General features: G+C 68.7%; 178 protein-coding genes (1 of these 178 cut by a window edge). 69 read left to right on the forward strand and 109 right to left on the reverse strand.

Features of this window, described 5'->3' with window-relative positions; genetic code table 11:
• The 3 genes in view from BMY35_RS12895 to ntrC are tightly spaced (at most 27 nt apart) and all read left to right on the forward strand, a layout consistent with a single transcriptional unit that may run on beyond the window.
• Positions 1 to 23: the final stretch of a hypothetical protein gene (locus tag BMY35_RS12895; RefSeq protein WP_093199115.1), read on the forward strand. It extends 496 nt beyond the left edge of the window; only the last 23 of its 519 coding nucleotides appear in the window; its start codon lies off the left edge, out of view; the stop codon is at positions 21 to 23.
• A gap of 6 nt (positions 24 to 29) precedes the next feature.
• The gene (gene glnL / locus BMY35_RS12900) at positions 30 to 1,109 is read left to right on the forward strand and encodes a nitrogen regulation protein NR(II) (RefSeq protein WP_093199118.1); all 1,080 of its coding nucleotides are present in this window, start codon (positions 30 to 32) and stop codon (positions 1,107 to 1,109) included.
• Positions 1,110 to 1,136: 27 nt separating this feature from the next.
• Complete coding sequence (gene ntrC / locus BMY35_RS12905; RefSeq protein WP_093199120.1) at positions 1,137 to 2,681, forward strand: nitrogen regulation protein NR(I); 1,545 nt, start codon at positions 1,137 to 1,139, stop codon at positions 2,679 to 2,681.
• Between the two features lie 28 nt (positions 2,682 to 2,709).
• Here the strand turns inward: ntrC and BMY35_RS12910 are convergent, their stop codons facing one another.
• From BMY35_RS12910 to BMY35_RS12930, 5 genes are all read right to left on the reverse strand, one after another.
• A complete protein-coding gene (locus BMY35_RS12910) occupies positions 2,710 to 3,243 on the reverse strand; it encodes a hypothetical protein (protein ID WP_093199646.1) in 534 nt (177 codons plus the stop codon).
• Positions 3,244 to 3,247: 4 nt separating this feature from the next.
• Positions 3,248 to 4,033 carry an exodeoxyribonuclease III gene (gene xth / locus BMY35_RS12915; protein ID WP_093199123.1) on the reverse strand — a complete coding sequence of 262 codons (786 nt, stop codon included), beginning with the start codon at positions 4,031 to 4,033 and terminating at the stop codon, positions 3,248 to 3,250.
• A gap of 366 nt (positions 4,034 to 4,399) precedes the next feature.
• Positions 4,400 to 7,492: a bifunctional diguanylate cyclase/phosphodiesterase gene (locus BMY35_RS12920; protein ID WP_093199125.1), complete on the reverse strand. Its 3,093-nt coding sequence runs from the start codon at positions 7,490 to 7,492 to the stop codon at positions 4,400 to 4,402.
• Positions 7,489 to 8,508, reverse strand: a complete 1,020-nt coding sequence (locus tag BMY35_RS12925; protein WP_093199649.1) for a TRAP transporter substrate-binding protein — start codon at positions 8,506 to 8,508, stop codon at positions 7,489 to 7,491. Before BMY35_RS12925 ends, BMY35_RS12920 begins: the two co-directional genes overlap by 4 nt.
• 356 nt (positions 8,509 to 8,864) lie before the next feature.
• On the reverse strand, positions 8,865 to 10,295 hold the full coding sequence (locus BMY35_RS12930) for an MFS transporter (RefSeq protein WP_093199127.1): 1,431 nt from the start codon (positions 10,293 to 10,295) through the stop codon (positions 8,865 to 8,867).
• Between the two features lie 136 nt (positions 10,296 to 10,431).
• Between BMY35_RS12930 and BMY35_RS12935 the strand changes: the two genes are divergently transcribed.
• A complete protein-coding gene (locus tag BMY35_RS12935) occupies positions 10,432 to 11,355 on the forward strand; it encodes a LysR family transcriptional regulator (RefSeq protein ID WP_093199130.1) in 924 nt (307 codons plus the stop codon).
• A gap of 109 nt (positions 11,356 to 11,464) precedes the next feature.
• On the opposite strand, the gene BMY35_RS12940 is transcribed toward BMY35_RS12935, so the two are convergent.
• Genes BMY35_RS12940 through BMY35_RS12955 form a run of 4 tightly spaced genes read right to left on the reverse strand, consistent with a single transcriptional unit; the run spans position 11,465 to position 18,028 of the window.
• The gene (locus BMY35_RS12940; protein ID WP_093199132.1) at positions 11,465 to 12,118 is read right to left on the reverse strand and encodes a TetR/AcrR family transcriptional regulator; all 654 of its coding nucleotides are present in this window, start codon (positions 12,116 to 12,118) and stop codon (positions 11,465 to 11,467) included.
• A gap of 9 nt (positions 12,119 to 12,127) precedes the next feature.
• Positions 12,128 to 13,618: an AdeC/AdeK/OprM family multidrug efflux complex outer membrane factor gene (gene adeC, locus BMY35_RS12945; protein WP_093199140.1), complete on the reverse strand. Its 1,491-nt coding sequence runs from the start codon at positions 13,616 to 13,618 to the stop codon at positions 12,128 to 12,130.
• Between the two features lie 14 nt (positions 13,619 to 13,632).
• Positions 13,633 to 16,800, reverse strand: a complete 3,168-nt coding sequence (locus BMY35_RS12950) for an efflux RND transporter permease subunit (RefSeq protein WP_093199142.1) — start codon at positions 16,798 to 16,800, stop codon at positions 13,633 to 13,635.
• Positions 16,801 to 16,819: 19 nt separating this feature from the next.
• Entirely contained in the window at positions 16,820 to 18,028 is a 1,209-nt protein-coding gene (locus BMY35_RS12955; RefSeq protein ID WP_093199145.1) for an efflux RND transporter periplasmic adaptor subunit, read from the reverse strand.
• Between the two features lie 143 nt (positions 18,029 to 18,171).
• On the opposite strand from BMY35_RS12955, the gene BMY35_RS12960 reads away from it, so the two are divergent.
• The gene (locus tag BMY35_RS12960) at positions 18,172 to 18,795 is read left to right on the forward strand and encodes a TetR/AcrR family transcriptional regulator (RefSeq protein ID WP_093199147.1); all 624 of its coding nucleotides are present in this window, start codon (positions 18,172 to 18,174) and stop codon (positions 18,793 to 18,795) included.
• Positions 18,796 to 18,838: 43 nt separating this feature from the next.
• On the opposite strand, the gene BMY35_RS12965 is transcribed toward BMY35_RS12960, so the two are convergent.
• The 4 genes from BMY35_RS12965 to BMY35_RS12980 form a co-directional block, all read right to left on the reverse strand.
• Positions 18,839 to 19,078 (reverse strand): hypothetical protein, encoded by a 240-nt coding sequence (locus BMY35_RS12965; RefSeq protein ID WP_093199150.1) that lies wholly within the window; start codon positions 19,076 to 19,078, stop codon positions 18,839 to 18,841.
• 52 nt (positions 19,079 to 19,130) lie between these two features.
• A complete protein-coding gene (locus BMY35_RS12970) occupies positions 19,131 to 19,436 on the reverse strand; it encodes a hypothetical protein (protein WP_093199153.1) in 306 nt (101 codons plus the stop codon).
• A gap of 11 nt (positions 19,437 to 19,447) precedes the next feature.
• Complete coding sequence (locus tag BMY35_RS12975) at positions 19,448 to 23,686, reverse strand: OmpA family protein (RefSeq protein ID WP_177213632.1); 4,239 nt, start codon at positions 23,684 to 23,686, stop codon at positions 19,448 to 19,450.
• 65 nt (positions 23,687 to 23,751) lie between these two features.
• Complete coding sequence (locus BMY35_RS12980; RefSeq protein WP_093199158.1) at positions 23,752 to 31,827, reverse strand: SdrD B-like domain-containing protein; 8,076 nt, start codon at positions 31,825 to 31,827, stop codon at positions 23,752 to 23,754.
• 232 nt (positions 31,828 to 32,059) lie between these two features.
• Here BMY35_RS12980 and BMY35_RS12985 point away from each other — a divergent pair, with 232 nt between their 5' ends.
• Both BMY35_RS12985 and BMY35_RS12990 read left to right on the forward strand, forming a co-directional pair.
• Complete coding sequence (locus tag BMY35_RS12985) at positions 32,060 to 32,896, forward strand: response regulator transcription factor (protein ID WP_093199160.1); 837 nt, start codon at positions 32,060 to 32,062, stop codon at positions 32,894 to 32,896.
• Positions 32,897 to 32,975: 79 nt separating this feature from the next.
• On the forward strand, positions 32,976 to 35,237 hold the full coding sequence (locus tag BMY35_RS12990; protein WP_218152987.1) for a sensor histidine kinase: 2,262 nt from the start codon (positions 32,976 to 32,978) through the stop codon (positions 35,235 to 35,237).
• A gap of 28 nt (positions 35,238 to 35,265) precedes the next feature.
• Here the strand turns inward: BMY35_RS12990 and BMY35_RS12995 are convergent, their stop codons facing one another.
• The 5 genes from BMY35_RS12995 to psrA form a co-directional block, all read right to left on the reverse strand.
• On the reverse strand, positions 35,266 to 35,487 hold the full coding sequence (locus tag BMY35_RS12995) for a hypothetical protein (RefSeq protein ID WP_240652289.1): 222 nt from the start codon (positions 35,485 to 35,487) through the stop codon (positions 35,266 to 35,268).
• 111 nt (positions 35,488 to 35,598) lie between these two features.
• The gene (gene phnY, locus BMY35_RS13000) at positions 35,599 to 37,047 is read right to left on the reverse strand and encodes a phosphonoacetaldehyde dehydrogenase (RefSeq protein WP_093199171.1); all 1,449 of its coding nucleotides are present in this window, start codon (positions 37,045 to 37,047) and stop codon (positions 35,599 to 35,601) included.
• 24 nt (positions 37,048 to 37,071) lie between these two features.
• Positions 37,072 to 38,298, reverse strand: coding sequence for a phosphonoacetate hydrolase (phnA, locus tag BMY35_RS13005; RefSeq protein WP_093199173.1), 1,227 nt, complete (start codon positions 38,296 to 38,298; stop codon positions 37,072 to 37,074).
• Positions 38,299 to 38,367: 69 nt separating this feature from the next.
• On the reverse strand, positions 38,368 to 39,678 hold the full coding sequence (locus BMY35_RS13010) for an MFS transporter (RefSeq protein ID WP_093199176.1): 1,311 nt from the start codon (positions 39,676 to 39,678) through the stop codon (positions 38,368 to 38,370).
• 99 nt (positions 39,679 to 39,777) lie between these two features.
• Positions 39,778 to 40,869, reverse strand: a complete 1,092-nt coding sequence (gene psrA / locus BMY35_RS13015) for an iron-containing alcohol dehydrogenase PsrA (RefSeq protein ID WP_093199179.1) — start codon at positions 40,867 to 40,869, stop codon at positions 39,778 to 39,780.
• 255 nt (positions 40,870 to 41,124) lie between these two features.
• On the opposite strand from psrA, the gene BMY35_RS13020 reads away from it, so the two are divergent.
• The 5 genes from BMY35_RS13020 (at position 41,125) to BMY35_RS13040 (ending at position 47,334) form a co-directional block, all read left to right on the forward strand.
• Entirely contained in the window at positions 41,125 to 41,991 is an 867-nt protein-coding gene (locus tag BMY35_RS13020; RefSeq protein ID WP_093199183.1) for a LysR substrate-binding domain-containing protein, read from the forward strand.
• A gap of 149 nt (positions 41,992 to 42,140) precedes the next feature.
• Entirely contained in the window at positions 42,141 to 43,952 is a 1,812-nt protein-coding gene (locus BMY35_RS13025) for an FAD-dependent oxidoreductase (protein WP_093199187.1), read from the forward strand.
• Positions 43,949 to 45,796, forward strand: a complete 1,848-nt coding sequence (locus BMY35_RS13030) for a 2-oxoacid:acceptor oxidoreductase subunit alpha (RefSeq protein WP_093199190.1) — start codon at positions 43,949 to 43,951, stop codon at positions 45,794 to 45,796. The genes BMY35_RS13025 and BMY35_RS13030 overlap by 4 nt, the downstream gene beginning before the upstream one ends.
• Positions 45,793 to 46,848: a 2-oxoacid:ferredoxin oxidoreductase subunit beta gene (locus tag BMY35_RS13035; RefSeq protein WP_093199194.1), complete on the forward strand. Its 1,056-nt coding sequence runs from the start codon at positions 45,793 to 45,795 to the stop codon at positions 46,846 to 46,848. The genes BMY35_RS13030 and BMY35_RS13035 overlap by 4 nt, the downstream gene beginning before the upstream one ends.
• A 48-nt stretch (positions 46,849 to 46,896) precedes the next feature.
• Complete coding sequence (locus tag BMY35_RS13040; protein ID WP_093199197.1) at positions 46,897 to 47,334, forward strand: CBS domain-containing protein; 438 nt, start codon at positions 46,897 to 46,899, stop codon at positions 47,332 to 47,334.
• A gap of 18 nt (positions 47,335 to 47,352) precedes the next feature.
• Here the strand turns inward: BMY35_RS13040 and BMY35_RS13045 are convergent, their stop codons facing one another.
• Positions 47,353 to 48,042 (reverse strand): GntR family transcriptional regulator, encoded by a 690-nt coding sequence (locus tag BMY35_RS13045; RefSeq protein ID WP_093199199.1) that lies wholly within the window; start codon positions 48,040 to 48,042, stop codon positions 47,353 to 47,355.
• 114 nt (positions 48,043 to 48,156) lie between these two features.
• Between BMY35_RS13045 and araD the strand changes: the two genes are divergently transcribed.
• The 4 genes from araD to BMY35_RS13065 are packed head-to-tail and all read left to right on the forward strand — an operon-like array spanning position 48,157 to position 52,802.
• Positions 48,157 to 49,887 carry an L-arabinonate dehydratase gene (araD, locus tag BMY35_RS13050; protein ID WP_093199203.1) on the forward strand — a complete coding sequence of 577 codons (1,731 nt, stop codon included), beginning with the start codon at positions 48,157 to 48,159 and terminating at the stop codon, positions 49,885 to 49,887.
• 47 nt (positions 49,888 to 49,934) lie between these two features.
• A complete protein-coding gene (locus BMY35_RS13055; RefSeq protein WP_093199205.1) occupies positions 49,935 to 50,645 on the forward strand; it encodes a ribonuclease activity regulator RraA in 711 nt (236 codons plus the stop codon).
• A gap of 36 nt (positions 50,646 to 50,681) precedes the next feature.
• Positions 50,682 to 51,662, forward strand: a complete 981-nt coding sequence (locus tag BMY35_RS13060; RefSeq protein ID WP_093199208.1) for a Bug family tripartite tricarboxylate transporter substrate binding protein — start codon at positions 50,682 to 50,684, stop codon at positions 51,660 to 51,662.
• Between the two features lie 33 nt (positions 51,663 to 51,695).
• Positions 51,696 to 52,802: an SMP-30/gluconolactonase/LRE family protein gene (locus BMY35_RS13065; protein WP_093199213.1), complete on the forward strand. Its 1,107-nt coding sequence runs from the start codon at positions 51,696 to 51,698 to the stop codon at positions 52,800 to 52,802.
• A 46-nt stretch (positions 52,803 to 52,848) separates the two neighbouring features.
• Here the strand turns inward: BMY35_RS13065 and BMY35_RS13070 are convergent, their stop codons facing one another.
• The 25 genes from BMY35_RS13070 to BMY35_RS13190 all read right to left on the reverse strand — a co-directional run bounded on the left by BMY35_RS13070 (position 52,849) and on the right by BMY35_RS13190 (position 82,490).
• Entirely contained in the window at positions 52,849 to 54,372 is a 1,524-nt protein-coding gene (locus BMY35_RS13070) for a hypothetical protein (protein ID WP_093199217.1), read from the reverse strand.
• Positions 54,373 to 54,407: 35 nt separating this feature from the next.
• On the reverse strand, positions 54,408 to 55,643 hold the full coding sequence (tssA, locus tag BMY35_RS13075) for a type VI secretion system protein TssA (protein WP_218152988.1): 1,236 nt from the start codon (positions 55,641 to 55,643) through the stop codon (positions 54,408 to 54,410).
• The gene (locus tag BMY35_RS13080) at positions 55,643 to 59,710 is read right to left on the reverse strand and encodes a type VI secretion system protein (protein ID WP_093199221.1); all 4,068 of its coding nucleotides are present in this window, start codon (positions 59,708 to 59,710) and stop codon (positions 55,643 to 55,645) included. The genes tssA and BMY35_RS13080 overlap by 1 nt, the downstream gene beginning before the upstream one ends.
• A gap of 40 nt (positions 59,711 to 59,750) precedes the next feature.
• Complete coding sequence (locus BMY35_RS13085) at positions 59,751 to 60,512, reverse strand: DotU family type IV/VI secretion system protein (protein WP_093199224.1); 762 nt, start codon at positions 60,510 to 60,512, stop codon at positions 59,751 to 59,753.
• A 4-nt stretch (positions 60,513 to 60,516) separates the two neighbouring features.
• A complete protein-coding gene (tssK, locus tag BMY35_RS13090; RefSeq protein ID WP_093199229.1) occupies positions 60,517 to 61,857 on the reverse strand; it encodes a type VI secretion system baseplate subunit TssK in 1,341 nt (446 codons plus the stop codon).
• A 59-nt stretch (positions 61,858 to 61,916) separates the two neighbouring features.
• Positions 61,917 to 62,393: a hypothetical protein gene (locus tag BMY35_RS13095; RefSeq protein ID WP_093199233.1), complete on the reverse strand. Its 477-nt coding sequence runs from the start codon at positions 62,391 to 62,393 to the stop codon at positions 61,917 to 61,919.
• Positions 62,390 to 63,874 carry a dicarboxylate/amino acid:cation symporter gene (locus BMY35_RS13100; RefSeq protein WP_256228323.1) on the reverse strand — a complete coding sequence of 495 codons (1,485 nt, stop codon included), beginning with the start codon at positions 63,872 to 63,874 and terminating at the stop codon, positions 62,390 to 62,392. Before BMY35_RS13100 ends, BMY35_RS13095 begins: the two co-directional genes overlap by 4 nt.
• Positions 63,847 to 64,581 carry a cysteate racemase gene (locus BMY35_RS13105; RefSeq protein ID WP_093199241.1) on the reverse strand — a complete coding sequence of 245 codons (735 nt, stop codon included), beginning with the start codon at positions 64,579 to 64,581 and terminating at the stop codon, positions 63,847 to 63,849. Before BMY35_RS13105 ends, BMY35_RS13100 begins: the two co-directional genes overlap by 28 nt.
• A 13-nt stretch (positions 64,582 to 64,594) precedes the next feature.
• The gene (locus BMY35_RS13110; RefSeq protein WP_093199247.1) at positions 64,595 to 65,869 is read right to left on the reverse strand and encodes a dicarboxylate/amino acid:cation symporter; all 1,275 of its coding nucleotides are present in this window, start codon (positions 65,867 to 65,869) and stop codon (positions 64,595 to 64,597) included.
• 24 nt (positions 65,870 to 65,893) lie between these two features.
• Positions 65,894 to 66,949 (reverse strand): ABC transporter substrate-binding protein, encoded by a 1,056-nt coding sequence (locus BMY35_RS13115; RefSeq protein ID WP_256228325.1) that lies wholly within the window; start codon positions 66,947 to 66,949, stop codon positions 65,894 to 65,896.
• Positions 66,946 to 67,185 carry a hypothetical protein gene (locus BMY35_RS13120; protein ID WP_093199260.1) on the reverse strand — a complete coding sequence of 80 codons (240 nt, stop codon included), beginning with the start codon at positions 67,183 to 67,185 and terminating at the stop codon, positions 66,946 to 66,948. The genes BMY35_RS13115 and BMY35_RS13120 overlap by 4 nt, the downstream gene beginning before the upstream one ends.
• Before the next feature lie 37 nt (positions 67,186 to 67,222).
• Positions 67,223 to 67,612, reverse strand: coding sequence for a DUF4280 domain-containing protein (locus tag BMY35_RS13125; RefSeq protein WP_093199265.1), 390 nt, complete (start codon positions 67,610 to 67,612; stop codon positions 67,223 to 67,225).
• Between the two features lie 3 nt (positions 67,613 to 67,615).
• A complete protein-coding gene (locus BMY35_RS13130; protein WP_093199268.1) occupies positions 67,616 to 68,344 on the reverse strand; it encodes a toxin-antitoxin system YwqK family antitoxin in 729 nt (242 codons plus the stop codon).
• A gap of 8 nt (positions 68,345 to 68,352) precedes the next feature.
• Positions 68,353 to 70,299: a type VI secretion system Vgr family protein gene (locus BMY35_RS13135; protein ID WP_371287165.1), complete on the reverse strand. Its 1,947-nt coding sequence runs from the start codon at positions 70,297 to 70,299 to the stop codon at positions 68,353 to 68,355.
• 17 nt (positions 70,300 to 70,316) lie between these two features.
• Complete coding sequence (tssH, locus tag BMY35_RS13140) at positions 70,317 to 73,064, reverse strand: type VI secretion system ATPase TssH (RefSeq protein WP_093199271.1); 2,748 nt, start codon at positions 73,062 to 73,064, stop codon at positions 70,317 to 70,319.
• 17 nt (positions 73,065 to 73,081) lie between these two features.
• Complete coding sequence (gene tssG, locus BMY35_RS13145; RefSeq protein ID WP_093199274.1) at positions 73,082 to 74,122, reverse strand: type VI secretion system baseplate subunit TssG; 1,041 nt, start codon at positions 74,120 to 74,122, stop codon at positions 73,082 to 73,084.
• Entirely contained in the window at positions 74,086 to 75,867 is a 1,782-nt protein-coding gene (gene tssF / locus BMY35_RS13150) for a type VI secretion system baseplate subunit TssF (RefSeq protein WP_093199653.1), read from the reverse strand. Before tssF ends, tssG begins: the two co-directional genes overlap by 37 nt.
• A 10-nt stretch (positions 75,868 to 75,877) precedes the next feature.
• Positions 75,878 to 76,342 carry a type VI secretion system baseplate subunit TssE gene (gene tssE / locus BMY35_RS13155; protein WP_093199277.1) on the reverse strand — a complete coding sequence of 155 codons (465 nt, stop codon included), beginning with the start codon at positions 76,340 to 76,342 and terminating at the stop codon, positions 75,878 to 75,880.
• A gap of 32 nt (positions 76,343 to 76,374) precedes the next feature.
• Positions 76,375 to 76,857: an Hcp family type VI secretion system effector gene (locus tag BMY35_RS13160; RefSeq protein ID WP_093199281.1), complete on the reverse strand. Its 483-nt coding sequence runs from the start codon at positions 76,855 to 76,857 to the stop codon at positions 76,375 to 76,377.
• 50 nt (positions 76,858 to 76,907) lie between these two features.
• Positions 76,908 to 78,407, reverse strand: a complete 1,500-nt coding sequence (gene tssC, locus BMY35_RS13165; RefSeq protein WP_093199283.1) for a type VI secretion system contractile sheath large subunit — start codon at positions 78,405 to 78,407, stop codon at positions 76,908 to 76,910.
• A 58-nt stretch (positions 78,408 to 78,465) separates the two neighbouring features.
• A complete protein-coding gene (gene tssB / locus BMY35_RS13170) occupies positions 78,466 to 79,047 on the reverse strand; it encodes a type VI secretion system contractile sheath small subunit (RefSeq protein ID WP_093199286.1) in 582 nt (193 codons plus the stop codon).
• A gap of 482 nt (positions 79,048 to 79,529) precedes the next feature.
• The gene (locus tag BMY35_RS13175; RefSeq protein WP_093199289.1) at positions 79,530 to 79,769 is read right to left on the reverse strand and encodes a hypothetical protein; all 240 of its coding nucleotides are present in this window, start codon (positions 79,767 to 79,769) and stop codon (positions 79,530 to 79,532) included.
• Positions 79,770 to 79,964: 195 nt separating this feature from the next.
• Positions 79,965 to 81,107, reverse strand: a complete 1,143-nt coding sequence (locus BMY35_RS13180) for a phosphatidate phosphatase App1 family protein (protein ID WP_093199292.1) — start codon at positions 81,105 to 81,107, stop codon at positions 79,965 to 79,967.
• Between the two features lie 4 nt (positions 81,108 to 81,111).
• Positions 81,112 to 81,633, reverse strand: a complete 522-nt coding sequence (locus tag BMY35_RS13185) for a dihydrofolate reductase (RefSeq protein ID WP_093199295.1) — start codon at positions 81,631 to 81,633, stop codon at positions 81,112 to 81,114.
• Between the two features lie 14 nt (positions 81,634 to 81,647).
• A complete protein-coding gene (locus tag BMY35_RS13190) occupies positions 81,648 to 82,490 on the reverse strand; it encodes a thymidylate synthase (protein WP_093199297.1) in 843 nt (280 codons plus the stop codon).
• A gap of 71 nt (positions 82,491 to 82,561) precedes the next feature.
• Here BMY35_RS13190 and nthA point away from each other — a divergent pair, with 71 nt between their 5' ends.
• The 4 genes from nthA (at position 82,562) to BMY35_RS13210 (ending at position 85,711) form a co-directional block, all read left to right on the forward strand.
• Entirely contained in the window at positions 82,562 to 83,260 is a 699-nt protein-coding gene (gene nthA / locus BMY35_RS13195; protein ID WP_177213633.1) for a nitrile hydratase subunit alpha, read from the forward strand.
• Positions 83,257 to 83,922, forward strand: a complete 666-nt coding sequence (gene nthB / locus BMY35_RS13200; RefSeq protein ID WP_093199302.1) for a nitrile hydratase subunit beta — start codon at positions 83,257 to 83,259, stop codon at positions 83,920 to 83,922. The genes nthA and nthB overlap by 4 nt, the downstream gene beginning before the upstream one ends.
• Entirely contained in the window at positions 83,919 to 84,281 is a 363-nt protein-coding gene (locus tag BMY35_RS13205) for a nitrile hydratase accessory protein (protein WP_093199305.1), read from the forward strand. The genes nthB and BMY35_RS13205 overlap by 4 nt, the downstream gene beginning before the upstream one ends.
• A 203-nt stretch (positions 84,282 to 84,484) precedes the next feature.
• A complete protein-coding gene (locus tag BMY35_RS13210) occupies positions 84,485 to 85,711 on the forward strand; it encodes a glutamate carboxypeptidase (protein ID WP_256228367.1) in 1,227 nt (408 codons plus the stop codon).
• Between the two features lie 6 nt (positions 85,712 to 85,717).
• Here BMY35_RS13210 and BMY35_RS13215 read toward each other — a convergent pair whose 3' ends face one another.
• Positions 85,718 to 86,422 carry a glutathione S-transferase N-terminal domain-containing protein gene (locus BMY35_RS13215; protein WP_093199311.1) on the reverse strand — a complete coding sequence of 235 codons (705 nt, stop codon included), beginning with the start codon at positions 86,420 to 86,422 and terminating at the stop codon, positions 85,718 to 85,720.
• Positions 86,423 to 86,506: 84 nt separating this feature from the next.
• Positions 86,507 to 87,346 (reverse strand): phosphate/phosphite/phosphonate ABC transporter substrate-binding protein, encoded by an 840-nt coding sequence (locus BMY35_RS13220; protein WP_093199315.1) that lies wholly within the window; start codon positions 87,344 to 87,346, stop codon positions 86,507 to 86,509.
• Positions 87,347 to 87,701: 355 nt separating this feature from the next.
• Between BMY35_RS13220 and BMY35_RS39105 the strand changes: the two genes are divergently transcribed.
• Entirely contained in the window at positions 87,702 to 87,830 is a 129-nt protein-coding gene (locus BMY35_RS39105; protein WP_371287167.1) for an aromatic-ring hydroxylase C-terminal domain-containing protein, read from the forward strand.
• Between the two features lie 12 nt (positions 87,831 to 87,842).
• Here BMY35_RS39105 and BMY35_RS13225 read toward each other — a convergent pair whose 3' ends face one another.
• A complete protein-coding gene (locus tag BMY35_RS13225) occupies positions 87,843 to 88,064 on the reverse strand; it encodes a hypothetical protein (RefSeq protein WP_126473159.1) in 222 nt (73 codons plus the stop codon).
• 303 nt (positions 88,065 to 88,367) lie between these two features.
• Between BMY35_RS13225 and BMY35_RS13230 the strand changes: the two genes are divergently transcribed.
• The gene (locus BMY35_RS13230) at positions 88,368 to 89,159 is read left to right on the forward strand and encodes a transporter substrate-binding domain-containing protein (RefSeq protein ID WP_093199322.1); all 792 of its coding nucleotides are present in this window, start codon (positions 88,368 to 88,370) and stop codon (positions 89,157 to 89,159) included.
• Between the two features lie 28 nt (positions 89,160 to 89,187).
• On the opposite strand, the gene BMY35_RS13235 is transcribed toward BMY35_RS13230, so the two are convergent.
• Positions 89,188 to 90,000 (reverse strand): alpha/beta fold hydrolase, encoded by an 813-nt coding sequence (locus tag BMY35_RS13235; RefSeq protein ID WP_093199328.1) that lies wholly within the window; start codon positions 89,998 to 90,000, stop codon positions 89,188 to 89,190.
• Positions 90,001 to 90,358: 358 nt separating this feature from the next.
• Between BMY35_RS13235 and BMY35_RS13240 the strand changes: the two genes are divergently transcribed.
• The 4 genes from BMY35_RS13240 to BMY35_RS13255 all read left to right on the forward strand — a co-directional run bounded on the left by BMY35_RS13240 (position 90,359) and on the right by BMY35_RS13255 (position 97,968).
• Positions 90,359 to 95,542 (forward strand): trifunctional serine/threonine-protein kinase/ATP-binding protein/sensor histidine kinase, encoded by a 5,184-nt coding sequence (locus BMY35_RS13240; protein ID WP_256228331.1) that lies wholly within the window; start codon positions 90,359 to 90,361, stop codon positions 95,540 to 95,542.
• A 41-nt stretch (positions 95,543 to 95,583) separates the two neighbouring features.
• On the forward strand, positions 95,584 to 96,231 hold the full coding sequence (locus tag BMY35_RS13245) for a response regulator transcription factor (protein ID WP_093199331.1): 648 nt from the start codon (positions 95,584 to 95,586) through the stop codon (positions 96,229 to 96,231).
• A 125-nt stretch (positions 96,232 to 96,356) separates the two neighbouring features.
• Positions 96,357 to 96,737: a response regulator transcription factor gene (locus BMY35_RS13250; RefSeq protein WP_093199333.1), complete on the forward strand. Its 381-nt coding sequence runs from the start codon at positions 96,357 to 96,359 to the stop codon at positions 96,735 to 96,737.
• A gap of 160 nt (positions 96,738 to 96,897) precedes the next feature.
• On the forward strand, positions 96,898 to 97,968 hold the full coding sequence (locus BMY35_RS13255; protein ID WP_093199336.1) for a sensor histidine kinase: 1,071 nt from the start codon (positions 96,898 to 96,900) through the stop codon (positions 97,966 to 97,968).
• A 30-nt stretch (positions 97,969 to 97,998) separates the two neighbouring features.
• Here the strand turns inward: BMY35_RS13255 and BMY35_RS13260 are convergent, their stop codons facing one another.
• Positions 97,999 to 99,198 carry an epoxide hydrolase family protein gene (locus BMY35_RS13260; RefSeq protein ID WP_371287168.1) on the reverse strand — a complete coding sequence of 400 codons (1,200 nt, stop codon included), beginning with the start codon at positions 99,196 to 99,198 and terminating at the stop codon, positions 97,999 to 98,001.
• A 368-nt stretch (positions 99,199 to 99,566) separates the two neighbouring features.
• Between BMY35_RS13260 and BMY35_RS13265 the strand changes: the two genes are divergently transcribed.
• Positions 99,567 to 102,419, forward strand: coding sequence for an ATP-binding protein (locus tag BMY35_RS13265; RefSeq protein WP_093199659.1), 2,853 nt, complete (start codon positions 99,567 to 99,569; stop codon positions 102,417 to 102,419).
• Between the two features lie 150 nt (positions 102,420 to 102,569).
• On the opposite strand, the gene BMY35_RS13270 is transcribed toward BMY35_RS13265, so the two are convergent.
• Positions 102,570 to 102,953: a helicase SNF2 gene (locus BMY35_RS13270; RefSeq protein ID WP_093199341.1), complete on the reverse strand. Its 384-nt coding sequence runs from the start codon at positions 102,951 to 102,953 to the stop codon at positions 102,570 to 102,572.
• A 198-nt stretch (positions 102,954 to 103,151) separates the two neighbouring features.
• Entirely contained in the window at positions 103,152 to 103,751 is a 600-nt protein-coding gene (locus BMY35_RS13275; protein WP_093199344.1) for a cytochrome P460 family protein, read from the reverse strand.
• A 360-nt stretch (positions 103,752 to 104,111) separates the two neighbouring features.
• On the opposite strand from BMY35_RS13275, the gene BMY35_RS13280 reads away from it, so the two are divergent.
• The 3 genes from BMY35_RS13280 to BMY35_RS13290 all read left to right on the forward strand — a co-directional run bounded on the left by BMY35_RS13280 (position 104,112) and on the right by BMY35_RS13290 (position 107,912).
• Positions 104,112 to 105,428, forward strand: coding sequence for an MFS transporter (locus tag BMY35_RS13280; protein ID WP_093199347.1), 1,317 nt, complete (start codon positions 104,112 to 104,114; stop codon positions 105,426 to 105,428).
• 20 nt (positions 105,429 to 105,448) lie between these two features.
• Positions 105,449 to 106,876 carry an FAD-binding oxidoreductase gene (locus BMY35_RS13285; RefSeq protein ID WP_093199350.1) on the forward strand — a complete coding sequence of 476 codons (1,428 nt, stop codon included), beginning with the start codon at positions 105,449 to 105,451 and terminating at the stop codon, positions 106,874 to 106,876.
• Between the two features lie 76 nt (positions 106,877 to 106,952).
• On the forward strand, positions 106,953 to 107,912 hold the full coding sequence (locus BMY35_RS13290; protein ID WP_093199352.1) for a LysR substrate-binding domain-containing protein: 960 nt from the start codon (positions 106,953 to 106,955) through the stop codon (positions 107,910 to 107,912).
• A gap of 13 nt (positions 107,913 to 107,925) precedes the next feature.
• Here the strand turns inward: BMY35_RS13290 and BMY35_RS13295 are convergent, their stop codons facing one another.
• Positions 107,926 to 108,600, reverse strand: coding sequence for a TetR/AcrR family transcriptional regulator (locus BMY35_RS13295; protein ID WP_143080673.1), 675 nt, complete (start codon positions 108,598 to 108,600; stop codon positions 107,926 to 107,928).
• 203 nt (positions 108,601 to 108,803) lie between these two features.
• Between BMY35_RS13295 and BMY35_RS13300 the strand changes: the two genes are divergently transcribed.
• The 3 genes from BMY35_RS13300 to BMY35_RS13310 are packed head-to-tail and all read left to right on the forward strand — an operon-like array spanning position 108,804 to position 112,323.
• Complete coding sequence (locus BMY35_RS13300; RefSeq protein WP_093199355.1) at positions 108,804 to 109,607, forward strand: SDR family NAD(P)-dependent oxidoreductase; 804 nt, start codon at positions 108,804 to 108,806, stop codon at positions 109,605 to 109,607.
• A gap of 24 nt (positions 109,608 to 109,631) precedes the next feature.
• Complete coding sequence (locus BMY35_RS13305) at positions 109,632 to 110,768, forward strand: DUF5938 domain-containing protein (RefSeq protein WP_093199358.1); 1,137 nt, start codon at positions 109,632 to 109,634, stop codon at positions 110,766 to 110,768.
• 4 nt (positions 110,769 to 110,772) lie between these two features.
• Positions 110,773 to 112,323: an acyl-CoA synthetase gene (locus BMY35_RS13310; RefSeq protein ID WP_093199361.1), complete on the forward strand. Its 1,551-nt coding sequence runs from the start codon at positions 110,773 to 110,775 to the stop codon at positions 112,321 to 112,323.
• Here BMY35_RS13310 and BMY35_RS13315 read toward each other — a convergent pair.
• On the reverse strand, positions 112,308 to 113,921 hold the full coding sequence (locus tag BMY35_RS13315; RefSeq protein WP_093199363.1) for a class I adenylate-forming enzyme family protein: 1,614 nt from the start codon (positions 113,919 to 113,921) through the stop codon (positions 112,308 to 112,310). The genes BMY35_RS13310 and BMY35_RS13315 overlap by 16 nt on opposite strands.
• A 97-nt stretch (positions 113,922 to 114,018) precedes the next feature.
• Here BMY35_RS13315 and BMY35_RS13320 point away from each other — a divergent pair, with 97 nt between their 5' ends.
• Complete coding sequence (locus tag BMY35_RS13320; protein ID WP_093199366.1) at positions 114,019 to 114,684, forward strand: DUF1345 domain-containing protein; 666 nt, start codon at positions 114,019 to 114,021, stop codon at positions 114,682 to 114,684.
• A 19-nt stretch (positions 114,685 to 114,703) separates the two neighbouring features.
• On the opposite strand, the gene BMY35_RS13325 is transcribed toward BMY35_RS13320, so the two are convergent.
• Genes BMY35_RS13325 through BMY35_RS13335 form a run of 3 tightly spaced genes read right to left on the reverse strand, consistent with a single transcriptional unit; the run spans position 114,704 to position 117,827 of the window.
• Complete coding sequence (locus BMY35_RS13325) at positions 114,704 to 115,672, reverse strand: DMT family transporter (protein ID WP_093199368.1); 969 nt, start codon at positions 115,670 to 115,672, stop codon at positions 114,704 to 114,706.
• A 40-nt stretch (positions 115,673 to 115,712) separates the two neighbouring features.
• The gene (locus BMY35_RS13330; RefSeq protein WP_093199371.1) at positions 115,713 to 116,210 is read right to left on the reverse strand and encodes a methylated-DNA--[protein]-cysteine S-methyltransferase; all 498 of its coding nucleotides are present in this window, start codon (positions 116,208 to 116,210) and stop codon (positions 115,713 to 115,715) included.
• A 6-nt stretch (positions 116,211 to 116,216) separates the two neighbouring features.
• A complete protein-coding gene (locus BMY35_RS13335; RefSeq protein ID WP_093199376.1) occupies positions 116,217 to 117,827 on the reverse strand; it encodes a DNA-3-methyladenine glycosylase 2 family protein in 1,611 nt (536 codons plus the stop codon).
• A gap of 113 nt (positions 117,828 to 117,940) precedes the next feature.
• Between BMY35_RS13335 and BMY35_RS13340 the strand changes: the two genes are divergently transcribed.
• Positions 117,941 to 119,323 carry a phosphomannomutase/phosphoglucomutase gene (locus BMY35_RS13340; RefSeq protein WP_093199379.1) on the forward strand — a complete coding sequence of 461 codons (1,383 nt, stop codon included), beginning with the start codon at positions 117,941 to 117,943 and terminating at the stop codon, positions 119,321 to 119,323.
• Between the two features lie 163 nt (positions 119,324 to 119,486).
• Entirely contained in the window at positions 119,487 to 120,872 is a 1,386-nt protein-coding gene (locus BMY35_RS13345) for a 3-deoxy-D-manno-octulosonic acid transferase (protein WP_093199382.1), read from the forward strand.
• Positions 120,873 to 120,893: 21 nt separating this feature from the next.
• On the opposite strand, the gene BMY35_RS13350 is transcribed toward BMY35_RS13345, so the two are convergent.
• Genes BMY35_RS13350 through BMY35_RS13365 form a run of 4 tightly spaced genes read right to left on the reverse strand, consistent with a single transcriptional unit; the run spans position 120,894 to position 124,243 of the window.
• The gene (locus BMY35_RS13350; RefSeq protein ID WP_093199384.1) at positions 120,894 to 122,444 is read right to left on the reverse strand and encodes a TolC family outer membrane protein; all 1,551 of its coding nucleotides are present in this window, start codon (positions 122,442 to 122,444) and stop codon (positions 120,894 to 120,896) included.
• Between the two features lie 22 nt (positions 122,445 to 122,466).
• Positions 122,467 to 122,802, reverse strand: a complete 336-nt coding sequence (locus BMY35_RS13355; protein WP_093199385.1) for a rhodanese-like domain-containing protein — start codon at positions 122,800 to 122,802, stop codon at positions 122,467 to 122,469.
• 19 nt (positions 122,803 to 122,821) lie between these two features.
• On the reverse strand, positions 122,822 to 123,499 hold the full coding sequence (locus BMY35_RS13360; protein WP_093199388.1) for a protein-L-isoaspartate O-methyltransferase family protein: 678 nt from the start codon (positions 123,497 to 123,499) through the stop codon (positions 122,822 to 122,824).
• A gap of 21 nt (positions 123,500 to 123,520) precedes the next feature.
• Positions 123,521 to 124,243, reverse strand: a complete 723-nt coding sequence (locus tag BMY35_RS13365) for a TetR/AcrR family transcriptional regulator (RefSeq protein ID WP_093199390.1) — start codon at positions 124,241 to 124,243, stop codon at positions 123,521 to 123,523.
• A gap of 102 nt (positions 124,244 to 124,345) precedes the next feature.
• On the opposite strand from BMY35_RS13365, the gene msrA reads away from it, so the two are divergent.
• The 6 genes from msrA to BMY35_RS13395 all read left to right on the forward strand — a co-directional run bounded on the left by msrA (position 124,346) and on the right by BMY35_RS13395 (position 130,371).
• Positions 124,346 to 124,897, forward strand: a complete 552-nt coding sequence (gene msrA, locus BMY35_RS13370; protein WP_093199393.1) for a peptide-methionine (S)-S-oxide reductase MsrA — start codon at positions 124,346 to 124,348, stop codon at positions 124,895 to 124,897.
• 24 nt (positions 124,898 to 124,921) lie between these two features.
• Positions 124,922 to 125,302, forward strand: coding sequence for a hypothetical protein (locus BMY35_RS13375; protein ID WP_093199395.1), 381 nt, complete (start codon positions 124,922 to 124,924; stop codon positions 125,300 to 125,302).
• 78 nt (positions 125,303 to 125,380) lie between these two features.
• On the forward strand, positions 125,381 to 127,498 hold the full coding sequence (locus BMY35_RS13380; RefSeq protein WP_093199397.1) for a TonB-dependent receptor: 2,118 nt from the start codon (positions 125,381 to 125,383) through the stop codon (positions 127,496 to 127,498).
• A gap of 159 nt (positions 127,499 to 127,657) precedes the next feature.
• Positions 127,658 to 128,611 (forward strand): AEC family transporter, encoded by a 954-nt coding sequence (locus tag BMY35_RS13385; protein WP_093199399.1) that lies wholly within the window; start codon positions 127,658 to 127,660, stop codon positions 128,609 to 128,611.
• A gap of 171 nt (positions 128,612 to 128,782) precedes the next feature.
• Complete coding sequence (locus BMY35_RS38530) at positions 128,783 to 129,166, forward strand: hypothetical protein (RefSeq protein WP_218152989.1); 384 nt, start codon at positions 128,783 to 128,785, stop codon at positions 129,164 to 129,166.
• Positions 129,160 to 130,371 (forward strand): OmpA family protein, encoded by a 1,212-nt coding sequence (locus BMY35_RS13395; RefSeq protein WP_093199402.1) that lies wholly within the window; start codon positions 129,160 to 129,162, stop codon positions 130,369 to 130,371. Before BMY35_RS38530 ends, BMY35_RS13395 begins: the two co-directional genes overlap by 7 nt.
• Positions 130,372 to 130,383: 12 nt before the next feature.
• On the opposite strand, the gene pdxH is transcribed toward BMY35_RS13395, so the two are convergent.
• Entirely contained in the window at positions 130,384 to 131,037 is a 654-nt protein-coding gene (gene pdxH / locus BMY35_RS13400; RefSeq protein ID WP_093199404.1) for a pyridoxamine 5'-phosphate oxidase, read from the reverse strand.
• A 29-nt stretch (positions 131,038 to 131,066) separates the two neighbouring features.
• Here pdxH and BMY35_RS13405 point away from each other — a divergent pair, with 29 nt between their 5' ends.
• Entirely contained in the window at positions 131,067 to 131,636 is a 570-nt protein-coding gene (locus BMY35_RS13405; protein ID WP_093199407.1) for a nucleotidyltransferase family protein, read from the forward strand.
• Between the two features lie 30 nt (positions 131,637 to 131,666).
• Here BMY35_RS13405 and BMY35_RS13410 read toward each other — a convergent pair whose 3' ends face one another.
• Both BMY35_RS13410 and BMY35_RS13415 read right to left on the reverse strand, forming a co-directional pair.
• A complete protein-coding gene (locus BMY35_RS13410; protein WP_093199410.1) occupies positions 131,667 to 132,206 on the reverse strand; it encodes a superoxide dismutase family protein in 540 nt (179 codons plus the stop codon).
• Positions 132,203 to 132,901 (reverse strand): gamma-glutamylcyclotransferase, encoded by a 699-nt coding sequence (locus BMY35_RS13415; RefSeq protein ID WP_093199664.1) that lies wholly within the window; start codon positions 132,899 to 132,901, stop codon positions 132,203 to 132,205. Before BMY35_RS13415 ends, BMY35_RS13410 begins: the two co-directional genes overlap by 4 nt.
• Positions 132,902 to 133,036: 135 nt before the next feature.
• On the opposite strand from BMY35_RS13415, the gene BMY35_RS13420 reads away from it, so the two are divergent.
• From BMY35_RS13420 to BMY35_RS13435, 4 genes are all read left to right on the forward strand, one after another.
• A complete protein-coding gene (locus BMY35_RS13420) occupies positions 133,037 to 133,594 on the forward strand; it encodes an OmpA family protein (RefSeq protein WP_093199412.1) in 558 nt (185 codons plus the stop codon).
• 214 nt (positions 133,595 to 133,808) lie between these two features.
• Complete coding sequence (gene edd, locus BMY35_RS13425; RefSeq protein WP_093199415.1) at positions 133,809 to 135,650, forward strand: phosphogluconate dehydratase; 1,842 nt, start codon at positions 133,809 to 133,811, stop codon at positions 135,648 to 135,650.
• 45 nt (positions 135,651 to 135,695) lie between these two features.
• Complete coding sequence (gene eda, locus BMY35_RS13430; RefSeq protein ID WP_093199417.1) at positions 135,696 to 136,331, forward strand: bifunctional 4-hydroxy-2-oxoglutarate aldolase/2-dehydro-3-deoxy-phosphogluconate aldolase; 636 nt, start codon at positions 135,696 to 135,698, stop codon at positions 136,329 to 136,331.
• Between the two features lie 11 nt (positions 136,332 to 136,342).
• Positions 136,343 to 137,074 carry a haloacid dehalogenase type II gene (locus BMY35_RS13435; RefSeq protein ID WP_093199420.1) on the forward strand — a complete coding sequence of 244 codons (732 nt, stop codon included), beginning with the start codon at positions 136,343 to 136,345 and terminating at the stop codon, positions 137,072 to 137,074.
• Here the strand turns inward: BMY35_RS13435 and BMY35_RS13440 are convergent, their stop codons facing one another.
• The 6 genes from BMY35_RS13440 to BMY35_RS13465 all read right to left on the reverse strand — a co-directional run bounded on the left by BMY35_RS13440 (position 137,075) and on the right by BMY35_RS13465 (position 142,393).
• On the reverse strand, positions 137,075 to 137,635 hold the full coding sequence (locus tag BMY35_RS13440) for a DUF1697 domain-containing protein (RefSeq protein ID WP_093199422.1): 561 nt from the start codon (positions 137,633 to 137,635) through the stop codon (positions 137,075 to 137,077).
• A gap of 19 nt (positions 137,636 to 137,654) precedes the next feature.
• Entirely contained in the window at positions 137,655 to 138,068 is a 414-nt protein-coding gene (gene gloA, locus BMY35_RS13445) for a lactoylglutathione lyase (RefSeq protein ID WP_093199425.1), read from the reverse strand.
• Between the two features lie 62 nt (positions 138,069 to 138,130).
• Positions 138,131 to 138,814, reverse strand: a complete 684-nt coding sequence (locus tag BMY35_RS13450; RefSeq protein WP_093199427.1) for a glutathione S-transferase family protein — start codon at positions 138,812 to 138,814, stop codon at positions 138,131 to 138,133.
• A gap of 112 nt (positions 138,815 to 138,926) precedes the next feature.
• A complete protein-coding gene (locus BMY35_RS13455; RefSeq protein ID WP_093199430.1) occupies positions 138,927 to 139,610 on the reverse strand; it encodes an ABC transporter ATP-binding protein in 684 nt (227 codons plus the stop codon).
• 1 nt (position 139,611) lies between these two features.
• On the reverse strand, positions 139,612 to 141,291 hold the full coding sequence (locus BMY35_RS13460; RefSeq protein ID WP_093199432.1) for an ABC transporter permease: 1,680 nt from the start codon (positions 141,289 to 141,291) through the stop codon (positions 139,612 to 139,614).
• A gap of 40 nt (positions 141,292 to 141,331) precedes the next feature.
• On the reverse strand, positions 141,332 to 142,393 hold the full coding sequence (locus BMY35_RS13465; RefSeq protein WP_093199435.1) for a Fe(3+) ABC transporter substrate-binding protein: 1,062 nt from the start codon (positions 142,391 to 142,393) through the stop codon (positions 141,332 to 141,334).
• Between the two features lie 240 nt (positions 142,394 to 142,633).
• Between BMY35_RS13465 and BMY35_RS13470 the strand changes: the two genes are divergently transcribed.
• Positions 142,634 to 143,347: a hypothetical protein gene (locus BMY35_RS13470; RefSeq protein WP_093199437.1), complete on the forward strand. Its 714-nt coding sequence runs from the start codon at positions 142,634 to 142,636 to the stop codon at positions 143,345 to 143,347.
• 22 nt (positions 143,348 to 143,369) lie between these two features.
• The gene (locus BMY35_RS13475; RefSeq protein ID WP_093199440.1) at positions 143,370 to 143,705 is read left to right on the forward strand and encodes a hypothetical protein; all 336 of its coding nucleotides are present in this window, start codon (positions 143,370 to 143,372) and stop codon (positions 143,703 to 143,705) included.
• Here BMY35_RS13475 and BMY35_RS13480 read toward each other — a convergent pair.
• The gene (locus BMY35_RS13480; protein WP_093199442.1) at positions 143,702 to 144,250 is read right to left on the reverse strand and encodes a PaaI family thioesterase; all 549 of its coding nucleotides are present in this window, start codon (positions 144,248 to 144,250) and stop codon (positions 143,702 to 143,704) included. The two genes, BMY35_RS13475 and BMY35_RS13480, sit on opposite strands and share 4 nt — an antisense overlap.
• Positions 144,251 to 144,325: 75 nt before the next feature.
• Between BMY35_RS13480 and BMY35_RS13485 the strand changes: the two genes are divergently transcribed.
• The 4 genes from BMY35_RS13485 (at position 144,326) to BMY35_RS13500 (ending at position 148,413) form a co-directional block, all read left to right on the forward strand.
• Positions 144,326 to 144,781, forward strand: coding sequence for a MarR family winged helix-turn-helix transcriptional regulator (locus tag BMY35_RS13485; RefSeq protein ID WP_093199445.1), 456 nt, complete (start codon positions 144,326 to 144,328; stop codon positions 144,779 to 144,781).
• 110 nt (positions 144,782 to 144,891) lie between these two features.
• Positions 144,892 to 146,205: an MFS transporter gene (locus tag BMY35_RS13490; protein ID WP_093199449.1), complete on the forward strand. Its 1,314-nt coding sequence runs from the start codon at positions 144,892 to 144,894 to the stop codon at positions 146,203 to 146,205.
• 19 nt (positions 146,206 to 146,224) lie between these two features.
• Positions 146,225 to 147,646: an MATE family efflux transporter gene (locus tag BMY35_RS13495; protein ID WP_093199453.1), complete on the forward strand. Its 1,422-nt coding sequence runs from the start codon at positions 146,225 to 146,227 to the stop codon at positions 147,644 to 147,646.
• A gap of 50 nt (positions 147,647 to 147,696) precedes the next feature.
• Positions 147,697 to 148,413: an SDR family oxidoreductase gene (locus BMY35_RS13500; RefSeq protein WP_093199456.1), complete on the forward strand. Its 717-nt coding sequence runs from the start codon at positions 147,697 to 147,699 to the stop codon at positions 148,411 to 148,413.
• 35 nt (positions 148,414 to 148,448) lie between these two features.
• Here BMY35_RS13500 and BMY35_RS13505 read toward each other — a convergent pair whose 3' ends face one another.
• From BMY35_RS13505 to BMY35_RS13525, 5 genes are all read right to left on the reverse strand, one after another.
• Positions 148,449 to 148,760: a hypothetical protein gene (locus tag BMY35_RS13505; protein WP_093199458.1), complete on the reverse strand. Its 312-nt coding sequence runs from the start codon at positions 148,758 to 148,760 to the stop codon at positions 148,449 to 148,451.
• A 195-nt stretch (positions 148,761 to 148,955) separates the two neighbouring features.
• Positions 148,956 to 149,723, reverse strand: coding sequence for an aldolase (locus tag BMY35_RS13510; protein WP_256228369.1), 768 nt, complete (start codon positions 149,721 to 149,723; stop codon positions 148,956 to 148,958).
• 21 nt (positions 149,724 to 149,744) lie between these two features.
• Positions 149,745 to 150,392, reverse strand: a complete 648-nt coding sequence (locus tag BMY35_RS13515) for a 2-dehydro-3-deoxy-6-phosphogalactonate aldolase (protein ID WP_093199464.1) — start codon at positions 150,390 to 150,392, stop codon at positions 149,745 to 149,747.
• Entirely contained in the window at positions 150,389 to 151,297 is a 909-nt protein-coding gene (locus BMY35_RS13520) for a 2-dehydro-3-deoxygalactonokinase (RefSeq protein WP_093199466.1), read from the reverse strand. The genes BMY35_RS13515 and BMY35_RS13520 overlap by 4 nt, the downstream gene beginning before the upstream one ends.
• Positions 151,298 to 153,034 (reverse strand): IlvD/Edd family dehydratase, encoded by a 1,737-nt coding sequence (locus BMY35_RS13525; RefSeq protein ID WP_093199469.1) that lies wholly within the window; start codon positions 153,032 to 153,034, stop codon positions 151,298 to 151,300. It abuts the gene before it with no gap.
• A 148-nt stretch (positions 153,035 to 153,182) separates the two neighbouring features.
• On the opposite strand from BMY35_RS13525, the gene BMY35_RS13530 reads away from it, so the two are divergent.
• The 5 genes from BMY35_RS13530 to BMY35_RS13550 all read left to right on the forward strand — a co-directional run bounded on the left by BMY35_RS13530 (position 153,183) and on the right by BMY35_RS13550 (position 158,401).
• Complete coding sequence (locus BMY35_RS13530; RefSeq protein ID WP_093199472.1) at positions 153,183 to 153,926, forward strand: FadR/GntR family transcriptional regulator; 744 nt, start codon at positions 153,183 to 153,185, stop codon at positions 153,924 to 153,926.
• 99 nt (positions 153,927 to 154,025) lie between these two features.
• Positions 154,026 to 155,408, forward strand: a complete 1,383-nt coding sequence (locus tag BMY35_RS13535) for an ABC transporter substrate-binding protein (RefSeq protein WP_093199474.1) — start codon at positions 154,026 to 154,028, stop codon at positions 155,406 to 155,408.
• 55 nt (positions 155,409 to 155,463) lie between these two features.
• Positions 155,464 to 156,348 carry a carbohydrate ABC transporter permease gene (locus BMY35_RS13540; RefSeq protein ID WP_093199477.1) on the forward strand — a complete coding sequence of 295 codons (885 nt, stop codon included), beginning with the start codon at positions 155,464 to 155,466 and terminating at the stop codon, positions 156,346 to 156,348.
• Entirely contained in the window at positions 156,345 to 157,196 is an 852-nt protein-coding gene (locus tag BMY35_RS13545; RefSeq protein ID WP_093199479.1) for a carbohydrate ABC transporter permease, read from the forward strand. The genes BMY35_RS13540 and BMY35_RS13545 overlap by 4 nt, the downstream gene beginning before the upstream one ends.
• 134 nt (positions 157,197 to 157,330) lie before the next feature.
• Entirely contained in the window at positions 157,331 to 158,401 is a 1,071-nt protein-coding gene (locus BMY35_RS13550) for an ABC transporter ATP-binding protein (RefSeq protein ID WP_093199482.1), read from the forward strand.
• A gap of 16 nt (positions 158,402 to 158,417) precedes the next feature.
• Here the strand turns inward: BMY35_RS13550 and BMY35_RS13555 are convergent, their stop codons facing one another.
• Positions 158,418 to 159,458: an endonuclease/exonuclease/phosphatase family protein gene (locus BMY35_RS13555; RefSeq protein WP_093199484.1), complete on the reverse strand. Its 1,041-nt coding sequence runs from the start codon at positions 159,456 to 159,458 to the stop codon at positions 158,418 to 158,420.
• 570 nt (positions 159,459 to 160,028) lie between these two features.
• On the opposite strand from BMY35_RS13555, the gene BMY35_RS13560 reads away from it, so the two are divergent.
• A complete protein-coding gene (locus tag BMY35_RS13560; protein WP_305727977.1) occupies positions 160,029 to 162,809 on the forward strand; it encodes an ImpA family metalloprotease in 2,781 nt (926 codons plus the stop codon).
• Positions 162,810 to 162,914: 105 nt separating this feature from the next.
• Here the strand turns inward: BMY35_RS13560 and BMY35_RS13565 are convergent, their stop codons facing one another.
• Positions 162,915 to 164,690, reverse strand: a complete 1,776-nt coding sequence (locus BMY35_RS13565; RefSeq protein ID WP_093199488.1) for a DEAD/DEAH box helicase — start codon at positions 164,688 to 164,690, stop codon at positions 162,915 to 162,917.
• A 302-nt stretch (positions 164,691 to 164,992) separates the two neighbouring features.
• Here BMY35_RS13565 and ettA point away from each other — a divergent pair, with 302 nt between their 5' ends.
• Positions 164,993 to 166,654 (forward strand): energy-dependent translational throttle protein EttA, encoded by a 1,662-nt coding sequence (gene ettA, locus BMY35_RS13570; RefSeq protein WP_093199490.1) that lies wholly within the window; start codon positions 164,993 to 164,995, stop codon positions 166,652 to 166,654.
• Between the two features lie 3 nt (positions 166,655 to 166,657).
• Here the strand turns inward: ettA and BMY35_RS13575 are convergent, their stop codons facing one another.
• Genes BMY35_RS13575 through BMY35_RS13595 form a run of 5 tightly spaced genes read right to left on the reverse strand, consistent with a single transcriptional unit; the run spans position 166,658 to position 171,803 of the window.
• The gene (locus BMY35_RS13575; protein WP_093199492.1) at positions 166,658 to 167,122 is read right to left on the reverse strand and encodes a carboxymuconolactone decarboxylase family protein; all 465 of its coding nucleotides are present in this window, start codon (positions 167,120 to 167,122) and stop codon (positions 166,658 to 166,660) included.
• A complete protein-coding gene (locus BMY35_RS13580; RefSeq protein WP_093199495.1) occupies positions 167,049 to 167,537 on the reverse strand; it encodes a MerR family transcriptional regulator in 489 nt (162 codons plus the stop codon). Before BMY35_RS13580 ends, BMY35_RS13575 begins: the two co-directional genes overlap by 74 nt.
• A 51-nt stretch (positions 167,538 to 167,588) precedes the next feature.
• Positions 167,589 to 169,370 carry an aminodeoxychorismate synthase component I gene (pabB, locus tag BMY35_RS13585; RefSeq protein WP_093199498.1) on the reverse strand — a complete coding sequence of 594 codons (1,782 nt, stop codon included), beginning with the start codon at positions 169,368 to 169,370 and terminating at the stop codon, positions 167,589 to 167,591.
• On the reverse strand, positions 169,360 to 170,757 hold the full coding sequence (locus tag BMY35_RS13590) for a TAXI family TRAP transporter solute-binding subunit (protein ID WP_093199500.1): 1,398 nt from the start codon (positions 170,755 to 170,757) through the stop codon (positions 169,360 to 169,362). The genes pabB and BMY35_RS13590 overlap by 11 nt, the downstream gene beginning before the upstream one ends.
• 17 nt (positions 170,758 to 170,774) lie before the next feature.
• Positions 170,775 to 171,803 carry a P1 family peptidase gene (locus tag BMY35_RS13595; protein WP_093199503.1) on the reverse strand — a complete coding sequence of 343 codons (1,029 nt, stop codon included), beginning with the start codon at positions 171,801 to 171,803 and terminating at the stop codon, positions 170,775 to 170,777.
• A gap of 40 nt (positions 171,804 to 171,843) precedes the next feature.
• Here BMY35_RS13595 and BMY35_RS13600 point away from each other — a divergent pair, with 40 nt between their 5' ends.
• Entirely contained in the window at positions 171,844 to 173,154 is a 1,311-nt protein-coding gene (locus tag BMY35_RS13600; protein WP_093199669.1) for an NAD(P)/FAD-dependent oxidoreductase, read from the forward strand.
• Positions 173,155 to 173,161: 7 nt separating this feature from the next.
• Here the strand turns inward: BMY35_RS13600 and BMY35_RS13605 are convergent, their stop codons facing one another.
• A complete protein-coding gene (locus BMY35_RS13605; protein WP_177213635.1) occupies positions 173,162 to 174,058 on the reverse strand; it encodes a LysR family transcriptional regulator in 897 nt (298 codons plus the stop codon).
• A 110-nt stretch (positions 174,059 to 174,168) separates the two neighbouring features.
• Here BMY35_RS13605 and BMY35_RS13610 point away from each other — a divergent pair, with 110 nt between their 5' ends.
• The gene (locus BMY35_RS13610; RefSeq protein WP_093199508.1) at positions 174,169 to 175,080 is read left to right on the forward strand and encodes an isocitrate lyase/PEP mutase family protein; all 912 of its coding nucleotides are present in this window, start codon (positions 174,169 to 174,171) and stop codon (positions 175,078 to 175,080) included.
• Here BMY35_RS13610 and BMY35_RS13615 read toward each other — a convergent pair.
• From BMY35_RS13615 to BMY35_RS13655, 9 genes are all read right to left on the reverse strand, one after another.
• The gene (locus tag BMY35_RS13615) at positions 175,049 to 175,339 is read right to left on the reverse strand and encodes a copper-binding protein (protein WP_093199511.1); all 291 of its coding nucleotides are present in this window, start codon (positions 175,337 to 175,339) and stop codon (positions 175,049 to 175,051) included. The two genes, BMY35_RS13610 and BMY35_RS13615, sit on opposite strands and share 32 nt — an antisense overlap.
• A 38-nt stretch (positions 175,340 to 175,377) precedes the next feature.
• Positions 175,378 to 175,833 carry a DUF411 domain-containing protein gene (locus BMY35_RS13620; RefSeq protein WP_093199513.1) on the reverse strand — a complete coding sequence of 152 codons (456 nt, stop codon included), beginning with the start codon at positions 175,831 to 175,833 and terminating at the stop codon, positions 175,378 to 175,380.
• Positions 175,834 to 175,844: 11 nt separating this feature from the next.
• Complete coding sequence (locus tag BMY35_RS13625) at positions 175,845 to 176,363, reverse strand: cupredoxin domain-containing protein (protein ID WP_093199516.1); 519 nt, start codon at positions 176,361 to 176,363, stop codon at positions 175,845 to 175,847.
• Between the two features lie 39 nt (positions 176,364 to 176,402).
• The gene (locus tag BMY35_RS13630) at positions 176,403 to 177,791 is read right to left on the reverse strand and encodes a multicopper oxidase family protein (protein ID WP_093199518.1); all 1,389 of its coding nucleotides are present in this window, start codon (positions 177,789 to 177,791) and stop codon (positions 176,403 to 176,405) included.
• A 1-nt stretch (position 177,792) separates the two neighbouring features.
• Positions 177,793 to 179,307 carry a TolC family protein gene (locus BMY35_RS13635; protein ID WP_093199521.1) on the reverse strand — a complete coding sequence of 505 codons (1,515 nt, stop codon included), beginning with the start codon at positions 179,305 to 179,307 and terminating at the stop codon, positions 177,793 to 177,795.
• 77 nt (positions 179,308 to 179,384) lie between these two features.
• Positions 179,385 to 179,813 carry a hypothetical protein gene (locus BMY35_RS13640; RefSeq protein WP_093199523.1) on the reverse strand — a complete coding sequence of 143 codons (429 nt, stop codon included), beginning with the start codon at positions 179,811 to 179,813 and terminating at the stop codon, positions 179,385 to 179,387.
• Between the two features lie 24 nt (positions 179,814 to 179,837).
• The gene (locus tag BMY35_RS13645; RefSeq protein ID WP_093199526.1) at positions 179,838 to 180,113 is read right to left on the reverse strand and encodes a hypothetical protein; all 276 of its coding nucleotides are present in this window, start codon (positions 180,111 to 180,113) and stop codon (positions 179,838 to 179,840) included.
• The gene (locus BMY35_RS13650; RefSeq protein ID WP_093199528.1) at positions 180,110 to 181,108 is read right to left on the reverse strand and encodes a glycerophosphodiester phosphodiesterase; all 999 of its coding nucleotides are present in this window, start codon (positions 181,106 to 181,108) and stop codon (positions 180,110 to 180,112) included. The genes BMY35_RS13645 and BMY35_RS13650 overlap by 4 nt, the downstream gene beginning before the upstream one ends.
• Positions 181,105 to 181,686, reverse strand: coding sequence for a DUF1439 domain-containing protein (locus BMY35_RS13655; RefSeq protein ID WP_093199530.1), 582 nt, complete (start codon positions 181,684 to 181,686; stop codon positions 181,105 to 181,107). The genes BMY35_RS13650 and BMY35_RS13655 overlap by 4 nt, the downstream gene beginning before the upstream one ends.
• A 247-nt stretch (positions 181,687 to 181,933) precedes the next feature.
• On the opposite strand from BMY35_RS13655, the gene BMY35_RS13660 reads away from it, so the two are divergent.
• On the forward strand, positions 181,934 to 183,496 hold the full coding sequence (locus BMY35_RS13660; protein WP_177213636.1) for an ArnT family glycosyltransferase: 1,563 nt from the start codon (positions 181,934 to 181,936) through the stop codon (positions 183,494 to 183,496).
• Here BMY35_RS13660 and BMY35_RS13665 read toward each other — a convergent pair.
• From BMY35_RS13665 to BMY35_RS13715, 11 genes are all read right to left on the reverse strand, one after another.
• Positions 183,469 to 183,975, reverse strand: coding sequence for a GNAT family N-acetyltransferase (locus BMY35_RS13665; protein WP_093199673.1), 507 nt, complete (start codon positions 183,973 to 183,975; stop codon positions 183,469 to 183,471). The genes BMY35_RS13660 and BMY35_RS13665 overlap by 28 nt on opposite strands.
• 28 nt (positions 183,976 to 184,003) lie before the next feature.
• Positions 184,004 to 184,465: a P-loop nucleotide/nucleoside kinase family protein gene (locus BMY35_RS13670; RefSeq protein WP_093199536.1), complete on the reverse strand. Its 462-nt coding sequence runs from the start codon at positions 184,463 to 184,465 to the stop codon at positions 184,004 to 184,006.
• A 224-nt stretch (positions 184,466 to 184,689) separates the two neighbouring features.
• Complete coding sequence (locus BMY35_RS13675) at positions 184,690 to 185,472, reverse strand: amino acid ABC transporter ATP-binding protein (protein ID WP_093199538.1); 783 nt, start codon at positions 185,470 to 185,472, stop codon at positions 184,690 to 184,692.
• The gene (locus tag BMY35_RS13680) at positions 185,456 to 186,109 is read right to left on the reverse strand and encodes an amino acid ABC transporter permease (RefSeq protein WP_093199540.1); all 654 of its coding nucleotides are present in this window, start codon (positions 186,107 to 186,109) and stop codon (positions 185,456 to 185,458) included. Before BMY35_RS13680 ends, BMY35_RS13675 begins: the two co-directional genes overlap by 17 nt.
• Before the next feature lie 30 nt (positions 186,110 to 186,139).
• The gene (locus tag BMY35_RS13685; protein ID WP_093199542.1) at positions 186,140 to 186,802 is read right to left on the reverse strand and encodes an amino acid ABC transporter permease; all 663 of its coding nucleotides are present in this window, start codon (positions 186,800 to 186,802) and stop codon (positions 186,140 to 186,142) included.
• 116 nt (positions 186,803 to 186,918) lie between these two features.
• Complete coding sequence (locus tag BMY35_RS13690; RefSeq protein ID WP_093199545.1) at positions 186,919 to 187,719, reverse strand: transporter substrate-binding domain-containing protein; 801 nt, start codon at positions 187,717 to 187,719, stop codon at positions 186,919 to 186,921.
• A complete protein-coding gene (locus tag BMY35_RS13695) occupies positions 187,716 to 188,498 on the reverse strand; it encodes a GntR family transcriptional regulator (protein ID WP_093199547.1) in 783 nt (260 codons plus the stop codon). Before BMY35_RS13695 ends, BMY35_RS13690 begins: the two co-directional genes overlap by 4 nt.
• 100 nt (positions 188,499 to 188,598) lie before the next feature.
• Positions 188,599 to 189,948, reverse strand: coding sequence for an MFS transporter (locus tag BMY35_RS13700; protein ID WP_093199549.1), 1,350 nt, complete (start codon positions 189,946 to 189,948; stop codon positions 188,599 to 188,601).
• Between the two features lie 31 nt (positions 189,949 to 189,979).
• Positions 189,980 to 191,053, reverse strand: coding sequence for an MBL fold metallo-hydrolase (locus BMY35_RS13705; protein ID WP_093199551.1), 1,074 nt, complete (start codon positions 191,051 to 191,053; stop codon positions 189,980 to 189,982).
• A 53-nt stretch (positions 191,054 to 191,106) separates the two neighbouring features.
• Positions 191,107 to 191,880, reverse strand: a complete 774-nt coding sequence (locus BMY35_RS13710; RefSeq protein WP_093199553.1) for an SDR family NAD(P)-dependent oxidoreductase — start codon at positions 191,878 to 191,880, stop codon at positions 191,107 to 191,109.
• Positions 191,877 to 192,395, reverse strand: coding sequence for an ester cyclase (locus BMY35_RS13715; protein ID WP_093199555.1), 519 nt, complete (start codon positions 192,393 to 192,395; stop codon positions 191,877 to 191,879). The genes BMY35_RS13710 and BMY35_RS13715 overlap by 4 nt, the downstream gene beginning before the upstream one ends.
• Positions 192,396 to 192,537: 142 nt before the next feature.
• On the opposite strand from BMY35_RS13715, the gene BMY35_RS13720 reads away from it, so the two are divergent.
• On the forward strand, positions 192,538 to 193,257 hold the full coding sequence (locus BMY35_RS13720; protein ID WP_093199558.1) for a Crp/Fnr family transcriptional regulator: 720 nt from the start codon (positions 192,538 to 192,540) through the stop codon (positions 193,255 to 193,257).
• Between the two features lie 25 nt (positions 193,258 to 193,282).
• On the opposite strand, the gene BMY35_RS13725 is transcribed toward BMY35_RS13720, so the two are convergent.
• Both BMY35_RS13725 and BMY35_RS13730 read right to left on the reverse strand, forming a co-directional pair.
• Positions 193,283 to 194,251 carry a Bug family tripartite tricarboxylate transporter substrate binding protein gene (locus BMY35_RS13725; RefSeq protein WP_093199562.1) on the reverse strand — a complete coding sequence of 323 codons (969 nt, stop codon included), beginning with the start codon at positions 194,249 to 194,251 and terminating at the stop codon, positions 193,283 to 193,285.
• A gap of 46 nt (positions 194,252 to 194,297) precedes the next feature.
• Positions 194,298 to 194,738, reverse strand: a complete 441-nt coding sequence (locus tag BMY35_RS13730; RefSeq protein WP_093199565.1) for an OsmC family protein — start codon at positions 194,736 to 194,738, stop codon at positions 194,298 to 194,300.
• 239 nt (positions 194,739 to 194,977) lie between these two features.
• On the opposite strand from BMY35_RS13730, the gene BMY35_RS13735 reads away from it, so the two are divergent.
• On the forward strand, positions 194,978 to 196,675 hold the full coding sequence (locus tag BMY35_RS13735; protein WP_093199676.1) for a long-chain fatty acid--CoA ligase: 1,698 nt from the start codon (positions 194,978 to 194,980) through the stop codon (positions 196,673 to 196,675).
• Positions 196,676 to 196,723: 48 nt separating this feature from the next.
• Here BMY35_RS13735 and BMY35_RS13740 read toward each other — a convergent pair whose 3' ends face one another.
• Both BMY35_RS13740 and BMY35_RS13745 read right to left on the reverse strand, forming a co-directional pair.
• Positions 196,724 to 197,179, reverse strand: a complete 456-nt coding sequence (locus BMY35_RS13740; protein ID WP_093199569.1) for a hypothetical protein — start codon at positions 197,177 to 197,179, stop codon at positions 196,724 to 196,726.
• Entirely contained in the window at positions 197,176 to 197,655 is a 480-nt protein-coding gene (locus BMY35_RS13745) for a tetratricopeptide repeat protein (protein ID WP_093199572.1), read from the reverse strand. Before BMY35_RS13745 ends, BMY35_RS13740 begins: the two co-directional genes overlap by 4 nt.
• Before the next feature lie 142 nt (positions 197,656 to 197,797).
• Here BMY35_RS13745 and BMY35_RS13750 point away from each other — a divergent pair, with 142 nt between their 5' ends.
• A complete protein-coding gene (locus tag BMY35_RS13750) occupies positions 197,798 to 198,337 on the forward strand; it encodes a thermonuclease family protein (protein WP_093199576.1) in 540 nt (179 codons plus the stop codon).
• Between the two features lie 95 nt (positions 198,338 to 198,432).
• Positions 198,433 to 200,367, forward strand: coding sequence for a PhoX family protein (locus BMY35_RS13755; RefSeq protein WP_093199579.1), 1,935 nt, complete (start codon positions 198,433 to 198,435; stop codon positions 200,365 to 200,367).
• 17 nt (positions 200,368 to 200,384) lie between these two features.
• Here BMY35_RS13755 and BMY35_RS13760 read toward each other — a convergent pair whose 3' ends face one another.
• Positions 200,385 to 200,630, reverse strand: a complete 246-nt coding sequence (locus BMY35_RS13760) for a hypothetical protein (RefSeq protein WP_093199582.1) — start codon at positions 200,628 to 200,630, stop codon at positions 200,385 to 200,387.
• A gap of 16 nt (positions 200,631 to 200,646) precedes the next feature.
• Positions 200,647 to 201,993 (reverse strand): NAD(P)/FAD-dependent oxidoreductase, encoded by a 1,347-nt coding sequence (locus tag BMY35_RS13765; RefSeq protein ID WP_093199585.1) that lies wholly within the window; start codon positions 201,991 to 201,993, stop codon positions 200,647 to 200,649.
• 177 nt (positions 201,994 to 202,170) lie between these two features.
• Here BMY35_RS13765 and egtB point away from each other — a divergent pair, with 177 nt between their 5' ends.
• Both egtB and egtD read left to right on the forward strand, forming a co-directional pair.
• Positions 202,171 to 203,427, forward strand: a complete 1,257-nt coding sequence (egtB, locus tag BMY35_RS13770) for an ergothioneine biosynthesis protein EgtB (protein ID WP_093199589.1) — start codon at positions 202,171 to 202,173, stop codon at positions 203,425 to 203,427.
• A 2-nt stretch (positions 203,428 to 203,429) separates the two neighbouring features.
• Positions 203,430 to 204,446: an L-histidine N(alpha)-methyltransferase gene (egtD, locus tag BMY35_RS13775; protein ID WP_093199593.1), complete on the forward strand. Its 1,017-nt coding sequence runs from the start codon at positions 203,430 to 203,432 to the stop codon at positions 204,444 to 204,446.
• Positions 204,447 to 204,635 lie beyond the last annotated feature (189 nt).

Raw genomic sequence — 204,635 nt, forward strand, 5'->3', positions numbered from 1 at the left:
CTGCCAAGCAGCAGCCTCAGTAAGACGTCATGGTGTTCGGGAAGAAGGCGGCCGGCGCCAACTCGCGCTTCCAGTCCTTCGACCTGCTGTCCACGATGATCGCCGTGGTCAACAGCAACGGCTCCGTGCTGTTCGCCAACGCAGGCCTCGAAGACGCACTGGGCACATCGCGCCGCACCCTCGAAGGCTCGCAGTTCGGCGCATGCTTCCATGAGCCGCAGGTGCTGCGCACGGCCATCGACGGTGCCAGCAGCAACGACTTCGCCACGCTGCGCTACGAAGCCTTCCTGCGCCGCGTGAACCACGAGCTGATGCCGGTGCAGGTGTCCCTCGCGCACGGCGAGAAGAAGGGCGAGCTCATCATCGAGATGTCGCCGCTCGAGCAGCAGGTGCGCCAGGACCGCGAGGAGCGGCTCATCGACCAGGCGCAGGCCAACAAGGAGCTCATCCGCAACCTCGCGCACGAGATCAAGAACCCGCTGGGCGGTATCCGCGGCGCGGCGCAACTGCTGCAGATGGAGGTCGAGTCGCGCGACCTCATCGAGTACACCCAGGTCATCATCCACGAGGCCGACCGGCTGCAGACGCTGGTCGACCGTCTATTGGCACCGCACCGCCGCCCGCACGTGGTGGGCGACGTCAACATCCACGAAGTCTGCGAGCGCGTGCGCTCGGTCATCCTCGCGGAGTTTCCGCGCGACCTGCACATCGAGCGCGACTTCGACGTCTCCATTCCCGAGTTCCGCGGCGACCGCGAGCAGCTCATCCAGGCCACGCTCAACATCGCGCACAACGCGGCGCAGGCGCTGGCCGAGCGCCGCGCGGCAGGCGACGCGCAGATCACATTCAAGACGCGGGTGGCCCGCCAGGTGATCTTCAACAAGCAGTGGTATCGATTGGCATTGGAATTGCATGTAATCGACAATGGACCGGGTGTGCCGGACACGATCAAGGACCGCATCTTCTATCCGCTCGTATCGGGCAGGGAAGGCGGGACCGGGCTGGGATTGACGCTTGCACAAACTTTTGTGCAACAGCATCACGGCGTGATCGAGTGCGACAGCGTCCCGGGCCGAACCGATTTCAAGATATTGATACCGCTGCCCTAGCGCAGCCACCGGCAACAGAGGAGATGCATGAAGCCGATCTGGATAGTTGATGACGACCAATCGATTCGCTTCGTGCTCGAGAAGGCTCTGCTGCGCGAAGACCTGCCCACGCGCAGTTTCACCAACACGCGCGAGGTGCTGGCAGCACTCGAACAGGCCGCCGACGACGATCAGCTGGCGCCCCAGGTCCTGGTGAGCGACATCCGCATGCCCGGCGGCTCCGGGCTGGATCTGCTCGACAAGATCAAGGCCCTGCATCCGGGCCTGCCCGTCATCATCATGACGGCGTTTTCAGACCTCGACAGCGCCGTCTCAGCCTTCCAGGGCGGCGCCTTCGAATACCTGCCCAAGCCCTTCGACCTGCCGCGCGCGGTCGAACTCATCCGTCGCGCCGTCGACGAGAGCCAGCGCGAGGAAGTGGCGGAAGAGCGCATGGTCGCCGCCCCCGAGATGCTCGGCCAGGCGCCCGCCATGCAGGACGTGTTCCGCGCGATCGGCAGGCTCTCGCAAAGCAACGTCACGGTGCTCATCACCGGCGAATCGGGCTCGGGCAAGGAGCTGGTGGCGCGTGCGTTGCACAAGCACTCGCCGCGCGCCAACGGCCCGTTCGTGGCCATCAACACGGCAGCCATTCCGAAGGACCTGCTGGAGAGCGAACTCTTCGGCCACGAGCGCGGTGCCTTCACCGGCGCGCAGACCATGCGCCGCGGCCGCTTCGAGCAGGCCGAGGGCGGCACGCTCTTCCTCGACGAAATCGGCGACATGCCCTTCGACCTGCAGACGCGCCTGCTGCGCGTGCTGAGCGATGGCCATTTCTATCGCGTGGGCGGCCACAACTCGGTGAAGGCCAACGTGCGCGTCATCGCGGCGACCCACCAGGACCTGGAGCAGCGCGTCAAGCTCGGCGGCTTCCGCGAAGACTTGTTCCACCGCCTCAACGTGATCCGCCTGCGCCTGCCGGCCCTGCGCGAACGCGGCGAGGACGTGCCCGCGCTCACGCGCCACTTCCTGCAGGTGAGCGCGCGCCAGCTCGGCGTGGAGCCCAAGCGCATCTCCGATGCAGCATTGGCCAAGCTCGCAGCGTTCAATTTCCCGGGCAACGTGCGCCAGCTGGAGAACATCTGCCACTGGCTGACGGTGATGGCGCCGGCCCAGCTGATCGAGGCGAAAGATCTGCCGCCGGAAGTGATGGCGGGCGGCGGCAGCGCCGAAGCGCATGCGGCATCCGAAGCACCGGCCGTTGCATCGACCCTGACGGCGCAGCCCGCGCCGTCGTTCCCGGCGTCGGGCGGCGAATCGGCGCCCCTGGTGCATGCCGTTTCCGAACCCGCCGAGGCCCATGCTCCCGCAACCGGCACCAGCAACTGGGAAAGCGGCCTCGAGGCCGAGGCCCAGGCCCTGCTGGCTGCCGGCCGCACCGACGTGTGGGACGTGCTCTCGCGCCGCTTCGAATCGAGGCTGATCCTCACCGCGCTGGCCAACACGCGCGGCCGCCGCATCGAGGCCGCGCAGAAGCTGGGCATTGGGCGCAACACCATCACCCGGAAGATCCAGGAACTCGGCATCGAATGAAAAAGGCCCCTTCAGGGCCTTTTTTCTTTCAGCGGCTTCTTTGCCCCTGGGTCAGCGAATCGATCTGGAACTTGTCGCTGCGGTCCCAGAGCCAGGTGTCCACGTAGGTGTGGCCGCCCAGCTTGCCCGGACTGGGCAGGGGCGACGCGGCCTTGATCATCTCCGCGATCATCGGCGCCACCTCCGGCGCGTGGCTCGGCGTGCGGCTGAAGGTGACGTTCGTCACCTTGCCCGTCGCGTCGATGTCGGTCTCGACCACCACCACGGCGTACACCAGCGGCGGAAGCTTGCCCTTGTAGATGCGGTTCGCGTACTTGTTGTAGATGTGGCGTGCGCCGATCTTGCGGTAGGTGCGTATCGCGGGCGTCTGCGCGGTGATCAGACGCACCGTCGGCACATCGCGGCTGTCGGTCGCCGTCTCGCCGGAGGGCGTGGTCGCGGTGGTGCCCTTGTCGCCTTCCCCGGCCTTGTCGGCCGGCTTCAGCAGCGAGCAGGCCGCGAGCGACAGCGCCGCTGCTGCAAGCGCCAGATGACGGCCGGTCCGAAGGAGCGTCGAGCGCATGGGGTCAGGCACCACGGTCGAGGTCGAGCACCACCGGTGCGTGGTCGCTCGGCTTTTCCCACTTGCGCGGCACGCGGTCGATGATGCAGCCCTTCACGCTCGGCACCAGCGACTCGCCCACCAGGATGTGGTCGATGCGCAGGCCGCGGTTCTTCTGATAGCCCAGCATGCGGTAGTCCCACCACGAATAGCTCTTCTCGGGCTGGTCGAACATGCGGAAGCTGTCCTTCAGGCCCAGGTCGAGCAGCGCCTTGAAGTGGTTGCGCTCCTCGGTCGTGTGGTGGATCGTTTCCTTCAGGCCCACGGGGTCGAAGCTGTCGCGATCCTCGGGCGTGATGTTGAAGTCGCCCAGCAGCACGAGGTCGGGGTTGCTCGCAAGCTCCTGGCGCAGCGCGTCGCGCAGGGCATCGAGCCACTTCATCTTGTATTCGAACTTGTCGGTGCCCGGCGCCTGGCCGTTCACGAAGTAGCCGTTGACCACGCGCAGCGGGCCCGAGGGCGTCTCCACCGTGGCCGCGATCACGCGCGACTGGTCGTCGCTGAAGCCGGTGATGTTCCTCACCACGTCGCGCACCGGCGCGAGGCTCAGGATCGCGACGCCGTTGTACGTCTTCTGGCCGAACACCGCGGCCTCGTAGCCGGCCGACTTGAGCACGTCGAGCGGGAATTTGTCGTCCGTCATCTTGAGCTCCTGCAGGCAGAGCACGTCGACCGGGTTGGCGATGAGCCAGTCGAGCACGTGCTGCAGGCGCGCGGTGAGGGAGTTGACGTTCCAGGTGGCGATTTTCATGAGGCTCTCGGAGGTCCTGATTTCAAGGGGATTTCGTTGTTCTCGATCTCTTGCTGTCACCGCATGCCCAGGCAAGGCACCCGTCTTGGCCGGGGACGCTGCAGTATGGCGGCGGCGCGCGGGCGGCCAGCTTAGCAAAAGCACTGGATTTCCCCGTGGCACGCAGGGTAAGCAGGTGAAACGGAGGGAGAGAGAAGGCAGGGAGGGCGGCATTGCCCGCCGGCCGGTGGTGGACATCTTGTCCCGGGCGAGGCTGCGCACGAACAACATGCCGAGCCTTGAGGAGCAGGGGAGGCGCGGCCGGCGCACGAGGGTGAATGGAGCCGTGATCCCGGAATGCATCCATTCGCCACGCCAGGCGTCTGCCTATTGCGGCAGGAATGCGGGATTCGATGCGGGAAGCTCTCCATCCAGCTCGCGTTCGTAGATTTCCAGTGGCTGTGGCACACCGAACAGGTAGCCCTGGCACAGACCGCAGCCGTGGCGCACCAGGAAGTCGCGCTGCGCAGGCGTCTCCACGCCTTCGGCCACGATCTCCAGTTCCAGGCTGCGCGCCATGCCGATGATGGCCTGGATGATCGATTCCACCTTCGCATCGAGCCCGATGCGGTGCACGAAGAACTTGTCGATCTTCACCTGGCTCAGCGGCAACTGGGTCATGTAGGACAGCGACGAGTAGCCGGTGCCGAAGTCGTCCATGGAGAACCGGATGCCGAGCGCGGCGAGCGCTTCCATCTTTCCGATCGCGTCGGCCACCTTCTCGTGCAGCAGGCTCTCGGTGAGCTCCAGCTTGAGCTTGCGCGGATCGGCGCCGGTGCGTGCCAGCACCTGGCTCACCTGGTCGACGAAATCTCCCTCGCGGAACTGCCGGGCGCTCACGTTGACCGAGAGCTGCAGGTGCTGCCGCTGCGGGTCATCGCGCCATGCCGTGAGCTGCCTGCAGGCTGTCTCCAGCACCCACAGGCCCAGCGGAATGATGAGCCCGGTGTCCTCCGCCACGTCGATGAACTGGCCCGGCAGCAGCAGCCCGCGCACCGGATGGTGCCAGCGCACCAGCACCTCCGCGCCCACCACCCGGTTCTCGCTGGTGACCTGGCTCTGGTAGTGCAGCACGAACTGCCGCGCCGCGATGGCGGCGTGCAGTTCGTTTTCCAGCGCAGCACGCGCGGTGATGCGGGTCTGCATGTCCGCCTCGAAGAAGCGTAGCGCATTGCCACCGTCCGCCTTGGCGCGGTACATGGCGATGTCGGCCTGCTTGAGCACCTCCTCGATCGAGGCCGCATGGGCATCGAACAGGCAGGCACCGATGCTGCACGTGCCGTGATGGTGCTGCGCGCCGAGCTGATAGGGCTGGTTCAGGTGCGCGAGGATGGCAGCGCCCACGGTCTGGGTTTGCGAGGTGGCCACCGCGACCTGGTCGCTCAGGTTCTCCAGGACGACCACGAACTCGTCGCCGCCCAGGCGCGCCACGATGTCCCCCGCGCGCAGACGACTCCTGAGCCGCTGCGCCACCTGCTTGAGCAGCAGGTCGCCGACATCGTGGCCGAGCGCGTCGTTCAGCGTCTTGAAGTTGTCCAGATCGAGAAAGAGCAGCGCGCACAGCCCCGGGTGCCGCGCGGCGTCGCCGGTGGCCTGGTGGAGCCGGTCGAGCAGCTGCCGCCGGTTGGGCAGGCCGGTGAGCGTGTCGTAGAAGGCCAGATGCTCGATCTCGCGTGCCGCGCGCTTGCTCTGCGTGATGTCTCGCAGGATCACGATGAAGCGCGCGCAAGGCGCCTCGGTCTTGCCGGCGGGATCGTCGACCGTTTCATCGACTGTCTCGTCGACCGACTTTCGCGATGCGGAGATCTCGAACCAGGTGCGTTCGCCGTTGTCGCGTCGCTCGAACTGGCGTCCGGCCGAGTAGCCGTTGGCGTGGGCTTCGCGCAGCGCGGCCATCACGTGCGAGGCGGCCGCGGCCGGCAGCAGTTCCTGCAGGGTGCGGCCCACGGGGTTCTCGAAGCCGGCTGCGGGGAAGGGCACGCGCGGCGCGTGATGGCCGTGGCAGCGGCCCTCCAGGTCCACCTCGAGCAGCAGGTCGGGCAGGGCGTCGAGCGTGGCCTGCAGCTGCGCCTTGCTCTCGATGATGGCGGCCGTGTGGCGACGCCTCTCGGTGATGTCGTGGTAGACGCAGACCAGGCCGCCGTCCGGCGTGCGGCTGCGTGTGGCCCGGATCACCTGGCCGTTCTTCAGCAGCGCCTCCTGCTCGGAGTGCGGCTGCGTCATCTGCGGCGCATTCAATGCCGACCAGCCGGCGGGCCCCCGGCCGTGCACCACATGCTGCGCGGTTTCGTCCATGATGCGCCGAAAGGGCAACTGCGGCGCGATGATCGATTCGGTCCACGGGAACATCGCGACGAAGCTGCGGTTCCAGGTAAGCACGCGGTGCTCGGCGTCCAGCAGGATGAAGCCATCGACCATGGATTCCAGCGCCTGGTCCTGCGTGGCCTTGGACCGCACCAGCTCCATGCGGGAGCGCCATTGCCGGCGCAGCTGGACATGGGTGAAGCGCGCCACCGCCACGATCATCAGAGCGATGACCGCACCGGTCCACGCGATCAGGTCCCGCTCGCGACGCCAGTCCCGCAGCGCCGCGCTCAGCGGCATGCTCGCCACGATCAGCAGGTTGCGGTGCAGCGTGGGACGGGCCACCACGATGGCCGGTTCGCCGCTCAGGCGCGCGGCCATGCGCTGCGGCTTGCCGTCGCTGGTCTGCTCGTGCAGGGCCGGCTCGATCTGCCGGCCGCCGAGGTCGTCTCGCGGCGGCAGGCTCGCCAGGAGCGGGCCGGCGTCGCGTTCCAGCGTGACCTCCAGGTCGCGCACGCCGGTGCCCTGCGTCATGATCGTCGCGAGCAGCGACAGCTGCACCTCCGCCACCGCCAGCATGCGCGAGCCGTCCGCAAGCGTTACGGCGCGGGCGAAGTACAGCACCTTCTGCGAGGTCACCGGGCTGATGGCCGGCGCGCTGATCGCCAGTGTCGAGACGGGCTTGGCCAGCACGCTGTCCACGAAGCCCGAGGGCAGGGCGAGCGGCAGGTGGCTGCCGCGCCGGTCCGACGAGGCAGCCACCGCGCCGCGCGCATCGACGAAGGCGACGTGGCGCACCAGCAGGTTCTGCCGCACCATGTTCTCGAGCAGCTGGTGCGGAGCGGGGCTGCCCGCGTCGTCGCCGGCGCTGGCGGCCTTCGAGCCGCGCAGGATTTCGTTGGCGCCCGCGAGCAGCATGTCGACGCTCAGCAGCGCGCGATTGAGTGCGGCCTCGGAGCCGGTCACGAAGCGGACCGTCTGGTTCTCGTGATCGGTGATGGCCTTCTGCCTGGCCTCCCAGACGATCACGGAAGCCACCGTTCCCACGGTGACGAGGAAGGCCAGTGCCACGCCATAGATGATGGCGGTGATGCGGCGGGGGAATCGCGGTGTCACTGTGCCGTAGCCCGGGCCTGGATGCCGACCACCGGTGCGAGCGTCTGGTTCCACGCCGTGGCGCACACCGGGCCGCAGCGCTGCACCCACCCGGGCAGCACGCGGGTCGCGAAGATGTCTCGGCGGCGGGCCTCGTCCTGCGGCGAGGGCCGTACGGCCAGCATGCGCCCCTTGGTGGGCCTGCTGCAGCCCGCGGCGCCCGTGTTGCAGGCGATGCCTTCCTCGGTTTCGCGCTCCGACTGGGCCCACACCGCGGTTTCCAGCCGCGGCAGCTCCTTGCGCAGCAGCGCCTGAAGGTCGGGCGGCAGCGCATCGAAGCTCTCGCGGTTGGCGGCGAAGACCGCCACGCCCCAGTTCAACGGCATGGCATAGAGCACGCTGGTCACCTGATGCAGGCCCAGCGTGTGCCCGGACATGGTGCCGGTGACGGCGCAGTCGGTGTTGCCCGATTTCATGTTCGTCATGATCTGCGAGAACTCTGTGTACACCGGCGTGCCGCCGAGCGCGGTGATGAAGTCGGCCTGCGTCGAGCTGGACACGCGTGTGCGCCTGCCCGCGAGGTCGCCGAGCTGCTGCATCGGCTTGCTGCAGAACACCACCTGCGCCGGATAGATGTAGACCGCCAGCACTTCTACGCCATAGCGTTCGCGCAACGCCTGCGACAGGTAGGGGCGGAATGCACCGACCACCCGGCGCAGCGTGGCGATGTCGGGGTTCAGCCCGGCCATGTCGGGAGCGCCGAGCTCCGGTAACTGGGTGGATATCTGGCTCATCAGCGCCGTGCCGAAGGGCACCACGCCCAGTTGCATCAGGTTCAGCATTTCCTGGCCGGGCACGCCGGCACGGTCGAAGGGCACGATGCTGGCGGTGTAGCGCCCGCCGGACAGCGCCGCGAGATCGCGCGTCCAGAACTGCTCCTCCTGCCCCGTGTACTGCGTGACCCCGGCCAGCCCCCCGACGATACGCAGGCGCTGCACAGGCGCCGTCTGCGCATGGCACAGCGATGCGACGAACATCAGAAGCGCGACGAGGTAGGCCAAGGTGACGCTGTGCGAGCAGGGCGGGGCAGCGCCCGGGTACGGGGGAGGAAGTGGATCGGTGAACTTCATCATGGCACAGGAACGCCGGGCAGCGACATGCCGGGGCGCCACGTGTTGTGTGGCGGGGACGCTTGCATTCGAATGACAACGAGCAGATGCAGTCGCACTCGACCGCGTGGAGGCCGCAGCCTGCTATCCCTGCAGAGTCCACAAGGCAATACCGGAATCGTTTAATGGGCAGTCTGTCCGAAAGCTGCCTGTAATGAGGCGAAATGGATTGGCGTGCCAAGAGGCGTCACAGTGACCAAATTTCAGTCTCTGTTCGCGGACGATCACGCAGCCGCAGATCTGCCCGGACTCCTGAGCAGGCTCACCACGCTTCCTGCCAGAGCCGCCGATGCAGCCATCGCCAGCCCCAGATGCACGGCGCTGTGCGAAGGCAGCAGCCCGAACATCAGGCTCATCGCCAGGCTGCCGAGTGTCAGCCCCGTGAGCCGCGCCGTCCCTTGCGCTCCACCGGCCGCGCCGCTGCGCTCCTTGGGGGCGGAGAGCAGCATGTTCTGGTTGTTGGGTGTCTGGAAGAGTCCGAAGCCGAAACCGGCGAGGCTCGTGAAGAGCGCGATCGGCAAGGCAGGGTTGCCATGGATCGGCCACAGCGCGCACAGCGCCAGGCCTGTCGCGAGAAACGCGCTTCCGGCCGCGCAGAGCCAGGCTGTCGGCACTCGCTGGGCCAGGCGCGCGGACAGCGGTGCGGCCAGCATCACCGCGAGGGGCCACGGCGTCATCAGGAGGCCGGTGGTCGCGGTGCTCTGGCCCAACTCGTGCTGGATGTAGAAGGGCAGTGCCACGTAGCTCGCCATCTGGCCGGTGAAGCAGCAGACGGAGGCGATGACCGAGATGCGGAAGGAGTGCACGCGCAGCAGGTCGAGCGGGACGAGCGGCGCCTTCTTTGTCATCTCACGGCGCACCAGCAGCACCATGCAGGCGATCGCCAGCCCGAGCAGCGCGCCGCCATGCAGCAGGTTCGACGGCAGCCGGTCGCTCCCGAGCACGAAGGAGGCGAACATGATCGCGTTGAGCGCGATGCTCCAGAGGTCGATGCGGTCCTGCGACGGCGCAGGGCGCGGCAACTTCGCGCAGGCGGCCAGCACGAGGATGCCGATCGGAAGGTTCACAGCGAAGAGCCACGGCCAGCTCGACGTGGAGAGGATGAAGGCGCCGATGGAAGGGCCTGCCGCGGTGGCACCCGCGATCGTGAGCGCATTCCAGCCGATCGCGCGCGCGAGTAGTCGGCGTGGATAGGTGAAGCGCAGCAGCGCCAGGCCGAGCGGCATCACCGCCGCCGCGCCCAGCCCCTGAAGGCATCTCGCAGCCACGAGCCATGGCAGCGATGGAGACATCGCGCACAGCACCGACGCCGCGGTGAAGAGCGCGACGCCGCCAGCGAACACGCGGTGATAGCCCAGCCTTGCGCCGATGGCCGAGGCGGGCAGCAGGAACATCACGACCGCGAGCTGGTAGGCCGTGATGATCCAGACCGCATCTGCGGGTGTCGCATGCAATTGCCGCGAGATGCTCGGCAGCGCGACATTGGCGATCGCGCCGTCGAGCACGACGAGGGTGCCCGCGCCCAGGATGGCGGCGACGGCTGCGATGCGCCGCGGCAGCGGCAGGCCATCGGCATCGTCCGCCGCCTGGGTATCGGCGTTGCGAGGGCCGGTGGAAGAGGAGGTACCGGATCGAAGGGGAGGTGAGAGCAGCATGGGAGTGACCTGAAGAGACGCTCGATTGCGTCGGCTCAGAATAGGACGCCATGAGGCGCCGGCCCAGAGCGCGGCGTGCAGGTTGTTCCTGCATGCCGCGCCTGTCGGGGTGTGCGGCTCTGTGCTAGCGTCGGGCATGCCGGACGCCGACCTCAACCTGCTGACCGCGTTGAATGCATTGCTTTCCGAAGGCACCGTTGCCAAGGCCGCCGAACGCATGGGATTGAGCGAATCGGCCATGAGCCGCACCCTGGCGCGGCTGAGGGAGGCGACCGGGGATCCGCTGCTGGTACGCGCGGGACGCGGCATGGTGCCCACGCCGCATGCGCTCGCACTGCGCGACCGTGTGAGGGATCTGGTGCAGGAGTCGCACGCGGTCCTCCAGCCAGCCGACGCGAGCATGGACCCGCGCACGCTCCAGCGCCTCTTCACCATACGGGCCAACGACGGTTTCATCGAAGCCTTCGCGCATGTGCTGGTGGCGCGCGTCGCGCAGGAAGCGCCCGGCGTCCGCCTGCGCTTCGCGCCCAAGCCCGACAAGGACGTTCGTCCGCTGCGGGAGGGGCTGATCGATCTCGATGTCGGTGTCCTGGGCGAGTCGGGGCCGGAAGTGCGCATCCAGGCGCTCTACAGGGACCGCTTCATCGCCGCGGTGCGCGAAGGTCATCCCCTGCTGGCCGAAGCCGAGATCACTCCCGAGCGCTACGCCGCCTGCGACCACGTGGTCACCTCCCGCCATGGCCGCACGGAGGGCCCCGTGGACGTGGCTCTCGCGGCGATGGGACTGGCGCGCAACGCCGCGGTCGTCGTGCCCAGCTTCGGCACCGCCTTGTCGATAGCGGCAGCAACCGATCTGGTCGCGCTGATACCTGCCTCGTACTTCGAGCGCCTGAGAGCGCAGAGCACGCTGCGTTCGTTTCCGTTGCCCGTGCCCGCGGAGCAGATCACCATCTCGCAGATGTGGCACCCCCGTCTCGATCGGGACCCTGCGCATCGATGGCTGCGCGGGATGGTGCTGGAGCTGTGCCGGACGCTGACCGAAGGCGGGGCTGCTTCCTAGCCGGCCGGCTTTTCCTTCTCTGAAGCGCCTGCAAGGCTTCATCCCCATGCCGGGGATCGCGAAGCCCTGACGAGCCGAGGCTGGCGCAGCCTGGCCCGGCATTCGCAGGCTACCGACGCAACGGGTTCGATGCCGGTTCGAGCTGGGGTGTCTCCGCGGCGGCCCCTTTCATGAAGAGCTCGAGGCACAGCGGAGAAACAGGGCGTTGCGAGTGAGCCGGCTCGCTCGCATGTTCCGCCAGCATGGCCCTGCCGACGGCGTGCAGGCTGCGCGCGACGGCCATGGGAGCCAGGCCGGCGCGCAGCTGGCCGCGACGATGGGCGATCGTCATCACGCGGCCCAGGCGTTGCACGGTGCGGGCCATCGTCTCCTCCAGTTGCGCCAGCGGGGCCCCGCCCAGTTCCGACCGCACGCCGTGGCCCAGCACCAGCTGCACCTGCTGCCATTGGTGGGTGGCGCTCACGCATCGCTCCATCTGCCGCCACAGCTGCAGGCGCAGCAGCCGAAGCGGCAGCGGATGCTCGCGATAGCTCTCGATGTCCGGGCCGATGTCGAGCGGCCATTCGAGTCCGGAGATCACTTCCGAGACCAGCGCCGGCTTGTCCGCGAAGTGCCAGTACACGGCGCCGCGCGTCACTCCGGCGCAGGCGGCCACGTCCTCCAGCGTGGTCGCGCGCACGCCGCGCCCGGCAAATGCGGCCAGCGCCGCTTCGACGATCCGCGTGCGCGTGAGCTGTGCATCAAGCTTCGTCTGCCGTGCCACGAGCTGTCCTCATGGCGTTGCCCGGGCACTCTTTTCCGAAGGTGCCGCGGCCACGGGAACGGAGGCGCCCGTGGTCTCGCTCCATCCACCACCCAGCGTCTTGTAGAACGTCACCAGGTTGGTGAAACGCGACAGCCGGGTGCCGATCAGGTCCTGCTGGGCGGTGTAGAGCGAGCGCTGCGAATCGAGCACGCTCAGGTAGCTGTCCACGCCGCGGCTGAAGCGCGCCTGCGAGAGCCGGTAGCTGTCCGCCGTGGCATTCACCAGCGATTGCTGCGCGTCGAGCTGGCGCCCGAGCGTGTTGCGCTGCGCCAGCGCGTCAGAGACTTCGCGGAACGCGGTCTGGATCGCCTTCTCGTACTGCGCCACCGAGATGTCGCGGCTCACCGTGGCGATCTTGAGGTTGGCGCGGTTGGCGCCACCGTCGAAGATCGGCAGCGTGACCTGCGGCGCGAAGCTCCAGCTGCCGGAGCCGCCCTTGAACAGGCCGGAGAGCTCGCTGCTCGACGAGCCCGCCGAGGCCGTGAGGCTGATGCGCGGATAGAAGGCCGCGCGCGCTGCGCCGATGTAGGCGTTGGCCGCCCGGAGGTCGCGCTCGGCCTGCAGGATGTCGGGGCGGCGTTGCAGCAGTTCCGAGGGCAGGCCCGGCGGAATGGCCGCCAGCGGGTTCGTGGCCGCCGTCGCTCCGTCGGGCAGGGCCTGCGGCAGCAGTTCGTCGGGCACGTCCGCGCCCACGAGCAGCACCAGCGCATTGCGGTCCTGCGCGACCTGCGCGGTGTAGCGCTCGACGTCCACGCGCGCGCTGTCCACGCTGGTCTGCGCCTGGCTCAGCGTGAGCGCCGAGGCCGAGCCCAGCTCGAAGCTGCGCTGGTTGAGCCGGTAGGAGTCGCTCTGGTTGCGCAGCGTGTCGCGTGCGAGCTTCAGCCGGTCCTGGTCTGCGGCGAGCGTGAGATAGCTGGTCGCCACTTCGGCCACCAGGCTGATCTGCGTGCTGCGGCGCGCCTCGGCCGTGGAAAGGAACTGCTGCAGCGCCTGCTCGCTCAGGCTGCGCACGCGACCGAAGAGGTCGATCTCGTACGAGCTGAAGCCCAGCGAGGCGCTGTACTGGTGGGCGATGAGGGTCTCGCCGGTGGACGACAGGCTGGCCGGCGTGCGGCTGCCGCTGCCGCCCGCGCTTGCGTTGACGGTGGGGAAGAGCGCCGCGTCCTGCACGCGGTACTGGGCACGCGCCTTCTCGATGTTGAGCACCGCCACGCGCAGGTCGCGGTTGTTGGCGAGGCTCATCTCGATCACGCGCTGAAGCGACGGGTCGGTGAACACGTCGCGCCAGCCGAGGTCGGCCACCGGCGCGGACGTGGAGCCGGCGTCCGTCGTATCGCCGGCGAACTTGCCGGGCACGGGGGCCGCGGGTTGCTGGTAGGCGGGCATCAGGCTGCAGCCGGCCATCAGGGCGGCGATCGTGAGCGATGCCGCGAGCGGTGCAAGGCGAAAGGGATTCATGGCATATGCCTCGTTCAGGATGCGGCCGCGGCCGGTTGCGGGTGCGTGGCCGGCGCGGCTGGCTCGTCGTGCGTGGAGGCGCCGCCCTTGAAGAGCCCGCGCACCAGCACGAAGAAAAGCGGCACGAAGAAGATCGCGAGCACGGTGCCCGACAGCATGCCGCCGATCACCGCGGTGCCCAGCGCGTGCTGCGCGCCGGCCCCGGCGCCGCTGCCCAGCACCAGCGGCAGCACGCCGAGGATGAAGGCCAGCGAAGTCATCAGGATGGGGCGCAGTCGCAGGCGCGCGGCTTCCAGCGCCGACTCGATCAGCCCCTTGCCCTGCGCGTGCAGGTCCTTCGCGAACTCGACGATCAGGATGGCGTTCTTCGACGCGAGGCCGATCGTGGTGAGCAGGCCCACCTGGAAGTAGACGTCGTTCATCTTCCACGTGAGGAAGGCTCCGAGCAGCGCGCCGAACACACCCAGCGGCACCACCAGGATCACCGAGAGCGGGATGGACCAGCTCTCGTAGAGCGCGGCCAGGCACAGGAACACGATGAGGATCGACAGCGTGTAGAGCAGGGTGGTCTGGCCGCTGGAGGCTTTCTCCTGGCGCGAGAGGCCGGTCCATTCGTAGCCGATGCCGGCGGGCAGCTTCGACACCGCCTCCTCGACGATGGCCAGCGCCTCGCCGCTCGATGCGGCGCCCGGCATCGCCATGCCCAGGATCTCGACCGAGGGAACGCCGTTGTAGCGCTCCAGGCGCGGCGAGCCCGAGCTCCAGCCGGCCTTAGCGAAGGAGGTGAAGGGAACCATCGTGCCGGCGCTGTTGCGCACGTACCAGCGGTCGATGTCCTCGGGCAGCATGCGGTACTGCGCGTCGGCCTGCAGCATCACCTTCTTCACGCGTCCCTTGTCGATGAAGTCGTTGACGTAGCTGCTGCCCCAGGCGGCCGAGAAGGTGTCGTTGATGTCGCTCATCGAAAGCCCCTGGGCCTGCGCCTTGTGCGGGTCAATCTCCAGCTTGAATTCCGGCGAGTCCTCCAGGCCGTTGGGGCGCACCGCCACGAGGCGCTTGTCCTTGCCCAGCGTGGCGAGCAGCTGGTTGCGCGCCTGCATCAGCGCCTCGTGACCGAGGTTGGCGCGGTCCTGCAGCATCAGGTCGAAGCCGGTGGCGTTGCCCAGTTCGGCGACGGCCGGCGGCGCGAAGGCGAACACCCTCGCGTCTCGGATCGTGTTGAAGAAGAGGCCGGCCTTCGCCGCGACGCCGGTCACGCTCAGCGCCTCGCCCTTGCGTTCGTCCCAGGGCTTGAGCTTGATGAAGGCGAAGCCCGTGTTCTGCCCGCTGCCTGCGAAGCTGAAGCCGGCCACCGTGAAGAGGCCCGAGACCGCGTCCTTCTGGTCGACCAGGAAGTGGTGCTCCATCTGGCGCATGACCTCTTCCGTACGCGCGTTCGTCGCGCCCGGAGGAAGCTGCACCAGCGCGAACATCGTGCCCTGGTCTTCGTCGGGCAGGAAGCCCACCGGCAGCTTCATGAAGCCGGCCACCACCAGCGCCAGCACCACCGCGTACGCGGCCATGTAGCGCCAGCCCTTGCCGATCATGTGGCGCACGATGCCCTGGTAGCGCCGGTTGCCGCGGTCGAAGCTGCGGTTGAACCAGCCGAAGAAGCCGGTGCTCGCCATCGCGTGGCCCTTGGGCACGGGCTTGAGCAGCGTCGCGCACAGGGCCGGCGTGAGCACCATCGCGACCAGCACCGACAGCGTCATCGCCGAGACGATGGTGATCGAGAACTGCCGGTAGATCACGCCGGTGGAGCCGCCGAAGAAGGCCATCGGCACGAACACGGCAGCCAGCACCAGCGCCACGCCCACAAGCGCGCCGGTGATCTGGCCCATCGACTTGCGCGTGGCCTCCTTGGGCGAGAGACCTTCCTCTGTCATCACGCGCTCGACGTTCTCGACCACCACGATCGCGTCGTCCACCAACAGGCCGATGGCCAGCACCATCGCGAACATCGTGAGGGTGTTGATGGTGAAGCCGAAGGCCGCGAGCACGCCGAAGGTGCCCAGCAGCACCACCGGCACCGCGATGGTGGGGATGAGCGTGGCGCGGAAGTTCTGCAGGAAGAGGTACATCACCAGGAACACCAGCACCACGGCTTCGACCAGCGTGCGCACCACTTCCTCGATGGAGATGCGCACGAAGGGCGTCGTGTCGTAGGGCTTCTGTACCTTCATGCCCTGCGGGAAGAACTTCTCGAGCTCGGCCATGCGCGCGTCGATGGCCTTGACCGTGTCGAGCGCGTTGGCGCCCGCGGCCAGCTTGATGGCCAGGCCGGCGGCCGGCTTGCCGTTGTAGCGGCCGACCGTGTTGTACGACTCGCTGCCCAGTTCGATGCGCGCCACGTCGCGCAGGCGTACCTGGGCGCCGTTGGTCTGCGTGCGCAGCAGGATGTCCTCGAACTCCTGCGCAGTCTTCAGGCGCGTCTGCGAGGTGATGGTCGCGTTGATCTGCTGGTTGGCCGCCGCCGGCATGCCGCCGAGCTGGCCGGCCGACACCTGCGCGTTCTGCGCCTGGATCGCGGTCTTCACGTCCAGCGGCGTGAGGCTGAAGTTGGAGAGCTTGTTCGGGTCGAGCCACACGCGCATCGCGTACTGCGAGCCGAAGAGGGTGGTGTCGCCCACGCCTTCCACGCGGCTGATGGCTTCCTGCACGTTCGCGGCCACGTAGTCCGACAGGTCGGAGCCGTTCATGCTGCCGTCTTCCGAGGTGAAGGCCAGCACATTGAGGAAGTTGGTGGCCGACTTCGTGACGGTGACGCCCTGCTGCTGCACTTCCTGCGGCAGCAGCGGCGTGGCCAGCGAGAGCTTGTTCTGCACCTGCACCTGCGCCGTGTCGGGGTCGGTGCCGTTGTCGAAGGTGAGCGTGATGGTGACCGAGCCCGAGGACTCGCTGGTCGATGCCATGTAGCTCAGCCGGTCCAGCCCCTTCATCTTCTGCTCGATGACCTGGGTGACGGTGTCCTCCAGCGTCTTTGCGGAAGCGCCGGGGTAGTTGGCGGTGATCGCGACGGCGGGCGGCGCGATGCTCGGGTACTGCGCGATCGGCAGCGTGGCGATGGACATTGCGCCGCCCAGCATCACGATGATGGCGAGCACCCACGCGAAGATGGGGCGGTCGATGAAGAAGCGTGCCATGAAGGTCTCTCTCGATCGATCAGTTCGCCGCGCCGGCGTGCCCGGCCGGTGCCGCGCTGGCCGTGTCGGTGCCCGTCTTCGGCTTGGGGCTCCACTGCACCGTCTTCACCGCCACGCCGGGCGCCGCGCGCTGCTGGCCGTCCACCACGAGCTTGTCGCCTGCCTGCAGGCCGCTGCGCACCAGCCACTGGTCGCCGATGGCGCGTTCGGTCTCGAGTGCGCGTCGCTGCAGCTTGTTCTGCGAGTCCACCACGTAGGCCGTCGGCTTGCCGGCGCCGTCGCGCGACACAGCCTGCTGCGGCACCAGCAGTGCCTGCTCCTTCTCACCTTCCTGCAGCACGGCGCGCACGTACATGCCGGGCAGGAGGATGGCATCGGGATTGGGGAACACCGCGCGCAGCGTGATCGCGCCGGTGTTCTGGTCCACGGTGACGTCCGAGAACTCGAGCTTGCCTTCGAGCGCGTAGGTGCTGCCGTCTTCCAGCTGCAGCCGCACTTTCGCGGCATTGGCGCCGCTCTTCTGCAGGTCGCCGCGCGCCATCGCCTGCCTGAGCTGGAGCATCGCGGCGCTGGGCTGGGTCACGTCGACGTAGATCGGGTCGAGCTGCTGGATGGTCGCGAGCGCGCTCGACTGGCTGGCCGTGACCAGCGCGCCGGGCGTGACCGACGACTTGCCGATGCGTCCCGAGATCGGCGCGTCGATGCGCGCGTAGGCGAGGTTGATGCGGCTGGTCTCGACATTGGCCCTGGCCGCCGCGACATCGGCCTCGCCCTGGCGCAGCGAGGCCGCGGCGTCGTCGTAGTCCTGCTGGCTCACCGCCTTGATGGCCACCAGCTCCTTGTAGCGCTCGGCCTTCAGCCGCGTGGTGCCCAGGCTGGCCTCGGCCTTGGCGAGCGCGGCGACATTGCTGTCGTAGGTCGCCTTGTACGTGGCGGGATCGATCTGGTAGAGCGCCTCGCCGGCCTTCACGTCGCTGCCCTCGCGGAACTTGCGCGACTTCACGATGCCGCCAACCTGCGGGCGCACGTCGGCGATGAGGAAGGGCACGGTGCGCCCGGGCAGCTCGGTCGTGATGGCCACGCGCTGCGGCTGCACGGTGACGATGCCCACCTCCGGCGTGCCGGCCGCCGGGGGAGGTCCGCCCGGCGGCTTGCCGCAGGCGACGAGCATGAGTGTGGACACGACGGCCGCTGCGAAGGTCAGGCCGTAGGTGAGAGGGGGGCGCATTGCGGTTCTCCTGGGAAAACGACCGGACGCTGAGAGGTTCAGTCGGCGTTTAAATAGACAGTGCTGTATGGAAATGTATTTTGACTTGAATGACCTGTCAATTAAAATAGTCATACGTGTACAGAAATAAGGAGGGACACGGTATGCGGGTAAAGACCGAAGCGAAGCGCGACGCCATCGTCCAGGTGGCATCGGAAGTCTTCAGGGAGCTGGGATTCGAGGGCGCCTCGATGGTGGAAATCGCCGCGCGCGTGGGCGGCTCGAGGGCAACGCTCTATGGCTACTTCAGCTCCAAGGAGGAGCTGTTCGTCGCGGTGATCCACAACGCGGCGAAGCACCACTTCGAGCCGATCTTCGCGGCGCTGGCGCAGGAGGGCGACGACGATCTCGAACTCGTCCTGCAGCGCTTCGGCGAGAAGGTGCTGGTGGCCGTGTGCTCGCAGGAGGTCATCCAGGCGCACAGGGCGGTGATCGCCGAATCGGGCCGTACCGACATCGGACGGCTCTTCTACGAGGGCGGACCGAAGAAGGGCGTCGCCGAGCTCGCGGGCTTCCTGGAGCGGCAGATGCACAAGGGCCGGCTGCGCACGGCCGACACGCAGGTGGCGGCCCAGCACCTGATGGCCTTGCTGCACTCCGAGACCGTCACGCCCAGCTTGCTGGGCATCCAGGGACCGATGACCCGCAAGGATCTGCGCGAGGCGACGCGACGTGCGTTGCAGGTCTTCCTTGGTGGCTACGCGCCGGTGGAAAAGACCAGCCGGTGAACTGACGGAGGCCGCCGCGGGCGCGCCGCGGCCTCCACTCGGGCTACTTCAGCGTTTCCCGCGAGAACGCTTCCGAGGACGGCTGCGCCAGCATGCCGTGCCTCAGGCTCCACACGCAGGCGCCCAGCCTGAGCAGCCTTTCCACGTTGGCGTCGTGGAACGGGCTCTCCGCATCCTCCTGTTCGATCAGCTCGGAGATGCAGGCGAGCGCATCGGTGGGCGTGAAGCCCAGGCCCGCGCGAGCCATTCCCATCACTGTCACGAGAACATCGGTCTTCTTCATTTCTTCCTGCTTCCGGTAGGCGGGGCGCGTTGTTCGCCGTTGCGGTTCGCCCTCAGCGCGCGCCGGCGATGAGCCTGACTTCGCTGCACAGCCGGGGGCCGTAGTCCTCGCAGCGTACCTCGAAACCGTAAGCGGCGGCCCGGCGCAGCGCGAAGGCGGTCACGTCGCGCAGGTAGGTGCACCCCGGCTTGCGGCCCGCGGCGGCGCGGGCCTCGAAGTCGGCCTGGAAGTCGCGCGCCCATTCCTCGTAGAGCCTGTAGCGGTCTCCATGGGCGTCGAGGAAGCCCGCGCGCGCCAGCGTCTGGGCGATGTCGACCAACGGCACGGTGATGGGGATCTCGTCCTTGCGTTCATGCATGGCCGGCCCCGTCAGAACTTGCCCAGCACGTTCAGGAACCACCCCTTGCTGCGGTAGCTCATGTCGGTGAGGTTGTCGGAGTAGTCGGTGAAGTTGTAGCCGATGCCCACCTTCAGGTTCTCGTTGACGTGGTAGTAGGCGGCGGTGACCCAGCCGCTCTTGCGGTCCTTGAGTTCCTTCGCGCGCAGCGTGCGCCATTCGAGCATCCAGTCCCAGTTGCGCACCAGCTTCCAGTCGACGCGCAGCACCGCGAGTTCGGCCGAGCTCTTGAACCAGGGCGACGAGTTGTCGCGGCTCGCGCGCAGTTCGCCGCGGCGCCAGGCGTACTTGCCGCCCAGCGTCCAGCGCTCGTTCAGGTCCCAGGTGGCGTCGATGGCGAACACGTGGCTGCGCTGCTGGTAGTCGATGCCGGTGGTCGACACGGTGCCCAGGCCCGAGTCGACGCCGCCCGACACCACCTGGCCCGGCGACGAGAGGTCGTACAGGTAGGTGTACTTGAAGAGCAGGTTGAGCTTGTCGTTCAGGGCCGGGCGCAGCGCGTAGCCGAGCATGGCTTCGGTGTACTTGGCGGCGGCCAGCGTGCCGGTGGTGCTGTCGCTGTCGGCCCAGTTGAACTTGCCGATCCAGCGCGAGTCGTCGTCCACCTTCCAGCTGAAGGAGTTCTTCACGAGCCAGCTGGTGCGCGTCTCGGCCGTGGTGCGGTCCTTGCGGTATTCGAGGCCGCCGCTGTACTTCAGGCGTTCGCTCGAATAGCCGCTGGTGAAGGCCACCGCCTGGCGGCGCGTGGCGCCCAGCGTCTCGGCGCCGACCCAGCCGTTCTCGAAGTTCACGCCGAAGGTCCAGCGCGTGTCCGGCGCGTACTGCACGCCGTAGGCATGCGTGAGGCCCGGCTGCGTGCCGGTGGCCTGGCGGTGCTCGGTGAACATGGTGAGGCCGTCGCCCACGCGCGAGCGCACGCCGGTCACCAGCGTGCCGCCGCGGCCGATGAGGTTCTCGTCGGTGCGGCCGGTGTCGGACACGTAGGTCATGTAGAGGTTGGAGCGGTCGTCGTACTGGTAGTCGATGCCCGCCTTGCCCGCGAAGCCGCCGTCGCCGGTGGAGACCTCGCCGCGCAGCGCCAGCTTGTCGTTGACGCGGTAGCGCCCGCCGAAGCCCAGCCGGTCGTTCTCCAGCCGCGTGCCGGTGCGCCGCAGCGTCTTCTGCGCGAAGCCGTAGGCGCTCCAGCGGTCGGCGCCGGTGTATTCGAGCTGCACGGCCGCATCGGCGCGCTCGCCAGATACCGCCTGCGTGGTCGGCAGCGACGGGCTGGTGATGAGCGCATCGCCGGTCTTGTCGTCGTAGCGCAGGCCGAGGCCCAGCTTCCATTCGGGCGACAGGGCCAGCGAGTACTGCGCGTCGAACACGCTGCTGTTGTAGCCGTTGCGCTCGTCGCGGCGGTCGGCCTTCAGGCGCAGCTCGCCGTTCTCCGCCTTCTCGCCGAAGGGCACGGTCGCCTGCACGCCGACCTGGCGCGTGGCGTTGCTCGCGTACTGGCCCGGCGCGGAGAAGCCCGCGTCGCGCGACTGCGCATAGGCGTTCACGCGGCCGCCGCCGCGGATGTCGAAGTCGCCCAGGTCGGCCTGGCCTTCGAGGCGCCAGGCGTTGGCGTTGCCGGTGGGACCGTTGCCCAGGCCGTTGGTCAACGAGCCGTTGCGGCCGGTGAAGCTGAAACCGCCGTCCATCGAGTCGAGCTGCGTGGTGCCCGGGCCCTTGCTGCGCGCGAACTCGCCCTTGAAGTAGGTGTTCTCTGTCTTGCGCAGCGTGAGGTCGACGCCGGCCAGGCGCTGGTCTCCGCCGATCTGGTCCTGGCGCGATGCGGTCACGCCCACGCCGACGTGGTCGTTGGCCCACCACGAGACGCGGCCGCCCACGGCGAGGGTGTCGAGCGAGGTGGTGAGCGGCGTGTATTCGTAGTCCACCACCAGGTAGGTCGGCATGCCAGTGAAGCCGCCGGCGCGAACCAGCGAGCCGTCGTCCGACAGGCTGGGCAACGGCGCCGACAGCAGCACGCGGCCCTGCAGGTAGTCGATCTCGTAGTCGGTGCTCGGCACCAGCTGCGTGCGCTTGAGCACGAAGCCGGAGTCCTTGTCGCGGATTTCCAGCGTCACGCGTTCGGCGCCGCGCGTGATGTCCTGGTTGCGCAGGTAGTAGAGCGAGCCGCCGGTGCCGCGGAATTCTTCGCGCGCCGCCAGCGTGCCGGGCTCGGCCGCGTAGGCGTCGACCTTCAGGCGGGCTTCGCCGAAGGCGGTCGATTCCTCGCCGAGGTAGCGGCCGTGGAAGCCGTAGAGGCCGCGGCTCACGCGGGTGAGCTCGGTGTCGCCGAAGTTGAGCTTGAAGTTGCCCCACATCGCCTGCGAGCGTCCGTCGTCCACGCGCAGGTAGAAGCGGCCCTGCGTGGGCGCGTCCTCGATGGTGGTGGAGTCGTCGCCGAAGGTGCTCCACGAGTCCTCCGGGTCGAAGCGGCGGAAGAGGGAGGTCGGGTCCTTGCGGTCGAGGTTGCGGAACAGCTCCTTCAGCGGGCGCTCTTCGGTGTCGACGCTGGCCGTGAGCGTCCAGCGGTCGTTGAGCTGGCCCTTGGCGTAGCCGGCGATGCGGCCTTCGCTCCAGCCGCCACCGCCATAGCGGTTCTTGTCGTTGGTCATGATCGCGGCCGGGCCGCTCACGCTGTTGCTGCCCACGGTGAGGTCGGCCTGGCCCACGAAGAACCAGTCGCTGGTGGGCAGGTCGAAGTCGCGCCGGTAGACGCGCGTGGCGCCCTGCGCGTCGGTGACGGCGATCTCGCCTGTCTGCACGCGGCGCGGCACCAGCTGCTGGAACACGAAGCGCCCGCTCTCGTCCACCGGCACCGCGAAGCCCAGCGCCCGCACGCTCTCGCCTGGGCGGATGGTCGCGCCGCTGGCGGTGACGGTGCCCGCGCTCAGCGGAATGTTGGCGATGGCGATGTTGTTCTGGCCGTAGCCGCGCAGCAGCTCGCGCGCCGGGTCGGGCGGCGTGCCGGTCTCGGGCTTGTGGTGCTGGACCAGCGTGAGCGAGAGATCGTCGGTCTCGTCGAAGCGGCCCTGGCGGTCGTACACGCGCACGCGGTAGTAGAGCTTGCCGGTCACGCCCTCGGCCACGCGGTTGAGCAGGCCCTCGGGCACCTGCCATTCGCCGCGCAGGCCGGCGTCCAGCGGCACGGTGGCGACCTGGCGGCGCTGCATCGCCTCGTTGGCGGTGTACACGCGCAGCTCTGCCTTCGAGGTGAAGAGCAGGTAGTTGCTGTAGCCGGCGAAGCGCACCGTGTCTCCGGCCACCACGGTGGTGGGCCAGGCGCTGGCGCTCAGCCGGCGCGGCTGCGAGAGGTTGTCGTACTGCAGGCGCAGCTGGTTGCGCTCGAGCTGCACGTCGACGCAGCGCTGGCGGTCGGCGCTGGTGGTGCCATCGGCCGAGGGCTGCTTGCCGTCGGGCGAGAGCAGCTGGCCGTCCACGCTCAGGCGCAGCGGCGCGTCGTCGGTGCCGAAGGCGGTGAAGGTGCGGCATACGCCGGGGTCGGCTGGCGTTGCGACGGGCGTTGCAGCGACGGGCGCGTCGTGCCAGTACACGCGCACCTCGACGCGGCGGTTGGCGGGCCAGTTGGCCGGGTCGGTGGCTGGCGTCGCAACGGGCGCATCGGGGCCGCGCGAGCTCGCGGACGCGGCCGTCTCCGGCAGCCCGAGGCGTTGCGTGAGGTAGCGCGCGGCCTGCTGAGCGCGGGCCAGTCCCAGGACGTGGTTGTCGACGAAGCGTTCGCGCGACTTGGCGCTCAGCGCTTGCGTGTCGGTGTGGCCGACGATCTCGAAGCGCAGGCCGTCGCGGCCCTTGACCTGCTGGGCGATGCGGTCGAGCTGCGCGCGGTCGGCGGGGGAGAGACCGTCCGCGCCGGAGTCGAAATGCGGCGTGGTGGCGTCACTGCGTTCGGCGGGTGCCGCAACAGGAGACACGGTTGCAGCCGCTGGCATTGCACGCTCGTCGCCGAGCACGAATGTGGCCTTGGGCAAATCGCGCTCGCTGCTGCGCGGCAGGTGGCGTGCGCCGTCGATGTCGATCGCGCGCGGGTCGGCCGCGGCGCGGTCGAGCATGCGGCCGCGCACGGAGGTTTCCTGCGCGGCGGCCAGGCCCATGCTCAGGCAGGCGGCGGTCACGGCGCCGGCAATGGCCATGCGCCTGGGCAGCGTCTTCTTCTTTCTTCTCATGTCGGCTCGCTGAATCGGGTTCGGTGTCTGAGGGCGGGGCATGGCGGTGGTGTTTCTTCCTCGCGTCATGGCTTTGCCTCCCCGGAAGAGGCGGCGGCAGGCACCAGTTCGATCTCCACGTCCAGGTTGAAGAGCGGCGACTCGTTGCGCGAGGCGCGCTGCTCGCCGAGCTGCTTCCAGCGCGAGAGCACCGCGGCCTTCACCGCGTCGGTGCGGTCGCGGCCCAGCGATGCGGGTTCGCCCGGCGCGGCCTTGTAGGCCAGCCGCAGCACCGATGTCTTCTCGGCCAGCACGGCCACCGTGCGGTCGAGTTCGCCCGCGAAGGCTGCGCGCAGCGTGGCGGCGCCGTCGTCGAAGGCCGCGCCCTGCAGCGCGAGGCGCACCACGCGGTGCACGGTGGCGCCGAAGTTGATCTTCAGCACCTTGCCGCGCGTGGCGCGCTCGGCCGCCGGGTTCTCGCTGGTGGTGCGATAGCCCGAGGGCAGGGTGCGCTCGTCGAGCTTGAGCACCAGGTTGCTGCCGGTGCCTTCCTTCGGAATGGCGGCGCAGGCGATGTGGTAGCGGCCTTCGGCGTCGGTGGTGGCCAGCACGCCGTTGACGGTGGCGATGCGCACGTTGGCCAGGCCCGGTTCGCCGTCGTCCTGGTAGCCGTTGGCGTTCCTGTCGTCGTAGACCTTGCCGATCACGTCGGTGCAGTCGAAGAGGGCATCGGGCACCACGCGCACGCTGGCGGTGGCGAGGTTCGACAGCGTCCTGCCGCCCACGCCCTGCAGCGCGACGACCTGGTTGACGAACTCGCCTTCACCCACGCCGACACCCACGCCCGCGACCATCAGGTATTCCTTGGTCTCGTTGGGCGCGAAGTTCTGGCCCGGCATCACGATCTGGCGGCCGTTGATCTGCGGGATCACCGGCAGCGCCACGCCGCCCGGCAGCGTGCGCACCGTGAGCGAGCCCTGGATGTAGCGGAAGCCCGGCGGCAGCGTGTCGACCACGGCCACGCCCGGCAGGGCGGTGCCGCGCGTGTTGCGCGCCGTGATGCGGTAGGGCAGCAGCTCGCCCTTCTTCACGCTGAGCTTCGAGGTGGTCTTGCGCAGCTCGATGAGCGTGGCGTCCGACGGGTCCAGCGGAATGTTGTTGGCCACCACGTGCTGGCCGCCGCCGGCCGGCTTCTGGAACAGCAGGTAGTAGCCAGCGCCGGGCACCAGCGCCGCGCCGGGGCTCACCACGCAGGGGTTGGTCTGCGCGGGCGCCGGTCCGTTGGCGGGCGCGGAGCACGACTGCGTGCCCAGCGCGCCGGCCGCGGCCGGGTACATCGACGAGGGCAGGTAGGCGCCCGGCGGCGTGATGACGAGGCGGTATTCGCCCGCCGGCGCGCCCGGCAGCACGAAGAAGTCGTAGTAGCCGTTGGGGCCGGTGGTGTAGCTGTCGCGCTTGTCGAGCAGGTGCTGCGCGGGGTCGAAGCCGGCCGGTCCGACCATTCGCACCACGGCGCCCGGCACGGGCGTGCCGCTCACGCTGTCGTACACCACGCCGCCCGGGTCGTAGGGCAGGTCCTGCTTCTGGATGTTGGCGCCCGCGCTCACGCGCACCTTGATGCTGAAGCGCGGATCGCTCGCCGCGGGCGTCGGGTAGGGGCCGTTCGCGCCGTTCTGCGCGGTGTCGGTCGGCCACACGCCGCCCACGACGCGGCCGTCGGGCGAGCGGAAGCGCACGCGGTACTCGCCGGGCACCAGGTCGCCGAAGCGGTAGCTGCCGTCGGCGTTGGTGGTCACGGTGTAGAGCACGGTGGCCGCGTTCTCGGCGCAGGCGTTGCCGCCGTCTGCGCAGCGCAGCAGCTCCACCGTCCAGCCTTCGCCCTGGCCTTCGCCCGATTCGCGGCTGCGGTTGTGGTTCTGGTCGAACCACACTGTGCCGGTGAGCGATGCGGGCTGGCTGCTGTGCTCGGTGAAGTCGTAGCCGGTGCCGTGGGCTTCCAGGCTGGTGAAGTTCACGCGGATCTGGTTCGAGCTCTGCGCGGTGCCGCCCAGCGTGCCGGGAATGGCGACGCCTTCGTCGTAGCCGGTGGGCTGCGTCTCGGTGACGGTGTAGCCGCCGCTGCCGGGCAGGGGCAGGCCGGGCAGCTCGTAGCGGCCGTTGGAGTCGGTGACGGCGGTGCGCGTCACCGGCTGGCCGGCGGCGTCGGTGCCGGTGAGCGTGATGGTCACGCCTGCGATCGGCAAGTCTTGCGGCTCGCGCTTGCCGTTGCGGTTGGCGTCGTTGTAGACGGTGCCCGCCAGCGATGCGCCGCGTTCGCCGAAGTTGTAGTTGTCGCCGTTGCCGCCGCGGTAGGCGATGGCGCCGATGACGTCGTTGCCCAGCGTGCCGGTGGCCGCGCCCTCGACGGTGCCCACGGCGTCGAGGCCGTCGGCGTACGTCACGGGCTGCGTCTCGCGGATGGTGTAGCCCGCCGCGTCGGCCGGCAGCAGGCCGGTGAAGACGTAGCGGCCGTTCGCGTCGGTGACCACCGTGGCGTTCACCACGAGGCCGCTGGCCGAGCGGCCGGTGAGCGTGAGCGTCACGCCCGGAATGCCGGCCTCGGTGGGCTGGCGGATGCCGTCGTTGTTGGTGTCGACGTACACCCAGCCCGCGATCTGGCCGCCGCGCTCGCCGAAGTTGTAGTCGATGCCCGTGTCTTCCGACACGAGTGCGAGGCCGCCGAAGCGGTCGTTGGTGCCGCCGGGGTTGGCGGTGCCGCGCGGCGCGCCGCCCACGGTGCCGAGCGACTCGGGGCCGTCGGCCACGCCGGCGGGTTGCGTCTCGTCGATCTGGTAGGTGCCGGGCGTGAGCGCGTCCACCAGGTAGCGGCCGTCGGCGGCGGTCTGCACCGTGCGGTCGACCGCGTTGCCCTGGAAGTCGGTGCCGGTCACGCGGATGGTGGTGCCGGCGATGCCGGGCTCGCCGCTGTCGCGCGTGCCGTTGGAAGGCGCCACGTCGGCGTACACGTAGCCCGAGAGGCTCGCCGGCTTCACGGCCGAGAAGTTGTTGCCGGTGGAGCCCGCGCCCGCCGCGCCGAGCACGATGTTCTGGATGACGTTGGCGTTCGAGCCGTTGGGGCCGTTGGTCACGCCGGTGCCGCCGGTGGGAACCGCACCCGGCGTGCTGCCCGCGCCGCTGACGTTGCCGGCGCGCGTGATGCCGGGCAGGTAACCCGCGGGCCGCGCCTCGGTCACGGTGTAGCTGCCGGGCGCGAGGTTCGGGAAGCTGTAGTCGCCGCTGGCGTCGGTGACGGTGGTGCGCGACGCCGGCTGGCCATTGACGTCGGTGCCGGTGAGCGTGATGGTCACGCCCGCCAGGCCCGGCTCGGTGGCCGGCGCACCCTGTGCGCCGTTGCCGTCGCGGTCGTAGTACACGCGGCCCGAGATGCCGCCGGGCAGCAGCTCTCCGAACCAGTACTCGCCCTGCGTCGACGGCACGCTGGTGCCCGAGACGGTCACGCCGGTGATGACGTTGCCGCCGCCTTGCGGCGTGCCGGGCTGGCCGTTGTTGTTGGCCTTGCCGGGCGCGTAGTTTGCAGGCTGCGTCTCGGTGATGGTGTAGCCGCCCGCGCCCGAGGGAGGCACGTTGCGGAACTCGTAGGCGCCCGTGGTGCCCGTGGGCACGGCGAGGATGTTCACCGCGTTGCCCGCGGCGTCGGTGCCCGTCAGGCGCAGCTCGACGTTCGGGATGCCGGTGTCGCCGGCCTGCGGGATGCCGTCGTTGTTGCCGTCGACGAACACGCGCGTCGTGATGCGGGTGAGCTGCTCGCCGAAGTCGTAGCCGGTGCCGTTCACGTTGGAGTGCAGCGCGATCGCGCTCACCACGTCGTTGCCCGCAGTGCCGCCGGCGGTGCCGGCCGCGTCGCTGCCGTCGACGAAGCCGGCCGGCTGCGTCTCGGTCAGCGTGTAGCTGCCGGGCGTGAGGTTGTTGAAGGCGTAGTTGCCGGTGGAGGCGGCCGTGGTGGTGGTCAGCGACACCGGGTTGCCGTACATGTCGGTGCCGGTGAGGGTGACGCTCACGCCGGCGATGCCGGGGTCGCCCGCGCTCGAGGCGCCGCTGTAGTCGGCGTCCTGGTAGACGCGGCCGGCCAGGCTGGCCGCGCGCACTTCGCCGAAGTTGTTGGCCGTGGACGCGCCGCCCGTGCCGAGCACGATGTTGTCGATGCGGTTGGCGTTGGAGCCGTTCGGGCCGTTGCCGGTGCCCGGCGGCACGGTGCCGGCCGCGCTGCCCGCGCCGCTGACGGTGCCCGCGCGGGTGATGCCGGGCAGGTAGGCGGCGGGCTGGTCTTCCACCACGCTGTAGGTGCCGGCGGGCACGGTGAAGCTCCAGTTGCCGGCGGCGTCGGTGGTGGTCGTGAGGGCGATGGCGTTGCCCGAGCTGTCGGTGCCGTTCAGGCGGATGGTCACGCCGGCGATGGCGGGTTCGCCGCTGTCGATCAGGCCGTTGCCGTTCAGGTCTTCGTACACGCGGCCCGAGAGCGCGCTGTTCTGCACCGTGACGCTGCCGTCGTTGAAGTTGTTGCCGCCGTCCGGATCGGTGCCGCCGTTGGTGTCGCCCGAGCCGGTGGTGACGATGTGCGCGCGGTTGGTGAGCACGGTGCCGTTGGCCGGCGCCGCGCCGCTGAAGCGCACCGGAATGCGCACGGTGGCCGTGCCGTTCGCCGGCATCGATGCGATGGCGCAGCTCACTGCCGTGCTGCCGGCCGTGCCGGTGCAGGTGGGCGCGGCGGGCGTGAAGCTGCCGCCGGTCACGGTGAACACCGGCGGGCCGGCCAGCACCAGCGATGCGGGCAGCGTGTCGGTGAAGCTGGTGGTCTCGGCGCTGTCGGGGCCGTTGTTGCGCAGCTGCACGAGCCAGTCGAATGGCACGGCCGACGACACGGTGGTCACCGGCGTGGCGGTGCCTGCGGTGACAGCGGTCTTGGAGACCACCTGCACGTCGGCCTTGAAGCGGAAGGTGGTGTTCTCGGCCACCGCGTTGTTGCCCTGGACGGTGTCGAAGGCGTTGCGCGCGGCGTCGAAGAAATCGACCCTGGCGTTGTTCTGGAAGGTGCCGCGCGAGACGCCGCGCAGCACCACGCGGAACTGCAGCGTGTTGGGCTCGCCGGTGGAGGTGGCGCCCGAGCCGCCCAGCGTCGGGATGGTGAACACGATCTGCCCGCCGGCCGAGCCGATGGCGGCGCCGCTGGCCAGCGCGAAGGTGGTGCCGCCCGGGGCGGTCACCGACACCAGCGTGGGCGGTGCCTCGCCGCCGGGGCCCGGCAGGGGCAGCGTGTCGACCAGGCGCACGTCTTCCGCCGTCGAGGCGCTGTTGTTCGACACCGTGATGGTGTAGCCCACGTCGTCGCCCACGTTCACCGGGTCGACGTCGTCGCGCTTGGTGACGACCAGGTCGTAGGCCGGCGCGGTGACCGTCGCCGGCACGGCGGCGTCGTTGTTGGTCGTATTGAGCTCGGGCGTGCCGGTGGAAACGTGCACGGTGTTGGTCACCGTGGAGCCGTTGAGCACGTACAGCGGCCGCGCGCGCACCGTCACGGTCTGCTGCACGTTGCGGTCGAGCGAGGTCCAGGCGCACTCGAGCTGGTTGTTGGTGACGCCGGTGCCCGTGGGCTGCGTCTTGCTCGGCTCCGTCGAGCAGCTGCCGCCGCCGGAGGCCGTGGCCGAGATGAACATCAGGTTGGCCGGCAGCGTGTCGACCACGTGCACGTCGTAGGCGCGGCTGAGGCTGCCCTGGGCGAGGCTCTGGTTACGCGCGGTCAGCGTGTAGGTGAGCAGCTGGCCCACCGGCACCGAGGCGGGGCTGGCCGACTTGGTGACCGTCACGTCCGTGCGTGCGAGCAGGTAGGCGGTGGCGCTGCCGTCGTTGTTGGCCAGGTTCGGATCGGCCGGCGTGGTCGCCAGCGCATTGGCCGTGTTGTTGATCTGGAAGCCGTGATCGGTGGCCGAGGCGCCGTCGCCGTAGTGCTTGGCGACGACCTGGATGACCGGGCACAGCGGCAGGGCGCTGGCGGGGTCGGTGCTCGCGCGGCACACCGGCAGGGTCGACAGCGTGCAGTTGGAAAGCGACGCCTGCCCGAAGCCGCTGCCGTTGGCCGGCAGCGCGCAGGTGCCCGCGAAGGTGCCGCCGTTGGCCGTCTGTGAGACGCTGCCCGCGCCGATCACCTGCGCGAAGGCGTCGGTGACGACCACGTTCTGCGCCTCGGAGGGGCCGGCGTTGACCACCTCGAGTTCCCAGGTGACGTTCTGGCCCGCGACCTGGCGGTTGCCCGCGCTGTCGCCGATGCCGACCACGCGCTTGAGCACCTTCACGTCGGCTGCGGTGGCGGTGTCGTTCACGCCGGTGCCCAGGCTCACGCAGTCGTTGCCGGTGTTGGCGTCGGGGTCGGCGCCGAGCGTGGGCGCGGCCGCGGGCAGCGCCACGTTCACGCACATGCTGTTGACGATCTGGCCGCCGCCCGAGGGCAGCGCCGGGATGGTGGCGTTCACGATGATGTAGCCGCCGTTGCGCGCGCTGTTGCCGGCGGACAGGTCGACGCTGATGTCGGAAGCGAGCGTGCGCGTGCAGGTCACCGTGGCGGGGCCGGGCACCGGCGTGGCGGGCGTCGGAACGACGGTGGCGCCGCCCTTGGTCACCGTGCAGGTGTAGCCGTCGCGCTGCGTGACGCTGTTGATCTGCACGCCGGCCGGCAGGTCGTCCACCAGCTGAATCGTGCTGCCCGCGAGCAGGCGCGTGCCGCCGAGGTTGGTGCTGCCGACCTGGTAGTCGAAGGCCTGGCCCAGCGGCACGTTGTTCTGCGGCCAGCCGCGGCGCTTGTCGGCGCGGAAGTCGGTGGCCGATACGGCCACGTCGGCCGGCACGCTGCCGGTGGCCGAGTTGGCGATGGGGCCGGTCGCGCTCACGGTGGCTTCGTTGACGACGCCGGTGCCGGCGGTCATGGCCATGACCGGCACCAGGATGTCGCCGAGCGCCACGTTGGCGCCGCCGCTGCCGCCGATGTTGCTGCGCGTGCAGCTCACCGTCTGGCCGCTGACGGAGCAGGTCCAGCCGGCGGCGGCATTGATCGGCGTCTGGATCGCGAAGTTGGCGGGGATGGTGTCGCTCAGCGTCACGCCCGTGGGCGCGGTGCCGCTGAAGCTCGGGCTCAGCCTGAAGTTGAAGCGCTGGCCCACCAGCAGCTGGCCGCCGTCATGGCTCTTGGCCAGCGCGAGCACGTAGCCCGCCGTCACTGTGGTGTTGGCGGTGGCGCTGTTGTTGGTGGAAACGCCGTCGCCCACCGCACCCGCGGGTGCCACTGCCGGCTGGTGCGTGATGGTGGAGCCCGCGCCCGCGGTGACCACGCCGTTGATGGTGAAGGTGCGCGTGTTGCTGCCGGCGCCCGCGGGCGTGGCCGGCACGTTGCAGGTCAGCAGGCTGCCGCTGATCGAGCAGCCCGAGGGCAGGCCGCTGCCCGAGACCGACAGGCCCGTGGGAATCGGGTAGGTCAGCGTCGAGCCCGTGCTGGCGTCGGGGCCGTTGTTGGTGACCGTGAAGACGATCGGCACCGTGGAGCCGCTGGGCGCGGTGGCCGGGGCGCTGATGGCCACGGCCACGTCGGCGCCCTGGTTCACGGTGATCGTCTTGGTCTCGCTGGAGCCGCCGCCGCTGGGCGCGGCGGTCACGCTCAGCGTGCCCTGCGTGACCGTGCGCAGCAGCACCTCGAAGTTGCGCAGCTGGTTCGCCGCGAGCGTGATGCCCGAGCAGGTCAGCGTGCCGGGGCCGGCGGAGCCCACCGACACGGTGGCCGAGCATGTGCCCACGGGAACCGCGCCGGTGCCCATGTAGATGCTGTTCCCTGGGATCGTGTACGTGAAGGACGCACCCGGCGCGCCGATCGGCAGGCTGTCGGTCTCGGCGATGGTGACGGTGCTCGTCACCGTGCCGCCGGCGGGAAGGATGTCCGGCGAATGCACCAGGCTCGAAACCTGCGGCACCGCATGCGCGGCCGTGGCGAAGAGCAGCCCGGCAACGGGTGCGGCAAGGCGCGTGAGGCAACGGCGCCAAAGGCCGTGCCGCAGGCGCGCGGCGTTGGAAGACACGTCGCGCCGCGCCTGCGCGTGCGACAGATTCGATGGGGTCCTGAACATCCCGTCCCTCGTGATGGCTCTGGTGGCCGGGCACCGTTTCTTGTGGCGTCGCGAAGGCGACGGGTGCTCCGGAAAGGGCGGGATTCTTCGGCGGGGCCCCGAAGGGAGCCTTTGCGAATCAGGACGAAAGCTTTGCTAATGATGACATTTGTTTACCAATGCAACATAATGTGAACTGAATGTGAACTAATTCACGCTGCTTTTCGGCGACGCACTCCTACGCTCGACGCCCATGTCCTACTGGTCGACCACGCCGCCCCGGCGCGCGCACATCCTCGTCATCGACGACAACATCGAAGAGCTGCAGTTGCTGCTGGGCGTGTTGCGCGAGGCGGGGCACCGCATCAGCCTGGCGTTCGATGCGCTGGAGGGCTATCGCCGGGCGACCGCGCTGCAGCCCGACCTGGTGCTGCTCGACGTGCGCATGGGCGCCACCGACGGCTACGCGACCTGCCGGCTGCTGAAGGCCGACCGCGCGACGGCGCGCATCCCGGTGATCTTCGTGACCTCCTCCAGCTCGGTGGAAGAGCGCCTCACAGGCCTGCGCGAAGGCGCGGTCGACTACATCCTCAAGCCCTTCGAGCCGGCGGAAGTGCTGGCGCGCGTGGCGGTGCACCTCGCGCTCGCGAGCTGCAGGCACCAGGCGCAGGCCTGCATGGAAGAGGCAGAGAGCGCGCTGGAGCACGCCAAGGGCGAACCAGCCGCCGACCACGCAGACCGCGTGCTCGCGCAGGCGGTCGAACGGCTGGTGCGTTCCGACCTCGCGAACGTGCCGGCGTTGCCCGCATTGGCCGCGAGCGTGGGCACGCACGAGAAGCGCCTGTCGCGCGTGTTCAAGGAACAGACCGGCCGCACGGTGTTCGAGTTCGCGCGAGAGGCACGCCTTGCGGAGGCGCAGCGGCTGCTCGTGAACTCGGCGCTCAGCGTGGAAGAAGTGGCCCTGGCCGTCGGCTTTTCGGGCGCGGCCAATTTCTCGACCGCATTCCGCGAACGCTTCGGCACCACGCCCACCGCCTTCCGCCAGGCGCGGCTGGCTCCGGTCGCGCCGCCGTCGGTGCCTTCGGCCTGACGCGGCACCGGCAAAGGCGGTGACCACCCCGGGCCTTGGCGGCACTCGCGCGCTCCTGCTTTGCGCCGTCTTCTGGCTGATGGCGACGGCGCTTCCCGCCGCCTGGGCGGACGTGCTGCGCATCGACGACGAGACCCGCTGGCCCATTGCGCTCGACACGCGCGTCGAAGTGTTCGAGGACACCGGCGCGCGCATGTCGCTCGACGAGGTCGACGCGCTGCCGGGCGACGGTCCCGACGGTTTCCAGCCCGGCACGCCCGCGCGCATGCGGCCGGGCTTTTCGAAGTCGGCGTTCTGGCTGCGGCTGACCGTGGTGAACGGCAGCGACGCGATCCAGCCGCTGCGGCTGGTGCTCGATGCGACATGGCTGCAGCACGTCGATTTCCATGCCCGCCGCGAACTCGCGGGCTGGGCCACGTGGACGCACGAACAGGCCGGCGTGTCGGTGCGTTCGAGCGCCGCTCGCGACCGCGACCGCGTGCCCACGCTGGACCTCGACCTGCGCCCCGGAGAGCAGGCGCGCGTGCTGGTGCGGGTGCGCACCAACAGCAGCGTCAAGCTCGTGCCGAAGCTGTATTCGGCGGACGCGTGGCGCATGTCGGAAAGCAGCCATGCGCTGCTCGACGGCCTGCTCATCGGCGGACTGCTGGTGCTGTCGGTGTATTCGCTGTCGCTGTGGGTCATCTCGCGCCACCTGGCGATGGCGCTGCAGAGCATGGGCTTCGCGCTGGTGGCGCTCTACGAGAGCACATACCGCGGCCACGCGCGGCTCGCACTGTGGCCAGACAGCATCGAGTGGAGCTACCGCGCGGCGGGCGTCACCGCGGGCTGCTGCGTGCTGTCGCTGATGTTCTACCTTTACACCGTGTCGCGGCGCGGTCCGGTGCGCGTGCCCGGGCTGCGCTGGCTCGTGGTGCTCGCGCTGGCGCAGTGCGTGGTGGTGCTGGGCACGCTCTTCGGGCCCTACGCGCCCTTCGCGACAGCGGGCACGCTGAGCGCGCCGCTGGTGGTGCTGTCGCTCACCGTCAGCACCTTCGTCTACATGCGCCGCGCGGGGCCCGGCGGGCGGCTGGCATTTCCGGTGATGACCATCGTCGCCGTCGGCGTGTGTTTGCGGTTGGTCGAACTGGCGATGCCATCGCACATGATTCCCGGCTTCGACGCCTACGCGCTGGGCTTCCCGGGCATGCTCGTCGGCCTGGTGGCGCTGGCGGTGTGGGCGCACCACCTGTCGCGCCAGCGGCATTCCGCGCAGCGCACGCTGGCGCACTGGCAGGCGGAAGAACAGCAGCGGCTGCAGGACGAGGTGGAGCGCAAGACGCACGCGCTGAACGCGGCGCTGGAGCAGGCCGAGCAGCAGTCGCGCGACCAGACGCAGCTGCTTGCCTACATCAGCCACGACCTGCGCGCGCCGCTGTCGACCATCGTCGGCAACGTGCGCCTGCTCGACGTCGACGGCCCGCCGCCGCCCGAGCGGCTGCAGGCCATCGAGCGCAGCGCGGCCTACCAGCTCGCGCTCATCGACGACCTGCTCGACTACGCGAGGAGCGAGCTGCTTCCCTTCTCGTTCGAGCCGCGGCCGGTGCACCTGCGCGCGCTGATCGACGACATCGCGCAGTACGCCGACACGCTCGCCCAGCGCCAGCGCAACCTCTTCGAGCTGGATGTGCTGGGCGCGCTGCCCACCGCCGTCCAGCTGGACAGCAAGCGCTTCCAGCAGCTGCTGCTGAACCTGCTGTCGAACGCCGCGAAGTTCACGCGCGACGGCAAGATCGGCCTGCGCGTGCAGGCGCGCCCGCGCCAGGATTCATGGCGGCTCGAGTTCGACGTGTGGGACAGCGGCGTCGGCATCGAAAAGGAAGACCAGGCACGCATCGTGAAAGCCTTCGAGCAGGGCGCACCCAGCTCGAACGGCCACGGCTTCGGGCTGACGATAGCGCGGCGCATCGTGCAGCACATGGGCGGGCGGATGCAGCTGGAAAGCCGCCGCAACCTGGGAACGCGCGTGCGCTTCTCGGTGATCGTGAAGGAGGCTCCGAAGGAGCTCGTGCCGGTGGTCGTGAAGCCGCCGCCGCGTCCCGTGCTGCCCGTTCCGGCGCCTGCCGGCAAGGCCAGGCGCATGCCGGTGCCCGCGATCGCGCCGCTGCCCGCGGCGGTGCGCGACGAACTCGAGACGCTCGCACGCGACGGCCGCTGGAGCGACCTGCACGAGTGGGCCGACCGCCTCGCGGCCGATGCGCGCCATTCGGCGCTGGTCGAGGCGGTGCGGCATGCGCTGGACCTGCTCGATTTCGAGCACATCCGGCTGCTGGCCCGCGCCACGCCGAACGCGGGCCAGTGAGTGATCTTCGACCTGGCTGCCGCCGCGGCTATTGCGGCGAGGCCGGTGCCTGTGCTTCCGGTGGCGGTGTCTGTGCCTGCTGCTGGGCCAGCTGCGCGTCGGGCGCGGCGGCCGCTTCGCTTTGGCCGTGATGTCTTATCGCGATGCCCTTGACGAGGTGGCGGGGCAGGTGGTGTGTCTTCCGCAACAGTGCCAGCGCCTCGCTGCGCGCCGGCTCGCATACCGGTAGAAACATGTGCAAAACGCTCATGGTGTCGTCCCGTGGAGTAACCGGCGGACATTGTGAGCGCATGAAGTCCGCAATGGGGGAATCGCCCTCCTGGCGCAGATGGCTTCGCCGGAGGGCCGCTTCACCTGGAGATCACCATGGCAGCGAGTAGGTCTTGGTGTTGGTGAAGCTCTTCATCGCCTCCAGCACGCCTTCCTTGTAGCCAAGGCCCGAGTCCTTGATGCCGCCGAAGGGCGTGAGCTCCAGCCGGTAGCCCGGCACCTCACGAACGTTCACGCTGCCCACGTTCAGTTCGCGGATGAAGCGCGTGATGTAGTCCATGCGGTTCGTGCATACGGCCGACGAGAGGCCGTAGGCCGTGCCGTTGGAGATGCGGATGGCCTCCTCGATGCTCGAGAAGCGGATCACCGGCGAGACCGGCCCGAAGGTCTCGTGCTTCGCGACCGTCATCCCCGGTTCGACGTGGTCGAGCACCGTGGGCGAGTACAGCGCGCCACGCCGCACGTTGCCGTACAGCAGCTTCGCGCCGCCGGCAATGGCCTCGCCGACCACCGACTCGAATTGCTTCGCCGCAGCCTCGTCGATCACCGTGCCCATATCCGTGTGCGGGTCCATCGGGTCGCCGTACTTCAGTGCCTCGGTCTTGCGCACCAGCAGCTCGACGAAGCGGTCGGCCACCGCCTCGTGCACCAGCATGCGCTTGATGGCCGTGCAGCGCTGGCCCGAGTTCTTGTAGGAGCCGCTGGCCGCCAGCGTCGCGGCTTCCTCGACGTCGGCGTCTTCCATCACGATGATCGGATCGTTGCCGCCCAGCTCCAGGATCTGCCGCTTGTAGACCGCCTTGCCCGCGATGTACTTGCCGATGGCCACGCCGCCGGTGAAGGTGACGAGGTCGACGTCGGCGCTGGTGAGCATCTCGTCGGCGATCTCGCGCGGGTCTCCGGTGATCACCGACAGCATCTGCGGCGGAAGGCCCGCCTCGTACAGGATGTCGGCGAGGATGAAGGCCGAGAGCGGCGTCTTCTCGCTGGGCTTGAGCACCATGCGGTTGTTGGTGGCGATGGAAGGCGCCACCTTGTGGATCACCTGGTTCAGCGGATGGTTGAACGGCGTGATCGCCGTGATCGCGCCCTGCAGCGGCTCGCGCAGCGTGTAGACCTTGCGGCTCTTGCCGTGGTGCGTGAGGTCGCAGGAGAACACCTGGCCGTCGTCCACCAGCGCCTGGTTGGCGGCGAACAGCAGCACGTCGGATGCGCGGCCCACCTCGTACAGCGAATCCTTGCGGCACAGGCCCGACTCCAGCGTGATGGTGCGCGAGATCTCGTCCAGGCGCGAGGCGATGATCTCGCCCGCGCGCATCAGGATGCGATAACGCTCGTAGCGCGTGAGCGTCGGCCTGTAGTCGCAGGCGATGCGATAGGCGCGCCGCACGTCCGCCAGCGTGGCCTTCGGCACGGTGGCGATCACTTCGCCGGTGTAGGGATAGGTCACCTCGATGACCTCGTCGCGGTAGACGCGTTCGCCGGCGATGCGCAGCGCTTCGTGATGGATCTCGGCGGGCTTGGGCAGGGCTTGGTTCATGACGGTCTTCAGTAGAGGCGGGCGTTACTGGGCGTGGTTCAGCGCGAGGTCGAGCGCATCGAAGTTGCGCAGCCGGCGGCCGGCCGCGATGCCGGCGACGGGGCGGTTGCAGATCAGCGGCACGCGCTGCTCCGAGACCCCGCCGTGCGAGCGCAGAGGCACCTCGAGCGCCGAGAGGTCGTGCCGGCTCGCCGAGGTGCCGATGACCGTGCTGCGTTCGCTGACGACCACGATGTCGCCGATGCGGTCGGGCGGCAGCTCGAAGCGCTGGGCCGCGTCCTTGCGCGAAAGCACCAGCTCCATGCCCGGCAGGCTCTGCAGCCGGTCGATCCAGCCAGGCACGCGGGCCTCGTCGGGTGCATAGACCGTGGCGAAGGAACCGAGCGCGCCGTGGTGCACCACGTAGGGGTCGGTGATCGGCAGGATGACGCGCGCCTCGTCCTGGCCGTACCAGTCGTCGAGCACGTCCTGCAGGTAGACGACCTTCGGCGCTCCCTGCGCGTCGTGCTTGTCGTTCATGCCATGGTCGGCGGTGAGCACGATGGTGGCGCCCAACGCGTCGAGCCGTGCGAGGTAGGCGTCCATCATCGCGTAGAAGGCATTGGCGGCGGGGCTTCCGGGGGCGGCCTTGTGCTGCACGTAGTCGGTGGTCGAGAGGTACATCAGGTCGGGGCGGCGCGACTCCATCAGCTTCACGCCGGCCGCGAACACGAACTCCGACAGCTCCGCGCTGTACACCGAGGGCACGGGCATGCCGACCATCGCGACCACGCCGTCGATGCCGTTCTCCTCCACGGTGGCCTGGTCGGCCTTCTCCGACGAGAAGCAGATGCCCTTCATGCGGTGGCCCAGCAGCTTGCGCAGCTTGTCCTTGGCGGTCACCACAGCCACTTTGGCGCCCGCATCCGCGAAGGCTGCGAGGACCGTGCCGGCGCGCAGGTACTTAGGGTCGTTCATCATCACTTCCTGGCCGAGCTCGCGGTCGAAGAAGTAGTTGCCGCAGATGCCGTGCACCGCGGGCGGCGCGCCGGTCACGATCGACAGGTTGTTCGGGTTGGTGAACGAGGGCACCACGCAGTCGGCCAGCAGGTCGGCGCCGGTCTTTCTCATGCGCTCGATGTATGGCGCCACGCCGGCGGCGATGGCTGCGTCGAGGTAGGCGGGCTCGCAGCCGTCGACGCACACGACCACGACGGGGCGGCTCATCCAGCGGTAGCTTCGGGCGTTGACTTCCAGCGATTCGGGTTTCATGGCAGAGGGTTCCTTGATGGAGATGGATGGATCGATCGATCGGTTGGATGAAGGGAAGGGCGGCCCGCCTCAGCGCCGGATGAAGACCGCGATGGCGGCGCTGATGAGGCAGCTGGCCGCGACGATCGGGAAGACCATCGACGTGCTGCCCGAGTGGTCCAGCAGCCGGCCGATCAGCGGTTCGCCCAGGCCCGCCAGCAGGTAGGAGAAGAAGTTCATGACGCCGGTGGCCGTGCCCGAGCGCTTGGCTCCCACGAGGTCGGGGCACAGGGCCCAGAAGGAGGAAGCGGGGCCGTAGACGAAGAAGCCCGCGAGGAAGAGCAGCGCCAGCCCGGCGATGCTCGTGGGCGTGAGGTACATGCCGATCGAGGCGGCCGCGCCCAGCAGCATGTAGAGCACGATCGCCTTGTAGCGCTTCGAGCCGAACACGCGGTCGGAGATCCAGCCGTTGGTGAGCGCGCCGAAGGCCATGCCCACCGGCAGAGCCACCGAGATCCAGGCCGGATCGATCATGCCGTCGGCCATCTTGCTCCAGTCCTTGCCGAGGAAGTGCACCGGCACCCAGACGATCAGGCCGTAGCGCGCCGCGTTCTGGAAGCCGATGGCGAGCGCGGCGATGAGCAGCCTCGGGTTGCACAACACCGCCTTGTAGCGGCTCCACGAGCTTTCCTCGGGTGCGGCGTGGCTCGCGGCGGCCGCCTTCGCGTCTTCCGCGTTGGCGATGCCGGTGTCGGGCGACTTGAAGCCCAGGTCCTCGGGGCGTTCACGGGCGATCAGGTAGAACGCGATGCCGCCCACCAGCATCAGCAGCACGGGCAGCCTGAAGATCCAGCGCCAGTCCAGGTGCAGCACGTTGACGACGATGATGGAGGTGACGAACGAGAGGATCGACGCGCACCCCGCCGCGAAGGTGTAGAAGCCGAACACCTTGCCGCGCTCGCTCGTGCCCCACCAGTTCGACAGCAGGCGGCTGCCCGGCGCCCAGCCGAGCGCCTGGAAGTAGCCGTTGACGCCCCATGGAATCGCGAGCGTCTTGAAGCCGACCGCGAAGCTCACCACCCAGTTGGCCGCGCACGAAAGAATGGCGCCCGCGGTCATCACGCGGCGGCCGCCGAACTTGTCGGCGAGGTTGCCGTTGATCGCCTGACCGATGGCGTAGCACCACAGCAGGCTGGCCGAGGCCCAGCCCAGCACCTCCTTCGACAGCCCGAATTCCTTCTGCAGCCCCGGAATGGCGAAGCCGAAAGTCTGCCGGCCGGTGTAGAAGAAGAGGTAGCAGAACATGGCGGCCAGCAGCATTCGCCACTGCGCACGCCGGAATGAAAACTCGTGGGGCTGCGCGTACGCGCCGGCCTGCAAACCCTGGTTCGCCAGTTGCATGTCTTGTCTCCTGTTTTTTCCTGTTCCCGACGGACCTGGGTCCGTGGAACCGGCTGTGGCGCCGGTATCTTTTTCTTGCCGTTCTTCGGTTTCGACCGGCTAGGCCGACACCGCGCCGATGAAGTTCCTGCCGCGTGCCCCGTCCATGGCGCGCGCGATCATGGCCGTGGCCTCGGCGTCCGCCACGCCGTAGTCCGCGAACTCGGTCTTCACGCCCAGCCCCTGAAGGAAGTCGCGCAGGCGCAGGGCACCGGCGCGCAGGTCGGGACCGAAGAGGCGCTGCAGCGTGCGGTCGCGATCGGGCGAGCGCGCCCATGCCTTCTCGAGAACGATCGGCAGCGTGAACGAGCAGGCGATGCCGTGAGGCAGGCCGTAGCGCAGCGTCATCTCGTACGAGATCGAATGGGCCAGCGCCGTCTTCGTGTTGGAGAACGCGAGCCCGGCCTTCAGCGCGGCCATCGCCATGCGCTCGCGCAGTTCGATGCTGCGCAGATCTTTCACCAGGGCCGGCAGGCATTCGAAGATGTCCTGCACGGCGGAGATGGCGAAGGTGTCGGAGACCGGGTTCGCGTTTACGTTCCACACCGACTCCAGCGCATGGGACAGCGCATCGAGCCCGGTCGACACGGTGGTTCCCGCCGGCACCGAGAGCATCAGCTCGGGGTCGACGATGGCTGCCTCGGGCCAGGTGGCCTGCAGGTGCAGCGAATACTTCTTCTGCCGGGCTGCGTCCCAGATCGTCGCCCACGGCGTCACCTCGCTGCCGGTGCCGGCCGTCGTCGGCACGGCGATCAGCGGCTTGACGCTGGCGGGCTCGAAGGACTTGCCCGCCGACAGCAGGTCGACCAGTTCGTCGAAGCGACCGCTCGCGGTGCCCACCATCAGCGCCTTGGCTGTGTCGATGGCGCTGCCGCCGCCGACTGCCACGATCGCGTCGCAGGCATCGGGCGACTGCCAGAAGCGGTCGTACAGGGCGCTCAGGTGCGCCACGTCGGGGTTGGGGCGCACGTCGTCGATCACCTCGACAAGCGAGCCGGGCAGGAGCTTCTCGAGGCGCTCGACCAGCCCGAGCTCGCGCGCCTCGGGAAAGGTGACGACCGCGACGCGGCGGCCGGCGAGTATCGATGGGAGCCGTTCAAGGCTGCCTCGGCCGCTGTGGATGGATACGGGGTTGTGATATGCGTGGGGCATCGGGTTTGTCTCGTGTCGGCGGTTGCTTCGGTGGCTTCTCTTTTCGCTGCTTCTGCATCGCGCTGTGCCGCGAGTTTCTTTCTTGGTGAAGGCAGTGTCGAAGCGGCCCGAAGTTCCGTCCAATCGCATTTCCGGTGTGCGCCTGGTCGAAAACCGATGGATGAACGGCTCGCGCCGGCATTGCGACCCGGGGAAAGCGCCCATTCGCGCGCGGGCGCGCCTGTGAGAGGCTGCACGCCCCCGGGGCCCGAATCCATGTTCCACCAGTACTACAAATCGATCAGATGCTTTCACGCCGTGGCGAAGACCGGGGGCTTCACCTCGGCGGCGCAATACCTGCACATCGGGCAGCCGACGGTGACCGACCAGGTCAAGTCGTTGGAGACCCGCTTCAGCGTGGAGCTCTTCCTGCGCAGCGGCCGCAGCGTGAAGCTCACGGCCGCGGGCGAGCGGCTCTATGCCATCACGCAGGGGCTGTTCGGGCAGGAGGAGGAAGCCATGCTCTTCCTGCAGAGCGCGCGCAAGCTCAAGGTGGGGCTGGTGCGCGTCGGCGCGGTGTCGCCGCCCATCGCGATGGAGCTGGCGCGCAACTTCAAGGAAGCACACCCGCCGCTGGACATCACGGTGTCGATCGGGTCGGAAGAGTCCACCTTGCAGGGCCTGCAGGACTTCAGCATCGACGTCGGCATCGTCGTCGATCCGGCCGGGGCGGAAGGCCTGCACATCGAGCCCTATCGCACGGAGCGCATCGTCGCGGTGGTGCCCGAGGGCCATGCATGGACGAAGCGCAAGTCCATCTCCACCCGCGACATCGAAGGCGAGACGGTCATCATGCGCGAGCCCGGCTCCAAGACCCGGCATCGCGTCGAGCGCGCCTGCCGGCAGCAGGACGTGAGCCTGCACTGCGCGATGGAGATCAACAGCCGCGAGGCCATCCAGCACGCGGTGGCCAATGGAATGGGCGTTTCCTTCGTCACGCAGGTGGAGTTCATTCCGCTGCCGGGACTCGTGGCGGTCGCCGTCGACGACGAGCAGCTGTCGATCAGCTACTCGCTGTGCTGCCTGTCCATCCGCAGGGAACGGCCGCTGATCGACGCCCTGTTCGCCGTCGCGCTCGGATGAGCCCTGGGTGAGGCCCCGGGCGGGGCTCCGGTGGCTGCGGGATTTCACCAAGCTTGCGCTCCAGCCTGAGCGGCGCATACTCCGCCAAAAGCGCCACAAGCCACTCGTCGGCCCCTCCGGGGTTCCGGGCGACAGCCAGGAGACACGTGTTGCAGCGAACGAACATTGCCAACCCGGCCTATTTCCACAAGGTCGTCGATTGCCAGTACGCCTGCCCGGCGCACACTCCCGTCCCCGAATACATACGCATGATCGCGCAGCGCCGATACGGCGACGCGTACATGGTCAACTGGGTCTCCAACGTCTTTCCGGGCATCCTGGGCCGCACCTGCGACCGACCCTGCGAGCCGGCCTGCCGGCGCGGGCGGGTGGAAGAAAGCAATACGCAGGCTCCGGAGCCGGTGGCCATCTGCAGGCTCAAGCGCGTGGCCGCCGACATGAAGGAGGACGTGCGCGCGCGCATGCCGAAGACGGAACCGAGCAACGGCAAGCGCGTCGCATGCATCGGCGCCGGGCCGGCCTCGCTCACCGTCGCGCGCGACCTCGCGCCGCTGGGCTACGAAGTGACGGTGTTCGACGGCGAGGCCAAGCCGGGCGGCTTCATCCGCACGCAGATTCCGCGCTTCAGGCTGCCGGAGTCTGTGATCGACGAGGAAACCGGCTACGTGCTCGACCTGGGCGTCGAGTTCCGCGGCGGCGAGCGCATCGACTCGATGACCGCGCTGATGGGGCAGGGCTGGGACGCGATCTTCGTCGGCTGCGGCGCGCCTCGCGGGCGCGACCTCGACATTCCGGGCCGGCGTGAAGCGGCCGAGAGCATCCACATCGGCATCGACTGGCTGAACTCCGTTTCCTTCGGACATGTCAGCAGCATCGGCAAGCGCGTGATCGTGCTCGGTGGCGGCAACACGGCCATGGACTGCTGCCGCTCGGCGCGCCGGCTGGGCGGCACCGACGTGAAGGTCATCGTGCGCAGCGGCTTCGAGGAGATGAAGGCCTCGCCCTGGGAGAAGGAAGACGCCCAGCACGAGGGCATTCCGATCATCAACTTCCATGTGCCCAAGGCCTTCGTGCACGAGAACGGCAGGCTCGTCGGCATGAGCTTCGAGATCGTGAAGGCGGTCTACGACGACAAGGGCCGCCGCACGCTGGAGCCCACGGGCGAGCCCGACGCGTATTTCGAGTGCGACGAGGTGCTGGTGGCGGTGGGCCAGGAAAACGCCTTCCCGTGGATCGAGCGCGACTGCGGCATCGACTTCGACAAGTGGGGCCTGCCGGTGCTGGACGCGAGCACCTTCCAGTCGTCGGTGCCCAACGTGTTCTTCGGCGGCGACGCGGCCTTCGGGCCGAAGAACATCATCACCGCGGTGGCGCACGGCCATGAGGCGGCCGTGTCCATCGACAAGCTGCTGCGCGCCGAACCGGTCGACGACCGGCCGCCGCCCATGACCAACCTGGTGTCGCAGAAGATGGGCATCCACGAGTGGAGCTACGACAACGACACCTCCAACGACCTGCGCTACAAGGTGCCGTGGGCCAAGGCCGAGGCGGCGCTGGCGAGCATCCGCGTGGAAGTGGAGCTGGGCTTCGACGCCGCCACCGCCTTCAAGGAAGCCGGACGCTGCCTGAACTGCGACGTGCAGACCGTGTTCACCGAAACCGCCTGCATCGAATGCGACGCCTGCGTGGACATCTGCCCGATGGACTGCATCAACTTCGTCGACAACGGCGAGGAAGAAGGGCTGCGCTCGCGCCTGAAGGCCCCGGCGCTGAACCTGGCGCAGGACCTGTACGTGTCCGGCGGACTAAAGACGGGCCGCGTGATGGTCAAGGACGAGGACGTCTGCCTGCACTGCGGCCTGTGCGCCGAGCGCTGCCCCACGGGCGCGTGGGACATGCAGAAGTTCCTGCTGAAGATGTCGCTCGCCGGGCAGGCGCAGGGCCAGGAGGTGCCGGCATGAAGCAGATCGAGGCGGTGAACGACTTCGTCATCAAGTTCGCCAACGTCAACGGATCGGGCTCGGCCTCGGCCAACGAACTGTTCGCCAAGGCCATCCTGCGCATGGGCGTGCCGGTGAGCCCGCGCAACATCTTCCCCAGCAACATCCAGGGGCTGCCCACCTGGTACGAGGTGCGCGTGACCGAAGAGGGCCACCTCGGCCGGCGCGGCGGCACCGACATGATGGTGGCGATGAACCCGCAGACCTGGGACGCCGACGTCGCCGAGCTGGAGCCCGGCGGCTATCTCTTCTACGACAGCACGCGGCCGCTGCCGCCCTCGAAGTTCCGCGACGACATCCGCGTGATCGGCATGCCGCTCACCGAGATCTGCAACGCGGTCTATCAAGACCCGCGACAGCGGCAGCTGTTCAAGAACATCGTCTACGTGGGCGCGCTCTCGATCCTGCTGGGCATCGAGCCCGAAGTGGTCGAGAAGCTGTTCTCCGAGCAGTACAAGGGCAAGGAGAAGCTGCTGGCCTCCAACGTGCAGGCACTGCACCTGGGCTGCGACTTCGCGCGCGAGAACCTGCGTGAGCCCGTCGGGCTGAAGGTGCGGCGCGCCGACCGCGTGGGCGACAGGATCTTCGTGGACGGCAACAGCGCGGCGGCGCTGGGCTGCGTGTACGGCGGCGCGACGGTGGCGGCGTGGTATCCGATCACGCCTTCGTCATCGGTTGCCGAGGCCTTCCAGAAGTACTGCACCAAGTTCCGCGTGGACCCGTCCACGGGCCAGCACCGCTTCGCCATCGTGCAGGCCGAGGACGAACTCGCGTCGATCGGCGTGGTGGTCGGAGCGGGGTGGAACGGCGCGCGGGCCTTCACCGCGACCTCGGGGCCGGGCATATCGCTGATGACGGAGTTCATCGGGCTGGCCTACTTCGCGGAGATTCCGGTCACGCTCATCAACGTGCAGCGCGGCGGCCCTTCCACCGGCATGCCTACGCGCACGCAGCAGGCCGACATACTTTGCTGCGCCTACGCGTCGCACGGCGACACCAAGCACGTGCTGCTCTTTCCCGAAGACCCGCACGAGTGCTTCGAACACGCGGCGGCGGCGCTGGACCTGGCCGACCGGCTGCAGACGCCGGTGTTCGTGATGACCGACCTGGACATCGGCATGAACCAGCGCCTGTGCAAGCCCTTCGAGTGGGACGACAGCAAGGCCTACGACCGCGGCAAGGTCATGAGCGCCGAGGAGCTGGAGGCCGGCCGCGACTTCGGCCGCTACAAGGACGTCGACGGCGACGGCATTCCGTGGCGCACGCTGCCCGGCACGCATCCGACCAAGGGCAGCTACTTCACGCGCGGCACGACGCGCGATGCCTACGCCCGCTATTCGGAGCGCGGCCCGGACTACATCTACAACATGGAGCGGCTGCTGAAGAAGTTCGCGACCGCGGCCACGCTGGTGCCTCAGCCCGTGCTGAAGCCTGCTGCCCGGAAGACCGACCTGGGCGTGATCTATTTCGGCTCGACCAGCCCCTCGATGCACGAGGCGCTGCAGGCGCTGGAAGAACGCGGCATCCATCTCGATGCGCTGCGGCTGCGGGCCTTTCCGTTCCCTGACAGCGTGGTGCAGTTCCTGGCCAGGCACGAGCGCGTGTTCGTGGTCGAGCAGAACCGCGACGCGCAGATGCGCAGCCTGCTGGTCAACGAGCTGGACGCCGATCCGGCGAAGCTGGTGCGGGTGCTGCACTTCGACGGCACGCCCATCACCGCGCGCTTCATCGTCCAGGCGATCGAGGCGCATGTCGGCAAGATGGCGCACACGCCAGGCACCGCCGGTGCGAAGGAGCCCGCATGACCTACCTCGCCAAGCCCAGGCTGCGGCACCCGACGCTGGCCACCAACAAGGTCGGCTACACGCGGCGCGACTACGAGGGGAAGATCTCCACGCTCTGCGCGGGCTGCGGCCACGACTCGATCTCGGCTTCCATCATCGAGGCCTGCTGGGAGCTCGACATCGAACCACATCGCGTGGCCAAGCTCTCGGGCATCGGCTGCAGCTCGAAGACGCCGGACTACTTCCTCGGCGCGTCGCACGGCTTCAACACCGTGCACGGCCGCATGCCCAGCGTGCTGACCGGCGCCAACCTGGCCAACCGCGACCTGCTGTACCTGGGCGTGTCGGGCGACGGCGATTCGGCCTCCATCGGCCTGGGCCAGTTCGCGCATGCGATGCGCCGCGGCGTGCGCATGGCCTATATCGTGGAGAACAACGGCGTCTACGGCCTCACCAAGGGCCAGTTCTCGGCCACGGCCGACCAGGGCTCGAAGAGCAAGAAGGGCGTGGTCAACACCGACAGCCCGGTGGACCTCGTGGCCATGGCGCTGCAGCTCGGCGCGAGCTACGTGGGGCGGGGCTTCTCGGGCAACAAGGCGCAGCTGGTGCCGCTCATCAAGGGCGCGATCAGCCATGGGGGCTCCGCCTTCATCGACGTGATCAGCCCCTGCGTGGCCTTCAACAACCATCCGGGCAGCACCAAGAGCTACGACTACATCCGCGAGCACAACGAGGCGGTGAGCCGCATCGACTTCATCAGCGGACGGGAGGAAATCGCCGTCGACATCGAGCCTGGCGAGGTGATGGACGTGCGCCAGCACGACGGCACGCTGCTGCGCCTGCGCAGCCTGCACCCGGACTACGATCCGGGCGACCGTTTCGCCGCCATGGCCTACATGCAGCGGCATCAGGAGATGGGTGAGGTGGTCACGGGGCTGCTGTACGTCGACCCGCTGGCCACCGACCTTCATACGGCACTCAACACCTGCGACCGGCCGCTCAACGCACTGGGGCCGGAACAGCTGTGTCCCGGCGCGCAGGCGCTGGAACGGCTCAACGCCTCCTTGCGCTGAGCGAGGGCCGGCGGCACCATTCAAGGCTGCACTCACGGAGGGCGCATCATGGCCGAGCGCACCGTTTTCCAATCGATTTCGCGCAAGCACGTGCTCAGCCTGGCACCGCAGGCCAGCGTGCGCGACGCTGCCTGCGCGATGACGCGGGCCAACTGCGGCAGCGTGCTCGTCATGGAGCTGCCCGACACGCTGCTGGGCATATTGACCGAGCGCGACCTCATGACGCGCGTGCTCGCCAAGGGGCTCGATCCCGACGCCACGCCGGTGCGCGAGGTGATGACGCCCAACCCGATCTGCGTGCCGCCGGAGACGCTGGTGTCCGATGCGGTGGTGCTCATGCTCGAGCGCGGCTTCCGCCACCTGCCGCTGGTGGCGGGTGCGAAGGTGCTGGGCGTGTTCTCGGTGCGCGACGCGCTGCCGAGGGAGATCGGCGCGGCGGTCAGCCTGAGCGAGTTCAGGGAGCAGGTGAACGACGCGCTGGGGTGAAAGGGCAGGGAAGCCCTTTCAGGGAATCACGTAGTCGGGATACTGCTTGCAGATCTCGTTCACCGCGCTGAGCGTGCCCGACAGGTGCTTGCGCAGCGCGGCCTGGGCTGCGTCCGGGTCCTTCGCCTCGATGGCGCGCGTGATGGCGCGATGGTCGCGCAAGATCGCCTCTGTCTTGCCGGCGGTCGGCAGGTGCAGGCGGCGCAGGCGGTCGACGTGGCCCGAGACGCGTCCCACCAGGTCCCAGAGACCCAGCACGCCGCCGGCTTCGTACATCAGGCGATGGAACGCGCGATCGGCGTTGACGAAGTCGCCGTAGCGCTGCGACGTCGCAAGCGCGGCCTGCTGGGCGATGACGCCTTTCAGCTGGTCGACAAGGCCCGGTGATTCTTCAACGGCCAGCTGGTGCACCAACTCAAGCTCGATGGAGCGCCGGAGGAAGTGCGCTTCGCGCGCAGCGGAGATGTCGATGCGGCTCACCAGCGTCGCGTGCTGCGGGAACACGTCCACCAGCCCTTCTTCGTTGAGCCTCAGCAGTGCCTCGCGCACGGGGGTCTGGCTCACGCCGAAGCGGTCAGCCAACTCTTGCCGCTGCAGCACGGTTCCGGGAACGAGTTCGAGCGCGAGGATGGCTTCGCGCAGTTTCTCCAGCACCTGCGGCGCGGCAAGGCGGGTGCGGTCAAGTCGGATCTTCGGGGAGGCGCTCATCGCCGGCGATTGTGTCATTGACGCACTAATATACTAGTGTTTTAATTCGCCGAACGACGCCGGCGAAGGCCGGCAAGGCCGCACTTTTCACGCAGCGGCCATGGAGACAACCCCTTGACGAAACGCCCCTACGAATCCCTTCGCAGCGCCCGCTGGTTCGCGCCCGACGACTTCCGCTCCTTCGGCCATCGCTCGCGCGTGCTGCAGATGGGCTACAGCTACGCCGACTGGATGGGCAAGCCCGTCATTGCCATCGTCAACACCTGGAGCGACGCCAACCAGTGCCACTCGCACTTCAAGCAGCGCGTGGAAGACGTGAAGCGCGGTGTGCTGCAGGCGGGCGGCTTTCCGCTCGAGCTGCCGGCGATCTCGCTTTCGGAAAGCATGGTCAAGCCCACGACCATGCTCTATCGCAACTTCCTCGCGATGGAAACGGAAGAGCTGCTGCGCAGCCATCCGATCGACGGCGCCGTGCTGATGGGTGGCTGCGACAAGACCACGCCCGGCCTGACGATGGGTGCGCTGAGCATGGGCGTTCCCTTCATCTACCTGCCGGCCGGCCCCATGCTGCGTGGCAACTGGAAGGGCAAGGTGCTGGGCTCCGGCTCCGACGCCTTCAAGTACTGGGACGAGCGCCGCGCCGGCCGCCTGGGCGAGCAGGCATGGGCCGAGATGGAAGCCGGCATTGCCCGCAGCCATGGCACCTGCATGACCATGGGTACGGCAGCGACCATGATGGGCATCGCCGAGGCCGTGGGCCTGACGCTGCCGGGTGCATCGAGCATTCCTGCGGCCGATGCCAACCACATCCGCATGAGCGCCGACTGCGGCCGCCGCATCGTCGAGATGGTCTGGGAAGACCTCACGCCCGCGAAGATGCTCACGCGCGCCAACTTCGAGAACGGCATCGCCTGCGCGATGGCCATGGGCTGCAGCACCAACGCCGTCATCCACCTGATCGCGATGTCGCGCCGCGCCGGCCACGCCGTGAGCCTCGAGGACTTCGACGCCTTCAGCCGCCGCGTGCCCGTCATCGCCAACATCCGTCCCAGCGGCGATGCCTACCTGATGGAAGACTTCTTCTACGCGGGCGGCCTGCCGGCGATGCTGGAGCGCATCCGCGGCCACCTTCGCACAGAGGCGCTCACCGTCAACGGCCGCAGCATCGGAGAGAACATCGAAGGCGCCGAGGTTTACGACGACGACGTGATCCGGCCGTTGTCCAACCCGATCTATGCGGAGGGCGCGCTGGCCGTGCTGCGCGGCAACCTCGCGCCCGACGGCGTGGTCATCAAGCCCAGCGCCTGTGCGCCGCACCTGCTGAAGCACACCGGCCGCGCGCTGGTGTTCGACGACTACCCGTCGCTCAAGAAAGCGGTGGAAGACCCCGACCTCGACGTGACTGGCGACGACATCTTGGTGCTGCGCAATGCCGGCCCGCGCGGCGCCGGCATGCCCGAGTGGGGCATGCTGCCCATACCGACCAAGCTGCTGAAGCAGGGCGTGAAGGACATGCTGCGCCTGTCCGACGCGCGCATGAGCGGCACCAGCTACGGCGGCTGCCTGCTGCACTGCTCGCCCGAAGCCGCCGTCGGCGGACCGCTCGCGCTGGTGCAGACCGGCGACCGCATCACCGTCGACGTGCCCGCGCGCCGCATCCACCTCGAGATCGACGACGAAGAACTCGCGCGCCGCAAGGCCGCATGGACGCCGCCGCCGCCGCGCTACGAGCGCGGCTACGGCTGGATGTTCGGCCGCCACATCAGGCAGGCCGACGAAGGCTGCGACTTCGACTTCCTCGAGACCAGCTTCGGCAAGCCGGTGCCGGAGCCCGACATCTTCTGACCCGCCCATCAACCCGACTTCATTTCAGCCGACAACGGAGACCACACGTGAATCCCGCCACCCGCGACCAGCTCATGAAGGTGAGCACCGCCACCCTGTGCACGGCCTTGTTCAAGCGCGGCCTGCGCCACCAGTTCATCCAGGACGTGCGCCCGCTCAACCCCGGACTTCCCAACATGGTGGGCGAGGCCTTCACGCTGCGCTACATGCCGGCGCGCGAAGACCTGAACCAGATCAGCGTCTTCCTCGACCGCGACCACCCGCAGCGCAAGGCGGTGGAACAGTGCCCCGAGGGCGCGGTGCTCGTCATCGACAGCCGCAAGGATGCGCGCGCCGCATCGGCCGGCGGCATCCTCGTCACGCGGCTCATGAAGCGCGGCGTTGCAGGCGTGGTCACCGACGGCGGCTTCCGCGACAGCCCCGACATCGCGAAGCTCGAATTTCCCGCATACCACCAGCGCCCCAGCGCGCCCACCAACCTCACGCTGCACCAGGCCATCGACATCAACGTGCCCATCGGCTGTGGCGACGCGCCGGTGTTCCCCGGCGACGTGGTCGTCGGCGACGCGGAGGGCGTGATCGTCATTCCCGCGCACATGGCCGACGAGGTCGCCGCCGAGGCTACCGAGATGACTGCCTTCGAAGACTTCGTGCAGGAGAAGGTGCTCGAAGGCCGCTCCATCCTCGGCCTCTATCCGCCCACCGACGAGCAGAGCCGCACCGACTTCGCAGCGTGGCGCCAGGCCAACGGCCGCTGAGGCCGCATCGACCACAGAAAACCAAGGAGACAAGACATGCGTTTCATCCGCCTCGCCGCGGCGCTGCTTTCGGCTGCGCTCGTTCCACTGGCCGCGTCGGCCCAGACAACAGAATGGCCCGCAGCCAAGCCCATCGTGTACGTCGTGCCGTTCACGCCCGGTGGTTCCACCGACATCGTGGGCCGCACGCTGGCCCAGAAGCTCGGCGAGAGCCTCAAGCAGTCGGTGGTGGTCGACAACAAGCCCGGCCAGGCCGGCGGCATCGGTGCCGCCTACGTGGCGAAGGCCGCTCCCGACGGCTACACGCTCTTCGGCGGAACCATCAGCACGCACGCCATCAACGCCAGCCTCTACAAGAAGCTGTCCTACGACCCGATGAAGGACTTCGAGCCCGTCTCGCTGGTCGCGCGCCTGCCCAACGTGCTCATCGTCAACAGCCAGCTCGGCGTGAACTCGGTGGCCGAGCTCGTGGCCCTGCTGAAGAAGGACGAGAGCAAGCGCACCTTCGCCTCTTCAGGCGCGGGCACCTCGACGCACCTCGCGGGCGAGATGTTCGCCGACCTCATCGGCGTGAAGCTCACCCACGTGCCGTACAAGGGAACGCCTCCGGCGCTCACTGACGTGGCCGCGGGGCAGGTGCCCTTCATGTTCGACCAGGTGACGGCCGCGCTGCCGCTGGTCAAGAGCGGAAAGCTCAAGCTGCTGGCCGTGACCACGGCAAAGCGCATTACCCTGGTGCCCGACTTGCCGACCATGATCGAGTCGGGCATCCCCGGCTTCGAGATGTCGTCATGGCAGGCGGTGTATGCCCCCAAGGGCACGCCCAAGCCCATCGTGCAGCGCCTCAATGCCGAGATCGTGAAGGCGCTGCACCAGCCCGACGTGCAGGCCAAGCTCTCCGGCCAGCTCGCAATGGAACTCGTGGGCAGCACGCCCGAGGAACTGCGCGATCACATGGCCAGGGAGATTCCGCGCTGGGCCGAGCTGGTGAAGAAGTCGGGCGCGGTGGCCGACTGAGCATTCTCGAACGACCATCCAAGGAGACATCCGATGCAGAACAAGACCAACAACGAACGGCGCCGATTCCTGAAGACAGCCGCGGGCGTCGGCACCGCAGCCTTCGGCGGACTCGCCGGCGCGCAATCCTTCGACTTCAAGCCCAGCCAGCGCTATCCCGATCCGGCGGTGCTGATCCTCGACCCCAGCTTCACCAAGTACCGCATCTACAGCAGCACGCTTGAGCAGCTGGGTTCCGGCATGCGCTGGGCCGAAGGGCCGGTGTACTTTCCCGAGCACGGCTACCTGCTGCTGAGCGACATCCCGAACAACCGGCTCATGAAGTACGACGAGAAGACCGGCAAATTCAGCGTGCACAAGACGGGCGTCAACTACGCCAACGGCAACACCCGCGACCGCCAGGGCCGGCTCGTCACATGCGAGCATTCGGTGACGCGGCGCGTGGTGCGCACCGAGAAGGACGGTCGCATCACCGTACTGGCCGACAACTACCAGGGCAAGCGCCTCAACGCGCCGAACGACATCGTCGTGAAGTCCGACGACACCGTCTGGTTCACCGACCCCACCTTCGGCATCAACGGCGAGTGGGAGGGCAGCAAGGCTGCATCCGAGCAGGCAACGACGAACGTCTATCGCATCGCAACGGACGGCAAGCTCACCGCGGTCATCACCGACCTCGTCAACCCGAACGGCATCGCGTTCTCGCCCGACGAGAAGAAGCTCTACGTCGTCGAGTGGAAAGGAACGCCCAACCGAAGCATCTGGAGCTACGACGTGTCACCGGACGGCACGGGCGTCTCGAACAAGACCAAGCTCATCGACGCCGACGGCCCCGGCTCGCTCGACGGCTTCCGCGTCGATCGCGACGGCAACCTCTGGTGCGGCTGGGGCCATTCAGGTGCCATCGCATCCGAGCCCACCGACATCGGCGGCGGCATGAAGGCCTACCTGCCTACCGGCAAGTCGGAGGAAATGGACGGCGTGAAAGTCTTCAACCCCCAGGGCAAGCCCATCGGCTTCATCCGCCTGCCCGAGCGCTGCGCGAACCTCGAGTTCGGCGGGCCGAAGCGCAACAGGCTCTACATGGCGAGCAGCCATTCGCTGTATGCGCTGTATGTGGAGGCGCACGGGGCGGTTTGAGCGGGGCGGGGCTGGCGCCGGTTGCCGGCTGCCAGCCGTCTTCGTCCTAGAGCGCAATCACATCCGCAATCGGCTTGTTCGCCTTGAAGCAGGACAGCGCCTCCATCTGCTTCCACGCCTGCAGCTGCGTGAAGTTCGTCTGGTACTCGATGTAGCAGCTGGTCAGCGCCTCGTCGATGATCTTGTCGGCCCGCTCGAACAGGATCTGGTTGTCCTCCAGGTCGCGGAAGTAGGTGCGCCAGGTATCGCGCTCCTTCGACTGTCCCAGCAGGGTGAGGTAGGCGCTGTAGTAGAGCGAATTGAACGCCCGGCCGATGTTGTCCTGGTACACGGTGAACTCGCCGCCGCCGCCCGCGCCCACGCCGACCGTCAGGTCGGCCTCGATGCCCAGCTTGGAGCCGCCGAACGCCGACGATTCGAATTCCAGCGAGAAGGACGCACCCACGCCCGCCGACAGCGAGCCCTTGGCCGTGCCCTTGATGATGTCGTAGCCGCACATGCGCACGGAGAGCGATGCCTCGCCCTTGATGCGCGCACCGGCAAAGGCCTCGGCTTCCACCTTGAACTTCACGCCGTCGACCGTGGCGTTGAACTCGACCTCGGCCTTGGCCATCGCGCCCGCGAACGCCTCGGCGCTGGCTTCGATCAGGAAGATGTCTGATACGTCGATCTTGGCGTCGAGCTTGATCTTCACGCCGACCATCGCCTCCACGCTCGCCTTGGCCGTCACGCCCTTGCCGCGCTCGTAGCTCGCTTCCGCCTCGGCGCTGGCCGATGCACCGACGAACGCATCGGCCTTGAACTCGGCCCGCAGCCCGGTGATCTCGATCACGCACTCGCCCGTGGCACGCACGCCGTAGCCCACGGAGGCCTCGGCCTTCACGGCCTTCTTGAATTCCTCGTCGGTCCAGGTCACCTTGCTGAACTTGCCGTTCTCGCCGCCGCGCATGAGGCCGGTCTCGACCGTGCCGCTGGTCTGCAGCCACGGACGCGGATCGCCGAACTTGATCTTGGTGAGGTCCTTGCACAGCACGTCGAGGAAGAGGCGCACCTTGGCGGGCTCGTTGTTGCCCATGTACTGCAGCGAGAGCGACACGTCGTCGAGGTGCTCGCCACCGTCGCGCAGGCCGTCCATCCAGAACTTGAGCAACTGCTTCTTGCGCACGATGAGGTCGCGGCGCACCGCGTTCACGGCCATCCTGTCGGCGACCGACGCGAGCTCGTTGGGCAGGCGCAGGATGGGCATGTCCAGCAGGCTGCCGAACTGCCGCTTGTACTCGGCGTTGAAGTCGTTCATCTTCTGCATCACCTGCGCCGGCTCGGGCGAATGCGTGCCGCGCGTGAGCTTCTCCAGCATCTGCTTGTAGACGTAGAGGAACTGCAGGAACTCCTGCGCCAGCGCCTTGCGCTCCTTGCTGGAGGGGCCGCCGATCACCTTGCCGAGCAGCTTGAGCCAGGCCTTGGTCTTGGTGTTGAACTCGGCGCCGGACAGCTCGGCCCAGACGACTTCGTACTTGTGCGTGAATTTGGCGCTCGCGAGCGCATTGAACAGGGGAGTGGAGGTAGCCATGACGTTGACGACGTATTGAAGGAAACGGGTGCGCTCTAGAGGTCCGGCCTGACGCCGATCATCGAGAAGTAGCGATTCAGGTCCCCGTCCTCGCGCAGCACCTCCTGCATCAGCTGGGGCAGCGGCATGCGCCCCCATGCCACCGCGCGGTTGACCAGGTAGGGCGTCGGGCTGTGCGGTTCCTCGCGCATCAGGTAGGCGGCGGCCAGCTCGAGCAGTTGGTAGGCCTCGGCGCGGCTGCCGATGCGGCCGCTTGCCATGGCCTGCGGGAGCGCTTCGGAGGAAAAGGGAGGAAAGGAGGGAGAAGGAGCGTCGCTCATGTGGTTGTCGTCCATCGGGGTTGCGGCTGGCGCAGGTTCGGCGTCCGGCATCCAGCCGGCCGAGGCCGGCATCTCCGGTTTCTCTTCGTCACGCGGATCGCGCCCCTGCAGCAGGCTGCGCAGCGCCTGCCGCATGCGGGCGAGCATCTCCGTCACCTTCGACAGGCTGGGCGCGTCCACGCCCAGCCGCTCGTCGAGCAGGGCTTCCAGGCTGCGCCATGCGTCTGCGGCCACGGCGACGCGATCGTCGAGCGCGGCGAGCGCACGCAGGTCGCGCGCGGCGTGGTCCAGGATGTCCTGGCGCGACACCGTCTGCGCGCTCGGCTCCTCGGCCACTTCGTTCGCCTTTGCCTTGGCGTTGCCCGCCGCCCCGGCGGCGCCGGCGCCGTACTCGCTGGTCAGCGCACGCTGCCAGTCCGCCAGCGTGATGAAGGGCGGGGAGAAGTCCGGCCACTCGAGCAGCGGCACGCGCATCAGCAGCACCTGCGCGATGGTGTCGTTGACCCACACGAAGGTGGCGGTGCGCATGTCGGCGTCGCCGTCGTCGCCGATGCGCGGATGCACGTCTTCCCAGAACTCGCGCGCCAGCCCTTCGATCAGGCGCGCGCCCGCGCCCAGCCCGTCGATCGAATGGCGGTGCACCCAGGCCTCGGTGAGCCAGGCGGCCATCTGCAGGTCCTTGCTGCGGCGCTGCAGGACCTCGGTGCACAGCATCTCGGCGGTGCGCCAGTCGGCCTTCTTCAGCGGGCGGGTCCATTCGCCCATCGGCAGGCTGGCGTCTTCCTCCGTGCGTGCCTCGCGGATGCGGGCGCACACCGGGTCGTAGCGCAGCGGGGGGCCGGCCGGGCCTTCGGGGCCTTCCAGCGGCGAGAGAAAGGTCGTGAGGTCCGGCGCGAAGCCACCGGTGGCTTCGTCGACATCGGCATTCAAGGGGGACAGCAGGGCGGCCATCAGGGCATGTTCCATTCGGGAGCGCGCGTGGGGAAAGCGGTGGGCCAGATCAGGGCGTTCTTCTTGCCGGCGGGGCTGGCGGCGATGCGCAGGAACACGCGTGCGCGTCCTCCGTCGGGCGCCTGGGCAGCGTCGCCGGCCGACTGGGCCATCAGCGGAAACTCGAACTTCAGCAGCTGCGAGCGGCCGTCGGGCCGCTGCGCCGGGTCGCCTTCGCGCTGGCGCTGGGCCAGCGTGAACAGCGCCCACGGGTCCGCGAAGCGGAAGGAGACGGTCTGGCCGTCGGTGATCAGCGCGTGCTGCTGCGGGTCGGCGCGCGCCATCAGCGGCGAGTCCTTCGCGATGCGCAGCACCAGCGCCACCGGCATGCCGTACTCCCAGCGCAGCGTGCGCGGCGCGTCGCGCAGCCGGAGCACCTGGTCGCCGACCTCGAAGGACCAGTCGATGATCTTGCTGCCTTCGATCTCGGCCGTGGTGTTCGCGCGGAAGTCCACGCTCAGGTCGTAGCCCGGCGCGGCACCGTCCTCGGTGGGGAAGAGCGGCAGCAGGAAGTCGCGCGCGCGGCCGAACTGCTCGGCGAAGCGGCGCGCGCCCGCGCCCTGCATGCCGGGGCCGCGCATGCCGCCCGCGTCGATGCCTCGGTTCTCCTTCAGCGCGCGTGCCAGCGGGTCGAAGGCGCGGGCCAGGTCGTTCACGTCCGCCGGGTCCGCCAGCTCGAAGGCGCGGCCGGTGGCCGGGCCGAACGGGTGGCGGCCGGCCAGCGAGCGGTTGAAGCGGGTGGAGAACTGCGTCCACAGCTCCTGCTGGTCGCCGAACTGCAGTTCCTGGCAGCGCGCGAGCAGTGCGCTGTAGATCTGCTGGTGGCGGTCCGCGAAGTAGTCGCCGATGCGCGTGGCCGGCGCCTTGCCGGCCAGCTTCACGCCGCAGGTCTCGCGATCGATCTCGGCGCCGGTCGTGCCGAGGAACTGCTCCAGCAGCAGCAGGCTGCTGTTCGGGTTCTTCAGCCGGTAGCGCTCCAGGTCGCGGTTGATGGCCTGCCAGCGCTGCGCGAGCACCGAGCCGGCGCCCGCGCCGTCGAGCGCCGAGATGTAGCTGTCGGCCAGCTTGCCCAGCGCTTCGGTGCGGTTGAACTGCTGCCCCAGGTAGGCCGCGAGCGAGCCCGCGTCCGAGACGCCGAAGGCCACCAGCATCGGGCCGCGCTCGCCGCGCCAGCCCTGGAAGTCGCGCCCGCGCATGGCGTACAGCTCCGACTGGTTGAAGGCCTCGTCCACGGCCTCGAGGCGCTGCAGCGCGTCGCGCGAGATCATCGCGCGCAGGTCTTCGGCGCGGGCGCCCGCGCCCAGCTCGTACAGCAGCGCCTGGATCTTGGCGAGGCGCTGGCGTGAGGCCTCGTAGGCGGCGGCCTGCGTGTCGGTGGCGCGGCCCCCGTCGCTCATGCCGTTGGCGGCCTCCGCGACCTGGTCGACCACCAGCTGCGCGAAGTGCGCGTTCAACGCGGCCTCGATGCCGGGGCGCAGCGTCGCCGGAAATGCCTGCATGCCTTCGCTCATGTAGCGCTTGCGGATGTCGCCGACCGCCAGCGCCTGGTCGAGCCTCGGCAGGTCCCACGCGGCCATGCCGCGCATGCCGGCGCCGGGCAGTTCTCGGTCGCGCGCGGCGGCCATGAAGGGCTGCGCCAGCAGCGCGGTGAGCGCGTCGCGCAGCGCGATGCGCTCGGGCGCGAGCGCGAAGCGGCCTTCCTTGTCCTGCCACACCAGGCCGGGCTGCGAGCCGCCGAAGCGCAGGTTGAACTCGGCGCGGAACTTCTGGAAGGCGTCCTGCGCGCGCGAGCGCACCGCGTCGGCAGGCTCCAACCCCAGCAGCCGGTTCTGCTCGATGCGCGCGATCGTACGATCGTAGGAGGCGCCCAGCACCAGCACCGGCTGGCGCATCCAGCCGCCCTTGCCCGAGGCGACGAGGTCTTCCTGGTCCTTGATGGCGGCGATCACTTCGCGGTAGCTGGCCGTGGTGCGTGCGAAGGTGCCGGTGCTCGCGAGCGAGGGCAGCAGCCGCGCCAGCGACTGCTCGGACACCAGCAGTTCGTTGTTGACGAAGAGCCGTGCATCCAGCTGCGTCGTGCCCTTGTCGAGCGCGCAGCGCAACGCCGATTGCACGGGAGCAAGCGGAATGGCCAGCGCATTGCCTTCGGCCGCCTGCCTGAAATAGCGCAGGTTGCGGCTCAGGTCGGCCGGCAGCTCGGCACCCAGTGCGTAGCGAACGGCCACGCGCAGGTCGTCGGCATTGCCCGTGGAGGGCTGGCGCAGGCGCTCCACCGCCTGCAGCGCGGCGTCGAGCTGCTCGACGGAACCCAGGTAGCGCTGCAGCGCGCCGAACTCGGGCTGGTCTTCCACCAGCAGGCCGTTCTTGCGCGGCGCATCGCCGATGGTCTTGAAGCTGGGCGGCAGGCCGCAGCTCGCGCCGGTGATGAATTCGCCGGTGGCTTCGTCCTGCTCCACGCCGCTGAGCTGGCTCACGCGCGCCATCAGCTCGCGCCGCAGCGTGCTCACCGCGATGTCGCCGAACTCGCGCTCGATGCGCTCGATCACGCGCTCGTTCAGGTCGTCGAAGGGCTGCCAGGAGCCGGGCATGAAGAACGAATACGTGCCGTCGGTGCGCAGCCGCTCGTTCATTGCCAGCAGCGACAGCGCCTTGTTGCGGTACCACGCGGTGGGAATGGTCTCGCCGCGCTGCAGCGCGCGCATGCGGTACTGCGCGTCGTGCTGCAGCTGCGAGAGGGCGGAAACCAGCGTCGCGTTGTGCCTGTTCAGCTGCCAGGTCGCCACCATCAGGCCGATGCCCCAGCCGCCGAGGAAGAGCACCGCCGCCCAGCGCAGCGCGCGGTGCAGCACCGGGCGCGTGAGCGTCTGCGTGCGCGAGGGCCGCGTGAGGCCGTATTCGAGGAAGATCTTCTTCTCGAACAGATCGCGCAGGAAGGCCGGCTGGCGCATCAGCTGCGCGATCAGGTCGCCGCCGATGGGCTCCAGGTCCTTCTGGCCGTAGGCGTCATGTTCCGAGTCGATGGCCGCGACGGTCTGCGCCGATTCGCCGCTGTCGCCCGTCAGGTAGATGCCGCGGAAGAAGAAGGGTTCGTGGTATGCGCTCGGGCGCATCAGCTCGTCGACGTACAGCTGCAGCTGGCCGCGCAGCGCCTCGATGCGCGATGGCAGCAGCAGCTGCGGGCCGGCGCCCTGCGGCTCGGTGCCGGTGGCGAAGAGCTCGGCCGACACGTCGGACACCGAGCGCACCACGGTGCCCACCGCCTCGTCGACCCAGGCCGGCTGGTAGGTGGTCGACAGGTCGTAGGGCGAGGACCAGCCCAGCATGCTCGCGCGCAGCGGCTCGGGCAGGGCGCTCGCGAAGGCGCTGAAGCCCTCGAGGTGCTCCGCGCCGGTGACCAGCACGTACACCGCGAAGCGCATCGCGAAGCGGTTCTGCGCGAGCCACAGGCGCCGGTGCGCGAGCTTGGCGCGCTTGGAGAGCTCGAGCCGGCCGTCGGTGCTGTCGTCGAGCAGCAGCGCCGCCGGAATGGTGATGACCACCGAGTCGAAGGGCCGCTGCGGCCGGTACGACCGGCACATGCCCAGGAACTCGTCCCACGGCTTCTCCGATGCATCGTCGTCGTCGGGCGAGCCGAGGTAGGCGCCCTGGATGTCGATGACCACGCCGCGGTCGAAGAAGTGCCACGAGATGCCCTGCGTGGTCGCGGCCGAGGCCGATTCGGTGCTCAGCGCGCTCGCCACGCCCGACTGCTCGATGGGCAGCTGGCGGTGGTCGTCGCCCTCGTTGAGCAGCATGATCCACGGGATGCCGTAGCGGTCGGCGCGCGAGGCGATGTTGCCCTCGATCAGCTCCACCGCCTGGCGGAACGAGCTGCGCAGCGAATCGAAGCGGATGCGTGCGACCTTCGGGTCGCTCGAGGGCTTGGCGTGCGAACGGCGTGCCGCGAAGTACAGCACCATGCCGAGCACGAGCAGCACCACCAGCGTCAGCACCGCGATGGAAATGAGGAAGAGCTGGTCTGTCAGCATGTCGACGACCTCCTGATGCTCCTTGGGTGGCGCAGGTCGTTCATCGCTGGTAAGCCCCCGATGCATCGACCGCGCCCGGCTGCAGCACCTGCCGCACCGGCCACGACTGCCACAGCCACAGCAGCTCCGACACCGCCAGCAGCGTGGCGACGCCCAGCATGAACAGCACCGTCCAGCGGCTCAGCGTGGGCAGCTTGCGCGGCGCGATGTGCGAGAGCGTGCTCGCATAGGCCCGCTCGGACACCACGCGGTCGCGGCCCGAGAAGTCGGCTGGCCGCTGGTAGACGAACTGGAACAGCTCCTCGCGGTAACCGAGCAGGCGCGCTTCCTCCCCGCCGCCGCGGTATTTGCCCTGGAAGCCCAGCGCCAGCGCGAAGAGGTAAAGCCGCGCGATGTCGCGCTTCGATGGTTCGCGACCCGAGAGCAGTTCCTCGATGCGGCTGAAGACGAGGTCGCCCGCGATGTTGGTGCGAAAGAGCGAAGACTCCAGCAGGTGCGCCGTCCAGCGCTCGCGCCCGATCCATGGCGTGTGCAGCAGGATCTCGTCGGCCAGCGCGGCCTTGAGGTAGCGCGCGTCGGCCACGTTCTCGAGTTCGAAGCGCGTGCTCTCGCGGCGCGATTCGAGCGACTGCAGCTCCAGCAGGTTCTCCAGGTGGCGGGCCAGCGTCTGGGCCACCATGTCGATGTCGGTCTCGCGCGACTCGGCGGTGCGGTCGCGCGCCTTCACGATCTCGTCGTAGAAGGCGCGGAACTGCCGGGTGATGTGGTCGTCGACGGCCAGCTCGGGTAGGTTGCGTGCCATGGCTTCAGTCCTTGATGAACAGGACGATTTCCTGCGGCGGCTGGGCGGTGGCGCCTTCGTTGGCGTTCGCGATCACCAGCAGCTCGCCCGCAACGGTGAGCGCGGCGCTGGTCTGGATCGCGTAGAGCAGGTAGCCCGAGCCGGGGCGCAGGCCGAGCTCGTCGGCCGATTCGATGGAGCGGCGCACCGCGCCCAGCACGCGGCGCTCGCGCAGCGAGGGGTAGGCCGACTGCGAACCGACGATGGCGCTGTCCATCCAGGCCAGCAGATCCTTGTCGGACTGGCCGCGCAGGCCGACCACGATGCGCGCGCCGGCCACCCATTGCGGCTGCAGCGTGGTCTCGAAGGCGCCCTGGCGGAAATCGAACTTGTGCTCGCGGTACTCCTGGCTCACTTCCGACACCGCGTCGCGCAGCGCCAGCAGCAGCGGCTGGAACACGCGCGAAGGATCGGCATGGTCGTAGTCCATCGGCACCGGCGGCACGCCGCCGGGACGCAGCAGGCTCAGCGAGGCCAGCAGCGCGTACAGCGACCAGTACATCGGCAGCGGATGCAGGTGCGGCGTGCGCAGCACGGCCTCCGCATGCGGCAGGCCCGACAGCAGGCTGCGCAGCCGGTCCTTGAGCTCCAGGTGCGCGAGGCGGTCGTCGATGCGCGAGGAGGGCACGGCCGTCTGCTTGGCCACGAAGGCGGCCTTGCCGCGCAGCTGCCCGAGCAGGGCGGAGGCAGCCGTCCACAGCGGGTTGTCGCGCGCCACCTCCAGCAGCGGCGGCTGCGCGTCTCCGAGCTTCACCACCTCGTTGTCCTTGAACACCTGGCCCAGGCGCAGGTGCACGTGCGTGCCCGGCGGCACCGTGCCGGCGCTGAGCGCGAGGCGGGGCAGCATGCGCGGGATGTTCGCCGGCTCGGCGTCGGACACCGCGTCTTCCACCGGCGCGCCGGCCACCGAGCGGAAGCGCACGGTCGCGGCGCGATGCCGGTTGGGGCCGGTCACCGGCAGCGTGAGGTAGATGTCCAGCGGCTCGTTGGCCAGCCGTTCCGCGTGCGGGGCGAGCGACAGCTCGAGGGCGCCGTGCACGGCCTCGGCGGCCGAGTACTCCACGGCGGTGCCGTCCGGCAGGATGGCTTCGAGCGCCAGCACGCGCAGCAGCCCGGCGGGCAGCAGGCCCTGGTCGAACACCAGGCGGCGCACGCCCCAGCTGAAGGGGGCGGCGGCCAGCGTCTGCCAGGCGACGAGGGAGTCCATGCGCGCGGAGAACTGCTGGAAGTGCTGCGGCGACAGCAGCATGCCTTCGTGCCATTCGACGCGGTCGGTGATGGGGGCGGCGCGGTGCAGGTCAGACATGGCGTTCTCCCGCGCGGCTGTATTGAAGTTCTTTGTTCACTTGAAGGAATCCGTGTTGTTCAGCGTGGCGCGGTGGACACGTCGAAGCTCTGTGCGTCGAAGCGGGCCACGATCGAGCCCTTGAGGTCTTCCACCCGGATGCGGTTCGCGCCGGGCGTTGTGTAGTTCGCGAAGACGAGCACGGCCGCCACGCGCGGCGAGCCGATGGCGCTGGCGGGCACGCGGATCGTCTGGCCCGGCACCAGCTCCCACGAGAGGTACGACAGGCTCTGCGGAAAGGTCTTCTGCAGGTCGGCGCGCGCGCCGAACCACTTGGCGGCGGTGAGCTCGGTGACGCGCGCGAGCATGGCGTCGTCCAGCACCATCACCACGTCGACGGCCACGGGGCTGTTCTGGTTGGCGCCGGGCGCAGCCGACAGCGTGAGCTCGTTCCAGCTCACGCGCGTGCCCTTGGGAAAGAGGCTGCCGCATGCGGCCAGCTGCGAGGCGAGCAGCAGCGCCGCCATCCACTTGAGAAATGTCTTCGTCCGGTTCATCGCGAAATTCCTGGGTTCGCCGCGGCGGCGGTGGTGTGCTGCATGGCCGAGGCCTGCGCCTGGCGCGCACCCACGGCGATGCCCATCAGCAGGATCAGCACGGAGGCCAGCACGCTGCAGCCGGTGAGCAGCATGACGTTGCCGCGCGTGAGCACGAAGCGCAGCGGCTGCGCGGGCGCCACGTCGGCGACCGGAGCGGCCACGCGCTCCGATGGCAGGCCGGCCGACACCACGGAAATCAGCGCGCAGGTGGCCAGCAGCGTCAGCAGGTTGCGCGGGCCCTCGCAGATCAGGTCGATGGCCAGGAACAGCGCCAGCGCCGCCTCGATGGGAAGCTGCAGCATCGACAGCACGATGCCCGCGTAGCCCACGTTGGTGAGGCTGCTGTTGCCCGCGGAGGCGAAGGCCGCGATGGTCGCGCCCGTGCCGATCATCCCGATGTCGGCCGCGCTGAGCGTGCGGTCGTAGAGGTTCGCCACGAAGAGCGCCGCCAGCACGTAGTACAGCGCCGAGCCCGCGCGCAGGAACACCGAGGCCGTGGGCACCACCAGTTCCACGATGCCCCGGCTGAAGCCCAGGCGCGCGCTCATCGCCTCGATGGTGTGCGGAATGCTGGCCGTGGTGCTCGACGACATCAGGCTCACCAGCATCGGCGTCTTCAGGTGCTGCAGCACCTCGGCCAGCGGCTGGTTGCCGCGCCGGTGGATCACCGCGATGGCCAGCGCGCCCAGCAGCGCCACCAGCACGACGAAGTGCAGCAGGAAGCCGCTCATGGCGCGGATGGTCAGCGCGTCGGTCTGCGAAAGCACATGCGCCGACATGCCGAAGGCCACCACCGGAAGCAGGATGTTGGCTCGCGCGATGATGAGCTCGAGCGTGCGGTAGATGCCCTCGAACATGTGATTGAGCGCCGCATGCTGCGTGCGCGCCAGCGCCGCGAAGGCCAGTCCGAACAGCAGTGCGCACGAGAGGATTCCCAGCGAGCGGCCCTCGGCCAGCACGCGGAAGAAGTTGTCGGGCACCACGGTGGCGCGCGGGCGCTCTATGGGCGTGGCCTGCGTGCCGCTGTCGTGCAGGCGCATCTCGATGTCGCCGCCGTCGCCGGCCCGCTGCACCAGTTCGCCGAGGTGCTCGCGCGCTTCGGCGTCCAGGTGCGCGCCCGGTGCGTTCACCCAGCCCAGCGCCAGCCCGGTGGCGGCGCAGCTCACCACCAGCAGCAGTGCGAGGCCCGCGATCATCGCGATGCGCCGTCCCGGAAAGGGCAGCCCCATGGTCTGGCGCAGGCCGAAGAAGGTCGCCACCACCAGCAGCGGAATGGCCGCCATGCTCACGATCGCCAGGTAGACCTGTGCCGCCGTGTACGCAACGTCGCCCAGCGCGGGCGCATACACGCCCGCGACTGCGCCTGCCGCCATGCACAGGAGCAGGGCGAGCAGGCTGTGGGACATGCGCGTCAGGAAACCCATGTCGGCTTGTTCCATCCCTTGTCGAGCGCGAATGCGACCGTGGCGCGAGCCAGCTCCAGCGAGCTGTCGACCAGCGTCAGCGGCGTGTGTTCGGCGGCGTGCGCAGCCTGCGCGGCGATGGGCAGCTCGGTGCAGCCCATGATGACGGCGGTGGCGCCCGTGGCGGCCAGCGCCTGCAGCGCGAGCCCGAACGCGGTCGCGCCAGCCTGGATGTCGCCGCCCTTCACGGCGCGGATGCAGGCGTCCACGTGGTCCTGGCCGGTGTCGGCGTCGGGCACGAGAAAGTCGATGCCGCGCTCGCGCAGCGCATGCTGGTAGAAGCCGGAGGCCAGCGCGCCGCGCGTGGCGAGCACCGCGACGCGCACCGGCCGGTCGTCCGATGCCGTCGCGATGGCGGCCACGCACGACTGCGCGATGTGGATCACCGGCGCGCGGCTGTGCGCCGCGATCTGCGCATACCAGTGGTGCGACGAGTTGCACGGAATCGCGATCACGCCCACCCCGGCGTCGTTGAGCACGTCGATGCCCGCGAGCAGCGCGTCCAGCGGGTCGGGCCCGGTGCCCAGGATGGCGCTGGAGCGATCCGGCACGTGCGGCAGGTTCGCGACGATCACCGGCAGGTGCTCCTGGTCGCGCGTGGCCGGCGTGAGCTGGATGATCTTGTCCATGAAGTCCACCGTCGCCGATGGACCCATGCCGCCGAGAACGCCTATGCGTGACATGAAGGCGCGCTCCCTAGATCTTCAGCGGCCGCGGACACACCACGGCCACGGCTGCGGTGTTGCCGATGACCAGCACCAGCGTGCGCAGCATGTCGCACACCGGGTCCACCGCCAGGAACAGGATGAAGGCCGCCTCGAAGGGCAGGCCCAGGTAGGTGCAGGTCATGCCGATCAGCGACACCGTCACCAGCCCCGTCATGCCGGCCGAGGCGAAGCCGGCGAGCACCGAGGACGTGAGCACGATGCCGATCTCCACCGGCGTGAGCGAGCGACCGTAGATCTGCGCGATGAAGAGCGTGGCGCACACGTAGTAAACGACCGGCCCGATGCGCAGCAGCGACACCGTGAGCGGCACCAGCAGCTCCACCCGCGAGCGCGCGAAGCCCAGGCGCGTGACCAGGCTCTCGATCATGATCGGCATGCAGGTGGCGCTGCTGCGCGTGGCCAGCGCCAGCGCGAAGGGGCCGCGCAGCGCGTTGAGCGTCTGCCCCAGCGTGCCGTTGGAGCGCTTCCAGATGATGATCGCCGCCACCGCCAGCAGCAGCGCCGACACGATGAGGAAGGCGACCACGAAGGCGCCCATCGCTTTCAGCGGCTCTATGCCGGTCTTGCCCAGCTGTGCCGCGCTCATGCAGAACAGCACCACCGGCAGCGGGAAGCTCAGCCACCGCATCAGCGTCTGGCAGGCGTGGTAGACAGTCTCCAGCGCCTGCGTGAGGCCGTCGGAGATGCGCGTGGGCACATGCCCCACGGCCAGGCCGAACAGCAGTGCGAACACCAGCGTCTTCAGCGTGTCGCCGTTGGCCAGCGCCGAGAAGATGTTGGCGGGCACCAGGCTCACCAGCATGTCTGCGAAGCTGGCGGTCTTCTTGACCTCGTCCACGCCGCGCAGGTTCATGGCCGTGTCGCTGGCGCTGAGGTCGCCGCCCACGATCTGCCCGAAGGTCTGCATGGTGCTGGCGGGCAGGTTCTCGCCGGGGCGAAGAATCAGCAGCGTGACCGCGCCCGCGATGGCCACGAAGGCCGAGAAGCCGAGGAACACGAGCGCCACGCGGCCCAGCAGGCTGGCCGTGCCGCCGTCGCGGAACAGGCGCTGCAGGCTGAAGATCACGGCCGAGACCATGAAGGGCAGCGTGATCATCTTCAGCAGGTCGACATAGATGTCGCCAACGAAGGCCAGCGGCGTGGCGAGCAAGGGCGCGAGCATGCCGAAGGCGACACCGGCGCCGAGGCTGATGATCACGACCCACGGGTTGAGGACGAAGGCGTAGATCCTGGAGGTATTCATGATGGTTTGCGTGTCCTGTGCCGTTCAGCGGTCGAGTGCCTGCAGCACCTTCTGGATGTCCAGCTTCTCGGCGCGCTGCGCGAGGAACTGGTTGACGTAGGCCAGCAGCGTGGTGTCGGTCACGGCCACGCCGATGCCCAGTGTGTCCTCCAGGTCCTTCAGCGTCACGGTGCGCAGCACCAGCGAGACGGTGGGGTCGGCCTTGAGCACGCGCTTGACCTCGAACTCGTCGCGGTAGGCGCTCACGATCTCGCCCTTGTGCACGGCCACCAGCACGTCGTTCCAGGTGGGGTACTCCTGCACCTTGGCGTGCGGGAAGTTGGTGCGCGCGTAGTCGGCGAAGGACGACTTGGCGATCACGCCGATGCTGCCGTCGAAGTTGCGGATGACCTCCGGCAGCGGCCGTCCGCGCGAGAGCTGCGCGAACTTCACGCGGTTGAGGATCAGCGAGTGGTTCAGCGTGAGGTACGCGTCGCTGAAGGCGATGGTCTGCGAGCGCGCCAGCGTGCGCGACAGCTTGCTGATGGCCAGGTCGGCCTGGCCGTTGGCCAGCAGGTCGACCACCGCGTTGAAGGTGCCGGCCTCGCGGTTGAAGCGCAATTTCACGCCCAGCTCCTTGGCGAGCGACTGCGCGAGGCCCACCTCGAGACCGGTCCACTGGCCGCCGTCGTCGAAGAAGAAAAAGGGTGGCGTGTCGACCTTGAGCATGGCCACCACCAGCTCGCCGCGCATCACGATGCGGGCGATGTCGGGCGCGAGCAGGCGGCCGTCGGGTACGCGCACGAGGCCGTTGGTGAGAACCGGGGGCGGCGTGGGCGCAGCGGCAGGCTCCACTGCGAAGGTGGCGGCCGCGGGGGCTGCGGGCGCCGCGACGACGGGCGTCGCGACCACGGCAGCGGCAGCAGCAGGTGCAGCGAGCGTGCCCTGCGCCACGGGCCTTTCGCCGGCGGCAAGGGCGCTCGTGCCCGCGCTGAGGCCGGTCAGAGCCAGCAGGGCAGGAAGGGCAAGGCGCCGCAGCGCGTTGTGCATGCCCGTGAGGTGTCGTGCGTTGTTCGACATGCTTGGAGTGGGTTTGGTCATTGGGTGGGGGCCGCGGGAGCGGGTGCCGGCGCGGAAGGCGAAGGGGATTGCGGCAGCGGCTGTTGCTGCTGCTGTGAAGGCGCCACCGCCGCGGGAGCAGGTGCGGGCACCGGCGCGGGCGCCAGCAGCTTGCCGATCTCGACGCCCATCAGGAACAGGAGGACGCACAGCAGCACCAGGCAGGCCGCCGTGATGGCGACCATGCGCGAGCTCATGGTGAAAACGTATTGGGACATGGGGTGGTCGGTGTGTGCCGCTCGTTCGTCGTTCGTGTCAGGGAACCATGGAGGTGAACTGCCCGGGCGCGACCACCTGGATCACGCCGCCCCAGTTGCAGGCGAGCTTCGAGCTGTCCTGCAGCGCGGGCATGTTGCCGACCAGTACCGTGGGCGAGCCGGGCGCCCAGGGCGCGGCAGTCACCGGGATGCAGGGCATGGGCGTGAAGGCGCCGAGCGCGGCGGCGGTGGCCGCGGCCACCATCGGGTTCGACATGCTGTTGCAGGTGCCGAAGGGCAGGATGTTGACGATCGGCTTGTTGTCCATGATGTTGGCGCCCGGCGTGCCACCGGTGAGCACGCTGCTCACGGGCAGCACCACGAGGTTGGACGGCGCCGCGCCGAAGCTGCACTGCAGCGTGGCTCCCATGCAGACGTGCATGCCCATGGCTCAGCCTCCCCTCACGAGCTTTTCCAGGCTCTTCATGAAGCCCGGCGACGCGGCGGTTTCCACGATCTCGCGGCCCGCCTCGTCGAAGCGGCGCGGCTTGCCGTGCGGCTTGCCCTGGCGGTAGGCGATCTCTTCCATCAGCTGCCCGCCGGGCCAGTAGCGGCGCAGCGGGCCGTGCAGCACGTTGGCCACGTAGGTCGACGACTGCGCCACGCCGCCGCCCGGCGCGTAGTCGGTGACTTCGCCGTCGAGCAGCCCGGCGCGGTAGCGCTCGCGCCGCACCATGCGTCCTTCGTGGAAGTAGCTCGCCTCGCCTTCGAGGCGGCCTGCCGCGTAGGGCAGCCGCGCCGTGACGTCGCCCGATTCGGCATACGACACCGCTTCGCCGTGCTGCACGCCGCGCACGTGCTGCAGCGTTTGCATCAGCTTGCCGCTGGGGTAGTAGCTGCGCGTGACGCCTTCGGCCAGGCCGCCGAGGCGCTGCGTTTCCTGCAGCAGCTGGCCGCGTTCGTCGTACATGCGCATCGCGCCGTGGGGCAGGCCGGCCTGGTAGGAGGCGTCGAGCACGGGCTTGCCCGTCGCCGAGAAGACCTGCATCGGCCCGTGCGGCAGCTCGCCCACGAACGAGGCGCGCGCCACCGTCCGGCCGGCGTCGTCCAGCGTCTCGCGCACCACGGCGGCAGGAAGTGCGGCGAGGTCCTTGGCGGGGAGGGAGGAAGGAAGTGCCATGGCGCCGCTCAGTTGATCTTCACCAGCCCGCCCTTGAGCGTGACCATGCCGCCGCCCTCGACGGAGTTCATGCCCGAGGCCTTGCTGCTGATGGAAGGCGCCTCGTTCGACAGCGTGGCACCGCCCTTGGCCGACAGCGCCACGCCGGCTTCTGCCTTGAAGTTGAGGCCGGCGTTGGCGCCCAGGTCGGTGCCGGCCTTCAGGTCCAGCGTCTGGGCCGACTTGATGAGCAGAGTGCCCGACACGTCGATCACCAGGTTGCCCGTGACCTTGAGCTCGTAGTTGCCCGTGACCGTCTGCGTGAAGTTGGCCTTGTTGTCGTGCGTTTCGTTGCCCGTGACGTCGAGCGCGCGCGTGCCCTTCACCGAGTGGGTCTCGTTGCCGGTGTCGACCTTGACGGTGCGATTTCCCTTGGTGACGGTGTGCAGCTCGTTGCCGGCCTTCACGGTGGTGGTGAGGTCGTTCTCGATCTCCACCAGCATGTCTTTCTGCGCGTGCAGGTAGAACTCCTCGGAGCCCTTCTTGTCCTCGAAGCGCAGCTCGTTGAAGCCCCCGCCGCCCTTCGTCGAGTTCGAGCGGATGGTGCTTTGCGAGGAACTGCCCGGCAGGGCGACCGGCGTCGCGTGCGTGCCGTTGTAGACGCTGCCCGAGACCAGCGGCCGGTCGGGGTCGCCGTCTACATAGCTGACGACCACTTCCTGCCCGATGCGCGGCAGGAAGAGCGCGCCCCAGCCTTCGCCGGCCCACATCTGCGAGACGCGGATCCAGCAGGAGCTCTTCTCGTCCTTCTTGCCCAGGCGGTCCCACGGAAACTGCACCTTGATGCGCCCGTGCTGGTCGGTCCAGATCTCCTCGCCGGCCGGGCCCACCACCCGCGCCGTGTGGCTGCCGGCCACCACCGGCCGCGGCGTGAGGCGCGGCGGGCGGAAGGGCAGAGCGGGAGGCAGGGTCTCGAAGCTGTTGCCGTAGTGCTCGAGATCGGCGTGGTGCCGCACGCTGTGGACCATGTGCTGCGCGTTGAGGTCCGCGCGCGGATGCTCTTCCAGCGTGAAGGTGGTGCCGGGCGTGAGGTAGTGGCAATGGCTGTCGCCGCGGCTGGACTGGCTGCCGCTCTGGTGCGCCTCCAGCCGGGTGCGCGCGCGCGGCTCTCCTGCCGACAGCGGCACGCGCGAGGGGTATTCGTAGTCCGTGCCGCGCCCGGTCTTGCCTTCGACCTTCTTCAGCAGGCTGGTGTCGGGCGTGAGGAAGTCGTAGTCGTCCACTTCCTGGCCCTTGGTCACCAGCCGCGCGTCGGACTCGAAGCGGGTGACGGCGTGGGCATGCGCGAAGCCTTCCTCGGAACTGCGCACGACCAGCTTGTCGGCGTGCGGGCACGGCGTGCAGGCCGAGTTGGCGTCGGCCAGCACCAGCGTGTGCTCGCCGTCCGCGAATGTGAAGAAGTAGAAGATGCCTTCCTCTTCCATCAGGCGCGAGACGAAGTCGAAGGCCGTCTCGTCGTAGCGCACGCAGTACTCGCGCGGCGTGTAGGTGCCGCTGAGCTGTAGCGCGAAGCTCACGCCGAAGTCGCCGAGCACCTTCTGCACGATGTCCGGCGTGCTCATGTTCTGGTAGATCACGCGGTCGCGGCCCAGCGTGAGCAGCCACATGCGTGGCACGAGTTCGAGCGTGTAGGTCGCGAAGTCGCGGTTGCTGCCCATGTAGGTGAAGCGCGAGACGATGCCGTTGAAGAAGCGGCTTTCCTTCTCGGGCCGCTGCAGCACGACCGTCGCCGAGGTGCCGATCACGGTGGCGGAATCCAGCGCGTCGTCGGAGGAGCGCATGGTCAGCGAGCAGGCGAAGAGCTGCGACAGGCCCTCGGTGGCCTGGAACGATTCCAGCAGCAGCGTGTCGGGCCCGAACGCGGTCTTCACCGTCAGAAAGGCGGCGTGCTGGGTGAAGCCTTCGCGCATGTTCATTGCTTCGTCGGCTCGGTTCAGCTCAGCGTGGACGGCTCGAAGCCGAAGGCGAAGGCGCCGTCGGCGCCCACGCCCATGTGCACCGCGGTGAAGGCGGCGGCCATCGAGATGCGCTCCAGCACCTGGCGCGAGAGCTCGGGCAGCACCGCGTGGGCCAGGATGTGGTCGATGTTGCGCGCGCCGCTGTCCACCTCGGTGCAGCGCGCGGTGATGGCGTCTTCCACCTGCGTGTCCCAGGTGAACTCGGCGTGATGGTTCAGCGCGAAGCGCCGCGCCAGCTTGCCCAGCTTGAGATTGACGATGGAGCGGATCTGCCCGTCGCCCAGATGGTGATAGGGCACCAGCGCCAGTCGGCCGAGGAAGGCGGGGCTGAACTGCTTGAGCAGCTCGGGGCGCAGCCGCTCCACCAGTTCCTCGGGATCGGGCCTGCGCCCGCCCTGCGATGCCTGCGTGATTACGTCCTGCGCGGCGTTGGAGGTCAGCAGGATCAGCGTGTTCTTGAAGTCGATCTGCACGCCTTCGCCGTCTTCCATGGTGCCCTTGTCGAACACCTGGAAGAACAGCTCCAGCACGTCGGGGTGCGCCTTCTCCATCTCGTCGAGCAGCACCACGCTGTAGGGCCGACGGCGCACCGCCTCGGTGAGCACGCCGCCGCGTCCGTAGCCCACGTAGCCGGGCGGCGCGCCCTTGAGGCTGGAGACGGTGTGCGCCTCCTGGAACTCCGACATGTTCACGGTGATGACGTTGCGCTCGCCGCCGTACAGCAGGTCGGCCAGCGCGAAGGCTGTCTCGGTCTTGCCCACGCCGCTCGGGCCCACCAGCATGAACACGCCCACGGGCTTGCCGGGATCGTCGAGATCGGCGCGGAAGGTGCGCACGCGCCGCGCGATGGCGTCGAGCGCGTCGTCCTGCCCGACCACGCGCTCGGCGAGCTTCTCTTTCAGGTTGAGCACCGTGTGAAGCTCGTCGGTCATCATCTTGCCGACCGGGATGCCGGTCCAGCCGGAGATGACCTCGGCCACCATCGTGCCGTCGACGCACACGGGCACCATGGGCTCGTCGTTCTGCAGCGCCTCCAGGCCTTTCTCCAGCCGGCGCAGCGCGGCGGTGAGCAGGGCGGGCTCGTTCTCCTCGTCGGCCGGCGGCGCGTCGCTGCGCAGGCTGTCGGCGATCTTCCGGCGCAGCGCGACGATCTCCATCACCGCGTGCTTTTCCTCGTCGACCTTGTCGGACAGGCGCTTGTGCTTCTGGCGCAGCGTGTCGAGCCGCGCGGAAAGGGCCGCGATGGCTTCCTGGTGGTCGCCGCCCGTGGCCGCTTCATGGCGCAGCACGCGCAGCTCGCTCTCGCCCGTGGCGATGTCGCGCGCGGCCGATTCGAGTTCGGCCGGCAGCCCGTTCTGCCCGATGGCCACGCGCGCGCAGGCGGTGTCGAGCACGCTGATGGCCTTGTCGGGCAGCTGGCGGCCGGTGATGTAGCGGTGCGAGAGCTTGACGGCCTCGCGCACCGCGTCGTCGACGATCTCCACGCCGTGGTGCTTCTCCAGCGTCTCGACCATGCCGCGCAGCATGTCGATGGCGACTTCCTCGCTCGGCTCCTCGACTTTCACGACCTGGAAGCGGCGCGCGAGCGCCGGGTCGCGCTCAACGTATTTCTTGTACTCGGCCCAGGTGGTCGCGGCGATGGTGCGCAGTTCGCCGCGCGCCAGCGCCGGCTTGAGCAGGTTGGCCGCATCGCCCTGGCCCTCGGCGCCGCCCGCGCCGATGAGCTGGTGCGCCTCGTCGATGAACAGGATCACCGGCGTGGGCGAGGCCTTGACCTCGGCGATGACCGACTTGAGCCGGTTCTCGAACTCGCCCTTCACGCCCGCGCCCGCCTGCAGCAGCGCGAGATCGAGCGAGCGCACAGACACCTGGCGCAACGCGGGCGGCACGTCGCCCTGCACCACGCGCTGCGCGAAGCCCTCGACCACGGCCGTCTTGCCCACGCCCGCCTCGCCGGTGAGGATGGGGTTGTTCTGGCGGCGGCGCAGCAGCACGTCGATGATCTGGCGGATCTCGCCGTCGCGGCCGCGGATGGGGTCGATGGCGCCGTCGCGCGCGAGCTGTGTCATGTCGACCGTGTACTGGTCGAGCGAAGGCGTGGCCGAGCTGCTGCGGCGCGCGGTGGGCATCTGCATCGCGCCGGCTTCGGGCGCGGGTTGCGGCGCGGCAGGCTGGTTCGTTGCAGGGGCGGAGTGGGCGGAGGGCGCCGGTGCGATCGGCGCGGCGGCCAGTGCCGCACCCGCCGCGTCTTCCGGCGAGGACTGCAGCAGGCCGGCCAGCTCGTCGCGCAGCGAGCCGCGCGGAATCTGCAGCAGCGCGGGCGCGGCGTCGACCAGCCGGCCGCGCAGGCGGTCGACCTCGAGCAGCGCCAGCATCAGGGTGCCCGAGCGCACGTGCTGCTGGCCCAGCAGCATCGAGCTCATGAGCCAGGCTTCCTGGAAGAGCGGCGCGAAATCGGGCGCCAGGCTCGGCGTGCGGCCGTTGCCGCGCTTGAATGTGTCGAGCGACTTCTGCAGCTGCGCCTGCACCGCGTCGGGCCGGATGCCGAAGCGGCCGAACACCAGCCGCAGGTCGGGCGCCTCGTTGTCCACCAGCTTTATCAGCAGGTGTTCGATGTCGACGTTGTAGTGCGTCTGCTGCACGCACAGCTCGGCGGCCTGTTCCATGGCGCGCTTGCATTCCGGGTTGAGCCGGCCGAGCAGGGTGCGGATGTCGATGTCCATAGGAGAGCGTGTTCGGATCAGCCGTGGGGCGCGTCGCCGCCGTCGCTGGTCAGGGTGTGTTGAACGGGCGGCAGCGTGCCGCGGAAGCCCGGCCCGGCGACCCAGGAGGTCCAGCCCAGGCGCATGGGGTTGGCGGCGCCGAGCACGCTGCTGCGCCTCTCTGCGGGCGCCAGCCGGAGTTCCATCTCGACCTTCAGGTCCTGCGGGATGAAGCGGCGCACCAGCCACTTGGCGAGCGCGTGGTCGGCACCGCGCGGCAGCAGGTCGCGCAGCCGCTGCTGGCTCAGCTCGCTGAAGACGAGCCGGATGCCCGCGCCCTGGTCCCATACGCGCTTGCCGAGCACGGCGCCGTTGCCCAGCGGCTGGCGCATGTCGAGCCGCGCCGATGCATCGGGCTCCAGCGTCAGCCAGCGGCCGCGGAATTGCGTGCCATCCACCTGCACGCCGAGGCGGTCGCGCAGCAGCGCCAACAGCGCCGTCATGCCGCGCGGCGCACCGCCGAGCAGGCCGGCATGGCGCAGCCACAGCGCGGAGCCGTCGGGTGCGCGCACGCCGGCGCGCAGGCCCAGTGCGCTGGCGGCGTCGAGCGTGGCGGCCAGCGTGGAGCGCGAGGGCGACTGCGGATTGAGCGCGACGTGGTGCTTGCGGCGGCTGCGGTACAGGAAGGCCAGGAAGCGGTGGTTGAAGATGTCGAGGAAGTCCGCCGTGGCGTGGTCGCGCTGCTGGCGGCGTTCCAGCAGCATCTCGGTGAAGGGCATCGGCAGCGGACCGCCGCTGCCGGCCAGCGAGAGCGCGGGCGTGGTGAGCGTCCAGGGCTCGCCGGTGGGCGCGCGGGTGCCCACTGCGCGCACGTCGCTGGCCTCGAAGGCCAGCGAGACGAAGGCATGCAGCCGCACGGCCTCGCGTTCGCGCGGGCCCTGCGAGCGGCCCACGGGCACCGCGTCGGGCGTGGCGCGCTCGAGCAGGCTGATGGCCTGGAACAGGTTGAAGTCCTGCGGGCGGGCGCTGAGTTCCTCGACGATCACAGCACCACCTGACGGCCCGTCATCGGCGCCCATTGCTTGCGAATCTCCTCGCCGCTGCGCACCGCGAGGCGCACGAAGGAGTTGACCGAGGTGTACATCGCGAAGAAGCGCGCGAGCACCGCCGACATCATCAGCGGCGAGCCGCCGACGAAGGCGTCGTCCTCGAATTCGAGCGTGACCTGCGTGCCGCGGCAGTAGCCGCGCCAGGCCTCGGTGCCCACGTGAGCGGTGACGCCGCGCGCCGTGAGCCCGGCGATGCCGCGGATCTGCGCATGGTCGCGCCGGCTGTCGGAGGCGAACAGCAGCAGCATCTCGCGCAGCTGCTCGCGGCCGGTGGAACCATCGACCAGCGACTGGTGGTTGAGCGTGAGCAGCGACACCAGCCGCCACAGCGTCTCGCTGCCCAGCGGCGGGTCGCGCTGGGCGGTGGGTTCGTAGAGGCAGCGCACGTGCGTGGGCTGGGGCGGGCCTTCGGCCAGCAGGCGCGCGCCCACGGGCACCTGCTCGGCGAGGCGGCGGTTGGTGCACAGCAGGTGCGCGTAGACCACGGGCTGCGCGGGCCGGGTGTGCGCCTTGCCCTGGTCGACGAAGGACAGGAAGACGTCGGTGCCGGGAATGTTCTGGCGCAGGCAGGGCTCGCGCCGCGCGGACCAGAACACCGCCTCCTGCGTGCCCCTGGCGCCGTCGACGTGGCCCAGCGCGGCGAAGCCCGGCACGTCGACGGGCTTGTCGGCGTCCGGGTCCGAGGCGACCACCGAGACGATGGAGTGCACCTCGGTGGTGGCGTCGCGCTGGCGGTCGGGCACCAGCAGGTATTCGTAGTGGCGCTGGTCCATCGCCAGCGGCTCGCTCACGCGAGGGAACAGGTTGACGATGGGCGTGCAGCCGAGCTGGAAGTTCTCGGCGTCGATGTAGCGCAGCGCGCGCGTTGAGCGGTCGAGCTGGAACGCCAGCTCGCAGCGCCTGCCGCTGCCCAGGCGCGAGCGCAGGTGATGCAGGTCGAAGAAATGGAACTTGCGCGGGAACGCGAAGTACTCCTGCAGCAGGCCGTAGGCGGGCTGCGCGTTGGCGGGCTGCGGCAGCACTTCCTCGCCCTCGGCGAAGCCGACCTCGCGCCATGCGTCGGCCGGCAGCACCTGCGGCATGCCGCCTTCGGGAATGACGGTAACCGACTTCACGCCCGACACCAGTGCGTCGTACAGCGGCATGGTGGTCATCCAGTCGCCCTGCAGGTGGATGCGCAGGCTTTCGATCTCCAGCGCGGAGAAATCCGCCTCGGCCTCGCATTCGAGCACCAGGCGCAGCACCGCGTCGGCATCGATGGCGGCGTGCGCGATGCGCAGCGGCCACAGCAGCGTGTCCCAGGCGGTGCGGAAGCGGCAGTCCTGCGACGAGGCGCCCGGCGCGTGCGGCGAGGTGCGCGCATGCAGCACGGTGTGGCGCGGCACGCGGAAGCCCGCGGTGACCTTGCCCTGCGCGGGATCGAGCCCGAACTGCGCCACCGACATCGAGGGCAGGGGCTGCACCAGCGAGGGGCAGAGGTTGTCGAGCAGGGCGTAGGCGACGTCGGGAAATTCCTGGTCGAGGTCGCGGTGCACGCGCGCCGACAGGAAGGCCACCGACTCGATCAGCCGTTCGGTGTGGGGGTCGAGCGATTCGCCGCCGTGCAGCGAGAGGCGCGATGCGACCTTGGGATAGCGCTGCGCGAAGTCCGCCCCCTGTCCGCGCAGGTAGGACAGCTCGCGCTTGTAGTACTGCAGCAGGTCGCTGTGCTGTATGTCGGACACGTCAGGCGACTTTCATCAGGCTGTCCGGCGCGCCGAGCAGCATCTCGAAGTCCACGCGGCGCAGGGCGAGCCCGGCGCGCGCCTGCGCGCCGATGCGCACCAGCGCCACCTCGTGCCGGTTGGCCGCGGCGCTCACCTGCACGCTCACGTCGGTGAGGCGCGGTTCGTATCGCGAAACGGCCGTGCGCAGCAGCGCCGCCAACTGCTGCAGGTCGGCTGCGTTCTGTGCGCTGAGCGAGGAAAAATCGGGAATGCCGTACTCCAGCACCGTGCCGCTGCCTTGCGCGTACTCGTCCGCCGACAGCGGCGAGCGCGTGTTGAACAGCCGGCGCAGCTCCCGGCCGATGGAGTCCTGCACGGACTCCATCGTCTCGAGATGCGCGCCTCCACGGGCATGCTCGGACTGCTGAGGCGACGCCAGCCGGTCGAACAGGGGGGCGACGCCCCCTTTGACGAGTTCGGACACGGTGGGCGCCGGGTGTCAGCGTCGGGCCATCATCAGGTGGCCGCGACGTTCTTCGAGATATCCCAGCCGAACGGTGCGACGCCTTCCTGGCCGCCTTCTTCCTTCTGCTTCGTGTACTCGACCTTGATGGCCGCGTAGTTCAGGGAGATGCTTTCAGATGGCAGGTCGCCGCCGCTGGAGACCGAGAAGCCGCTGAGGATCACGTCGGTCAGCGTCACCACCATCAGGGGCAGCAGGCCGCTCTTGTCCTCGCGCGGGAAGGTGATGACGGTGTCGCCCGCCAGCACCTCGCCGCCGGCGAGCTTCTGCAGCAGCTGGGGCGTGGCGGAGTCGGTCGTGCGGGTCACCGTGATTTCGGAGAAGCTGGGCTTGCCCGCGGTGCGTTCCTGGTTGGAGGTGCCCGCGGTCACGGCGAGGCCGGCACCGAACTGGAAGCTCTGGACTTCCATCTGGTCTTCGTGGCCCTTGATCTGGGTCTGACCTTTGACCCCTGGCATCTTGAGATAGATAGGCATGTGCGTGTTCTTTCAGGTTGTCTGTATGTCGACGTAGAAGTTGTGGGGCGTCAGGCCGCTGCGGCCGGCAGGTCGGCCACCAGGCGGATCGAGGCCGAGAGTTCCTCGAGCTGGAAGTGAGGCTTCAGGAAGGCGATGGCGCGGTACGAGCCCGGCTTGCCCGGCACTTCGGTCACGTCGACGCGGGCCTGGCTCAGCGGGTACTTGGCCTTCATTGCCTGCGGCGCGGAGGGGCTCACGAGCACGTAGTTGGCGACCCAGTTGTTCAGGTGCTTCTGCATGTCGGCCTGCGTCTGGAAGCTGCCGATCTTGTCGCGCACGATCACCTTCAGGTAGTGGGCGAAGCGCGACGCGGCCAGGATGTAGGGCAGGCGGGCCGACACGGCGGCGTTGGCGTTGGCCGCGTCCTTGTCGTACACCTTGGGCTTGTTCACGGTCTGGCCGCCGAAGAAGGTGGCGGTGTTCGAGCCCTTGGAATTGACGATGGCGATGAAGCCCAGGTCGCTCAGCTCCTTCTCGCGGCGGTCGGTGATGGTCACTTCCGTCGGCGGCTTCAGGGCGATGTCGCCTTCGTCCGTCTTGTAGGCGTGGGCCACCATGCCGTCGACCTTGCCGCCGCCTTCCACGCCGCGGATGGCGGTGGTCCAGCCGTACAGCGAGTGCGCCTGCGTGATGCGAAGGCCCAGCTGGTAGGCGGCATTGGCCCACAGGTACTTGCCGTGGTCGGTGCCGTCCACGTCTTCCTCGTAGTTGAAGTTCTCCACGGGAATGGTCTTGGCGCCGTAGGGCAGGCGGGCCGCGTAGCTGGGCAGCACCAGCGACACGTAGCGCGAGTCTTCCGATTCGCGGAAGCCGCGCCACGAGGCGAGCTCGGCGCTCTCGAAGGTCTTGGACAGGTCGCGCGGAATGCCCAGCTCGGTGAACGACTTGAAGTCGAACAGGGCAGGAGCGGCCGCGGCGATGAAGGGCGCGTGCGCGGCGGCGGCCACGCGGGAGATGCGCTCCAGCAGTGCGATGTCCTGCGGGTGGCGGCCGAAGTAGTAGTCGCCGATCAGCAGCGAGTAGGGGTGGCCGCCGTAGGTGCCGTATTCCTCTTCGTAGATCTTCTTGAAGAGCACGCTGGTGTCGTGGTCGACGGCGGTCTCCAGGTCCTTCAGCAGGTCCTTCTTGCTCACGTTGAGCAGGCGCAGCTTCAGGTTGCTGCCGGTCTCGGTGCCGAACACCAGGTCGTGCAGGCCGCGCCACGAGGCTTCGAGGGCCTGGAACTCGGCAGCGTGCAGGATCGCGTTGAGCTGGTCGGTCAGCAGGCGGTCGATTTCGGCGACGCGCTCGTTGATCAGCGTGACCACGCCCTTGTCGGGGCTGGTCTTCATGCCTTCGTCGAGGATCTGCGAAGCCAGCTGGCCGATCAGCTTCTTCGCGTAGGCGCCCTGCGAGGGCTCCGTCGTCATGTTGCCTTCGTAGACGATCTTGTCGAGCAGGCTCAGGTCACTGGTCGTGACGGTGGTTGCTGCGCTGCCGGCTTCGGCTGCCTTTGATTTGTTGGCCATCTCTATCACCATTCATGAAGTGCCGGGTCGCGCGCAGGCGCGGCGCCGGCGTGGTTGATCACGCTGCCGGTGCTTCGGCTTCGGGGGACGATTGGGTCTGCGCGGCTTCGGGCGCTGCCGCGGCGGCTTGCGTCGAAGCGGCGCCGGCTTCGGCCCTGGCCTGGCTCTGGACCGCCTTCAGGTCTTCGCTGTTCTGGACCACGCGCTCGAGCAGGCCGTCGAGTTCGTCGTTGCCGTCGAGCTTGGCGAGCAGGTCGCGCAGCTGCTGGCGTGCCTCGAGCAGCTTGGCCAGGCGCGGCACCTGGCTCACGATGGCTTCGGGATGGAAGTCGGCGAACTCCTTGAAGTTCAGCTCGATCTTCAGGTTGCCGTCGCCCTTCATGGTGTCGGGCACGGAGAGGTCGAGGCGCGGCGAGATGTTGCCGAGCACGCCGTCGAAGTTGTCGCGGTCGATCTCGACGAAGCGGCGCTCCTTGAGCTTCGGCAGCGGCTGCTCGGGCTGGCCGGACAGGTCGGCCAGCAGGCCCACCACCAGCGGCAGCTCCTTCTTCTCGACTGCGTCGCCGATCTCGACGTCGTAGGTGATCTGGACGCGCGGCGGACGATTGCGTCCAACCCATTTTTGCAGGCTATTCGACATTTTTCGCTCTCAGAAAAGGTTGATGTGACAAGAACACTCGTTGCGGTTTTCGACGCCCGTCGCCTGGTCGGGCGGCGCGCGGTCCGTTGCCGTTGCAGTCCCGGCAATGCATCAAAGACGGCACGAAAGATACAAATCGAGATATCTGCTAACAATCCCCAGAATTGGGTAGGTACCCCATGTCACGGGTAGGAGCCGATGAAAAAGCAAGAGATTGCGTACCCAAAAACTCCTCTTTTGAGGGTTTCGTCACGTAATTGACATGCAAATGGCTGGCGTGCTACCGAATCGGCGCGCGAGCAGGCGCATCCGGCCGCGCGGATGGCATGAGAGGAGGGGCGTGGAATGTTCGCGAGCCGGTCAGCGCGCGCGAAAAAAGAGGGCTATTTGTAACAGCCGGAATGGGGGCGCCGCAGCCATGGCGGCGGCATGAAAGAGGGGGCTTGCGCGGAGGAAAACGCCGCGGCGCTTTCCGCGTTTGCCTAGAGCTCGATGAATGCCGAGGTGGCCTTGTTGAGCGCCAGCCTGCCCTTGGCCGTGATCGATTCGACCTGGGCGAGCTGTTGAATCGCGCGCACGTCGGGGGCGCGATCCGAAGGCGGGATGAAGGCCGTCACCAACTCCGCCGCACGCAGCACGCGGACCCTGTCGATGTCCGCCGGCGTGTGGATGACATATGGCAATTTCTGCTCGGCGATAGCCCGAAGAAATTCCATGGACATGAGCCGTCTCCTTTTGGTTGAGGGCGTTGCGGACATTGTGCGCACAAACAATTAGCGTTGTCTAAACCCTGCGCTGCGCGTGCCTTTCTTCGCGTGTACCGAAGTGTTCCTTTCGCGCCGTGGAGGCGACGAAGGTGCCAGTTTGTTTCCGGCAACCTGCCTGTGGGCTGACCAGTTTTTCGCGTCGTCGCGCCGCTAGCTGACGGCCTGGACGGGCCACGCGGTGGTGTCGGGCATCACGACATGCCACCGGACCGGATCGATGTCTTCGAAGGTCGCGCGATAGCGATCGGAGGTGCGGCTCTCGCCGGTCACGTCGCGTATCACGATGCTGTCGATGCGCTGCGGATGCGAGCGAAACGTTTGCGCGTAGATCTCGGGATCGGCCTCGCCCGAATCGCCCACCAGCACGAAGCGCCGCTGCGGAAATTCGGCGAGCAGCCGCTCGATCACGCCGAGCTTGTGCCCGCGCGAATCGTCCTCGCCGGGAATCAGCGTGCGCCAGGTCGTGCTCTCGCGCAGGTGCATGCTGCCCGCGGGAAAGTCCGAGGCGCGGATGAAGTCGGAGAGCGCGGGGTAGAGCTGTATGGGGCTCGCCGAGAGATAGTGAAAGCGCGTGTCGGGTGTCTTCGCGAGTTCGCGGTACCAGCCCGCCATGCGCGGTGCCGCCTCGAAGCGGCGCGCGAAGGTGTTGAGCAGCATCTCGCGCCGGTCGCGCACCTGCGTGCGCTTGATGGTGTCGTCGATGTCCGAGATGACCGACACGCCCTGCGCGGGCACGACGAGCGCCTGGCCCCTGAAGCGGTGCAGCAGCTCGCCCGGGCCCGTCACGCCATGGAATTGCACCCACTCGCGCGGCGAGGGCGAGGTGGGCAGCAACGGTGCGCGCGGCACGTCGATCACGATGCGGAGGTTGGTGCGGCCGTCCTTGCCCGAGGCGGGCATCGTTACGCGATCGGAACTGTTGTCGAAGGCGACGTCGATCACCTTGTCTTCTTCCGATTCCGCATGGAACAGCGCTGTGCGCTGGCTGAAGCGCAGGCGCGCGGCGGGCGAGAGTTTCTTCAGGCTCAGGCCGAGATAGCGCGCGAGGGCAGTGTCGAGGCCCCAGCGGCGTTCGCGCTCGAAGATCCAGGCGTGGATGTCGACTTCGAGCCGGCCGTCGATCGTGGGGCGCGCGATGCCCGTCATGAAGAGTGCCTCTTCGTCGGGCTCCAGAGGCTCCGCGGCCTGCAGCGCCCGCATCGGCGCGAGGCCCGCGAGCAGTGCCGCGCCCGCCAACACCGAACGGCGCCGCAGGCCGGGCAGGGTTGGCCGGTGCGCAGCGGGGCCGTTCATCGCTTCACTTCGTCGCGGGGGCGACGCGCTCGTAGGTCACGAAGCTGAAGCCCAGGCCTTCCTTGGCCGAGACATGCGATTCGCGCTGCGTCTCGCGCCAGGAGGCGGCATCGAGTTCCGGTGCGTAGGCATCGCCTTCGTAGTCGCGCGCGACCTCGGTCACCACCGCGCGCTGCGCGAGCGGCTCGGCCTCGGCGTAGATCTGCGCGCCGCCGATCACCCAGGCGGTGTCGACCTCCGGCGATTCGCACAGCGACAGCGCCTCCTGCAGGCTGCCCGCGCGATGCGCGCCCTCGGCCTGCCAGCCGGCTTGCCGCGTGACGACGATGTTGCGCCGGCCCGGCAGCGGGCGGAAGCGCGGCGGCAGCGAGTCCCAGGTCTTGCGGCCCATGATCACCGGCGCACCCGCGGTCTGCTGCTTGAAGTGCGCCATGTCCTCCGGGATGTGCCAGGGAATGGTGTTGTTCACGCCGATCACGCCGTTGGCGGCGCGGGCGAAGATGAGGTTGATGCGGGGCTTGCTCATTCCACTCGCGCCGCTCACACCGCCACCGGTGCCTTGATGGCTTCGTGGTGCCGGTAGTCGAGCACCTCGAAGTCCTCGTACTGGTAGTCGAAGATGGACGCCGGCTTGCGCTTGATGTTCAGCGTGGGGTAGGGGTAGGGCGTGCGGCTGAGCTGCAGCGCCACCTGCTCGGCATGGTTGCTGTAGATGTGGCAGTCGCCGCCGGTCCAGATGAAGTCGCCCACGTCGAGGTCGCACTGCTGCGCGATCATGTGCGTTAGCAGCGCGTAGCTCGCGATGTTGAAGGGCACGCCAAGGAAGATGTCTGCGCTGCGCTGGTAGAGCTGGCAGCTGAGCTTGCCGCGTTCGCCCTCGGCCTGGGGCGGCGCCACGTAGAACTGGAAGAAGGCGTGGCAGGGCATGAGCGCCATCTTCGAGAGTTCGGCCACGTTCCACGCGCTCACGATGATGCGGCGCGAATCGGGGTTGGTCTTCAGCGTCTTGATGACTTCGGCGATCTGGTCGATGTGCCCGCCATCGGGCGTGGGCCAGCTGCGCCATTGAACGCCGTACACCGGGCCCAGGTCGCCGTCCTCGCGCGCCCATTCGTCCCAGATGGTGACGCCGCGCTCCTTGAGCCAGTTGTTGTTGCTCGATCCGGTGAGGAACCACAGCAGTTCCTGGATGATGGACTTCAGGTGCACCTTCTTCGTGGTGACCAGCGGGAAGCCCTCGTTCAGGTCGAAGCGCATCTGGTGGCCGAACACGCTCTTGGTGCCCGTGCCCGTGCGGTCGCTCTTGAAGACGCCATGGGTGTCGACATGGCGCATGAAATCTTCGTACTGGGAGCGGACGGGGCGGGCGGGCGTGGAGGTCATGGGGGAGGGGCTTCCGGGGGGATCTGGCGGGAGGCTTCGAATTTTAAGTGCCCGGGCGTAGCATCGCCCGGATGAGCCCGAACCACCCCCACGACGACCACCAGCATCACGACCACGACCACGACCACGGCCACGGCCACGGCCACGGCCACGGCCACGGCCACGAACACAGCGAACTCGGCGAGATGGACCTGCGCGTTCGCGCGCTCGAGAGCGTGCTCGCGCAGAAGGGCTACATCGACCCCGCCGCGCTCGACGCGCTGATCGACACCTACCAGACCCGCGTCGGCCCGCGCAACGGTGCGCGGGTGGTGGCGAGGGCCTGGGTCGACCCGGCCTTCAGGCAGTGGCTGCTGGCCGATGCCACCGCGGCGATCGCCTCGCTCGGCTACACGGGCAGGCAGGGCGAGCACATGGTGGCGGTGGAGAACACCGACGAGCTGCATCACATGGTGGTCTGCACGCTGTGCAGCTGCTACCCGTGGCCGGTGCTGGGCCTGCCGCCCACCTGGTACAAGAGCGCGCCGTACCGCTCGCGCGTGGTGAAGGATCCGCGTGGCGTGCTCGCCGACTTCGGCACCGCGCTGCCCGAGAGCACGCGCATCCGCGTGTGGGATTCGACCGCCGAGGTGCGCTACCTCGTCATTCCGCAGCGACCCGCCGGCACCGAAGGCCTGGGCGAAGAAGAGCTTGCCGCGCTGGTCTCGCGCGATTCGATGATCGGCACTCGGCTGGCCGGCGCGCCTGCCGAATCGGGGAGCGCCGCATGAGCTACGTGACGAAGGCCGACCTCGGCGGACAGCCGGGATTCGGCAAGGTGGTGCCCGAAGCCGAAGGCGAACTCTTCCACGCCGACTGGGAGCCGCGCGCGCTGGCGCTGGTGCTGGCCATGGGCGCGACAGGCTCATGGAACATCGACGCGAGCCGTGCCGTGCGCGAGACGCTGCCGGACTATCGCGAACTGAGCTACTACCAGATATGGCTCGCCGCGCTGGAGCAGTTGATGCTGCAGCGCGGACAGGTCTTTCCGGACGAGATCGAGAGCGGGCAGATGCGCCACGCGGCCGCGCCCGTGGCCCGCGTACTGCAGGCGGCCAATGTGCCCGCCGTCCTCGCCAAGGGCTCGCCCACCGAACGACCGGCGCCGGCCCCGGCACGCTTCGCGCCGGGCCAGCCGGTGCGCATGCACCTGGGCAAGGTCGACCACCACACGCGGCTGCCGGGTTATGTGCAGGGCAAGCGCGGCACCGTCGTCCACGTGCATGGCGCGCACGTGTTCGCCGACACGAACGCGCAGGGGCTCGGCGAGCAGCCGCAGTGGCTCTACACGGTGGAGTTCGACGAAGCCGAACTGTGGGGCGACGATGCGCCGCGCCAGAACCTCTCGGTGTCGGTCGATGCGTGGGAAAGCTATCTGGAGGCGGTGGCATGAGCGGCATCCCCCTTTCGCCCGGCATGCCTCGCGACGCCGACGGCCCCGTCTTCAACGCCCCCTGGGAAGCGCAGGCCTTCGCCATGACGCTGGCGCTGCACGAGCGCGGCCTCTTCACCTGGCCGGAATGGGCCGAGGCGCTGGCCGTGCAGATCGCGGCGGCACAAGCTGCGGGCGATCCTGATACCGGCGATACCTACTACCGCCATTGGCTCGCGGCGCTCGAGGGCCTGGTGGCCCGCAAGGGCGCCAGCTCCGGCGACGAGCTCGCCCGCTATCGCCACGCCTGGGAGCACGCGGCCGGTCGCACGCCGCACGGCCAGCCGATCGAGCTGCGCGGGGAAGACTTTCCCGGCTGAGGTGCCTGCGCGTATGTAGAGTGCGGGCGGCAGCGCCCGCGCCGCGAGCTTGATCCGTTCGCGAGGCGGGTGGTAGCCTGCCGCGCCTCTCCCGGCTTTCCATCAACAGAACGGACAACATGACGACTCACTCGCGCCATCTTTCCCCGGCTCCCTTTCCGGCTCCTTCGGCCATGAAATCCGCGGCACCCGCCCGCCGCCGCATGCTCGCCGTCGCCCAGTGCGCTGCGCTCGCATGCGCGTTCCTCGCCGGCAGCGCGATGGCCCAGAAGCCGCACCAGGGCGTGCTCGATGCGGCCACGCAGAGCAAGGACGGCGCGCTGAAGATGCTGGAGACGATGGTCAACATCGATTCGGGATCGGCCGACACCGCGGGTCTGGCCAAGGTGCGCGAGCTGGCAGTGGAAGAGCTGCGCAAGCTCGGCGCGCGCATCGAGACCTTTCCGGCCGATCCGCATCCCGGCACCAACGTGGTGGCCACGCTGACGGGTCAGGGCAAGAAGAAGATCCTGATCCTCGCGCACATGGACACCGTCTTCAAGGAAGGCACGGCCGCGGCCAAGCCCTTCTACATCAAGGACGGCCGAGCCTACGGCCCCGGCGTGATGGACGACAAGGGCGGCGTGGTGGCGGGCCTCTACGCGCTGAAGATCCTGCAGCAGATCGGCTTCAAGGACTATGGGCAGATCACCTTCCTGCTCGACACCAACGAGGAGACCGGCTCCGTGGGCACCAGCGCGCTCATCGAGCGCGTGGCCAAGCAGCACGACGTGGCGCTGAACCTGGAGCCGGGCCGCCCGGCCGACGGCCTCGTGGTCGAGCGCAAGGGCTCGGCCACCGCGCTCGTCGAGGTGAAGGGGCTTGCCGCCCACGCGGGCGTGGCGCCCGAGGCGGGCCGCAACGCGGCGATGGAAGTGGCGCACCAGGTGCTGCAGCTGTCGAAGACTGCCGACGCGGCGAAGAAGACCACCGTCAACTTCACGGTGCTCACGGCCAACGGCCCGACCAACGTGATCCCCGCGACGGCCAGCGCCAAGGGCGACGTGCGCGCCGCCACGCCCGAGGAACTCGACCGCGTGGAGAAGGACCTGGTCCGCATCTCGCAGAACAAGCTCATTCCCGAGACCGAGGTGCGCGTGCGCCTGATCCGCGGCCTGCCGCCGATGCCGCGCTCGCCCGCGTCCGACAAGCTGGTGACCATGACCGAAGGCATCTACGCCGAGATCGGCAAGAAGCTCACCATCGAGAGCAGCGGCGGTGCGGCCGACGCTAGCCTGGTGGCGGGCGTCGGCGTGCCGGTGCTCGACGGCTTCGGCATCGTGGGCGGCGGCATCCACACGCCGGAGGAATACGCGGAAGTCGAGAGCGTGGTGCCGCGGCTCTACCTGCTCTCGCGCATGCTGATGGACCTGTCCGGCAGCAGCAACTGAGGCCGCTCAGCCGCGCTTCGGAATGCCCAGCCCCGCCACGACGGCGGGGCGCGCCACGAAGGTCGCGAGCGCGCGCGCGACGTTCGGGAAGTCCTTGAAGCCCACGAGATCGCCCGCCTCGTAGAAGCCGATCAGGTTGCGCACCCAGGGGAAGGTGGCGATGTCGGCGATGGTGTAGCTGTCGCCCATGATCCATGCGCGGCCGGCGAGCCGCTTGTCGAGCACGCCCAGCAGGCGCTTCGACTCGTTCACGTAGCGGTCGCGCGGGCGCTTGTCTTCATAGTCCTTGCCGGCGAACTTGTTGAAGAAGCCGAGCTGGCCGAACATCGGTCCGATGCCGCCCATCTGGAACATCACCCACTGCAGGGTTTCGTAGCGGCCGGCGGCGTCCTGCGGGATGAGCTTGCCGGTCTTCTCGGCCAGGTACACGAGGATCGCGCCCGACTCGAAGAGTGCCAGCGGCTTGCCGCCGGGGCCGTCGGGGTCGAGGATGGCCGGGATCTTGTTGTTCGGATTGAGCGACAGGAATTCCGCCGACATCTGGTCGTTGGTCTCGAAGCTCACGAGATGCGGCTCGTAGGGCAGGCCGGTTTCCTCCAGCATGATCGACACCTTCACGCCGTTGGGCGTGGGCAGCGAGTACAGCTGCAGCCGGTCGGGGTGCTGCGCGGGCCACTTCTTCGTGATGGGGAAGCTCGAGAGGTCGGTCATGAAAGGGTCCTTGAGAGGCAAACTGCAAGCGCAGGATTCTGCCCGGGCCGTCACCCGGGCGTGCGCGTGCGGTCTTGCCCTCGGTCAGATCCCGAGCCAGTTCATCAGCGAGGCCTCGACATCGGCCGAAGGCTTGACGAAGCCCACGTAGCTCGATGCCGCCAGCGCGCGCTTGCCGGCGTCGGTCTGCGCCAGGCCCAGCAGCGCGTCGCGCGCCGCGCTCACCGTGGCCGCGTCGAGCTTGCTGGACGCGAGCCATTGCTTGATCGGCACCGCGCGCGATTCCGCGCAGATCTTGCCGCCGCCGTCCTTCCAGGTCTTGACCACGCTCGAGGCGGCGGTCGCGCCGTAGGCCGCGAAGCCGTTCTGCACGTAGAAGGGCACCGCCTCCTGGAAGCGCGTGTTCGTCACCTTCACGGCCGTCGCGCCCTGCAGGCCCTGCTCGCGCAGCATGGCTCGCGTGATGACGGAGGTGATGGAGTCGGCGTCGGGCATCACCAGCTGCTTGCCGGCCACGCTCTTCCAGTCGGAGATCGGCTGCTGCTCCTTGCACAGGAACGACACCTTGTAGTCGGTGTAGCCGGTGGTCCAGGCGAAGGCCTTGTACTGCCCACTCTTGATGGCGCCGAGCGCCACGTGCGAGGGATGCACGAAGGCGAGGTCGACCTGCTGCTGCTTCAGCGCCTCGCGCGCGCCGTTGTACGAGTTGAGCACCTTGACCGTCACCGGCTGCTTGAGCGCCTTGGAGAGCACCTCGGCGATGGGCTCGAAGCGGGCGGTGATCTGCGCGTCGGACACGTCGTAGCTCACGCCTTCGCTGACGCCGATCACGAAGGCGTGCGCCGAGGCGCTCGCCGCGAGAAGCGCGCCCGCGGCGACGCGGACGGTGGTGCGAAGCGAAGGATGAAGGGGCAGGCGTTGCATGGCGGGGCTTTCTTCGGAGGAGGGTGGTTGTGAATTTTGTAACTAAATTATTACATTGATCCAGTCTGGTGCACCAGTCCCGTGCGATCGATGGCGCGTCGATGGCGGCCGATAGTAGGTTCGTGCTACGGACTGCGCATTGACGCGGGTCAACGGGCCAGCCTCGGGCGGCAGTACGCCCCGCCACCTGTCGGGGGCGGAATACGAGGCGCACCAGCTTTGTCCGATGCGACCGGAGTCCGGGGACACGCAGGCTCCTGCCGTCCTCAACCGGGGGAAAAAGAGATGAGACCTTGGCCATGGGCAGGACCGAGGGCGAGGTGCCGAAGGTGAGCTGCGTGACGGTCAGTGGGAGCTGCCCGCGCCGGGAACGGTCGCCGCGCCGACCGCAGTGCCGGTCAGGCCCGATGGCTGCGTGGCGTGGGTGGGCGACGGCGCATCGGATGGTCTCCATCAGGCGATGAACAAGTGGTTCAGCGCCTGAGCGGAAGCACGGTCACCAGGGCTTCCACCAGGGCCGCTTTCCCTGCCGGTGCTCAAGCGACCGCAAGTCGAGCGTGTCGTAGCCGGGATGGTGGACGCCGGCGCGCCGGCGCAGTTCGGCCTCCAGCTGATGGGCGATGCCGCGGGCGTGCAGTTCGCCTTGCAACGCCCGCCGACGCCACTCCGTGGCCTGCGCACCCAGTTCTTCATCGGGCAGCGTCTCTGTCTCGATCATGGTTCGGATGGTGATAAGGGTCTGGGGCTTCACTGAAAACAACGCGCCCCGTGCAGTCCCGAGCCTACGGGTTTGCCGCATGTCTTCATCGCCAGAACATGGGATGCGCGGAGTCCCCAATGTGGGGCTCCGCTCCCTGAATCGGGGGCTGGTTCGCGAATTGCGCACCACGTTTGTCCTTCTCCTGCGGTGCACGAGTCTTGTATACCACTGGCACGGTTCGTGCGGCTCGTGGCCTGCGCGGCCGGCCTCGGCCGAGCGCTCGACATCAAACCCACAACCACTCGTCATCGTTCAGGCATCATGAAACTCGGCAGACTGCAATTCGTTCTGGGGCTGGCTCTCGGCGCCCTCATGGCAACCGGTGCGGTCCATGCGCAAAGCGCGCTGGACACCATCCTGAAGAACCGGAAGATCGCCATCGCGGTTCCCCCCGATTTCCCGCCCTACGGCTCGATGGACCGCGACTTCAAGATGCACGGCCTGGACATCGACATGGCCAACTACATCGGCAGCAAGCTCGGCGTGGAGGTCGACCTGATTCCCGTGACCAGCGCCAACCGCATCCCGACCCTGCAGAAGAGAAAGGCCGCGCTGGTGATCGCAACCCTGGGCAAGAACCCTGACCGCGAGAAGCAGATCGACTTCACCGCCGCGTACTCGCCGTTCTACCAGGCCATCTTCGGCGCGAAGAGCCTGAACATCAGGAGCTTCGCGGACCTGTCGGGCAAGTCGATCGCGGTCACGCGCGGCTCGGTCGAGGACCAGGAGCTCAACAAGGTCGCGCCCCCGGGAGTCGACGTCAGGCGCTTCGACGACAACACCCGCACCGTCGCGGCGTTCGTTTCCGGGCAGGTGCAGCTGATCGCCACGGGCGCGTCGGTCGCGAACACCATCATGGTCAGCAACCCCGCGCTGGGCACCACGTACAAGCTGCTGCTCAAGGAAAGCCCGAACTACATCGGCGTGACCAAGGGCGAAGACGCGTTGAGGCAGAGGGTCAACGCCATCATCGACGAGGCGAAGAAGAGCGGCGAGCTCGACCGGCTGTCCATGAAGTGGCTGGAGCGCCCGGCCGGAGAGTTGCCGCAGTAGGCCCCTGAAACCGGGCGGGCGCAGATGCTCAGTGCCCGGCCGCCTCGACGATCACCCTGGTGACCGCCTCGGGCTGGGAGGTCATCACGACGTGCGATGCGCCCTTGACCACCACCGTCTTCTGAGCATTCGCGCGCTGCGCCATGAAGGCCATGGCTTGCGGCGGGATGTTCTTGTCGCGATCGCCGTACACGAACCATGACGGCACCGACTTCCATGCCGGAGCCTGCGCCGCCTCGTTCAGCGCCGCTTCGGCGATGGGCCGCTGCCCCACGGCCATCAGGCGCGCCTTGGCGAGCGGAACGTCGGCCGCGAACTGCGCGGGAAACTTGTCCTGCTGGATGTACAGGTCCTTGCCGCCATCGGCGAGAGGCACCGCCGGCGCCAGCGTGGGGCCGAGCGTGCTGCCCGGGAACTTGCCCGTGAGGCCGAGCGCCGTTTCGCCGGCCTCTGGCGCGAAGGCCGCCACGTAGACCAGCGCCTTCACGTTCGGCTTGCCGTTCGCGGCTGCAGAGATGACCGAGCCGCCGTACGAGTGCCCGACGAGCACCACGGGCCCCTTCACCGCATCGACGATGCCGGCGACGTACGCCGCATCGAACGAAGGTCCGCGCAGCGGGTTCGCGGCGGAGATCACGGAATAGTGCCGTGCCTGCAGGCGCTGCACCACGCCGTCCCAGCTCGACGAATCGGCGAAGGCGCCATGCACGAGCACGATCGTGGGCTTGGCGGACGAGGCGGGATCCGCCGGCTGCGCGAACGAGTGCAGGGGCGCCATCGCGGCCAGGCCGAGCGCATGGGCCATCAGGGTCGCGGCGAGACGGCGAGAGAACTTCTTCATGACGATTCTTCCTTGGTTGGACTTGTGAAAACAGGATCGACCCGGGTCGACGGCGCTGAATCTATGGGCGATGCGAAGCAAGTCCGGCCCGGTCTGTATGCCTGTGTGTCCGAGGGGCGTGCGGTGACATTACTTTTCAAGCGGACCGGCCGAAACTGCAGCGGCGCATGCCCGCGCCTAACAACGCCTAACACCAGCCAACGACCGCAGCGCCAATCTCGCGATCGGCGGAGTTCCAATGGCATCCGCACCCGAATGGACCCGGGTGCGCCCGAAGACGGGGAGAAACAAGAACAACGGCGGGCTCCGCTCGCGCCCACGCATTTCGCGGCCCGGCCGGCCGCAGAGGCCCACATCCATGCCCATGCAACATCAGGAACCCGCCGGACAAGAAGACGCAGAGGCAGTCCTGCCGGATGCTCCCGTTGTCGCGCAGCACGGGACCTCGTCGGTGCGATACCGGGACTTTCGCGAGCTGGTCGCAGGCACGCCGCGCCTGGAGCGCGCACGGGCGCACGGCGTGGCCTCCTCGCTCGTGGCCGGGCGCGGCCAGACCACGCCGGCCACCGCCGCGCTGCTTCAGCGGGAGTACTCGTTGCGCCACGTGCTTCGCGACGAATGGGCCGCGGTGCCGGTCGCGCTGGTGCCCCATGGAGAGAGCTTCCTGCTGATCCTGAAGGACCCCGGCGGCGAGCCGCTTCCCCGCGGCGGCGCACCGTGTACCGATGCAGGCGCTTTCGTCGCGTTCGCGCTGCGCCTCACCGCCGCCGTGGGCGCGATGCATGCGGCCGGCGTGCTGCATCGCGCGCTCACGCCCGACCGCATGCTGCTCTGCGAAGACGGCCGGGCCTGTCTCACCGGCTTCGGCCAGGCAGCCACCTTCGGCGGCGAGGACAAGGCCGCGGGCGACGACCAGCTCTCCTGGGACGAGGACAGCTTCAACTACATGGCGCCTGAACTGGGCGCGCGCATGAACCTGCGCGTGGATGCGCGGGCCGACCTCTACGCGCTCGGCTGCATCTTCTATGAGTCGATGACCGGCAGGCTTCCCTTCGAGGGCGCCGACGCCGCCGCGCGCGTGCACGCGCATGCGACCCGCGTCGCCCGTGCGCCCGCCGAGCTGGTGCCGGGGCTTCCGGAGCAACTCTCGCTGCTGGTCATGAAGCTGCTCGAGAAGACGCCGGAGCACCGGTACGCGGACGCTGCCGGCGTGCTGGCGGACCTGCGGCGTTGCGAGACCCTGCTGCGCCAGCACGGGCGCATTCCCCGTTTTGCGCTCGATGCCCATTCGGCCCTGCGCAAGCCCGGCGGCACGGGCCTCGTGCTGGGACGCGACGCCGAGCTGCAGGCATTGCTCGCGCTCTACCGCGAGGTCGCGGACAGCGCCCGTTCGCGCGCGGCCTGGGTCTCGGGCCCGTCGGGCATCGGCAAGTCGACGCTCCTGCGCGAGGCGGTGGCCCGCATGCAGCGCCCGGGCGCGCCGCTGCTGGCCGCGGCCAAGAGCGAGCAGGGGCGCCGCGGCAAGCCGTATGCGCTGCTGGTGGAGGCGCTCGATCCGCTGCTGCAGCACGTGATCGGCTGCGCGAACGAAGAGTTCGCGGTCTGGCGCAATCGCATCGCCGCCGCCGCTAAGCCGGTGGAGCGGACCCTGACGGGCCTGCTGCCTGCGCTCGGCGTCATCCTCGGCGCGCCTTCCGGGCAGCCCGTGCCCGCGCCCCCCGACGCGGCCCCCGCGCTCGAGCGCGAGCGCGTCCTGCAGGGCATGGCGCGGCTGATCACATGCTTCGCCGCGCCCACGCGTCCGCTCGTGATGCTGCTCGATGACTTGCAGTGGGCCGACGTCGAAACCCTGCAGGTGCTCGAGCGCCTGCTGTACCAGCACGACGATGCCGCGCTGTTGCTCATAGGAACCTTCCGCGACAACGAGGTGGATGCGGCTCATCCGCTGCGCGCGGGCCGGCTCGCGGAGGTGCCGCAAGCCGTGCGCATCGAGCTCGGTCCATTGGACGAGGGCGCCTTGCGCGAAATGATCGCGCTCACGCTGCAGCAGGACGCGAGCGTCGTCGGCGAACTGGCCGACCTCATCGGCCGGAAGACCGAGCGGAATCCGCTTTTCGCCCGGCACCTGCTCCATCTGCTGGCCGACGACGGCCTGCTTGCCTACGACGCGGAGACCGCCTCGTGGCGCTGGAGCCTCGAACAGCTCGCGTCCCACCCCGGCGCCGACACCGTCGGCGACCTGATGGCGCGCCGCTTCGAACAACTGCCCGCGGCGACGCAGGCGGTTCTGCGCGTGATGGCGTGCCTAGGCCACCGGACTTCAGGCCAGGAGCTCGCGCTGGCGATGGGCGTGCAGCCCGGAACCGATGCGGACAGGCGCCTGCAGGCTGCACTCGACAGTGCGCGCGAGGCAGGCAGCATCCAGCGCGACGGCGAGGACTGGGGCTTCTGGCACGACCGCATCCGCGAAGCCGCCTACGCCTCGATCCCGCCCGGAGAGCGGCCGCGCATGCACCTGCAGATCGTGCGCCGCCAGCTGCGGCATGCGTCCGACTCCGCGCGGGTGTTCTCGCTCGCCGCACAGGCCGGGCTTGCACGTCCGGCTGTCGAGGCACCGCAGGAGCGACGCGACTTCGCGCGGCTCAACCTGGAGGCCGGCCGGCAGGCGAAGGCCGCGACCGCCCATCATTCGGCGCTCGGCTTCTTCCGCGCCGCGCTCGCCTTCCTGGGCGAAGCCGACACCAGCGAAGACGGCCTGCACGCGCGCGCACTCTGCGGCGAGGCCGAGTTCATGACCGGGGCGCTGGAGGCCGCGGAGGGCCGCCTGTCGGCGCTGGAGGAGGTCGCGGGGGACGGCATCTTCGGGGCCGATCTCGCGCGCCTGCGCGCGGCGCTGTACACCACGCTCGGCAACTTCGACCGCGCGCTGGACGTGGGGCTGGCCTTCCTGCGCAAGTCCGGCATCGTCATGCCGAGGCGGCCCGATGCCGCCGCGGTCGACCGCGAGCACGCGGTGCTGCAGGAATGGATCGACCGGCACGGCATCGGGGCCCTGCGCCAGCTGCCCGTCGTGGCCGACCCGCTGCGCCGTGCGATCACCGACATCTTCGCGGACCTCATCCCTCCGGCGCTGTACACCGACCAGAACCTGGTCGACCTGATCCTGCTGCGCATGATCGGCCTCAACATCGCGCAAGGCCACTCCGACGCTTCGGCGGACGGCTACGTCTGCATGACGCAGGTCTTCGGCGTGCGCTACGGCAACTACGCCGCCGCGCGGGAGTTCGGCGCGCTCGCGCTGCACCTGGTCGACGAGCGCGGGCTCGCCCAGTACCGGGGCCGGGTCTACATGACCTTCGGCACCATGGTGGTTCCATGGACACAGCCGGCGCGCGCGGCGCGCGACTACATCCGGCGCGCCTACGACGTGGCCGTGGCGAGCGGCGACCACACCTTCGCGATCTACTGCGGGCGCAACCAGGCCACGGGCATGCTCTTCGCCGGCGAATACCTCGGCGATGTGCGGGACACGGTCGAGCGCGGGCTGGCCGTTGCGCGCGACGCGAATTTCCAGCTCGTGATCGAGGCGCTGCTGGCCCAGAAGGTGCTGCTGGCGCAGCTGCAGGACGGGACCATCGGCGATCGCGAAGAACAGCCCTGCCCGCCGCGGGAAGACCAGCCCGCAACGCTCGTCGACTTCGCCTACTGGGTCTACAGGCTGCAGGCGGCGCTCCTCGGTGGCAGGCTCGCCGAGGCGATCGAGGCACGCCACCGGGCAGAAGCCTGCGCGGCCTCGGGTCGCACCTTCGCCGAGAGCGGCGACCTGCCGTTCTACGGCGCGCTCGCCTTGCTCGCGCTTTCCGCGCGCGATGCGTCGCAGCAGGCCGCGCTGCAGCGGGACGTGAAGCAGCTCCAGGCCTGGAGCCAGGCCTGCCCGGCCAACTTCCTGGCCCGCTTCCAGCTGGTGCGCGCGGAGATGTGCCGCATCGACGGCGATCCCCTCGCGGCGGTGGAGGCCTATGCGCGGGCGGTGTCGCATGCGCGGCGCCACGGTTTCACGCAGGTCGAAGCCCTGGCGGCCGAGCATGCCGCGGCCTTCCATGCCGGGCGCGGCGACGACCTGTCGGCCCACGGCAACCTGCGCCACGCACGCGGCGCGTGGCAGCGCTGGGGCGCCACGGCCAAGGTGCGCCAGTTGCAGGCCTCGCACCCGGGGCTCTTCGAGATCGAGGACCCGGTGCCGAACACGCGGCGGATGCAGGGGCTCGATGCGCAGGCCGTCCTGCGCATCTCGACGGCGCTCGCCGGCGAGATCGTGCCGGTCCGCCTGGTCGAGACGCTGCTTCGCACCGCGCTCGAGAACGCCGGCGCCGAGTCCGGCACGCTGGCGCTGTTCCGGCACGAGGCGTGGCAGGTGCGCGCCCAGGCGCGGGTGCTCGACGGTGCCGTCACGCTCACGCAGGGTGGCGTCGCCTTCGATGCCGGGACGCTGCCGGTCTCCATCGTCCAGGCGGTCGCGCGCACCCAGCAGCACATCGTGGTGGACGACGCGCGCGAGAGCGCGTCGCTCGCGCAGGACGACTACATCCGCCGCCGGCGTCCGCGCTCGATCCTGTGCGTGCCGCTGATGCGCCACGCCATGCTCGTCGGCGTGCTCTACCTGGAGAACAACCTGGCCTCCCACGTGTTCACGCCCGCCAAGGCCGAGGTGCTGGAGGTGATCGCCTCGCAGGCGGCCTTCGCGCTGGAGAACGCGCGGCTGTACGAGGAACTGATCGACCAGAACCAGCAGCGCGCACAGGCCGAGGAGCAGCTGCGCAGCACGCTCGCCGAGCTCGAGCGTGCGACCCGCCTGAAGGCGATGGGCGAGCTGGTGGCTTCCATCGTGCACGAGGTCGGCCAGCCGATCGCCGCGGTCGACACCTCGGCCAGCGCCGCGCTGCGCTGGCTCGACCGCAGCCCGCCCGACATCGGCGAGGCCCGCGAGATGCTCACGCACATCAGCAGGAGCGCATTGCGCGCCCGCACCATCATCCAGGGCCTTCGCGCCAAGGCGCGCAACGCGGAGCCGCAGTTCGGAGTCTTCGATCTCGGCGAGGCCCTGAGCGAGGCGGCGACGCTGGTCGCCGGGGCGCTGGACACCATGGGCGTCACGCTGGAGACGACGGGCCTGGACGCGCCGCTGGCCGTGCACGGCGACCGCGTGCAGCTGCAGCAGGTGGCGGTCAACCTGCTGATGAACGGGGCCGAGTCGATGGCTTCGCTCCCACCCGGCCCGCGCCCGTTGTCGATGGCCTGCGTGCACGACGACGAGCATGTGCGCATCGTGGTGGAGGACTCCGGGCCGGGCGTCGTCCTCGGGGCGGCGGAGCATCTGCTCAAGCCGCTGTTCACCACCAAGTCCAACGGCATGGGCATGGGGCTGGCCATCTGCAAGTCGATCCTCGATGCGCACGGCGGAACGCTCGAGCTGCGGCAGCGCGAGCCCACGGGCATGCGCGCCGTCTTCAGCCTGCCGCGGCCGGGCCCAGGCCATCGATGAAAGGGCAGGCGACCCCGATGCCCTCACCAACGTTTCGTTTCATGCGTCCTTCCGATCCACTTCAGGCACCCCTTCGTTGCGTATTCATCGTCGATGACGACGAACTCGTGCGCGATGCGCTGAGCAGCCTGCTGCGCTCCATCGACCTGGCGGTGCACGCCTTCGCCACGACCGAGGAATTCCTCGCCGCACCGCGCTCCGGCGAGCCCTCATGCCTGGTGCTGGACGTGCGGCTGCGCGGCCAGAGCGGCCTTTCCTTCCAGCAGGCCCTGCTGGAGCACGGCGAGCCTCACATGCCGATCGTGTTCATGACAGGTCACGGCGACATCGCCATGACCGTGAAGGCGATGAAGGCCGGGGCCGTTGATTTCCTGGCGAAGCCCTTCCGCGACCAGGACATGATCGACGCGGTGATCGCCGCGCTGGACCGCGATGCGCGGCGCCTGGAGAGCGAGCGCCTGATGCAGGCGGCGCGTGCCTGCTGGGAATCGCTCACGCCGCGCGAGTGCGAGGTGGTGCAGCACGTGGCCGGTGGCCTGATGAACAAGCAGATCGCCGATCGCATGGGCATCGCCGAGATCACGGCCAAGATCCACCGGGGCCAGGCAATGCGCAAGATGAACGCGCGCTCGGTTGCCGAGCTGGTGCGCAAGATGGAGGCGCTGGGTGTGGTGGAGAGCGCCTGCTGATGCGGTGCCATACCTATGGATGATGGCGCCGCGCGCCGGCGCCGGTATCCTGCAATCCTGGGCAGGGGCGGGAATGTTCCTGTGCCTTCACCGGAAACCCCCGGGGTAGAGAACGGGCTTCCTCCTTGTCCCTGTCAGCAGCCATCGAACTCGTTTCCATCGTCGACGACGATCCCTTCGTTCGCGCCGCGACGAGCAGTCTCGTTCGCTCGTTCGGATGGGAGGCTCGCGCGTTCGAGTCGGCCATCGACTTCCTTGCGTCCGACGTTCCTGCGCGCACTCGCTGCCTCGTCTGCGACATCCAGATGCCGGCCATGGACGGCATCGCGCTGGTCGAACGCCTCGAGCGCGAGGGGCTGCGCCCGCCCGTCATCTTCATCAGCGCCTTCGCCAACGCCCGCACGCGGGAGCGCGTGCAGGCCAGCGCCGCTCTCTGCCTGATCGAGAAGCCGATCGACGCCGCCGAGCTCGAGGCCTGGATCGGCCACGCGCTGAGCCGGGACTGAAGCGCCAAGGAGGGGCGAACCGGCCTCGCGCCACTCCGGCGCATGGAGAGGGCAAACCTTCGTAGGGGTGCGACAAACGCTGATGCAATGGCGTGCGCTCCCCCTCGCGTGATGTCATCTCTCCCATGCCGGCCCGTGTGCCGGCAGCAGGAGAAAACCAATGACGAAGAAGTCCCGCGCATCCATCAGTTCCTTCCATCCGGCGTGCGCATCCGACGCGCGCGCCGGGGCTGTTTCAAAAACTGCACAACCCGCTCGCCGTTCCCAGGGCCTGGCGTTGGTTGCGGCGCGCGCGATCGCGGTGGCCACGCTCGGGCAGAACGTCCATGCCGCGACGCTGTCGCCGCTGAGCTGCCCGCTCGACGACAGCCTGCGATGGATCGTGTGCGTGTCGGTGCTCGTCGGCCTCATGCTGCTTGCCGTCTTCCTCTGGCTGGAGGCGATGGATCACCGCGCGGGCGCGGCGCGCCTGGCACGCGCCATGGAGCACCGCGGCAACGGCGCCGGCATGCCCGAGCTCGTCGAAAGCGGCCCGCGCGCCATCGTGCGGCTGGCGCGCGCGATCAACAACCTTCGCCGCCGCCAGGCCGAGCGCGACGTGGCGCACCTGGACGTGCAGGCCGCCTATGCGCACGACCTGCGCACGCCGCTGACCCGCATGGGGCTGCGCTGCGAGATGCTGGAGGACCATGCGCTGCGCGAAGCCATGGAGCGCGACCTTGCCCAGATGCGCGAACTGGTAGAGGCCAGCGTGGCCAGCGCACGGATGCAGCGCAGCGTGGCCGAGCCGCTGCAGCGCGTCGATGCCGACGGCCTGCTCGGCAACATGATGCGCGACTATCGCGAGGCCGGCCGGGCGATCGTCCTCGACGGCCGCATCGGACAGCCGGTGATGGCCTGTCCCCTCGCACTGCGGCGCGTGCTCGCCAACCTGATCGACAACGCGTTGCGCTACGGCCGCGACGTGCGGGTCTGCGCCCGCGTCGATTCGACGAGCCTCGTGCTGGCCGTGGTCGACTCGGGCCCGGGCATCCGGCCGGCACAGATGGAGGCGGTCTTCGCGCCATGGGTCCGGGCAGGGCAGGGCGGTTCCGAGGGCAAGGCCGGGTCGGGTCTTGGCCTCGCGATTGCCAGGCGCCTGGCCCGCTCGATGCAGGGCGACCTGCAGCTGCAGAACCGTCGCTGCGGCGGGCTCGAGGCACGGCTCACGCTGCCGCTCGTGGTTGCGTGACACGGGCGGCCGGGTGTGCTTCTCCTTGGCTCAGCGCAGCGACCTGAACGCCGCGCGCACTTCCTGGCTGAACAGCGCCGGCTGTTCCCACGCGGCGAAATGACCGCCGGTGTCGACCTCGTTCCAGTAGATCAGGTCGTGGTACGCGCGGTCGGCCCAACTGCGCGGCGCCTGGTAGATCTCGCCGGGAAACACCGTCACGGCAGCCGGCAGCGAGATGTCGACGGCGTTGAAGTTGTTCGAATGGTCCTCCCAGTAGATCTGCGCGGCCGAGGTCGCGCTGTTGGTCAGCCAGTAAAGCGAGATGTCGTCGAGCATCTCGTCGCGCGCAAGCACCCGTTCGGGCACGCCGCCCGAGTAGGTCCAGGTGGCGAACTTGTCGTAGATCCAGGCGGCCTGGCCTACGGGCGAGTCGGCCAGCGCGTAGCCCAGCGTCTGCGGGCGCGTGACCATCATCGCGGAGTAGCCCGAGCTGTTCCTGTAGAAGTCGTCCAGCTTGTCGAAGGCTGCGCGCTCCTTGGCCGACAGGCCGGCGGGCGCGGGGCCGCCCGCGGCGAGGATCGAGGCGATCTCGGCGGGCACGGTGCCTGGCATGTTGACGTGGATCGCCATCAGGCCCGGCACCTTCTGCATCGCCATGCGATGCGAGATGACAGAGCCGCAGTCGCCGCCCTGCGAGACGAACTGCCTGTAGCCCAGGCGCGCCATCAGCACGCCCCACGCGCGCGCGATGTGGTTGGAGTCCCAGCCGGTGGCCTGGGGCTGGCCCGAGAAACCGAAGCCGGGCAGCGAGGGCAGCACGAGGTGGAACGCGTCCTGCGCGCGGCCGCCGTGGGCGGTGGGGTCGGTCAGCGGGCCCACGACCTTGAGCAGTTCGAAGATCGAGCCCGGCCAGCCGTGCGTCATGATCAGCGGCATCGCATCGGCGTGGCGCGAGCGGATGTGCGCGAACTGGATGTCGAGGCCGTCGATGGTGGTCACGAACTGCGGAACGGCGTTGAGCCGGGCTTCGCCCTTGCGCCAGTCGTAGTCGGTGGACCAGTGGCGCACCAGCGAGCGCAGCGTGGCGAGCCGCACGCCCTGCGAGTCGTCGGCGACGGTCTCGACGCTCGGCCAACGGGTGGCGCCGAGCCGCCGGCGCAGGTCTGCGAGCGCTTCGCGATCGACGCTGATGCGGAACGGCCGCACCGAGGTGTCGTCGGGCCCGGAGGCGCTGGACGGCCGCAACATGGCGAAGGCACTGGAGGCCGCCGACGCCGCGCCGAGGGCGATGGACGTGGCCAGGAGGTGGCGGCGCGAGAGGGATGGATGGAGGGTGTTCATGCAGGCATTTCCGTGAAGTTGAAACGCCTCCATTGAAGACAGCGGATGTATCCCGCGTGTGTGAAGAAACGGCCGAATCGCATGCGCAGGTACCGCGGGGACGGGCCGACACACGGCCATACAAATCGGCCGGCGCGCGGCGTGCAGCGACCCTCGGTTATGCTCCGTCCGCCCGCGCTGCCGAGGCGGCCGGCGGGTTCGCCGGGCCGATCGGATCGATCGCGTCCGGCCTGGCATCGCACCGCCTGCGCGGCACGCCGCAGTTCCCCATCTTCATGAGCGACGACACCTCCTTCAAGACCGCCGGCCCCGTCTCCTTCGGGCCGTTCACCCTGCGCGTCGCGCAGCGGCTCCTCGAGCGCGACGGGGTGCCGGTGGATCTTGGCGGGCGGGCGATGGACGTTCTTCTCGCCCTGGTCGCCAATGCCAACACGATCGTGAGCAAGCGGGAACTCATGGCGCTGGCCTGGCCCGGCATGGTGGTTTCGGACGGCAGCCTGCGCTACCAGATCGCGATGCTGCGGCAGGCGCTGGGCGACGGGCAGGACGGCGCGCGGTATCTGTCGAACGTCGTCGGCCGCGGCTACTGTTTCGTTGCCCGCATCGCCCAGGCGGCCACCGCCCCCGACACGCAGCCGGAACCCGAGGCAAGCCCTGTCGAACCCGGTCTTCCCGCGCAGCCGGTGGAACTGCTCGGCCGTGCGAAGGACCTGGCCGCGATCCCGGCCCAGCTGGCCAGAACGCGGTTCGTCACCATCGTTGGCTCGGGCGGCGTGGGCAAGACCTCCGTCGCAGTCCGCACAGGGCAGGACATGCTCGGCGAATTCAACGGGGCCGTGGTGTTCGTGGATCTTTCGATGCTGCTGGACCCCGGCCTGGTGCCGAGCGCCATCGCATCGATGCTGGGGCTGTCGGTGCGCTCCGCCGACCCGATACCGAGCCTGATCGCCTACCTGCGCGAAAGGCGGATGCTGCTGATACTGGACAACTGCGAGCACGTGATCGCGGCGGCAGCTTCGCTGGCCGAGCGCATCTTCCAGGCGGCGCCGCGCATCCACATTCTTGCCACGAGCCGCGAGGCGCTGCGCGTGCAGGGGGAGCACATCCATCTGCTCGATCCGCTGGACAACCCGCCCGACCAGCCCGGGCTCGCGGCGCGCGACATCCTCATGTATCCCGCCACGCGCCTGTTCGTCGACCGGGCCGGCGCCAGCGGCGCGATGCCAGAGCTGAACGACGAGGACGCACCCGTCATCGCGAGCATCTGCAGAAAGCTCGACGGGGTCGCGCTCGCCATTGAACTCGCGGCCCGGCGCGTTGCCGCCTACGGACTCCAGCAGACGGCAGCCCTGCTCGACGAGCGCCTGTCGCTCTCGTGGCTCGGGCAGCGCACGGCGCAGCCCCGGCACCAGACCCTGCAGGCCACGCTGGACTGGAGCTACGAGCTTCTGGACATGCCGGAGCGCCTGGTGCTCTGCCGGCTGTCGGTCTTCGTGGGCCACTTTTCGCTGGAAGCCGCGCGCGAAGTGGCAGCGGACCAGGAGCTGACGCAGGTACAGGTGGTCGATGCCGTCGCGAGCCTCGCGGAAAAATCGCTGCTCTCCATCCGGCGCTCCGGCACCTCGACCCAATACCGCTTGCTCGAGAGCACCCGCGCGTACGCGCATTCGAAGGCCGGCGCCGATCTGGCCGACTCGGCTGCTCGGCGCCACGCGGTCTACTTCCGCAAGCGGCTGGAGCAGATGGCCGAGCAGGACGACGCCTTCTCGCGCGACACGGCGCGCGCGTCGGATCTCGCGGACCTCGGCAACGTGAGGGCCGCGCTCGCCTGGTGCTTCGATCGCGCCGATGCAAGGGAGCTGGGCGTTTCGCTGGTGCTGGCGGCCGTGCCGGCTTTCATGGCGATGTCGTTGCTGGCGGAGTGCCACGACTGGTCGAAGCGCGCGCTCGCCGAGCTGGGTACGGCCTTTGCAGGCAGCGCCGCCGAGATGCATCTGCAGGCGGCCGTCGGCCTCTCGCAGATGTTCACCCGCGGCCACAGCGACGAAGTGCGGCACGCGCTCGAGCGCAGCCTCCAGGTGGCGGAGGAGCTCGGCGACTCGCGCAGCCAGGTCGAGCTGCTGGGCCGGCTGCAGATCTTCCATGAGCGCATCGGCGACTTCGTCGAGTCGCTCAGCCATGCCAGGCGCTGCGCCGCCGTGGCCGCTTCCATCGACGACGCGACTGCGCAGGCAACAGCCAATTCGCTGGTGGGCCTCTGCCATCACCTGGTGGGAGACCAGCCCCGTGCGCGCCACTTCCTGGAGGCGGCGATCGCCGGCGCCCCGGTGTCGCGGCAGCGCAGCAGCATCCACGCCGGCTTCGATTTCCACAACCGCGCATGCATCGCGCTGGCCAGGACCTTGTGGCTGCAGGGGCAGCCTTCGCAGGCCGTGGTCGTCGCCCAGCGCGCGGTCGAGGAGGCGCGGCACCTGAACCACCCCGTGACGCTGTGCATCGCCCTGATATGGGCCGTGTCGGTCTACATGTGGGTTGGCGACCTCGCGCGCGCCGAGCAGGACATCGACCGGTTCATCGCCTATGCGGAGTCGCATTCGCTGACGCCGTATCTCGCGGTAGGCCGCGGCGTCAAGGGCGAACTCGCCATCAAGCGCGGTGACGCCGCACGGGGCGTGCAGGCGATCCAGGATTCGCTGATCGAGCTGCGTGCGTCGCGCTACGAGCTGCTCACCACGTCGTTCAACATCACGCTCGCCGAAGGCCTGAACGCGATCGGCAGGAACGCTGACGCGCTGGAGCTGATGAACGACACGCTCGCACTGGTGCACGCCAAGGGAGACCTCTACAACCTCCCGGAGCTTCTTCGCGTGAAGGCGCGTGCCCTCTCGGATGCCGTGACGCCGGACGCGGCGAGCGCAGAAGAGTCGCTGCTCGAAGCGCTGGCGGTGAGCAGGCAGCAGGGCGCGCGCTCGTGGGAATTGCGCGTGGCGATGGACCTGGCCCGCCTGTGGGAGAAGGCCGGACGCGGAGGTGAGGGCAAGGAGCTGCTGGCCGGCGTGCTCGCCCAATACACCGAGGGCTTCGAAACCGCGGACCTGCAGGAAGCCGAACGGCTGCTCGACGTGTAGATGGACTAGGGCAGGGCGCGGTCCGCTGCCCTTGCAGCCACGCCGCGCTTCCTTGACCAGGAACGAGCGGCGGGCTGCTGCCGGGAAAGGACCATCTGGATTTCCCGGGCTCAGGAGCGATGGAAGCGGATGCGCATCGGTGGTAGTCGCTTACAGCGTTCCCTCGGTCACGCCGCGGGCCGCCGTTGCGCGTGCCTGCGCACGCACCGTCGCGCGATCGAGCGTGCTGGTGAACGCACGGGGCGCATCGGCATTGGCGCCGTCCGCGTAGATGTTGCCGGCGCGGGCTGCCGCCACGGCTTCGGCACGCGTGTCCGCGCGCATTGCCAAGGTGGGCAGTGCGGGAGCGACGTCTGCCGAAGCACCCTCGCGGTAAGGGTCGGCACCGTGCGAGGCAACGACGGCCTCGGCCCTGACGCTGGCGCGGCTTGCGCTCGAATGGAACTGAAGCACGCCCTGGTATTGCTCGGCGCTCGCGCTCAAGGCGAACAACGAGGAGACTGCGGCGGCGGCGAGGAGGACAGAAGCTTTCATGATGAATCCTTTCGGGTAGGTGATGACGATTCGGAAGAGCGGTTGTCAGTCGGATCGCATGTGCTTTTCCGAACTGATGGAGAGATTGTTCGGCCGCTCAGGCACCTCGTGACCGGTTTGCGTATGCCTCTGTATCCGGGCCGTGTTCGTCAACACTAAATTTCAAAATCGCAGGTGCGAGCCATCGGTTGCGACCCATCAGGGCGCGAGCCGCGTGAACACGTAGTCGTGGTTCTTCACAAGCGACTGATGGCAGGCAAAGCAGGTCTGGTGCTGTGCCAGGTCCGCGGGCTTGCCGTCGATGAATCGGCCGAAGCCCCAGCCGCCGGTGGCGGCGTACTTCTTCGAGTCCTTCACCATCACCTGCACGGTGGTGGCCGCGCCCGGAACGGATGCCGGTGCGAACTCCGGCGACTGCACATGCTTCCAGGCGAGCTTGACGAGCACGGTTCCGTCGGGAAAGGGCAGCGTGCCCTGGTCGTAGGCCTTGATCGCCTTGGCGTTGCCGAGCACGGCGCGCAACTCGTTCAGCGGCTCCGCCTCGATGGCGGGCGCGATCAGCTGCCATTGCCGGTAGCCCTTGGGGATAGTGACGCCGTAGATCGGCGACGCGTCGGAGCTTGCCGCGGCGGTGCGGGTCTCCTTCGCCGCGATGGGCGCGACCGCGAAGGTGGCCAGCGCGGCAGCGAGCGCGAGGAGGCCGAAGCTGGCGAGCTTCGCCGGCGCGCCCTTGAAGGAACGGGACGATGCCTTCGCTGCGTCCGTGCCGGAAGGCTGATGCGTGTGTGGATTGTTCATGGGTGTGCGGTTGTTGGTTGGACAAGGTCGAGATGCCGACGGGACGCAGGGTCGCGCCCCGGGGCGCGCCGATGGTCTGCCGCCTTCTTCCTTGTCCCCGCATGTTGCGTATGCGCGTGTATCGCGCTTCGCCGGTCCACACACTACGTTACGGCGGCCGGTCGCACCTGCGCATCGGTCCGGTGCATTTCCAGCGCGGCGTGCACCGTCTTCGCCGCGTGCACCTGCCTCGCGCATCTCGTTGCGAGATACGCCGATCTTCAATCCATATGAATATTGCGTGGAAACCCGCAGCCGAGCGGCGGGGGCGGACGCGACCATCGCCTGCAGCCGAACCAGGCGAAGGAAAGCGACGCACCCATGAGCACCAGCACCATCGCGCAGCCCTACGAGGGCCGCTTCGACAGCACCTCCGATGCCGTCTACCGCAAGGTCGGATGGCGGCTGATTCCGCTGCTGTTCCTCTGCTACATCGTGGCCTACCTCGACCGCGTGAACGTGGGCTTCGCCAAGCTGCAGATGCAGGGCGACCTGCAGTTCAGCGACGCAGTCTACGGGCTGGGCGCGGGCATCTTCTTCATCGGCTACTTCCTCTTCGAGGTGCCGAGCAACGTGGTGCTGCACCGCGTGGGGGCGCGCCGCTGGATCGCGCGGATCATGATCACCTGGGGCCTGCTGTCGGCGGGCACCATGTTCGTGAGTTCGCCCACGTCGTTCTACGTGATCCGCTTCCTGCTCGGCGCGGCGGAGGCGGGCTTCTTCCCCGGCATCATCCTGTACCTCACCTACTGGTACCCGGCCGCGCGGCGCGGAAAGGCCACGTCGCTGTTCCTCGCGGCGATCCCGTTCGCGGGCATTCTCGGCGGGCCGTTCTCGGGCTGGATCCTGCAGGGCATGGGCGGCGTCAACGGCTGGGCCGGCTGGCAGTGGCTGTTCCTGCTGCAGGGCCTGCCGACGGTGGCGCTGGGCCAGGTCGTGTGGCGCTACCTCGACGACCGCGTGAAGGACGTGCGCTGGCTCACGCCGGCCGAGCGTGAGCTCATCGCCCGCGAGATCGCGGCCGAAGACGCCGGCAAGGCCGAGCCGCGCATCCTGAGCGTGCTGGGCAACGGCCGCGTGTGGCTGCTGGCGCTGGTGTACTTCGCCTACACCTCGGGGCTCTACGGCATCTCGTTCTGGCTGCCCAGCATCATCAAGGCGACGGGCGTGAAGGGCGCGCTGGACATCGGCCTGCTCAGCGCCATTCCGTGGACCTTCGGCGTGGTCGCGATGTACTTCATGGCCCGCAGCGCGGACCGCCGGCTCGAATACCGCTGGCACAGCGCGATCGGCGCTGTCGTCGGCGCGGCGGGGCTGGTGCTGAGCGTGGCCTCGCACGGCAACGTGACGCTCGCGATGGCAGGGCTCACGCTGGCAACCATGGGCATCATGTCGACCTTCCCGGTCTTCTGGGGCATGCCCACGGCCTTTCTGGGCGGTGCGGCGGCGGCGGCGGGCATTGCGCTCATCAACTCGTTCGGCAATCTCTCGGGCTTCAGCGCGCCGTACCTCATCGGGCTCATCAAGGATGCGACGCAGAGCACCGACGCTGGGCTGCACATGCTGGCGGCCCTGCTGGTGATCGGCGCGGTGCTTGTGCTGTTCGTCAGGCCTGGGCGCGTCTCGTCGCAGCGCTGACCGGCATTCAGGAGGCTCCCATGGATTCGGTCGTGAACATTCCCGTGCGTTCGAACACGCGGCGTTCCCCGTCGCCGGAACTGCTTGCGCTGTTGCAAGGCAGGTTCGCTGAGCGCTTTTCAACCAGCAAGGTCGTGCTGCTGCAGCACGGCACCGACGAATCGACCTACCCGCCGCAGCCGCCCGACGCGGTGGTGTTCGTGCGCAGTACCGAGGAAGCGGCTTTCGTGGTGCGTGCATGCGCTCGGGAGCGCGTGCCGGTCATCGGCTTCGGCGTGGGGTCGTCGGTGGAGGGGCATCTGCTGGCCGTCGAGGGCGGCGTGTGCGTCGACTTCTCGCAGATGAACAAGGTGCTGGCGATCCGGCCCGGCGATCTCACGGCCACCGTGGAGGCGGGCGTCACGCGAGGGCAGCTGAACGCGGCGCTGCAGGGCACGGGGTTCTTCTTCTCGGTCGATCCCGGCGCCGATGCGTCCATCGGCGGCATGGTCGCCACGGCTGCATCGGGCACCAACACCGTCCGCTACGGCACGATGCGCGACAACCTCGTGAGCCTGACGGTGATCACGGCCGACGGCGACATAGTGCGCACTGCATCGCGGGCGCGCAAGAGCTCGGCGGGCTACAACCTCACGCAGCTGTACTGCGGCTCCGAAGGCACGCTGGGGTTGATCGCCGAGGCCACGGTGCGGCTGCATCCGCACCCGGAGACGTATGCCGCGGCGGTGGTGCATTTTCCGTCCGTGCGCGCGGCGGTCGACTGCGTGATCGAGTCGATCCAGATGGGCGTGCCGCTGGCGCGCGCCGAGTTGCTGGATGCGCTGACCATCCGCGCGGTGAATGCGCACAGCCGCACCACGCTGGGCGAACACCCCACGCTGTTCCTGGAGTTCGGCGGCAGCCAGGCGCAGGTCGACGAGCAGGCTGCGGTCGTGCGGGAGATTGCTGGCAGTCACGGGGGTGGCGCCTTCCAGTGGGCAAGGCTGCCGGAGGAGCGTTCGCGGCTGTGGACACCACGCCATCACGCCTACTTCGCCTGCCTGCAGCTGAAGGCGGGCAGCCGCAGCCTGAGTACCGACGCCTGCGTGCCGCTGTCCGCGCTCGCTCAGTGCATCGAGGAGACGCAGGCCGACATCGCCGAGCACGGCCTGCTCGTGCCGGTGCTGGGCCATGTCGGCGACGGCAATTTCCATTGCCTGGTGCTGGTGGACCCCGGCAGCGCACAGGAGAACGAGGCCGCCGAGGCCTTCAGCCACCGGTTGGTGCAGCGCGCGCTGCGCCACGGCGGCACGTCGACAGGCGAGCACGGCGTGGGGCTGCACAAGATGAAGTACCTGGTCGAGGAGCACGGCGCGCACGGGGTGGCGCTGATGCGCGCGGTGAAGAAGGCGCTGGATCCGCACGACATCTTCAACCCCGGAAAGGTCGTCGGCCTGGCGGAAGGCTGAGCGCGGCGGGCAGGGTGTGCCGCCTAGAATCTCCGGCCTCGCCCGCACTCCGCGGCGTGCGGCCGGAGGCCTTTCGATGGAGTTGCGCCAGTTCAAGTACTTCGTTGCCATCGTGGATTGCGGCAGCCTGTCGCGCGCCGCGCAGCAGCTCTTCATTGCGCAGTCGGCCCTGAGCAAGCAGATGGCCGAGCTGGAGAGCGAGCTCGGCACACAGCTGCTGCTGCGCAGCCGCAACGGCGTGGCGATGACCGAGGCGGGCAAGGTCTTCTACGAATACGCGCAGGGCATCACCAAGCAGGTGCGCGACGCCAGGGCCGCGGTGCATGTGGCGGCCGAGTCGGTGTCGGGATCGGTGGTCGCGGCGCTGCCGCAGAGCGTGTCGCCCATGATCGCGCTGCCGCTGATGCGCGCGGCGGCACGCCGCTATCCCGACGTGGTGCTGCACCTGAACGAGGAGCTCACCGGCAACATGGCCGACCAGCTGCTGCGCGGCCGGGTCGACGTGGCGATGTTCTCGCCCGCGATGCCGGCGGAGGACATCCAGTTCACTCCGCTGGTGGAGGAAGACTTCGTGTTCCTCGATTCCCCGCAGAGCCCGCATGCGCTGCCGCCCGGCGACGTGAGCATCGAACAGGCCACCGCGCGGCCACTGGTGTGGCCAGCGCATGCGCACGGCCACTGCACGCGCTGGCTGGTCGATACGGTGCTGGAGCGGGCGGGGCATTCCGCGGCACAGGTGGTCGCGGAGATCAACTCGGTCTATACGCTGAAGGCGGCGGTGGAAGCGGGGCTGGGGCCGACCATCATGCCGCTCGGCCTCGCGCAGCGCGAAGTGCAGGAAGGCCGACTCGTTGCGCATCGCATCGATCTGCCGTCGATGCATCGCACGCTGGGGCTGTGCGTGTCCGTGCATCTGCCGGCCACCAACGCCAAGCGCGCGGTGTGCACGCTGATCGCGGATGTGGTGCGCGACCTGTGCGAGAGCGGCCAGTGGGCCGGCGCGCGCGCGCTCGCGCCGGCGAGGAAGGCGAAGTAAGGTCCGTCGCGCTTCAGGCGCGGCGCTTGCGGGGCGCGGCCGCCTTTGCAGGCGGCGTGAAGAGGCGGCCGATGGCTTCGCGCACGTCGGCCTTCATGCTGTCGACGGCCTTCGTATCGCCCGACATGTGCTTGAGCAGCGCCTGCTGGAAGAGCCCGTCGAACAGCGCGTAGGTGGCAGAGGGCGACATGCCGGGCTCCTCGCCCGAGAGCTCGGCGAAGCGGCTCATGATCCGCCAGATCATGTCTTCGAGGCTCTTGTCGATCTGCACGACGTCGGCGCGGAAGGCTTCCTCGAAGAGTGCCTGCGAGCGCAGGTCGTACCAGAGGCGGTGCACGTGGCCTTCGTCGCAAAGGGTGGCGCCGAGGCTTTGCAGGAAGCCTTCCATCAGCTCGTCGTAGGTGGTGGCGCTTTCCACCGCGTGGTCGTAGCGCGTGACGCAGCGGGCCTTGTACTGCTTCACGCTGCAGATGATCAGGTCGACCTTGTCGCTGAAGTAGTAGTGCAGGACGCCGTGCGAGAACTCCGAGTTCTGCGCGATCTCGCGCAGGCTGGTGCGTGCGTAGCCCAGCGCCGCCAGCGTGGTCAGCGCGGCTTCTCCCAGTTCGGCGCGGCGCTCCGAGAACTTGTCGACCCGTGCCTTGGGCACCCGTTCGGCGTGCTTCTTTACCCGTTGATGTGTCGTCATTGAAAAGCCGGGCCGCATGCCTGCCAGCCCCTGTGTTCCTCTTGATCGCAAACCATAGCACGCAAGCGGGAGAACCCGCATCCGGCGTGTCACGGATGCCATTTTATAAAAACTTGACGAGTGCCAAGAAAAATCTTGACAGTCGTAAAGTCGATTTCTAGGATGACCGCTCCATCTCACAACACATCCACAGGAGACAAGTGATGGCCAAGTTCGACTTGAAGGGGCGCCGTGCGCTCGTGACAGGCGGTGCGCGCGGCATTGGCGCGAGCATCGCCGAGGCGCTGGCCGCGGCCGGCGCTTCCGTGATGATTGGCGACGTGCTCGCCGACCTGGGGCGCGAAACCGCCGCCAGGTTGTCGGCGTCGGGGGCGAAGGTGGGCTTCGTCCCGCTCGACGTGACGAAGGACGGCGACTGGGCCTCGGCCGCCGAGACCACGGTGAAGGAGCTCGGCGGCTTCGACATCCTCGTCAACAACGCCGGCATCGAGATCACCTCGCTGGTGGTCGACGTGAATGCCGACGACCTGCGCCGCATGCTCGACGTGAACGTGGCCGGCACGCTGCTCGGCATGAAGCACGCGTTCCGCGCGATGCGCCCCGGCGGCAGCGCGGGCAACGGCGGGGCGGTGGTCAACATCGCGTCGGTCGCCGCCACCATCGCGTTTCCCGCTATCTCCGGCTACTCCGCCACCAAGTCCGCTGTCGACCGCGCCACCCGCGTCGCCGCCATGGAGTCCGGCAAGCTGGGCTACGGCGTTCGCGTCAACTGCATCTATCCGGGACTGGTGCCCACCGACATGGGCATGAAGCTCGCCCACGACATCGTCGCCGCCGGCCTCGCGCCGAGCGTGGAGGCGGCCGTGGGCGACGTGGTCAGCCAGACGCCGCTCGGGCGCCTGGGCGAAGTCGGCGACATGGCCGACGTGGTGGTCTTCCTCTGCTCCGATGCGGCCCGGTTCATCACCGGCGCCGGCATCGCGGTGGACGGCGGCATGGGCATGTGAGCACGTAGAAAAAGGAGACACGACATGAGCAGCAGCAAGAAGAAACCCGTCGTCGTATACGGCGCTTCCGGCTACACCGGCCGGCTGGTGTGCGAATACCTGCGCGAGTACAACATCCCCTTCATCGCCGCGGGCCGCAGCGCGCAGAAGGTGGAAGCGGCGATGAAGTCCAACGTGCCCGGCATCGAGACCGCGAACTACGAGGTGGTGGAAGTGGCGCATTCGGTGGGCGCGCTCACCGAGCTCTTCACCGGTGCCTCGGTGGTGCTCAACACGGTGGGGCCCTTCGCCAGGTTCGGTCCCGAAGTGGTCGATGCTTGCCTGGCGGCCGGATGCCACTACACCGACACCACCGGCGAGCAGGACTGGCTCATCACGCTCGACCAGAAGTACGGCGCGAAGTTCGCCGCCGCTGGTCTGCTGCTGTCGCCGGGCCTCGCGCACATGTACACCACCGGCGAGATCGCCGCGCAGCTGTGCCTGGAGACGCCCGGCCTCGACACGCTGGACATCGCCGTGTTCTGGGGCGGCAGCCCGACCATCGCATCGACCCAGACCATCCTGGTCAACGCGGCCACCTCGAAGGCCTACTACCTGGAGCAGAACGAGTACGTGGAATGGCAGCCCGACGCGGGCCTGTACCACCTCTCGATTCCCGGCCAGCACGAGGCCGCGCTGGCGCTGCCCTGGGGCGGCACCTCGCACCCGGTGTGGTTCAAGCGCGACCCGCGCGTGGCCAACGTGAAGGTGCTAGGCGGCGTCTTCAACAAGCCGCTGATGCAGGGCGTGCCGCACATCGTGGCCGCCGCGCTGAAGGCCACCGAAGGCATGAACGACGAAGACCGCTATGCCGCGCTGGCGCAGACCGCGGCGGGCGTGATGAACACCATGCCACCGCGCGAGAACCCGCGCATCAACAAGTCCGTCGACTCGGTGCACGCCTCCGGTCCGCTGGGCCGCGTGCATTGCGTGATCTTCGGCAACTGCAACTACAAGCAGACCGGCCTGCTGCAGGCCTATGCGGCGGCCTCGCTGCTGCAGCAGCCGCCACGGCGCGCCGGCTTCGCATCGGGCTGCCAGGCCTTCGGGCATCGCGAGCTGCTGGGTGCGCTGCGCGGCTTCGGGCTGGTGCAGGAGCCCGTGATCACCCGGATGGGGTGATCCCATGCGCCTGGTCGACTACCTCGACAAGGGCGCCCAGCTCGGCGCCCATTCGCCGTGCCTCACCATGGGCGGCACCAGCCTGAGCTATGCCCATGTGCAGCGCATCAGCTGTCGCGTGGCGCGGGGCCTGCAGCGCGCCGGCATCCGGCCCGGAGACAAGGTGGCCGTGCTGTCGAGCAACGACGCGACGGCATTCGCCACCGTCTTCGGCATCTCGCGCGCGGGCTGCGTGTGGTGCCCGATCAATCCGCGCAACGAGGCGGGCGAGAACGCCTACGTGCTCGATGCCTTCGATTGCGCGTGCCTGGTCTTCCACGGCAACTACGCCCCCATGGTCGAGCAGATGCGGTCGCAGCTGCCCAAGTTGCGGGCGCTGGTGTGCCTGGATCAGCGACAGCCTTTCGCACCCTCGATGGACGACTGGCTGGAGGGCCTGGACGATTCACCCTTCGACATCGCGCCGCCTGACGACGTCGCGATGATCGCCGGCACAGGCGGCACCACCGGCCAGCCCAAGGGCGTGATGCTGTCGGGGCGCAATCTGGAGGCGATGTCGGCGCTGACGCTGATGGGCTATCCCTTCGAAGGCCGACCCGTCTACCTTGCGCTGGCACCGCTCACGCATGCGGCCGGCGTGCTGTGCCTGCCGGTGATGGCGCTGGGCGGGCAGGTCGTGATCATGCCCAGGCCCGACCTGGGCGAGTTCCTCGGCCTCATCGAGCAGCATCGCGTCACCCACACCTTCCTGCCGCCGACGCTGATCTACATGCTGCTGCAGCATCCGCAACTCGCGCAGACGAAGCTCGATTCGCTGCAGTGCTTCTGGTACGGCGCCGCACCCATGTCGGCCGCGAGGCTCGAAGAGGCGCTGCAGAAGATCGGCCCCGTCATGGCCCAGCTCTTCGGGCAGACCGAGGCGCCGATGATGATCTCGATGATGTCGCCGCGCGAGCACTTCAACGCCGACGGCACCGTCGCGCGTCATCGCCTGTCTTCGGCGGGCAGGCCGGGTCCGCTCGTGCAGGTGGGCGTGATGAACGGCGACGGCGTGCTGCTGCCCACGGGCGAGAGCGGCGAGATCGTGGTGCGCGGCTCGCTCGTGATGCTCGGCTATTACAGGAACCCGCAGGCCACCGAGGAGGCCTCGCGCCACGGCTGGCACCACACGGGCGACATCGGCTACCTCGATGCCGACGGCTTCCTCTACATCGTCGACCGCGCCAAGGACATGATCATCTCGGGCGGCTTCAACGTCTACTCGGCCGAGGTCGAGCAGGTGCTGATGCAGCATCCCGACGTGCAGGACAGCGCCGTCGTCGGCCTGCCCGACGAGAAGTGGGGCGAGCGCGTGGTGGCCGTGCTGCAGCTGCATGCCGGGCGGCAGGTGGACCCGGACGAGATCAAGTCCTTCGTCAAGGCGCGCATCGGCAGCGTGAAGGCGCCCAAGCAGATCGAGCTGTGGCTCGACCTGCCACGCTCCAAGGTGGGCAAGGTGCTGAAGAAGGAGGTGCGGGCTGCGCTGCTGCAGCGCGCGGATCAGCCGCCGCGCTGATAGTGGTCGTGGTGCGCCCGGCGCAGCTCGAACTTCTGGATCTTGCCGGTGGAGGTCATCGGCAGCGCCGATAGGAAGACGACCTGCTTCGGCACCTCGAAGCCACCGAGGTGTTCCTTGCAGTGCGCGATCAGCGCGGCCTCCTCGAAGTCCGCGGGCGCGTCGGGCCTGCGCGTGACGAAGGCGGTGATGGCCTCGCCCCAGCGCTCGTGCGGCAGGCCCACCACCGCGGCGTTGAGCACGGCGGGGTGCCGCAGCAGCACTTCCTCGACCTTGATCGAGGGCACGTTCTCGCCGCCCGACTTGACCATGTCCTTCAGCCGGTCGAGGAAGACCAGCTGCCCGTCCGCATCGAGCTTGCCCAGGTCGCCCGAGTGATGCCAGCCGAAGCGCTGCGCGTTCGCCGTGGCCTCGGGGTCGTTGTAGTAGCCGAGCATCACGTTGGGGCCGCGAAAGACGATCTCGCCGACCTGTTCGGGGCCCAGCAGCTCGCCGTCGTCGTCCATCACCGCGACCTCGTTCACCAGCGTGGCCACGCCCCAGTAGGAGCCGAAGCGCCGGCGCTGTTCGTGCGTCTCGAAGATGGTGGCGCCGGGGTACATCTCTGTCTGGCCCGAGGCCAGCGCGAAGTTGGGGCAGAACTCCTCGAGCAGGCGCAGCAGCAGCGAGCGCGACATCGGCGCCATCGCGTAGACGCAAAGCCTCAGGCTCGAGAGGTCGCGCGTCGCGCGCTGCGGATGCGCGAGCAGCGCGCCGTACATCATCGGCAGGCCGACCGTCACGGTGATGCGGTGCCGTTCGATGGCCGCGAGCATCGCGCCCGGATCGAAGCCGCGCAGCACCACCAGCGAGCCGCCCACTGCCAGCGCCGACATCGCCACCGTGTGCTGGCCGCAGTGGAAGAGCGGCAGCACGGCGCTCCACACGTCGGCGCGCTCGGGGCTGCTGCCCCATTCGACCATGTTGCTCAGCAGCACCGAATGCACCGAGGCGTGCGAATGCATCACGCCCTTCTGGCGGCCGGTGGTGCCGCTCGTGTACATGATGAGCGCGAGTTGCGTGCTGTCGATGTGCACGTCGGGCAGCGTGGTGGGTCCTTGCGAGATGACCTGCGGCACGGTCGGCAGGCCGGCCGGCGGCGTGTCTTCGTCGAGCACGCACAGCATCGGCGCGATGCCGTTCGCATCGAACAGGCCACGCAGTTCGGGCTTCGCGTGCAGCGCGGTGTCGATCACGATGTGGCGCACGCCGGCGTGCGCGAGGATGTAGCCGACGGCCTCCACCGCCAGCGCGGTGTTGATTGGCACCCACACCAGGCCCGCCTTCTGGATGCCCAGCATGGCGACCACCATCTGGATCGAGTTGTTGCACAGCATGCCGACGCGGTCGCCGCTCGCGAGGCCAAGGCCCAGCAGGTGATGCGCGAAGCGGTTCGACGCGGCGTCGAGTTCGCCGTAGGTCATGCGATGCTCGCCCTCTATCAGCGCGGTGCGTGCGCCGAAGCGGCGGGCGCTGCGGTGGATCACGTCTCCCAGCGCGATGCGCGAGATGCGCGAATGAAACTGCGGCGGCACAGGGCCGGTGGCGGCTGCGGGCATGCTCTTCGTCTCCGTTCTTCGATGGTGGGCGCAGCCTAAGGCCGTGCGCCGAACCGCGTCTTGCGAAGACTGGCTGCCGCGGCGCTAAAGTGCCGCCATGCGCAGACACCTTTCCACGACCACCGGTCCCCAACGTCTTCTCTATGGCGCTGTCGCCGGCTGTGCCGTCACGGCCGCGCTGATGTCGGTGCCCATGAGCGGCATGGCGCGCGGGCTGACCGGATGGTGCACGGCGGTGGGCGTGCATCAGGTGCTGGCGTGGTGGCTGGCCTGCACCTTCGACGCGAAGCGCACGCGCGAACGGGCGCAGTCGCTGGACCAGCCCAACGTGGTGATCCTCGTGTCGATGCTGGTGGTGGTGGCGATGAGCGTGGTGGCCATCGCCCTGCTGCTCCAGCAGGTGAAAGGATTGAGTGGCTGGGAGCGCGCCGGGCACGTGGCGCTGGGCCTCGTGGCGCTGGCTGGCTCGTGGCTGACGATGCACACCATCTACGCCTTCCACTACGCGCACCGCTACTACATCGACCAGCGGGACGGAACGCCCGACGGCGGCCTCGACTTTCCGGGCAAGGGCGACGATGCTCCCGACTACTTCGACTTTCTCTACTACTCCTACGTGATCGGCATGACCTCGCAGGTGTCCGATGTGCAGGCGACCTCGAAGGAGATGCGGCGCATCACGCTGCTGCACAGCATGCTGGCCTTCGCCTTCAACATGCTCGTGCTAGCGCTTTCGGTGAATGTCGTCGCGGGCGCCGTCTAGGCGCCCCCGCGATGCAGGCTCAGGCCGGGGCCTTGCGCGGCCATCCGGGCTTGACGATACCGGTCGACAGCGCCACGCCGCACACGATCACCAGCGCGCAGATCAGCATCCACTGCGTGATGTTCTCGCCCAGGAACACCGCGCCGTAGAAGAGCGCGAACACCGGCACCAGGAAGGTCACCGTCAGTGCGCGGGCCGGCCCGGCGCGCTCGATCAGCCGGAAGAACAGGATGTAGGCCACCCCCGTGCAGGCGATGCCCAGTGCCAGCAGCGCGAGCCATGCGCGCAGGCTCGGCATCTGTGCCGGCCAGAGCAGGATGGCGGGCAGGGCGAGGAAGGCGGTGGCGCCGATCTGGCTGCCGGTGGCCGTGGTCAGCGCGGGCACGCCGCCCAGGTAGGCGCGCGTGGCGCTGGCCGAGATGCCGTAGCACAGGCACGCGCCCAGGCAGGCCAGCACCGCGAAGAGCGCGGCATTGCTGCTGGCGCCGGCATGCAGGCCGGCGCTGCGGCTGGCGAGCATCGCCACGCCGGCGAAGCCGATCAGCAACCCGACGAGGCGCCAGTTCGCGGGGCGCTCGCGGAACCAGGCCCAGGCCACGAGCGCGCCGAACATCGGCGTGGTGGCGTTGAGCACCGCCGCGAGGCCGGTGTTGATGGTCAGCAGCGCGAAGCAGAAGAGCGCGAACGGCATGCCCGAGTTGAAGACGCCGACCAGCAGGCTGGCCTTCCAGTGCTTCGCGAGCGACGGCCCCTGTCCGCGCAGCAGCGCGATGGGCAACAGGAACAGCGCGGCGATCGCCACCCGCACCGCGGCCGTCGGCAGCGCGCCGAATTCGGCGGCGCCGATGCGCATGAAGAGAAAGGAAGCGCCCCACAGCGCGCCCAGCAGCACCAGGTCGATGAGCCAGGCGGTGGGTGCGAGGGTTTTGGCGGCTGTGGCGGTTCCGGTTCCGGTTGCGGGGGCGTTGTTGTTCTGCGTTGTGGTCATGCGTCCTCGGTCGTTCTTTTCTGCTGTGCGCCCGGAAGGCTCAGATTGCCTTTTCGAGCTGCAGCAATGCTGTCTTGCGTTCGAGCCCCCCAGCGTAACCGGTCAGCGAGCCGTCCGAGCCCAGCACGCGGTGGCAGGGCACGATCACGCTGATCGGGTTGCGCCCCACGGCCGCGCCCACCGCGCGCACCGCGGCCGGGTTGCCCACGGTGACGCTGAGGGCGCCATAGCTGGTGGTGGCGCCCGCCGGAATGGCCAGCAATTGCTGCCACACGCTCTGCTGGAAGGCGGTGCCGTGCGACAGGTCGAGCTTCATGTCGAAGCTGTCGCGCTTGCCGGCGAAGTAGTCGCGCAGCTGGGCGGCGGCCTCAACCAGCGCGGGGTGGTCTTCCTTGGTGACCCAGCCGCTGGTGTCGGGCCAGTGGCGTTGCTGGTCGAACCAGACGCCGGCCAGCCCCTTGTCGGTGGCTGCCATCGTGATGCCGCCGAGCGGCGTGTCGATGTGCGAGGTGTAGATGACTTTGCTCTTGAACTTCATGACGCTTCAGGCTGCGACGCCTGCCGTGGTGATTGGAGGAGATTCGGTGTCCGCCGTTTCGGCTGCATTGGCGGAGGGTGCCGGGGCGACGGCGGTTGGCGCATGCCAGGCCCGCAGCACCGCGTAGCTGCGCCAGGGCCGCCATGCCAGCGAAGCCTCGCTGGCGGCACGGGCCGTGGTCACGCCCAGCGCCTTCTGCAGCGCGACGTCGCCGGCCGGAAAGGCATCGGGCCAGCGCAGCGCGCGCATCGCGATGTACTGCGCGGTCCAGGCGCCGATGCCGGGCAGCTCCTGCAGCGCGGCGATGGTGGAAGGCACGTCGGCACCCGCATGCAGCGCCAGCTTGCCGGAGGCGACTTCGCGCGCGATGGCGTGCAGCGCGGTCTGCCGCTGCCGCACGATGCCGAGGCGGCCCAGCTCGTCGCCGCTCGCGGCGGCAATCGCCGCAGGAGTGGGAAACAGGCGAGTCAGCCCCTCGACGGGCGTGGCCAGCGGCTCGCCGAAGGCCTCGACCAGCCGCGAGCCGAGCGTGCGCGCCGCGGCCACCGTGATCTGCTGGCCCAGCACCGCGCGCACTGCGAGCTCGAAGCCGTCGACCGCGCCGGGCACGCGCAGCCCGTCGCCATGCGGAAAGGCCGCGTGCAGCGCCGCGTTGATCGCCATCGGCTCCGCATCGAGGTCGAACAGCGCGCGAGCGCGGCTGATGACGATGGGCAGCACCGCGGCCAGCGAATCGCTGACCGACAGCAGCATCTGCTCGCGTTCGAGGTCGAAGCGCAGCTGCAGCCAGCCGGCGTGGGCCTGTCCGCCGTGCTGGATGCGCAGCGTGCGGGTCAGCTTCGAATAGACCGGCGTGCTGCCCTTGGCGGGCTCCTTGCCGTCGGCCGTGGAGACGACCTCGACGCCGCGCAGCGCACGGCGCGCGAAGAAGCCGAGCATGGCATTGGCGTCGTAGGGCGGGCGGAAGCCCAGCCGCACCTCGATGGCCCTGCCTTCGCCGCCCTCGGCGATGGCGCCGCCGGCACGCCGCAGCGCGCTGGGGTTCAGGCCGTAGTGTTCGAGGAAGGCCGCGTTGAAGCGCCGCACGCTCGCGAATCCGCTGGCCAGCGCCACCTGCGTCATCGGCAGGCGGGTGTCGGCGATGAGCTGCTTGGCGGCCAGCAGGCGGCGCGTTTGCAGGTATTGCAGGGGCGAGACGCCGAACTGGGCCTCGAAGATGCGCCGCAGGTGGCGGTCGCTCACGCCCAGGCGGGCCGCGATCTGGGCCGCGCCGGGGCCGTCTTCCGACCAGGCGTCGGGCTCGTCGATCAGCCGCGCCGCCTGCAGCGCGAGGATGCGCGAGGCGTCCTCGGTCGACCAGCTGGCCGCGCGCGGCGCGAGCTCGGGCCGGCAGCGCAGGCAGGGGCGGAAGCCGGCGGCCTCGGCCTGTGCCGCATGGCGGAAGAACCGGCAGTTCTCGCGCCGCGGAAGCTTGACGCGACAGACCGGTCGGCAATAGATGCCGGTGGATGTCACTGCGGTGAAGAACGACCCGTCGAAGCGCGCGTCATGCGTCTTCATCGCCAGGTAGCAGGCGTCGCTCTCGAGCGCTTCGGTGGAGGTTTGGTTGGCGGGCATGAAGAAATGATACGGTTTCGACTCGTTTCAACTGGCCGTTTTCGGACATGTGGGCACCCTGGGCCTTGCCTACAATGCCCCGTTTACATATCCACAGCAGGGAAACGCCTTTCATGCAGCTCAGCGCGTCGATCTTCAAGGCCTATGACATTCGCGGCGTCGTGCCGGTCACTCTCGATGCGGAGGTGGCGGAAGCGCTCGGAAGGGCCTTCGGCAGCGCCGCGCGCGCGGCGGGCGAGAAGTCGGTGGCAGTGGGACGCGACGGCCGCCTGTCGGGCCCCTCGCTGTCCGAGGCGCTGATCAAGGGCCTGGTGGCCACCGGCATCGAAGTGATCGACGTGGGCGCCGTGACCACCCCGATGCTGTACTTCGCGGCCCACACGCTGTGCAAGAGCGGTATCCAGGTCACCGGCAGCCACAACCCCAAGGACTACAACGGCTTCAAGATGGTGCTGGCCGGCCGCGCGATCTACGGCGACGAGATCCAGGGCCTGCGCAGGACCATGGAGGCCGGCTCCGCCCAGCTCGCTGCGGGCGGCAGCGTTCGCAAGGTCGACGTGACCCAGGCGTACATCGAGCGCATCGCGGGCGACATCAAGCTGGCGCGGCCGATGAAGATCGTGGTCGATTCGGGCAACGGCATCGCCGGCGCCTCGGCCCCGGCCATCTTCCGCGCCCTGGGCTGCGAGGTGACCGAGCTCTACAGCGAGGTCGACGGCAACTTCCCCAACCACCATCCCGACCCCAGCAAGCCCGAAAACCTGAAGGACCTGATCGCGGCGCTGGCCAAGGGCGACGCCGAACTGGGCCTGGCCTTCGACGGCGACGGCGACCGGCTGGGCATCGTCACCAAGGACGGCCAGAACATCTTTCCCGACCGCCAGATGCAGCTCTTCGCGCAGGACGTGCTCTCGCGCGTGCCCGGCGGCACCATCGTCTACGACGTGAAGTGCTCGCAGCGCCTGGCGCCGGCCATCGAGGCCGCGGGCGGCAAGCCGATGATCTTCAAGACCGGCCACTCGCTCATCAAGGCGAAGATGAAGGAAATCGATTCGCCGCTGGGCGGCGAGATGAGCGGCCACATCTTCTTCAAGGAGCGCTGGTTCGGCTTCGACGACGGCACCTATGCGGGCTGCCGGCTGCTCGAAATTCTGAGCAAGAGCCCCGACGCGAACGCCGTGCTCAATGCGCTGCCCACGAGTTTCTCGACGCCCGAGTTGAACGTGGCCTGCGCCGAGGGCGAGCCGCACGCGGTGGTCGACAAGCTGGTGAAGGGCGCGAGCTTCGCCGCCCCCGCCAAGGTCTCGACCATCGACGGCCTGCGCGTCGACTGGCCCGATGGTTTCGGCCTGATCCGCGCTTCGAACACCACCCCCGTGCTGGTGCTGCGCTTCGAAGGCCAGACCGATGCCGCGCTGAAGCGCATCGAGGCCGAGATGCTGGCCCTTTTGAGAACCGCGAAGCCCGACGCCAAGCTGGCCGAAGCGGCACATTAGGATGACCCCCAGTCTTCGCGCACTTCGTGTCGCTGCGCCAACCCCCTTCCAGGGGGCGATACCGGTGGCCCGGCAAAGCCGGTTCCACGGTATCCCTGGCGTGAAGGGCCGTGCCGGCTTCACGCGTTGCGGGTTCTGCAACGGTGTGAAGGGGCGCTGAATCGTGCGTTCCCTGCTGCTGCGCCTCTACGGCGTCTTCACCACCGTCGTGCAACCGCTGGTGCGCCGCAAGCTGCGACGCCGCGCGGAGGCCGAGCCGGGCTATGGCGTGGCCGTGGAGGAGCGCTTCGGCTACTACGACGAAGCCACCACCGGCCAGGCCCAGTGCTGGGTGCATGCGGTCTCGCTCGGCGAGACGCGCGCGGCGGCCATCCTGATCGCCGAGCTGCGGCGCCAGTACCCGGGCGTACCGATCCTGCTCACGCACGGCACCGCCACCGGCCGCGAGGAGGGCGCCAAGCTGCTCGAGCCGGGCGATACGCAGGTCTGGCAGCCCTGGGACACCCCCGGCGCGGTGCGACGCTTCCTCGACCGTTTCCAGCCGCGCATCGGCGTGCTGATGGAAACCGAGGTCTGGCCCGAGATGACGGCCGCCTGTGCCGAGCGCCGCATTCCGCTGGTGCTGGCCAATGCGCGCCTCAACGAGAAATCGCTGGCGGCCGCCGAGCGGCTGGCCTGGCTGGCGCGCCCCTCCTACTCGGCTCTCACGGCCGTCTGGGCGCAGACCGAGGCCGACGCTCATCGCCTGGTATCGCTCGGCGCCAAGGTGGCCGGCATCTACGGCAACCTCAAGTTCGACGCCACGCCCGACGCGCGCCAGCTCGCCACGGCCAGCTCGCTGCGCGAGCGCCTGCCCAAGCCGATGGTCGTGCTCGCGAGCTCGCGTGACGGCGAGGAGCGCATGCTGCTCGAAGTGCTCAAGCGCTTCGGCGCGACGTCGCCGGTGCCGCCGGAGCAGGGCGCGATCCGCTCGATCTCCAAGCGGGTGCACGACGTGCAATGGATGATCGTGCCGCGCCATCCGCAGCGCTTCGACGAGGTGGCCGAGCTGATCGAGGCCGAGGGCTTCGCGGTGGCGCGCCGTAGCGCCGCCGGCCAGCCGGCCGAGGCCGAGATCTGGCTCGGCGACTCGCTGGGCGAAATGGCGCTGTACTACGGCCTGGCCGACGTGGCGCTGCTCGGCGGCAGCTTCGAGCCGCTGGGCGGGCAGAACCTGATCGAACCGGCGGCGTGCGGCTGCCCGGTGGTCATGGGGCCTTCCACATTCAACTTCGCCGAGGCGGCGCAGCTCTCGCTGGCTGCCGGCGCATCGCTGCGCGTCGAAGGCATGGAGCAGGCCGTGACGGCCGCGCTGAAGCTGGTGGAGAACCCCGAGCGTCGCGCCGCGATGGCGCAGGCCGCGCTGGCGTTCTCGTCGTCGAACCGCGGTGCGGCCGAACGCACGGCCGCTGCGGTGCTGGCGATCGCGCAGGCGGCGGAGCCAGTGACGGAGCAGGGCGTGCCGGTGGAGGCTGTCGAGCCTGCGCGGGCCGAGCCCACGCTGGACTGATCGAGGCCGGAACTCCGGCGCTCAGCGCACCGGCGGGTTCAGGATCACCGGCGGCACGGGTGCCGTGGGCATCGTCGGCGCCGGCGGATTGAAGGGCTGCACCGGCACGGGCGGAACCACCGGAATGCTCGGCGGCGTCACGGTCACCGCGGGAGCCGTCGTACCGCGATCGGGGCCGATGGCCGGCGGCACGGCCGGCACGCTGCCGTTGCTCGCCAGCGTGGCGTTGATCGCATTCATGTCGTCGGTCGTCAGCGTGCCGTTGGCCTGGCGCAGCTTCAGGTTGCCCAGAAGCACGTTGTAGCGCGCCTGCGCGAGGTCGCGCTTGGTCTGGTAGAGCTGGCTCTGCGAGTTCAGCACGTCGATGTTGATGCGCACGCCGACCTGGTAGCCGAGCCGGTTGGCGTCGAGCGCGCTCTGGCTCGACGCTTCGGCCGCTTCCAGCGCCTTCACCTGTCCCGCGCCGGAAACGAGGCCGAGATAGGCCGCGCGCGTGGCCTGCGCCACGCTGCGGCGCGTGCCCTCGAGCACGCTGCGCGACTGGTCTTCGAGCGCCAGCGTTTCCTTGATGCGGTTCTCGGTCGCGAAGCCGGCGAACAGCGGCATGTTGAAGGTCACGCCCACCGTGGTCGCATTGACTCGGGTGCCGACGGTGCTCGTGCTGGTGCCGGTCGGGTTGCGCGTGATGTTGTAGCCAAGGTTGGCGTCCAGGGTGGGCTTGTGGCCGGCCTTGGCCTTGTCCACCTCGAGCCCGGCCACGTCGAGGCCCAGGCGGGCCTGCTTGATGGCGGGATGCACCTCGTCGGCCTGCGACACCCAGGCGTTGATGTCCGCGGGCGTGGCCGTGGGCAGCACCACCGGCACCGTCAGCGGCACCGGCACGCTGCCGGGCCGGCCGACCAGCTGGTCGAGCACCACCTTCTTCACCTGCAGGTCGTTCTCGGCGGCGATTTCCTGCGCGATCACCAGGTCGTAGCGGGCCTGCGCCTCGCGCGAGTCGGTGATGGTGGAGGTGCCGACCTCGAAGTTGCGCTTGGCGGAAGCCAGCTGCTCGGCCACCGCGACCTTCTGCGCGCGCACGAGCGCCAGGCTGTCCTGGCTCGCGAGCACGTCGAAGTAGGCCTGGCTCACGCGCACGATCAGGTCCTGTTCCGCGATGGTGAGCACCGCCTGCGCGATGTCGGCCTGGCGCTTGCCCTGTTCGTAGGTGGCCCAGTTGGCGGGCCGGTACAGCGGCTGGGTGGCGTTGATGCCGACGTTCTGCGTGGTGAAGTCGCGCGGCGTGCTGGTGCCGCGGCCGGTGCCCGTGAGGGTTTCGATGTCGAGGTCGCTGCGCGTCACGCCGGCCGTGAGCCCCACGGCGGGCAGGATGCCGGCCTTGGCCTGCGCGGCGCGCGCGATGCTCGCGTCGTACTGGGCCCGTGCGCCCTGGTAGGTGGCGTCGAAGCCGCGGGCGGATTCGTAGAGTTCGTTCAGTGTCTGGGCCTGGGTCAGGGCCGGCGATGCGAGCAGGGCTGCGAAGGTGGTTGCGAGCGCTGCGGAAATAGGCGAAAGCCGGGGCCTGGAAGGCATTGAACGTCCTTGGGGGAAAGAATCAGTAGCGCGGGACCGTGGGGTCGTGCGAGGACCAGGCGTCGATGCCGCCCGCCACGTTGGCGAGCTGGTCAAAGCCGTTCTGGTTCAGGAAGGCGGCCACGCGCTGGCTGCGCGCGCCGTGATGGCACAAACAGGCGATGCGTTGGCCGTCATTCAGCTCGGCCAGCCGCCCGGGGATCTCGTTCATCGGAATCGCCACCAGGGTGAAGCCCTGGGGTGCGACGCTCGCCGTCTGCAGTTCCCAGGGTTCGCGCACGTCGAGCAGCACGGGGGCTGCGTCGGCGTTCTGTGCGAACCAGGTGGCAAGGTCGGCGGGGCGGACTTGATCGATCATTCTTTGCTCGACCGTCTGCTCAGAACGAGAAGCGCGAAGGCTCGGGGAAGTTCAGCAGACGCGGGGCCATCGTGTCCCAGGGCTGGATGGTTTCCCACTTGCTTTCGCTGGTGCGGGTGACGAAGTGGGCGCGCATCATGGGCTCTTCGCCCACGATGGCCGAGAGGCGGCCGCCGACCTTGAGCGAACCCAGCAGGTTCTGCGGAATGCGGGCGACGGAGCCGCTGAGCACGATCACGTCGAAGCTCGGGCCGCTGGGCAGGGGCACGGCGCCGTCGGCATTGCGCACCTCGACGTTGGTCACGCCGTTCTGGCGCAGCGTCTCGGCGGCGCGGGCGGCCAGCACGGGGTTGATTTCCAGCGAGAGCACCTGGGCGGCGCGGGCGCCGAGCAGGGCGGCCATGAAGCCGGAGCCGGTGCCGATCTCGAGCACGGTCTCGTGCTTCTGGATGTGCAGGTCCTGCAGCGTGCGGGCCTCGACCTTGGGCGACAGCATGATCTCGCCGGGCACGGAGCCGTCGAGCAGCGGCAGTTCCATGTCGAAGAACGAGAGCGTGCGGTGCGCGTCGGGCACGTAGTCCTCGCGGTGGATTTCGGCCAGCAGCTCGAGGATGTCGTTGTCGAGCACGTCCCAGGGACGGATCTGTTGCTCGATCATGTTGAAGCGCAAGCGCTCGAGGGTAGGGGTGGGGTTCATGGCGTGGCTTTCCTTGTGGGCTCAGGACAAACCTTCAATTTTAGGTGCCGCCGATGACACCCCCGGTTCGGTCGGCCTTCCGGAGCGCACGCTGAGCCCGTTGATCACCACTTCGGCCTGGGTCGTCAGGTATTTTTCGGGGTCCAGCGCCGCGGCGCCGTCGACGCAGACCATGGCCGAATGCTTCCAGAGCATGAGGAAGACCATGGGCGCCACCACCGAGTAGATCGCGTGGTCGACGTCCATCGGCGCGAACTCGCCGCTGTCGATGCCGCGCTGGAAAATGCGCCGCAGCAGATCGTGGCCGGGCCGGACCACCTGCTCGCGGTAGAACTCCGCCAGCGCGGGAAAATTGGCGCCCTCGCTCATCATGAGCTTGGTCAGGCCCGAGGCCTGGGTCTTGCCGACGCGTTCCCACCACACGTTCATGCAGTAGCGCAGCATGTCGGCGGTGGTGCCCTCGAAAGCCTCGAACTCGGCATTCCACTCCGTGAAACGGCCGCCGAGGTTTTCGATGACCACGGCCTTGAACAGCTCTTCCTTGCTCGGAAAGTAGAGAAAGAGGGTGCCCTTGGAAACGCCGGCGCGTGCCGCCACTTCCTCGGAGCGGGTGGCGGCGAAGCCCTTTTCGACGAACAGATCGAGCGCGGCAGCCAGCAGTTCGCCGGGGCGCGCCTCCTTCCGGCGCTCGCGCTTGGCGCGTACCGGACAGATCTTGTCGACGAAGGAACGGGGCGTGGACATGCTCTTAATGACTCGTTGGTTAGTAATGTAGTGACGGGCATCCGCCACGTCAAGCCGCGACAATATCGGGTTCGTCTTTTCAACCTCCTCCGGAGCAGCACCATGTCCATTTCATCGTCGCCCACCGAAACCATCGTTTTGGGCGGGGGCTGCTTCTGGTGCACCGAGGCGGTCTTCGACCGCGTCCAGGGCGTGCTCGACGTCGAATCGGGCTACTGCAACGGCCAGACCGTCAATCCGAGCTACGAGCAGGTCTGCACCGGCCGCACCGGCCATGCCGAGGTAGTGAAGCTCGAATTCGACCCGGCGCAGATCAGCCTGCGCGAAATCCTCGAAATCTTCTTCGTCGTGCACGACCCGACCACGCTCAACCGCCAGGGCAACGACGTCGGCACCCAGTACCGCAGCGGCATCTACTACACGGACGATGCTCAGAAGCAGGTGGCCGAGGACGTCATCCGCGAGATCGAGGCCAGCAAGACCTACCGTTCGCCCGTCGTGACCGAGGTGGCGCCGCTTTCCAACTACTCGGCGGCCGAGGCCTATCACCAGGACTACTTCCTGAACAACCCGAACCAGGGCTACTGCGCGTTCGTCGTGGGCCCGAAGGTCGAGAAGTTCCAGAAGACCTTCGCCTCGCGACTCAAGGCCTGAGCGGCCGGCCGATACCTTTTTTCCGTGCACCTCGCCGTCCGCCAGCACCGCACCCGCTCGACCCGCGCGCTCGTGTTCGCGCTGGCGGTCGCGCTGTGGTTCGCGGGTACGCTGGGGCTGATGCACCGCGCGCTGCACGTGCCGGGCCTTCCGGCCGCGGCGGAGCATGCGTCACAGGTCGTCCACAAGCATGCCGGGCATCAGCTGGCCAGCCTGTTCGGCGATCACACCGATGCCGAGTGCCGGCTGTACGACCAGCTTTCCCACGGCTCCGCCGCGCCCGGCGTGCCGCTGGTGGTGCTGCCGATGCTGCTGCCGTCGGCCACCTTCGCATTCCTGCAGGGCGAGGCCATCGCCCGCTGGGTCGCGCTGTTCGACGCGCGCGGCCCGCCTTCCACTCGCTGAATCCCCCGTTCCCGATTGCTGCACCCGCTTCGCGCGCGGTGGCGGTCGGTCGTCCCTTGATTCACCGAGTGTCCATTCATGACTCCCAATTTCCGTCGCAACGCCATCGGCGTTGCCGTTCTTTCGCTTGCCTCCTTCGCAAGCATGGCCCAGACGCAGGCGCCTGATACCGCCCAGGCCGCCCCGGCCGCCCAGCCCCAACCCGCCGACGCCGCGAGCCTGCGCGAGATCACCGTCACCGGCAACCCGCTCGGCGCCTCCGACCTGATCGCGCCGACCACCACTCTTTCGGGCGACAAGCTGCTGCTGCGCTCCGAATCGACCCTCGGCCAGACGCTGGACAACGTGCCCGGCGTGAGCAGCAGCTACTTCGGCCCCAACGCCAGCCGCCCGATCATCCGCGGCCAGGACGGCGACCGCATCCGCATCCTGCAGAACGGCGGCGCCGCGCCCGATGCCTCGTCGCTGAGCTACGACCACGCCGTGCCCGTCGATGCGCTGGTCACCGAGCGCATCGAGGTGCTGCGCGGTCCGTCGGCGCTGCAGTACGGCGGCAGCGCCGTGGGCGGCGTGGTCAACGTGATCGACAACCGCATTCCCACCGAGCCGATCAACGGCTTCGGCGGCCGCGCCGACCTGGGCTATGCCACCGGCAACAAGGAAAAGAACGGCGGCGTGGTGCTCGAAGGCGGCAACGACCGGGTCGCGGTGCACGTCGACGCCTTCAACCGCGATTCGAAGGACGTCTCGGTGCCGATCACCCTCGAATGCAGCAAGCCCGGCTCGCCGTGGACCGCGCGCAAGATCTGCAATTCGGCCAACGAGGCGAACGGCGGCGCGTTCGGCGGCACGGTGTTCTTCGACCAGGGCTACATCGGCGCCTCGGTCAGCAGCTATCGCAGCAACTACGGCACCGTGGCGGAGGACGACGTCACCATCCGCATGAAGTCCGACCGCTACGCGCTCGAGGGCGAATGGCGTCCGGGCGGTTTCATCAGCAGCATCCACGCGAAGCTCAGCCACACCGACTACCGCCACACCGAGTTCGAGGGCGGCGCGCCCGGCACCACCTTCTCGAACATGAGCAACGACCTGCGCATCGAGGCGCGCCACCAGAAGATCGGCAACTTCGAGGGCCTGGTCGGCTTCAGCAGCGAGACCAACCGCTTCGCCGCCGACGGCGAGGAGGCCTTCGCGCCGCACAGCCGCACGCGCACCAACGCGCTGTTCCTGTTCGAGGAGTACGGCACCTCGTGGGGCCGCCTGAGCTTCGGCGCGCGCACCGAGCAGGTCCGCATCCGCTCGCTGGGCTACCCCGACGATCCGACGGTCACGCGTTTCGCCATCGGCGAGCGCACCTTCAATCCGCACAGCGCGGCCTTCGGTGCGCTGGTCAACCTCGCGCCGCAGTGGCAGCTGACCTCGAACCTCGCCTACACCGAGCGCGCGCCCAAGGACTACGAGCTGCTGGCCAACGGCCCCCACGTGGCAACTGGTGCCTGGGAAGTGGGCGACCCGAACCTGAAGAAGGAGAAGTCGACCGGCTTCGACCTGGGCGCCCAATGGAAGTCGGGCCCCAACACGGCCCGCGTGAACGCCTACGTCACGCGCTTCAGCAACTACATCGGCCTGACGGCGACGGGGCGCAACCTCGACGAGGAAGGCAACGTGGCCGAGGCCGGTGCCACCGACACGCTGGCGGAGTACGTCTACGGCGGCGTGCGCGCGCGCTTCACCGGCATCGAGGCCAACGGCAACCTGCGCCTGCTGGGCTCCGACGGCTTCGCGCGCATGGGCGACGCGGGCACGCTCGACCTCGAATGGCGCGGCGACATCGTGCGCGCGAAGAACCTCGACACCGGCGAGCCGCTGCCCCGCATCGCGCCGCTGCGCCTGGGCGCGACGCTGGCCTACAACAACGGCCCGTGGGGCGCGCGCTTCGGCTTCGACTACAACGCGGCGCAGCGCCGCGTGCCCTCGGTGGGCGCGCGCGAGACCGATGCCTACACGCTGTGGAACGCGGCCATCACGTACCGCATGAAGGTGCAGCGCGCCAACCTCACCTGGTATGCGCGCATGGACAACATCACGAACAAGCTGGCCTACAGCGCGACCTCGATCCTGACGACGACGGTGTATCCGAACGCCCCGCTGCCGGGCCGCTCGCTGAAGGTCGGCCTGCGCGTGACGTTCTGATCCTGCCTTGCTCCCTCCCCCCTCTGGGGGAGGGCAGGGGTGGGGGCAAGCGGCCTTTGAGAGCGCCATGGCTTCTGCCTGCGCCGTCTGCCCCCATCCCGACCTTCCCCCAGAGGGGGAAGGAGCAGGGCGGCTGCACCCCTGGGCTATCCTCGCCGGGTGAATTCCTTCGTCATCTCCTCGCTCGTGCCCGTGGTCGTGCTGATCGCCGTGGGCTACCTGGCCGGCAAGCGGCGCTGGATCGGCGGCGGTGCGGTGAAGGACCTTTCGCACCTCATCTTCCTGCTGCTCGCGCCGGCGCTGCTGTTCCGCGCCATGAGCACGGTGCACGTCGAGCAGCTGAGCCTCAAGCCGGTGGCGGCGTACTTCATCGCCTCCGGCCTGCTGTTCGCGGGCACGCTGGCGCTGCGCGGGTTCAACCGCACGGCGGCGGTGATCGCGCTGGCCAACACCTACAGCAACACCGTGATGATCGGCATCGCGTTGATCGGCCTGGCCTACGGCGAGGAAGGCATGGTGGTGCTGCTCACACTGATCTCGCTGCATTCGCTGGTGCTGCTCACCAGCGCCACGGTGGTGCTGGAGCTGGCCGTGGCGCGCGAGCAGGCCGGTGCCTCCGGCAACGAGAAGCGCCCGTCGATGGCACGCACCGTGATGCGCGCGCTGCGCAACGCCATCATCCACCCGGTGCCGCTGCCGATCATCGCGGGCCTGCTGTTCGCGCAGAGCGGGCTGGTGATGCCCGAGGCCATCGACAAGCCGATCCAGCTGCTGGGCCAGGCCTTCGGTCCGATCGCGCTGGTGATGGTGGGCATCACGCTCGCGCTCACGCCCATCGGGCGGCACTGGCGTGGCGCGCTGGTGCAGGCGTTGGTGAAGAACCTGCTGCATCCGCTGCTGGTGGCAGTCATCGGCTGGCTGCTGGGCGTGCGCGGCATTCCGCTCACGGTGATGGTGGTGGCGGCGGCGCTGCCGATCGGCGCCAACGTGTTCCTGTTCTCGCAGCGCTACCGCACGGCCGAAGACCTGGTGACGGCCAGCGTCGCGGTCTCGACGGTGCTGGCGCTGGCCACGCTCACGCTGGTGATGATGTGCGTGCAGTGGCTGCCCTGAGCCGTTCGGGCTCCTTCCGCTAGCTTCCCGCGCACTTTCGCCTTAGCGCCTTCATGCGGCGCGCCTATGCCGTTCGGCAGGGTGGCCGTTTGGCGAGATGCCGCGCGGCCTTCGGGCCCCTACATTTGCCGGCTGATGATTCACCCGGCGCGCTCTTCGCCCCTTCTTGCTATGGCGGTGGTCGCGACGGTGATCGCGCTGCACGGCCGTCCCGTGCGGGCCGCGGACGCTGCAGAGGCCAAGCCGTGTCGCACGCCGTGCCTGTCGGCGAACGTGCCGCGGGAGCCGGCCGAGCCGCCCGGCGCCGGCAAGGCCGAAAAGGCAGAGAAGGCCGACAAGGCGGAGGAAGCGCCGTCGAGGCCGAAGTCGGTGGTGGCCAGGACGCGCCCGCAGCCGGTCGCGCCGCCGCCGTCGGCACCCCCGCCGGTGCAGAGGGAGGCTGCGGCGGCGCCGCGCCCCGCGCCGTCGAAGCGCTGCAGCGAAATCAACATGCGCGCCGCCGTCGGCGAGCCGCTGTCGGACCAGGACATGAAGACATTGAGGAGCCAATGCTGATGACGACAACCATCCAACGAGCCCGCCTGGCGCTGCGCATGTTCGCGCTGTGTGCCGCCGCCGTGCTCGCCGCGGCCTGCGCGCACCGCCCCGCGACGGGCAACGCCATGCCCTTCGACCAGGCCGTGAACCAGGCGGTCGACGACCTGATGGTGCAGACGCAGAAGCTGCCGGCCTTCCTCGCCAAGGTCGAGTCGACGCTCACGCAGCGCCGCATCGTGATCGACCCGCTGCTCGAAGGCGCGAGCGGCCAGCAGACCGAGGTGACTCGCGTGGCCGAGCAGCGCATCGTCCAGCGCATGCAGGCGCAGTTCAAGCAGTTCACCGTGTCGCCCTTCAACGCCACCGAGATCGGCAACGCGCAGTACGTGCTCAACGGCACGCTGGTGCGCGACAAGGACGCCTCGGGCGCTCCCTACCGGCTGAACCTCGCGCTCACCGAGATCAAGAGCGGCGTGGTGATCGCGCAATCGGTGACGCGCATCAGCGACGCCTCGCTCGACACCCGCCCCACCGCCTTCTTCCGCGACAGCCCGGTGAACGGCAAGGACCGTGGCGTCGAGGGCTACATCCGCACCGCCGAAACGCAGCCCGGCCAGGCAGCCGACGCGCTGTACCTGGAGCGCCTGCCCACCGCCACCGTGCTGCAGGAAGCCACCGCCGCCTACGAGGCCGGCCGCATGAGCGAGGCGCTGAGCCGATACGAGGCCGCGTCGAAGCGGCCCGACGGGCAGCAGCTGCGCATCTACAGCGGGCTGTATCTCACGCAGTCGCAGCTCGGCCGCACGGCCGATGCGGAGAAGACCTTCGGCACCATCGCGCGGCTGGGGCTCGAAACCAACAACCTGAGCGTGAAGTTCCTGTTCAAGCCGGGCTCGACCGACTTTCTTTCCGATCCGAAGATCAGCGCCGCCTATCCGATGTGGCTGCGCCAGATCGCGCGGCAGGCGGCGCAGATCGATTCGTGCGTGGTGGTCACGGGCCACACCAGCCGCACGGGCTCCGAGGCGGTGAACGAGCGGCTGTCGCTGCAGCGCGCGACCAGCGTGAAGACCAGGCTGGTGGGCGAGGCCCCGCCGCTGTCGAAGAAGCTGCGCGAGGCCGGCATGGGCTTTCGCGAGAACATCGTCGGCACGGGCGCCGACGATGCGAGCGACGCGCTCGACCGGCGCGTCGAGTTCAAGGTCGTCGGCTGCGAGGCCTGACGACGATCTGCCTCACGGAGCCAGGCGTTCGCGCACCCAGTCCGCGCCTTCGAGCCTGTAGCGCAGCCGGTCGTGCAGCCGGCTCTTGCGGCCCTGCCAGAACTCCCAGCGGTCGGGCACCAGCCGGTAGCCGCCCCAGTGCGGCGGGCGCGGCGGCGAGAGCAGGTGCTTGGCGGCGAACACGGCGGCGTTCTTCACCAGCACCTCACGACCGCTGATCACTTCGCTCTGCGGGCTGGCCCATGCGCCGATGCGCGAATCGAGCGGGCGGCTCGCGAAGTAGGCGTCGCTTTCCTCGGCGCCGGCCTTTTCCACGCGGCCTTCGATGCGCACCACGCGCTCCAGTTCGACCCAGTGGAACTGCAATGACGCATACGGATTGCCCGAGAGCTCGCGGCCCTTTCGGCTCTCGTAGTTGGTGTACCAGACGAGGCCGCGCGCGTCGTAGCCCTTGATGAGCACGATGCGGCTGGAAGGCCGCAGGTCGCTGCCCACGGTGCACAGCGTCATCGCGTTGGGCTCGGGCACCTGGGCGTCGACGGCCTCGGTGAGCCAGCGCTCGAACTGCTTCAGCGGATCGTCGGCGCTGCGGGTCTCGTCGAGCTCGGCGCGCTCGTAGCTCTTGCGCAGCGCGGCCAGCGCGTCTTTGGAAAGAGGGGAAGTCATGCCGAGATTGTTGCGCACATACTCGGCCCATGACGATGCAGAAGGCGAATTCCCCGGTGGTGATCGTGCTGGCCTCGGGCCGTGGCGAGCGTTTCATCGCGGCCGGCGGCACCGGCTCCAAGCTCGAGGCGCTGCTGGCCGGAAGGCCGGTGCTGGAGCGCACGCTCGACGCCGTGCGCGCCAGCGGCCTGCCCTGGCATGTGGAAGACGCCGGGCACCCCGGAATGGGAGATTCGATCGCGGCCGCCGTGCGCGCCACGCCGGGCGCCACGGGCTGGCTGATCCTGCCGGGCGACCTGCCGCTGGTGCAGCCTGGGACGCTTCAGGTCGTGGCAGCCGCGCTCGGTGGCGCGGTGAATGCAGTCCAGCCGCAATACCAGGGTGAGCGCGGCCACCCCGTGGGCTTCGCCGCGGCGTGCGGCGCGCAGCTTGCGGCGCTGGAAGGGGCGGCCGGCGCGGCGTCGGTGCTGCGAGCGATGCGCGCCATCGGCTCGGTCGCCGACCTCGCGGTGGGCGACGTGGGCGTGGTGACCGACATCGACACACCCGAGGCGCTGGCGCAGGCCGAGGCGCTGTGGCTGGCGCGCGAGGGCGCCTAGCCTTCTTTCTCTCTTCTTTCTCTTCTTCTATCAGGGCTTGGCGATCACCGAGCAGGCGATGCGGGGGCCGGAGTTGCCCGCGGGCTGCGTCGTGAAGTCGTCGGGGTCGCGGTGCACCACCAGTGCGCGGCCGATCACGCTGTTGGCGGCGCCCGGAGTGAGCGAGATCGAGTGGTCTTCCACGCTGAAGCGGGCCACGCCCTTGGCGTCGGCCACCAGGCTGGGCAGTTCGCCGGCATGACTGCCTGGGGCGCCGAACTTGCCGTGCGTGCCGCCGGTCGGGTTGAAGTGGCCGCCCGAGGCATTGCCGTTGTCGCCGCAGTCGCCCTTTTCGTGGATGTGGAAACCGTGCTCGCTGCCCGGCACCAGGCCGCGCACCTCGCCGGCCACGCGCACGCCGTGGTCGAGGGCGGTGAAGGTCACCGTGCCGCGCGTCGGGTTGGGCGTGATCGCGGCGGTCGGCACCAGCTCGACGGCGGTGCTCGGCTTGCCGCCCATGCTGCCGCAGGCGGCCAGGAGGGCCGAGGCGAGGAGGACGGCGCCGGTGGCGATGAGACGACTTTGGTTCATGTGTTTTCCTTGTTGGATCCGGAAGGTTGGGAAGAAGACTTGTCTGCCGACCCCGGAACATATACCGGAGCCTGCGGCGCATCGCAATCAGCCGCGTTCTCCGATGCGAGCTGCTGCCTCACTTCGGCCAGTGCCACCAGCCGAGCCAGCGCGGCATCGTGGATCGAATGGCGCTGCAGTTCCAGCAGCGTCTGCTGGGCGTAGTCGAGCGAACTGCCGTAGCGGCCCACGGCATTGGCGAAGATGTGGCGGTAGCGCTCGTCGCTGAGTTCGCCCGTGAAGTTGGGGCTGCGCCGCGAGAGCGTGAACGCCAGCGCGCGCACATTGCCCTCGGCCGTGCCGCAGCGCAGCCACTTCGGGTCGTACACGCCGGTCGGCATCTCGCGCAGCCAGAGCCGGTGCAGCGTTTCGAGGCCATCGGCCTTCGGCACGCGGAACACCATGCCGCGGCAGCTGCCGCCGGAGAGCAGCCCGAACACGAGGCCGGGCGTCTGCACGCTGCCGCGGTTCACGCGGCTCCACATCTTCAGCGCCCGGTGCCAGCCGTGCACCCAGGCCGGGAGGCGCTCGGTGAAGCCGAATTCGGGCCGCCAGATCAGCGAGCCGTAGCCGAATAGCCAGAGGTCCTCGTGCCCGCCCCAGTCGGCGATGGCCCGCTCGAGCATCGGCTGCGGATCGCGCAGGGGCCTGGGCATGGGATCGAGCCCCGGCGGACCGGGGTTCGGCGCAGGGTCCGACACGGGCGTGACGGAACCGGCACCTACAATTTCCTGATCATGGTTCACCGCACCATTATTTACCGGCCACTTCCCTATGGAGCAAGACCCCCGATGAGTGACGACGACAGCCAACAGAACTTCATCCTCGGATTCGTCATGGCGCTGATCGCCCTGGTGATCTTCTTCGTGGTCGGCATCGTGCTCTGGCACAAGGGCCACAACGTGGCGGCCGCCAAGCTTGCGCCCGCGCCTGCGGCCGTGGTGATCTCGGCGCCGCCGGCCGGCGCGGCGCCCAGGCTGGCCGAAGTCACCGAGACGGTGACGGTGGTCATCCCCGACGGCGCGAGCATCCGCGTGGTCGACGGCGTGGTGAACTTCTATTTCGCGACCGGCAGCGCCGACCTCGCGCCTGGCGCCGCCGAAGCGCTGGCTGCGGTCATCAAGGGCGTCGAGAGTGGCCGCAAGGCGGTGATCTCGGGCTTCCACGACACCACCGGCGATGCCGCCATCAACGAGCAGCTCGCGAAGAAGCGCGCCGAGATGGTGCGCGACGTGCTCGTGGGCCTGGGCGTGCCGGCCGCCAAGGTCGACCTGCAGAAGCCCGCGGTGACGGCCGGTTCGGGCAACAACGCCGAGGCACGCCGCGTCGAGGTCAAGCTGGTCGACTGAGGGGGCTGCGCCCCTCGTTGCCCTGATACCGACTCCAGCAGAAGAAGCCCGGCCATGCCGGGCTTTTTCGCATGTGCTTCGTCACAGGATGCAAATGGGTAAATTCGTATTGCCCTGCGCCCGGATTTCATCGGGCTCGCACACTTGAGTTGTTACCATGGGCCTCCAGGCCCACAGTCGCCCTGGCGACATGCAGCAAGAGCCATCGACCCCCATGAGCAGCAGCACGAACCCCACCGTCCGCGACGTCACCGATCGCATCCGCGAGCGCAGCCACGGGCTGCGCAGCGCCTACCTCTCCCGTCTTGCCGAGATCCGCAGCCGCGACCGCGGCTCCGACCGCATGGGCTGCGCCAACGTCGCGCACGCCGTGGCCGGCATTCCGGCCAACGACAAGTTCCGCGTGGTGACCGAGCGCGCGCCCAACATCGGCATCGTCACCGCCTACAACGACATGCTCTCGGCCCATGCGCCGTACCAGGGCTATCCGGACATCATCAAGAACGAAGCCCGCAGCCTCGGCGCCACCGCGCAGGTGGCCGGCGGCGTGCCCGCCATGTGCGACGGCGTGACGCAGGGCACGCCCGGCATGGAGCTCAGCCTCTTCAGCCGCGACCTCATCGCCATGAGCACCGCCGTCGCGCTCACGCACGACATGTTCGACGCGGCGCTGATGCTCGGCGTGTGCGACAAGATCGTGCCGGGCCTGCTGATCGGCGCGCTGCATTTCGGCCACCTTCCCACGGTGTTCGTGCCCGCCGGCCCGATGCCCTCGGGCCTGTCGAACAGCGCGAAGTCGAAGGTGCGCGAACAGGCGGCGCAGGGCCTCGTGGGCCGCCAGGGCCTGCTCGACGCCGAGATGGCCGCCTATCACACGCTGGGCACATGCACTTTCTACGGCACGGCCAACAGCAACCAGATGCTGCTCGAGGCCATGGGCCTGCACGTGCCCGGCACGGCATTCATCCAGCCCGGCGACGCGATGCGCGAGACGCTCACGCGCGAGGCCGTGCGCACCGTGCTGGGCAAGGCCGGCAGCGCTCCATTCGACTGTCCGCCGATCGGCGAGATGGTCGACGAGCGCTGCATCGTCAATGCCATGGTCGCGCTGCTTGCCACGGGCGGCTCCACCAACCACCTGATCCACTGGGTGGCCGTGGCGCGCGCCGCCGGCATCCTGATCGACTGGGACGACTTCTCGAAGCTTTCCGACGTGGTGCCGCTGCTGACCCGCGTGTACCCCAACGGCAGCGCCGACGTGAACGAGTTCCAGGCCTCGGGCGGCCCCGGCCTCGTGATCGGCGAGCTGGTCGATGCCGGCCTCATGCACGCCGACGTGCTGACGGTGCGCTCGGGCGGCATCCGCGAATTCGCGAACATCCCTTCACTGGCTGGCGAGTCGGAAGAGAAGCGCCTGCAATGGACGCCGGGCGCGGCACTGCAGAACGATGCCGTCACCCGCACCGTTGCCGATCCGTTCAGCGCCACCGGCGGCCTCAAGCTGCTGAGCGGCAACCTGGGCCGCAGCGTCATCAAGGTTTCGTCGGTGCCCGACGACCGCCATGTCATCGAGGCGCCTGCGCGCGTGTTCGACTCGCAGGCCGCGCTGCAGAAGGCCTTCACCGCCGGCGAACTGGAGCGCGACGTGGTCTGCGTGGTGCGCTGGCAGGGCCCGCAGGCCAACGGCATGCCCGAGCTGCACAAGCTCACGCCGCCGCTGTCGGTGCTGCAGGGCAAGGGATTCCGCGTGGCGCTGGTCACCGACGGCCGCATGAGCGGCGCGTCGGGCAAGATTCCGGCCGCGATCCACGTCTCGCCCGAGGCCGCCGCGGGCGGGCCGCTCGCCAAGGTGCGCGACGGCGACCTGATCCGCCTCGACTCGGTAGCGGGTACGCTCGCGGTGTTGTTGCCCGAGGACGAATGGGCCGCGCGCGAGGTCGCGACGCTGTCCGAGGCACAGCGCATCGCCGACGGACACGGCCTGGGCCGCGAACTGTTCGCCGGCATGCGCCGCAACGCACTGACCGCCGAAGAGGGTGCCTGTTCCTGGCTGTGACCAGGGCTGCCCGCGAAGCGATGCGCAATGAATTGGAGCCAAGAAATGACTGAAAAACTCACCCCCCTCGAAGTGATGCGCGATGCCCCGGTCATTCCGGTCATCGTGCTGAACGATGTGAAAGACGCCATTCCTCTCGCCCGCGCCCTGGTGGCCGGCGGCATCCGCATGCTCGAGGTCACGCTGCGCACGCCGCAGGCGCTGCAGTGCATCGAGGCCATCGCCAAGGACGTGCCCGAGGCCGTGGCCGGCGCAGGCACCATCCGCAGCGCCGCCGACGCGCAGGCTGCGGCACTGGCCGGCGCCAAGTTCGGCGTGAGCCCCGGCTACACCCGCGCGGTGGGCAAGGCCTGCCACGACATCGGCCTGCCGCTCCTGCCCGGCGTGGCCACCGGCAGCGAAATCATGACGGCGCAGGAAGACGGCTACACCCAGCTGAAGTTCTTCCCCGCGCTGCAGGCTGGCGGCCTGCCCATGCTCAAGGCATGGCAGGGCCCGTTCGGCGACGTCACCTTCTGCCCGACCGGCGGCATCCATGCCGGCAACGCGGCCGAGTTCCTCGCGCTGTCGAACGTGGCCTGCGTGGGCGGCTCCTGGATCGTGCCGACCGACGCGATCCGCGACGGCGACTGGGCCCGCATCGAGCAGCTGGCACGCGCCGCGAGCCAGCTGTCGCGCTGAGCGTCGGTGCCATGAGCAGCGCGGATTTCGACGCGAGCGACCTCAAGGTCATCGCGTTCGACGTCTTCGGAACGGTGGTCGACTGGCACAGCGGCATCGCCGCCGAGGTCGAGCGCGTGTTTCCGGGCGTGGACGGTGCGGCCTTCGCGCTGGCCTGGCGCGCCGGCTACCAGCCCGCCATGAAGGCGGTGATGGAGCGCATCGCCGCGGGCGAGGGCGGCTTCACGCTGCTCGACGAGCTGCACCTGAGCATGCTCGACCAGGTGCTGCACGACTTCAGCCTGGCCGATCGCATCGACTCCGCCGCAAGGCGCGACCTGAGCCGTGCCTGGCATCGCCTGCCGGCATGGCCCGATTCGGTGGCGGGGCTCGCGCGGCTCAAGAAGAAGTTCACCATCTGCACGCTGTCGAACGGCAACATCGGCCTGCTCACTGAGATGGCCAAGCGCGCCGGCCTGCCCTGGGATTGCATCCTGTCGGCCGAAGTGTTCAAGGCCTACAAGCCCGACCCGCGCACCTACCTCGGCGTGGCGGGCGTGTTCGACGCGACGCCCGGACAGGTGATGCTGGCTGCCGCGCATCACGACGACCTGGCCGCCGCGCGCACCTGCGGCCTGAAGACGGCCTACATCGAGCGGCCCCACGAGTTTGGCCGCGCGAGGCCGAAGGACGTGTCGCCGCAGCCGGACAACAACCTGCACGCGCGCGACATCGACCAGCTGGCCGATCTGCTGGGCTGCTGATCAGTCGCCGAGCAGCTTTTCCACCGTGCGCAGGTTGCGCGTGGTGGTGCTCGTCTTGTAGCGGACCTTGCCGAGCAGCTTGGCCACCGGCGTCTCGAGGCTCTCGCCGCGAGGGCACTGCCAATACAGCACGCCCTTGCCGCGCTTCAGCTGCTCGGTGCCGGCATCGACCGTGCCCGCCTTTTCCATGATCTCGTCGAGCATCGCGGCGTCGGAGCCGAACACGATGTACGGATGGCGTTCCTCGTCGATGCGCTCGAAGGGGTAGCCCGATGCCATCTCCGCCACGGTCTTCTGCGTGAGCAGCACGATCCAGGCGTCGTAGCCGAAGCGCTTGCGCAGGGCCTGCTCGATGCGCGTGCGCAGCGCGGCGGCATCGCTTTCATCGGTGTCGAAGAGCACGTTGCCGCTGGCGAGCACGGTGCGCACCGCGCCGAAGCCCAGCTCGACGAAGAGCGCCTTGAGGTCCGCGCTCTTGATGGTGATGCCGTTGACGTTCACGCCGCGCAGCAGCGCGACATGACGGACCGCGGCCTGCTTCTTCTTCGCGCTGCTCGCCATGGCTCGTCGGGCGTGGTGGTCAGCGCAGGCCGCCGCCGGAGGCGTTCTCGTCGCGCTGGATGAGTTCCACCTTGTAGCCGTCGGGGTCCGTCACGAACGCGATCACGGTGGTGCCGCCCTTGACCGGGCCGGCTTCGCGCGTCACGTTGCCTCCCGCGGCCTTGATCTTCTCGCAGGCCGCGTAGGCGTCGGGCACGCCGAGCGCGATGTGGCCATAGGCGGTGCCGAGTTCGTAGCTCTCGGTGCCCCAGTTGTAGGTGAGCTCGATCTCGGCCTGGTCGGGGTTGCCGTTGCCGTAGCCGATGAAGGCGAGGCTGTACTTGTACTCGGGGTTCTCGGAAGTGCGCAGCAGGTTCATGCCGAGCACCTTGGTGTAGAAGTCGATGGAGCGCTGGAGGTTGCCAACGCGAAGCATGGTGTGGAGGAGTCGCATCTCGTGGTGCCTTGTAGTTGTCCGAAAGGGAGTCCGCTATTGTGGGCCCCCCGGCGAGGCGATCAAGCCGCCAGCGTCAGCAGGTGGGCCTGGTGGCGCTTCAGGAACTCCATCAGGTGCCGCGGGTACTCGGGCACCACCGCGTCGCGCACGCTGGGGCGCGCGGCCAGCGCCTTGCGCCAGGCGTCGACCTTGGGCAGGGCGTCGAAGATGCGCGAGTCGCTGATCGCGTCGAACACCTCGAAATAGCGGAACACCGGCGCGAACACGGCATCGACGAGGCTGAAGCCGCTGCCGGAGAAGTAGGGGCCCTGGCCCAGCGCCGCTTCCACGCGCTGGAACTTGGCGAGCAGCGCCTGCCGCTTCTGCTCGAACACGGCCGCGTCCTGCGTGGTCTCGTAGCCCCAGAGGTCGCCGAGGATGGCCGAGCCGAATTCCATCCATGCGCGGTGCTCGGCGCGGGTGAGCGGGTCTTCGGGGTGCAGGCGGGCGCCGGGCTGGGTTTCTTCCAGGTACTCGCAGATCACGTTGCTCTCGAACAGCACGGCTTCGCTGCCGTCGGGCCGCCGCACTTTCAGCAACGGCACCTTGCCGAGCGGAGAGATGTCGAGGAACCACTGGGGCTTGTCGGCGAGGTCGATCACGACGCGCTCGAAGGGCACGTTCTTTTCATGCAACGCGATCGCGGCGCGCTGCACGTAGGGGCACAGCAGGTGGCTGACGAGGGTGAGGGCTTGTTGCGTCATGGGGCTTTCCTTTGTTGGGCGGTGCAGGTCCGGAACGCCGCGATTCTTGCGAGCCCGAACAACCTTTTCCCGAAAAGCCCATTCGTGAAACGGGCGGCTTGTGCTAAGCCAGCTAGGCCACGGTATCGAGCCAGTGCGTGATCCGGCCGCCGTGCATCACCCCTATGCGGTCGGCCATCGCGTGGGCTTCTGCCTCGTTGTGCGTGACGAGGATGGCGGTCTGACCGGCCTGCTTGAGGATGTCGCGCACTTCCGCCGTCAGCCGCTCGCGCGTGCCGCCGTCGAGGTTGGAGAAAGGCTCGTCGAGCAGCAGCAGGGCCGGCGAGGGCGCGAGCGCGCGGGCCAGCGCAATGCGCTGCTGCTGGCCACCGGAAAGCTCGTGCGGATAGCGCTCGCCCGCATCGGCCAGTCCGACCAGCGCGAGCATTTCCGCAACCCGCGCCTGCTGCGCGGCGCGATCCAGCCGGCGCAGCCCGAAGGCCACGTTCTTCGCGGCCGACAGGTGCGGGAACAGCGCGTACTCCTGGAACATCATGCCCACGCGGCGCTGCTCGGGTGGCAGGTGCTTCTGGCTGGACGACAGCAGCACCTCGCCGAGCCGGATCGTGCCGGCGCGCACCGGCTCGAAGCCCGCGATGGCGCGCAGCACCGTCGTCTTGCCGCAGCCGGAGGGCCCGAACAGGCAGGCGATGTCGCCTGCTTCCAGCGACAGCGAGAAGCCGTCGACAACCGTGTGCGGGCCGCGCGGCGTGTCGTAGGCGAGCCTGATCGCGTCGAGATGCAGTGGGGAGCTCATGTCATGTCTTCTCGGCGGCCAGTGTGGCCGAAGGCGTGCCCAGCTGGTTGCGCGCGAGCAGCACCACGGGCAGCAGGCCGGCCAGCACGATGGCGAGCGCGGCGATCGCGCCTTCCTCGTACGTGCCGCGCGCGGCCTCGGCATAGAGCCAGGTGGCCAGGGTATCGAAGTTGGCGGGGCGCAGCAGCAGCGTGGCCGGCAGTTCCTTCATCGCGTCGACGAACACCAGCAGCGCCGCGGAGGCCATGGCGGGGCGAAGCAGCGGCAGGTGCACGCGGCGCAGCGTGCCGGCGGTGGTTTCGCCGAGCAGGCGCGATGCCTGCTCGATGGCGGGCGGAATGCGCGAGAGTCCGGCCTCGATGCCGCCGACCGGCATCGCCAGAAAGCGGATCGCGCAGGCCACGACCAGCACCACGCCGCAGCTCATGAGCGGCAGGCCCTGCCAGCCGAAAGCCGTGGCCAGCGCCGCGTCGAAAGCCAGCGCCGGCGTGAGCAGCCCGATGGCCAGCACCGTGCCGGGCACCGCGTAGCCCAGCGTCGCGGCGCGCGCCTGCCAGCGGGCGCGGCCGGGGCCCGAGCCCTGGCTGCGCGCGGCCCACGCCACGACCAGCCCCGCCGCCACCGCGACGACGGTGACGCCCGAAGCCAGTGTCAGCGTGTTGCCCAGGCTCGCGACCAGTCCCTGCGAAATGCCGCCGCCCTGGCGCAGCCGCTTGGCGCTTTCCCAGACGAGGTAGGCAGCGGGAGCCACGAAGCCGATCAGCACCGGCAACGCGGCGGCAGCCGTCGCGGCCCAGGCCGCGCCGCCACGCAGCCGGCGCGGCTGCACCGCGCGCATGCGCTGGGCCGAGCCGAAGCGCTGGTGCCGCCGGCCGTTGCGCTCCAGCCAGACCAATGCCACCACCACGAACAGCATCGCGCAGGCGATCTGCGCTGCGCCCGCGAGGTCGGAGCGAGTGATCCAGGTGGTGTAGACCGCCACAGTCAGCGTGTTCACGCCGAGGAATTCGGACGCGCCGACGTCGTTGAGCGTCTCGAGCAGCGCGAGGCTCAGCCCCACGGCCAGCGCCGGCCGCGCCAGCGGCAGCGCCACGCGGAAGAAGGCGCCGCGCCTGCTCTCGCCGAGCATGCGGGCTGCTTCCATGAGGTGCGCCGGCTGCGTCATGAACATCGCGCGCGCCGTCATGTAGACGTACGGATACAGAACGAATCCCAGCACGAAGATCGCGCCGGGCATGGAACGCAGGTCGGGCAGGCGGAACTGGCGCGGGCTGTCGAAGCCCAGCATCCAGCGGATCGCGCCCTGCACGGGGCCGATGGGGTGCAGCAGGTCGAGGTAGGCGAAGGCGACGATGTAGGTCGGCATCGCCAGCGGCAGCAGCAGGGCCCAGTGCAGCACGCCGCGGCCAGGGAAGTCGTGGGCCGTCACCAGCCAGGCGCAGCCGGTGCCGATCAGCAGCACCAGCGTGCCCACGCCCGCGAGCAGCACGGCCGTATTGAGCGCCGCCTGCGGCAGCACGTGGGCGAACAGCGGGCCCCAGTGGCCGATGCCCGAGCCGAACGCGAGCCACGCCAGCGTGAGCACCGGCGCGAGCACGCCGATGGCGATAAGGAAAGACGCGCAGCGCCAAGCCGGGCCTGCGGCTTGCAGGCCCGGCGGCTGGCGCCGCGGGAAGATCATTCAGTCAGTCGCCGGCAGGCATGCCCGGCGCTCGTCGCTGTCACTGGTCGAAGCCAACCTTGTCTACCAGGGCGCTGGCCTGCTTGCGGTACTTCGCGATCTCGGTCAGCGGCAGCGGATCGACCTTCAGCTCGCCGATGGACTGGCCGATGATCGGGTCGAGCGCCACGCCCTTGCGCACCGGGTACTCGTAGTTGGTCTGCGCGTACAGGGCCTGCGCGGGCTCCGACACCAGGAACTCGAGCAGCTTGACCGCGTTGGCGCGCTGCGGCGCGTTCTTCGCCACGGCCGCGCCGCTGATGTTGACGTGCGTGCCGCCGCTCTTGGCGTTGGCGAAGGTCGGGCGCACCACCTTGATGGCGTCGCCCCACTTGCGCGCGTCGGTGCCTTCCTTGGCGCTCTTCATCTGGCCGACGTAGTACGAGTTGGCCAGGCCCACGTCGCAGATGCCGCCGAGGATGTCGCGCGCCACGTCGCGGTCGCCGCCGGTGGCCTTGCGGGCCAGGTTGGCCTTCACGCCGCGCAGCCACTGCTCGGCCTTGGCTTCGCCGTCGTGCGCGATCAGCGAGGCGACCAAGGCGGTGTTGTAGGGGTGCTGGCCGGCGCGGATGCAGACCTTGCCCTTGTACTTCGGGTTGGCCAGGTCTTCGTAGCGGAAGCTGGTGAGCGGCAGGTTCTTGTCGGCGTACAGCACGCGTGCGCGCAGCGAGAGCGAGAACCACTGGCCGTCGGCGCCGCGCAGGTTGGCCGGAATGGCCGACTCGAGCGCCGCCGACTTCACGGGCTGCGTCACGCCGCCGTCGACCAGGTCCATCAGGTTGCCGATGTCCACCGTCATCAGCACGTCGGCGGGCGAGCGGGCGCCTTCGGCCTTGACGCGCTCCAGCAGGCCGTCCTTCACGAAGACGGTGTTGACCTTGATGTTGCTCTGCGCGCTGAAGGCCGAGATGAGGGGCTGGATCAGCGCCGGTTCGCGCGTCGTGTAGAGCGTGAGCTCGTCGGTGGCGGCCAGTGCGGGGACGGCGGTGGCGGCAAGCCAGGCTGCGCTGGCGCCGAGCAGGGCGCGCGCGGCGCGGCCTTGGACGCGTGAGCGTTCGGTCATGAAGATCCTCCAGGAGCGGGTTTTCTAGAAAGCTCCGGCGCCGGCCGCAGGTGTATTGCTGGGTGTTGTCGGTACCGGATGAGAATAATTATCACTGGGGGCCAGGATCAAGATGCCTTTGTACTTACAGATCGAAGGCCTACTGCACATCGTTGCAAACAAGGCGTCCGCGCTGCTCGACAACTCGCGACCGGCCCGCTAAAACGGCCCCAGCTTTTTCTCGAAACGGAGGGAGTGCCGATGAGTGGTAGAGAGTTCTGCGCGCCGGACAACGCCAACTATCCGAAGTGGACGTCGTGGGACGCCTTCAAGTGGCAGATGCTGCCCCAGCGGCTCGGGGGCGGCTTTCCGCACCTGAGCGACTACAAGGACGCCTGGGTGCTCTACAACCGCCTGCGCATCGTCGCGGTGGCGAAGAAGTACCAGATTTCCGCGGTGCTGCTCGGCAGCGTGGCGTGGGCGGAGGTGGGCGGCAAGCCCGACGGGAGCAAGCGGCCCATGTTCGCCCTGCGCAGCTTCGACTGGAGCGGCCCCGACTGGGTCGACCGCAACCTCACGATCACCAAGCCGCCGGGCCAGACCTCGTTCGGCGCGGTGAGCATCCAGATGCGCGCCGCGACGCGCGAACTGGGGCTGGACCCCGACAGCCTGAGCTACGAGGAAGAACTGAAGCTGGTCTCCTGCCTCGAGCAGGACCTCTTCAACCTCGAGATCGTCGCCAGGCATCTGCAGGGGCTGGTGCTGCACGACTACCCCGGGGCGGACACGGAGAACCTGTCCGAGGAGCAGTTCGTCGTGGCCGGCGCGCGCTACAACCGCGGCATCGAGCGCCAGCTCTCCGACATCGTCGATTCGCTGAAGGCCACGCCGGGCAGCTCGGGGCGCGAATACTCGTCCTACGGCCGTGCCATGGTGAAGCACCGCGAGCACGTCGAGTCGCTGCTCGGCAGGTGACCCGGCGCACGCACGCGATTCGATGAGCCTGAAGCGGTCAGTCTTCGCGCTGGTGTCGGCGCTCTATGCGCTGTTCTGCGCCGCGATGCTGTTCGCCATTCCGCGCAACCGCTTCGAGTGGATGCTGGAAGACCCGGCGATGCGCGGCGACGGCCTGACTTTCTGCACCCTGCCCATCGACCACGGACTGGACGCGCGGATCGAGTCCTTCGCCTACCTGGTTCCGCTGCTGGTCGTGGCCGCGGTGCTGTCGGTGCGGCGGCGCAGGCCGCACTGGCTGCTGTGGGTGGGCCTGGGGCTGGTGCTGCTCTGGGGCGCTCGCTTCGTGCTGCTGGCGCCTTCCTGTCCGGTTCGCTAGCGCGCGGCGGGCACCTCGAACACCAGGCAGGTGGTGGTGGCATGCGCGTACAGCGTGCCGTCGGGGCCGTAGAGGCGGGCTTCGGCGGTGGCGAGCTGCTTGCCGCAGTGGATCACCTTGCCCTCGGCGCGCACGCGCTGCACCTTGGGCGTGAGGCCCTTCACGTAGTTCACGCCCAGTTCGGCGGTGGTGTAGGCGCGGCCGGGCGGCATCATCGTGTGGACCGAGCAGCCCAGGGCCGAGTCGAGCATGGTCGCGACCCAGCCGCCGTGGATGGTGCCTAGCGGATTCAGGTGCTGGGGCAGCGGCGTGCCCTGGAAGATGGCCACGCCCAGGCGCGCCTCGATGATCGTGAAGTCCAGCGTCTTGGCGATGGCCGCGTAGGGAATGTCGCCGTTCAGCATCGCCTGCATGATCTCGAGCCCGGTCTTGCCGGCGATCTGGTCGGGGCGGGCGAGGCCGGGGCCCGGGCCGGCCTCGAGGCGGCCGGTGATCTTCTGCTCCTCGGCGATCCATGCGTCGAGCTGGCTGGTGGCTTGTGTCATGCCTGTATTCCTTCTGGGGGCTTTGGTCCGGGGTTTTGATTGCATATGCAATAGTTGCACATACAATAATATCCTATGGACACCCCCACCAAGCCACGCGGCTGCACCAGCTTCAAGGTTCGCCAGCTGTCGCGACGACTCTCGCAGCACTACGACGCCGAGGTCTCGCAGAGCGGCCTCAAGACCACGCAGTACTCGCTGCTGTCGCATCTCGCGCGACTCGGACCCACGCGGCCGGTCGACCTGGCGGCGGAGCTCAAGATGACCGCCTCCACCCTGAGCCGCAACCTCCAGCCGCTGATCGTCGCGGGCTGGATCACCCAGGGCGCGGGCGCCGATGCGCGCAGCCGGCTGGTGCAGCTCACCGAAGAAGGCGAGATCAAGCGGCGCGAAGCCCTCGCGCACTGGAAGACCGCGCAACAGAAGCTGAACGCGCTGCTCGGCGTCGAGCGCGTGCTCGCGCTGCACCTGCTGATCGACGAAGCCATGGAGCTGCTGGGCGGCGAGGACGAGCCCGTCGGCGACGACTGACCCTTCACTTTTCCCTTGCCAACACCCCATTCATTCATCGTGCGGCAAGCCGCGCGAGGGACCCGTTTCGCCTTTTCTTTCCTCCATTCAATTCCAACAGCAGAGGCCCCATGTTCGCCACCCCCGTTTCCGCATGGCTGCAGCGCCGCGGCATCCACTACGGCTGGATCGTCGCCGCCATCACCTTCCTCACCATGCTGACCATGTCGGCCGCGCTGGGCCTGCCGGGCGCCATGCTGCAGCCGCTGGGCAAGGAGTTCGGCTGGAGCACCGAGCAGATCTCCTCGTCGCTCGCACTGCGCTTCGCGCTCTTCGGCCTCATGGGCCCGTTCGCCGCGGTGCTGATGGAGCGCTACGGCCTGCGCGCGGTGATCTGCACCGGCCTCGCGCTCGTCGGCCTGGGCATGGCGCTGGTGACCATGGCCTCGCAGCTTTGGCAGCTGTTCGTGCTGTGGAGCCTGATGCTGGGCCTGGGTACCGGCATGACCGCGCTGGTGCTCGGCGCGGTGGTGGCCAACCGCTGGTTCGTCGCACGACGCGGGCTGGTGGTGGGCATGCTCACGGCCAGCTCGGCGACCGGGCAGCTGGCCTTCCTGCCGCTCGCGGCCTGGATGATCGAGCACTGGGGCTGGCGCTCGGCCATCGTTCCGGTCGTGATCGGCACCATCCTCATCGGTCTGCTGGCGCTGTGCTTCGTGCGCAACCGGCCTTCGGACGTCGGCCTGCTGCCCTACGGCGAAGCGCCCGGCACCCAGCCGGCCGCACCTGCCGCAGCATCGCCGGCAATGAACTTCGCCACCCCGTTCCGCGTGCTGAAGGAAGTCTCGACCAACCGCACCTTCTGGGTCCTGGCCGGCACCTTCTTCATCTGCGGCCTGAGCACCAACGGGCTCGTGCAGACGCACTTCATCTCGCTGTGCGGCGACTACGGCATGAGCGCCGTGCCCGCGGCCTCGGTGCTCGCGATGATGGGCGCCTTCGACTTCGTCGGCACGATCCTCTCGGGCTGGCTGTCCGACCGCTACGACAACCGCAAGCTGCTCTTCTGGTACTACGGCCTGCGCGGGCTGTCGCTCTTCTGGCTGCCGCACTCGGAATTCACCATCTACGGCCTGGGCATCTTCGCGATGTTCTACGGCCTCGACTGGATCGCCACCGTGCCGCCGACCGTCAAGCTCGCGGGCGCCGCCTTCGGCCCCGCCAAGGTCGGACTGGTGTTCGGCTGGGTCTTCGCCGCGCATCAGCTGGGCGCCGCCACGGCCGCCTACGGCGCGGGCTTCGCGCGCACGCTGCTGCTGACCTACACCCCGGCGCTCTACACCGCCGGCGCGGCCTGCCTGGTGGCGGCGCTGATCGTGATGACGATCAGCCGTCCGGCAGCCAAGTCCGGCACTCCGGCCACGACGGCCGCGGCCCGCGCCTGAACCCGCCGAGGCTCCAGCCATGACCGCTCCCCACGGAAACACCGAACTCGACCCGCGCACGCGCCGCCTGCTCGAGGCGCCCATCGTGCCGACGCTGCTGCGCCTGGCCGCGCCCAACGTGCTGGTGATGGTGGCGCAGGCCTCCGTCGGCCTCATCGAGACCTACTTCGTCGGCAAGCTCGGCACCGATGCGCTCGCCGGCATGGCGCTGGTGTTTCCCATCGTCATGCTGATGCAGATGACTTCCAGCGGCGCCATGGGCGGCGGCATCGCCTCGTCCATCGCCCGCGCACTCGGAGCGCGCCGCCGCGACGATGCCGACGCGCTGGTGTGGCATGCCATCGTCATCGCGCTGGGCTTCGGCCTGTGCTTCACGCTGGCGCTGCTGCTGGGGGGGCGCTGGCTCTACGGCGTGATGGGTGGCTCAGGGGCCGCGCTCGACGCGGCACTGACGTACTCGAACTGGGTGTTCGCCGGCGCGACGCTGGTCTGGCTCTTCAATTCGCTCGCGGCCATCATCCGCGGCACCGGCAACATGTCGGTGCCGGCCAACGTCACGGTGGTGGGCGTGGTGTTCCTCATTCCGGCGTCGCCGCTGCTGATCTTCGGCATCGGGCCGCTGCCGGGCATGGGCATCGCGGGCGGCGCGATGGCGCTGCTGCTGTACTACCTGCTGGGCTCCATTGCGCTCATCGCATACTTGCGCTCGCCGCGCAGCCTGCTCAAGCCCACGCTCGACGCGCTGAAGCTGCGCTGGCCGCTGTTCCGCGACATCCTTCGCATCGGGCTGGTGGGCGCGGTCTCGACGGTGGCCACCAACCTTTCCATCGGCATCGCCACCGCGCTGACCGGGCATTTCGGCTCGGGCGCGCTGGCCGGCTACGGCACGGCCTCGCGGCTCGAATACCTGCTGGTGCCGCTGGTGTTCGGCCTGGGCGCGCCGCTGGTGGCGATGGTCGGCACCTGCATGGGGGCGGGGCTGCGCGAGCGTGCCCTGCGCGCGACCTGGGCCGGCGCGGCACTGGCCTTTGCGCTGACCGAGGCGATCGGCCTGGCGGCGGCGCTGTTCCCGCGCCCCTGGCTGCTGCTGTTCGGCAACGACCCGGCGATGCTCGAGACCGGCGCGCACTACTTGCGCGTGGTGGGGCCGATGTATGGCCTCTTCGGCGTCGGGCTGGTGCTGTACTTCGCGTCGCAGGGCGCGGGCCGGCTGCTGTGGCCGGTGCTCGGCAACATCGCGCGCCTCGCGGTGGCCGCCACGGGCGGCTGGCTGGCGCTGCGCTGGGGCGGCGGGCTCACCGGCGTGTTCGCGGCGCAGGGCGTGGCGCTCGCGGTTTACGGCATCGTGATCGCATCGGCCATCGCGGGCGGCGCCTGGTTCGGGCGCGTGGGCTGGCCGCGCACCACCAGCGGGCTGCTGCGGCGCGTGGCGCAGGCCTGAACCGGACGATCAGTTTCCCAACGACGACTTCCATCAACGAAAGACGCATCATGAAAATCAAGGACTCCGTGGTCTTCATCACCGGCGCGAATCGCGGCCTCGGTCTCGCATTCGCCAAGGCAGCGCTGGCTGCCGGCGCGCGCAAGGTCTATGGCGCGGCGCGCGACCCCAAGAGCATCACCCTGCCGGGCGTGACGCCCGTGGCGCTCGACGTGACGCAGCCAGCGCAGGTCGAGGCGGCCGTGCGCGCCTGCGGCGACGTGACGCTGTTGGTCAACAACGCGGGCATCTCGCGCGGCTCGAGCTTCCTCGGCTCGCCCGATGCGGTGGCCGACGCGCGCGCCGAATTCGAAACCAACTTCTTCGGCCCCTGGGCGCTGACGCAGGCCTTCGCACCGGTGCTCGCGGCCAACGGCGGCGGAGGCGTGATCAACGTGCTCTCGGCCCTGGCCTGGACCACCTTCCCGAGCGTGGCGACCTACAGCGCGACCAAGTCGGCCGCCTGGTCGCTGAGCAACGGCCTGCGCAACGAGCTGGCCGGGCAGGGCACGACAGTGACGAGCCTGCACGTGGGCTACATGGACACCGACATGGCCGCGCATGTGCAAGGCGCCCCCAAGGCATCGCCCGACGACGTGGCCCGCCAGGCGCTGGCAGGGCTCGAGGCCGGGAAGCCGGAAGTGCTTGCCGACGAGCCCTCGCGGCAGCTTAAGCAGGGCCTGTCGAGCCCCACGCCGCCTTACGCCGGCACGGCCCCGGCGGCCTGAACGAAAAACCCGGGCTCGCGGCCCGGGTTTTTTCATCAGTAGCGGTAGGGATTGTTGGGCCGACGGTCGTAGCGGTTCGGCACGCCGTCGCCGTCGTTGTCCCGGCGGCCGTAGCGGCGGCGATCGTCCCAGCGGCGGTCGTAGTGGTGGTCGCGGTGGTAGCCGGGGCCGTAGTAGTGGCGCGGCGGAGGCGGCGGCGCGTAGTAGCGGCGCGGAGGCGGCGGCGCGGGCACGACATACACCTGTGCCTGGATGAAGTTTCCGCCCGTCTGGGCCTGGGCCGGCGTGCCCAGCATGGCCTGCGACATCAAGGCCGCGGCGCCGAATGCATAAGTAAGCTGTTTCACGTGATCCCCCGGTTTGTGGTTGGAAGCCTCATCCTCGCGGCCTTTTGTGAAGTTGTTGTAAGGCTGGAGCGAATTCGGATGAAGAGCTGTAAGGCCGTGCGCGCAGGGCGCGGCACGGCCAAGACACAATTGTGAATGGACTTTGCGCCGCGGAACACATCCGCGGGTAGGCCATCGGCTCTATCGGCCGAAGGTTCAGCCGCGCGGCGCGGGCAGGAGGCGGCGCAATGCCTCGAAGAACAAGTCCGACTGCTCGCGTTCGCCCTGGATCTGCGCCGCCACGTGGGCTGCCAGCTTCGGGTTCACAGGCGCCAGCGGCCGGCCGGTGGATTGCGCGATCACCTGGTGCAGGCAGGCGCGCTCCAGGTAGTAGAGGTCGTCGTAGGCATGGGCGATGTTGCCGCCGGCCACGATCACGCCGTGGTTCGCGAGGAAGGCCACGTCCTTGCCCGCCATGGCGCGCGCGATGCGCTCGCCCTCGGCGTCGTCGAGCGCCAGACCGTTGTACTCGGCGTCGACGGCGATGCGGTTCATGTAGCGCATTGCGTTCTGGCTCGCGGTCGGGTCGAGCGCGCGGTCGACCGTGATCGTGAGCGCCGTGGCGTAAGGCATGTGGCAGTGCAGCACCACCGCATGGCCCGTGATCCGGTGCACCGCGCCGTGGATGAACAGGGCGGTGGGCTCCACGCGGTGGCGGCCCGCCAGCACCTCGCCGTGCACGTCGATGAGCACGATGTCGTCGGGGCCGATCTCGCTCCAGTGCAGCCCGCGCGGGTTGATGAGGTAGCGGTCTTGCGTGCCCGGCAGCATCACGCTGAAATGGTTGCAGACGCCTTCGGACAGGCCGTGATGGGCGGCGGCGCGCAAGGCGAGGGCAAGGTCTTCGCGCAGCTTGCGTACGGCGGGGCTGGCGTAGTCGGCATCGGCGGACATCTCTGTGGGGCTCCTCTTTTCTTGTTGCAGGGAAAGGACGTGGCTTGCGGCTCAGGCGGGCGGCAGGCTCTTCCACGCCACGACGAACTTCTTCGCGTCCTCGCGCACCGCCGCAGCCTGCTTGCCGGGCTTGTAGAGCGAGGAGCCGATACCGAAGCCGGCGGCGCCGGCAGCACGCCATCCGGCCATGTTGTCGGGGGAGATGCCGCCCACGGGCATCACCGGCGTGCCGGAGGGCAGCACGGCCAGCAGTGCCTTCACCACGGCGGGCGAGGCCAGCTCGGCGGGAAACAGCTTGAGCCCGGTGGCGCCGGCCGCGAGCGCGCCGAAGGCTTCGGTCGGCGTCATCACGCCGGGCAGGCACACCATGCCGAGGCGCGCGGCCTCGGCGATGACCTCGGCGTTGAAGTTCGGCGAGACGATCAGCTCGCCGCCGGCCGCATGCACTTCGCGCACCTGCTGCGCGCCGAGCACCGTGCCGGCGCCGACCAGCGCCTGCGGAAAGCGCTTGCGCATCAGCGCGATGCTTTCGAGCGGCTGGGGCGAGTTGAGCGGCACTTCGAGCAGGCGGAAGCCCGGCTCGACGATGGCGTCGCCGACATCGGCCGCCTCGGCGGGCGAGAGGCCGCGCAGGATGGCCACCAGGGGCAGCTCGCGCATCGCGGCATCGAATTTTTCGAGGGGAGTGGGGGCGGTCATGCGGGAGTCCTGTCGGAATCGAGGAAGCCGGACAGCACATGCAGCCCGGCCCAGGTGGCTTCGGCGCCGAGCGTGCGCGTGGCGACGCCGGTGGCGCGCAGGGCCAGCGTGTAGCGCTCGGTGAGGTTGGACGAGCCGATCAGGATCACTTCGCCGGACGCCTGCAGTGCCTGGGTGCGCAGCTCCTCGCCGATCAGCAGGCCCGAGAGGTAGCTCGACAGCTCCTCCTTCGGCATGCGCTCGAACAGCGCGAGCGTGCGCGTGCCGAAGGCGTTGTGCAGCAGGCCGTGTCCGTTCTCGGAGCGGGTCACGCCTTCGAGGAAGGCCGCCTCATCGAGCGGCGCCGATGCGTCGAGCGTGCGCGCCAATATGGAGTGCTGGCTCAGCAGCGCGTAGAACTCGCCCGTCATGTAGGTGCGGAAGCCCGCCACGCGGCCCTTCTTCACGGAGGCCCACTTGTTGTGCGTGCCGGGCAGCACGAAGACGCCTTCGCTCAGGCCGGTGAGTTCCATCGCGCCGAAGATCTGCACTTCTTCGCCGCGCATCACGTCGGGCACGCCGGCGTGCTCGTCGCTCAGGCCCGGCACGATCGCGATGCGCGCTCCGGGAATGGCGTCGATGTCGATGATCCTGCGGCCCACTTCCACGCGGCCCGCGGGGCAGGCGCAGTAGGGCGCTTCCACCCAGCCCTGCTTGCTGCCGGCCATGCCGGAGATCAGGCAGCGTGCGCCTTCGAGGCGCATCCAGTCGCCGAACAGCTTGTCGAAGACGGTGGGGAAGCCGCCTTCGGGCACGGTGAGAATGCCGCGCGCATCGCTGCGCTCTTCCAGTACCTTGCCGCCGGCGTCCAGCAGCGCACCGCGCAGTGAACTCGTGCCCCAGTCGATTGCAACCAGTCTTGTCATCTAGTGATTGTCGCGCGGCACGAAGGCACCGCGGCGACCGCGCAGGAAGGCCAGGTCGGCGCCCTGGTCGGCCTGCAACACCGTATCGACATACAACTTCCAGTAACCGGATTCGAGCGGCGCCTTGGGCGCGACCCATTTCTCGCGCCGCTTCGCGAGCTCTTCGTCGCTCACGTGCAGGTGCAGTCTGCGGTTGGGCACGTCGAGCTCGACGATGTCGCCGTCCTGCACCAGCGCCAGCGGGCCTCCCGCGGCCGCCTCGGGCGCGGTGTGCAGCACCACGGTGCCGTAGGCCGTGCCGCTCATGCGCGCGTCGCTGATGCGGACCATGTCGGTGATGCCCTTGCGCAGCACCTTCGGCGGCAGCGGCATGTTGCCGGCCTCCGCCATGCCGGGGTAGCCCTTGGGGCCGCAGTTCTTGAGCACCATGACGCAGTTCTCGTCGATGTCGAGGTTCTCGTCGTCGATGCGCTTGTGCAGGTCGTCGGCGTTCTCGAACACCACCGCGCGGCCCTTGTGCACCAGCAGCTCGGGCGTGGCCGCGCTGGGCTTGATGATGGCTCCGTTGGGCGCGAGGTTGCCGCGCAGCACGCAGATGCCGGCCTTGTCCTTGAAGGGCTCGGCCTGGGTGCGGATGACCTGCGGATTGAAGTTCTCGGCGTCCTTCACGTTCTCCCACACGCTCTGGCCGGTGACGGTGAGGATGTCCTTGTGCAGGTGGTCGGCGATTTCCTTGATGACCACCGGCAGGCCGCCCGCGTAGCAGAAGTCTTCCATCAGGAACTGGCCCGAGGGCTGAAGGTTCACGAGGCAGGGCAGCTCGGAGGCGAGGCGGTCGAAGTCCTCCAGCGTGAGCTCGACGCCCATGCGTCCCGCGATGGCCAGCAGGTGGATCACGAAGTTGGTCGAGCCGCCGATGGCCGCGTTGACCTTGATCGCGTTCTCGATGGCCTGGCGCGTGAGGATCTTCGACATGTTCATGTCTTCATGAACCATGCCGACGATGCGGCGGCCAGCCTGCCGCGCGAGCACATTGCGGCGGCCGTCAACGGCAGGGTAGGCCGCGTTGCCCGGCAGGCCGATGCCCAGCGACTCGACCATGCTTGCCATGGTGCTCGCGGTGCCCATCGTCATGCAGTGGCCGTGGCTGCGGTGCATGCAGCTCTCGGCCTCGAAGAATTCCTGCAGCTTGAGCGTGCCGGCGCGCACCTGCTCGCTCATCTGCCATACGCCGGTGCCGGAGCCGAGCTCCTGTCCGCGCCACTTGCCCGAGAGCATCGGGCCGCCCGACACGCCGATGGTCGGCAGGTCGACGCTGGCGGCGCCCATCATGAGCGCGGGCGTGGTCTTGTCGCAGCCCATGAGCAGCACCACGCCGTCGAGCGGATTGCCGCGGATGCTCTCTTCAACGTCCATGCTCGCGAGGTTGCGATACAGCATCGCGGTGGGCCGCAGCAGCGTTTCGCCGAGCGACATCACGGGGAACTCGAGAGGGAAGCCGCCGGCTTCGTACACGCCGATCTTCACCTGCTCCGCGAGCGTTCTGAAGTGCGAGTTGCAGGGCGTGAGTTCGCTGAAGGTGTTGCAGATGCCGATGACCGGGCGGCCGTCGAACTGGTCGTGCGGAACGCCCTTGCCCTTCATCCAGCTGCGGTAGATGAAGCCGTCGCGATCGTGGCGGCCGAACCATTGCTGGCTGCGAAGTTCTTCGGGTTTCTTCCTGGGGGCGGTGCTCATGGATGTCTCTCTTTGTTGTCGAAACCTGGGCTGGATCGTCAGGGTTTGTCCTGCCGATAGAGCGTTTCAATCATCATATGATAAGCGCGAACAATGCGCCGGACCCTTAGTGTTTTCGAGCGCCGGGATACCAGTTTTCACATCACGCATGATCAAGAACATCCACGGTCGCACGCTCGAACTCCTCGGTGAAGCCGTGGTGTCGGGACGCTATGCGATCGGCGCGTCGATCCCCTCCGAGCCCGTGCTCGGCGAGGAGCTGGGCGTGAGCCGCACCGTGGTGCGCGAGGCCGTCAAGTCGCTGGCGGCCAAGGGCCTGATCGTGACGGGCCCGAAGGTCGGCACGCGCGTGCTGCCCAAGGAGAAGTGGAACTGGTTCGACCCCGATGTCATCACCTGGCAGGCGCGCGCCGGCCTCACGCCCGAGTTCCTGCGCGACCTGCAGGACCTGCGCCGCGCGGTGGAGCCGGCGGCGGTGCGGCTGGCCGCTGAGAGGGCCACCGAGGACGACATCGACGAGATCGAGCGCGCCTATGCCGGCATGAAGGAAGCGGTGGAGAACGGGGGCGACTACGTCACCTTCGACCTGCGCTTTCACAACGGCCTGCTGAGTGCCGCGCGCAACAGGATGATTGCTCAGATGAGCAAGGTGCTCAACGCATTGCTGCGCACCAGCTTCGAGATATCGACCACCAAGCCCGACGGGCCCACGCTCTCGCTGCCGCTTCATCGCGCGGTGCTCGACGCGGTGATCGCGCACGACCCCGACGTCGCGGAGCGCGCGATCCTGCGGCTCATCGACGGCGCCCGCCAGGACATCGAGGATGTGCTGGGCTCGCGCCGCCGGCTGCCCCGCCTGAGCAGGCCGCCACCCAGGCTCAGGGCCAGCTAGCCGCGCGGGCAGCACGGCTCTTGCGTTTCACGTCCGGTTCTTTCACCCCACGCTCGCATGTCGAGCAGATTCCACCCAGAAGAGAAGGAGACAACGTCCATGAAACTCGTCAAGTCGCTGATCGCGCCGACGCTGGTCGCGATGGGCCTGCTGTCGGCAGGCCACGTCGCCGCGCAGGAAAAACTCACCGTCTGGTGGGTCAAGGGCTTCTACAAGGCCGAGGACGATGCGCTGTACGCGGCCATCAAGAAGTTCGAGGAGAAGAACAAGAACGTGAAGATCGAGCTGTCGCAGTACCCGATCCAGGACATGATCCCCAAGACCGTGTCCGCGCTCGACTCGGGCAGCCCGCCCGACGTGGCGTACGCCGACGTCTACGACTTCCAGGTCACCGGCAAGTGGGCCTACGACGGCAAGCTCGAGGACATCAGCAGCGTGCTCACGCCCATGAAGGACCGCTTCGCGCCCAACACGCTCGAGACCACCTACCTCTACAACGACCAGACCAAGAACAAGGCGTACTACGCCTTCCCGATCAAGCAGCAGACGATGCACATCGAGTATTGGCTCGACATGCTGACCGAGGCAGGGTTCAAGGAGTCCGACATTCCCACCGCGTGGAAGGACTACTGGTCGTTCTGGTGCGAGAAGGTGCAGCCGGCCAGCCGCCAGAAGAGCGGCAAGCGCAACTTCGGCATCGGCATGCCGATGGGCGTGGATTCGAGCGACGCGTTCTATTCGTTCCTGACCTTCATGGACGCCTACAACGTCAAGCTGGTGGACGACAACGGCAAGCTGCTGGTCGACGATCCGAAGGTGCGCACCGGCCTGATCGGCGCCATGACCGACTACACCATGCCCTACACCAAGGGCTGCACGCCGCCTTCTTCCACCAGCTGGAAGGACCCGGACAACAACGTCGCCTTCCACAACAAGACGACCGTGATGACGCACAACGCGACCATCTCCATCGCCGCCAAGTGGCTCGACGACTCCAACAACGCCTCGCTCACGCCCGAGCAGCGCGAGGAAGCGCGCAAGAACTACACGGAGCGCATCCGCACGGCCGGCTTCCCCAACAAGCCCGACGGCAGCAAGATGGTCTACCGCACGGCGGTGAAGACGGGCGTGGTGTTCAAGGACGCGAAGAACAAGGCCCGCGCCAAGGAGTTCGTGTCGTTCCTGCTGCAGGAAGAGAACCTCACGCCGTACGTCGAGGGCTCGCTGGGCCGCTGGTTCCCCGTGACCAAGACCGCGCAGCAGCGTGACTTCTGGAAGGCCGACCCGCACCGCCTGTCGGTTTACAACCAGTACGCCGCCGGCACCGTGACCTTCGAATTCACCAAGAACTACAAGTTCACCGTGCTGAACAACGAGAACGTCTGGGCCAAGGCCATGAACCGCATCGTCACCGACAAGGTGCCGGTGGACAAGGCGGTGGACGAGATGATCGCCCGCATCAAGACGGTGGCGGGGCAGTAAGCCGCCCAGGCACGACACCCGTCGACACCGTCAACAACAACAGCAGCAGCACGCCATGAGCGCCACTGCCACCACCGCCGCCGCGCCGAGTACTTCGGCGCCTGTCGTCAATCCCGGAGCGCGGCATGCGCGCTGGCAGTTCTGGGGCGCGGTCATGGTCGTGCCCTACCTGCTGGTGTTCGTGGTGTTCGTGCTGTACCCGGTGGGCTATGGCCTCTGGCTGGCCCGCCATCCGCAAAGCTACGTGAAGCTGGTCGAGGACCCGATCTTCTTCCGTTCGGTGATCAACACGGCCATCTTCCTGGTCGTGGCGATCAACATCAAGATGCTCGTGGCGCTGGTGCTCTCGGGCTTCTTCGTGACCTCGCGCTGGTGGATCAAGATCGTCTCGGCGATCTTCATCCTCCCATGGGCGATGCCTTCGATTCCGACCATCCTGTCGATCCGCTTCATGCTGAACCCGGAGTGGGGCGTGATCAACAGCACCATCTTCCGCCTGACCGGCGCGGACGGCCCCAACTGGCTCAACGATCCCACGCTGGGGCTGGCCTTCGCGATGCTCGTGCACACCTGGAAGTCGCTGCCGTTCTGGACGCTCATCCTCGTGGCGGGGCGGCTGGCCATTCCCACCGAGCAGTACGAGGCGGCCTCTGTCGACGGCGCCTCGTCGTGGCAGAAGTTCCGCTTCGTGAGCTGGCCCGCGCTCAAGACGCTCTACATCACCTCGCTCATCCTCTCGATGATCTGGACGCTGGGCGACTTCAACAGCGTCTACCTGCTGACCGGCGGCGGCCCCGCCGACCTGACGCACGTGCTCGCCACGCTGGGCATCCGCTACCTGCGGCTCGACCAGGTCGACCTGTCGATGGCATCGATCGTGGTGGCATTGCCGCTCGTGCTGCCCCTCGTGTACTTCATGATGAAGAGGCTCTCGAAATGAAGCGCTGGACCCCACGAGCCGTGCTGACCGAGGCCCGGCTGCTGCTCATCGGCATCCCGGTGCTGCTGTGGACGCTGATCCCGGTCTACCACATGGTGCTGTTCGCGATCTCGTCGAAGGACTCCGCGACTTCGGGCCACCTGTGGCCCAAGAACGCGACGCTGGACAACTTCCGCATCGTGTTCCAGCAGAAGCACTTCTACCTCGACCACTTCTGGTTGCAGCTGTGGAACTCGCTGCTGATCGCGGTTTCGGTGGGCGCGCTCACGCTCTTCGTGGCGACCACCGCAGCGTTCGCCATCAGCCGGCTGCGCGTGCGCGGCGGGCGCACGGTGATGAACATGGCGCTGTTCACCTACTTCATCCCGGCCGCCTTCCTCGCGGTGCCCATGTACAAGACCATGGGCAACTACGGCCTGCTCAACAGCCAGTGGGCGCTGATCCTCGCGATGGTGACCATCGCCTCGCCGTACTGCATCTGGGTGCTGAAGCAGGCTTCCGACAAGCTGCCCTACGAGCTCGACGAAGCCGCGCGCATGGACGGCGCCTCGCCGCTGCAACTGTTCCGCCTCGTGTACCTGCCGCTGATGGTGCCGTCGCTGGTGGCCGTGGGCACGTATTCGCTGCTGCTGGCCTGGAACGAGTACCTCTATGCCTTCCTGCTGCTGTCGAACGACAAGAGCGTGACGCTGGCGGTGGCGCTGGGCAACTTCCTGTCGGCAGACGATTCGCCGTGGGAGCTGCTGATGGCCACCGGCCTCATCTACGCGTTGCCCCCGGCAGCCATCTACTACGCATTCAAGCGCTACATGGTCGGCGGCATCACCGCCGGAGCGGTAAAGAGCTAACCCCCAGGCTTCGCGCACTTCGTGTCGCTTCGCCAACCCCCTTGCAGGGGGCAACACCAGCGGCCCGGCAAAGCCGGTTCCGCGGTGTTCCGCGAAGGACCCCAGATGCAACGACACACTGAAGAGAGATTCCCATGGCATCCGTATCCTTTCGCAATATCCAGAAATCCTTCGGCAAGGTCCACATCATCAAGGGCCTGGGCTTCGACATCACCGACGGCGAGTTCGTCGTGCTGGTCGGCCCCTCGGGCTGCGGCAAGTCGACGCTGCTGCGCATGCTCGCGGGCCTGGAGGACATCAGTGGCGGCGAGATCGTCATCGACGGCCGCGTGGTCAACGACCTCGAGTCGAAGGACCGCGACATCGCCATGGTGTTCCAGAGCTACGCGCTCTACCCGCACATGACGGTGGGCGAGAACATGGGCTTCAGCCTGCGCCTGCGCAATGCCGAGAAGTCGGTGACCGACGAGCGCGTGGCCAGGGCCGCGAAGATCCTCAATCTCGACGCGCTGCTGGGCCGCTACCCGCGCGAGCTCTCGGGCGGCCAGCGCCAGCGCGTGGCCATGGGCCGCGCCATCGTGCGCGACCCGAAGGTGTTCCTGTTCGACGAGCCGCTGTCGAACCTCGACGCCAAGCTGCGCGTGGCGATGCGTGCCGAGATCAAGGCGCTGCACCAGCGGCTGAAGACCACCACCGTGTACGTGACGCACGACCAGATCGAGGCCATGACCATGGCCGACCGCATCGTCGTGATGCACGACGGCATCGTCGAGCAGATCGGCACGCCGCTGGAGCTGTACGACCGGCCCGACAACCTGTTCGTCGCGCAGTTCATCGGCTCGCCGTCGATGAACGTGATCGAGGGCACGGTGCGGCGCTCGGGCGGGGAGTGCTGGGTCGAGTCGCAGGGCGCACGCTGGCCCGTTCCGGCCGCCACCGCGGTGCCCGACGGCCAGCCGGTGCACTACGGCATCCGGCCCGGCGACATGACTCTCGGTGGCGGATCGCACGGCGTGGAAGCCAGGGTCATCGTGGTCGAGCCCACCGGCGCCGAGACCGAACTGCTGGTGCAGGTCGGCGAGGCCAGGTTGGTGCTTGCCGTGCACGGCCGCGTCGACGCCCGGCCCGACGATACGGTGCGGCTGGCCATCGAGGCCGAGAGCGTGCACCTGTTCGACCGGCAGACCGGCCGCCGCATGGGTTGAGCCGGGCCGTTCGGCTTCAGGCCGTGCGCAGCCGCAGGAGGGCGCGCACGAAGCCGTGGTCCGAGCGCGAGCGGTCGCGCCCTTCGTGCAGGTGGTCGTTGAAGTAGTCGACGCGCCGCACGTCGCCCAGGCTGTGGCGGCTGGTGGCGACGAATTCCTCGCTCACGAAGATCTGGTCGAGCACGTCCGGGTAGCCCTGGTGGATGTGCGAGTAGGCCACGTCCTTCTTGAGCGCCGCCTCGCCCTGCATCTCGTAGGCGTTGAACAGGGCCACGTCGCGCGCGGCCTTGTCGTAGGCCACTTCGGAGGTGGCCGCCACGAGCTGCGTGGTCACGCTGTGCGGGTTGTCGTTGAAGTCGCCCATCACCACCAGCGGCACGTTCGTGCCCTGCAGCAGGTCGATCACGATGCAGCGCAGGGCGGCCGCTTCAGCGCCGCGCATCAGCAGCGAGCGCAGCGAGGCCATCACGCCCACCTTGCGGTCGTCGCGGTCCTCGAGGTGATTGCCTTGCGCATCCTGCAGGAACTTGGGGCGCTTGGACTTCAGGTGCACCGTGAGCACGTGCACCTGCTGGCCGTGCTTCATCCGCACCGTGGCGAGCAGGGGCGGCCGCTCGAAGCGCGTGTGGGGGCCGAGGCCCGGTACTTCCACGCCGAAGCCCGGGGGGAAGTCGACGAAGGAGCGGACCTCGTCCACCTTCAGCCTCGTTGCGATGCCCACGCGCGGCGTGCCCTGCGCGCCAGGCCGCGCGGGCGTGCCTTCGGGGCTGCCGGGCGGCGGCGTGTTTTCCGCGCCGGGTGCCGAAATGAAGTCGTAGCGCAGGCCGCTGCGCGCGATGCAGGCCTTCAGCGCGGATTCGTCCCACACCTCCTGCACCGCCAGCACGTCGGCGTTGAGCGCGTTGAAGCGCTCGCCGATCCAGTCGATCTTTCGCTCGTACTCGCGCTCGGTGTAGGCGTCCTGGTTCTCGTAGTACACGCGGTTCGGGGCCGCGAGGTTGAGGAGGTTGCAGGTGGCTACGAAGAGGGTCGCGTAGTTGGGTGGGATGTATTGCATGGCGTGACGATTGTGGCTTGAGTTTGCACTCTGCAGCCTTTATGTCGCCGCACTGGGAGGTTCCTCGCGGATGCTGCTGACGTTGGTGATGCAAGGGCCATCACGCCTGTGCGGACTCGCGATGCTTCACGACACAGGTCACCTCGTGACTTCCGGTACTTTTCAACGGATGCTGCGAACTATCCGCCCGCTTCACAGGTTTGACCGTTCCGCTGGGCAAACTTCAAGAGTTCGATGAAGCGCACCAGCTCAAGGTTTGCGATGCAAGGCACCCGGACTCTCCAGGTTCAGGATGTCCCCGCGCATTGCACTCGCTTCGGTGCTCGCGTTGGCTCGCGCCTTCGCGCCAAGCCAATCCACTGCTCCTGATTCCTTCGCGCCGGGCAACTGCGGACGGAGGATCTTCGGGCGTCATTGGCTGCGCCATCGGACAAGAGGAGGGCCGGGTGAATGCGATGCAAGCACATCGCATTCTTCATGGCTTGAAGATCATTAAAAAAGAGAGGGATGGGCATGACGATGCCGATGGTTTTTTCGAGGTACTTGATGGGAGCCTGCCTCGCAGGACTCATGACAGCATGCGGAGGTGGAGGTGGAGGTGGAGGTGGAAGCAATGGCGGTGGCGCCGTCTTCGCGGGTTCGGGCGCAGCGGCGTCCACGGCAACGGCGCCAGGGGCCGGAACAGGGACAGGGGCCAGCGAAGGGGCATCCTCGAATCCGCCCGCGGAGCCAGCGCCGGTTTTCTGTTCGAAGTCCATCGATCTCGCCTTGCGGTCCGGTGATCCGGAGGGGCTGACGGACGCTGCGGCCATAGCCAGGTGCGCGCACGATTTCGCAAAGGAGCTCTCGACCCGGCAAGCGGACTTGCCAGCGGCGCTGTACGGTGTCGAGAGCAGTGAGTACAAGCCGGATCGAAACTCCCAGTTCGTGCTGCCGGCGAACGTCGAGACCGCCCAGCCTCTGGTCGTCGGCGACAAGGGCAAGGTTCTCGCCACCGTGAGCACGGCGGCAGGTGGCCGCAGTGCGGGCTACGGCGCGAACATCCTCCAGCAGTTCGATCAGTCGCAGAACCTCGCGCATGCACCGGCGTTCCGGCGCCTGCTGAGCTGGCTGCTCACGGCGGATGCCTCGAAGCCGCTGCCGGATTCGATCAAGCTGAGCTACGCAGGCATCGATCCGACGGTAGTGAAGAATGGCTTCAAGCGCGCAGGCGTGGATGTGTCCGTGACGGCATGCGACCCTTCGGTCGCCGACAGCTGCGGCAACGGCTCGCAATTGCTTTTGCTGGGATCCGAGGTCACGAACAACCCGGCGCTCGAGACGCAGATGGCCAGGCTGGTAGCCGCGGGCCAGCCGGTCCTGTACGTTCATACGAAGTACTGGAACGAAAACCAGGCGAGTCGCAGGGTGCTGTCCGGCATGGGGATGCTGCTCGGCGGACACGCCGGCAATTTCTTCTACGACGACGCCGTGGCGCAGGGGCGTACCGCCGCTGCAAACAAGGCCGCGCTGGCTCAGTTCGGCGGCGTCGTGCCGCTGCTGCGGAGGATGGTCGAGAACGACTGGCGCACCGACTACGACTGGAGCGCATGCAGGGAGAACGACTGCAGCAGGGTCGTCGACCTCCAGCGCGATGTGCTCGTACCTGCCGAGATGTTCAGGGAAAAGATCGACGCCTTGAGTCTCTCCGGTCGCAATCTCTTCGAGCAGCCGTCGACGAACCTGTCTCGCCTCCTCGTGCTCTGGGCCGACGTTACGCGGCGAGGGATCAGGTACCCGATGAGCAAGGAGAGCCAGGCCGGGGCTTTCATGCAAGCAGCTGTGGCCGACAGCCTGGTTGCCTATGTTCGACCCAAGGGCGGTGCCCAGTCGGATCTCGGCTCGTTCATGAAAGGGACAGCGGCGCGGTTCGAAGTGTCGACCGCCGATGAGGTGGTGACCATCCCGCTGACGCAGGAGTCCGGCTTCATCGCGCTCGGGCGTTTTGCAGTTCCCGGCCGGACGGTGGCCGTGCAGGTTGTCGATGCAGCGGGCGCGACTCTTTCCCTGCAGATCAACACCCAGGACCCCAACACGACGAAGCTGTGGTCCGAGAAGTACGACCGCCCCCGGTTTGTCCGAAGCCCGGCCATTGCGCTGGACGCACAGGCCGTCACCCACATCACGAGCCCGTATGGAGGAACGCTGCAGCTGGTGTTTGCCGGTGCGCCTGCCGATGCCAAGGTCCGGCTGCGCATTCGCGGCGTTGCCCGGCATCCGTTCCTCGATCTTTCCAACGATGGCAGCGTTGCCGACTTCAAGGCGAAGTTCGATGCCACGGACTTCGACTGGGCCGAGATCAGGCTGCCCGGCGTCGAAATTCACACGCGCGTGGACATGATGAAAGAGGCCTTGAAGGATGCCGTCTTCGGTGGCGATCTGGGCCGCTATCTGCAGGAGTTGCGCGGCTACGTGGTCGATGATGCTTACCATCTGGCTGGTCTGGTGGTTCCGGGCAAGACGCTGCCGACGGCAATCCTGAAGAACTGCGCGGCGTGGGGTTGGGACTGCACCAACGACAAGCTGCACCGGACTCCCGACATCCAGCACTTCAACGCGGATTTCCGTGCCAGGTGCGGAATCGGTTGCGCGGGCAACCCTGTCGACATCTCCTGGGGCTTCAATCCGCGCGGCTGGGGTGAGAGCCACGAGCTGGGGCACAACCTGCAGCAGGGCGCTCTCAACGTCTACACCGACCGCAGCGCGGAGGTCTCCAACAACCTGTTCCCGCTGCACAAGAACTGGCGATTGCTGCGCGAGCTTGGTGTCGATCTGGAGAAGGGGCGGGTCGACTATCGCTCGGCGTTCGACATGATCGTGGCCGCTCGCGCCGAAGCGGACCCCGTTCAGGGGGCCTACCGCCGCATCTGGGGTTCGGCTGAATACGCGGCACAGAACGGGGAGCGCCTGGCGTTCTATGTCCAGTGGATCCACTACTGGGCGGAACGCACGGGCGACAAGGCGCGCGGATGGGAGCTCTTCACTCAGCTCTACCTGCACCAGCGCCTGCTCGCCAAGGCCGATTGGGCTGCATACAAGGACAGGCTGGGATATGGGAACTACGCCCTCCGACCGCAGGATTCGAGTGGCAATGACAACCTGCTCATCGCGCTGTCCTGGATGACGGAGCGCGACCAAAGGGCGACGTTCGACCTCTGGGGTATCACCTATTCGGCTGCAGCGGCTGCCCAGGTGAGCAGCTACGGCTTCGCGAAGGAGGCCGCGCTGTTCTATGCCAACGACAACACCAACAACCACGACACCGCCGTCAGGGTCGACATGACGGCATCGAAACCGGCCTGGCCGTTCTAGGTCTTCGGCCCCGGGCTTGCCGGGGCGCGGCGGTGATCGGTTCTCCGGCTCCGCCCGGGCTTGTTGTCGCAGGAAGGGGCGGGTAGCTCGTGCTACCCGCGCATCTCAGCGGCCGAACGAACGGCCGCCACCGCCACCGGAGCGATTGCCACCACCGCCGTAGCCACCACCACCCGAGCGGCCACCGCCGCCCGAACGGTTGCCGCCACCGTAGCCACCGCCACCCGAACGGCCGCCACGCCCGCGGCCACCCATGTGGTCGACGCTGGTGCGAAGCGGATCGGGCTGGCCGGCACCGCCGCCACCGACCGATTCGGCGCGCAGGTGCGCGACCTGGTTGGCCTGCGTCGGGCTGTGGCTGTTGCCGTGGTGGCGCGGCTGGCGCTCTTCATGCGGTGCGTGATGGTGGTGCTGCGGCGCGCGTGCCGGGCCCTGCGGGCCGCGGGCTTGCTGCGGGCGGGGGGCCTGGCCGCGTGGGCCCTGGCCTTGACCCTGGCCGCCGCCATTGGCGTTGCGGCCCTGGCCGTTGCCGCCGCCCTGGCCACCGCCACGGCGCTGGCCACCGTTGCCACCGCCGTTGCCGCCACCCTGGCCGGCCTTGTTCTCGCGGATGCGCTGCAGCATCTCGGTGCGTGCGGCCTTGGCGGCCGCCTGCATCACTTCGCGGCTCGGCGGACGGCCGGCGCCGCCCCAGATGGTCTGGCGGCCCATGGCGATGGGCTCGGCGCGTTCGCCTTCCTCGGGGCCGTAGCCCTCGATGACCTGCACGGGGATCGTCTGCTTCGTGAAGCGCTCGATCTCCTGCATGAAGCCTTCCTCGTCCAGGCACACGAAGCTCACGGCCTCGCCGCTGGAGCCGGCGCGGCCCGTGCGGCCGATGCGGTGCACGTAGTCTTCGCTGACGTTCGGGATCTCGTAGTTCACGACGTGCGGCAGCTCGTCGATGTCGATGCCGCGGGCGGCGATGTCGGTGGCCACCAGCGCGCGCAGCTCGCCGCTCTTGAAGCCGGCCAGTGCCTGGGTACGGGCGCTCTGGCTCTTGTTGCCGTGCAGCGCCATCGCCTCGATGCCGTTCTTGGTGAGGAATTCGGCCACGCTGTTGGCGCCGAACTTGGTGCGCGTGAACACCAGCACCTGGCTCCACTTGTTCTCGTTGATGATGTGCGCGAGCAGCGCCTTCTTCTTGCCGCGGCCCACGGGGTGGATCACCTGGGTGATGCGCTGCACGGTGGTGTTGCGCGGCGTGACCTGGATGCTCTGCGGGTTGCGCAGCAGCGTGGCGGCCAGGTCGCGGATCTCGTCGCTGAAGGTGGCCGAGAACAGCAGGCTCTGCTTTTCCTTGGGCACCAGCGCCAGCACCTTGCGCACGTCGTGGATGAAGCCCATGTCGAGCATGCGGTCGGCTTCGTCGAGGATGAGGATCTGGACCTGGCTCAGGTCGAGCATGCCCTGCTGCTGCAGGTCGAGCAGGCGGCCGGGGGTGGCCACGAGGATGTCGACGCCGCTCTTGAGTTTGCTGATCTGCGGGTTCATGCCGACGCCGCCGAAGATCACGGTCGAGCTCAGCTGCAGGTACTTGCCGTAGGTGCGCACCGATTCCTCGACCTGCGCGGCGAGTTCGCGGGTGGGGGTCAGCACGAGGGCGCGCACGCCGGTGCCGCCGAACTTGTTGGTGGCGCTGCGGGTCATGCTGAGCTTGTGCAGCATCGGCAGCGTGAAGGCGGCGGTCTTGCCGGTGCCGGTCTGGGCGCCGCCGAGCAGGTCGTGGCCCTCGAGCACCGCGGGGATGGCTTGCGCCTGGATGGGGGTGGGGGAGTCGTAGCCGTGTTCGTGCACAGCCTTCAAGATGGCGGGGGCCAGCTTCAGTTCGTCAAAAGTCATTGGAAACAACAAGCGCCATACACGGCGCGGTGGCATCGGCCCGCCAGGCGTCTAAAGACGACGCCGAGCCAGTCAAGGCAGATGAGGGTCAGGGGTGGGAGCCGGAAAGTCCGCCCTTGCGAAAGGGTTGAAATGGCGCTTTCTTCGTCCCCGGCAGAGAGCCGGTGTTGCGGGCAACTGGACCCGGCAACGGGGTCTATTGTCGCATGAGTCGATAATCGGTGGTTTGCCGCGCCCGAATGCCTCCATTCCGGCGACCGCGCATCCCTTCGAATCCCGCTACCCAAGGTAACCAACCACACATGGCTCAATACGTCTATTCGATGAACCGTGTCAGCAAGACCGTGCCGCCCAAGCGGCAGATCTTGAAAGACATTTCGCTGTCCTTCTTCCCCGGCGCCAAGATCGGCGTGCTCGGCCTGAACGGCTCGGGCAAGTCCACGCTGCTCAAGATCATGGCGGGCGTCGACAAGGAAATCGAGGGCGAGGCGCTGCCGATGCCCGGCCTGACCATCGGCTACCTGGAGCAGGAGCCCAAGCTCAACGCCGAGCACACCGTGCGCGAATCGGTCGAGGAATCGATGGGCGCCGTCAACGCGGCCAAGAAGCGCCTGGAAGAGGTCTACGAGCTGTACGCAGCCGAAGACGCCGACTTCGACGCACTTGCCGCCGAACAGGCCGAGCTCGAGGCCATCATCGCCACCGCCGGCACCGATTCCGAGCACCAGCTCGAGATCGCCGCCGACGCCCTGCGCCTGCCGGCCTGGGACGCCAAGATCGGCGTGCTCTCGGGCGGCGAAAAGCGCCGCGTCGCGCTGTGCCGCTTGCTGCTGAGCAAGCCCGACATGCTGCTGCTCGACGAACCGACCAACCACCTTGACGCCGAATCGGTCGAGTGGCTCGAAGTGTTCCTTCAGCGCTTCCCGGGCACCGTGGTGGCCATCACCCACGATCGCTACTTCCTCGACAACGCCGCCGAGTGGATTCTCGAACTGGACCGCGGCCGCGGCATTCCATGGAAGGGCAACTACAGCACCTGGCTCGAGCAGAAGGGCGAGCGCCTGGCGCAGGAGCAGAAGAGCGAGGAAGCCCACGCCAAGGCCCTGAAGAAGGAGCTCGAGTGGTCGCGCCAGAACCCGAAGGCCCGCCAGGCCAAGAGCAAGTCGCGCCTGGCCCGCTTCGAGGAGCTGAGCGACGTCGAATACCAGAAGCGCAACGAAACGCAGGAGATCTTCATTCCCGTGGCCGAGCGCCTGGGCAGCCAGGTGTTCGAGTTCAAGAACGTCAGCAAGTCCTTCGGCGACCGCATGCTGATCGACAACCTGAGCTTCAACATCCCGGCGGGTGCCATCGTCGGCATCATCGGCCCGAACGGCGCCGGCAAGTCGACGCTGTTCAAGCTGCTCGCGGGCAAGGAAAAGCCGGATTCGGGCGAGGTCGTCATCGGCCAGACCGTGAAGATGGCCTTCGTCGACCAGTCGCGCGACGCGCTGGGCGACCAGAAGACCGTGTGGGAAGACATCTCGAACGGCCTCGACATCATCAACGTCGGCAAGTTCCAGATGGCCAGCCGCGCATATGCGGGCCGCTTCAACTTCAACGGCGCCGACCAGCAGAAGAAGGTGGGCACGCTGTCGGGCGGTGAACGCGGCCGCCTGCACCTGGCCAAGACGCTGATCGCCGGCGGCAACGTGCTGCTGCTTGACGAACCGTCGAACGACCTGGACGTGGAAACGCTGCGCGCGCTCGAAGACGCGCTGCTCGAATTCGCCGGCACGGTCATGGTGATCAGCCACGACCGCTGGTTCCTCGACCGCATCGCCACGCACATCCTCGCGGCCGAAGGCGACAGCCAGTGGACCTTCTTCGACGGCAACTACCAGGAGTACGAGGCCGACAAGAAGAAGCGCCTGGGCGAAGAGGGCGCCAAGCCCAAGCGCATGCGCTACAAGGCGCTGAAGTAAGGCTCAGGCGGCTTCGGCTGTTTCGACAAGAGCGCGTGGTTCCGCAAGGGGCCGCGCGCTTTTTTCATCGTCCGCCGCGAACACGTCGCGCGCCGCGAAGATGCCGTTGAGCGCCGCGGGGAAGCCCGCGTACACCGCCATCTGCATCATGATTTCGACCACCTCGTCGCGCGTCACGCCGACGTTCAGCGCGGCCTGGATGTGCACCTTCAGCTGCGGCGCGGCATTGCCCATGGCGGTGAGCGCGGCCACCGTCGCGATCTCGCGGGAGCGCAGGTCGAGGCCGGGGCGCGAGTAGATGTCGCCGAACGGAAACTCGATCACCAGGCGGCCGAAGTCCGGCGCGATGCCGGCCAGGCTCTCGACCACCTTGACGCCGCCTTCGCCGTCGATCTCATGAAGCCTGGCCAGGCCACGCGCGTAGCGCTGGTTGTCGCTTTGGCCCTGGTCTTTTTGCGTGTTCGTCATCGCTCGTCTTTCCTTCCCGGGCCTTGCCCGACTTGGGAGGACGCTTCTGCGTTTTCTCGATCTCGCTGTAGTGGTCGATCTTGAACGACAGCGCCTGCATGGATTGCTGCAGCGCCGCCACCTTGGCCTGAACTTCGACGAGGTGCCGTTCGAGCATCTCGCGCCGTTCGCCGACGCTGGCGTCCCCCTGGCTTCGAAGCCTGACGAAGGCCTGCATGCCCTGGATGGACATGCCGGTTTCGCGCAGGCGCAACAGGAAATCCAGCAGGTCCATGTCGGCGCTCGCATAGCGCCGCTGACCGCCGGGTGCACGGGACACCGCGGCGATCAGCCCGATGCGTTCGTAGTAGCGCAGCGTGTAGGCCGTGAGGCCGGTTCGTTCCGCGACTTCCGCAATGGTCAGACTGGTTTCCATGGCGTTGATTCTCGAAATTAGAGCGCGCTCTAAGTCAAGCGCCTTGCCGAACTATTTTTGAAAGCCGTCCAGGTCGGCATCCAGCCAGCCGCGCAGGCTGTTCACGAAGGCCAGGGCCCGCACCCGGGGCAGATCGTCTACCCGAACGACCGCTTCGGCAAGCTGGCCGCCGCGCACGCGGTTGGCGCGGCCGATGCCGTTCAGCAAACCGCAGTGCAAGGGTGGCGTGACCCAGCGGCCGTCGAGCAGCAGGGCGATGTTGCCGCGCGTGCATTCGGTGATTTCGCGGTCGCGGTTCCACAACAGGGTGTCGAACACGCCCGGGGCGGTGGGCGCGAAGGCTTCGTAGTGGGCGCGGCGGGTGGTCTTGAATCGGGTGAAATCGCCGTGGGCTTCGTCGAATGGCCGCTCTGCGAGTTGCAGGCGCACGCGCGCCGGCGGCGCTTCCATCGCGAAGGCCTCGGCACGCGGCGTGCCCTGCGCATCGAGCAGCAGGCGCACGCGCCACATGCCCGCGGCATGACGCGCCTTCAGTCCGTCGAGGCAGCGGGCGACCGTCTCCTCGTTCCACGGGCGGCCGAAGTGCGCCGCCGCGGCCGCCATGCGCGCCAGGTGCTCGGGCGCGTCGCGCAGTTCGCCGTCCGCCAGCGCGAGCGTTTCGAGCAGGTCGAACGATGGCGTCGAGGCCTGGCCTGCCCGGTCCAGGAAGGCGCGCTTGTGATGCCATTCCTCCCACTCCGCATCGGCCCGCGCATCGGCCGTGATGCCGCTGCCGATGCCGCAGCGCGCCTCGCCGTTTCGCAGCGTCACGGTGCGGATCGGCACGTTGAAGGTGGCATGGCCTCCGGGCCGCACGATGCCCACGGCGCCGCAGTACACGCCGCGCGCCTCGGGTTCAAGCTCGCGGATCATGCGCATCGCGCTGACCTTGGGTGCGCCGGTGATCGAGCCGCAAGGGAACAGCGCCCCGAACACGTCGGCCAGCGTGGTGCCTTCGCGCACGAGCGCTTCTACGTCGGAGGTCATCTGCCACACGGTCGGCAGCGCCTCGGTGTGGAACAGGCGCGGCACGCGCACCGAGAAAGGCCGCGCCACGCGCGAGAGGTCGTTGCGGATCAGGTCCACGATCATCACGTTCTCGGCCCGCTCCTTCGGCACCGTGCGAAGCCGCTGCGCGAGCGTTTCGTCCTCTGCGGGCGTGGCGCCGCGCGGGGCCGTCCCTTTCATCGGGCGCGTCAGGATGCGGTCGCCCCGCCAGTCGAAGAACAGTTCGGGCGACACCGACAGCACCTGCTCCTCGCCGGTGTCGATGAAGGCGGTGTAGCCGTCGGGCTGAGCCTGCCGCAGCGCCATGAACAGGGTCTGCGCGTCGCCATCGAAGCGGGCATGCAGCGCGGCGGTGTAGTTGAGCTGGTAGAGCTCGCCGTCCGTGATGGCGCGGTGGATGGCCTGCATGCGCCGGTCGAAGTCGGCGCGCGAGATGCCGGGTTGCCAGTCGATCGAAGGCGCGGCGTCGTCGCCCGGTGCTTCAGGCCAGGGCAGGGCCTCGTCGTGCACGCCGAACCAGGCCAGCGGCCCGTCCTCCGTGTGCACCGCGAACGCGCGGTCGAATGCCTCGGCTGCCTCGTAGCGCAGATAGCCCACGCACCATCGCCCCTCGCGGGCGAGCGCCTCGACGGCGTCGAGCACGGGGTGTACCTCGGCCGCGGTGCGCGCCACCAGCACGCGCGACGGTGCGCCGAAGCCCAGGCGCAATCTGCGCGCGTCGCCGTGCGGCTGCGCGAAGTCGATCAGCGTGCGCGGGGTCGTGGGCCGGGTCTTGTCAGACGGCATCGTTCGCCGCTGCCGTGGCCGCGCCGGCCACGCCCGCCTGCGGCGCCTTGGCCAGCACCCGCTTGCGCACCGCGTAGATGTTGTTGCGCAGCGCGTAGAGCTCGTCGGCGTACGACAGCGGCACAGCCACCTTGTTGACCACGCGGTCGAGCTGGTCGAGGTCCTCGAGCAGCGACTTCCGCTCGTCCTCCTTCGCCAGCGTTTCCGTATCGACCTTCGCCTCGATGTCGCGCAGCCGCGCATACCAGCGGAACACGCGCCGGCGCACGCGGAACTGGTACAGCGGCGGCACCACGCGGCTCAGCGGCAGCATCAGCACCAGCAGGCCGCCAAGCACCAGCCACATGCGCTCGACGAGGTTGCTGGCCCAGAAGGGCAGGTAGCGCTGCCAGATCGGCGGCGTGCCGTTGATGGCGCGGTCGCCCTCGGGGCTCACCGGCAGTTCGCTGGTGCGGGTGTTGGGGAAGTCGCGCGTCCGGTTGAACCAGCCCGCGCTGCTGTGCACCGACTGCGCCGCCTGCGCGAACAGCTGGCGCAGGGCCGGATGCGTCTCGTCGCGCGACAGCAGCGAAGTGGTGGCCGCGAGCAGCGACACGTCCTGCGGCGGCATGTCCTTCGACAGCTCGATCATCCCGCGCGGCAGTGTCACCGGAGAGAGGAACGGGAAGCGCCGCGAGTATGCGTCGGCCTGCCCGAAGTCCATGAGCTTCACGTCGCCGGAGCGCAGCAGCCGCTGCACCTGCGGAGACTGCGGCGCGGAAGACAGCACGATGGCGTCGAGGATGCCGGCCTCCAGCGCCTCGGCGGCGGAGGCCTGCTCCAGGTTCGACAGCAGCAGGTCGTCCGGGCCGAGCCTGTTGGCCTTGAGCATGCGCTCCATGATGTCGGGCAGCCCGCTGCCCGGCAGGTCGACGTTCACGCGCAGGCCGCGCAGCTGGGCGAGCGAGGTCAGCGTGGCGGTCTTTCGGTCGATCTTCTGGGCCGACTCGGTGCGGTAGAAGAGCCAGATCGGCTCGTAGAACAGGCTGCCCAGCGAGGTGAGCCCGGCTTCCTCGTCGGCCACCGGGTCGGCGCTGCCGCCGCGCACGAAGCCCACATCCGCGCCGCCGGTGCGCAGCAGCTGCAGGTTCTCGGTCGAGCCCGAGGTGGGCTTGAGCTCCACCTCGATGCCGTTGTGCCGCAGCGCCTCGGCATAGCGCTTGCCGAACTGCGCGTAGGCGCTGCCCGTGGGACCGGTGGCCAGCGTCACGTGCTTGGGCGGCTGGGGCTGGAGCCACCAGTAGGCGGCGATCAGCAGCCCGATGACGATGAACACGATCGGCCCTGCCGAAGCGATCAGGTCGCGGATCGACAGCAGTATCAGCTTCAGGGTTCTGGGGAACGCCATGGTGGTCCCTCCTGTTTTCAGCCGCGCGCCGAGCCCAGGTCCGCCGCGCAGGGAATGTGCAGGTCGCCCACCGTCACCGTGCGCGCCGCGTGCACCGCGCGCAGCGTGGCGATGGCGACGGCCTCGGCGGCCATGGTGCTGAGCACCGTCATGCCGGGAGCATCGCCCTCCAGCGGCACGCGGCCGGTGGCCAGCGCGAACAGCGTGTCGCCGTCGCTCATGGTGTGCACCGGGTTGATGGCGCGCGCCAGGCCGTCGTGCGCCACGTTGGCGAGCCGGTTGGCCTGCACCTTGGTCAGTACCGCGTCGGTGGCGATCACGCCGATGGTGGTGTTGGTGCCCGCGAGCAGGGGCTTGGGGCTCAGGCCGCGCAGCAGAGCGCGGCGCGTGTCGAGCAGGGCCTTGCCGTCCTCGGTGCGCGCGCCGGCCACGGGCTGGCCGGTGTCGTGGTCGATCACGTCGCCCAGCGAGTTCACCGCGATCAGCGCGCCTACGGTGATGCCACCGACCTTGACCGAGGCGGTACCGATGCCGCCCTTCATCGCACGTTGCACGCCGAAGAGCTTGCCCACCAGCGCGCCGGTGCCGGCGCCCACGTTGCCCTCGGCGGGTGCGGCGGTGCCGGCGGCCTCGCAGGCGGCATAGCCGGCCGCGGCATCGGGGCGGATGCGCGCGTCGCCCATGGGCAGGTCGAACAGCACGGCGGCCGGCACGATGGGCAGGGTACCGAAGCGCACGTCCATGCCGATCTTGCGTTCCTCCATCCAGCGCATCGCGCCCTCGGCGGCGGCCAGGCCCCAGGCGCTGCCGCCCGCGAGCACCACGGCGTGCACCTGCTGCACGAAGTTGCCGGGCGCGAGCAGGTCGGTCTCGCGAGTGCCGGGCGCCGCGCCGCGCACGTCCACGCCGGCCACGGCGCCGTCGCGCGCCATGATCACGGTGCAGCCGGTGGGGCGGCGGGTTTCGGTGAAGTGGCCGACCTCGATGCCGGCGACGTCGGTGATGGCACCGGCGGAATGTGAGAGTGAAGAAGACGGGGCTGACATGGCGGCCGATTATGAGACCGCACCCCTTACGATTCCCGGCATGACGGTTGCAAGAAGTTTCTCTTCCGCCGCGGGTGCCGCCGACGGCAGGCGCCACGTGGTCGTGATCGGTGCCGGCGCGGTAGGCAGCGCCACCGCCATCGAGGCATTGCGCGCGGGCCTGCGCGTGACGGTGGTGGAGCCCGGCGAGCCGGGCGGCCCGCACGCGACGAGCTACGGCAATGCCGGCTGGCTGTCGTCGCATTCCGTGGTGCCGCCCGCGCTGCCGGGGGCGTGGCTCAAGGTGCCGGGCTGGCTGGCCGACCCGCTCGGGCCGCTCGCCCTGCGCTGGCGCTACCTGCCCCGCGCCATGCCGTGGCTGCTGCGCTACCTGGCTTCAGGCTGGACCGAGGCGCGCGTGCAGCGCACGGCGGACGCCCTGCGCACGCTGCTGGCCGATGCGCCAGTCCTGCACGCGCGGCTGGCCGCAGAGGCCGGCGTGCCGCAGCTCGTCGAGCAGCGCGGTCTGCTGCACGCCTACCTGTCCCGCGCCGAGTTCGACGGCGACGCGCTCGGCTGGCGCGTGCGCCGGCGGACCGGGGTGCAGTGGGAGGAATGGCCGCAGGACGAACTGCGTCGCCGCGAACCCGACCTGCATGCGCGCTACACCTTCGGCATCTTCGTGCCCGAGGCCGGCCATTGCCGCGATCCGGGCAGCTACGTGGCGGCCCTCGCGCGGCATGCGCTCGAGGCGGGCGCCGAACGCATCGCGACCCGCGCGACGGGTTTCCGCATCGAAGGAGGCCGGCTGCGCGCGGTGCTCACCGAAGCCGGCGAGATCGCCTGCGACGGCGCCGCCATCTGTGCCGGCGCGCGCTCGGGCCCGCTGGCCGCCGCGGCCGGCTCCGCGGTGCCGCTGGAGTCGGAGCGCGGCTATCACGTGGTCGTCGAAGACGCCGCTGCCGGACCGCGCACGCCGACGATGGTGGCCGACGGCAAGCTCATCGCCCACTGGATGGACGGCGGCCTGCGCGCGGCCGGGCAGGTGGAGATCGCCGGGCTCGAGGCAGCGCCCGACTGGCGCCGTGCGGAGATCCTGCACACGCACCTTCGATCGATGTTTCCCTCGCTGGCTCGGCCCGCGCCGGGCTCGCCTTCGACGGTGAAGCACTGGCTCGGACACCGCCCGAGCCTGCCCGACGGGCTGCCCTGCATCGGCCCGGCGGCAGCCAGCGCCGACGTCGTGCTGGCCTTCGGTCACGGGCACGTCGGCCTGTGCGGCTCGGCGCGCACCGGGCGGCTGGCGACGCAGCTGCTCGCGGGCATTGCGCCGGAGATTCCGCTAAAGCCCTTCGACCCGGCTCGCTTCTAGCTCCCCGCTAGAACTCGCCGTGCTCCAGCTCGGCAAGCAGCGCGTGCGTCGCGCGGCTGAGAAACGCCGAGCGGCGCACCACGCACGCCACCGGAACGCGCACGTCCAGGTCCGCGACGTGGATCAGCGCGAGGCTTCCCCGCGCGACTTCCTCGGCAATGCCGCTTTGCTGCAGGAACGCCAGGCCGAAGCCGGCCTCGACCAGCCGCTTCTGCGCCGTGAGGCTGTCGACGGCGCTCCAGTCGACCTGTTCCACGCCCCGCACCAGGAACTGCGAAAAGATCGCCTCCGCATGAGGCTCGGTGCGCCGGGGCGGCTGGGGAAAGGCCAGCCACCGCTCCTTCGAGAGCCGCACCAGCGACTTCAACCGCTTGCCCGCAAGCGGATGAGAGGGCGCGCATGCCACCACCAGTTGCTCGTGATGAACGACCTTGCACAGGAGGTCGGGCGACGGGTCTTCGTAGTAGCGCAAGCCCACCGCCACGTCGCTGGCGCGCACCTTCTCGCTGACCTCCGCGCTGGTGGCCGTCTGCAGCCGGATGTCGAGGCCCGGAAGCGATGCGCGCAGCCTCGCGAGCATCGCAGCCAGTCCCGAACTCGCGAGCGTGCCGACGGCCGCGATGTGCACGGTGCCCGCCGCGTCCGACTTCGCGGCCTGCACGGCGGCGACCGCATCGCCCAGCGCCGCGGCCACCTTCTCGGCATGCGGCAGCAGCGCCTCTCCCGCCTGGCTCAGCCGGAGCCCGCGGCCCACGCGTTCGAACAGCACGGCGCCGAGTTCTTCCTCGAGCAGCGCGAGGCGGCGGCTGATGGCCGACTGCGTGCGCGACAGCGCGGTCGCGGCGGCGGAGACGCCGCCTTGCCGGTGGACCATCAGGAATGTGGCGAGTGCTTCCGAATCCATGCGAGGCAATCCATGCAAGAAATAGATGGGTTGGAGAAATATTATGCGTTTGACGCACGCCGAACCGAAATCCACCATCGAGGCCTTTCATCGACCACGACGGAGCCGGAATGGACCAGAAGACACGTGCGGCGCGCGGCCGCGCCTTTCTCGAACTGCACAGGGCGGGCGGCGGCTTCGTCATGCCCAACGCCTGGGACCCGGGCAGCGCGGTCCTGCTCGCATCGGAGGGCTTCAAGGCCATAGGCACCACCAGCGCGGGCATCGCCTTCTCGCTGGGACGGCCCGACTACAACGTGAGGGACGCCCGCCTCTCGGTCGGCCGTGAGGAGATGCTCGAGGTGGTGAGGAAGATCGCCGCGGCGGTGGACATTCCCGTGAATGCCGACCTGGAGGCAGGCTACGGCGACGAGCCCGCGGACGTCGCCGACACCATCCGCATGGCCATCGAGGCCGGCGCGGCGGGCGGCAACATCGAGGACACCGATGCCGCGCGCGGGCGGCTGTTCGACGAGAAGCCGGCCGTCGATCGCATCGCGGCGGCCCGCGGCGCGATCGATGCCGCGGGCGGCGGCTTCGTGCTGAACGCGCGCACCGACGCGTTCCAGTTCCGGTTTCCCGGCGACGACGCGCTGGGCATCGCGATCCGGCGTGCCAACCGTTTCATCGAGGCGGGCGCGGACTGCGTGTTCGTGCCGGGCGTGACCGACCCGGCTCTCGTGCGCACGCTGGCGCGCGAAATCGCGGGCCCCCTCAACATCGTGGTGGGGCTGAACGAGGCGACGGCCGGCGCTTTCGAGTTGATCGAGGCCGGTGCCGTGCGGATCAGCGTGGGCGGCTCGATCGCGCGCTCGGTGATGGCGCTGGTCAGGCGCAGCGCGCAGGAGCTGCACGCGCTCGGAACGGTGTCCTACGCGCGCAGCCAGATCCCGCAGCGCGAGCTCAATGCCCTGTTCGAAGCGGCATTGAGGACGAGGGCGAACGCAGGCCTCAGTTCGACGGCGCGATCGACAGCACCGTGAGCGCGCCGTCGACCTTGTCGGCCGTGAACTGCACCTTGTCGCCAGGCTTCACCTTCGTGAGCAGCGCAGGGTCGCTCACGCGGAAGACCATCGTCATGCCCGTCATCTCGAGGTTGGGAATGTCGCCGTGCTTCAGCGTGATCTTCTTCGCGTCGGTGTCGACCTTGCGGACTTCGCCCTCGACGGAGGGCAGGGCGGCTTGCGCGAAGGCGGCAGCGGCGAGCAGGGCGGCGGAGAGGGCGGTGAGCAGTTTCTTCATGATGGGTTCCTTGGGGGATGAGGGAATGAGAGGTGGTTTCAGCGATAGCTCTGGTAGACGCGCGTGCTGCCGTCGGCCAGCACCAGCAGCACGTCGTAGGGATCGCGCTGGTCGCCGTAGGCGGGGCCGTCCATGCCCGGCGAGCCGACCGGCATGCCGGGCACCGCGAGGCCGACGGCCTTGGGCTTTTCCTTGAGCAGCCGCTGCACTTCGCGCGCGGGCACGTGGCCTTCGATGGCGTAGCCGCCGACCAGGCCCGTGTGGCACGAGCCCAGCTTCGCGGGAATGCCCAGCCGGTTGCGCGCGGCCGTGTTGCCTTCGTCGTGCACGCGAGTGGCGAAGCCGTTCTTGTTCAGGTGCTTCACCCAGTCCTGGCAGCAGCCGCAGTTCGGGGCCTTCCAGATCTCGACCATCGGCGCGGCGGCCAGTGCGGTCGTCGTGGCGAAGGGCAAGGCGGAGGAGGCCAGCGCCAGCAGCATCTTTCTTCTGCGCATGGCGTTCTCCTTCAGGACTTGCCGGCGGCGGGCAGCACGCGCACGCGGCCGGCCATGCCGAGCTCGTAGTGATCCTTCACGAGGCAGGCGAAGTCGAAGTCGCCGGCGCGATTGAAGGTCCAGACCATGCTGCCGGTCTTGCCGGCGGGCACGTGCACCATCCACGGGTCGTCGTGCTCCATGTCGGGAAACTTCTTCATCATGGCCGCGTGGGCCTCGATCTCGGCGGTGGTGCCGAGCACGAGTTCGTGCAGCTCCTTTCCGCGGTTCTTCAGCCGCAAGCGGATGGTGTCGCCTTCACGAACCTCGATGACCGAGGGCGTGAAGGTCATGTCGTCGGCCATCGCGATGTCGATGGTGCGCTTCACCGCGGCGGCCTTGCCCGCGATGCCCCAGGGCTTCTGCTCCGGGGCGAGTTCGGCCGCGCCTTTCGGCTTGGGTTTGTCGTGGGCCTCGTGCGCGAACGAGGCGCTGGCGAGTGCCGCGAGCATGAGGCCGGCGGCGATGGACTTGAGGTGTGTCTTCTTCATGAGGTGAGCTCCGTAAAGAAAGGAGGAGAGGAGAAGGGGTCAGTGGTTGTGCGCGTCGTGCCCCGAGGGCTTGCGCACGGTCGCGTCGGGCTTGCCGCCCTTCGGCGACGCAGGCGTTTCCTTGCGGGTAGCCGGCGGCACGTTCGCGTTCGGCACTTCGCGCGCGACCGTGCCCGCCGGATGCCTGAACCAGCCCGGATCGCGGTAGTCGCCCGGCTTCTGGTCGCGCCGCACCTTCAGCAGCGTGAACATGCCGCCCATCTCGGCCGAGCCGAAGGGGCCGGTGCCGGTCATCATCGGCACGGTGTTGTCGGGAATGGGCATCTCCATCTCGCCCATGTCGGCCATGCCCTTGTCGCCCATCACCATGTAGTCGGGCACGAGCTTGCGGATCTTCTCGGCCACGCCCTTGTGGTCGACGCCGATCATGGTCGGCACGTCGTGGCCCATCGGCCCCATGGTGTGGTGCGACTTGTGGCAGTGCAGCGCCCAGTCGCCTTCCTCGTCGGCGATGAACTCCATCTGTCGCATCTGGCCCACCGCCACGTCCACCGACACTTCGGGCCAGCGCGCGGTGCGCGGCACGGGGCCGCCGTCGGTGCCGGTCACCTCGAACTCGTGGCCGTGGATGTGTATGGGGTGGTTGGTCATCGTGAGGTTGCCCGCGCGGATGCGCACGCGGTCGCCCTTGCGCACGTTGAGCGTGTCGATGCCCGGGAACACGCGGCTGTTGAAGCTCCAGATGTTGAAGTCGGTCATGGTGTTGACCTTGGGCGTGGCGCTGCCGGGCTCCACGTCGAAGCTGCCGAGGAGGAAGCAGAAGTCGCGGTCGACCTTCTCGATCAGCGGGTGCTCGGCCTTCGGGTGCGTGACCCAGAAGCCCATCATCCCCATCGCCATCTGCACCATCTCGTCGGCGTGCGGGTGGTACATGAAGGTGCCGGGGCGGCGCGCGGTGAACTCGTAGACGAAGGTCTTGCCCGGCGGTATGTGCGGCTGCGTGATGCCGCCCACGCCGTCCATGCCGTTGGGCAGGCGCTGGCCGTGCCAGTGCACGGTGGTGTGCTCGGGCAGCCTGTTGGTCACGAAGATGCGGACCTTGTCGCCTTCCACCACCTCGATGGTCGGGCCGGGCGACTGGCCGTTGTAGCCCCACATGTTGACCTTGAAGCCGGGTGCCATCTCGCGCACCACGGGCTCGGCGACGAGGTGGAATTCCTTGACGCCGGCGTTCATGCGCCAGGGCAGCGTCCAGCCGTTGAGCGTGACGACGGGGTTGTAGGGCCGGCCGTTCGGCGGCACCAGCGGCGGCGCGGTGGCGGTGGAGCCCTGGGAGACGGGTTCGGGCAGCGCTGCCATCGACACGCGGCTGACGGTGGTGGCGGCGACGGCCGTGGCCGCGCCCGCGAAGAAGTTTCGACGGTTCATTTCAGTGGCCTCCCGTTGCGGGGGCATCGCCGGCCGCCGCGGTCTGCGGCGCCGTCATTGCACCGGGCGAGCTGCCCGTGAGCACCAGCTGCAGATCGGTGTCCGCCAGCCAGAAATCGCGCTGCGCCTCGATGCCCGCGTTCACCGCGAGCATGCTGGCGCGCGTTTCGCCGAGCAGTTCCCAGACGCTGGCGAGCATGCCGTTGTAGCGAAGGACCATCTCCTCGTTGACCTTCTTGCGCAGCGGCAGCACATCGTCGCGGTAGCGGCGGGCCAGCGCATAGGCCGTGTTCCAGCCCTGCCATGCCTCGCGCGCCTCGCTCGCGGCGAGCACGCCCACGTCGCGCACGCGGGCCGCCGACTGCAGGTACTGCGCCTCGGCACGGCCGTTGCGCGACTGGCCCCAGTCGAAGATCGGGATGGGCAGCTCCAGCTCGAAGCCGCGCTTGGTCTTCTTCGTGCGGTCGGCGTCGTTGTCGAAGGTGGTGTTGCGCACCACGCCGAGTTCCATCGCGTTGATCACGCTGGTGGCGTGCGTGAGGCCGAGCGAGCCGGCCACGGCGGCGTTCTGCGCCTGCGCCGAACGCACGTCGAGCCGGTCGCGCAGCGCCAGCGCCTGTACGTCGCCGAGCTCGGGCGGTGCCTTCGGCAGCGGCGGCAGGCGATCGGGCAGCGTGTAGCTGGCGGCGCGCTCGCCGCTCAGGCCCATCAGCCGCGTGAGCTGCTCGCGCGAAGCCACGGCCGCTTGCTCTGCGCGTGCCAGCTGCGCGGCGGCATCGGCCAGCAGCAGCTGCTCGCGCGTGCGCTGCAGCGCGCTCCAGTTGCCGACCTGGGCCATGCGGTGCGCGAGTTCGGCGCCGGCTTCGGCGGCTTCCTTCGCGTCGCGCAGGTATGCCACGCTTTGCTGCGCCGCCACCGCGCGCACCCAGGCGCGGCGGGTGTCGGCCGCCAGCACCAGAACGCTCTGCGCGGCCTGCAGCTTGGCCGCCTCGTGCCGCTGGCCGGCCCATCGGGCCTGCCAGGGCAGCGTGACGAGGCCCAGCACGTTGAAGCTGAGCATCCGCTCGAACTCGCGCTCGCTGCCCTGCGCCAGGCGGCTGAAGGAGAGCACCGGGTTCGGCAGGCTCGCGGCCTGCACGCGGTCGGCGTCGCTCAGCTGCAGGGTGGCGAAGGCGTCCTGCACGCGCGGGCCGTTGATGAGCGCGATGCGCACCGCGGCCTCGACGTCGAGCGGCCTGGCGAGCAGCGCGTCGACGCTCTTCTGCGAGGCTTCGTCGGGCGTGCGCTGCGCCGTGGCGCCGGCCATCAGCGGGTTGTTGCCGACCAGCGCCTGCACGTCGGCGCTGCCGCCGTCCGGCGAGAGGCTCGCACAGCCGGCGAGCACCAGCGCGGCGGCCAGCGCGGCGCCGGACCTGATGAATGAAAGCGGGGGCCTGCGAACTGCAGGCGAATCCGGTTCGCTACGCTTCCGATAGCGAAGGAGGCCGGCAGGCTGCCGGCGGACAGGGGAATTCACGTTCGATCTCCATGAGCAATACGGCGGACGCGGCGGGCCGGAACGGGCTCACTGCGGACGGACTACGGGCAGGGAGATCAGGAAATGGGTGGCTTCAGGCCCGAAACGGGCTCGGCGCTGACGAAGCGCGCGGCATGCGCCGTGGGCTGCATGCGGGGGACGTCATTCACGGTGTCGGCAAGGGGCAGGCCGCCCAGCGCCACCGTGTGGCAGACCTGGCATGCGGTGCAGGTGCCGCAGCCCTGGTGATCGGAGTGATCGGAGCTGCTGCCGTCATGGCTGCTGCCATGGGAGGACATGTCCATGCTCATGTCGCTGCCGCCGGCATCCATCGCCTCGTGGCAATGGGCTTCGGCCGCCGCGGTCGCCATGGGCGCAGCTTCCTGCGAAGCCATCGCCATCGCCGCCGGCAGCGAATGCCGCACCATCTCGACCGCCATGGCATCGCCGAGCCAGCCGCGAACGGGCAGCAGGACGATCATGATGGCGAGCAGCAGGGTGCGCATGGGGCGGGATGATAAACCGGTGCCTCAATACACCAGCTGGTTCCGGGCCTTGTCCGCCCACACCTGCAGGTTGTCGAGCAGGTCCTTCTGGCTGAAGGAACAGCTTTCCTCGCTGAAGAGCGCGCCCGACTCCAGCCGGTCGAGCAGGTTCAGCAGCACCTCGCCGTAGCGCGGGGGGAGGGCGCCCAGCAGCTCGGTGCTGGCGCGGGCCTCGTTCGACAGCGTGGTGATCGATCCGCCGCCATCGCGCAGGGCCGCGATGCGCACGGCGATGGCGTCGAGTTGCAGCGCGGCGCTCATGACTTGCTGTTCTTTCCCGGTGGCGGCAGCGACAGCCCGCGCTCGCGCATCAGGTCGCGCAGGATGTCGGGGTAGTCGGTGATGATCCCGTCCGCGCCCCAGTCCATCAGCCGCTGCATGTCGGCGCGCTGGTTCACGGTCCAGGGCAGCACCTTCATGCCGATCTTCTGCGCTTCCCTGATGACTTCCGGCGTCAGGTCGGCGAAGGCCGGCGACCAGATCACCGGACTCGGCGCGTTGGCCGACGCCGCCCTGACCATCTGCGGCACCGAGGCGAAGCTCGCCGGGTCGAAGCCGTCGGTCCAGCGCTTGTCCTTCAGCGTGCGGGGCGTCGTGAGGTAGGCGCGCGGCATCTGCGGCGCGAGCTTGCCGACCAGCGTCAGCGTGCGCCAGTCGAAGCTCTGGATGGTCACGCGGTCGGCCATCTTCGCCTTGTCGATCTCGGCGAGCAGCGCGCGCACCATCGGCTCGGGCGCGGCAGTCTCGTCGGGCTTCGACGGATCGATCTTGGTCTCGATGTTGAAGCGCACCGTGGCCGCGTCGGCGCCGCGCGCCTGCACCTGCTCGAAGAGCGAGGCCAGCGTGGGAATGCGTTCGCCGTCGCGCGGAATCTGCAGCGCGAACTGCTTGCCGTAGTTGCTCGCCGGGTCGAGGCGGCCCACGTCGTAGCTCTGCAACTGCGCCAGCGTGAGCGAGCGGATCGGGGCGCCGCTCTTCGGTGCCAGCCAGGCACCGCTCGCGTCGCGCGTGTGGTCGGGGTTGAGCGATGTGTCGTGCGAGATCACGACCACGCCGTCGGCGGTGAGGCCGATGTCGAGTTCCAGCGTGGTCACGCCCATGTCGATGGCGTTGGAGAACGCGGCCAGCGTGTTCTCGGGCGCCAGCCCGCGTCCGCCGCGATGGGCCTCGAGGTCGAAGTGCTGGCGGGCCGTGGGCGCGATGGCGGCGCAGCCGGCCAGGACGAGCGCGCCGGCGAGGAGGGCGGATGTCTTCATTTGAGCTGCACCTTGATCCCGTTGTCCTGCACCGTGATGTCGCCGATCTCGTAGGTCTTGCGCCCGACCGTGAGTTCGTCGGCCGTGAAGCTGCGCAGCACCTGGCCCTGCAGCAGTTCCTGGGCGACCACCGCACCCACCTTCTGCAGCCGCTCGGCGTCGCGGCCCTCGACGCCCTGCAGCTCGAGGCGCTCGGCCTTGGGCTGGTCGAGCCGCAGGGCGCGCGCGTTGGCGTCGTACTTCAGCGCGCTGCTGACCGACACCACGCCCTGCACCGGCGAGGCGGCCAGCAGGGGGCTCGCGATGGTCAGGGTGGCGGTGATGGCCGCGCGGTTGGCCTGCGCGTTCAGGCCCAGCTGCGGGTCGCGCAGGCCGACCATGAAGATCTCGGCGTAGCGCTCGGCCACCGGGAAGCGCTTGGCGATCTGCGACTGCAGCTCGTCGCGGCTGGCCGTGTATTCGCTGGTGAAGAAATTGAAGCCGGCCAGTGCCGCGAAGGGCGCCTGCAGGGCTGCGGCGCCCAGCAGCGCGCGCAGGAGCCGGCGGCGGGAGGTGGGATGCAGGTTACGAATGTTCATGCTTCTCGGAGCTTGCCACAGGCGTGGGCCGCTTCCCTGACGCGGCGAAGAAGGCGGGGGAGGATGGGCGCGGTTTTTTAACGGTTCGTAAAGTTTTCTGTCTGAATTGCAAAGTGCCGTAGTAAATAGTGTCTATATTCCCGCCTGCGCACCAGGCAGCGTTTCCCGCGCGGTGGAAATGCCAACCCATGCGAGCGGCGGAGCAGCCTCGGCGCCTGCCCGTTTCCTCCTCACACGGATGCTCTTCATGCTGCTTCAACCCGACAGCTCCGGGGATGCGGGTGGTCGCCCGACCGGCCTGGAAACCCGCGACGCCCCGGCATCGTCGCCTTGTCGTTCCGCGAACGCCCACCTGCCCGACGCGGTGGCGTGGATGGCGGTCTGGGCGGTGGCCTGGGTTTCGGTCCTCATGGCCCTGAGCTGGTCGCCGCCCACCGACTCGGTCGAGCAGCTCGTCTGGGTGCGCTCCATCGAGTGGGGCTACCACAAGCATCCGCCGCTGCCCACGATGATGATCTGGCCGCTGGTCCAGCTCTTCGGCATTCACGAATGGGTGGTCGGCGCCGCGGGCGCGCTGGTCATCTCGGGGGCGCTGCTGATTTCATGGCGGCTGGTGCGCGAGCTGGCCGGCAGGCATTTCGCGGCCCTGGCCATGCTCGGCTCGCTGAGCATCACCTACTACAGCGGCCGCACCAACTTCTACAACCACAACACGGTGCTGCTCCTGTTCGTGGCGGCGGCCGCATGGTTCTGCTGGCGTGCCTTCGCGGACCGATCGCCGAGGGCCTGGCTCGCGCTGGGGCTGATGCTCGGGCTCGGCGCGCTGGCCAAGTACCAGGTCGTGCTGGCCGCCCTGTGCGTCATCGTCTTCTGGCTCACGCAGCGCGGCTGGCGCGATCCGCTGCACCTGCGCGGCCTGCTGAACGCCGCGCTGGTCGCGGCCGTGGTCTTCGCGCCCCATCTCTGGTGGCTGGTGGCGCACGACTTCCTTCCGTTCCGCTACGCGGCCCATACCTCGCTGGGCGCCGCGATGGCCTGCGCGCAGCGCGCGGCCCACGCGGTGCACTGGCTTGCCGACCAGTGCAACAGGCTGAGTCCGGCGCTGCTGCTGGCGGCCGGCCTGCTGTGGAAGACGAGGCGCGAAACCGTGCCCGCTTCGCCCGACCCGGTTCCAGCCGTCGCTCCGGACGCCCGCGTCTTCCTTCTCATCTGGGGGCTGCTGCCGCTGCTGACCATCGTGCTGATCGGCCTCGTCACCGGCGCCGACCTCCAGTTCCAGTGGGGGACCGCCTTCATGTCCTTCACCTGCGCGGCGCTGATGCTCTTTCTCCCCGAGGGCCGGTGGCACCGCATCGAACGGCGCGACGCCGTGACCGGCTTCCTCGCGGTCCAGATACTGCTGTTCGCCATGACCTGGGTGATGTCGCCGATGAGCGGCCTGGGCCTGTCGAAGAGCAGGTCCGCCGGGTTTCGTTCGGAGCACTTTGCCGCGCGGATCGGGCCGCCGGCTCGTACCGTGCTCGGCGGCCCGGTCAGGATCGTCGCCGGCTCCGCCCGGATCGCGAGCGCCTTCGCGCTGCGCATGCCCGAGCGGCCGCTGGTCCTGCTCGACGGCGACATGACGGCCAGCCCATGGCTGAGCGTCGCGCAGATCCGCCGGCACGGCGTGCTGTGGGTGGGCGACGAGAACTCCGCGCCGCCGCCCGGCCTGGAGCGGCACTGGGTGACGGGCAAGCTGTGGTGGAGCGTGCAGCAGCCCGAGCCCGAACCCGACCCCCCGGCTCAGGAAGACGAGCTGTCGGGCGACTGAACCGCGAGTTCGTAGCGGGCGAAGGACGATTCGCCCTTGCGGATCACGCTGTGCAGCGAGAAGCCGAAGCGCTCGTACAGCGAGCGCAGCGGCGCCCGGTCGGCCACGCAGTCCAGCCGCAGGAAGGGCCGGCCGATGCCGCGGGCGCGTTCGCGCGCGAAGGCCAGCAGCTGCAGGGGCACGCCTTGCCCCGCGGCTGCGCGTCGCACCGCGAGCTTGTGCACGTACAGCGATGTGCCGGCCTCGATCTCGGGCCAGAAGTGCGGATCTTCGAGGTCGAGCCGCATGACGCCGGCCACGTCGCCGTTGCTGCGAGCGATGAAGTAGCTGCCGGCATCGGTGTCGCGCTGGATGCGTTCGAGGGCGACGTCCGCCGCCGACCACAGCGGCCGGCCCTCGGCGGCGATCCATTGCGCGGCTTCGTTCAACACGGCCGCGACGGTGGCGGCTTCGGTGGGCCTGGCTTGTTCGATCTGCATGGGGCACGGAGCATAGCGGCCCTGGGCGTCAGGCATGCCTCACGACGTCGAAGCCTTCCTGCGGCGACGGCGCGGCGAAGTGGCTCGTGATCAGCTCGAACTGCTCGTCCGTCGTCTCGAAGGGATGGGTGCCGCTCGCGTTGCGCGCGCGCAGGCGCTCCTTGCAGACCGCGTCGGGCACGTCGAGGAAGTGCAGCGCGTGCGCCGCGCCGGTCGCCTCGAAGATGCCGCGCATCCACTGGCGGCTGGCCACCGTGTTGGCGGGAAAGTCGAGCACCACCGACACGCCGGCCTGGAGCAGACCGGCCACGTGGGGCGCCATGACCTGCTTCAGTCGGCCCGCGCAGCGCACGTAGTCGGGCAGTTCGCGGATCTCGCCCGGGTAGAGCGCCGCGAGCCATGCGTCCTCGCTGATCAGCACCGTGCCCGGCGCCGTTGCGAGCTGCTTCGTGAGCGTCGACTTGCCGGCGCCGATCTTGCCGCAGACCATGTGAAGCACGGGGGTGGATGTGGCGGTCAATTCGTTTCTCCTGCTGGATGGGTCTTGAAGAGCACCCCGGGAAACGAAAAACCCGCCTCCTGGGGCGGGTCGCGTGGAATGTGCCTGTGAAGCTGCGCGCTAACCCACCATCCTTCTCGGGATGATGCGAATGATCGACGCGATGTACAGGCAGGCCACGGGAGGAGGATAGCCCACGCCGGCCTGCGCGGTCGTCAGTCGTGCAGCGACGACAGGAACTGCTTCAGCTCCGCCGTCTGCGGATTGCCGAACAGCTCCGCCGGCGGTCCCATCTCGTGCACGCGGCCCTGGTGCATGAAGATCACGCGGTCGCTGACCTTGCGCGCGAAGCTCATCTCGTGCGTGACCATCAGCAGCGTCATGCCCTCGTCGGCCAGCGACTCCACCACGCGCAGTACCTCGCCCACCAGCTCGGGGTCGAGCGCGGAAGTGATCTCGTCGCACAGCAGCACGGCCGGCTCCATCGCCAGCGCGCGGGCGATGGCCACGCGCTGCTGCTGGCCGCCGGAGAGCTGGTCGGGCATGGCGTCGAACTTCTCGGCCAGGCCCACGCGCGCGAGCAGCTTGCGCGCCTGCGAGGCGGCTTCGAGGCTGCTGCGCTTCTTCACCAGCGTGGGCGCGAGCATCACGTTCCTGCCGACCGTGAGGTGCGGGAACAGGTTGAAGCTCTGGAAGATCATGCCCACGCGCTGGCGCAGCTCGCGCATGGCCATGGCGCTCTCGTGCAGCAGCGGCTTGCCGTCCACCGTGAGCGAGCCTTCCTGGAAGACCTCCAGGCCGTTGATGCAGCGAAGCAGCGTGCTCTTGCCCGAGCCGCTCTTGCCGATGATGGCGATCACCTCGCCGCGCTTCACGTCGAGGTCGATGCCCTTGAGCACCTCGTTGGTGCCGTACGACTTGCGCAGCGCCGTGATGCGCACGATGGGCGAGCCCACCGTGGTGGCGGGTTGTTGTTGCGGTTCAAGCACGGCGGCCATGGGATTTCCTCTCGAGGTTCTTGGCGTACAGGCTCACGGGAAAGCACAGCACGAAATAAAGCAGGGCCACGCAGCTGAACACCACGAAAGGCTTGAAGGTGGCGTTCGAAATCATGCTGCCGGCCTTTGTGAGTTCGACGAAGCCGATCACCGACGCGAGCGCCGTGCCCTTGATGACCTGCACCAGGAAGCCCACGGTGGGCGCGATGGCGATCTTCACGGCCTGCGGCAGGATCACGTGGCGAAGCTGCTCGCCGAAGCTCAGCGCGAGGCTGCCCGAGGCCTCCCACTGCCCCTTCGGTATCGAGGCCACGCAGCCGCGCCAGATCTCGGTGAGGAAGGCGCTGGTGTAGAGCGTGAGCGCCACGCTGGCGGCGGTCCACGCCGACACGTCGATGCCGAAGAGGGCGATGCCGAAGTAGGCCAGGAACAGCTGCATCAGCAGCGGCGTGCCCTGGAAGAGCTGCACGTACAGGCCCACGACCTTGCCGATCGCCTTGCCGCCGCGCAGCCGCAGGAAGAGCAGCAGCGCGCCCACGATGCCGCCGCCGATGAAGGCGATGAGCGAGAGAACGACGGTCCAGCGCAGCGCCAGCAGCAGGTTGCGCAGGATGTCCCAGAGAGAGAAGTCAGCCATGATGAAAAGGGGCTTTCTTGCCGTGTCCGCTCAGCGGCCGAAGAAGAACTTCGGCCCCGCCCAGTCGAGCAGCCGCCGCAGCGCCACCGACAGCGCCAGGTAGACCAGCGTGGCGACGATGAAGGCCTCGAAGGCGCGGAAGTTTCGGCTCTGGATCAGGTTGGCCGCGTAGCTCAGCTCCTCGGTGGAGATCTGGCCGCACACCGCCGAGCCCAGCATCACGATGACGATCTGGCTCACCATCGCGGGCCACACCTTCTTCAGCGCCGGCGGCAGCACCACGCGCAGGAACACCTGCGAGCGGCTCAGCGCCAGGCTCACGGCCGCCTCGATCTGCCCCTTGGGCGTGGCCTCGATGCCGGCGCGGATGATCTCGGTGGAGTAGGCCCCCAGGTTCAGCACCATCGCGATCACCGAGGCCACCTCCGGCGTGAGCTTGACGCCCGCCGCCGGCAGCCCGAAGAAGATGAAGAACAGCTGCACGATGAAGGGCGTGTTGCGGATCAGCTCCACGTACGTGCCCACGACGGCGCGCAGCCATTTGGGCCCGTCGGCACGCGCCCACGCGCAGAAGGTGCCCACGATCATGCCCAGCACGGTGCCGATGGCGGTCAGGCCGACGGTCCACGCCACGCCGCGAAGCAGCAGCGGCCACTCGGAGAGCACCGCACCGAAATCAAACTCGATGTTCATAGGTCAGTCTGTTCGTGGAACGCCGCGGAACCGGCTTCGCCGGGCCGCAGGCGTTGCCCCCGGCGAGGGGGTGTGCGCAGCGACACGAAGTGCGCGAAGCATGGGGGAGTGCCCGTTCAGACGGGAAGGTCGCCGGCGGCCTTGCCGAGCCACTTCTTGGACATGGCGTCGAGCGTGCCGTCCTTCTTGGCCGCCGCGATGATTTCGTTGACCTTGGTCTTCAGCGCGGTCTCGCCCTTGGCGACGCCGACGAAGCAGGGGCTGTCCTTCAGCAGCAGCTTGAACTCGGCACTCACCTTCGGGTTCTTGGCGAGCATGTCGCCGGCGACCGCGGCGCTGGTCGCGATGGTCTGCGTCTGGCCGGCCACGAAAGCCGCGATGGTCGCGTTGTTGTCCTCGAAGCGGCGGTAGTCGACGTTCGGCGGCGCCACCTTGTTCAGCTCCTGGTCTTCCATCGCGCCGCGCGTCACGGCGACGGTCTTGCCGGCCATGTCGGCGAAGCTGGTGAGCTTCATGCTCTTGGCGGCGTACACGGCCTGGAAGAAGGGGGCGTAGGCCGACGAGAAGTCGATCACCTTCTCGCGCTCCGCGTTCTTGCCCAGCGTGGAGATCACGAGGTCGGCCTTCTTCGTCTGCAGGTACGGGATGCGGTTGGCGCTGGTCACGGGCACCAGCTCGACCTTCACGCCGAGCTTGGCGCCGATGAGCTCGGCCATCTCCACGTCGAGGCCCTGCGGCTTCATGTTCTTGTCGACCGAGCCGTAGGGCGGGTAGTCGGTGGGCACGGCGATCTTGATGGTCTTGGCCTTGAGCACGTTGTCCAGCGCGTTCTGGGCGTGCGCGGCGCCGGCCGAGGCCAGCATGGCGGCGGAAGCGAGCGCCAGGGCGACGCGGCGTTTGGAAGCAGAGAAGGTCATAGCAGGGCTCCTAGGTAAGTCGAAGAATCGGAATCGGGGGACGCGCCGGGCTTGCGGCGCTTGCCCTTGGGCGTGGCGGGCGCAGTGGGCGCGGCCGTGTTCTGCAGCGGCGCCAGCGCGTCGCGCAGCTGGGCCAGCGGATCGGTGGGGGCCTGCACGCGAAGGGCGGACTGCACCGTGCCGATGTGCTCGGCCATCAGCGCCTCGGCGGCGGCGTGGTCGCCGCGCTCCAGCGCCGCGACGATCTGCACGTGGTCTTCGCAGGACTGCACCGCGTCGTGCGTAGACTGGTAGAGCATGGCGATCAGCGTGGTGCGGGCCGTGTAGTCGCGCAGCGTGTCGGCCAGCAGCGTGTTGCCCAGGCACTCGGCCAGGCACACGTGGAAGTCGCCCAGCAGGAAACTGCGGTTGCCGACGTCGCTCTCTTTCAGTGCGGCCTTTTCACGCTGCAGGTGCGCTTTCAGCTGGCGCAGGGCGGTTTTCTCGATCTTGCCGGCGGTGCCCGCGCTGCGGATGAGGCCGAGTTCGATGACGCGCCGCGCCTCGAAGGCCTCGCGTGCCTCGTCCTGCGAGGGCTCGATGACGAACCAGCCGCGCCGCGCGCTCACCGTGACGATGCCGCGCGCCGCCAGCCGGGTGAGGGCCTCGCGCACGATGGTGCGGCTGCAGTCGAACAGCATCGCCAGCTGCTGCTCGCCCAGGCGCGAACCCGGCGCGAGCTTCTGCGCCATCACCGCCTCGACGATGCGTGCACTGATTTCGGATGCGGAAATGGCCATAGGCCTGCATACCAGCAGCTTCTGTGCCAACTGGTATGCAAGATTTGCGCACCTGAATGGAGCACGGCCCCGGTGCGGGGCCCTCGCGGCGTGCGCCGGTTCAGTGCCGGGCGCGGCCCAGCGCGCTGGCCGGCAGCGCTGCAAGCATGAGCAATGCCGACAGCACCAGCGCCCCGCTCAGCACGTAGAGGCTGGGGGTGAAGCTGCCCGTCAGCGTCTTGAGCCAGCCGACCATCATCGGCGCCACCAGCCCGGCGCTGCCCCCGATGGTGCTGATGAGCGCGATGCCCGCCGCCGCGGCGCTCTTCGACATGAAGTTGCCCGGAACCGCCCACAGCACGGTGAATGCCGCCGAGATGCCCATGGCCGCCAGCGACAGGCACAGCACGGCGGCGACGGCGTTGTGCATGAAGAGCGTGGTCAGCGCCAGCCCGGCGGCTCCGACGACGGCACTCAGCGCGAAGTGCCAGCGGCGCTCCTTGCGCCGGTCCGAATGCCGGCCCACGACGATGTTGGCCGCGATGCCCGCCAGCGCCGGAATCACCGAGTAGAAGCCGATCTGCAGCACGCTCAGCCCCATCGACTTGAGGATCGTGGGCTGCCAGAACGACAGCGCGTAGATACCCAGGATGATCAGGAAGGACATGAATCCGATCAGCCAGACCCGGCCGTCGCGCATCGCCGCGCCGAAGGTGTGGCGCCCGGCGGCGCCGTGCGCGGCCTGATCCTCGGCAAGCAGGCGGGCCACGCGCTGTTTCTCGGCCGCCGACAGCCAGGCCGCCTGCGAAGGACTGTTCGACAGCCAGCAGAAGGCCGCCACGCCCAGCAGCACGCTCGGCAGCCCTTCGAGAAGGAACAGCCACTGCCAGCCCCGCAGCGACAGCACGCCATCGAGATACGTCATCGTGAGCCCGGCGATCGGCCCGGCCACGATGGGCGCCGCGCCGAAGGCCATGAAGAAGAGCGCCGTGGCCTGCGCGCGGCGGTGCGAGGGAAACCACAGCGTCAGGTAGAACAGCACGCCCGGCGCGAAGCCGGCCTCGAACACGCCGATGAGAAAGCGCAGCACGTAGAACTGCGTGGGCGTGGTCGCGAACATCATCGCGGCCGACGCCAGCCCCCACAGGCCCATGATGCGCAGGAGAGTCGCGCGCACGCCGATCTTCGCGAGCATCAGGTTGCTCGGAATCTCGAACACCGCGTAGCCGATGAAGAAGATGCCCGCGCCCAGGCCGAACACGGCGTCGCTGAAGCCCAGCTGGTCCTTCATCTGCAGCTGGGCGTAGCCTACGTTGGTGCGGTCCAGGTAGTTCAGCACGTAGCAGGCGCACAGCAGCGGCATCAGGCGCCAGGTGATCTTGCGGAAGAGGGCCGCGTCGTCGCGCGCGCTCGCATCGGTCGAAATGTCCGGCGAGCGCGGGTCGGCGGTGGCCAGGGCGGCGGTGTTCATCGATTTGTCTCCTTCGTTTTTCCGGTCGGCTTCAGGCGACGGTGGGCGTGCCGTGGCTGGTCTCGCCCCACAGGTGGCTGGTGGGCGCGCCCGGAAACAGCCAGTGCGGCGTGCATTCGGCCGAGGGCACCACGTTGCTGAAGCCGTGCGCGGCCGAGGTGCCGGCGAGCGTCTTCTCCAGCACCATCGACAGGTACTGGTCGTTGCTGCTTTCCTGCGTGTTGCCGTTGAGGATCACTTCCGCGCCGGTCGCCTTCGCATAGCGGCGGATGCCGTTGTGTCGCGACTGCAGCGGCGCCCAGCTGTCGGCCGACACGCCGTTCTCGCTGCTCACCCGCAGGCCGTCGCCGCTGCGGTAGACCAGCGAGTGGTTGCCCTCGGTGTGGCCCGGCGTGTGCACCAGCGCCAGCCCGCGGCCGAGCTGGATGCTGCCGTCGAAGGGCACGATGCGTTCGGCCGGGATGCCGTCGAGGCCGTGCGGGCAGTACCACTCTGCCTGTACCGGCAGCAGGCCGTGCACGCTGGCGAGTTCCTGGCGGTGCACCAGCAGTCTCGCGTTCGGCAGCATGCCCGGCATGCCGGCACTGCCCAGCCAGCGGCGCAGGTCCTGCGTGTGCAGGTGGTCGTAGGTGATGTAGTCGATCTGCTCCGGCGAGATGCCGCAGCTCGCCAGCGCCTGCGGCACGGTCTGGTAGACCGGCGCGATCGCCTTGTGCAGGAACTTCGGTGTCTGCTCGGCCAGGCGCTTGAAGTAGGGCGTCTCGTTGCCTGCCTCGAAGTCGGCCGGCGTGAACAGCAGCGTGCGCAGCCGGCCCTCGAAGTCGTCGTACTGGATCAGCACGGTGCGCGCCAGCAGATGCACCATGTGCGGCTTGAGCAACTGCTGCGAGTACACGCCGGTGAAGGCGAACCACGCGGGGTACGGAATGCGCAGCAGGTTGAAGCTGCGCGCGAAGCGCACCGGCGGCGCATCGAGCAGGCGCTCGCGCAGCCCTTCGGCGGCGTGGCGGATGGCGCGCAGGCGGTCCTGCGGCATGGCGGCGTCGCGCGCGCCGTCGAAATCCGCCAGCTGCGCGAGCCCGGAGGGCTCTGGGTCTCGGATCATGTGGGTCTCCTTGTCTGCCTCGAAGGAAGCGAAGCGAAATGGATGGGGCGCGCTCAGTACATCGAGCGTCCGCCCGAGATGTCGAACACCGCGCCGGTGCTGAAGGAACAGTCGTCCGACGCGAGCCAGGCGGCCATGGCCGCCACCTCGTCGACCTCGACGAAGCGCCCCATCGGCACGCGCGAGAGCAGGGCGGTGCGCAGCTGTTCACGGTGTTCGGCAGGAACGGCCGCGAACACCTCGGTGTCGGCGGCCGAGGGCGTGATGCAGTTCACCAGCACGCCCGACGAGGCCAGCTCCTTGCCCAGCGACTTTGTGAGCGCGATGAGCCCGGCCTTCGAGGCGGAGTACGCGGCGTTGAAGCCGTTGCCCTCCTTGCCGGCGACCGAGGCGATGTTCACGATGCGGCCCCGCCGCCGGGCGAGCATCGCCGGCACGATCGCGCGGCAGCACAGCCATGCGCCCGTGAGGTTGATGTCGAGCACGCTGCGCCACTGCGCGGGCGTGTGTTCCCAGGCCGACACGGTCGGCCCGAGCACGCCGGCGTTGTTGACGAGGATGTCGATGCCGCCGAAGCGTTCCTGCGACTGCGCGGATGCGCGGGCGATCTGGTCTTCGTCGCGCACGTCGACGACTGCCGACGTGGCGGTGCCGAGCGGCGCGAGCGTTTCCAGGGCATCGGCGAGCGCTGGCGCATCGAGGTCCCACAACGCGACGCTCGCGCCGGCCGCGAGGTATCGCCGAGCGATCGCCAGTCCGATGCCGCGCGCGCCGCCGGTCACGATGGCATGCCGGCCCACGAGCGCGTCCCCGCGCAGCGCGCTCATGCCGCAGCCGTCTCGGGTGCGCGAGCCGCGGCCGGCTGGCCCAGCAGCCCGCCGACCAGCGCGGCGACATGTTCCGCCGGGACGCCCGCGAGCAGTTGCCGAAGCATCGTCAGCGTGTCGAAGTACACGCGCTCGCACACCAGTCGGTCGCCTTCGAAGATGAAGAAGGCATTCATGCGGCAGCGGAAGCTATTGCCGGTCGGCGGCAGGCCCTTGAGCGGACCCTTGTGCGTGCCCAGCAGCCAGAACTCGACCACCACCGAGTCGTCGGCGTGGCGCAGCTGGATGATCTCGTGGCGCTGGTCCGGGAATGCGCGGCGCGTGTCGATGTAGTACTGGCGCACCTCGGCCATGCCGTCGTGCACCTCCCCGCTGGGAATCAGCTCGTAGTGCGGATGCGGGAAGGTGCCGAGCACCGCGTCGAAGTCTTGCCGGGTCTCGTCGGCGAAGTGGTCGAGCACGAGGCGCTCGCGGTGGGCCTGGAGTTCGGTGCGTGGGGTGTTGTCGTTGCTCATCGGGGTGTGCTCCATGTGACAGGATTGGCTGCTGACATCGGGTTGCCGCGAATGCGGCTATCCGGGCTCGCTGCGTACTATCGGCACGCCCCTGAAACAAGACTGTCCGGTGTTGGCAATCGCCGCTACGGACAAACCCGCGATGCCACGCACGCCCCCTTCATTTCCCGACACGCCGCCGGACGCGCAGCCTTCGCCGGTGCACAACGGCGACATGCGGCTGGCCGAGGACGTGCAGCAGCGCCTGCTCGCGGTGGCGCACCGGCGCACGCTGGCGCGCGGCGAATCGCTCTTCCACAAGGGCTCGTCGCCCGATGCGCTCTTCGGCGTCGTCTCTGGCTCGCTGCGCGTGAGCGTGGTCGCGCCGGGCGGGCGCGAGGCGGTGATCGCGATGCTCGAACCCGGCCACTGGTTCGGCGAGGTGTCGCTGCTGGTAGGGCGGGAGCGTGTCTACGACACCTGCGCGGTCGACACGACCGAGATGGCGGTGGTCGCGGCGGCCGATTTCCATCGCCTGGTGGCCGAGCATCCCGACGTGCACATGGCCTTCACGCGGCTGGTGTGCCTGCGGCTGCGCCAGGCGCTGGCGTGGATCGACGACGTGATCCTGATGCCGCTGCCGGTGCGGCTCGCGCACCGCCTGCTCACGCTCGATGCGCGCGCCGAGGGCACGGGCGAGGGCGGCGGCACGCTGCTGGGCGTGTCGCAGGAAGACCTGTCGTTCATGCTCGGCGTGTCGCGCCAGAGCGTGAACCGGCAGTTGAAGCTGTGGGAGGAAGACGGCACGCTGCGCGTGCGCTACCGCAGCATCGAGCTGCTGGACCGCGTGCAGCTGGAGCGGCACGCGGCCACGTCGCCCTGAGCCTTGCCGGGCGGCGGCGTGGGGCTCAATCCATCCGCGCGCCGGATGCCTTCACCGCCTTTTCCCAGCGCGGGGTTTCCGTCGCCAGGAAGCGCGCGAAATCCTCGCTGCCCAGGAAGGCCGGGTCGGCGCCCTGGCTCACCATGCGCTCGCGCACCTCGGGGTTGTTCAGCACCTGCTTGAAGGCGTCGCTCAGCTTGGCGACCACGTCCTTGGGCGTGTCCTTCGGCGCGAGGAAGCCGTAGAAGCCGACCACCTCGAAGCCCTTGACGCCCGACTCGATCACGGTCGGGATGTCGGGCAGGGCGGGGTTGCGCTCGCGGCTGGTCACGGCCAGGGCGCGCACCTTGCCCTGCTTGTGATAGTTGGCCGCCTGCGGGATCGACTCGGCCATGAACTGCACCTGCCCGCCCATCAGGTCGGTGAAGGCCGGCGCGCTGCCGCGGTAGGGGATGTGCACCATGAAGATGCCGGTGGCGGTCTTGAACATCTCCGGCACCAGGTGGCTGATGCCGCCGTTGCCCGCCGAGCCGTAGTTGACCTGGCCGGGCCGCGCCTTGGCGTAGTCGATGAACTGCTTCAGGTTCTGCACCGGCAGCTTGGGCGTGACCAGCAGCGCCAGCGGCTGCATGGCGGTGCGCGCGATGGGCACGAAGTCGCGCTGCGTGTTGTAGGGCAGCTTGCTGTAGAGCGCGCCGTTGATCACCGCAACGCCGGTGTTGGCCAGCATCAGCGTGTAGCCGTCGGCCGGGCTCTTGGCGACCGCGTCGGCGCCCACCGAGCCGCCGGCGCCGGGCTTGTAGTCGACGATCAGCGGCTGGCCCAGCACGGCCTGCAGCTTGTCGGTGAGCAGGCGCGCGTGCTGGTCGAGCGGGCCGCCGGCCGGGAAGCCGATGACGATCTTGATCGGCTTGTCGGGAAAGGCGGCCATTGCCGCCGTTGCGCCGAGGCCGAGGGAAAGGGCCGCGAGCGCGGTCCGGATGGGCTTGTTCATGATCCGTCTCCTGTTTTTTGTGAGGAGACGATCATAGGCAGCGCCCTCAGCCGGCCAGCGTGGCCTTCAGCGTGATCTCGGGCACGCTCGCCAGCGCCTTCGACAGCGGACAGCCGGCCTTGGCGGCGGCCGCGATCTGCTGGAACTTCGCCTCGTCGAGGTTCGGCACGCTGGCGTCGAGTTCGAGCGCGATGCGGTCGATCCTGAAGCCCTCGCCATCCTTGGCCAGCCGCACGGCCGCCCGGGTGTCGATCTTCGTGGCCGCCAGGCCTTCTCTTTCCAGCGCGAAGGCGAAGGCCATCGTGAGACAGGCGGCATGTGCGGCGCCGACGATTTCCTCGGGGTTGGTGCCGCGCTTGTCGTCCTCGAAGCGGCTGGCGAAGCCGTAGGGGTAGTCCTTGAGGGCGCCGGTCTCGGTGCTGACCAGGCCCTTGCCGGTCTTGCCTGCGCCTTCCCAGTGAACGCTCGCGTGCTTTTCTGCTGCCATGGAAGCTCCTTCGGTGGGGTGAGTGGGTGGATGGAGAGGGGAGGCTGCAGGTATCGCTCGGGAAACGGCGCTTGTCTGTAGTCGCAGGGCGCATCCGGGGACGGCCGGGCATGTGAGAAAAAATGGCGTCGCCTAGGCGACGCCCCCCGGGGGCTTCCCCGATGGGAGCGGCGCACGCGGCGGCTTAGGCTGGCGGGCATCCCTCTTTCCGTCCTCCCGTCCCCCCGCCCGTGCCCATCATGGAACAACGCCCGCATCACAAGTTCTGGCCCAAGCGCCTTCCACACTCCATCACCGTCCCGGCCACCTCGCTGTGGCACAACCTGGCCACCTCGGCAGCGCGCTATCCCGACAAGCCCGCGCTGGTGTTCTTCGGCCGCGTCGTCAGCTACCGCGAGTTCGCGGCCCAGGCCGAGCGGCTGGCCGGCGCGCTGCATGCGCTGGGCGTGAAGCGCGGCGACCGCGTGATCCTGGACATGCAGAACTGCCCGCAGCTGGTGATCGCGCATTTCGCGATCCTGCGCGCCAACGCCGTGGTGGTGCCGGTCAACCCGATGAACCGGGCCGAGGAGCTCAAGCACTACATCACCGACCCGGACGCCAAGGTGGCCATCATCACCGGTGACTTGGCTGGCGAACTGGCCAAGGCCAGCAACGCGCTGCCGCCCGAGCAGCGGCTGGCCCACATGATCGTGACCCAGTTCACCGACGCCTTCGACGCAGACGCATCGGGCGACGACGCCCCGGCGCCCGCCTGGAAGGACTGGCTCACCACTCGCCACCCGCTGCCCGAGCTGGAAGGCGGCAAGGTCGTCGCCTGGACCGACGCGCTCGAGGCCGGCCACACGCCGCCCGAGCACGTGGTGGGCGCCAACGACATGGCGCTGCTGCCCTACACCAGCGGCACCACCGGCCTGCCCAAGGGCTGCATCCACCACCATTCGAGCCTGATGCACAACGCCTTCGCCGGCCTGATGTGGGGCGGCTCGACCTCGGAGACGGTGGTGCTGGCCGTGGTGCCGATGTTCCACATCACCGGCGTGGTGAGCATGATGCACACCGCCATCCTGGCGGCGGCCACGCTGATCATCATGCCGCGCTGGGACCGCGACGTGGCCGGCCGGCTGATCTCGCGCTGGAAGGTCACGGCCTGGACCAACATCCCGACCATGGTCATCGACCTGATGGCCAGCCCCAACTTCGCGAACTACGACCTGTCGAGCATGACCTACATCGGCGGCGGCGGCGCCGCCATGCCGCAGGCGGTGGCGCAGCGACTGCTGGAGCAGTACGGCCTGAAGTACCAGGAGGGCTACGGCCTCACCGAGACCGCCGCGCCCTCGCACACCAACCCCTCGGACCACCCCAAGCAGCAGTGCCTGGGCATCCCGTTCATGAGCACCGACGCGCGCGTGGTCGACCCCGACACGTTGAAGGAAATGCCCATCGGCGAATCGGGCGAGATCATCATCCACGGCCCCGAGGTGTTCCAGGGCTACTGGAAGCGCCCCGACGCCACCGCGGCAGCCTTCGTCGAGTTCGAGGGCAAGCGCTTCTTCCGCTCGGGCGACATGGGCCGCATGGACGAGGACGGCTACTTCTTCATCACCGACCGCCTCAAGCGCATGATCAACGCGAGCGGCTTCAAGGTGTGGCCGGCAGAGGTCGAACTGCTCATGTTCCGCCACCCGGCCATCCAGGAAGCCTGCGTGATCTCGACCAAGGACGACTACCGCGGCGAATCGGTCAAGGCGGTGGTAGTGCTGCGCGCCACGCACAAGGACACCACCGAGCAGCAGATCATCGACTGGTGCCGCGAGAACATGGCGGTCTACAAGATCCCGCGCAAGGTGCAGTTCGTGGACGCGCTGCCCAAGAGCGGGAGCGGGAAGGTGATGTGGAGGCTGCTGCAGGAGGCGGAGAGCGAGGCGAAGTGAGATCGGCGGGAAGCAGGCCGCCCACCCGCCTGCCTTGTCCTTCTCGTTCTATTTGCGCGTCCTGATCCAGTTCAGCATCTCGAGCACGCCATAGGCCGTGGCGGGTATCTGCACGAGGTTCGAGCGGGTCTCGATGCGAGCGCGATCTTCGGCGGTTGTATTGGCTGTGACCCAGCCCTCCAGCAACGCCTGAACGGCGCGCTCGCGTTCGTCGCCGCGTGCCACATTCCTGGCGTAGGGGAAACCGAAGCAACTGCACCCGATGGCCATGGGTTGCCTGTCGGACTCGACGTAAAGGCTCCCCTGGCGGATCGCGAAGAGGCGCTTGCCGTTGGCGCCTTTCAGCGCTACTACCAGCGTTCCGCCATCGGCGAGGAACGACACCTCGTCGATGGATACCGGCTGGGCGAGGTCGCCGGGCTCGACGATGCAGAGCTGGAGTGCAATCAGAGCCAGAACCGCGAGCGACACCAGGAGCGTCAGCGCATACCGTGGAAACTTCACTTGCGGCCCAGCGACTTCAGCAGCTTCCCGGCTTCTTCCCTTCCGTTCGGCGTGACGTACTGCGCCGCCACCGCCTTCGTCAGGTAGTCGACGACCTTGCGGTGGTTCTTGTGCGGGCCTTCCCAGAGGAAGAGGCGGCCCAGCTCGAGCGCCGCGTCGCCGTCGCCCTTGGAGTAGGCGCGCTCGAACCAGTAGCGGGCCCAGCGGAAGTTGCCATCGTCGCGGTAGCAGATGGCGAGGTTGGCGCAGCCCGCCACGTCGCCCGCCTTGGCGGCCTTGCGGTACCACTCGCGGGCGACGGCGCTGTCCTGCTTCACGCCGATGCCGTGGTCGAGAAAGTAGCCGACGCTGTTGAGCGCATGAATCTCGCCGGCGGCCGCCGCCTTGAGGAACAGCGACAGCGCCTTCTTGTGCTCACCGGCGTCCCAGGCGTCGTTCGCCGCGGAAAACCAGTCGTCCCGGGTGGGTTCCTGCATGTGAGGGGTCTCCTTCGAAGCGCCGTTCTGGGAAGAACGCGAGAAAGAAAAAAACTGTGTCCCGATCCCTCCCGGCGCATGGATCACTTAGCCTTGATCGGTTTGGCGATTCTGCCAATCTCCAGGTCTCTCCGGCTCTTTCATGCACTTTCGCGCGCTGCTTTCCAGTCTTCTCCTGCTTGCCTTTCCTCTTCTTTCCCAGGCCGCACCCCGCAACTGCCTCGTCGTCGGCATCAGCGACGGCGACACGCTCACCGCCCGCTGCGGGCGCATCGGCGCCTATGAACGCGTGAAGGTGCGCATCGCCGCCATCGACGCGCCGGAAAAAGCCCAGCCCTACGGCCAGCGCAGCAGGCAGGCGCTGAGCAGCATCTGCTTCGGCGAGCAGGCGCGCATCACCGAGATCGACACCGACCGCTACGGCCGCACCGTGGCGGACGTGAGCTGCAACGGCGAGGACGCCGGCAGCCGCATGGTGGCCGATGGCTGGGCCTGGGTGTACGACTACAACCGCCTGGCCACCAAGCGCGGCGGCGGGCTCTTCAAGCTGCAGGACAGCGCCCGGTCCCGGCGTGCGGGCCTCTGGGCCGATCCCAGGCCGACGCCGCCCTGGGAATGGCGCAAGCACCAGCGCGAGGAGCAGCAGCACTGGGGCGGCAGCCACTGGGGCAGCCTCTTCTGATTGCCCCCGGGGCCTCCGCGACAGGCCCCATGTCACGGCGGATTCACGGGACCGCGGGACCATTTCGGGTTCCCACAATCCCCCGCGACAACAACATGGCCAAAGACTTCGCCCGCATGGAGGACTCCAACCCCTCCGCCAACCCCACCATCCATGAAGTTTCCGATCCGTCCCGGCGCGTGTTCGTGCGCGGCGGCATGGCGGCGGCGGTGGCAGGGCTCTTCGGCCCGCTGGCGGCCGGCACCCTGGCCGGATGCGCCACCACCGGCGGCAGCGGCAATGTGAGCGGCCTGGGCCGTGCCATCGGCTTCAAGAGCGTGCCCATGGCGGCCGTCGACACGGTGGTCGTGCCCGAGGGCTACAGCACACAGGTTCTCTACCGCTGGGGCGACCCGACCGGCATCGCGGGCGCCATGCCCGCCTTCAAGACCGACGGCTCCAATACCGCCGAAGAGCAGGCGCTGCAGGCCGGCATGCACCACGACGGCATGGCTTTCTTTCCGCTCGAAGGCTCCAACCGCGGCCTGCTGGTGCTGAACCACGAATACGTCGACGACGGCCTGCTGCACCCCGACGGCATGAAGACCTGGACGCCCGAGAAGGTGCGCAAGTCGATGAACGCGCATGGCGTGTCGGTCATCGAACTGCAGCGCGACGGCGCCGGCAAGTGGACGCAGCTCGCGCCTTCGCGCTTCGCCCGCCGCGTCACCGCGCTCACGCCGATGACGCTGACCGGCCCCGCCGCCGGCCACGCCATGCTGCGCACCGCCGCCGACCCCTCGGGCACGCAGGTGCTGGGCACCTTCAACAACTGCGCAAACGGCCACACGCCGTGGGGTACCTACCTCACCTGCGAGGAGAACTTCGCCGACTACTTCGAGGGCACCGACACGCCCGACGCCCACCAGAAGCGCTGGGGCATCAAGAAGGGCAACGGCGCCAAGTACCGCTGGCACGAGCACGAGGCGCGCTTCGACGTGTCGAAGCACCCGAACGAGTCGAACCGTTACGGCTGGGTGGTCGAGATCGATCCGCAGGATCCGACCTCCACGCCGCGCAAGCGCACCGCGCTGGGCCGCGCCGCGCACGAAGGCGCCGCCACCGCGCTCACCAACGACGGCCGCGCCGTCATCTACATGGGCGAGGACTCGCGCTTCGAGTACATCTACAAGTTCGTGAGCCGCGACGTGGTCAAGCCCGGCGGCGCCGCAGCCAACCGCGACCTGCTCGACCACGGCACGCTGTACGTGGCCCGCTTCGACGTCGACGGCACGGGCGAATGGCTGCCGCTGGTGCAGGGCAAGGGCGGCCTCGTGGCCGACAAGGGCTTCACCACGCAGGGCGACGTGCTCATCAAGGCGCGCCAGGCCAGCGACCTGCTGGGCGCCACCAAGATGGACCGCCCCGAATGGACCACGGTGGATCCGCTCACCAAGGAGGTCTACTGCACGCTGACCAACAACAGCAACCGCGGCGGCGCCGGCCAGCCCTTCATGGACGCGGCCAACCCGCGCTCCAACAACACGATGGGCCAGATCATCCGCTGGAAGGAAACCGGCGACCTGGACGCGACCAAGTTCGCCTGGAACCACCTCGTGCTTGCGGGCGACCCGAAGCAATCGCGCTACGAGGCGCAAGGCAACATCAAGGGCGACACCTTCGGCAGCCCCGACGGCCTGATGGTCGACGCGCGCGGCGTGCTGTGGATCGAGACCGACGTGTCGACCTCCACGCTGGGCAAGGGCGAATACGCCAACCTGCCCAACAACCAGATGCTGGCCTGCGACCCGACCAAGGGCGAGATCCGCCGCTTCCTGCTCGGCCCGGCCGGATGCGAGATCACCGGCCTCACGGCCACGCCCGACCTGCGCACGCTGTTCATCAACATCCAGCACCCGGGCGAGCCGGCCAACGAGCGCAGCGACCCCGAGCGTCCGCTTGCCGTGTCGAAGTGGCCCGACGGCGCCGGCCGGCCGCGCTCGGCGACCATTGCCATCACGAAGAACGACGGCGGCGTGATCGGGACCTGAACCTGAAGGCGCGCGCTTCAGCAGGTTCCCCAGCATCGCAGCGAGGGCACGAAAAGCCCCGCCGCGAAGCTGACGGCACAGAAGAACAGCAGGATCAGCGCCGCCAGCTTCAGCCCCTCGGCGCTCCAGCGCGGCGCAAAGGTGCTGATGAGGCCCGAGGCGAAAGTGCCTTCGAGCCGCTCGGCACCGCCCCAGCGCAGCACCCAGAGGCAGAACAGCGCCTCGGCGGCGTGCGCGACGGTCCACACGAGGAAGGACAGCATCGCCAGCCTTCCTCCCTCAGGATTCGCTCTTGCCTTGCACGTCGGCTACCACGCGCGCGTTGCGCTGGAAGCTCCAGTACGCGCCGGCCCAGTCCATCATCACGACGACGCGGTTGCGAAAGCCGATCAGGAAATACGCGTGCGCGAACAGCCAGAACAGCCATGCGAGCCGGCCGCTGAAACGCAGAGGGCCGAAGGGCGTGCCGAGGTCGACCACCGCCGAATTGCGGCCGATGGTGGCGAGGTTGCCGTAGTCGGCATAGCGGAACGGCACGGTCGGCTGGCCCGCGATGCGGCGCAGGATGTTGGCGGCCGCCGCGCGACCCATCTGCTTGGCGCCGGGCGACACGCCGGGCACGGGCTTGGGCGGCTTGCCGGGCGCATGGCTCATGGCGGCGGCGAGGTCGCCGACCACGCTGATCTCGGGATGGCCCGCGAGGCTCAGGTCTGGCTCGACCTTGATGCGTCCCGCGCGGTCGCATTCGACGCCCGTGGCGGTGCCCAGCATGCGGCCCAGCGGAGAAGCAGCGACGCCTGCCGCCCACACCACGCAGCTGCTATCGATTCGGTAGCTGTCGACCGGCGATCCGTCTGCGCCGCCACCGGTCTGCACTTCGAGCCCGTTGGCATCGATGGCCGTCACGCGCGCATTCAGGCGTACTTCGACGCCCAGCCGCTCCAGCTGTTCGAGCGCCTTCTGGCTCAGCGATTCGGGCATGGCCTGCAGCACGCGCGGGCCGCCCTCGACCAGCAGCACCTGCGCGCTGCTCGGGTCGATGTGGCGGAACTCTCCCGACAGCGTGTGCTTGGCGATCTCGGCCAGCGTGCCGGCCATCTCGACGCCCGTGGGGCCGGCGCCGATCACCACGAAGGTGAGCAGGGCGCGGCGCTTTTCCAGGTCGGCCGTGATCTCGGCGGTCTCGAACGACAGCAGCACGCGGCGGCGGATCTCGAAGGCATCGGCCAGCGTCTTCAGCCCGGGCGCCACGCTCGACCATTCGTCGTGCCCGAAGTAGCTGTGCGTGGCGCCGGCCGCGACGATCAGGTGGTCGTAGGGCACGCGGTCGCCGTTGGCAAGGTGCACCGACCGGGTGGCCGGATCGATGCCGGCCACCTCGCCCAGCAGCGTCGTGATGTTCGGCTGCTTGCGGAACAGCGAGCGCACCGGCGCCGCGATCGACGGTGCGGCGAGCCCGGCGGTCGCCACCTGGTACAGCAGCGGCTGGAACAGGTGGTGGTTGGTCTTGTCGATCACCGTCACGTCGACGTCCGCCTTCTGCAGCTTGCGCGCGGCTTCGAGTCCGCCGAATCCGCAGCCGACGATGACGACTTTGGGCCTGCCCGATGGGTTGGTCGTTTGCATGCGACGGATGATACGCAGCCGCCCTGCACGCCCCGGCGTCTTGTGCCACAGTGGCTGCCCCTTGCGCCAGTTGGCGCTCTTTGCCGAAGTCGCGGCGGCAGGCCTGCGGCGTTTTGTCCTACGTGCCGCCGCGACCCGGATGGGCTACAACTTGCGGCTGACCCGACTGGAGACTCCATGACGCTTTCCCGGCCGATCACTCAGGCGGCGGGCGCGCTGCGCGACAGGTTCCGCGAGGTGCGCGCCACGAGCCTGGCGCTTGCCGCCCCGCTCTCCGCCGAAGACCAGTGCATCCAGTCGATGCCCGACGCGAGCCCGACCAAGTGGCACCTCGCGCACACCACCTGGTTCTTCGAGAGCGTGCTGCTGCAGCCGCATGCCGGCGGCTACCAGCCCTTCGACGCGCGCTTCCTCTACCTCTTCAACTCGTACTACGAGGCGCTCGGCCCGCGCCATCCGCGTCCGCAGCGCGGACTGCTGACGCGGCCCTCGCTCGACGAGGTGCACGAATACCGCCGCCAGGTGGACGATGCGGTGGTGGCGCTGCTGGAAGAGGGCGGGGCCGACTGGGCCGTGATCGAGCCCATCGTCACGCTCGGGCTGAACCACGAGCAGCAGCACCAGGAGCTGCTGCTCACCGACATCCTGCACGCGCTGTCGTGCAACCCCATGCTGCCCGCCTACAAGCCCGCGAACGGCCCCGCGCTGCGGCTGGCCGCCGTGCCGCCTGCCGTGCGCTGGATCGAGCGGGCCGGCGGCATGGCAGAGGCGGGGCACGAGGGCGCCGGTTTCTCCTTCGACAACGAAACGCCGCGCCATCGCGTGCTGCTGCAGCCCCACGCCATCGCCGACCGACTGGTGAACTGCGGCGACTATGCGCAGTTCATCGCCGACGGCGGCTACCAGCGGCCCGAGCTATGGCTGTCCGACGGCTGGGCCGCGGTGCAGGCGAACGGCTGGCGGCATCCGGCGTACTGGCTCGCGCAGGACGATCCCCGCCTGCGCTTCACCGGCCCCTCGTCGCAGGCGGCGGGCGACTGGCATGTGTTCGGCCTGAACGGCGTGCGGCCGATGGAGGCCGATGCGCCGGTCTCGCAGCTCAGCTTCTATGAAGCCGCCGCGTATGCCGAGTGGGCCGGTGCGCGGCTGCCCACCGAGTTCGAATGGGAAGCCGCGTTCGATGCGCCCGGCATCTCGCAGATGACCGGGCACGTCTGGCAGTGGACGCGCTCGTCGTACGACCCGTATCCGGGATTCCGCCCCATGCCGGGCATCGCGGCCGAATACAACGGCAAGTTCATGGTGGGGCAGCTGGTGCTGCGCGGCGGCAGCGTCGCCACGCCGGCCGGGCATTCGCGTCCCAGCTATCGCAACTTCTTCCCGCCGGCGGCGCGCTGGCAGTTCACGGGGCTGCGGCTCGCGAAAGACATCTGATCATGCGCAATCCAATCCCTTCGTCCTCGCTGTCGTCCTTCGTGCCCGCGAAGGCATCGCAGAAGCCGCGCGCTGCATCGCCGGCGGCAGCCGCCACGCCGCTGTCGGAGTTCGGCCGCGAGATGCAGGCGGGGCTCGCGCGCTCGCCGCGCAGCATCTCGCCGAAGTTCTTCTACGACGCGGCGGGCTCGCAGCTGTTCGACCGCATCTGCGAACTGCCCGAGTACTACCCGACGCGCACCGAGCTGCGCATCCTCGGGGAGTGCGCCGGTGAGATCGCCGGGCAGATCGGGCCGAATGCGGAGATCGTCGAGTTCGGCGCGGGGTCGTTGACCAAGGTGCGGCTGCTGCTCGATGCGCTGGAGACGCCGAAGCGCTATCTGCCCATCGACATCTCCGGCGAGCACCTGGAGGCGGCTGCCGAGCGGTTGAAGGCGGACTATCCGGAGCTGGTGGTGCAGCCCATCGCTGCGGACTACACGATGCCTCTGGTGCTGCCTGCGCCGATGGCCGGGGCGGGGAGGCGAGTGGGGTTCTTTCCGGGGTCGACTATCGGGAACTTCGAGCCTGACGAGGCGCTGGCGTTCTTGCAGCTGGCTGCGCGGATGTTGCGGGGGGGCGGGTTGCTGATCGGGGTGGACCTTGTCAAGGATCCTGGGCGCCTGCATGCGGCATACAACGATGCGCAGGGGGTTACGGGGGAGTTCAACCTCAATCTGCTGCGGCGGGCGAATGCTGAGCTGGATGCGGACTTCGATCTTGATGGGTTCTCGCATGCGGCGTTCTATAACGCGCCTCGGCAGAGGATCGAGATGCATCTTGTGAGCCGGCGGGCTCAGAGCGTTTCTCTGAATGGGGAAGTGTTTGGGTTTGCGGAAGGCGAGACTATTCATACGGAGTACTCGCATAAGTTCACTGTGGAAGGGCTTCGGGCTCTGGCTGTGAGGGCCGGGTTTCGGCCTGGGGCGGTTTGGGTGGATCCGGAGAGGCTTTTCAGCGTGCACTGGCTGGCTGCTTAGCTTCTCTTGTGAGGTGTTTGCTTCCCGAGGCCGGGAGTTCCGCCCGGCGGCGGACCTACTTTCTTTTGCTTCGCCAAAAGAAAGTAGGCAAAGAAAAGGCGACCCCACTGTCTGCGACCCCTTCGCTGTGCGAAGGGGCAACCTGCGGTGCTCGCGTTTCGCGGGGTCTCGCAGAACTCGCTTCGCTCA

The organism is Variovorax sp. YR750, from assembly GCF_900109805.1.
GTDB classification, from domain to species: Bacteria; Pseudomonadota; Gammaproteobacteria; order Burkholderiales; family Burkholderiaceae_C; genus Variovorax; species Variovorax gossypii.

What these genes read in the sequence shown, in the direction of transcription:
- BMY35_RS13600 (WP_093199669.1), top strand. Translation starts at nt 171,844, where the DNA reads ATGACGGTTGCAAGAAGTTTCTCTTCCGCCGCGGGTGCCGCCGACGGC.
- adeC (WP_093199140.1), bottom strand. Translation starts at nt 13,618, where the DNA reads ATGAATCCCTTTCGCCTTGCACCGCTCGCGGCATCGCTCACGATCGCC.
- BMY35_RS13710 (WP_093199553.1), bottom strand. Translation starts at nt 191,880, where the DNA reads ATGAGCGCGCTGCGCGGGGACGCGCTCGTGGGCCGGCATGCCATCGTG.
- BMY35_RS13495 (WP_093199453.1), top strand. Translation starts at nt 146,225, where the DNA reads ATGACCGCTCCCCACGGAAACACCGAACTCGACCCGCGCACGCGCCGC.
- tssB (WP_093199286.1), bottom strand. Translation starts at nt 79,047, where the DNA reads ATGTCGAATAGCCTGCAAAAATGGGTTGGACGCAATCGTCCGCCGCGC.
- BMY35_RS13630 (WP_093199518.1), bottom strand. Translation starts at nt 177,791, where the DNA reads ATGAACCGTCGAAACTTCTTCGCGGGCGCGGCCACGGCCGTCGCCGCC.
- BMY35_RS13325 (WP_093199368.1), bottom strand. Translation starts at nt 115,672, where the DNA reads ATGACCACAACGCAGAACAACAACGCCCCCGCAACCGGAACCGGAACC.
- BMY35_RS13180 (WP_093199292.1), bottom strand. Translation starts at nt 81,107, where the DNA reads ATGAACGGCCCCGCTGCGCACCGGCCAACCCTGCCCGGCCTGCGGCGC.
- BMY35_RS13100 (WP_256228323.1), bottom strand. Translation starts at nt 63,874, where the DNA reads ATGGAACAAGCCGACATGGGTTTCCTGACGCGCATGTCCCACAGCCTG.
- BMY35_RS12910 (WP_093199646.1), bottom strand. Translation starts at nt 3,243, where the DNA reads ATGCGCTCGACGCTCCTTCGGACCGGCCGTCATCTGGCGCTTGCAGCA.
- BMY35_RS13355 (WP_093199385.1), bottom strand. Translation starts at nt 122,802, where the DNA reads ATGATCGATCAAGTCCGCCCCGCCGACCTTGCCACCTGGTTCGCACAG.
- BMY35_RS13265 (WP_093199659.1), top strand. Translation starts at nt 99,567, where the DNA reads ATGAGCGACGACACCTCCTTCAAGACCGCCGGCCCCGTCTCCTTCGGG.
- BMY35_RS38530 (WP_218152989.1), top strand. Translation starts at nt 128,783, where the DNA reads ATGGCGGTGGTCGCGACGGTGATCGCGCTGCACGGCCGTCCCGTGCGG.
- BMY35_RS13330 (WP_093199371.1), bottom strand. Translation starts at nt 116,210, where the DNA reads ATGAAGTTCAAGAGCAAAGTCATCTACACCTCGCACATCGACACGCCG.
- BMY35_RS13515 (WP_093199464.1), bottom strand. Translation starts at nt 150,392, where the DNA reads ATGACCGCCCCCACTCCCCTCGAAAAATTCGATGCCGCGATGCGCGAG.
- BMY35_RS13675 (WP_093199538.1), bottom strand. Translation starts at nt 185,472, where the DNA reads ATGGCCGCCGTGCTTGAACCGCAACAACAACCCGCCACCACGGTGGGC.
- tssC (WP_093199283.1), bottom strand. Translation starts at nt 78,407, where the DNA reads ATGGCCAACAAATCAAAGGCAGCCGAAGCCGGCAGCGCAGCAACCACC.
- BMY35_RS13750 (WP_093199576.1), top strand. Translation starts at nt 197,798, where the DNA reads ATGCACTTTCGCGCGCTGCTTTCCAGTCTTCTCCTGCTTGCCTTTCCT.
- BMY35_RS13530 (WP_093199472.1), top strand. Translation starts at nt 153,183, where the DNA reads ATGATCAAGAACATCCACGGTCGCACGCTCGAACTCCTCGGTGAAGCC.
- BMY35_RS13190 (WP_093199297.1), bottom strand. Translation starts at nt 82,490, where the DNA reads ATGACCTCCACGCCCGCCCGCCCCGTCCGCTCCCAGTACGAAGATTTC.
- BMY35_RS13395 (WP_093199402.1), top strand. Translation starts at nt 129,160, where the DNA reads ATGCTGATGACGACAACCATCCAACGAGCCCGCCTGGCGCTGCGCATG.
- BMY35_RS12985 (WP_093199160.1), top strand. Translation starts at nt 32,060, where the DNA reads ATGTCCTACTGGTCGACCACGCCGCCCCGGCGCGCGCACATCCTCGTC.
- BMY35_RS13380 (WP_093199397.1), top strand. Translation starts at nt 125,381, where the DNA reads ATGACTCCCAATTTCCGTCGCAACGCCATCGGCGTTGCCGTTCTTTCG.
- ntrC (WP_093199120.1), top strand. Translation starts at nt 1,137, where the DNA reads ATGAAGCCGATCTGGATAGTTGATGACGACCAATCGATTCGCTTCGTG.
- BMY35_RS13085 (WP_093199224.1), bottom strand. Translation starts at nt 60,512, where the DNA reads ATGGCACGCAACCTACCCGAGCTGGCCGTCGACGACCACATCACCCGG.
- BMY35_RS12935 (WP_093199130.1), top strand. Translation starts at nt 10,432, where the DNA reads ATGCCGGACGCCGACCTCAACCTGCTGACCGCGTTGAATGCATTGCTT.
- BMY35_RS13730 (WP_093199565.1), bottom strand. Translation starts at nt 194,738, where the DNA reads ATGGCAGCAGAAAAGCACGCGAGCGTTCACTGGGAAGGCGCAGGCAAG.
- BMY35_RS13720 (WP_093199558.1), top strand. Translation starts at nt 192,538, where the DNA reads ATGCCACGCACGCCCCCTTCATTTCCCGACACGCCGCCGGACGCGCAG.
- BMY35_RS13535 (WP_093199474.1), top strand. Translation starts at nt 154,026, where the DNA reads ATGAAACTCGTCAAGTCGCTGATCGCGCCGACGCTGGTCGCGATGGGC.
- BMY35_RS12970 (WP_093199153.1), bottom strand. Translation starts at nt 19,436, where the DNA reads ATGCATGAACGCAAGGACGAGATCCCCATCACCGTGCCGTTGGTCGAC.
- BMY35_RS13110 (WP_093199247.1), bottom strand. Translation starts at nt 65,869, where the DNA reads ATGAATACCTCCAGGATCTACGCCTTCGTCCTCAACCCGTGGGTCGTG.
- BMY35_RS13755 (WP_093199579.1), top strand. Translation starts at nt 198,433, where the DNA reads ATGGCCAAAGACTTCGCCCGCATGGAGGACTCCAACCCCTCCGCCAAC.
- BMY35_RS13765 (WP_093199585.1), bottom strand. Translation starts at nt 201,993, where the DNA reads ATGCAAACGACCAACCCATCGGGCAGGCCCAAAGTCGTCATCGTCGGC.
- BMY35_RS12990 (WP_218152987.1), top strand. Translation starts at nt 32,976, where the DNA reads ATGGCGACGGCGCTTCCCGCCGCCTGGGCGGACGTGCTGCGCATCGAC.
- BMY35_RS13080 (WP_093199221.1), bottom strand. Translation starts at nt 59,710, where the DNA reads ATGCTGACAGACCAGCTCTTCCTCATTTCCATCGCGGTGCTGACGCTG.
- tssA (WP_218152988.1), bottom strand. Translation starts at nt 55,643, where the DNA reads ATGGCCGCCCTGCTGTCCCCCTTGAATGCCGATGTCGACGAAGCCACC.
- BMY35_RS13205 (WP_093199305.1), top strand. Translation starts at nt 83,919, where the DNA reads ATGAGCGGCATCCCCCTTTCGCCCGGCATGCCTCGCGACGCCGACGGC.
- BMY35_RS13360 (WP_093199388.1), bottom strand. Translation starts at nt 123,499, where the DNA reads ATGAACCCCACCCCTACCCTCGAGCGCTTGCGCTTCAACATGATCGAG.
- glnL (WP_093199118.1), top strand. Translation starts at nt 30, where the DNA reads ATGGTGTTCGGGAAGAAGGCGGCCGGCGCCAACTCGCGCTTCCAGTCC.
- BMY35_RS12980 (WP_093199158.1), bottom strand. Translation starts at nt 31,827, where the DNA reads ATGTTCAGGACCCCATCGAATCTGTCGCACGCGCAGGCGCGGCGCGAC.
- BMY35_RS13625 (WP_093199516.1), bottom strand. Translation starts at nt 176,363, where the DNA reads ATGAAGAAGACACACCTCAAGTCCATCGCCGCCGGCCTCATGCTCGCG.
- BMY35_RS13480 (WP_093199442.1), bottom strand. Translation starts at nt 144,250, where the DNA reads ATGACACAAGCCACCAGCCAGCTCGACGCATGGATCGCCGAGGAGCAG.
- BMY35_RS12955 (WP_093199145.1), bottom strand. Translation starts at nt 18,028, where the DNA reads ATGCGCCCCCCTCTCACCTACGGCCTGACCTTCGCAGCGGCCGTCGTG.
- BMY35_RS13440 (WP_093199422.1), bottom strand. Translation starts at nt 137,635, where the DNA reads ATGGCGAGCAGCGCGAAGAAGAAGCAGGCCGCGGTCCGTCATGTCGCG.
- BMY35_RS13540 (WP_093199477.1), top strand. Translation starts at nt 155,464, where the DNA reads ATGAGCGCCACTGCCACCACCGCCGCCGCGCCGAGTACTTCGGCGCCT.
- BMY35_RS12930 (WP_093199127.1), bottom strand. Translation starts at nt 10,295, where the DNA reads ATGCTGCTCTCACCTCCCCTTCGATCCGGTACCTCCTCTTCCACCGGC.
- BMY35_RS13210 (WP_256228367.1), top strand. Translation starts at nt 84,485, where the DNA reads ATGCTCGCCGTCGCCCAGTGCGCTGCGCTCGCATGCGCGTTCCTCGCC.
- BMY35_RS13405 (WP_093199407.1), top strand. Translation starts at nt 131,067, where the DNA reads ATGACGATGCAGAAGGCGAATTCCCCGGTGGTGATCGTGCTGGCCTCG.
- xth (WP_093199123.1), bottom strand. Translation starts at nt 4,033, where the DNA reads ATGAAAATCGCCACCTGGAACGTCAACTCCCTCACCGCGCGCCTGCAG.
- BMY35_RS13420 (WP_093199412.1), top strand. Translation starts at nt 133,037, where the DNA reads ATGAGTGACGACGACAGCCAACAGAACTTCATCCTCGGATTCGTCATG.
- ettA (WP_093199490.1), top strand. Translation starts at nt 164,993, where the DNA reads ATGGCTCAATACGTCTATTCGATGAACCGTGTCAGCAAGACCGTGCCG.
- BMY35_RS13030 (WP_093199190.1), top strand. Translation starts at nt 43,949, where the DNA reads ATGAAGCAGATCGAGGCGGTGAACGACTTCGTCATCAAGTTCGCCAAC.
- BMY35_RS13310 (WP_093199361.1), top strand. Translation starts at nt 110,773, where the DNA reads ATGCGCCTGGTCGACTACCTCGACAAGGGCGCCCAGCTCGGCGCCCAT.
- BMY35_RS13255 (WP_093199336.1), top strand. Translation starts at nt 96,898, where the DNA reads ATGACGAAGAAGTCCCGCGCATCCATCAGTTCCTTCCATCCGGCGTGC.
- BMY35_RS13280 (WP_093199347.1), top strand. Translation starts at nt 104,112, where the DNA reads ATGAGCACCAGCACCATCGCGCAGCCCTACGAGGGCCGCTTCGACAGC.
- tssK (WP_093199229.1), bottom strand. Translation starts at nt 61,857, where the DNA reads ATGTCTGACCTGCACCGCGCCGCCCCCATCACCGACCGCGTCGAATGG.
- BMY35_RS13105 (WP_093199241.1), bottom strand. Translation starts at nt 64,581, where the DNA reads ATGTCACGCATAGGCGTTCTCGGCGGCATGGGTCCATCGGCGACGGTG.
- BMY35_RS13120 (WP_093199260.1), bottom strand. Translation starts at nt 67,185, where the DNA reads ATGTCCCAATACGTTTTCACCATGAGCTCGCGCATGGTCGCCATCACG.
- BMY35_RS13245 (WP_093199331.1), top strand. Translation starts at nt 95,584, where the DNA reads ATGCGTCCTTCCGATCCACTTCAGGCACCCCTTCGTTGCGTATTCATC.
- BMY35_RS13520 (WP_093199466.1), bottom strand. Translation starts at nt 151,297, where the DNA reads ATGACAAGACTGGTTGCAATCGACTGGGGCACGAGTTCACTGCGCGGT.
- BMY35_RS13315 (WP_093199363.1), bottom strand. Translation starts at nt 113,921, where the DNA reads ATGCCCGCAGCCGCCACCGGCCCTGTGCCGCCGCAGTTTCATTCGCGC.
- BMY35_RS13455 (WP_093199430.1), bottom strand. Translation starts at nt 139,610, where the DNA reads ATGAGCTCCCCACTGCATCTCGACGCGATCAGGCTCGCCTACGACACG.
- BMY35_RS13295 (WP_143080673.1), bottom strand. Translation starts at nt 108,600, where the DNA reads ATGACGACACATCAACGGGTAAAGAAGCACGCCGAACGGGTGCCCAAG.
- BMY35_RS13035 (WP_093199194.1), top strand. Translation starts at nt 45,793, where the DNA reads ATGACCTACCTCGCCAAGCCCAGGCTGCGGCACCCGACGCTGGCCACC.
- BMY35_RS13160 (WP_093199281.1), bottom strand. Translation starts at nt 76,857, where the DNA reads ATGCCTATCTATCTCAAGATGCCAGGGGTCAAAGGTCAGACCCAGATC.
- nthB (WP_093199302.1), top strand. Translation starts at nt 83,257, where the DNA reads ATGAGCTACGTGACGAAGGCCGACCTCGGCGGACAGCCGGGATTCGGC.
- BMY35_RS13290 (WP_093199352.1), top strand. Translation starts at nt 106,953, where the DNA reads ATGGAGTTGCGCCAGTTCAAGTACTTCGTTGCCATCGTGGATTGCGGC.
- psrA (WP_093199179.1), bottom strand. Translation starts at nt 40,869, where the DNA reads ATGCCCCACGCATATCACAACCCCGTATCCATCCACAGCGGCCGAGGC.
- BMY35_RS13460 (WP_093199432.1), bottom strand. Translation starts at nt 141,291, where the DNA reads ATGATCTTCCCGCGGCGCCAGCCGCCGGGCCTGCAAGCCGCAGGCCCG.
- BMY35_RS12965 (WP_093199150.1), bottom strand. Translation starts at nt 19,078, where the DNA reads ATGAAGAAGACCGATGTTCTCGTGACAGTGATGGGAATGGCTCGCGCG.
- BMY35_RS13115 (WP_256228325.1), bottom strand. Translation starts at nt 66,949, where the DNA reads ATGACCAAACCCACTCCAAGCATGTCGAACAACGCACGACACCTCACG.
- BMY35_RS13410 (WP_093199410.1), bottom strand. Translation starts at nt 132,206, where the DNA reads ATGAACCAAAGTCGTCTCATCGCCACCGGCGCCGTCCTCCTCGCCTCG.
- BMY35_RS13435 (WP_093199420.1), top strand. Translation starts at nt 136,343, where the DNA reads ATGAGCAGCGCGGATTTCGACGCGAGCGACCTCAAGGTCATCGCGTTC.
- BMY35_RS13340 (WP_093199379.1), top strand. Translation starts at nt 117,941, where the DNA reads ATGCAGCTCAGCGCGTCGATCTTCAAGGCCTATGACATTCGCGGCGTC.
- pdxH (WP_093199404.1), bottom strand. Translation starts at nt 131,037, where the DNA reads ATGACTTCCCCTCTTTCCAAAGACGCGCTGGCCGCGCTGCGCAAGAGC.
- BMY35_RS12960 (WP_093199147.1), top strand. Translation starts at nt 18,172, where the DNA reads ATGCGGGTAAAGACCGAAGCGAAGCGCGACGCCATCGTCCAGGTGGCA.
- BMY35_RS13185 (WP_093199295.1), bottom strand. Translation starts at nt 81,633, where the DNA reads ATGAGCAAGCCCCGCATCAACCTCATCTTCGCCCGCGCCGCCAACGGC.
- BMY35_RS13575 (WP_093199492.1), bottom strand. Translation starts at nt 167,122, where the DNA reads ATGACGAACACGCAAAAAGACCAGGGCCAAAGCGACAACCAGCGCTAC.
- BMY35_RS13725 (WP_093199562.1), bottom strand. Translation starts at nt 194,251, where the DNA reads ATGAACAAGCCCATCCGGACCGCGCTCGCGGCCCTTTCCCTCGGCCTC.
- pabB (WP_093199498.1), bottom strand. Translation starts at nt 169,370, where the DNA reads ATGCCGTCTGACAAGACCCGGCCCACGACCCCGCGCACGCTGATCGAC.
- BMY35_RS13595 (WP_093199503.1), bottom strand. Translation starts at nt 171,803, where the DNA reads ATGTCAGCCCCGTCTTCTTCACTCTCACATTCCGCCGGTGCCATCACC.
- BMY35_RS13095 (WP_093199233.1), bottom strand. Translation starts at nt 62,393, where the DNA reads ATGAACCGGACGAAGACATTTCTCAAGTGGATGGCGGCGCTGCTGCTC.
- BMY35_RS13580 (WP_093199495.1), bottom strand. Translation starts at nt 167,537, where the DNA reads ATGGAAACCAGTCTGACCATTGCGGAAGTCGCGGAACGAACCGGCCTC.
- BMY35_RS13490 (WP_093199449.1), top strand. Translation starts at nt 144,892, where the DNA reads ATGTTCGCCACCCCCGTTTCCGCATGGCTGCAGCGCCGCGGCATCCAC.
- BMY35_RS12995 (WP_240652289.1), bottom strand. Translation starts at nt 35,487, where the DNA reads ATGAGCGTTTTGCACATGTTTCTACCGGTATGCGAGCCGGCGCGCAGC.
- BMY35_RS13270 (WP_093199341.1), bottom strand. Translation starts at nt 102,953, where the DNA reads ATGAAAGCTTCTGTCCTCCTCGCCGCCGCCGCAGTCTCCTCGTTGTTC.
- BMY35_RS13070 (WP_093199217.1), bottom strand. Translation starts at nt 54,372, where the DNA reads ATGGCTACCTCCACTCCCCTGTTCAATGCGCTCGCGAGCGCCAAATTC.
- BMY35_RS13485 (WP_093199445.1), top strand. Translation starts at nt 144,326, where the DNA reads ATGGACACCCCCACCAAGCCACGCGGCTGCACCAGCTTCAAGGTTCGC.
- BMY35_RS13060 (WP_093199208.1), top strand. Translation starts at nt 50,682, where the DNA reads ATGCGTTTCATCCGCCTCGCCGCGGCGCTGCTTTCGGCTGCGCTCGTT.
- BMY35_RS13135 (WP_371287165.1), bottom strand. Translation starts at nt 70,299, where the DNA reads ATGAACATGCGCGAAGGCTTCACCCAGCACGCCGCCTTTCTGACGGTG.
- nthA (WP_177213633.1), top strand. Translation starts at nt 82,562, where the DNA reads ATGAGCCCGAACCACCCCCACGACGACCACCAGCATCACGACCACGAC.
- BMY35_RS13545 (WP_093199479.1), top strand. Translation starts at nt 156,345, where the DNA reads ATGAAGCGCTGGACCCCACGAGCCGTGCTGACCGAGGCCCGGCTGCTG.
- BMY35_RS13215 (WP_093199311.1), bottom strand. Translation starts at nt 86,422, where the DNA reads ATGACCGACCTCTCGAGCTTCCCCATCACGAAGAAGTGGCCCGCGCAG.
- BMY35_RS13175 (WP_093199289.1), bottom strand. Translation starts at nt 79,769, where the DNA reads ATGTCCATGGAATTTCTTCGGGCTATCGCCGAGCAGAAATTGCCATAT.
- BMY35_RS13655 (WP_093199530.1), bottom strand. Translation starts at nt 181,686, where the DNA reads ATGAACATTCGTAACCTGCATCCCACCTCCCGCCGCCGGCTCCTGCGC.
- BMY35_RS13735 (WP_093199676.1), top strand. Translation starts at nt 194,978, where the DNA reads ATGGAACAACGCCCGCATCACAAGTTCTGGCCCAAGCGCCTTCCACAC.
- BMY35_RS13500 (WP_093199456.1), top strand. Translation starts at nt 147,697, where the DNA reads ATGAAAATCAAGGACTCCGTGGTCTTCATCACCGGCGCGAATCGCGGC.
- BMY35_RS12975 (WP_177213632.1), bottom strand. Translation starts at nt 23,686, where the DNA reads ATGAGAAGAAAGAAGAAGACGCTGCCCAGGCGCATGGCCATTGCCGGC.
- egtB (WP_093199589.1), top strand. Translation starts at nt 202,171, where the DNA reads ATGACGCTTTCCCGGCCGATCACTCAGGCGGCGGGCGCGCTGCGCGAC.
- BMY35_RS13335 (WP_093199376.1), bottom strand. Translation starts at nt 117,827, where the DNA reads ATGCCCGCCAACCAAACCTCCACCGAAGCGCTCGAGAGCGACGCCTGC.
- BMY35_RS13695 (WP_093199547.1), bottom strand. Translation starts at nt 188,498, where the DNA reads ATGGCCATTTCCGCATCCGAAATCAGTGCACGCATCGTCGAGGCGGTG.
- BMY35_RS13260 (WP_371287168.1), bottom strand. Translation starts at nt 99,198, where the DNA reads ATGTTGCGGCCGTCCAGCGCCTCCGGGCCCGACGACACCTCGGTGCGG.
- BMY35_RS13645 (WP_093199526.1), bottom strand. Translation starts at nt 180,113, where the DNA reads ATGAGCGCCGCGCTGCAACTCGACGCCATCGCCGTGCGCATCGCGGCC.
- BMY35_RS13040 (WP_093199197.1), top strand. Translation starts at nt 46,897, where the DNA reads ATGGCCGAGCGCACCGTTTTCCAATCGATTTCGCGCAAGCACGTGCTC.
- BMY35_RS13020 (WP_093199183.1), top strand. Translation starts at nt 41,125, where the DNA reads ATGTTCCACCAGTACTACAAATCGATCAGATGCTTTCACGCCGTGGCG.
- BMY35_RS12950 (WP_093199142.1), bottom strand. Translation starts at nt 16,800, where the DNA reads ATGGCACGCTTCTTCATCGACCGCCCCATCTTCGCGTGGGTGCTCGCC.
- BMY35_RS13660 (WP_177213636.1), top strand. Translation starts at nt 181,934, where the DNA reads ATGCTGCTTCAACCCGACAGCTCCGGGGATGCGGGTGGTCGCCCGACC.
- tssG (WP_093199274.1), bottom strand. Translation starts at nt 74,122, where the DNA reads ATGGGCGCCGATGACGGGCCGTCAGGTGGTGCTGTGATCGTCGAGGAA.
- eda (WP_093199417.1), top strand. Translation starts at nt 135,696, where the DNA reads ATGACTGAAAAACTCACCCCCCTCGAAGTGATGCGCGATGCCCCGGTC.
- egtD (WP_093199593.1), top strand. Translation starts at nt 203,430, where the DNA reads ATGCGCAATCCAATCCCTTCGTCCTCGCTGTCGTCCTTCGTGCCCGCG.
- BMY35_RS13010 (WP_093199176.1), bottom strand. Translation starts at nt 39,678, where the DNA reads ATGCAACTGGCGAACCAGGGTTTGCAGGCCGGCGCGTACGCGCAGCCC.
- BMY35_RS13365 (WP_093199390.1), bottom strand. Translation starts at nt 124,243, where the DNA reads ATGTCCACGCCCCGTTCCTTCGTCGACAAGATCTGTCCGGTACGCGCC.
- BMY35_RS13235 (WP_093199328.1), bottom strand. Translation starts at nt 90,000, where the DNA reads ATGAAGAAGTTCTCTCGCCGTCTCGCCGCGACCCTGATGGCCCATGCG.
- BMY35_RS13450 (WP_093199427.1), bottom strand. Translation starts at nt 138,814, where the DNA reads ATGACGCAACAAGCCCTCACCCTCGTCAGCCACCTGCTGTGCCCCTAC.
- BMY35_RS13715 (WP_093199555.1), bottom strand. Translation starts at nt 192,395, where the DNA reads ATGAGCAACGACAACACCCCACGCACCGAACTCCAGGCCCACCGCGAG.
- BMY35_RS13590 (WP_093199500.1), bottom strand. Translation starts at nt 170,757, where the DNA reads ATGGCGTTCCCCAGAACCCTGAAGCTGATACTGCTGTCGATCCGCGAC.
- edd (WP_093199415.1), top strand. Translation starts at nt 133,809, where the DNA reads ATGAGCAGCAGCACGAACCCCACCGTCCGCGACGTCACCGATCGCATC.
- BMY35_RS13565 (WP_093199488.1), bottom strand. Translation starts at nt 164,690, where the DNA reads ATGACTTTTGACGAACTGAAGCTGGCCCCCGCCATCTTGAAGGCTGTG.
- BMY35_RS13350 (WP_093199384.1), bottom strand. Translation starts at nt 122,444, where the DNA reads ATGCCTTCCAGGCCCCGGCTTTCGCCTATTTCCGCAGCGCTCGCAACC.
- BMY35_RS13300 (WP_093199355.1), top strand. Translation starts at nt 108,804, where the DNA reads ATGGCCAAGTTCGACTTGAAGGGGCGCCGTGCGCTCGTGACAGGCGGT.
- BMY35_RS13475 (WP_093199440.1), top strand. Translation starts at nt 143,370, where the DNA reads ATGAGCCTGAAGCGGTCAGTCTTCGCGCTGGTGTCGGCGCTCTATGCG.
- BMY35_RS13700 (WP_093199549.1), bottom strand. Translation starts at nt 189,948, where the DNA reads ATGAACACCGCCGCCCTGGCCACCGCCGACCCGCGCTCGCCGGACATT.
- BMY35_RS13615 (WP_093199511.1), bottom strand. Translation starts at nt 175,339, where the DNA reads ATGAAGAAACTGCTCACCGCCCTCTCCGCCGCCCTGCTCGCCGCTGCC.
- msrA (WP_093199393.1), top strand. Translation starts at nt 124,346, where the DNA reads ATGTCCATTTCATCGTCGCCCACCGAAACCATCGTTTTGGGCGGGGGC.
- BMY35_RS13670 (WP_093199536.1), bottom strand. Translation starts at nt 184,465, where the DNA reads ATGGTCTGCGGCAAGATCGGCGCCGGCAAGTCGACGCTCACGAAGCAG.
- BMY35_RS13605 (WP_177213635.1), bottom strand. Translation starts at nt 174,058, where the DNA reads ATGGATTCGGAAGCACTCGCCACATTCCTGATGGTCCACCGGCAAGGC.
- BMY35_RS13220 (WP_093199315.1), bottom strand. Translation starts at nt 87,346, where the DNA reads ATGCAACGCCTGCCCCTTCATCCTTCGCTTCGCACCACCGTCCGCGTC.
- BMY35_RS13275 (WP_093199344.1), bottom strand. Translation starts at nt 103,751, where the DNA reads ATGAACAATCCACACACGCATCAGCCTTCCGGCACGGACGCAGCGAAG.
- BMY35_RS13690 (WP_093199545.1), bottom strand. Translation starts at nt 187,719, where the DNA reads ATGACCTTCTCTGCTTCCAAACGCCGCGTCGCCCTGGCGCTCGCTTCC.
- BMY35_RS13130 (WP_093199268.1), bottom strand. Translation starts at nt 68,344, where the DNA reads ATGGCACTTCCTTCCTCCCTCCCCGCCAAGGACCTCGCCGCACTTCCT.
- BMY35_RS13065 (WP_093199213.1), top strand. Translation starts at nt 51,696, where the DNA reads ATGCAGAACAAGACCAACAACGAACGGCGCCGATTCCTGAAGACAGCC.
- BMY35_RS13470 (WP_093199437.1), top strand. Translation starts at nt 142,634, where the DNA reads ATGAGTGGTAGAGAGTTCTGCGCGCCGGACAACGCCAACTATCCGAAG.
- BMY35_RS13550 (WP_093199482.1), top strand. Translation starts at nt 157,331, where the DNA reads ATGGCATCCGTATCCTTTCGCAATATCCAGAAATCCTTCGGCAAGGTC.
- BMY35_RS13685 (WP_093199542.1), bottom strand. Translation starts at nt 186,802, where the DNA reads ATGAACATCGAGTTTGATTTCGGTGCGGTGCTCTCCGAGTGGCCGCTG.
- BMY35_RS13225 (WP_126473159.1), bottom strand. Translation starts at nt 88,064, where the DNA reads ATGATCGAGACAGAGACGCTGCCCGATGAAGAACTGGGTGCGCAGGCC.
- BMY35_RS13285 (WP_093199350.1), top strand. Translation starts at nt 105,449, where the DNA reads ATGGATTCGGTCGTGAACATTCCCGTGCGTTCGAACACGCGGCGTTCC.
- BMY35_RS13620 (WP_093199513.1), bottom strand. Translation starts at nt 175,833, where the DNA reads ATGCGCAGAAGAAAGATGCTGCTGGCGCTGGCCTCCTCCGCCTTGCCC.
- BMY35_RS13640 (WP_093199523.1), bottom strand. Translation starts at nt 179,813, where the DNA reads ATGCGCACCCTGCTGCTCGCCATCATGATCGTCCTGCTGCCCGTTCGC.
- BMY35_RS13680 (WP_093199540.1), bottom strand. Translation starts at nt 186,109, where the DNA reads ATGGCTGACTTCTCTCTCTGGGACATCCTGCGCAACCTGCTGCTGGCG.
- gloA (WP_093199425.1), bottom strand. Translation starts at nt 138,068, where the DNA reads ATGCGACTCCTCCACACCATGCTTCGCGTTGGCAACCTCCAGCGCTCC.
- BMY35_RS13525 (WP_093199469.1), bottom strand. Translation starts at nt 153,034, where the DNA reads ATGAGCACCGCCCCCAGGAAGAAACCCGAAGAACTTCGCAGCCAGCAA.
- BMY35_RS13665 (WP_093199673.1), bottom strand. Translation starts at nt 183,975, where the DNA reads ATGCAGATCGAACAAGCCAGGCCCACCGAAGCCGCCACCGTCGCGGCC.
- BMY35_RS13745 (WP_093199572.1), bottom strand. Translation starts at nt 197,655, where the DNA reads ATGCAGGAACCCACCCGGGACGACTGGTTTTCCGCGGCGAACGACGCC.
- BMY35_RS13760 (WP_093199582.1), bottom strand. Translation starts at nt 200,630, where the DNA reads ATGCTGTCCTTCCTCGTGTGGACCGTCGCGCACGCCGCCGAGGCGCTG.
- BMY35_RS13650 (WP_093199528.1), bottom strand. Translation starts at nt 181,108, where the DNA reads ATGAAGACATCCGCCCTCCTCGCCGGCGCGCTCGTCCTGGCCGGCTGC.
- BMY35_RS13415 (WP_093199664.1), bottom strand. Translation starts at nt 132,901, where the DNA reads ATGCCCAGGCCCCTGCGCGATCCGCAGCCGATGCTCGAGCGGGCCATC.
- phnY (WP_093199171.1), bottom strand. Translation starts at nt 37,047, where the DNA reads ATGAACCAAGCCCTGCCCAAGCCCGCCGAGATCCATCACGAAGCGCTG.
- BMY35_RS13240 (WP_256228331.1), top strand. Translation starts at nt 90,359, where the DNA reads ATGCCCATGCAACATCAGGAACCCGCCGGACAAGAAGACGCAGAGGCA.
- BMY35_RS13610 (WP_093199508.1), top strand. Translation starts at nt 174,169, where the DNA reads ATGGACCAGAAGACACGTGCGGCGCGCGGCCGCGCCTTTCTCGAACTG.
- BMY35_RS13555 (WP_093199484.1), bottom strand. Translation starts at nt 159,458, where the DNA reads ATGCAATACATCCCACCCAACTACGCGACCCTCTTCGTAGCCACCTGC.
- BMY35_RS13465 (WP_093199435.1), bottom strand. Translation starts at nt 142,393, where the DNA reads ATGACCGAACGCTCACGCGTCCAAGGCCGCGCCGCGCGCGCCCTGCTC.
- BMY35_RS13230 (WP_093199322.1), top strand. Translation starts at nt 88,368, where the DNA reads ATGAAACTCGGCAGACTGCAATTCGTTCTGGGGCTGGCTCTCGGCGCC.
- BMY35_RS12925 (WP_093199649.1), bottom strand. Translation starts at nt 8,508, where the DNA reads ATGTTCGTCGCATCGCTGTGCCATGCGCAGACGGCGCCTGTGCAGCGC.
- BMY35_RS13125 (WP_093199265.1), bottom strand. Translation starts at nt 67,612, where the DNA reads ATGGGCATGCACGTCTGCATGGGAGCCACGCTGCAGTGCAGCTTCGGC.
- BMY35_RS13560 (WP_305727977.1), top strand. Translation starts at nt 160,029, where the DNA reads ATGACAGCATGCGGAGGTGGAGGTGGAGGTGGAGGTGGAAGCAATGGC.
- tssH (WP_093199271.1), bottom strand. Translation starts at nt 73,064, where the DNA reads ATGGACATCGACATCCGCACCCTGCTCGGCCGGCTCAACCCGGAATGC.
- phnA (WP_093199173.1), bottom strand. Translation starts at nt 38,298, where the DNA reads ATGAAACCCGAATCGCTGGAAGTCAACGCCCGAAGCTACCGCTGGATG.
- BMY35_RS13320 (WP_093199366.1), top strand. Translation starts at nt 114,019, where the DNA reads ATGCGCAGACACCTTTCCACGACCACCGGTCCCCAACGTCTTCTCTAT.
- BMY35_RS13045 (WP_093199199.1), bottom strand. Translation starts at nt 48,042, where the DNA reads ATGAGCGCCTCCCCGAAGATCCGACTTGACCGCACCCGCCTTGCCGCG.
- BMY35_RS13305 (WP_093199358.1), top strand. Translation starts at nt 109,632, where the DNA reads ATGAGCAGCAGCAAGAAGAAACCCGTCGTCGTATACGGCGCTTCCGGC.
- BMY35_RS13705 (WP_093199551.1), bottom strand. Translation starts at nt 191,053, where the DNA reads ATGATCCGAGACCCAGAGCCCTCCGGGCTCGCGCAGCTGGCGGATTTC.